At 63.1% G+C, this 230686-nt stretch carries 204 protein-coding genes, 2 tRNA genes, 1 other RNA gene, 4 pseudogenes and 1 riboswitch (2 of these 212 only partly in view); of the genes and pseudogenes, 89 read left to right on the top strand and 122 right to left on the bottom strand.

The annotated features are described in order from the left end of the window. The 6 genes from carB to grpE all read right to left on the bottom strand — a co-directional run. Positions 1-2515: the 5' portion of a carbamoyl-phosphate synthase large subunit gene (gene carB / locus QN085_RS22345; RefSeq protein ID WP_013974293.1), read on the bottom strand. 707 nt of this gene lie to the left of the window's left edge; only the first 2515 of its 3222 coding nucleotides appear in the window; it begins with the start codon at positions 2513-2515; its stop codon lies beyond the left edge, outside the window. A 105-nt stretch (positions 2516-2620) separates the two neighbouring features. Further along, a complete protein-coding gene (gene carA, locus QN085_RS22350) occupies positions 2621-3757 on the bottom strand; it encodes a glutamine-hydrolyzing carbamoyl-phosphate synthase small subunit (RefSeq protein ID WP_013974294.1) in 1137 nt (378 codons plus the stop codon). A 325-nt stretch (positions 3758-4082) separates the two neighbouring features. Next, positions 4083-4889 (bottom strand): 4-hydroxy-tetrahydrodipicolinate reductase, encoded by an 807-nt coding sequence (gene dapB, locus QN085_RS22355; RefSeq protein WP_013974295.1) that lies wholly within the window; start codon positions 4887-4889, stop codon positions 4083-4085. 13 nt (positions 4890-4902) lie between these two features. Continuing rightward, positions 4903-6027, bottom strand: a complete 1125-nt coding sequence (dnaJ, locus tag QN085_RS22360) for a molecular chaperone DnaJ (protein ID WP_013974296.1) — start codon at positions 6025-6027, stop codon at positions 4903-4905. 197 nt (positions 6028-6224) lie between these two features. After that, a complete protein-coding gene (dnaK, locus tag QN085_RS22365; RefSeq protein ID WP_015271867.1) occupies positions 6225-8150 on the bottom strand; it encodes a molecular chaperone DnaK in 1926 nt (641 codons plus the stop codon). 101 nt (positions 8151-8251) lie between these two features. Further along, a complete protein-coding gene (grpE, locus tag QN085_RS22370; RefSeq protein WP_003258073.1) occupies positions 8252-8809 on the bottom strand; it encodes a nucleotide exchange factor GrpE in 558 nt (185 codons plus the stop codon). Between the two features lie 191 nt (positions 8810-9000). Here grpE and recN point away from each other — a divergent pair, with 191 nt between their 5' ends. Further along, positions 9001-10674 (top strand): DNA repair protein RecN, encoded by a 1674-nt coding sequence (gene recN, locus QN085_RS22375; protein ID WP_013974298.1) that lies wholly within the window; start codon positions 9001-9003, stop codon positions 10672-10674. A gap of 173 nt (positions 10675-10847) precedes the next feature. Here recN and fur read toward each other — a convergent pair whose 3' ends face one another. Beyond that, the gene (gene fur, locus QN085_RS22380; RefSeq protein ID WP_012274258.1) at positions 10848-11252 is read right to left on the bottom strand and encodes a ferric iron uptake transcriptional regulator; all 405 of its coding nucleotides are present in this window, start codon (positions 11250-11252) and stop codon (positions 10848-10850) included. Positions 11253-11349: 97 nt separating this feature from the next. On the opposite strand from fur, the gene QN085_RS22385 reads away from it, so the two are divergent. Beyond that, a complete protein-coding gene (locus QN085_RS22385; RefSeq protein WP_015271871.1) occupies positions 11350-11883 on the top strand; it encodes an outer membrane protein assembly factor BamE in 534 nt (177 codons plus the stop codon). Positions 11884-11944: 61 nt separating this feature from the next. Here the strand turns inward: QN085_RS22385 and QN085_RS22390 are convergent, their stop codons facing one another. After that, on the bottom strand, positions 11945-12379 hold the full coding sequence (locus QN085_RS22390) for a type II toxin-antitoxin system RatA family toxin (RefSeq protein WP_003258078.1): 435 nt from the start codon (positions 12377-12379) through the stop codon (positions 11945-11947). A gap of 162 nt (positions 12380-12541) precedes the next feature. On the opposite strand from QN085_RS22390, the gene smpB reads away from it, so the two are divergent. Continuing rightward, positions 12542-13024: an SsrA-binding protein SmpB gene (smpB, locus tag QN085_RS22395; protein ID WP_013974300.1), complete on the top strand. Its 483-nt coding sequence runs from the start codon at positions 12542-12544 to the stop codon at positions 13022-13024. A gap of 135 nt (positions 13025-13159) precedes the next feature. Here the strand turns inward: smpB and QN085_RS22400 are convergent, their stop codons facing one another. Beyond that, complete coding sequence (locus QN085_RS22400) at positions 13160-13927, bottom strand: FCD domain-containing protein (RefSeq protein ID WP_013974301.1); 768 nt, start codon at positions 13925-13927, stop codon at positions 13160-13162. A 256-nt stretch (positions 13928-14183) separates the two neighbouring features. Here QN085_RS22400 and QN085_RS22405 point away from each other — a divergent pair, with 256 nt between their 5' ends. The 5 genes from QN085_RS22405 to ssrA all read left to right on the top strand — a co-directional run bounded on the left by QN085_RS22405 (position 14184) and on the right by ssrA (position 21015). Beyond that, complete coding sequence (locus QN085_RS22405; protein WP_013974302.1) at positions 14184-15854, top strand: lactate permease LctP family transporter; 1671 nt, start codon at positions 14184-14186, stop codon at positions 15852-15854. A 63-nt stretch (positions 15855-15917) separates the two neighbouring features. Further along, complete coding sequence (lldD, locus tag QN085_RS22410; protein WP_013974303.1) at positions 15918-17063, top strand: FMN-dependent L-lactate dehydrogenase LldD; 1146 nt, start codon at positions 15918-15920, stop codon at positions 17061-17063. A 75-nt stretch (positions 17064-17138) separates the two neighbouring features. Continuing rightward, a complete protein-coding gene (locus QN085_RS22415) occupies positions 17139-19949 on the top strand; it encodes an FAD-binding and (Fe-S)-binding domain-containing protein (RefSeq protein WP_013974304.1) in 2811 nt (936 codons plus the stop codon). Positions 19950-20224: 275 nt separating this feature from the next. After that, positions 20225-20521: a PA2433 domain-containing protein gene (locus tag QN085_RS22420; protein WP_013974305.1), complete on the top strand. Its 297-nt coding sequence runs from the start codon at positions 20225-20227 to the stop codon at positions 20519-20521. A gap of 99 nt (positions 20522-20620) precedes the next feature. Further along, positions 20621-21015, top strand: a transfer-messenger RNA (tmRNA) gene (gene ssrA, locus QN085_RS22425). A 229-nt stretch (positions 21016-21244) separates the two neighbouring features. On the opposite strand, the gene QN085_RS22430 is transcribed toward ssrA, so the two are convergent. After that, positions 21245-22783 (bottom strand): MFS transporter, encoded by a 1539-nt coding sequence (locus QN085_RS22430; protein WP_041506373.1) that lies wholly within the window; start codon positions 22781-22783, stop codon positions 21245-21247. Positions 22784-23054: 271 nt separating this feature from the next. Between QN085_RS22430 and QN085_RS22435 the strand changes: the two genes are divergently transcribed. Continuing rightward, a complete protein-coding gene (locus QN085_RS22435; protein WP_013974309.1) occupies positions 23055-23918 on the top strand; it encodes a LysR family transcriptional regulator in 864 nt (287 codons plus the stop codon). A gap of 57 nt (positions 23919-23975) precedes the next feature. On the opposite strand, the gene gabP is transcribed toward QN085_RS22435, so the two are convergent. The 3 genes from gabP to QN085_RS22450 all read right to left on the bottom strand — a co-directional run bounded on the left by gabP (position 23976) and on the right by QN085_RS22450 (position 28505). Continuing rightward, positions 23976-25367, bottom strand: a complete 1392-nt coding sequence (gabP, locus tag QN085_RS22440; RefSeq protein WP_003258117.1) for a GABA permease — start codon at positions 25365-25367, stop codon at positions 23976-23978. Positions 25368-25786: 419 nt separating this feature from the next. Beyond that, the gene (gene gudD / locus QN085_RS22445; protein ID WP_013974310.1) at positions 25787-27133 is read right to left on the bottom strand and encodes a glucarate dehydratase; all 1347 of its coding nucleotides are present in this window, start codon (positions 27131-27133) and stop codon (positions 25787-25789) included. Between the two features lie 19 nt (positions 27134-27152). Continuing rightward, positions 27153-28505 carry an MFS transporter gene (locus tag QN085_RS22450; RefSeq protein WP_013974311.1) on the bottom strand — a complete coding sequence of 451 codons (1353 nt, stop codon included), beginning with the start codon at positions 28503-28505 and terminating at the stop codon, positions 27153-27155. Between the two features lie 261 nt (positions 28506-28766). Here QN085_RS22450 and QN085_RS22455 point away from each other — a divergent pair, with 261 nt between their 5' ends. Continuing rightward, the gene (locus tag QN085_RS22455; protein ID WP_013974312.1) at positions 28767-29468 is read left to right on the top strand and encodes a FadR/GntR family transcriptional regulator; all 702 of its coding nucleotides are present in this window, start codon (positions 28767-28769) and stop codon (positions 29466-29468) included. A 24-nt stretch (positions 29469-29492) separates the two neighbouring features. Here QN085_RS22455 and QN085_RS22460 read toward each other — a convergent pair whose 3' ends face one another. The 4 genes from QN085_RS22460 to QN085_RS22475 form a co-directional block, all read right to left on the bottom strand. Further along, entirely contained in the window at positions 29493-30503 is a 1011-nt protein-coding gene (locus QN085_RS22460; protein WP_013974313.1) for a zinc-dependent alcohol dehydrogenase family protein, read from the bottom strand. Between the two features lie 164 nt (positions 30504-30667). Next, positions 30668-31258, bottom strand: a complete 591-nt coding sequence (locus tag QN085_RS22465; RefSeq protein WP_013974314.1) for an HAD family hydrolase — start codon at positions 31256-31258, stop codon at positions 30668-30670. After that, positions 31255-32124, bottom strand: a complete 870-nt coding sequence (gene tesB, locus QN085_RS22470; RefSeq protein WP_015271912.1) for an acyl-CoA thioesterase II — start codon at positions 32122-32124, stop codon at positions 31255-31257. The genes QN085_RS22465 and tesB overlap by 4 nt, the downstream gene beginning before the upstream one ends. 147 nt (positions 32125-32271) lie before the next feature. Next, positions 32272-32841, bottom strand: a complete 570-nt coding sequence (locus tag QN085_RS22475) for a GNAT family N-acetyltransferase (protein ID WP_013974316.1) — start codon at positions 32839-32841, stop codon at positions 32272-32274. A 179-nt stretch (positions 32842-33020) separates the two neighbouring features. Here QN085_RS22475 and pmrG point away from each other — a divergent pair, with 179 nt between their 5' ends. From pmrG to QN085_RS22490, 3 genes are all read left to right on the top strand, one after another. Beyond that, the gene (gene pmrG, locus QN085_RS22480) at positions 33021-33707 is read left to right on the top strand and encodes a lipopolysaccharide core heptose(II)-phosphate phosphatase PmrG (protein ID WP_013974317.1); all 687 of its coding nucleotides are present in this window, start codon (positions 33021-33023) and stop codon (positions 33705-33707) included. A 239-nt stretch (positions 33708-33946) separates the two neighbouring features. After that, positions 33947-34861 carry a histone deacetylase family protein gene (locus QN085_RS22485; RefSeq protein ID WP_041506372.1) on the top strand — a complete coding sequence of 305 codons (915 nt, stop codon included), beginning with the start codon at positions 33947-33949 and terminating at the stop codon, positions 34859-34861. Between the two features lie 148 nt (positions 34862-35009). Beyond that, positions 35010-36251, top strand: coding sequence for a TIGR03862 family flavoprotein (locus QN085_RS22490; RefSeq protein ID WP_023662019.1), 1242 nt, complete (start codon positions 35010-35012; stop codon positions 36249-36251). Positions 36252-36367: 116 nt separating this feature from the next. Here the strand turns inward: QN085_RS22490 and rhlE1 are convergent, their stop codons facing one another. Together rhlE1 and yedA are read right to left on the bottom strand one after the other, a co-directional pair. Then, positions 36368-37699, bottom strand: coding sequence for an RNA helicase RhlE1 (rhlE1, locus tag QN085_RS22495; protein WP_013974320.1), 1332 nt, complete (start codon positions 37697-37699; stop codon positions 36368-36370). A 55-nt stretch (positions 37700-37754) separates the two neighbouring features. After that, entirely contained in the window at positions 37755-38675 is a 921-nt protein-coding gene (gene yedA, locus QN085_RS22500) for a drug/metabolite exporter YedA (protein ID WP_013974321.1), read from the bottom strand. A 154-nt stretch (positions 38676-38829) separates the two neighbouring features. On the opposite strand from yedA, the gene QN085_RS22505 reads away from it, so the two are divergent. After that, complete coding sequence (locus QN085_RS22505) at positions 38830-39279, top strand: Lrp/AsnC family transcriptional regulator (RefSeq protein ID WP_013974322.1); 450 nt, start codon at positions 38830-38832, stop codon at positions 39277-39279. Here QN085_RS22505 and QN085_RS22510 read toward each other — a convergent pair. From QN085_RS22510 to QN085_RS22520, 3 genes are all read right to left on the bottom strand, one after another. Then, positions 39276-39881, bottom strand: coding sequence for a 3'-5' exonuclease (locus QN085_RS22510; RefSeq protein ID WP_013974323.1), 606 nt, complete (start codon positions 39879-39881; stop codon positions 39276-39278). The two genes, QN085_RS22505 and QN085_RS22510, sit on opposite strands and share 4 nt — an antisense overlap. A gap of 8 nt (positions 39882-39889) precedes the next feature. Further along, entirely contained in the window at positions 39890-40369 is a 480-nt protein-coding gene (locus QN085_RS22515; RefSeq protein ID WP_004576858.1) for a LabA-like NYN domain-containing protein, read from the bottom strand. Between the two features lie 162 nt (positions 40370-40531). Further along, complete coding sequence (locus tag QN085_RS22520; protein ID WP_013974324.1) at positions 40532-41287, bottom strand: DUF2076 domain-containing protein; 756 nt, start codon at positions 41285-41287, stop codon at positions 40532-40534. A gap of 166 nt (positions 41288-41453) precedes the next feature. On the opposite strand from QN085_RS22520, the gene QN085_RS22525 reads away from it, so the two are divergent. Beyond that, on the top strand, positions 41454-42110 hold the full coding sequence (locus tag QN085_RS22525) for a YciC family protein (protein ID WP_013974325.1): 657 nt from the start codon (positions 41454-41456) through the stop codon (positions 42108-42110). 87 nt (positions 42111-42197) lie between these two features. After that, positions 42198-42692 (top strand): hypothetical protein, encoded by a 495-nt coding sequence (locus QN085_RS22530; RefSeq protein ID WP_023662659.1) that lies wholly within the window; start codon positions 42198-42200, stop codon positions 42690-42692. 151 nt (positions 42693-42843) lie between these two features. On the opposite strand, the gene hrpB is transcribed toward QN085_RS22530, so the two are convergent. Further along, positions 42844-45372, bottom strand: coding sequence for an ATP-dependent helicase HrpB (gene hrpB, locus QN085_RS22535; protein ID WP_041506371.1), 2529 nt, complete (start codon positions 45370-45372; stop codon positions 42844-42846). 116 nt (positions 45373-45488) lie between these two features. Between hrpB and pmcY the strand changes: the two genes are divergently transcribed. Continuing rightward, the gene (pmcY, locus tag QN085_RS22540; protein ID WP_013974328.1) at positions 45489-45908 is read left to right on the top strand and encodes a periplasmic Zn2+ metallochaperone PmcY; all 420 of its coding nucleotides are present in this window, start codon (positions 45489-45491) and stop codon (positions 45906-45908) included. Positions 45909-45944: 36 nt separating this feature from the next. Then, positions 45945-46817 carry a cation diffusion facilitator family transporter gene (locus QN085_RS22545; RefSeq protein WP_013974329.1) on the top strand — a complete coding sequence of 291 codons (873 nt, stop codon included), beginning with the start codon at positions 45945-45947 and terminating at the stop codon, positions 46815-46817. A gap of 77 nt (positions 46818-46894) precedes the next feature. Here the strand turns inward: QN085_RS22545 and QN085_RS22550 are convergent, their stop codons facing one another. After that, positions 46895-47680, bottom strand: coding sequence for a DUF6515 family protein (locus QN085_RS22550; protein WP_023662474.1), 786 nt, complete (start codon positions 47678-47680; stop codon positions 46895-46897). Positions 47681-48075: 395 nt separating this feature from the next. Between QN085_RS22550 and QN085_RS22555 the strand changes: the two genes are divergently transcribed. Both QN085_RS22555 and QN085_RS22560 read left to right on the top strand, forming a co-directional pair. Continuing rightward, positions 48076-48552 (top strand): Lrp/AsnC family transcriptional regulator, encoded by a 477-nt coding sequence (locus QN085_RS22555; protein ID WP_003249795.1) that lies wholly within the window; start codon positions 48076-48078, stop codon positions 48550-48552. 54 nt (positions 48553-48606) lie between these two features. Continuing rightward, positions 48607-48810 carry a DUF2788 domain-containing protein gene (locus tag QN085_RS22560; RefSeq protein WP_013974331.1) on the top strand — a complete coding sequence of 68 codons (204 nt, stop codon included), beginning with the start codon at positions 48607-48609 and terminating at the stop codon, positions 48808-48810. A gap of 112 nt (positions 48811-48922) precedes the next feature. On the opposite strand, the gene QN085_RS22565 is transcribed toward QN085_RS22560, so the two are convergent. The 3 genes from QN085_RS22565 to QN085_RS22575 all read right to left on the bottom strand — a co-directional run bounded on the left by QN085_RS22565 (position 48923) and on the right by QN085_RS22575 (position 52855). After that, a complete protein-coding gene (locus QN085_RS22565) occupies positions 48923-49555 on the bottom strand; it encodes a pseudouridine synthase (protein ID WP_013974332.1) in 633 nt (210 codons plus the stop codon). A 6-nt stretch (positions 49556-49561) separates the two neighbouring features. Beyond that, entirely contained in the window at positions 49562-51025 is a 1464-nt protein-coding gene (amn, locus tag QN085_RS22570; RefSeq protein ID WP_015271928.1) for an AMP nucleosidase, read from the bottom strand. 177 nt (positions 51026-51202) lie between these two features. Beyond that, a complete protein-coding gene (locus tag QN085_RS22575) occupies positions 51203-52855 on the bottom strand; it encodes an acyl-CoA dehydrogenase family protein (protein ID WP_041506370.1) in 1653 nt (550 codons plus the stop codon). A gap of 253 nt (positions 52856-53108) precedes the next feature. Here QN085_RS22575 and QN085_RS22580 point away from each other — a divergent pair, with 253 nt between their 5' ends. Then, positions 53109-54515: a PAAR domain-containing protein gene (locus tag QN085_RS22580; RefSeq protein ID WP_013974335.1), complete on the top strand. Its 1407-nt coding sequence runs from the start codon at positions 53109-53111 to the stop codon at positions 54513-54515. Between the two features lie 591 nt (positions 54516-55106). Here QN085_RS22580 and QN085_RS22585 read toward each other — a convergent pair. Together QN085_RS22585 and QN085_RS22590 are read right to left on the bottom strand one after the other, a co-directional pair. Continuing rightward, positions 55107-55367: a DUF3077 domain-containing protein gene (locus tag QN085_RS22585; RefSeq protein WP_031324670.1), complete on the bottom strand. Its 261-nt coding sequence runs from the start codon at positions 55365-55367 to the stop codon at positions 55107-55109. A gap of 488 nt (positions 55368-55855) precedes the next feature. Further along, on the bottom strand, positions 55856-57844 hold the full coding sequence (locus tag QN085_RS22590; RefSeq protein WP_013974336.1) for a sensor histidine kinase: 1989 nt from the start codon (positions 57842-57844) through the stop codon (positions 55856-55858). A 265-nt stretch (positions 57845-58109) separates the two neighbouring features. Between QN085_RS22590 and QN085_RS22595 the strand changes: the two genes are divergently transcribed. The 4 genes from QN085_RS22595 (at position 58110) to QN085_RS22610 (ending at position 61644) form a co-directional block, all read left to right on the top strand. Then, positions 58110-58907: a hydroxymethylpyrimidine/phosphomethylpyrimidine kinase gene (locus QN085_RS22595; RefSeq protein WP_024087784.1), complete on the top strand. Its 798-nt coding sequence runs from the start codon at positions 58110-58112 to the stop codon at positions 58905-58907. 13 nt (positions 58908-58920) lie between these two features. Continuing rightward, positions 58921-59544 (top strand): thiamine phosphate synthase, encoded by a 624-nt coding sequence (gene thiE, locus QN085_RS22600; protein ID WP_013974338.1) that lies wholly within the window; start codon positions 58921-58923, stop codon positions 59542-59544. Positions 59545-59558: 14 nt separating this feature from the next. Continuing rightward, positions 59559-60842, top strand: a complete 1284-nt coding sequence (hemL, locus tag QN085_RS22605) for a glutamate-1-semialdehyde 2,1-aminomutase (protein WP_013974339.1) — start codon at positions 59559-59561, stop codon at positions 60840-60842. A gap of 256 nt (positions 60843-61098) precedes the next feature. After that, complete coding sequence (locus QN085_RS22610) at positions 61099-61644, top strand: tetratricopeptide repeat protein (RefSeq protein ID WP_003257587.1); 546 nt, start codon at positions 61099-61101, stop codon at positions 61642-61644. A 3-nt stretch (positions 61645-61647) separates the two neighbouring features. Here QN085_RS22610 and QN085_RS22615 read toward each other — a convergent pair whose 3' ends face one another. Next, positions 61648-61974, bottom strand: a complete 327-nt coding sequence (locus QN085_RS22615; protein WP_013974341.1) for a DUF1820 family protein — start codon at positions 61972-61974, stop codon at positions 61648-61650. A 168-nt stretch (positions 61975-62142) separates the two neighbouring features. On the opposite strand from QN085_RS22615, the gene QN085_RS22620 reads away from it, so the two are divergent. Genes QN085_RS22620 through lnt form a run of 4 tightly spaced genes read left to right on the top strand, consistent with a single transcriptional unit; the run spans position 62143 to position 65998 of the window. Beyond that, complete coding sequence (locus tag QN085_RS22620) at positions 62143-63141, top strand: PhoH family protein (RefSeq protein WP_013974342.1); 999 nt, start codon at positions 62143-62145, stop codon at positions 63139-63141. Next, on the top strand, positions 63134-63607 hold the full coding sequence (gene ybeY, locus QN085_RS22625) for an rRNA maturation RNase YbeY (protein WP_013974343.1): 474 nt from the start codon (positions 63134-63136) through the stop codon (positions 63605-63607). Before QN085_RS22620 ends, ybeY begins: the two co-directional genes overlap by 8 nt. A 25-nt stretch (positions 63608-63632) precedes the next feature. Further along, complete coding sequence (locus tag QN085_RS22630) at positions 63633-64472, top strand: CorC family transporter (RefSeq protein WP_003257584.1); 840 nt, start codon at positions 63633-63635, stop codon at positions 64470-64472. Positions 64473-64480: 8 nt separating this feature from the next. Next, positions 64481-65998, top strand: a complete 1518-nt coding sequence (gene lnt / locus QN085_RS22635) for an apolipoprotein N-acyltransferase (protein ID WP_285688517.1) — start codon at positions 64481-64483, stop codon at positions 65996-65998. Between the two features lie 125 nt (positions 65999-66123). On the opposite strand, the gene QN085_RS22640 is transcribed toward lnt, so the two are convergent. Beyond that, the gene (locus QN085_RS22640) at positions 66124-66885 is read right to left on the bottom strand and encodes a YdcF family protein (protein ID WP_013974345.1); all 762 of its coding nucleotides are present in this window, start codon (positions 66883-66885) and stop codon (positions 66124-66126) included. A 135-nt stretch (positions 66886-67020) separates the two neighbouring features. Beyond that, positions 67021-67335 carry a hypothetical protein gene (locus tag QN085_RS22645; RefSeq protein ID WP_003257582.1) on the bottom strand — a complete coding sequence of 105 codons (315 nt, stop codon included), beginning with the start codon at positions 67333-67335 and terminating at the stop codon, positions 67021-67023. Positions 67336-67562: 227 nt separating this feature from the next. On the opposite strand from QN085_RS22645, the gene leuS reads away from it, so the two are divergent. The 5 genes from leuS to QN085_RS22670 all read left to right on the top strand — a co-directional run bounded on the left by leuS (position 67563) and on the right by QN085_RS22670 (position 73655). After that, positions 67563-70169, top strand: a complete 2607-nt coding sequence (gene leuS / locus QN085_RS22650; protein ID WP_013974346.1) for a leucine--tRNA ligase — start codon at positions 67563-67565, stop codon at positions 70167-70169. Between the two features lie 60 nt (positions 70170-70229). Continuing rightward, positions 70230-70835, top strand: coding sequence for an LPS-assembly lipoprotein LptE (locus QN085_RS22655; RefSeq protein WP_024087788.1), 606 nt, complete (start codon positions 70230-70232; stop codon positions 70833-70835). Positions 70836-70874: 39 nt separating this feature from the next. Next, entirely contained in the window at positions 70875-71912 is a 1038-nt protein-coding gene (holA, locus tag QN085_RS22660; protein WP_039613557.1) for a DNA polymerase III subunit delta, read from the top strand. Between the two features lie 204 nt (positions 71913-72116). Then, positions 72117-72281 carry an alternative ribosome rescue factor ArfA gene (gene arfA / locus QN085_RS22665; protein ID WP_003257578.1) on the top strand — a complete coding sequence of 55 codons (165 nt, stop codon included), beginning with the start codon at positions 72117-72119 and terminating at the stop codon, positions 72279-72281. 60 nt (positions 72282-72341) lie between these two features. Further along, the gene (locus QN085_RS22670; RefSeq protein WP_041506369.1) at positions 72342-73655 is read left to right on the top strand and encodes a lytic murein transglycosylase; all 1314 of its coding nucleotides are present in this window, start codon (positions 72342-72344) and stop codon (positions 73653-73655) included. A 121-nt stretch (positions 73656-73776) separates the two neighbouring features. Here QN085_RS22670 and QN085_RS22675 read toward each other — a convergent pair whose 3' ends face one another. The 13 genes from QN085_RS22675 to QN085_RS22735 form a co-directional block, all read right to left on the bottom strand. Further along, complete coding sequence (locus tag QN085_RS22675; protein ID WP_041506368.1) at positions 73777-74715, bottom strand: S66 peptidase family protein; 939 nt, start codon at positions 74713-74715, stop codon at positions 73777-73779. Between the two features lie 87 nt (positions 74716-74802). Beyond that, on the bottom strand, positions 74803-75819 hold the full coding sequence (gene lipA, locus QN085_RS22680; protein WP_023662353.1) for a lipoyl synthase: 1017 nt from the start codon (positions 75817-75819) through the stop codon (positions 74803-74805). 2 nt (positions 75820-75821) lie between these two features. Then, on the bottom strand, positions 75822-76469 hold the full coding sequence (lipB, locus tag QN085_RS22685) for a lipoyl(octanoyl) transferase LipB (protein ID WP_013974352.1): 648 nt from the start codon (positions 76467-76469) through the stop codon (positions 75822-75824). Next, positions 76469-76744, bottom strand: a complete 276-nt coding sequence (locus tag QN085_RS22690) for a DUF493 domain-containing protein (RefSeq protein WP_003249736.1) — start codon at positions 76742-76744, stop codon at positions 76469-76471. The genes lipB and QN085_RS22690 overlap by 1 nt, the downstream gene beginning before the upstream one ends. Before the next feature lie 73 nt (positions 76745-76817). Further along, a complete protein-coding gene (locus QN085_RS22695; RefSeq protein ID WP_013974353.1) occupies positions 76818-77978 on the bottom strand; it encodes a D-alanyl-D-alanine carboxypeptidase family protein in 1161 nt (386 codons plus the stop codon). A gap of 269 nt (positions 77979-78247) precedes the next feature. After that, entirely contained in the window at positions 78248-79249 is a 1002-nt protein-coding gene (locus tag QN085_RS22700) for a septal ring lytic transglycosylase RlpA family protein (protein WP_013974354.1), read from the bottom strand. Then, positions 79249-80259 (bottom strand): lytic murein transglycosylase B, encoded by a 1011-nt coding sequence (gene mltB, locus QN085_RS22705; protein WP_038410161.1) that lies wholly within the window; start codon positions 80257-80259, stop codon positions 79249-79251. Before mltB ends, QN085_RS22700 begins: the two co-directional genes overlap by 1 nt. A gap of 17 nt (positions 80260-80276) precedes the next feature. Beyond that, complete coding sequence (gene rodA, locus QN085_RS22710) at positions 80277-81380, bottom strand: rod shape-determining protein RodA (protein WP_015271941.1); 1104 nt, start codon at positions 81378-81380, stop codon at positions 80277-80279. A gap of 38 nt (positions 81381-81418) precedes the next feature. After that, entirely contained in the window at positions 81419-83308 is a 1890-nt protein-coding gene (mrdA, locus tag QN085_RS22715) for a penicillin-binding protein 2 (RefSeq protein WP_023663303.1), read from the bottom strand. Positions 83309-83324: 16 nt separating this feature from the next. Beyond that, positions 83325-83792: a 23S rRNA (pseudouridine(1915)-N(3))-methyltransferase RlmH gene (rlmH, locus tag QN085_RS22720; RefSeq protein WP_003249722.1), complete on the bottom strand. Its 468-nt coding sequence runs from the start codon at positions 83790-83792 to the stop codon at positions 83325-83327. 10 nt (positions 83793-83802) lie between these two features. Next, positions 83803-84222, bottom strand: a complete 420-nt coding sequence (gene rsfS / locus QN085_RS22725; RefSeq protein WP_013974359.1) for a ribosome silencing factor — start codon at positions 84220-84222, stop codon at positions 83803-83805. Between the two features lie 43 nt (positions 84223-84265). Beyond that, positions 84266-84925: a nicotinate-nucleotide adenylyltransferase gene (gene nadD, locus QN085_RS22730; RefSeq protein WP_013974360.1), complete on the bottom strand. Its 660-nt coding sequence runs from the start codon at positions 84923-84925 to the stop codon at positions 84266-84268. Position 84926: 1 nt separating this feature from the next. Continuing rightward, positions 84927-86198, bottom strand: a complete 1272-nt coding sequence (locus QN085_RS22735; protein ID WP_003257568.1) for a glutamate-5-semialdehyde dehydrogenase — start codon at positions 86196-86198, stop codon at positions 84927-84929. A gap of 330 nt (positions 86199-86528) precedes the next feature. Between QN085_RS22735 and QN085_RS22740 the strand changes: the two genes are divergently transcribed. Both QN085_RS22740 and QN085_RS22745 read left to right on the top strand, forming a co-directional pair. Beyond that, positions 86529-87197, top strand: a complete 669-nt coding sequence (locus QN085_RS22740; RefSeq protein ID WP_023661259.1) for a DNA-3-methyladenine glycosylase — start codon at positions 86529-86531, stop codon at positions 87195-87197. Between the two features lie 3 nt (positions 87198-87200). After that, positions 87201-88517 (top strand): bifunctional DedA family/phosphatase PAP2 family protein, encoded by a 1317-nt coding sequence (locus QN085_RS22745; protein ID WP_013974363.1) that lies wholly within the window; start codon positions 87201-87203, stop codon positions 88515-88517. A gap of 128 nt (positions 88518-88645) precedes the next feature. Here QN085_RS22745 and QN085_RS22750 read toward each other — a convergent pair whose 3' ends face one another. The 3 genes from QN085_RS22750 to QN085_RS22760 are packed head-to-tail and all read right to left on the bottom strand — an operon-like array spanning position 88646 to position 90321. Beyond that, positions 88646-89236, bottom strand: a complete 591-nt coding sequence (locus tag QN085_RS22750) for an LON peptidase substrate-binding domain-containing protein (RefSeq protein WP_031324523.1) — start codon at positions 89234-89236, stop codon at positions 88646-88648. 9 nt (positions 89237-89245) lie between these two features. Beyond that, entirely contained in the window at positions 89246-89962 is a 717-nt protein-coding gene (locus tag QN085_RS22755) for an LrgB family protein (RefSeq protein ID WP_013974365.1), read from the bottom strand. Further along, entirely contained in the window at positions 89959-90321 is a 363-nt protein-coding gene (locus QN085_RS22760; protein ID WP_003257558.1) for a CidA/LrgA family protein, read from the bottom strand. The genes QN085_RS22755 and QN085_RS22760 overlap by 4 nt, the downstream gene beginning before the upstream one ends. A gap of 143 nt (positions 90322-90464) precedes the next feature. On the opposite strand from QN085_RS22760, the gene QN085_RS22765 reads away from it, so the two are divergent. The 9 genes from QN085_RS22765 (at position 90465) to tspR (ending at position 101844) form a co-directional block, all read left to right on the top strand. Then, entirely contained in the window at positions 90465-90920 is a 456-nt protein-coding gene (locus QN085_RS22765) for a MaoC family dehydratase (RefSeq protein ID WP_023662892.1), read from the top strand. Between the two features lie 249 nt (positions 90921-91169). Continuing rightward, on the top strand, positions 91170-92048 hold the full coding sequence (gene prmA / locus QN085_RS22770; protein ID WP_041506367.1) for a 50S ribosomal protein L11 methyltransferase: 879 nt from the start codon (positions 91170-91172) through the stop codon (positions 92046-92048). 42 nt (positions 92049-92090) lie between these two features. Beyond that, the gene (locus tag QN085_RS22775) at positions 92091-93452 is read left to right on the top strand and encodes a DUF3426 domain-containing protein (protein WP_041506366.1); all 1362 of its coding nucleotides are present in this window, start codon (positions 92091-92093) and stop codon (positions 93450-93452) included. A gap of 254 nt (positions 93453-93706) precedes the next feature. Beyond that, positions 93707-94720 carry a tRNA dihydrouridine synthase DusB gene (gene dusB / locus QN085_RS22780; protein WP_023662385.1) on the top strand — a complete coding sequence of 338 codons (1014 nt, stop codon included), beginning with the start codon at positions 93707-93709 and terminating at the stop codon, positions 94718-94720. Next, on the top strand, positions 94717-95037 hold the full coding sequence (gene fis / locus QN085_RS22785; RefSeq protein ID WP_012274390.1) for a DNA-binding transcriptional regulator Fis: 321 nt from the start codon (positions 94717-94719) through the stop codon (positions 95035-95037). The genes dusB and fis overlap by 4 nt, the downstream gene beginning before the upstream one ends. A gap of 81 nt (positions 95038-95118) precedes the next feature. Continuing rightward, the gene (gene purH / locus QN085_RS22790; protein ID WP_023662384.1) at positions 95119-96726 is read left to right on the top strand and encodes a bifunctional phosphoribosylaminoimidazolecarboxamide formyltransferase/IMP cyclohydrolase; all 1608 of its coding nucleotides are present in this window, start codon (positions 95119-95121) and stop codon (positions 96724-96726) included. A gap of 132 nt (positions 96727-96858) precedes the next feature. Further along, positions 96859-98154 (top strand): phosphoribosylamine--glycine ligase, encoded by a 1296-nt coding sequence (gene purD / locus QN085_RS22795; protein ID WP_013974372.1) that lies wholly within the window; start codon positions 96859-96861, stop codon positions 98152-98154. A gap of 144 nt (positions 98155-98298) precedes the next feature. Beyond that, positions 98299-101070 (top strand): hybrid sensor histidine kinase/response regulator, encoded by a 2772-nt coding sequence (locus QN085_RS22800; protein WP_023662383.1) that lies wholly within the window; start codon positions 98299-98301, stop codon positions 101068-101070. Between the two features lie 177 nt (positions 101071-101247). Continuing rightward, complete coding sequence (gene tspR, locus QN085_RS22805) at positions 101248-101844, top strand: type III secretion system genes modulator TspR (RefSeq protein WP_013974374.1); 597 nt, start codon at positions 101248-101250, stop codon at positions 101842-101844. Positions 101845-101851: 7 nt separating this feature from the next. Here the strand turns inward: tspR and QN085_RS22810 are convergent, their stop codons facing one another. The 6 genes from QN085_RS22810 to cobG form a co-directional block, all read right to left on the bottom strand. Continuing rightward, positions 101852-102505, bottom strand: coding sequence for a hypothetical protein (locus QN085_RS22810; protein WP_013974375.1), 654 nt, complete (start codon positions 102503-102505; stop codon positions 101852-101854). Between the two features lie 59 nt (positions 102506-102564). Continuing rightward, positions 102565-103245 (bottom strand): hypothetical protein, encoded by a 681-nt coding sequence (locus QN085_RS22815; RefSeq protein WP_023662437.1) that lies wholly within the window; start codon positions 103243-103245, stop codon positions 102565-102567. A gap of 93 nt (positions 103246-103338) precedes the next feature. Next, entirely contained in the window at positions 103339-105036 is a 1698-nt protein-coding gene (cobJ, locus tag QN085_RS22820; protein WP_080708194.1) for a precorrin-3B C(17)-methyltransferase, read from the bottom strand. After that, complete coding sequence (locus tag QN085_RS22825) at positions 105024-105758, bottom strand: precorrin-2 C(20)-methyltransferase (protein WP_013974378.1); 735 nt, start codon at positions 105756-105758, stop codon at positions 105024-105026. The genes cobJ and QN085_RS22825 overlap by 13 nt, the downstream gene beginning before the upstream one ends. Continuing rightward, positions 105755-106381, bottom strand: a complete 627-nt coding sequence (locus QN085_RS22830) for a precorrin-8X methylmutase (protein ID WP_003257545.1) — start codon at positions 106379-106381, stop codon at positions 105755-105757. The genes QN085_RS22825 and QN085_RS22830 overlap by 4 nt, the downstream gene beginning before the upstream one ends. Beyond that, the gene (gene cobG / locus QN085_RS22835) at positions 106374-107705 is read right to left on the bottom strand and encodes a precorrin-3B synthase (protein ID WP_024087797.1); all 1332 of its coding nucleotides are present in this window, start codon (positions 107703-107705) and stop codon (positions 106374-106376) included. The genes QN085_RS22830 and cobG overlap by 8 nt, the downstream gene beginning before the upstream one ends. 244 nt (positions 107706-107949) lie before the next feature. On the opposite strand from cobG, the gene QN085_RS22840 reads away from it, so the two are divergent. The 17 genes from QN085_RS22840 (at position 107950) to QN085_RS22920 (ending at position 125707) form a co-directional block, all read left to right on the top strand. Then, complete coding sequence (locus QN085_RS22840; RefSeq protein WP_013974381.1) at positions 107950-109161, top strand: bifunctional cobalt-precorrin-7 (C(5))-methyltransferase/cobalt-precorrin-6B (C(15))-methyltransferase; 1212 nt, start codon at positions 107950-107952, stop codon at positions 109159-109161. After that, positions 109154-110248, top strand: coding sequence for a cobalt-precorrin-5B (C(1))-methyltransferase (locus QN085_RS22845; protein WP_013974382.1), 1095 nt, complete (start codon positions 109154-109156; stop codon positions 110246-110248). Before QN085_RS22840 ends, QN085_RS22845 begins: the two co-directional genes overlap by 8 nt. Next, entirely contained in the window at positions 110245-110970 is a 726-nt protein-coding gene (locus tag QN085_RS22850) for a cobalt-precorrin-6A reductase (protein WP_013974383.1), read from the top strand. The genes QN085_RS22845 and QN085_RS22850 overlap by 4 nt, the downstream gene beginning before the upstream one ends. Before the next feature lie 253 nt (positions 110971-111223). Next, positions 111224-111661, top strand: coding sequence for an NfeD family protein (locus tag QN085_RS22855; RefSeq protein ID WP_003257542.1), 438 nt, complete (start codon positions 111224-111226; stop codon positions 111659-111661). Positions 111662-111687: 26 nt separating this feature from the next. After that, complete coding sequence (locus QN085_RS22860) at positions 111688-112542, top strand: SPFH domain-containing protein (protein ID WP_013974384.1); 855 nt, start codon at positions 111688-111690, stop codon at positions 112540-112542. 213 nt (positions 112543-112755) lie between these two features. Further along, complete coding sequence (locus QN085_RS22865) at positions 112756-113145, top strand: DUF2946 domain-containing protein (RefSeq protein ID WP_024087799.1); 390 nt, start codon at positions 112756-112758, stop codon at positions 113143-113145. Between the two features lie 47 nt (positions 113146-113192). After that, positions 113193-113678 carry a copper chaperone PCu(A)C gene (locus QN085_RS22870; protein ID WP_003257539.1) on the top strand — a complete coding sequence of 162 codons (486 nt, stop codon included), beginning with the start codon at positions 113193-113195 and terminating at the stop codon, positions 113676-113678. 23 nt (positions 113679-113701) lie between these two features. Then, positions 113702-114133: a DUF2946 domain-containing protein gene (locus tag QN085_RS22875; RefSeq protein ID WP_024087800.1), complete on the top strand. Its 432-nt coding sequence runs from the start codon at positions 113702-113704 to the stop codon at positions 114131-114133. 68 nt (positions 114134-114201) lie between these two features. Beyond that, positions 114202-116253: a TonB-dependent copper receptor gene (locus QN085_RS22880; RefSeq protein WP_024087801.1), complete on the top strand. Its 2052-nt coding sequence runs from the start codon at positions 114202-114204 to the stop codon at positions 116251-116253. A 58-nt stretch (positions 116254-116311) separates the two neighbouring features. Beyond that, entirely contained in the window at positions 116312-117679 is a 1368-nt protein-coding gene (locus QN085_RS22885; protein WP_013974388.1) for a PepSY-associated TM helix domain-containing protein, read from the top strand. Between the two features lie 225 nt (positions 117680-117904). After that, entirely contained in the window at positions 117905-119311 is a 1407-nt protein-coding gene (cycA, locus tag QN085_RS22890) for a D-serine/D-alanine/glycine transporter (protein WP_013974389.1), read from the top strand. A 186-nt stretch (positions 119312-119497) separates the two neighbouring features. Next, a complete protein-coding gene (gene urtA, locus QN085_RS22895) occupies positions 119498-120763 on the top strand; it encodes an urea ABC transporter substrate-binding protein (RefSeq protein WP_013974390.1) in 1266 nt (421 codons plus the stop codon). 140 nt (positions 120764-120903) lie between these two features. After that, complete coding sequence (gene urtB / locus QN085_RS22900; RefSeq protein WP_024087803.1) at positions 120904-122391, top strand: urea ABC transporter permease subunit UrtB; 1488 nt, start codon at positions 120904-120906, stop codon at positions 122389-122391. Beyond that, positions 122391-123470, top strand: a complete 1080-nt coding sequence (urtC, locus tag QN085_RS22905; RefSeq protein ID WP_041506364.1) for an urea ABC transporter permease subunit UrtC — start codon at positions 122391-122393, stop codon at positions 123468-123470. The genes urtB and urtC overlap by 1 nt, the downstream gene beginning before the upstream one ends. Further along, positions 123467-124324 carry an urea ABC transporter ATP-binding protein UrtD gene (urtD, locus tag QN085_RS22910; RefSeq protein ID WP_023660839.1) on the top strand — a complete coding sequence of 286 codons (858 nt, stop codon included), beginning with the start codon at positions 123467-123469 and terminating at the stop codon, positions 124322-124324. The genes urtC and urtD overlap by 4 nt, the downstream gene beginning before the upstream one ends. 137 nt (positions 124325-124461) lie before the next feature. Beyond that, a complete protein-coding gene (gene urtE, locus QN085_RS22915; RefSeq protein ID WP_023660838.1) occupies positions 124462-125160 on the top strand; it encodes an urea ABC transporter ATP-binding subunit UrtE in 699 nt (232 codons plus the stop codon). Between the two features lie 31 nt (positions 125161-125191). Next, positions 125192-125707, top strand: coding sequence for a GNAT family N-acetyltransferase (locus tag QN085_RS22920; protein WP_023660837.1), 516 nt, complete (start codon positions 125192-125194; stop codon positions 125705-125707). 126 nt (positions 125708-125833) lie between these two features. Here the strand turns inward: QN085_RS22920 and QN085_RS22925 are convergent, their stop codons facing one another. Both QN085_RS22925 and cbpA read right to left on the bottom strand, forming a co-directional pair. Then, the gene (locus QN085_RS22925) at positions 125834-126139 is read right to left on the bottom strand and encodes a chaperone modulator CbpM (protein ID WP_023660836.1); all 306 of its coding nucleotides are present in this window, start codon (positions 126137-126139) and stop codon (positions 125834-125836) included. A 2-nt stretch (positions 126140-126141) separates the two neighbouring features. Beyond that, positions 126142-127095, bottom strand: a complete 954-nt coding sequence (gene cbpA, locus QN085_RS22930; RefSeq protein ID WP_013974397.1) for a curved DNA-binding protein — start codon at positions 127093-127095, stop codon at positions 126142-126144. Between the two features lie 164 nt (positions 127096-127259). Here cbpA and QN085_RS22935 point away from each other — a divergent pair, with 164 nt between their 5' ends. After that, complete coding sequence (locus QN085_RS22935; RefSeq protein ID WP_285688559.1) at positions 127260-128531, top strand: Hsp70 family protein; 1272 nt, start codon at positions 127260-127262, stop codon at positions 128529-128531. A gap of 135 nt (positions 128532-128666) precedes the next feature. Here the strand turns inward: QN085_RS22935 and QN085_RS22940 are convergent, their stop codons facing one another. The 3 genes from QN085_RS22940 to QN085_RS22950 all read right to left on the bottom strand — a co-directional run bounded on the left by QN085_RS22940 (position 128667) and on the right by QN085_RS22950 (position 130884). Then, the gene (locus tag QN085_RS22940) at positions 128667-129674 is read right to left on the bottom strand and encodes an AI-2E family transporter (protein ID WP_013974399.1); all 1008 of its coding nucleotides are present in this window, start codon (positions 129672-129674) and stop codon (positions 128667-128669) included. A 71-nt stretch (positions 129675-129745) separates the two neighbouring features. Then, a complete protein-coding gene (locus tag QN085_RS22945; protein WP_003258250.1) occupies positions 129746-130033 on the bottom strand; it encodes a PsiF family protein in 288 nt (95 codons plus the stop codon). 62 nt (positions 130034-130095) lie between these two features. Next, the gene (locus QN085_RS22950) at positions 130096-130884 is read right to left on the bottom strand and encodes an AraC family transcriptional regulator (protein WP_013974400.1); all 789 of its coding nucleotides are present in this window, start codon (positions 130882-130884) and stop codon (positions 130096-130098) included. 216 nt (positions 130885-131100) lie between these two features. Here QN085_RS22950 and QN085_RS22955 point away from each other — a divergent pair, with 216 nt between their 5' ends. Then, a complete protein-coding gene (locus tag QN085_RS22955) occupies positions 131101-131973 on the top strand; it encodes a DMT family transporter (RefSeq protein WP_013974401.1) in 873 nt (290 codons plus the stop codon). Here the strand turns inward: QN085_RS22955 and QN085_RS22960 are convergent. After that, positions 131970-132860, bottom strand: a complete 891-nt coding sequence (locus tag QN085_RS22960; RefSeq protein ID WP_013974402.1) for an esterase/lipase family protein — start codon at positions 132858-132860, stop codon at positions 131970-131972. The genes QN085_RS22955 and QN085_RS22960 overlap by 4 nt on opposite strands. Positions 132861-132983: 123 nt before the next feature. Between QN085_RS22960 and osmE the strand changes: the two genes are divergently transcribed. After that, complete coding sequence (gene osmE, locus QN085_RS22965; RefSeq protein WP_003258245.1) at positions 132984-133325, top strand: osmotically-inducible lipoprotein OsmE; 342 nt, start codon at positions 132984-132986, stop codon at positions 133323-133325. A gap of 48 nt (positions 133326-133373) precedes the next feature. Continuing rightward, positions 133374-133904 (top strand): ferritin-like domain-containing protein, encoded by a 531-nt coding sequence (locus QN085_RS22970; protein WP_015271981.1) that lies wholly within the window; start codon positions 133374-133376, stop codon positions 133902-133904. A 129-nt stretch (positions 133905-134033) separates the two neighbouring features. Here QN085_RS22970 and QN085_RS22975 read toward each other — a convergent pair whose 3' ends face one another. Beyond that, complete coding sequence (locus tag QN085_RS22975; protein WP_013974404.1) at positions 134034-136100, bottom strand: AsmA family protein; 2067 nt, start codon at positions 136098-136100, stop codon at positions 134034-134036. A 340-nt stretch (positions 136101-136440) separates the two neighbouring features. Here QN085_RS22975 and QN085_RS22980 point away from each other — a divergent pair, with 340 nt between their 5' ends. The 3 genes from QN085_RS22980 (at position 136441) to QN085_RS22990 (ending at position 139011) form a co-directional block, all read left to right on the top strand. After that, on the top strand, positions 136441-136983 hold the full coding sequence (locus QN085_RS22980) for a hypothetical protein (protein WP_038410167.1): 543 nt from the start codon (positions 136441-136443) through the stop codon (positions 136981-136983). Positions 136984-137105: 122 nt separating this feature from the next. Next, positions 137106-137738: a TetR family transcriptional regulator gene (locus tag QN085_RS22985; RefSeq protein WP_023662510.1), complete on the top strand. Its 633-nt coding sequence runs from the start codon at positions 137106-137108 to the stop codon at positions 137736-137738. Between the two features lie 175 nt (positions 137739-137913). Then, positions 137914-139011 carry an AGE family epimerase/isomerase gene (locus QN085_RS22990; protein ID WP_024087807.1) on the top strand — a complete coding sequence of 366 codons (1098 nt, stop codon included), beginning with the start codon at positions 137914-137916 and terminating at the stop codon, positions 139009-139011. Positions 139012-139109: 98 nt separating this feature from the next. Here the strand turns inward: QN085_RS22990 and QN085_RS22995 are convergent, their stop codons facing one another. The 6 genes from QN085_RS22995 to QN085_RS23020 form a co-directional block, all read right to left on the bottom strand. After that, positions 139110-139877 (bottom strand): SDR family oxidoreductase, encoded by a 768-nt coding sequence (locus tag QN085_RS22995; protein ID WP_023660595.1) that lies wholly within the window; start codon positions 139875-139877, stop codon positions 139110-139112. A 595-nt stretch (positions 139878-140472) separates the two neighbouring features. Beyond that, positions 140473-141189, bottom strand: a complete 717-nt coding sequence (locus tag QN085_RS23000) for an ABC transporter ATP-binding protein (protein ID WP_015271986.1) — start codon at positions 141187-141189, stop codon at positions 140473-140475. Then, positions 141186-142061, bottom strand: coding sequence for an ATP-binding cassette domain-containing protein (locus QN085_RS23005; RefSeq protein ID WP_010955466.1), 876 nt, complete (start codon positions 142059-142061; stop codon positions 141186-141188). Before QN085_RS23005 ends, QN085_RS23000 begins: the two co-directional genes overlap by 4 nt. Continuing rightward, a complete protein-coding gene (gene livM / locus QN085_RS23010) occupies positions 142058-143359 on the bottom strand; it encodes a high-affinity branched-chain amino acid ABC transporter permease LivM (RefSeq protein ID WP_024087808.1) in 1302 nt (433 codons plus the stop codon). The genes QN085_RS23005 and livM overlap by 4 nt, the downstream gene beginning before the upstream one ends. 2 nt (positions 143360-143361) lie before the next feature. Continuing rightward, positions 143362-144276: an ABC transporter permease subunit gene (locus QN085_RS23015; protein ID WP_013974411.1), complete on the bottom strand. Its 915-nt coding sequence runs from the start codon at positions 144274-144276 to the stop codon at positions 143362-143364. Positions 144277-144432: 156 nt separating this feature from the next. Further along, positions 144433-145569: a branched-chain amino acid ABC transporter substrate-binding protein gene (locus QN085_RS23020; RefSeq protein WP_013974412.1), complete on the bottom strand. Its 1137-nt coding sequence runs from the start codon at positions 145567-145569 to the stop codon at positions 144433-144435. 468 nt (positions 145570-146037) lie between these two features. Between QN085_RS23020 and pncB the strand changes: the two genes are divergently transcribed. Both pncB and nadE read left to right on the top strand, forming a co-directional pair. Next, positions 146038-147243, top strand: coding sequence for a nicotinate phosphoribosyltransferase (gene pncB, locus QN085_RS23025; protein WP_013974413.1), 1206 nt, complete (start codon positions 146038-146040; stop codon positions 147241-147243). Between the two features lie 3 nt (positions 147244-147246). Then, positions 147247-148074 carry an NAD(+) synthase gene (gene nadE, locus QN085_RS23030; protein ID WP_013974414.1) on the top strand — a complete coding sequence of 276 codons (828 nt, stop codon included), beginning with the start codon at positions 147247-147249 and terminating at the stop codon, positions 148072-148074. 141 nt (positions 148075-148215) lie between these two features. Here nadE and azu read toward each other — a convergent pair whose 3' ends face one another. Continuing rightward, positions 148216-148665: an azurin gene (azu, locus tag QN085_RS23035; protein WP_015271990.1), complete on the bottom strand. Its 450-nt coding sequence runs from the start codon at positions 148663-148665 to the stop codon at positions 148216-148218. A 349-nt stretch (positions 148666-149014) separates the two neighbouring features. On the opposite strand from azu, the gene QN085_RS23040 reads away from it, so the two are divergent. Beyond that, a complete protein-coding gene (locus QN085_RS23040) occupies positions 149015-149602 on the top strand; it encodes a cytokinin riboside 5'-monophosphate phosphoribohydrolase (protein ID WP_023660590.1) in 588 nt (195 codons plus the stop codon). 135 nt (positions 149603-149737) lie between these two features. On the opposite strand, the gene QN085_RS23045 is transcribed toward QN085_RS23040, so the two are convergent. The 8 genes from QN085_RS23045 to rnr form a co-directional block, all read right to left on the bottom strand. After that, complete coding sequence (locus QN085_RS23045; protein WP_041506363.1) at positions 149738-152038, bottom strand: YgiQ family radical SAM protein; 2301 nt, start codon at positions 152036-152038, stop codon at positions 149738-149740. Between the two features lie 116 nt (positions 152039-152154). Beyond that, positions 152155-153552, bottom strand: coding sequence for a replicative DNA helicase (gene dnaB, locus QN085_RS23050; RefSeq protein WP_015271992.1), 1398 nt, complete (start codon positions 153550-153552; stop codon positions 152155-152157). A gap of 113 nt (positions 153553-153665) precedes the next feature. After that, a complete protein-coding gene (gene rplI, locus QN085_RS23055; RefSeq protein WP_003249568.1) occupies positions 153666-154112 on the bottom strand; it encodes a 50S ribosomal protein L9 in 447 nt (148 codons plus the stop codon). Between the two features lie 20 nt (positions 154113-154132). Then, entirely contained in the window at positions 154133-154996 is an 864-nt protein-coding gene (locus QN085_RS23060; RefSeq protein ID WP_003259010.1) for a hypothetical protein, read from the bottom strand. 33 nt (positions 154997-155029) lie between these two features. Further along, positions 155030-155260 (bottom strand): 30S ribosomal protein S18, encoded by a 231-nt coding sequence (rpsR, locus tag QN085_RS23065; RefSeq protein ID WP_003249563.1) that lies wholly within the window; start codon positions 155258-155260, stop codon positions 155030-155032. Between the two features lie 28 nt (positions 155261-155288). Further along, complete coding sequence (rpsF, locus tag QN085_RS23070) at positions 155289-155714, bottom strand: 30S ribosomal protein S6 (RefSeq protein WP_013974420.1); 426 nt, start codon at positions 155712-155714, stop codon at positions 155289-155291. A 307-nt stretch (positions 155715-156021) separates the two neighbouring features. After that, positions 156022-156768 carry a 23S rRNA (guanosine(2251)-2'-O)-methyltransferase RlmB gene (gene rlmB, locus QN085_RS23075; RefSeq protein WP_003259007.1) on the bottom strand — a complete coding sequence of 249 codons (747 nt, stop codon included), beginning with the start codon at positions 156766-156768 and terminating at the stop codon, positions 156022-156024. After that, on the bottom strand, positions 156765-159341 hold the full coding sequence (gene rnr / locus QN085_RS23080) for a ribonuclease R (RefSeq protein WP_025340822.1): 2577 nt from the start codon (positions 159339-159341) through the stop codon (positions 156765-156767). Before rnr ends, rlmB begins: the two co-directional genes overlap by 4 nt. 271 nt (positions 159342-159612) lie before the next feature. On the opposite strand from rnr, the gene QN085_RS23085 reads away from it, so the two are divergent. The 4 genes from QN085_RS23085 to QN085_RS23100 all read left to right on the top strand — a co-directional run bounded on the left by QN085_RS23085 (position 159613) and on the right by QN085_RS23100 (position 162728). Next, a tRNA-Leu gene (locus tag QN085_RS23085) sits at positions 159613-159699 on the top strand. 88 nt (positions 159700-159787) lie between these two features. Then, positions 159788-159874, top strand: a tRNA-Leu gene (locus QN085_RS23090). A 275-nt stretch (positions 159875-160149) separates the two neighbouring features. After that, positions 160150-161163, top strand: a complete 1014-nt coding sequence (locus QN085_RS23095) for an extracellular solute-binding protein (protein ID WP_013974422.1) — start codon at positions 160150-160152, stop codon at positions 161161-161163. Further along, positions 161163-162728 (top strand): ABC transporter permease, encoded by a 1566-nt coding sequence (locus QN085_RS23100; protein ID WP_013974423.1) that lies wholly within the window; start codon positions 161163-161165, stop codon positions 162726-162728. The genes QN085_RS23095 and QN085_RS23100 overlap by 1 nt, the downstream gene beginning before the upstream one ends. Before the next feature lie 50 nt (positions 162729-162778). Here the strand turns inward: QN085_RS23100 and QN085_RS23105 are convergent, their stop codons facing one another. From QN085_RS23105 to QN085_RS23190, 19 genes and pseudogenes are all read right to left on the bottom strand, one after another. Continuing rightward, positions 162779-163435 (bottom strand): Bax inhibitor-1 family protein, encoded by a 657-nt coding sequence (locus QN085_RS23105; RefSeq protein ID WP_013974424.1) that lies wholly within the window; start codon positions 163433-163435, stop codon positions 162779-162781. A 228-nt stretch (positions 163436-163663) separates the two neighbouring features. Further along, positions 163664-164038, bottom strand: coding sequence for a hypothetical protein (locus tag QN085_RS23110; protein WP_013974425.1), 375 nt, complete (start codon positions 164036-164038; stop codon positions 163664-163666). Between the two features lie 123 nt (positions 164039-164161). After that, positions 164162-164509 (bottom strand): annotated as a pseudogene (locus tag QN085_RS23115) (hypothetical protein); the annotation flags it as partial. A gap of 97 nt (positions 164510-164606) precedes the next feature. Next, complete coding sequence (locus tag QN085_RS23120) at positions 164607-164984, bottom strand: hypothetical protein (RefSeq protein WP_015271999.1); 378 nt, start codon at positions 164982-164984, stop codon at positions 164607-164609. Then, complete coding sequence (locus tag QN085_RS23125) at positions 164981-165955, bottom strand: hypothetical protein (RefSeq protein ID WP_013974427.1); 975 nt, start codon at positions 165953-165955, stop codon at positions 164981-164983. Before QN085_RS23125 ends, QN085_RS23120 begins: the two co-directional genes overlap by 4 nt. A 9-nt stretch (positions 165956-165964) precedes the next feature. Beyond that, complete coding sequence (locus QN085_RS23130; protein WP_031324578.1) at positions 165965-166453, bottom strand: Hcp family type VI secretion system effector; 489 nt, start codon at positions 166451-166453, stop codon at positions 165965-165967. 491 nt (positions 166454-166944) lie between these two features. Beyond that, complete coding sequence (locus tag QN085_RS26065; RefSeq protein WP_374709148.1) at positions 166945-167829, bottom strand: methyl-accepting chemotaxis protein; 885 nt, start codon at positions 167827-167829, stop codon at positions 166945-166947. A gap of 21 nt (positions 167830-167850) precedes the next feature. Further along, positions 167851-168543: pseudogene (locus tag QN085_RS26070) on the bottom strand (methyl-accepting chemotaxis protein); the annotation flags it as partial. A 632-nt stretch (positions 168544-169175) separates the two neighbouring features. After that, positions 169176-170468 carry an adenylosuccinate synthase gene (locus QN085_RS23140; protein WP_013974430.1) on the bottom strand — a complete coding sequence of 431 codons (1293 nt, stop codon included), beginning with the start codon at positions 170466-170468 and terminating at the stop codon, positions 169176-169178. 56 nt (positions 170469-170524) lie between these two features. Next, positions 170525-171712: an ATP phosphoribosyltransferase regulatory subunit gene (locus QN085_RS23145; protein ID WP_013974431.1), complete on the bottom strand. Its 1188-nt coding sequence runs from the start codon at positions 171710-171712 to the stop codon at positions 170525-170527. A gap of 301 nt (positions 171713-172013) precedes the next feature. Next, positions 172014-172883, bottom strand: coding sequence for a protease modulator HflC (gene hflC / locus QN085_RS23150; RefSeq protein ID WP_013974432.1), 870 nt, complete (start codon positions 172881-172883; stop codon positions 172014-172016). Continuing rightward, entirely contained in the window at positions 172883-174064 is a 1182-nt protein-coding gene (gene hflK / locus QN085_RS23155; RefSeq protein WP_024087812.1) for an FtsH protease activity modulator HflK, read from the bottom strand. Before hflK ends, hflC begins: the two co-directional genes overlap by 1 nt. Before the next feature lie 96 nt (positions 174065-174160). Beyond that, positions 174161-175462 (bottom strand): ribosome rescue GTPase HflX, encoded by a 1302-nt coding sequence (hflX, locus tag QN085_RS23160; RefSeq protein WP_023663497.1) that lies wholly within the window; start codon positions 175460-175462, stop codon positions 174161-174163. Between the two features lie 12 nt (positions 175463-175474). Beyond that, positions 175475-175735: an RNA chaperone Hfq gene (hfq, locus tag QN085_RS23165; protein WP_003258160.1), complete on the bottom strand. Its 261-nt coding sequence runs from the start codon at positions 175733-175735 to the stop codon at positions 175475-175477. Between the two features lie 94 nt (positions 175736-175829). Then, positions 175830-176801: a tRNA (adenosine(37)-N6)-dimethylallyltransferase MiaA gene (miaA, locus tag QN085_RS23170; protein WP_023663498.1), complete on the bottom strand. Its 972-nt coding sequence runs from the start codon at positions 176799-176801 to the stop codon at positions 175830-175832. Between the two features lies 1 nt (position 176802). Then, on the bottom strand, positions 176803-178698 hold the full coding sequence (mutL, locus tag QN085_RS23175) for a DNA mismatch repair endonuclease MutL (protein WP_013974437.1): 1896 nt from the start codon (positions 178696-178698) through the stop codon (positions 176803-176805). After that, the gene (locus tag QN085_RS23180) at positions 178695-180125 is read right to left on the bottom strand and encodes an N-acetylmuramoyl-L-alanine amidase (RefSeq protein ID WP_013974438.1); all 1431 of its coding nucleotides are present in this window, start codon (positions 180123-180125) and stop codon (positions 178695-178697) included. The genes mutL and QN085_RS23180 overlap by 4 nt, the downstream gene beginning before the upstream one ends. A gap of 11 nt (positions 180126-180136) precedes the next feature. Next, a complete protein-coding gene (gene tsaE / locus QN085_RS23185) occupies positions 180137-180595 on the bottom strand; it encodes a tRNA (adenosine(37)-N6)-threonylcarbamoyltransferase complex ATPase subunit type 1 TsaE (protein ID WP_206695211.1) in 459 nt (152 codons plus the stop codon). 2 nt (positions 180596-180597) lie between these two features. Beyond that, the gene (locus QN085_RS23190; RefSeq protein WP_024087813.1) at positions 180598-181458 is read right to left on the bottom strand and encodes an NAD(P)H-hydrate dehydratase; all 861 of its coding nucleotides are present in this window, start codon (positions 181456-181458) and stop codon (positions 180598-180600) included. Between the two features lie 65 nt (positions 181459-181523). Between QN085_RS23190 and queG the strand changes: the two genes are divergently transcribed. Then, positions 181524-182588, top strand: coding sequence for a tRNA epoxyqueuosine(34) reductase QueG (gene queG / locus QN085_RS23195; RefSeq protein WP_013974441.1), 1065 nt, complete (start codon positions 181524-181526; stop codon positions 182586-182588). A gap of 107 nt (positions 182589-182695) precedes the next feature. On the opposite strand, the gene QN085_RS23200 is transcribed toward queG, so the two are convergent. Together QN085_RS23200 and orn are read right to left on the bottom strand one after the other, a co-directional pair. After that, on the bottom strand, positions 182696-183307 hold the full coding sequence (locus QN085_RS23200) for a trimeric intracellular cation channel family protein (RefSeq protein ID WP_013974442.1): 612 nt from the start codon (positions 183305-183307) through the stop codon (positions 182696-182698). A 100-nt stretch (positions 183308-183407) separates the two neighbouring features. Further along, positions 183408-183950, bottom strand: coding sequence for an oligoribonuclease (gene orn, locus QN085_RS23205; protein WP_013974443.1), 543 nt, complete (start codon positions 183948-183950; stop codon positions 183408-183410). A gap of 143 nt (positions 183951-184093) precedes the next feature. Between orn and rsgA the strand changes: the two genes are divergently transcribed. Next, positions 184094-185125 carry a small ribosomal subunit biogenesis GTPase RsgA gene (gene rsgA, locus QN085_RS23210; protein WP_013974444.1) on the top strand — a complete coding sequence of 344 codons (1032 nt, stop codon included), beginning with the start codon at positions 184094-184096 and terminating at the stop codon, positions 185123-185125. Between the two features lie 189 nt (positions 185126-185314). Here rsgA and motB read toward each other — a convergent pair whose 3' ends face one another. After that, the gene (gene motB / locus QN085_RS23215) at positions 185315-186328 is read right to left on the bottom strand and encodes a flagellar motor protein MotB (protein ID WP_013974445.1); all 1014 of its coding nucleotides are present in this window, start codon (positions 186326-186328) and stop codon (positions 185315-185317) included. A gap of 3 nt (positions 186329-186331) precedes the next feature. Then, a complete protein-coding gene (gene motA / locus QN085_RS23220) occupies positions 186332-187183 on the bottom strand; it encodes a flagellar motor stator protein MotA (protein ID WP_015272014.1) in 852 nt (283 codons plus the stop codon). A 130-nt stretch (positions 187184-187313) separates the two neighbouring features. On the opposite strand from motA, the gene QN085_RS23225 reads away from it, so the two are divergent. From QN085_RS23225 to asd, 3 genes are read left to right on the top strand one after another with little or no spacing between them, the layout of a single operon-like run. After that, a complete protein-coding gene (locus tag QN085_RS23225) occupies positions 187314-188849 on the top strand; it encodes an HDOD domain-containing protein (RefSeq protein WP_024087814.1) in 1536 nt (511 codons plus the stop codon). Positions 188850-188893: 44 nt separating this feature from the next. Then, the gene (locus tag QN085_RS23230) at positions 188894-189703 is read left to right on the top strand and encodes a rhodanese-like domain-containing protein (RefSeq protein ID WP_013974448.1); all 810 of its coding nucleotides are present in this window, start codon (positions 188894-188896) and stop codon (positions 189701-189703) included. A 9-nt stretch (positions 189704-189712) separates the two neighbouring features. Next, a complete protein-coding gene (gene asd / locus QN085_RS23235) occupies positions 189713-190576 on the top strand; it encodes an archaetidylserine decarboxylase (RefSeq protein WP_013974449.1) in 864 nt (287 codons plus the stop codon). Positions 190577-190707: 131 nt separating this feature from the next. On the opposite strand, the gene serB is transcribed toward asd, so the two are convergent. Continuing rightward, the gene (gene serB / locus QN085_RS23240; RefSeq protein WP_015272016.1) at positions 190708-191922 is read right to left on the bottom strand and encodes a phosphoserine phosphatase SerB; all 1215 of its coding nucleotides are present in this window, start codon (positions 191920-191922) and stop codon (positions 190708-190710) included. A 135-nt stretch (positions 191923-192057) separates the two neighbouring features. Between serB and QN085_RS23245 the strand changes: the two genes are divergently transcribed. Beyond that, positions 192058-193518: an AhpA/YtjB family protein gene (locus QN085_RS23245; RefSeq protein ID WP_024087815.1), complete on the top strand. Its 1461-nt coding sequence runs from the start codon at positions 192058-192060 to the stop codon at positions 193516-193518. A 158-nt stretch (positions 193519-193676) separates the two neighbouring features. Here QN085_RS23245 and QN085_RS23250 read toward each other — a convergent pair whose 3' ends face one another. From QN085_RS23250 to QN085_RS23290, 9 genes are all read right to left on the bottom strand, one after another. Beyond that, positions 193677-194387 (bottom strand): PqiC family protein, encoded by a 711-nt coding sequence (locus QN085_RS23250; protein WP_031324184.1) that lies wholly within the window; start codon positions 194385-194387, stop codon positions 193677-193679. A 172-nt stretch (positions 194388-194559) separates the two neighbouring features. Next, positions 194560-196818 carry a DNA topoisomerase IV subunit A gene (gene parC, locus QN085_RS23255; RefSeq protein WP_023660490.1) on the bottom strand — a complete coding sequence of 753 codons (2259 nt, stop codon included), beginning with the start codon at positions 196816-196818 and terminating at the stop codon, positions 194560-194562. Positions 196819-196828: 10 nt separating this feature from the next. Then, positions 196829-197347: a retropepsin-like aspartic protease family protein gene (locus QN085_RS23260; RefSeq protein ID WP_024087816.1), complete on the bottom strand. Its 519-nt coding sequence runs from the start codon at positions 197345-197347 to the stop codon at positions 196829-196831. Then, complete coding sequence (locus QN085_RS23265; RefSeq protein WP_013974455.1) at positions 197344-198330, bottom strand: esterase-like activity of phytase family protein; 987 nt, start codon at positions 198328-198330, stop codon at positions 197344-197346. The genes QN085_RS23260 and QN085_RS23265 overlap by 4 nt, the downstream gene beginning before the upstream one ends. After that, positions 198327-200231: a DNA topoisomerase IV subunit B gene (parE, locus tag QN085_RS23270; protein WP_015272020.1), complete on the bottom strand. Its 1905-nt coding sequence runs from the start codon at positions 200229-200231 to the stop codon at positions 198327-198329. Before parE ends, QN085_RS23265 begins: the two co-directional genes overlap by 4 nt. Before the next feature lie 35 nt (positions 200232-200266). Continuing rightward, positions 200267-200875 (bottom strand): YqiA/YcfP family alpha/beta fold hydrolase, encoded by a 609-nt coding sequence (locus QN085_RS23275; protein WP_003258136.1) that lies wholly within the window; start codon positions 200873-200875, stop codon positions 200267-200269. A gap of 241 nt (positions 200876-201116) precedes the next feature. Beyond that, the gene (gene cpdA / locus QN085_RS23280; protein WP_023660488.1) at positions 201117-201917 is read right to left on the bottom strand and encodes a 3',5'-cyclic-AMP phosphodiesterase; all 801 of its coding nucleotides are present in this window, start codon (positions 201915-201917) and stop codon (positions 201117-201119) included. Between the two features lie 85 nt (positions 201918-202002). After that, positions 202003-202455 (bottom strand): DUF1249 domain-containing protein, encoded by a 453-nt coding sequence (locus tag QN085_RS23285; RefSeq protein WP_016501905.1) that lies wholly within the window; start codon positions 202453-202455, stop codon positions 202003-202005. Beyond that, positions 202446-203063 (bottom strand): NUDIX domain-containing protein, encoded by a 618-nt coding sequence (locus tag QN085_RS23290; RefSeq protein WP_024087817.1) that lies wholly within the window; start codon positions 203061-203063, stop codon positions 202446-202448. Before QN085_RS23290 ends, QN085_RS23285 begins: the two co-directional genes overlap by 10 nt. A 185-nt stretch (positions 203064-203248) precedes the next feature. On the opposite strand from QN085_RS23290, the gene QN085_RS23295 reads away from it, so the two are divergent. Next, positions 203249-203995, top strand: coding sequence for an RsiV family protein (locus QN085_RS23295; protein WP_023660486.1), 747 nt, complete (start codon positions 203249-203251; stop codon positions 203993-203995). On the opposite strand, the gene cytX is transcribed toward QN085_RS23295, so the two are convergent. Next, complete coding sequence (gene cytX / locus QN085_RS23300; protein WP_038410175.1) at positions 203964-205247, bottom strand: putative hydroxymethylpyrimidine transporter CytX; 1284 nt, start codon at positions 205245-205247, stop codon at positions 203964-203966. The genes QN085_RS23295 and cytX overlap by 32 nt on opposite strands. Before the next feature lie 165 nt (positions 205248-205412). Next, entirely contained in the window at positions 205413-207293 is a 1881-nt protein-coding gene (gene thiC / locus QN085_RS23305) for a phosphomethylpyrimidine synthase ThiC (protein WP_015272025.1), read from the bottom strand. 153 nt (positions 207294-207446) lie between these two features. Beyond that, a riboswitch (TPP riboswitch) is annotated at positions 207447-207553 on the bottom strand. A 160-nt stretch (positions 207554-207713) separates the two neighbouring features. Between thiC and QN085_RS23310 the strand changes: the two genes are divergently transcribed. After that, a complete protein-coding gene (locus tag QN085_RS23310) occupies positions 207714-209150 on the top strand; it encodes a TolC family outer membrane protein (RefSeq protein ID WP_003258125.1) in 1437 nt (478 codons plus the stop codon). Between the two features lie 115 nt (positions 209151-209265). Here QN085_RS23310 and QN085_RS23315 read toward each other — a convergent pair whose 3' ends face one another. The 8 genes and pseudogenes from QN085_RS23315 to QN085_RS23350 form a co-directional block, all read right to left on the bottom strand. Next, a complete protein-coding gene (locus QN085_RS23315; RefSeq protein WP_502945423.1) occupies positions 209266-212859 on the bottom strand; it encodes a S8 family serine peptidase in 3594 nt (1197 codons plus the stop codon). 81 nt (positions 212860-212940) lie between these two features. Continuing rightward, positions 212941-214683: pseudogene (locus QN085_RS23320) on the bottom strand (SPM autocatalytic domain-containing protein); the annotation flags it as partial. Beyond that, positions 214680-215483: a hypothetical protein gene (locus QN085_RS23325; protein WP_128637304.1), complete on the bottom strand. Its 804-nt coding sequence runs from the start codon at positions 215481-215483 to the stop codon at positions 214680-214682. The gene QN085_RS23325 and the pseudogene QN085_RS23320, both read right to left, overlap by 4 nt. A gap of 264 nt (positions 215484-215747) precedes the next feature. Next, on the bottom strand, positions 215748-216026 hold the full coding sequence (locus QN085_RS23330) for a hypothetical protein (RefSeq protein ID WP_128637306.1): 279 nt from the start codon (positions 216024-216026) through the stop codon (positions 215748-215750). A gap of 2 nt (positions 216027-216028) precedes the next feature. Further along, positions 216029-217446: pseudogene (locus QN085_RS23335) on the bottom strand (HlyD family type I secretion periplasmic adaptor subunit). Continuing rightward, positions 217443-219590: a type I secretion system permease/ATPase gene (locus QN085_RS23340; RefSeq protein ID WP_049798477.1), complete on the bottom strand. Its 2148-nt coding sequence runs from the start codon at positions 219588-219590 to the stop codon at positions 217443-217445. The pseudogene QN085_RS23335 and the gene QN085_RS23340 overlap by 4 nt, the downstream one beginning before the upstream one ends. A gap of 238 nt (positions 219591-219828) precedes the next feature. Then, a complete protein-coding gene (waaA, locus tag QN085_RS23345) occupies positions 219829-221100 on the bottom strand; it encodes a lipid IV(A) 3-deoxy-D-manno-octulosonic acid transferase (RefSeq protein WP_013974466.1) in 1272 nt (423 codons plus the stop codon). Between the two features lie 11 nt (positions 221101-221111). Then, complete coding sequence (locus tag QN085_RS23350) at positions 221112-222002, bottom strand: LysR family transcriptional regulator (protein WP_013974467.1); 891 nt, start codon at positions 222000-222002, stop codon at positions 221112-221114. Between the two features lie 87 nt (positions 222003-222089). Here QN085_RS23350 and QN085_RS23355 point away from each other — a divergent pair, with 87 nt between their 5' ends. From QN085_RS23355 to QN085_RS23370, 4 genes are all read left to right on the top strand, one after another. Next, positions 222090-222422, top strand: coding sequence for a DMT family transporter (locus QN085_RS23355; RefSeq protein ID WP_013974468.1), 333 nt, complete (start codon positions 222090-222092; stop codon positions 222420-222422). Positions 222423-222582: 160 nt separating this feature from the next. Beyond that, entirely contained in the window at positions 222583-223758 is a 1176-nt protein-coding gene (locus tag QN085_RS23360) for an NAD(P)/FAD-dependent oxidoreductase (RefSeq protein ID WP_013974469.1), read from the top strand. Continuing rightward, positions 223755-224567, top strand: coding sequence for an aldo/keto reductase (locus QN085_RS23365; RefSeq protein ID WP_013974470.1), 813 nt, complete (start codon positions 223755-223757; stop codon positions 224565-224567). Before QN085_RS23360 ends, QN085_RS23365 begins: the two co-directional genes overlap by 4 nt. Before the next feature lie 50 nt (positions 224568-224617). Further along, entirely contained in the window at positions 224618-225586 is a 969-nt protein-coding gene (locus tag QN085_RS23370; protein ID WP_013974471.1) for a hypothetical protein, read from the top strand. Between the two features lie 128 nt (positions 225587-225714). On the opposite strand, the gene hldE is transcribed toward QN085_RS23370, so the two are convergent. From hldE to QN085_RS23385, 3 genes are all read right to left on the bottom strand, one after another. Beyond that, the gene (gene hldE / locus QN085_RS23375) at positions 225715-227136 is read right to left on the bottom strand and encodes a bifunctional D-glycero-beta-D-manno-heptose-7-phosphate kinase/D-glycero-beta-D-manno-heptose 1-phosphate adenylyltransferase HldE (protein WP_013974472.1); all 1422 of its coding nucleotides are present in this window, start codon (positions 227134-227136) and stop codon (positions 225715-225717) included. 130 nt (positions 227137-227266) lie between these two features. Further along, the gene (msbA, locus tag QN085_RS23380; RefSeq protein WP_013974473.1) at positions 227267-229075 is read right to left on the bottom strand and encodes a lipid A export permease/ATP-binding protein MsbA; all 1809 of its coding nucleotides are present in this window, start codon (positions 229073-229075) and stop codon (positions 227267-227269) included. Positions 229076-229090: 15 nt separating this feature from the next. Next, positions 229091-230266, bottom strand: a complete 1176-nt coding sequence (locus QN085_RS23385) for an O-antigen ligase family protein (protein WP_023663309.1) — start codon at positions 230264-230266, stop codon at positions 229091-229093. Between the two features lie 100 nt (positions 230267-230366). Here QN085_RS23385 and QN085_RS23390 point away from each other — a divergent pair, with 100 nt between their 5' ends. Continuing rightward, positions 230367-230686: the 5' portion of a serine/threonine-protein kinase gene (locus QN085_RS23390; protein WP_031325784.1), read on the top strand. It continues 286 nt past the right edge of the window; 320 of the gene's 606 nt are visible here — the first part of the coding sequence; the start codon lies at positions 230367-230369; its stop codon lies beyond the right edge, outside the window.

Below are 230686 nucleotides of genomic sequence, written 5' to 3' on the forward strand. Positions count from 1 at the left end.
TCACGTAGATCTTGTCGCCCTGCAGGGCCAGTTGCACGTTCATCAGGCCGACCACGCCCAGCTCCAGGGCCATTTTCTTGACCTGTACGCGGACTTCGTCCTGCACTTCCTTGCTCAGCGAGTACGGTGGCAGGGAGCATGCCGAGTCGCCGGAGTGAACGCCGGCCTGCTCGATGTGCTGCATGATGGCGCCGATCACCACATCGGTGCCGTCGCACACCGCATCCACGTCCATCTCGATGGCGCAGTTGAGGAAGTGGTCGAGCAGTACCGGGCTGTCGTTGGACACCTGCACAGCTTCGCGCAGGTAGCGCTTGAGCTCGTCCAGCTCGTAGACGATTTCCATGGCACGGCCGCCCAGTACGTAGGACGGGCGCACTACCAGCGGATAGCCGATGCCGCCAGCAGCGCTGATGGCTTCTTCTTCGCTGCGCACGGTGGCGTTTGGCGGCTGCAGCAGGCTCAGGCGCTGAACCATCTGCTGGAAGCGCTCGCGGTCTTCAGCGCGGTCGATGGCATCCGGGCTGGTACCGATGATCGGTACGCCAGCTTCTTCCAGGGCGCGGGCCAGTTTCAGCGGGGTCTGGCCACCGTAGTGGACAATCACGCCTTTCGGCTTCTCGACGCGGCACACTTCCAGCACGTCTTCCAGGGTCAGCGGCTCGAAGTACAGGCGGTCGGAAGTGTCGTAGTCGGTGGAGACGGTTTCCGGGTTGCAGTTGACCATGATGGTCTCGTAACCGTCTTCACGCAGCGCCAGTGCGGCGTGTACGCAGCAGTAGTCGAACTCGATACCCTGGCCGATACGGTTAGGGCCGCCACCCAGGATCATGATCTTGTCGCGGGTCGACGGGTTGGCCTCGCACTCTTCCTCATAGGTGGAGTACAGGTAGGCGGTGTCGGTAGCGAATTCGGCAGCGCAGGTGTCGACGCGCTTGTACACCGGGAACACTTCCAGCTTGTGGCGGTGACGGCGCAGGTTCTTGTCGGTGATACCCAACAGCTTGGCCAGGCGCTGGTCAGAGAAGCCCTTGCGCTTGAGGCGCAGCATGTAGTCCTTGTCGATCGACGACAGGGCCAGGGTCTTGACCTTCTCTTCTTCCTTGATCAGGTCTTCCATCTGCACCAGGAACCACATGTCGATGCCGGTCAGGTCGAAGATCTGCTCGCAGGTCATGCCGGCACGCATGGCGTCAGCCACGTACCAGATACGCTCGGCGCCCGGTACGGTCAGCTCGCGCTTGAGGATGCTGCTGGCTTCAGGGTTGGCCAGGTCGACTTTCGGGTCGAGGCCGCAGGCGCCGACTTCCAGGCCGCGCAGAGCTTTCTGCAGAGACTCCTGGAAGGTACGGCCGATGGCCATGACTTCACCCACGGACTTCATCTGGGTGGTCAGGCGGGCGTCGGCTTTCGGGAATTTCTCGAAGGCGAAGCGCGGCAGCTTGGTGACGACGTAGTCGATCGACGGCTCGAAGGAGGCCGGGGTGCGGCCGCCGGTGATGTCGTTCTGCAGTTCGTCGAGGGTGTAACCGACAGCCAGCTTGGCAGCGATCTTGGCGATCGGGAAGCCAGTGGCCTTGGAGGCCAGCGCCGAGGAACGCGAAACGCGCGGGTTCATCTCGATCACGACCATGCGGCCTGTGTTCGGGCAGATACCGAACTGAACGTTGGAGCCGCCGGTTTCAACACCGATTTCACGCAGCACCGCCAGGGAGGCGTTGCGCATGATCTGGTATTCCTTGTCGGTCAGGGTCTGTGCCGGGGCGACAGTGATCGAGTCACCGGTGTGCACGCCCATCGGATCGAAGTTCTCGATCGAGCAGACGATGATGCAGTTGTCCTTCTTGTCGCGGACAACCTCCATCTCGTATTCCTTCCAGCCGATCAGCGATTCGTCGATCAGCAGTTCCTTGGTCGGCGACAGGTCCAGGCCACGGGCGCAGATTTCTTCGAATTCTTCACGGTTGTAGGCGATACCACCACCGGTGCCGCCCATGGTGAACGACGGACGGATGATGCACGGGAAGCCCAGGCGCTCGAGGACGGCGTTGGCTTCTTCCATGCTGTGGGCGATACCGGAGCGCGGGCACTCCAGGCCGATGTCCTTCATGGCCTTGTCGAAGCGCGAGCGGTCTTCGGCCTTGTCGATGGTGTCGGCATTGGCACCGATCATTTCCACGCCGAACTTTTCCAGAACGCCGTGGCGCTCCAGGTCCAGGGCGCAGTTCAGTGCAGTCTGGCCACCCATGGTCGGCAACAGTGCGTCCGGGCGCTCTTTCTCGATGATCTTGGCCACCGACTGCCACTTGATCGGCTCGATGTAGGTGGCGTCGGCCATGGCCGGGTCGGTCATGATGGTGGCTGGGTTGGAGTTCACCAGGATGACGCGGAAACCTTCCTCGCGCAGGGCTTTACAGGCCTGGGCGCCGGAGTAGTCGAATTCGCAGGCCTGGCCGATCACGATCGGGCCAGCGCCAAGAATCAGGATGCTTTTGATGTCTGTACGTTTTGGCATGGTTGTCACTCAAATCCGGGGTCAGTCGGCAAGCCGCTTTGAACAATCTGGGTCAGGCGCTTCCGGGCGCGGCGCAAGCCGGCCCGGGGCCTTGAAGCAGGATGCTCAGCGGCGCTTGGCCATGGCATCGATGAAACGATCGAACAGTGGCGCGACGTCGGTCGGGCCTGGGCTCGCTTCAGGGTGGCCCTGGAAGCTGAACGCGCTCTTGTCGGTGCGCTCGATACCCTGCAGGGTGCCGTCGAACAGCGACTTGTGGATGGCGCGGACGTTACCCGGCAGGGTGGCCTCGTCAACGGCAAAGCCGTGGTTCTGGCTGGTGATCATGACCACACCGGTGTCCAGATCCTGGACCGGATGGTTGGCACCGTGGTGGCCATGGCCCATTTTCACGGTCTTGGCGCCAGAAGCCAGGGCCAGCAGCTGGTGGCCCAGGCAGATACCGAATACCGGGATCTCGGTCTCGAGGATTTCCTTGATCGCCTGGATGGCGTAGTCGCAAGGCTCGGGGTCACCAGGGCCGTTGGACAGGAAAACGCCGTCCGGGTTGAGTGCCAGCACTTCGCTGGCCGGAGTCTGGGCCGGCACCACGGTCACGCGGCAGCCACGGGCAACCAGCATGCGCAGGATGTTCAGCTTGACGCCGTAGTCGAAGGCGACCACGTGGTAAGGCAGGTCAGCGGCTTCGATGGTCGGATGGCTGTCGGTCTTCAGCTCCCACACGCTGGAGCGCCACTCGTAGCGTTCCTTGGTGGAAACGACCTTGGCCAGATCCATGCCCTTCAGGCCCGGGAAGGCGCGGGCAGCGGCGATGGCGGCTTCTTCGCTGATGTTGTCACCGGCGAGGATGCAACCGTTCTGAGCGCCCTTTTCACGCAGGATTCGGGTCAGGCGACGGGTGTCGATGCCGGCGATGGCGACGACGTTGTTGGCCTTGAGGTACTCAGGCAGCGACTGGGTGTTACGCCAGTTGCTGGCCAGCAGCGGCAGGTCACGAATGACCAGGCCAGCGGACCAGACGCGGTTCGACTCGGCGTCTTCCGGGGTAGTACCGGTATTGCCGATGTGCGGGTAGGTCAGGGTAACGATTTGCTGCGCATAGGAAGGGTCTGTAAGGATTTCCTGGTAGCCGGTCATAGCGGTGTTGAATACCACCTCACCAACGGTCTGACCGTCGGCACCGATAGCTTCACCGCGGAAAATACTGCCGTCGGCAAGGGCGAGTATGGCTGGCTTTGTCAAGAAGACCTCCCGTAAATCAAGCATGAAAGGGCGATCGCAGGTTGCAAAAAAGCGGAGTGACGTATGGACACGTCACCCCGCTTTCATGTGCTGAATTCAATTCGCTGCGCGCTTTTAGTGGACACACTAAAGCTGTAGCTTACAGAAAAGTGCGTTTTCGGTCTACCGCGGATGTGCCTCTAAAACACATCAATGCGACAGGCTGACATCTGTGCCGGCTTCTTCGCGGGTAAACCCGCTCCTACAGGGATAGAGCCATGCCTGGGCAACGCTGTACCTGTAGGAGCGGGTTTACCCGCGAAGAAGCCAACACAGTTCAAACTGCTTAACGCAGCTCGAGCACATCCTGCATGTCGTACAGGCCAGGCTCGCGCCCGTCCAGCCACAGCGCCGCACGCACGGCGCCCTTGGCAAAGGTCATGCGGCTGGAAGCCTTGTGGGTAATCTCGACGCGCTCGCCTTCAGCGGCGAACAGCACGGTATGATCACCCACCACATCTCCAGCACGCACGGTGGCGAAGCCGATGGTCTGACGCTCACGTGCACCGGTCTGCCCTTCACGGCCATACACGGCCACTTCCTGCAGGTTGCGACCCAGCGCCTGGGCAACCACTTCACCCATGCGCAGCGCGGTGCCCGACGGCGCATCGACCTTGTGCCGGTGGTGCGCTTCGAGGATTTCGATATCCACATCGTCACCCAGCACGCGCGCTGCGGTATCCAGCAGCTTAAGGCACAGGTTGACGCCGACGCTGAAGTTGGCGGCAAAAACGATCGGGATTTCCTTGCCGGCTTCGGCCAACTGCTGCTTCTCTTCCGGCGTGAAGCCAGTAGTGCCAATGACCATGGCCTTGCCCGCCTTGCGGCAGAACGCCAGGTTCTTCAGGGTCACCGAAGGGTGTGTGAAATCGATCAGCACGTCGAACTCGTCGACCACCTTGGACAGGTCGTCGGAAATCGGCACACCAATACGACCCAGGGCCGCCAACTCACCGGCATCAGCCCCAACCAGCGAGCTGTCCGGGCGGTCTATCGCCGCCGTCAGGCCCGCTTGGGGGGCCTGTTGCTGCACGGCCTCGACGAGGGTCTTGCCCATCCGCCCTGCCGCGCCCATCACTGCAATACGTCGCATAGCCATTTCCTTGTCAGAGATCGCCGAAGAAGCGCTTCACGCCATCGAACCAGCCACTGGCCTTGGGCGAGTGAGAGCTATCGCCTTCCAGCGAATCACGCAGCTCTTCGAGCAACTCGCGCTGACGACGGCTGAGATTGACCGGGGTTTCCACCGCTACACGACAGAGCAGGTCGCCCGCACCACCACCGCGCACCGGAGCAACACCCTTGCCGCGCAGGCGGAACTGCTTGCCGGTCTGGGTACCCTCCGGGATCTTCAGCTTCACCCGACCATCGAGGGTCGGCACCTCCAGTTCGCCACCCAAGGCAGCATCGGTGTAGCTGATTGGCACTTCGCAGTACAGGTGCTTGCCATCACGCTGGAAGATCTCGTGCTCACGCACGTTGATCACTACATACAGGTCGCCGGTCGGGCCACCATGGGTACCAGCCTCGCCCTCGCCCGACAGGCGGATGCGGTCGCCAGTATCGACACCTGCCGGCACCTTGACCGACAGCGTCTTGTATTCCTCGACACGGCCTTCGCCGTGGCACGAGGTGCATGGGTCGGTAATGATCTTGCCCTGGCCATGGCAGCGCGGGCAGGTCTGCTGTACCGAGAAGAAGCCTTGCTGCATGCGCACCTGGCCGATACCGCCACAAGTCGGGCAGGTAGATGGGGTCGAGCCCTTCTTGGCACCGGAGCCGTCGCACGGCTGGCAGTTGACCAGCGTGGGCACACGGATGCTGACCGTGGTGCCACGTACCGCTTCTTCCAGGTTCAGTTCCAGGGTGTAGCGCAGGTCACTGCCGCGCTGAGCACCACCACGCGAGCCGCCACGGCCACCCCCGAAGAAGTCGCTGAACACATCACCGAAGATGTCGGAGAAGTTGGCACCACCGAAACCGGCGCCACCACCACCCATGCTTGGATCCACACCCGCATGACCGTACTGGTCGAACGCAGCACGCTTGCTGGCGTCAGACAGCACTTCGTAGGCCTCGTTGGCCTCCTTGAACTTGTCTTCCGACTCTTTGTCGCCTGGGTTGCGGTCCGGATGGTACTTCATCGCCAGGCGACGGTAAGCCTTCTTGAGGTCTGATTCGCTGGCGCCGCGCTCGACACCCAATACCTCATAATAATCACGCTTGGACATAGGTCATTTGCACCTTGTTGGGCGTCTGGCATCTACGCCGCGCCATCAGCACCCGCCATTTGCCCACCAGGGCCACTGACAGATGCTGTAAAAATTCTCGAATTCCAGATACGCCAACGCGGGAGCAAGCCCCCGCGCGGCGACATCCTACCAGCTCACCACCAAACGGCGGTGAACTGGCCGACAACATGCAGGGATTACTGCTTGTTGTTGTCTTTCACTTCTTCGAACTCAGCGTCAACCACGTCATCGTGCTTGGCTTCCGGCTCGGCCTGCTGTGCGCCGCCCTGAGGCTGTTCGGCCGACTGCTCGGCGTACATCTTCTGGGCAACCGGCGCCGAAACCTTGGACAGCTCCTCGACCTTGGCGTCGATGGCAGCCTTGTCGTCGCCTTTGACAGCGGCTTCCAGGGCAACAACGGCAGCCTCGATGGCGGCTTTCTCTTCAGCGGTAACCTTGTCACCAGCGTCAGCGACCATCTTGCGGGTCGAGTGAACCAGCGCGTCACCCTGGTTACGGGCAGCGGCCAGCTCTTCGAACTTGCGGTCTTCCTCGGCGTTGGCCTCGGCGTCACGCACCATGCGCTCGATCTCTTCGTCCGACAGGCCGGAGTTGGCCTTGATCACGATCGACTGCGACTTGCCAGTGGCCTTGTCCTTGGCACTGACGTGCAGGATGCCGTTGGCGTCGATGTCGAAGGTTACTTCGATCTGTGGAACGCCACGTGGAGCCGGCGGAATGTCAGCCAGGTCGAACTTGCCCAGCGACTTGTTCTGTGCAGCCTGCTTGCGCTCACCCTGCAGCACGTGAATGGTCACGGCACCCTGGTTGTCGTCGGCAGTCGAGAACACCTGCGACTTCTTGGTCGGGATGGTGGTGTTCTTCTCGATCAGCGAAGTCATCACGCCACCCATGGTTTCGATACCAAGGGTCAGCGGGCTGACGTCCAGCAGCAGTACGTCTTTGACGTCACCAGCCAGCACCGCGCCCTGGATAGCAGCACCCATGGCCACGGCTTCGTCCGGGTTGACGTCCTTGCGCGCTTCTTTACCGAAGAAGTCGGCAACGGCTTTCTGCACCAGCGGCATACGGGTCTGGCCACCGACCAGGATCACGTCGTCGATCTTGCTTGCATCGATACCGGCGTCCTTCAGGGCGATACGGCAAGGCTCGATGGTACGGGCAACCAGGTCTTCGACCAGCGATTCCAGCTTGGCGCGGGAAATCTTCACGTTCAGGTGCTTCGGACCGGTAGCGTCTGCAGTGATGTACGGCAGGTTTACGTCGGTCGACTGAGCGGAGGACAGTTCGATCTTGGCCTTTTCAGCGGCTTCTTTCAGGCGCTGCAGTGCCAGCGGATCGTTCTTCAGGTCCATGCCGGACTCTTTCTTGAACTCGTCGACGAGGTAGTCGATCAGGCGCATGTCGAAGTCTTCGCCACCCAGGAAGGTGTCGCCATTGGTAGCCAGTACTTCGAACTGATGCTCACCATCGACTTCGGCAATCTCGATGACCGAAACGTCGAAGGTACCACCACCCAGGTCATAAACGATGACGGTGTGGTCGCCCTTGGCCTTGTCCATGCCGTAAGCCAGTGCAGCGGCAGTCGGCTCGTTGATGATGCGTTTTACATCCAGGCCAGCGATGCGACCGGCATCCTTGGTGGCCTGACGCTGACTGTCATTGAAGTAGGCCGGAACGGTGATGACCGCTTCGGTAACTGGCTCGCCGAGGTAGTCTTCGGCGGTTTTCTTCATTTTTTTCAGGACTTCGGCGCTAATCTGCGGCGGAGCCATGTCCTTGCCACTGGCCTGTACCCAGGCGTCGCCATTGCTGGCCTTGACGATCTTGTAAGGCACCAGCTTGATGTCTTTCTGTACAACATCTTCTTCGAAGCGGCGGCCGATCAGGCGCTTCACTGCGAACAGAGTGTTGTGCGGGTTGGTGACCGCCTGACGCTTGGCCGACTGACCAACCAGGATTTCGCCGTCGTTGGCGTAGGCCACGATCGAAGGGGTGGTACGCGCACCTTCGGCGTTTTCGATGACCTTGACGTTACCGTTTTCCAGAACAGAGACGCACGAGTTGGTGGTCCCCAGGTCGATACCGATGATTTTACCCATGTTAACTCTCCCGAAACTTGAATTTGGTAGCAGCGACTACTTTGGCCAACTGCGGTAATACTTGAAGGCTTGACACCTAGATGGGGATGCCCGGATGGATTTCAAGCCTTTTCATTGATCGAGGGTTGCGCCGCGCTTGGCGCCTTGCTGACCACCACCATGGCGGGGCGCAGCAGGCGACCGTTGAGCAGATAGCCCTTCTGGAACACGTTCAGCACGCTGTTCGGCTCCACTTCGGCGTTTTCCTGCATGGCCATGGCCTGGTGGTGCTCAGGGTTGAACGGCTGGCCGTGCGGGTCGACTGCTTCGAGGTTGTAGCGCTTGAGAGTGTCCTGGAACATCTTCAGGGTCAGCTCGACACCCTCGCGGATCTGCTTGACGTGCTCATCGTCGGCACTGGAGTGCGCCAGGGCCAGTTCCAGGCTGTCGATCACCGGCAGCAGGTCGCCCGAGAACTTCTCGAGGGCAAACTTGTGGGCTTTCTCGACATCCTGCTCGGCACGACGACGAGCGTTCTGCACGTCGGCAACGGCGCGCAGCGCCTGGTCCTTGGCGGCGGCCAGCTGCTCCTCGAGTTCCAGGACGCGGGCATCGGCAGCATTACCTGCACCGGTCTCTTCGACGTTAAGGTCTTTCTCGTTCAGCTGTTCGTCAGCCATGGGGTCTCTCCTGCGCAATTTTGTGGACTGCGAGCCAGGCTCGCCTTTGATGTCGGCTATATGGGGCCGGAAAAACCAGCTTCAAGGGGCAAGGTCGTTTTCCCGGCTGCAACAGAATCTGCCAAGGGGCATTGGCAGGCCTGAAAAAAGTACTGTATAAATAACCAGACCTGACTTCCGGGAGCCGCCCCATGCTGGTGCACCTGTCCATTCACAACTACGCCATCGTTGAGCACCTCGACCTCGAGATCGCCCGAGGCATGTCCGTCATCACCGGTGAGACTGGTGCAGGCAAATCGATCATGCTCGATGCCCTCGGTCTGGCCCTGGGCGACCGGGCCGACAGTGGCGTGGTGCGCCCCGGCACGGACAAGGCAGACATCCTCGCCACCTTCGACCTGGTGGACATCCCCGAGGCGCATGTCTGGCTGGCCGAGCGTGACCTGGACAACGACGGCCTGTGCATCCTGCGCAGGGTGATCACCGCCGAAGGCCGCAGCCGCGGCTACATCAATGGCACCCCCTGCCCGCTCGGCGACCTCAAGGCACTGGGCGAGCTGCTGATCGATATCCACAGTCAGCACGAGCACCAGTCACTACTCAAGACCGACACCCATCGCCGCCTGCTCGACGAGTACGCCGGCGCCATCGACCTGGCCCGTCAGGTACAGCTGGCGGCCAAGCGCTGGAACCAGACCCGCCTGGAGCTGGAGCGCCTGTCCAACTCCGGCGATGAGCAGCGCGCCCGCCATCAGCTGCTGAGCTACCAGCTGGAGGAACTGGACAACCTCGGCCTGGGTGAATACGAACTGGAGCAGTTAGAGCAGGAACACAAGAACCTGACCAGCGCCGAAGCCTTGTTCGGCATCTGCCGCCAGGTCATCGACCAGTGCAGCGAAAGCGATTCGGGCAACGTGCTCAGCGCCCTCACCTCCAGCCTCAACCGCCTGGGTGCCGCCCCCAACTCGCCAAAGGCACTGGGCGAAGCGGCCAACCTGATCGCCAGCGCGCAGATTCAGGTCGAGGAAGCCGTGGGCGAGCTCAATCGTTTCCTCGACAACTTCGACGCCGATCCCATACGCCTGCAGGCATTGGAAGAACGCCTCGACACTATCTATACGCTGGCACGCAAACACCGAGTGCACCCAACCGAACTGCCCCACCTGCAGCAGCAACTGATGGAAGAGCTGGAGGGCCTGAACGCTAGTGATGAGTCGATCGAGCGATTGGGTGAAGAACTGGCCGCTTTTGCCCAGCATTATAAAGAGAAGGCGCTCGAGCTCAGCGCGCTGCGCCAGCAGGCCGCCCAACAGTTGGCGGTGGCCGTCGAGCAGGAGATCCAGCGCCTGGGCATGCCTGGCGGGCGCTTCTGTATCGCACTCACACCCAATGAAGGAGCAGACCTTTCGCCCCATGGCCTGGAGCAGATCGAGCTACTGGTCAGCGCCAACCCTGGCCAACCGCTCAAGGGCCTGGCCAAGGTGGCCTCAGGCGGTGAACTGTCCCGCATCAGCCTGGCGATCCAGGTGATTACCGCGCAGACCTCGCGCATTCCCACCCTGGTGTTCGACGAAGTCGACGTCGGTATCGGCGGGCCTACTGCCGAAATCGTCGGCCAATTGCTGCGCCGCCTGGGCGAGCGAGGCCAAGTGCTGACCGTAACCCACCTGCCGCAGGTGGCGGCACAAGGGCATCACCACCTGTTCGTGCACAAGGTGCGCAACAGCGACACCACCCACACCGCCGTGGCCAACCTGGGCAAGCGCGAGCGAGTAGAGGAAGTGGCGCGGATGCTGGGCGGCATAGACCTGACCAAGGAATCCCTGGCGCATGCGCGCAAGATGGTGGTGAGCGGCAAGGCCTGAACCCTTCTTTTTCAGGCCTCTTCGCGGGTAAACCCGCTCCCACAGGATATTCACCGGACCTGAGCCTGCGCAGTACCCGCGAAGAGGCCGGCACAAACGACACAGGTCTCTGCCTCAGAAAGCACAAAGGCGACCCGAAGGTCGCCTTTGCCATTCATAACGATAAGAAATCGTTACTTCTTTTTACGCACGTACAAGACCAGATTGTGGTCTACCAGCTCGTAGCCATGCTCGGCCACGATTTCGCGCTGGCGTTTCTCGATCTCGGCATCCATGAACTCGATGACTTCACTGGTATCCACGTTGACCATATGGTCGTGGTGACCGCCATCGGCCAGTTCGAACACCGCATGACCGCCGTCGAAGTTGTGGCGAACCACCAGACCCGCCGCTTCGAACTGGGTCAGTACGCGGTAGACGGTGGCCAGGCCTACGTCCTCGCCAGCCTCCATCAGCGCCTTGTAGACATCCTCGGCGCTCATGTGACGCTGCTCGGTGGAGTCGAGCATCTGAAGGATCTTGACTCGAGGCAGGGTCACCTTGAGACCGGCTTTGCGCAATTCGCTATTTTCAACCATGGTCAGCTTTCTCGCCGATGCTGCTTCGCAGCTTCTCTTAATACGGGTATGATCGGGGTTTACGTTGTCCAGCCAAGATAGTGGAAGTCGCCCACCGATGCAAAACACCAAGCTCTTGCTAACCAGCCTCACCCTAGTGGGACTGCTCGCACTCGCCGGTTGCTCGTTTCCCGGGGTTTACAAAATCGACATCCAGCAGGGCAATGTCGTTACGCAAGACATGATAGACCAATTGCGCCCCGGAATGACCCGCCGGCAAGTAAGGTTTATCATGGGTAACCCGCTAATCCAGGACACCTTCAACACCAACCGCTGGGATTACCTGTACAGCCTGCAGCCAGGCGGCGGCAAACGCCAGCAAGAACGCATGAGCGTGTTCTTCAACGAAAGCGACCAGTTGGTGAGCCTGTCCGGCGACTTCATGCCAGGCGTCAGCCGCGACCAGGAAATCCTCGGCGGCAGCAGCGACACCACGGTCAGCCCGGCCAACCAGCCAGAGCAGCCCACCGCGCAGCCTGAAGAAAAACCGGCCAAGCCAGGTTCGGTGGAAGAATCCATCCAGCGCGAAATCGACACCATCGAGACCACCCCGGTCCCGACTCCAGCGCCGCTGGAAACCTCGCCTCAATAAGCGGCGAGCAGATACAAAAAAGCCCGGACCTGGTCCGGGCTTTTTGTTGCCGCTGTTTCAGTCAGGCATTCAGTTGCTTGGCACGCTGGCAAAACGCATCCACCAGCGTATTTGCCGCCTGGTTGAACAGCGGCCCCAAAGTCGCACGCACCAGCGGGCCAGCATAGTCGAACGAAAGGTCCAGGCTGATCTTGCAGGCCTTTTCACCCAGCGGCTTGAACACCCAAAGGCCATGCAACTGGGTGAACGGCCCCTCCTCTAGGTTCATCTCGATAGACTGCCCCGGCACCAGTACATTGCGCGTGACGAAGTGCTGGCTCATGCCGCCCTTGGCCACTTCGAGCTTGGCACGCATGTGCGTGTCGCTGGCTTCGATCACCGTCGAGGCCGAGCACCAAGGCAGAAACTGCGGGTAGCTGGCCACATCGTTGACCAGATCGTAGAGCGCCTGGGCGGGATACGGCAGCAGGGCGGAGCGTTGAATATGGGTAGTCATCCAGGCATCACTTCCAAGGCTGGGTGGCGGCGCTTCGCAGCGTGCCGAAAACAAGTTCTGTCGCAAAGACAGCGGCTGTATTGTCCGGTATTCATTGCAGTGGCTCAAGCACACCGAAATCCCATAGCCGACGACGCGGCGACTGCCTATAATGCCGCCCCTATGGCTAAACAAAAGAAACATCCGACCGGGACCATCGCGCAGAACAAGAAGGCGCGACACGATTACTTCATCGAACACAAGTTCGAGGCCGGGCTGGTCCTGTCCGGCTGGGAAGTAAAAAGCCTGCGAGCCGGCAAGGCGCACCTGACTGACAGCTATGTGCTGCTGAAGGACGGTGAGGCCTGGCTGTTCGGCAGCCACATCACCCCGCTGACCACGGCCAGCACCCACGTCATCGCCGACCCCATCCGCACTCGCAAGCTGCTGCTGAACAAGCGCGAACTCGAGCGCCTGGAAGCGGCCGTGGCGCAAAAAGGCTACACCTGCGTGGCCCTGGCGCTGTACTGGAGCAAGCACCTGATCAAGTGCGAAATCGCACTGGGCAAGGGCAAGAAGGAATTCGACAAGCGCGACACCATGCGCGAGCGCGATTCCAACCGCGAGCTGCAGCGGGCTGTGCGGAACAAGGGCAAGGAAGAGTAATACCTCTTCTTCAGCCTGCTCCGGCCTCTTCGCGGGTAAACCCGCTCCCACAGGATTCACACTGAGTTCAGATTCGGTGCGGTCTCTGTGGGAGCGGGTTTACCCGCGAAGAGGCCAGCACTGCCAGTACAAATCTCAACGCCCGCTACGCCGCTCCGCCCGCGCCACTCGCTGCGCTTCTTCATGCGCCTCTTCCAGTACCTCCTGCACATACAGAATGTGCCGGCTGGACACTTCCCGCGCATCCTCCGCCCTGCCCTCGACTATCGCCAGGTACAGCTCCCGGTGCTGGCTGATCAGCATGTCCCGAGTCTCGGTCCGTTGCTGGTACATGCCGCCGATGTTGGTCACCACGTTGCGCTTGAGCAGGTCGAACAAGCCCCGAATGGTGTGCAGCAACACGGCATTATGGCTAGCCTCGGCAATCGCCAGGTGGAAGCGCGCATCGGCCGCGCCTTCCTCCGCCCGAGTCACTTCGTCGGCCCTGGCATAACAGTCCTGCAGCGCATCGAAGGCCGCCTTGAGGCGTGCCCGGTCCGGCTGGGTGGCGCGCTGGGCCGCGTAGTAGGCGCAGGACGCCTCCAGGGTATGGCGGAATTCGAGCAGGTCACGCTGCGCCTCGGCACTGTGTTCAAGCAGTTGCAGCAATGGGTCGCTGAAAGTGGACCCCAGAGACTCGGCGACAAAATTGCCCCCACCCTGGCGGCTGACCAGCAGCCCCTTGGCCACCAGCTTCTGGATCGCCTCACGCAGTGATGGGCGGGACACGCCGAACTGCTCGGCAAGGACGCGCTCGGCCGGCAGCCGCTGACCAGACGTCAGCGTACCTTCCAGAATCATCCCTTCCAACCGATCGACGATGTCGTCGGACAGGCGCCGTTGGCGGACCTGATCAAAAACCATCACATGCTCTCCACAAACCCCCGGCAGATTTCAGGGGGCGCCTATTCTCGCCGATCCGGGCCTTGCAAACACCCACCAGCCGACGATTTTCCCCGCCCATCAGATGCCCACTCATCGGCACACGACCAAAGTTTTGCACGGGACAAATTGACACACCCACGAAGACGCTTTTAACCTAGCGCCCAGCCATTGTAAATTGGTCTTACCAATTATCCAATGCCAGTGCCTGACCAACAACAATTAGGGGCCACCCCATATGCAAACCTGGCAACAAATCTATAGTCCGCTTGGTAGTCTTGGCCTGTCCGCACTGGCGGCGGTCATCCCCATCGTCTTCTTCTTCCTTGCCCTCGCGGTGTTCCGCCTCAAAGGCCACGTGGCCGGCAGCATCACCCTCGCATTGTCGATCCTGGTGGCGATCTTCGCCTTCCAGATGCCTGTCGACATGGCATTCGCCGCTGCAGGTTATGGCTTCCTCTACGGCCTCTGGCCGATTGCCTGGATCATCGTTGCCGCGGTGTTCCTGTACAAACTCACGGTCAAGAGCGGCCAGTTCGAAGTGATCCGCAGCTCGGTGCTGTCGATTACCGACGACCAGCGCCTGCAAGTGCTGCTGATCGGTTTCTGCTTCGGTGCCTTCCTGGAAGGTGCGGCGGGCTTTGGTGCACCGGTGGCAATCACTGCCGCGCTGCTGGTGGGCCTGGGCTTCAACCCGCTGTACGCCGCCGGCCTGTGCCTGATCGCCAACACCGCGCCAGTGGCCTTTGGCGCCCTGGGCATCCCGATCATCGTGGCCGGCCAGGTTACCGGCATCGACGCCTTCCACATTGGCGCCATGACCGGTCGCCAGCTGCCGCTGCTGTCGCTGTTCGTACCGTTCTGGCTGGTATTCATGATGGACGGCCTGCGTGGCGTGAAGGAAACCTGGCCTGCCGCCCTGGTCGCCGGCTTGAGCTTCGCCGTCACCCAGTACTTCACCTCGAACTTCATCGGCCCGGAGCTTCCGGACATCACCTCGGCCCTGGCCAGCCTGATCGCCCTGACCCTGTTCCTGAAAGTCTGGCAGCCAAAGCGTTCGTTCGCCGAAGCCAAGGGCAGCGTCGGTGCCGCCGTGGTCCAGCCAAGCGGCAGCCAACCAAGCCCCTACAGCTTTGGCGAGATCTTCAAAGCCTGGTCGCCGTTCCTGATCCTCACTGTGCTGGTCACCATCTGGACCCTGAAACCGTTCAAGGCGGCCTTCGCCCCGGGCGGCGCGATGTACAACTTCGTGTTCAACTTCGCTATCCCGCACCTCGACCAACTGGTGATCAAGTCCGCACCGATCGTCGCCGCGCCAACCGCCATGCCAGCGGTGTTCAAGCTCGACCCGATCTCTGCCACCGGCACCGCGATCTTCCTCTCGGCGCTGATCTCCATGGCCGTGCTGAAGATCAACTTCAAAACTGGTCTGACCACTTTCAAGGAAACCTTCTGGGAGCTGCGCTGGCCAATCCTATCGATCGGCATGGTGCTGGCCTTCGCCTTCGTCACCAACTACTCGGGCATGTCCTCGACCATGGCCCTGGTGCTGGCCGGTACCGGTGCCGCGTTCCCGTTCTTCTCGCCGTTCCTCGGCTGGCTGGGTGTGTTCCTGACCGGTTCCGACACCTCGTCCAACGCCCTGTTCAGCTCGTTGCAGGCCACCACCGCGCACCAGATCGGGGTCAACGACACTCTGCTGGTAGCGGCCAACACCAGCGGCGGCGTGACCGGCAAGATGATCTCGCCGCAGTCGATCGCCGTGGCTTGCGCCGCCACCGGCCTGGTTGGCAAGGAATCCGACCTGTTCCGCTTTACCGTCAAGCACAGCCTGTTCTTCGCCACCATCGTCGGCCTGATCACCCTGATCCAGGCCTATTGGCTGACCGGCATGCTGGTTCATCACTAAAGTGAAAGGGGCCGGGCGCCATCGCGCGCCCGGCAATCCCCACACGCAACGCTGCGAGAATCCATGATCATTTCTGCCTCTACCGACTATCGCGCCGCGGCCCAACGCAAGCTGCCTCCCTTCCTGTTCCACTATGCCGACGGCGGCGCCTACGCCGAGCACACCCTGCGCCACAACGTCTCGGACCTGGCCAGCATTGCCCTGCGTCAGCGCGTGCTGAAGAACATGTCCGAGCTCAGCCTGCAGACCAAGCTGTTCGACGAAACCCTGAGCATGCCGGTGGCCCTGGCCCCGGTCGGCCTCACCGGCATGTACGCCCGCCGTGGTGAAGTGCAGGCGGCACGTGCGGCGGCGGCCCACGGCATTCCGTTCACCATGTCCACGGTGTCGGTGTGCCCGATCGAAGAAGTGGCCCCGGCCATCGACCGGCCGATGTGGTTCCAGCTGTACGTTCTCAAGGACCGCGGCTTCATGCGCAACGCCCTGGAGCGGGCCAAGGCCGCCGGGGTCAAGACCCTGGTGTTCACTGTCGACATGCCGACACCCGGCGCCCGCTACCGCGACGCCCATTCTGGCATGAGCGGCAAGAACGGCCCGCTGCGCCGCGTGCTACAAGCCATGACCCACCCCGAGTGGGCATGGGATGTCGGCGTGATGGGGCGCCCACACGACCTGGGCAACATTTCCACCTACCGTGGCAACCCCACCGGCCTTGCCGACTACATCGGCTGGCTGGCCAACAACTTCGACCCGTCGATCTCCTGGAAAGACCTGGAGTGGATCCGCGAGTTCTGGGACGGCCCGATGATCATCAAAGGCATTCTCGATGCCGATGACGCCCGCGATGCGGTCAGGTTCGGTGCCGACGGCATCGTCGTGTCCAACCACGGCGGCCGCCAGCTCGACGGCGTGCTGTCCAGCGCCCGCGCCCTGCCGGCAATTGCCGATGCGGTCAAAGGTGACCTGAAGATCCTCGCCGATTCCGGCATCCGCAGCGGCCTCGACGTGGTGCGCATGATCGCCCTGGGCGCCGATACCGTACTGATCGGTCGCGCCTTCCTCTACGCCCTTGCCGTGCACGGCCAGGCCGGGGTGAAAAACCTGCTGGAGCTGTTCGAAAAGGAAATGCGCGTAGCGATGGTGCTGACCGGCGCCAAGTCGATCAGCGAGATCACCCGCGACTCGCTGGTACGCGAACTGGGCGCCTGACCGCCCGCAAGAACGACCGCCTGATTGACCCGGGGCATGTGGCGCACAGACGCCACGGCCCCGCGAGGAGACTGCATGAGCCTGCCCGCCGCGTTCCTGCGTGATGCCGAGCGCCTGATCCCCGCCGAACGCCGCTTCGACGACCCCACCTCCACCCTGGCCTTCGGCACCGATGCCAGCTTCTACCGGCTGATCCCCAAGCTGGTGGTGCGCGTCGAGTCAGAAGACGAAGTGGTCGGCCTGATCAAACTGGCCCAGCGCGAGCGGGTGCCGGTCACCTTCCGCGCCGCCGGCACCAGCCTGTCCGGCCAGGCCATCAGTGACTCGGTGCTGATCGTGCTGGGCGATAACTGGAACGGCCGCGAAATCCGCGGCCAAGGCGAGCAGATCCGCTTGCAGCCCGGCGTCATCGGCGCCCAGGCCAATGCCTGGCTGGCTCCCTTCGGGCGCAAGATCGGCCCCGACCCGGCGTCGATCAACGCCTGCAAGATTGGCGGCATCGTCGCCAACAACGCCAGCGGCATGTGCTGCGGCACCGCGCAGAACACCTACCACACCCTGGCCGGCCTGCGCCTGGTGCTGGCCGACGGCACGCGCCTGGACAGCGAAGACCCGGCCAGCGTCGCCGCGTTCGAGGCCAGCCACGCCGGCCTGCTGGAAGCACTGGCCCGCCTGGGCCGCGAGACCCGCGCCAACACTGCACTCGCCGAGCGCATCCGGCACAAATACCGGCTGAAGAACACCACTGGCCTATCGCTGAACGCATTGGTGGACTACGACCAACCGCTGGATATCCTGCAGCACCTGTTGGTCGGCTCCGAAGGCACCTTGGGCTTCATCAGTGCCGTCACCTACGACACCGTGCCCGACCACCCGCACAAGGCCAGCGCACTGCTGGTTTTCCCCAGCGTGGAAAGCTGCTGCCGCGCGGTGACCGTTCTCAAGCGCCAGCCGGTCTCGGCCGTTGAACTGCTCGACCGCCGCAGCCTTCGCTCGGTGCAGAACATGCCCGGCATGCCTCTGTGGGTAAAAGGCCTGTCGGACAACGCCTGCGCCCTGCTGATCGAGTCCCGTGCCGCCAGCCAGAGCCTGCTGCATGAACAGCTGCAACAGGTGATGGCCTCGATCGCCGACTTCCCACTGGAACAGCAGGTGGACTTCAGCGAAGACCCCGCCGTGTACAACCAGCTGTGGAAGATCCGCAAGGACACCTTCCCCGCCGTCGGCGCCGTACGCCAGACCGGCACCACCGTCATCATCGAAGACGTCACCTTCCCCATCGAGCAACTGGCCGAAGGCGTCAACCGCCTGATCCAGCTGTTCGACAAGCATCGCTACGATGAAGCGATCATTTTCGGCCACGCCCTGGAAGGCAACCTGCACTTCGTCTTCACCCAGGGTTTCAACAGCGCCGAGGAAGTCGCCCGCTACCAGGCCTTCATGGACGATGTGGCGCAACTGGTGGCGGTGGAGTTCGGCGGCTCGCTCAAGGCCGAGCACGGCACCGGGCGCAACATGGCACCGTTTGTGGAGCTGGAATGGGGCCACGACGCCTATCAACTGATGTGGAAGCTCAAGCGCCTGCTCGACCCCAACGGTATCCTCAACCCCGACGTGGTGCTCAGTGAAGACCCGGACATCCACCTGAAAAACCTCAAGCCGCTGCCCGCTGCCGACGAGATCGTCGACAAGTGCATCGAGTGCGGCTTCTGCGAACCGGTGTGCCCTTCCAAAGGCCTGACCCTCAGCCCACGTCAGCGCATCGTCATGTGGCGTGACATCCAGGCCAAACAGCGCGCCGGCATCGACACCCGGGAATTGCGCCAGACCTACCAGTACCAGGGCATCGACACCTGCGCCGCCACCGGCCTGTGCGCCCAGCGCTGCCCGGTTGGCATCAACACCGGCGAACTGGTGAAGAAACTGCGCAGCCAGGCCGCCGAACACGAAAAAACCGCCGACTGGCTAGCCGAACACTTCCACACCGCCCTGGGCGGCGCGCGCCTGACCCTGACCGCCGCCAATACCGCACGCAAGCTGCTCGGCGCCCCACGCCTGGGCCGCCTGAGCGCTTCGCTGAACAAAGCCAGCAAAGGCCGCCTGCCAAAGTGGACCCCGGCGATGCCACAACCACTGCGCCCACTGGACTTTGGCCCGGCCAGCAACGACGCCCGCCCTCGCGTGGTGTACCTGGCTGCCTGCGTCTCGCGGGTGATGGGCCCGGCCTATGCCGACCGCGAGCAGAGTTCGCTGCTGGACAAGACCCGCGCCCTGCTGGAAAAGGCCGGTTACCAGGTGGTATTCCCCGACAATGCCGACAGCCTGTGCTGCGGCCAGCCGTTTGCCTCCAAGGGCTACCCCGAGCAGGCCGAGCACAAACGCCAGGAACTGATTGCCGCCCTGCTGCACGCAAGCCGCGGCGGCCTCGACCCGATCTACTGCGACACCAGCCCCTGCACTCTGCGCCTGGTGCAGGACCTGAACGACACCCGGCTGGACCTGTACGACCCGGTGCGCTTCATCCGCACCCACCTGCTCGAGCGCCTGGAGTTCACCCCCCAGGACGAACCAGTGGCCGTGCATGTGACCTGCAGCACCCAGCACCTGGGCGAAAGCCAGGCGCTGATCGACCTGGCGCGGCGTTGCAGCAAACAGGTGGTGATCCCGGAGGGCATACACTGCTGCGGCTTTGCCGGTGACAAAGGCTTCACCACCCCCGAGCTCAACGCCCACTCGCTGCGCAGCCTGAAGGATGCGGTGCAATATTGCAGCGAAGGCATCTCCACCAGCCGCACCTGCGAGATCGGCCTGTCCAGCCATAGCGGCATCGACTACCACGGGCTGGTCTACCTGGTAGACCGCGTCACCCGGCCGCGTAGCATATGACCGTTTAACACAAAACCTGATAGCTGCCGCAATCCCTGTAGGAGCGGGCATGCCCGCGAACACCGGCGCAGCCGGTGCCATACACCGCGCAGCCTGCTTCGCGGGCACGCCCGCTCCCACAGGTACCGCGCCGGCTTTGGGCCCACGCTGTACCTGTAGGAGCGGCTTCAGCCGCGAACACCGGCAAAGCCGGTGCCATCCCGATTGAACCCCCGCCAATCCCCCGCAGTCCATCCTTACAGGCCCACCTTCCAGAGGCCCAGAAGGAGACTCCCATGAAAGGTACCGCGCTTTCGGCCCTGTTCGCGGCCGCCACCCTGCTGGCTTCGCCGGTATTCGCCGCCGAAGACCTCTGCACCGCCAACCTGCAAAAGATCGACGACAGCATGGCCACCGCCGGCGCTACCTCCGAAGGCCTGGACAAGGCCATCACCGAGCACGTCGACAAAGCCAAGGCTGCCCAGGCATCGGGGGACACCAAGGAATGCATCGCCATCACCAGTAAAGTCCTGGAGCGGTTGGAAAAAACGGAGAAAGGCAGCGGCACCAGCGGCGGCGGTAGCGGCGCGTGAGCCCAAAAGCGGGCGACCGGACTGGCTGTCGACGTCGCCCGCGCAATGGCGTATACTCCGCCTCACGTACCGTAAGGTGCGTTAGCTTAGAGCTAGTGTGGGGCCGATCAGGATTCGACGCCGGTAGCGAAACTCTAGGTGCATGCCGAGTTGGTAACAGAACTCGTAAATCCACTGTTGCAACTTTCTATAGTTGCCAATGACGAAAACTTCGAGGCGGAGTACGCTCTCGCTGCGTAAGCAGCCGAGCCCGACCTTCTGGTAGCTTCGGCTCCAGCAATCATCAGGGGATGCCTGTAAACCCGAAATGATTGTCATACAGAACAGGATCGTCGTGTAGCACGTTGGGGGCAAAGCGACTAAAACTTACCCAACTCGTCCAAAGCACCCTGCCCGTCGGGCGGCTGCGGATTAACTCAGTAGACACGGCTAAGCATGTAGTACCGACAGCGGAGTACTGGCGGACGGGGGTTCAAATCCCCCCGGCTCCACCAAATTCCAAAGAAGAAGACGCCCTCGGGCGTCTTTTTTTGTGCCTGGATTTTGGGTTGTGCGAGCCCACAAAGTCAGAATCAGGCTTTTCCGCATAGGGCGTTTCCCAAAGATACCCCCTGCGCCGGTTTGCTATTCACTGGTCTCTCAACCCAAACACGGCTTCCACCACGTGAGTGACAGCAAGCGCTGGTCGCCCCAGTCGCCAGGTCGTGATGCCCGCCGCCAGCTTCATGATTGCCTCTCAGCCAGCAACACTTCCGGCACGGCCGGCAGCGGCCGGCTCAGCAACACGCCAACCAGCATCGCGAACAGCAGCGCCGCCACACCGGCGACCTGCAACACGGCTTCGAAGCCCCCGATGAACGCCTGGCGGGCCAAGGGTGCCACCGTTTCCCGCAACCTGGGCTCCAGCAACGCCAACGCCGCCTGCAAATCACCCGCGGCAACCCGGGTAGCCATCGCGGAAACCTGGCCCGATTGCCCAGGCGCCACGGCAGCCATGGCCTCATACAGCAACTGCCCACTACGTGCAGCCAGCACACCCCCCAACCCACCGATGGCCAGCACGATCGCCCCGAACCGCGTGGTTGTACTCAACCCCGAAGCCATGCCGGTACGCTCACGCGGTACGCAAGCCATGATGTTCTTCTGCGTATCGCCATTCAGCAGCCCGGCACCGGCACCCAGCACCAGGCTTGCCAGGGCGAATGCACCGTAACCGCCTTGCTGAGTGGCCCAGGCACACAGCAGGTTACCCGCCCCGACCAAAACCAGGCCGAGTGCGAATACCTGCGCCGGGCTCAAGTGTGCAGCCAGACGCATGCCCAGGCGTGGCGTCAGCAGCATGGCCACGGCAAACGGCAGCATGCCCGCCCCTGCGGCCAGGGCCGACAGCTGCAGGCCGTTCTGCAAGTACAGTGGCAGCAGGGTCATCATCACCTGGGCGCAGGCAGCATAGGCAAACATCCCCAGCAAGGCGCCAACGAAGCGCCCGCTGCGCATCAGCCGCAGGTCGATCATCGGCCGTTCCTGGCTGCGCTCGACCATGACGAACAGGCCGAACAGGAAGGCGCTGATCACCAGCCGTCCCAGGGTTTGCGCACTGCCCCAGCCCACCTGGTTGGCATCGATCATTGCCCAGATCAGGTAACCCAGGCTGCCGGCGAAAGTCAGGCTGCCCCATGGGTCGAGCCGGGCCGCAGCGCTGTCACGGGACTCTTCGACACTGCGCAGCACCATCACTGCGAGCACTGCCACCAACGGCAGGTTGATGTAGAAGATCCAGCGCCAGCCAAGGGTGCTGGCGATCAACCCGCCCAGCAGCGGCGCAAAGGTGATGGTGGCGCCCATGCAGGCGCCCCAGAAGGCCCAGGCGCGCATGCGTTCCTGGGGTTGGTGGAAGCGATTGCCGATCGCGGCCAGGGCCGAGGTCAGCAGCAATGCCGCGCCAACGCCCTTGGCTGCCCTGGCCAGGTCGAGGAACAGCAGGTTGGGCGCCGCGCCACAGGCCAGCGAGGCGAGGCCGAACAGGGCCAGGCCGAGCAGCAGCATGCGGCGGCGACCAAAGCGGTCGGCCAGGCTGCCAGCGGGCAGCAGGCAGGCGGCAAAGGCCAGCAGGTAGGCGCTGACCACCCATTCGATATCGGCAAACGAGCCGGACAGGTCGCGGGCGATGCTGGGCAGGCTGACCGCGACGATGTTGGTGTCGAGGATGATCAGGGCACAGACCAGGGAGGCGGTGAGCAGGGTGAAACTCGCAGAGGGCATGGTGAGGCTCCGGATGCAGGGCTGGTTGGTCAAATCGCCGGGGCTGCCCTGCAGCCCATCGCAGGCAAGCCAGCTCCTACAGGGACCGCACCGCCTTCGAGGATTGCGCAATACCTGTACCTGCGATGGACTGCAAAGCGGTCCCCTGCAATTCCCAGGCAGCCTTTGCCGCCAAGCCACCAGCCTTGTAGTGTTGGCCTCACCATAACGCCAACAGCCCCCAGGCTTGTTAGCCACGGCGGCTTGCGTCATTACCCTGCAGGTAACACCCATGGAAATCCGCCATTTCCGCTACTTCCTCTGCGTCGCCCGCCACGGTCATTTCACCCGTGCCGCCGAACAGCTGGGCATCGCCCCGCCCACGCTCAGCCGGCAGATCCAGGACATGGAGCGCGAACTGGGCGTGCGCCTGTTCGAGCGCAACCAGCGCGAGGTCAACCTCACCGCAGCGGGCCAGGCGCTTTTGATCGAGGCCGAACATGCCGTGCGCCAGTTCGATGCTGCACAACTGGGCGCGCAACGGGCCGCCCGAGGCGAAAGCGGGCGCATCGAACTGGGCTATGTGGCTTCGGCCGCGTACTCGGGCACGCTCCAGCAGCAAGTCAGCCGCTACAGCGAAACCTGCCCCGGCGTACGCCTGAACATTCGCGAACTGCCCATGGCCGAACTGCCCGGTATGGTCCGCGACGGCCTGCTTGACCTTGCCTATGTGCGCTCGCCGATGGAGCTGCCCGAGGAACTCGAAGCTATCGCCTTGCACCAGGAAGGTTTCGTCCTCGCCCTGCCCGCCAGCTCACGGATAAATGAAGTGCCGCAGATCCCGGCCTCGCGCCTGGCCAATGAAACCTTCATCCTGCCCGAACAGATCTCCGGCACGCTGGAAGTGGCAGCACAAGGTGGTTTCGTCCCGAGGCTCGGCCCTCAGCCGGGCAGCCTGGTGGCGGTGATCACCCTGGTGTCACTCGGCCAAGGCATCGCAGTGGTGCCGGAATCGGTGGTGCAGCGCATCAGCCTGCCGCAGGTGCACTACCGGCGTATTGTCGACTGCCAGGCCAGCTCGTGGCTTAGCCTGATCCACCGGCGCTTCGAGAAAGCGCCGGCGGCAATCAGATACATCAAGATGATGAAAGGCTGAAAAAACAAAGGGCACCCATCCACTGGTGCCCTTTGCCCTACCGCCAGGTGAACTCAATCACCCCATCGAACGCACCCCCACAGGTTGCGCATTGCCCCGCGTGGTCACGATCCCCAGGAAGGAAATCACGATCGCCAGGCCCAATGTCGAGCTCACCTCTGCCCGGTGTTCAGGCGTGAACATCATGACCGCCAGTGCGCCGCCAATGAACAGGATCACCGCCCAGGTCAGGTACGGGAACAGCCACATGCGGAACTTCAGCTCGGTGTTTTCCCGCTCCAGGCGACGACGCATGCGCAGCTGCGAAATCGCGATGACCATGTACACCAGCAAGGCAATAGCACCGGAGCTGGCCAGCAGGAACTCGAACACACCCTTCGGCGCGAAGTAATTGAGGATGGCAATGGCCGCGCCGATCAGCGTGCTGCCGAATACCGCAGCGCGTGGCACACCGACCTTGGAGGTCTTGTTGAGCATGGCCGGTGCGTCACCGCGCTTGGCCAGCGAGTACATCATCCGCGAGGCAATATAGATCGAAGAGTTCATGCAGCTGGTCACTGCCACTAGCACCACCAGGTCGACCATGAAGGCCGCGTTGGGGATGTTCATGATCTCCAGCGCACGCTGGTAGGAGCCCACCACCGCCAGCTGCGGGTCGTTCCACGGCACCACCGAAATGATCACGAAGATCGACAGGATGTAGAAGGTACTGATGCGCCAGATCACCGAGCGAGTGGCCTTGGCAATGTTGCGCGACGGGTCGCTCGATTCGGACGCGGCGATGGTCACCGCTTCGGTGCCGATGAAGCTGAACATCACGGTGATGAACGCACCAACCACGGCCGACCAGCCCTTCGGCGCGAAGCCGCCGTGCTCGGCCATCAAGCTGCTCAGGCCACTGACCTCGCGGTTGGGCAGCCAGCCCATAAGTGCGGCGAAACCCAGGCCGATGAAACCGAGAATGGCCGTGACCTTGAGAATGGCGAACCAGAACTCGAACTCACCGTACTTGGCCACGCTGAACAGGTTGGTACCAGCCAGCAGCAGCACCGAAGCCAGGGCGAATATCCAGCTGTCCACCTGCGGGAACCAGGCGTTCAGCACATGCCCGGCGGCCAGCGCTTCGATCGGGATTACCAGTACCCAGAACCACCAGTACAGCCAACCGATGGTGTAGCCGGCCCAGCGGCCGATGGCCTGCTCGGCGTAGGTGGAAAACGATCCGGTGTCCGGGTGTGCCACGGCCATTTCGCCGAGCATGCGCATGACCAGTACCACCAAGGTCCCGGCCACGAAATAGGAAATTATGGTAGCTGGCCCGGCTGCCGCGATGGCGTGGCCAGAGCCGACGAAAAGTCCGGCGCCGATGATGCCGGCGATGGACAGCATCGTTACGTGACGTGGCTTGAAACCTTGTGCAAGGTTGCCATCAGATCCCACGGTGTTCATTGATGTTGTTCTCTTTTTACTGACACAAGGATGGACGGGCAGGTGTAGGCGAAAATATCTCCTTTGAAATCAATAAGTCGACACGTTACTCGCGCTCTGTTGTTGATATTTGGCACGCGTCACAGAGCAACGTGCCAGCGCAGGTCGGGCTTCATTTAAGCCCCGCAGGGCTGTGGGAAATTACACGAGAACGCCCCGGAACTGTTCGATCACGACAGGGCATCCCCATTAACGTCAGAAGTTGCGAATGGCATACCCGATCCCGTCACCAGGCCGTCTGGAGCTTTTGTTTTTCATTTGGGTGTGTTTTGGCTGTACTGGCCCTTTCGCGGGCTCGCCCGCTCCCACAGGTACTCCACGCCCCTCAAACCTGTGGTGTACCTGTGGGAGCGGGCAAGCCCGCGAAGAGGCCAGCAGCCTCAACGCACCAGGCAAGGCCGCTTGTTATCGAAGCTCCACCCCGGAATCAGGAACTGCATTGCCACGCTGTCATCCCGCGCGCCCAACCCCATGTTGCGGTAGCACTCATGCGCCTTGGCCAACTGGTCTTCATCCAGCTCCACCCCAAGCCCCGGCCGCGCCGGCACGTGCACATGCCCGTCGACGATGCGCAGTGGTTCGCGGGTCAGGCGTTGGCCGTCCTGCCAGATCCAGTGGGTGTCGATCGCAGTGATTTCCCCCGGCGCCGCAGCCGCCACCTGGGTGAACATTGCCAGCGAGATATCGAAGTGGTTGTTGGAATGCGAACCCCAGGTCAGCCCCCAGTCGTTGCACATCTGCGCCACCCGTACCGAACCCTGCAAGGTCCAGAAGTGCGGGTCGGCCAGCGGGATGTCCACCGATTGCAACTGGATCGCATGGCCCATCTGCCGCCAGTCGGTAGCGATCATGTTGGTGGCGGTGGGCAGGCCGGTGGCGCGGCGGAACTCGGCCATCACCTCACGGCCCGAGTAGCCGTTCTCGGCACCGCACGGGTCTTCGGCATAGGCCAGCACATCGTGCTTGTCGCGGCACAGGGCAATGGCCTCCTTCAATGACCAGGCACCATTCGGGTCGAGGGTGATGCGGGCTTCGGGGAAGCGCTCGGCCAGCGCCGTTACCGCTTCCATCTCCTCCTCGCCGCGCAACACCCCGCCCTTGAGCTTGAAGTCGCTGAAGCCATAGCGCGCCTTGGCGGCCTCGGCCAGACGCACCACCGCGTCCGGGGTCAGGGCCTTTTCGTGGCGCAGGCGGAACCAGTCGTCCTCGGCATCGGCTTCGCTGCGGTATGCCAGGTCGGTCTGCTGGCGGTCGCCGATGTAGAACAGGTAACCGAGCATCTTCACCGCCTCGCGCTGCTGCCCCTCGCCCAGCAGCGCCGCCATCGGCACGTTCAGGTGCTGGCCGAGCAGGTCGAGCAGCGCCGACTCGATGGCCGTCACCGCATGCACGGTGATGCGCAGGTCGAAGGTCTGCAGGCCGCGACCAGCCGAGTCACGGTTGGCGAAGGTCTGGCGCATGGCATTGAGCACGCGCTGATAATGGCCGATCGGCTGGCCGACCACCAGGCTGCGGGCGTCCTCCAGTGTCTGGCGGATCTTCTCGCCGCCCGGCACCTCGCCCAACCCGGTATTGCCGGCGCTGTCACGCAGCACCACCACGTTACGGGTGAAGAACGGGCCATGGGCACCACTAAGGTTGAGCAGCATGCTGTCGTGCCCGGCGACGGGGATCACGCGCAGATCAGTGACCACGGGGGTGCTGGTGTGAAGGGTCTGCATGTTCATGGTTGTTGTCTCGCAGTCATCAATGGCTCTGACCCAGGGCCGAAGGGGCCTTGAGGTCATCGGAAGGGGCGCCCTTTGGGCGAGTGCGTACGAAGAAGATGGCAATGGCTGCCAGCACCGAGGTCACCGCCAGGCCGTACAGGCCGCCCTGGATCGAACCGGTCTGCTGCTCCAGCAGGCCGAAGGTGGTGGGGGCGACGAAGCCGCCGAGGTTACCGACCGAGTTGATCAACGCGATCACAGCTGCGGCGATGCGGGCATCCAGGTAGCCCTGCGGGATCGGCCAGAACAGCGACGATGCCGACTTGAAACCGATGGCCGCGAAGCACACCGCGACAAAGGCGAACACCGGCCCACCCGTGGTGGACATGAACATGCCGATGGCAGCGATCACCAGCGCACCTGCGACCCAGGCCTGCTGGAACTTCCAGCGCGCCGAGCCGGCGGCGAAGGCATACATGGCCAGGATCGAGATCAGCCACGGGATCGAGTTGAAGAAGCCGACCTGCAGGTCGCTGAGGTCACCCATGCGCTTGATGATGCTCGGCAGCCAGAAGGTGGCGGCGTAGATGGTCAGCTGGATGCAGAAGTAGATCAGGCAGAACAGCAGGATCTGGCGGTCCTTGAGCAGGCTCCAGGCCGATGGCCTGACCGCGCCGACCGCTTCGCGCTCAAGTTGCTCGCGATCGATGGCGCCCACCAGTGCTTCCTGCTCGGCCTGGCTCAGCCACTTGGCGTCCTGCGGCCTGGAGTCGAGCCAGAAGAACACGAAGAAGCACAGCGTCACCGAGGCCATGCCTTCGATGAACAGCATCCATTGCCAGCCATGCATGCCCAAGCCCTGGATCTGCATCAGCGCACCGGCCAATGGCCCGGAAATCAGCGAGGCCAATGCCGAGCCGCTGAGGAAGATGGCAATCGCCTTGCCACGCTCGGCGGCCGGCAACCAGCGGGTGAAGTAGTAGATCACACCGGGGAAGAAGCCCGCTTCGGCAACGCCCAGCAGAAAGCGCAGCACGTAGAACTGGGTTTCGTTCTGCACGAAGGCCATGGCCGTGGCCACCAGGCCCCAGGTGAACGTGATGCGGGTCAGCCACAACCGTGCGCCGACCTTCTGCAGCAGCATGTTCGAGGGCACTTCGAACAGCGCGTAGCCGATGAAGAACAGGCCGGCGCCAAAGCCATAGGCCGCGGCGCTGATGCCCAGATCGCTTTCCAGATGGGGGCGGACGAAGCCGATGTTGACGCGGTCCAGGTAGTTGACGATGAACATGATGACGAACAGCGGCAGGACGTGGCGCTTGACCTTGGCCACGGCGCTGGCCAGGGCGTCGCCTTCATTCCGGGCAGACGGAGCGAGGGTATCGTTCACTTGCGGATCTCCCACTAATTGTTTTTGTGCGGGTCGAGGTTGTCTGACATGGCAGTGGGGAGGAGCATATGCGCAGCGCAGTTGTACGACAAGATCAGCAACATCGGTAAAATCACAAAATACAAGCTACCTCAAAGCCTATATGCGTCCATCTTGCAAAAATAGACAAACTACTCGCTGACTTGACCACCGGAAAAATCGGCAAAAAATATTTATATCGATTAACTTGTCGTACAAGCACAACAACAATCGGATCACACCATGGCCACCGAACAAGCCCACAAACGCGGCCACAGCCGTGCCCATGACCTGGTCTCCAGCCTGACCCAACAGATCTTGCTGGGTACCTTCAAGCCAGGCGACAAGTTGCCCTCGGAAAACAGCCTGGTGCGCGAGCATGGGGTCAGCCGCACCGTGGTCCGCGAGGCCCTGTCGAAATTGCAGGCCTCGGGGCTGGTTGAGCCACGCCACGGTATCGGTACGTTCGTGATGGAGCGCCAGGCCCAGGCCGGCCTGCGCATCGCTGCGGAAAGCGCGGCGAATGTGCGCGACCTGCTGGAGCTGCGCATCGGCCTCGAAGGCCAGGCCGCCGCCTTGGCCGCGCTACGCCGTGACGAGGGGCACCTGAGGCGCATGCGCCAGGCGCTGGATGACTACCAGGACCTGGCCGCCGCCGGCGACAGCTGTATCGAGGCCGACCGGCGCTTTCACCTGCTGATTGCCGAGGCCACTGGCAACCTGTACTTCACTGAAATGCTGTTGCAGCTGGGCAACGGCCTGATACCGCGCAACCGCATGGCTCTGGCCGAACGCAGCGGGGCGAAGCTGGCGCGGCAGGCGTACCTGGCCAACCTCGAGCATGATGCGATCCTCAATGCCATCCGCCGGCAGGACCCGGACGCGGCGCGGGCGGCGGTGTGCCTGCACCTGTCCAATAGCCGCGACCGGTTGTTGCCGGACTAGGGACCGCTACGCGGCCCCCAGCCATTACCAGGTCAGGCAGATCTTGCCGAAATGCCGGTTGCTCTCCTGATAACGGAACGCCTCGACGATCTGCTCCAGCTCGAAATGCTTGTCCACCACCGGCCGCAGGCCGTTGGCATCGATCGCCCGCACCATCGCCTGCTGCTGGGCGCGGCTGCCCACCAGCACGCCTTGCAGGCGTATCTGCCGCACCAGCGCCTGCACCAGCGGCAACTGCCCGGCCACGCCGGTGAGGATGCCGATCAACGACACATGCCCACCAATGCGCGCGGCGATCATCGATTGCTCCAGCGTCGCCGGGCCACCCACTTCGATCACATGGTCGACGCCGCGGTTGCCGGTCAGCTCGCGCACTTTCTCACCCCACGCCGGAGTGCTCTTGTAGTTGATCAGGTGGTCGGCACCCAGGGCCTTCAGGCGCTCCAGCTTGGCGTCGCTGGACGAGGTAGCGATCACCGTCGCGCCGGCCAGCTTGGCAAACTGCAGGGCGAAGATCGATACACCGCCGGTGCCCTGCACCAGCACCGTATCGCCGGGTTTGAGGTGGTCGTCGCACATCAGCGCGCGCCAGGCCGTGAGACCGGCCGTGGTCAGAGTGGAAGCTTCGGCATGGCTGAAGCCCTTGGGCGCCAAGGTGAAGGCACTGGCACGAGCAGTGACCTGTTCACGGGCGTAACCATCGATACCGTCGCCGGGCACCTTGGCGAAGCCTTCCACATTTGCCTGGCCGTCGAGCCAGTCGGGGAAGAAGGTACTGACCACATTGTCACCGACCTGGAACTCGGTGACGCCGCTACCCACCGCGACCACTTCGCCAGCGCCATCGGCCATGGGGATGCGCCGCTCGCTCGGGCCCCACATGCCGCTGACAACGGCGAAATCGTGGTAGTTGAGAGAGCTGGCGTGCAGGCGCACGGTGATTTCACCGGCCTGGGGTGCGAGAGCCTCGCTGGTACCGACCTCGACCTTGTCGTAGCCGCCGCCGGGTTTTACGTAGATGGCCTTGCTGGTCATGGGTAGGTCTCCGTTCAGGGAATAGATTGGGGTTCAGCATAGACAGGTCCGGCCTCTTCGCGGGTGAACCCGCTCCCACAGGTTGAGTGCTGGACTTGAGCTCGGCGCGGTCCCTGTGGGAGCGGGTTTACCCGCGAAGAGGCCCGCACAGGCGACACAAAAACTCAGCCCAGCATCACCTTCAATGCCCGGCAATCGGCCGCATGCCAATCCACCAGTTCCGGCCACGGATTGTCCGGCAGGTTCACCAGCACCGTGCGCGCCCCTGCGGCACGCCCACAGTCCAAATCAAACCGGTAATCCCCCACCATCACCAGCTCACCCGGTGTCACACCCCAGGCATTGGCAATCTTCAGCAGCCCATCCGGGCTTGGCTTGGGCGCCGCTTCGTCACGCCCCAGAATGTGCTCCACCGGGAAGCAGTCCGCCAGGCCGATGGCCTCCAGCGTCACATGCGCCAACTCACGGGCATTGCGGGTCAGAATGCCCAGCCGGCAACCACGCTGGGCCAGTTCGCGCACCAGTTCCACCGCCCCGGTGGCCGCCGTGGAGGCAATCGCCAGGTCACGCTCGTGCTCCAGCAGCCAGGCATGCTTGGCCGCCGCCTCGTCCGCCGGCAAGGCTGCCAGGTGGGTGAGGATGTCGTGCTCGGCCGGGATATCCAGCGCTACGCGGATGGCGGCAAAATCGTGCACGGCCACGGTCAGGGTGCCGTCCATGTCGAACACCCAGTTGCGCACCTCGCCCAGGCTCATGCCCAGTCCTTGCGGTGGCGAATCAGGCCTTCCTGGCACGACGACGCCACCAGTTGCCCGGCCTGGTTGAAAATGCTGCCGCGGCAGAAGCCACGGGCATTGCCCGCCCAGGGGCTGTCGGTGGCATACAGCAGCCACTCGTCGGCACGCAGGTTGCCATGGAACCACAGCGAATGGTCGAGGCTGGCGATCTGCATGTCACGCTGCCACACCGATTTGCCATGGGGCAGCAACGAAGTGGTCAGCAGGCCGAAGTCCGAGGCGTAGGCCAGCAGGTATTTGTGCAGGGCGGGGATATCAGGCAGGTTGCCGTCGGCGCGGAACCAGGCGTACTTCACCGGGTCGCCAGCCTGGGGGTTGAATGGGTCGCGCTCGGTGACCGGGCGAATCTCGATCGGCTTGGCGCACAGCACCTTGTCGCGAATGCGCTCGGGCAACTGGTCAGCCATGGCCCGGGCCAGCTCGACTTCAGTGGGCAGGTTCTCCGGGCCGACCACATCGGGCATCTGCGCCTGGTGCTCGAAGCCTTCCTCGTCGTACTGGAACGAGGCGCTGCAGGTGAAGATTGGCTGGCCCTTCTGAATAGCCGTCACCCGCCGGGTGCTGAAGCTGCCACCATCGCGCACGCGGTCCACCGAATACACCACCGGCAGGCTGGCATCGCCAGGGCGCAGGAAGTAGCCGTGCAACGAATGCACATGGCGTGCATCCTCGACCGTCTGGCTGGCCGCCGACAACGATTGGCCCAGTACCTGCCCGCCGTAAAGCTGGCGAAAGCCCAGGTCCTGGCTGCGTCCACGGAACAGGTTCTCCTCGATGGACTCGAGGCTCAACAGGTCGACCAGGTCGTCCAACACATGACTCATCGGGGGTTCTCCGTAGGAGCGAGTCTTGCTCGCGATGCGCCGCCCAGGCGGCGCTCGATCTCATAGGCGCTGAACATCTTGCGGCAAGCGCCCTCCATTAGGGAAATGATACAGGGTTTGTCATTCGCGCCGGGCATTGCCATGCATTCAGGCGCGCAGGGTACGCTCCCAGTGAGCGCGGTCGATGCGGTACAGCACATGCGGGCGCAGCGGATGGCCCACGGGCAGGCGCGGGTGTTCGAAACTGCCATTCAGGTCCTGCTGCATACCGATGGCCTGCATGACCTTCTGCGAGGGCAGGTTGCTCTCGCTAGTGAACGACACCACTTCCTCCAGGCGCAATTGGGCGAAAGCACAGCGCAGGCATGTCCACGCCGCCTCGCTGGCGAAACCCAGGCCCCAGTGGCGGCGTGCCAGGCGCCAGCCGATCTCCACCGCCGGCGCAAAATCGGCATCGAAGCCCACGTGCAGCAACCCGGTCATGCCGATGAAGGCACCACTGTCCTTGCGCTCCAGAGCCCACAGACCAAAGCCGTACTCATTGAAATGCCCGCGCACGCGGCCGATCAGCGCGGCTGCCTCCAGGCGTGTCAGCGGCGCCGGGAAGTAGCGCATCACCTGCGGGTCGGCACACAGGGCGGCGAACTCGCGCAGGTCGTCGTCGTGCCATTGGCGCAGTACCAGCCGCGCGCTTTCCAGTTGCAGGATAGGGGTCATCGGGCGTGCTCCGGTTTTACCGTCTTGCAGTTTACAGCGTAGGCGCGGGTGCAGGTTTCACCCAACCGGCGCGCCCGAATGCAATTTTCACACGCCCTTCACCGCCGCCCGACAGGCCAGTTGGCAGGATGCCAGCCAACACCGCCGCGCCAGCCGCGACCATGCCAACGGAGCAACGCATGCTATCGAGCAACACCCTTGGACACCCTACCATCCACGCCCGGCGCAAGCGACGCCTGACCCGCAAAGCCCTCGGTGCCGCCCTTGGCCTGTGCATGGTCGTGGCGGCGTTGAGCACCTGGCTGGCGACGAGGACGCATATCGTGGACCTTGGCAACGAACGGCAATTGAGTGACAGCGGCCTGCTGCAGGACTGGGCCGACGGTGCGGTGATCGTGATGATCCGCCACGCCGAGCGCTGCGACAGCGCCCCCGGCCCGTGCCTGGACGACCCCACCGGCATAACGGTGGCCGGCAGCCAGGCTGCCGGGCGTGTTGGCCAAGGGATGCACCAGTTGGGCCTTAACAACGCCGATATGCTCAGCAGCCCGAAACTGCGCACACGGCAAACCGCGCATTTCATCCTTGGCCAGGCGGTGGCCAGTGAGGGCTGGCTGGAAAGCTGTGACAGCCAGTTCGCCAGCGAAGCGCTGGCACACAAACGACCGGGGCATAACCTGGTACTGGTGACCCACAACGGCTGCATCGACCATTTTGCCCGCCAGCAGAAAGTTGCGGGGGGTGAGCGTGAGAGCGGCTATGCCAGTGCGCTGTTCGTTTCGGTGGATGGCAATGGCAAAACACGCATCCTCGGCCGCCTGAACGAGCCGGACTGGCAACGGGTGCTGGCCAGTACCACGAAATAACGCCCCTCGTGGCATACACGCCCTGTAGGAGCGGCCTTGCGTCGCGAAAGGGCTGCGTAGCAGGCCCGGCAATTTGTGCATTTGCGCTGATACCCCGGGGCTGCTGCGCAGCCCTTTCGCGACGCGAGGCCGCTCCTACAAAGGCCGGTGCTGGCCAGGAGATTGATGCCTGGCAGGTTCTCCCACAGCAGTCTCCAGCCATGGCAAGATCAGCACTGGCCCCGATTGCGACCCCACCCATGCCGTTGCCGCTGATCTACCACGAAGACTACAGCCCGGAGTTCCCTGCCGAACACCGCTTCCCCATGGACAAGTTCCGCCTGCTGCACGACCACTTGATCGACAGCGGGCTGACCACCGACCAAGCCCTGCTGCGCCCGGACATCTGCCCCAACGACATCCTCGCCCTGGCCCACGACCGCAGCTACATCGAGCGCTACATGAACGGTGACCTGTCACGCGAGGACCAGCGCCGCCTCGGCCTGCCCTGGAGCGAGGCCCTGGCCCGGCGTACCGTGCGCGCCGTAGGCGGCTCGCTGCTGAGCGCCGAGATGGCGCTGCAGCAAGGCATCGCCTGCCACCTTGCCGGCGGCACCCACCACGCCCATTACGACCATCCTGCCGGCTTCTGCATCTTCAACGACCTGGCCGTGATCAGCCGCTACCTGCTGGAGGCTGGCCGGGTACACCGGGTGCTGATCTTCGACTGCGATGTGCATCAGGGTGACGGCACCGCGTGCATCCTGCACGACACACCAGACGCCATCACCGTGTCGCTGCACTGCGAACAGAACTTCCCGGCGCGCAAGGCGCAAAGCGATTGGGACATCCCCCTGCCCCGTGGCATGGGCGACATGGCCTACCTGAAGGTGGTGGACGACGCCCTCAACTACCTGCTGCCACTCTATCGACCCGACCTGGTGCTGTACGACGCCGGGGTCGATGTGCACAAGGACGACGCCCTGGGCTATCTGCAACTGACCGATGCAGGCGTTGCCGCCCGTGACGAAGCGGTGCTGCGCCACTGCCTGGGCCGCGACATCCCGGTGGTGGGCGTGATCGGCGGTGGCTACAGCAAGGACCGCGCAGCCCTGGCCAGGCGCCATGGCATCCTTCATCACAGTGCGGCACGCGTAATCGGTTGTTCACAATGACTGTGGAACCGCTTGTGGATAACCTGCGGGAAAGGCGCTGCAGCCCTTTACAGGCAAGGCCTGCAAAGCTCTGATCATTTTTTGAGCAGTGCTTCCACAGGCCGCGCTGCGCTAGAATGCGCCTCTTTTCCACAGCCTGCTTCCCACCATGCCTGATCTGAGCCCCGCCTCCCCTCCCCTCGCAGTCGTCATCGGCGGCGGCCCAGCCGGCCTGATGGCCGCCGAAGCACTGGCCCAGGCGGGCCTGGCGGTCGAGGTGTTCGATGCCATGCCTTCGGTGGGTCGCAAGTTCCTGCTGGCGGGTGTCGGTGGCATGAACATCACCCATTCCGAGCCCTACCCGGCGTTCGTCAGCCGGTATGCCGAGCGCCAGGGCGAAATCGCCGCGCTGCTGCACGACTTCGATGCCGACGCCTTGCGCCAGTGGATTCACGGCCTGGGCATCGAAACCTTCGTCGGCACCTCGGGCCGGGTGTTCCCCACCGACATGAAAGCCGCGCCACTGCTGCGCGCCTGGCTCAAGCGACTGCGCGACAACGGAGTAGTTATCCACACCCGTCACCGCTGGCTGGGCTGGAATGCCGAAGGTGCATTGCGGATTGCTTATCCACAAGGCGAGAGGCTGGTGAAGGCCGCCGTGGTGGTGCTGGCGCTGGGTGGCGGCAGCTGGGCGCGACTAGGCTCGGACGGTAGTTGGCAGCCGCTGCTCGCCGAACGGGCTGTGGATATCTCGCCCTTGCAGCCCAGCAACTGTGGTTTTGAAGTGGCAGGCTGGAGCCCGCTGCTCAAGGACAAGTTCGCCGGTGCGCCGTTGAAGAACATTGCCCTTAGCGTTCCTGGCAGCGTGCCGCGCAAGGGCGAGTTCATCCTCACCGCGCAGGGTGTGGAAGGCAGCCTGGTGTATGCATGGTCAGCGCCGGTGCGCGAGGCCATCAACCGTGAGGGCCACGGGGTGTTGCTGCTCGACCTGTTGCCGGACAAGCCTGTGGACAAGATTGCCCAGGCGCTGGCCAAACCACGGGGTTCGCGCTCCATGGCCAAGCACCTGCACAGCCAGCTGGGTATCGATGGGGTCAAGGCTGCGCTGCTGCGCGAGCTGACCGATCAGGCGACCTTTGCCGATCCTGGGGCCTTGGCGAGGGCGATCAAGGCATTGCCGATCACGCTGGTGCGCACGCGGCCGCTGGATGAAGCGATCAGCAGCGCGGGTGGGGTGCGTTTCGAGGGGCTGGATGAAGGCTTGATGGTCAAGGGCATGCCGGGGGTGTTCTGTGCAGGCGAGATGCTGGACTGGGAGGCGCCGACTGGGGGGTATCTGCTGACAGCGTGCTTTGCCAGCGGCTTGCGCGCCGGGCGGGCGGCGGCGGATTGGCTTAAATCCAAAGGTTGACACTGTCCCCTGTGGGAGCGGGTTTACCCGCGAACACGGGCGAAGCCCGTGCCATGCACCGAGTCGCATTCTTCGCGGGTAAACCCGCTCCCACAGAGTCCGCGTACACTGCAAATCTACGGCTTACGCTTGCGCGCCCCACCATTGAAGCTCGGCACCTTGCGCACTGCCTTCACCGCCGGCTCCGCACTGCCTGATTCAGCGCTGTCCATCCAGCGCCCCAAGCCGCGCTTGGCGCTGTTTTCCTTCGGCTTCTTGGGCTTCTTCGGCTTCTTGATCACCTGGCCACTGGCGTCGGTCATCGGCACCCGGTGGTCAGGGATGAAGTCCGGCTCTTCATGACGCGGCAGGGTCTGCCGCGTCAGCACTTCGATCGCCGCCAGCAGCTGCACTTCATCGGCACACACCAGCGAGATAGCCTCGCCCTTGTTGCCCGCCCGCCCGGTACGCCCGATGCGGTGCACGTAATCCTCAGCAACGATCGGCAGGTCAAGGTTGACCACCAGCGGCAAGTCATCGATATCCAGGCCGCGGGCCGCCACATCGGTCGCCACCAGCACCTGGATTTCGCGGGCCTTGAAGCTGTCCAGCGCGCGCTGGCGAGTGGCCTGCGGGCGGTCACCGTGGATACCGTCGGCATTCACACCCTCGGCCAGCAAGCGCTCCACCAGTTGATCGACGCCATTACGGGTCTTGGCGAACACCAGCACCTGCTTCCAGCGCTGCTTGCGCAGCAGGTGGCAGAACAGGTCGACCTTGCGTTTTTTATCCACAGGCACCAGCCACTGCTTGACGCTGGTGGCCGTGGCATTGCGCGGGCTGACTTCGATGCTCAGCGGGTCGTTCAGGGCTAGCCCCGCCAGCATGCGGATCTGGTCGGAAAAAGTGGCGGAGAACAGCAACGTCTGGCGCTTGCGTGGCAGCGCGGCGTACACCGACTGCAGCTCTTCGGCAAAGCCCAGGTCGAGCATGCGGTCGGCTTCGTCCAGCACCAGGGTCTGCACCTGGTTGAACTTCACGGCGTTCTGCCGGAACAGGTCGAGCAAGCGCCCCGGGGTGGCCACCAGCAGGTCGACGCCACGGCGCAGGCGCATCATCTGCGGGTTGATGCTGACCCCGCCATACACCGCGTAGGTGCTCAGCGGCAGGTTCTCGGCATACTCGCGCACATTGTTGTGCACCTGCTCGGCCAACTCACGAGTGGGCACCAGCACCAGCGCGCGGATCGAGTTGCTGGCCACCTTTTCGCCTTCCAGCGCCAGGCGCTGCAGCACAGGCAGGGCAAAGCCCGCGGTCTTGCCGGTGCCGGTCTGGGCCGCGGCCATCAGGTCGCGGCCGGCCAGCACAGCGGGGATGGCCTTGGCCTGCACCGGGGTCGGGGTGGTGTAGTCCAGTTGCTGCAGGGTGCGCAGCAGCGGTTCGATCAGGCCGAGTTTGGCGAAATTCATGGCAATACCGTCAGGGGGTTCAGCGAAGGCGGCAAGTTTACCGCATCACCCCTGCCTACTTGCAGATTTCGCCTTTCAACGGCTGCGACGGCTCAGGTGCCTTGCGCCACTGCGGCAGGCCGATCAGCACCACCGCGCCGATGATCACCGCCATGGCCACACATTCTTCGGCACCAATCTGCTCACCGGCAAAGACGATGCCCAGCAGCACGGCCACCGCCGGGTTGACGTAGGCATAGCTGGTGGCAGCTGCGGGGCGCACGTGCTTGAGCAAGTACATGTAGGCACTGAACGCCAGGATCGAACCGAAGAACACCAGGTAGGCCAGTGCCCCCCAGCCGGCAGCGGTCGGCATCTGCGTCATGCGCTCGCCAGACAGCGCGCTGCCGAGCAGCAACACAGCGCCACCAACGAGCATTTCCGCGGCGCTGGCCATGGGCCCCTGGGGCAGCGGCAAGGTCTTGCTCCACACCGAGCCGAACGCCCACGACGCCGCCGCAAAGATGATCAGCGCCGCGCCAATCGGGCTTGCCTGAAGGTTGGAGCCCAGGTTCAGCAGGCCGATACCCACCAACCCGAGGGCGATCCCCGCCCACTCCAGCTTCGAATTGCGGTGCCCGAACAGCAGGCCGAACAGCAACGTGAACAGCGGCACCGTCGCCACCGCCAGCGCAGCGACGCCAGAGGCCACACCGGCATGCTCGGCCACGGTCACGCCGCCGTTACCACAGCTGAGCAGCAGGAAACCGATCGCCCCCGCAGCCCGCCACTGCGGCCAGGTCGGTGCCGGCACACCGCGCCAGCGCAAGAAGCCATACAGCAGGCCCCCGGCAATCAGGAAGCGCACCCCGGCCATGAGCATCGGTGGCCAGCTCTCGACGCCTATGCGAATGAACAGGTAGGTGGAGCCCCAGACCAGGTACAAGGCCAGGAAAGCGCCAATGAGCAACAACGGGAAGCGACGGGAGGCAGGCATGGGAAACACTCGAAATCCGTTTACGGGTGGCTTAGTTTAGAAAGGCCATCGTGTAAACTTAAGTTACAAAACAGCTTTAAATTACCCGAACACTTTGCATTGCATGGTTATTCGGATGCTTTTCAATCGAATCGAAACCAGGCAGGAATAACCCATGGACAAGTACGACCGCATGCTGCTCGCCGCCCTGCTCGACAATGGCCGCGCCACCTTCGCGCAACTGGCGCGCCAGGTGAACCTGTCGGCGCCGGCGGTGGCCGAGCGGGTGGCCAAGCTCGAGGCCAGCGGGGTTATCACCGGCTACCAGGCCAAGGTCGACATGAGCAAGATCGGCCTGCCGATCCAGTGCGTGATCGAACTGCGCCTGGCCAGCCACGGCAACCAGCAGGCCTACGAAGCGTTGACCCAGATCCCCCAATTGACCGAATGCCATCGGGTAACCGGCGACCCCTGCGTCATCATGCAGGCAGCGGTGGGTTCGATGCCGGAGCTGGAAGAGCTGATCAACCGGGTCGCGCAGTTCGGCTTCAGCAAGACCTCGATCATTCTCTCAAGCGCTGTGGAGCGGCGGGTACCGCTGGGGCAACTGGAGAAGAAGCCCTAACAGTACCTGGCCAGAGCTTCACGAACCTTGGCGGCCGGGGTTTTCTGCAGGCGGCAGAGCAGGTCGTGCGAAAGCTGCTGTACACCGTGGCTCTGGCGCAGCACGCCAGCCAAGTGTTGCAGCAGGTTGGCGGCCATTTCGGCATCGGCCATGGCACGGTGCGCGGTACCGGTATCCGGCAGCCCGGCCCAGCGGGTCAAGGTGCCCAGCTTGTGGTTCGGTGCCGCCGGCAAAAGGCGCCGTGACAGCAGCAGGGAACAGGCGAAGGCCTGGCTGCGGCTACGGCCGATGCGGCTCAGTTCGTAGTCCCAAAACTTCTGGTCGAAGGCGGCATTGTGTGCCAGCAGCGGGGTACCACCAACGAACTCGGCCACTTCGTTCATCACCTTGTCCACCGGCGGCGCACTGCGCAGCATGGCGGTGGTGATGCCAGTGAGCCCGGCGACGAAGGCCGGTACCGGCACGCCCGCGTTCATCAAGCTCTGATAGCGCTCGACGATGCGCCCGCCCTCCAGCATCACCACCGCCACCTCAGTGGCGCGGCAGCCGGCGCCGGGGCTGATGCCGGTGGTTTCAAAGTCGATGACAGCGATACGTTCCATGAAAAATCTCAGTGTTTTAGCAACAGCGCACCCTCGATGGGCACATAACGGGTGGCGGCACGGATCAGCGACAGTGCGGTAAGCCCGGGCACACCATACACCACTGCCTCGGTGCCATGGCGCTGTATCACCCGCTCCAGCAGCAGATCGAAATCGCCGTCGCCGGAGGCCAGTACCACTTGGTCGACGCGGCTGGCGGCGTCGATCACATCCAGGGTAATACCCACATCCCAGTCACCTTTGGCCGAGCCATCGCTGCGCTGGATGAAGGGCTTGAGGCGCACATCGAAACCGAGATTGCGCAGGATCTGCTGGAACTGCTGCTGCTTGCTGTCGCCCCGGTCGATGGCATAGGCCACGGCCTCGACGATCTGGCCTTCGCGGCTGACATCGGCCCACAGGGCGGTGTAGTTGAAATGGCAGCCGTGGGCCTGGCGCACGGTGTAGTAGAGGTTCTGCACATCGGCGAACAGCGCGATCTTTTTCACCTTGGAACCCCTTGGTCGGCCTGGAATGCTGGGGGCTGCCTTGCAGCCCTTTCGCGACACAAGGCCGCTCCTACAGGGGTTCGCGTACCCTTGCAGGAGCGGCCTTGCGTCGCGAAAGGGGCGCAAAGCGCCCCTAAAATTGCCAGCAGTATGCCAGACCTGTCAGACGTACGAATCGTCGTCCGAGAAGAACCCGCCATCATCGCTGCCATAATCGCTGTCGGCATAACCACCCTGGTCGCTGCCCCAACCACTGTTGTCAGCCACCTGCTGCTGCGCCCCCGAGTCGTTCCAGCCTCCGCTGTCGCTGGCAGGCGCCGGCTCTTCCTTGATCACCTCTACCACCTCCTCCGGCTGCGAGTTGTGGTTGAACAGGCTGCTGATGCCCTGCGCCAGCAACACACCACCCGCCACACCGGCCGCAGTCTGCATCGCACCGCCGAGGAAGCTGCTGGCACCACTGCGTGCCGGCGCAGCACCGAAGCCAGGCTGCTGCACTTGCGGCTGGGAAAAGCCCGGCGCCAACGGCTCACGCCAGCCACCGCCAGATGCCACGGGGGCTGCAGCGGGACGCTGCGGTTGCACGGCCGGGGCCGCATTGCGCCCAGACGAACCAAAGATGCTGGACAGGAAACCACCACCGCCATTGCTCGGCGCGCTGCCGGCACGGGCGGCCTCGGCCTGGGCACGGGCCTGCTTCAGTTCGGCTTCCAGTTGCTTGTTCTGCTCGTCGAGGCGCTTGATCGCAGCCTCCTGCACCAGGATCGCCTGGGCCATGTAATAAGGCGCCGCCGGCTGCTGACGCACATGTTCCTCGATGCATGCCTGGGCCTGCGCATCACGTGGCTGGCTCGGGTCTTCGGCTTGCTTGAGGCGGCCGAACAGGCCGTCGATCAGGGTTTGTTCTTCAGTATTCATGGGGCGACCTCGTGGGGTAGCGGACAACGGACAGCGTCAAAGATGGGGCGTACAGGCGTGGGATTCAATCACCGGCGGCGTGAAACTTTTTTCAGCAAGTGACAGCCCCAGGCCTGCTTTGGGCTAAAGTTATGCCCCTGTTTTTACTGCCATGCGATGTAGACCGATGAACCCGCTGAGCGTCCTGCGCGACTCCCTGTACTTCTTCCGCCGCCACCTGCCGAACATCCTCCAGCTGTGCCTGCCGCTGGTGGTGCTGGAAGCCTTGCTCACCCAGCTGCTGTACCGGCAGATGGGCGACCAGGCATCGCCGGCCTACGGCATGCTGATCAGCCTGCTGTTCTACCCGCTGTACAGCGCCGCGCTGATCTTGTACCTCGACACCCGCAGCAACGGCCAGGAAATCGCCAAGCGAGACCTGTTCGCCCGCGCCGTGCAACTGTGGCCGCAGCTGGCCCTGCTGATCCTGATCAGCTCGCTGCTGATCATGGCCGGCCTGGCGCTGTTCATCTTCCCGGGCGTGTGGATCATGATCAACCTGGTGTTCGCCGAGTACCTGCTGGTACTGCGCGGCCTGCCGGTGGTGCAGTCGATGCGCGAGAGCGCACGCATGACCACAGGACACTTCATGCGCATCATGATCTGCGTGCTGGGGGTGCTGGCACCGATCTGGCTGATCGACGGGCTATTGCTGATGGCTTTTCCCGAACCCGCAGCGGGTGCCCAACTGGCCATGGACAGCCTGAGCGGCTTCCTGCAGCTGTTCAGTACCGTGGTGCTGTATCGCCTGTTCATGCTGCTGGAAGGTGAAGCCGGGGCTTGAGGCGTCTGGGAAAATCTTCATTCTGCTCGCACGCCCGACGGTGGCATTAGTGTAAACACACCTTCAATGCCATTAGAGGAAAACGTCATGGAGCAAACAATCAGCACTCAATATGCCGAATCGTTTCGAGGCCGGCTTTTAATGCGCCTCGACGATAGTTATGCCAATACTCGGCTTAGTCGTAGTGGCGACAAAACTGATGATAGTTTCTTTGATTTCTCCCCTGGGGATGATTGGTTAATATTGGGCGGACGCACGCTGCCGCCACTGTTGGAGTTCCGTTATATCTCCAAAACCGAAGATCGCCTGCATTATCACATCCACCTTTGGGGACAACCAGACAAGAAGTTGGGTGTCAGCCGCAATGGCTACCTCGGCTTCTACAAGTATGCCGAAGTCACCGATTACTGGGTGATCGAGCCGCTGCACCTGCTCAATGGATCTCTCATCTGTCATCTGCGAGACCAAAGCGGGCAGAGCGTGGGCGCCATTGACTACAAACGAGACGAGTACCAAGAAACGTTAGCCCCGCTGAATGTCAAGAAAGGTCAGATCGTCACCTTCGACCTGACGAAATATTAATTCATAGGGAGCACATCGATGAAGCGCACATATATTTGGGCTTCTTAGCCTTCACAAATTTTCTTTGGCCGAATCACATGATTCATGAAGACAGCCAGATCTCTAACCCTCTGAACAAGGCAACCGATCTGGCTACCGCTCTGCGTCACATTCAAGTGCCGCGCGGCTTCGCCCGCGCGGTCGCATCGGCCACCAAGGGGTCATCCGGCCAATAGTGCTTGGGATAACGCCCTTTCAAATCCTTCTTAACCTCGGTATACGTCGTGCGCCAGAAGTTGGCCAGATCCTGGGTCACTTGTACCGGCCGCCGTGCCGGTGACAACAAATGCAACTTCACTTGCTGACGGCCTTGGGCAATACGCGGAGTATCGGCAAGGCCGAAGAGTTCCTGCAGACGCACGGCGAGAATCGGTGGGTTTTCACTGTAGTCCAGGCGAATGTTCGAGCCGGAGGGCACCGCCAGATGCGCCGGTGCCCATTCTTCCAGGCGCTGGGGCAATGGCCAAGGCAGCAGATTGCGCAAGATCGAGGACACATCCAGGGCGGCGAAATGGCTCAGCCGCGAGACCTTGCCCAAGTATGGCTGCAGCCAGTCTTCCAGGGTCGCGAGCAGCGCTTCGTCCCCCAGGTCAGGCCATTCGCTTTGCCCCTCTTTGTCCAGATCAAGCTGACGTAACAGCGCCACCCGCGCTTGCCATTGGCGAAGTTCCGGGGTCCAGGTCAACAGGTTCAGGCCCTTGCGCCGCACCAGGCCAAGCAACGCTTTGGCGCGGGCATCGTCATCCAGGTTGGGTAACGGTTCACGACCCAGCACCAGCTCGCCGACCTTGGTCTGGCGTTCGGCACGCAGCACCTGCTCACGCTCGTCCCAATCAAGAATATCGACTCGCTCGACCTGTTCGGCCAGCACGCCCTCGAACAGCGCCGGATCGAACTCGGCGGCCAGATAGATGCGTTCTTCGCGCTGGCCCTGGCGGCTGCCCAGGTCGGCGATCACCAGCCACGGGCACTTCATCAGTGCATCGACTTCGGCAAACAGCGCCGCCCGGCCGTTCGCCAGCCGATATTCCGCCCCCCCTTCGCGGCGCTGCTGAGCGACGCGGTCGGGATAGGCCAGCGCCAGCAGCGCGCCCAGCCAGCGCGGGTGATCAGGGTCCACAACCGGCGCGCCTGGTTTGCCACGCAGCAGACCACGGTACTGGCGGGCCAATTGGCGCGCACGCTGCACACCACCGTGGCTGCCACGGGCGGCCCTGCTCTCGCCACTGACCAGCGCCAGCCGGCTGTGCAAGTCGGCGCCACCGCCGCGCTGGATATCCCGCTCGCCCAGCAGCGCAGCCACATCACAGGCCATCTGTGCCAGGCCCAGGGCCTGGCCGCGCAACAGCAAATGCGCAATACGTGGATGCGCGGGCAGCTCGGCCATGGCCAGGCCGTGTTCGCTGAGGTTGTCACGGCTGCCGGGCTTGAAGGCATTGAGCCGTGCCAGCAGGTCCTGGGCCTGGGTGAAGGCAGCAGTGGGGGGCTGGTCGAGCCAGCGCAGCTGCTCGGGCGTAACGCCCCAGCGTGCCAGTTGCAGGGCCAGGCCGGCCAGGTCGGCCTGCAGGATCTCGGCGCTGCCGTGTGCGGCCAGCTGGTCATGCTGGGCCTCGGACCACAGGCGATAGCACACGCCGGGCTCCAGGCGGCCAGCACGGCCAGCGCGCTGAGTGGCACTGGCGCGAGAGATACGTTGGGTGTCCAGACGAGTCATGCCGCTGCCGGGGTCGAAACGCGGTACCCGGGCCAGGCCTGTGTCGATCACCACGCGCACGCCGTCGATGGTCAGGCTGGTCTCGGCAATGTTTGTGGCCAGCACCACCTTGCGCAGGCCCTTGGGCGCCGGGTCGATGGCCGCACGTTGGGCGTCGAGATCGAGCTCGCCATGCAGCGGGCAGAGCAGGACCTCGGGACGCTCGCCCAACGCTTCCTGCAGGCTCTGGTGAACCCGGCGGATCTCGGCCTGACCCGGCAGGAATACCAGCAAACTGCCGGTCTGGTCAGCCAGTGCCTGCAACACGCTGTCCACTACCCGAGGCTCGATGAACTCACCCGCCTGGAAAGGCCGCCCCCAACGGATGTCGACGGGGTGCATGCGGCCTTCGCTGCTTACCACCGGGGCATCATTCAGCAGCCGCGAAAGTCGCTCGCCCTCCAGGGTCGCGGACATCAGCAAAACCTTCAGCGGCGGATCGTCCCGCAGCAATTCCCGGCCATTCAGGCTCAATGCCAAGGCCAGGTCGGCATCAAGGCTGCGCTCGTGAAATTCGTCGAAGATCACCAGCCCCACACCCTCCAGCGCCGGGTCGGCCTGCAGGCGGCGGGTGAGGATGCCTTCGGTCACTACCTCGATGCGGGTTTTCGGCCCGACCTTGCTGTCCAGGCGGATGCGATAGCCAACGGTCTCGCCGACCTTTTCGCCCAGTTCGCTGGCCAGGCGCTCGGCCGCAGCCCGCGCTGCCAGGCGGCGGGGCTCGAGCATTAGAATGCTCTGCCCGGCCAGCCACGGCTCGTTGAGCAGCGCCAGCGGCACGCGGGTGGTCTTGCCCGCACCAGGTGGCGCCTCGAGCACCGCTTCGTCACGGTTATCCAGGGCCTGGCGCAGGGCGGGCAAGACAGCATCGATCGGTAATGAAATCATGGTGGTCCTCGAACAGTCCCGCGAGTATAACGGCGAACCCACCCTGCTCTATCATGGTCTTAGCTTCAGGTGCAGGCGCTTCGCTTGCCCTGCTGGATACCTTTTCGGAGATTTACATGCGCATCCCAACCCGCGTCATTGGTGGCGCCCTCATCGTCACCTTGCTGACCCAACTGACCGCCTGCGGCACCATTCTCTACCCGGAACGGCGCGGCCAGATCGGCGGCAAGATCGACCCAGTGGTTGCCGCAATGGATGCCATCGGCATCCTGTTCTACGTGATCCCGGGGCTGATCGCCTTCGGTATCGACTTTGCCACGGGCGCCATCTATTACTCAGGCGGGCGATCCGCCCAGGTTGACCCGGTCAAGCTGCGTGAAGCCGTGAGCCCCGATGGCAAGGTCGACAACCTGAAGTTGCAGGCCATTCTGGAAAGCGAACTGGGCCAGCGCCTGCCGCTGAACGACCCACGGCTGATCCAGCATCGCGGCAGCATCGAGCAGTTGGCCAGCCTGGGCCTGGTGCCTGCAGCCTGAAGCCTGAAGCCTGAAGCACAAGGACACTACCCACGGATGATGACCACCCCGGCTGAACACCAGCGCCTGTTACGCCTGGCCACGCGCGCATCGCTGGCGGTGGCCAGTATCCTGGTCCTGAGCAAGGCGCTGGCCTGGTGGCTGAGCGGCTCGGTCAGCCTGCTGGCCGGGCTGACCGACTCGGCACTGGATGCCGTTGCCTCGTTCCTCAACCTGCTCGCCGTGCACTATGCCCTGCGCCCGGCCGACGACGACCACCGATTCGGCCATGGCAAGGCCGAAGCCCTGGCCGGTATGGCGCAGGCGCTGTTCATCGGGGTCAGTGCGGTGCTGATCGGTGTGCAGGCGGTTGAACGCCTGCACACCCCGCAACCCTTGGGCGATACCGCCGTCGGTATCGGGGTAATGCTGCTGTCGCTGGTGCTGACCCTTGCGCTGTTGGCACTGCAACACAAGGTCATCCGCCTGACCGGCTCCACGGCGGTGCGGGCCGACTCCCTGCACTACCGCTCGGACCTGCTGCTCAACGGCAGCATCCTGCTGGCCCTGCTGCTGGCACGCTTTGGCTGGCCGCAACTGGATGCGCTGTTCGGCCTGGGCATCGCTGTCTATATCCTTTGGAGCGCGCTGCAGATCGCCCGGGAAAGCACGGCCATCCTGATGGATCAGGAACTGCCCGGCGATGTCGGCGAGGCCATGGCTGCGCTGGTGCTGGCCATTCCCGGGGTCAAAGGCGTGCACGACCTGCGTACACGGGTGTCGGGCAACCAGTGGTTCGTGCAGTTGCATCTGGAGATGCCGGGGCAGTTGCCGCTGCATGAGGCGCATGCCTTGTGCGTGGAGGCCTCGAAGGTGATCCGCCAGCGTTATCCACAGGCGGATGTGATGGTGCATGCGGATCCGGTGTGAATCAGTGAGCGTAACTGTAGGAGCGGGTTTACCCGCGAACACCGGCACAGCCGGTGCCATGCACCGCATGTCTTGCTTTAGTTGATGCTGTAGCCTCGGCCACTGAAGCACGCGCCCAGCGCCCGCCGGTAGTTGTCCGCCACATTGGCCGGCGGCGCATAAGTCGCCGTCGCCGGGTCGAACCCTGACTGGCTCACCGCCCAACGGTGGCACTGGTAACGGTCCTGGTCCTGCTGTTCCTGCCCTTGCCCATACATGGGGTAGGCCACCACATCATACCGACCACTTACAGGTGCGGGCGCGGCTAGCGGCGGATTGACCACCACGTACTCGCGGCTGTCGGCCAGGTACTGGTAATAGGTATCGGCCACCAGGAAGAACAGCGCCCCGCCCAACCAGACTTCCCGCGCATAAGGCGGCAGGTAGTCGACCCGCACGCCGTAGGGCGGGCTCACCACGACATAACGGCCACCATGGGGGCGATACCAGTAACCACCGGAGTAGAAATAGTCATCCCCACGGTAGGGCACTTTCCAGTAGCGGTCCGGGAAATGATCGATGGTGTACCCCGGGCGATAATGCGGCCCCGGCCCCCAGCCATTGCCATGACCATCAGGGCGCCCCTGCCAGTCACCGCCAGGCCGTTGCCCCGGGCCACCGGCTTCCCAGTGGCGGTTGTCGCCATGGCGGCGGGGAATATCCTGGTAATAGCCCTGCCGTGGCGGCTGGGTCTGCTGCACTTCGTCACGCGAATTGAGCGAGCGGCCCGGCGCCCCCTCGCCCGGCCCTTCGGCCATGGCCCCGAGACTGATGCTCACCCCCAACACACCAACACCTGCCAACTGCCAGATGCGCGACTTCATGCTGTTCCTCTCGGTAGAAAATACGGCAACCACAGCCAGTCTACCGCGCCTGTCACGCAGGCCAATTAAATTTCCGGACATGAAAAAAGGGAGGCCGCTGGGCCTCCCTTCAGGAATTGTCGTCCGTGCTCGGCACTTGTGGCGCCGGCTCACCTCACACCGTCTTCTGGAAGGTGTGTAGCCCGGGGGCCTGCAGATCCTGTTGGATGGCTGGCCGCGACCGCCCGCCTAGGGCGCGTCGCCGTGGACTGATGTCCGGGCAGTGATTCTGTGGATAAAGATACCGGACAGGATGCGACAGATGATTGCGAAGATTGCTCAGATAAATAGCACTTGCGCAATTTTTCACCCTGGATTGATAATTCATCGCAATCTGAACAGAAAAGGCATAACCCATGAGCAAACTTGACCGCTACGACCTGAGTATCCTCGCCGAATTGCAGCGCGATGCGCGCATTTCCAACCAGGAACTGGCCGAACGCATCGGCTTGTCGCCTTCGCCATGCTCGCGTCGGGTCAAGCAACTGGAGGACGATGGCTACATCTCGCGCCAGGTAGCCCTGCTCGACCGCAAGAAGCTGGGCCTGAGCCTGACTGCCTATGTGCTGATCGGCATGGACCGCCACACCCCGGAGCGTTTCGAAACCTTCGAGGCGGCCATCCGCAACCTGCCACAGGTGCTTGAATGCAGCCTGGTCACCGGCATGGATGCCGACTACCAGCTGAAGGTGGTTGTGCCCGACATGGACCACTACCAGAAACTGCTGCTAGGCAGCCTGACCCGCATTGAAGGCGTCACCAGCGTGCGTTCGAGCTTCGTGCTGAACCAGGTGCTGGCCAGCACCGAGCTGCCCTTGACCCACCTGCGTTAATTGCCTGCGCCAGCAGGCGTATAATCGGACGCTCAACCCGCCTGGAGAACACCGATGGATCCCGCCGTATTCGAAGAGTGGATGATGATCATCCTGGTCACCGTGCTGATCGGTTTCATGGGTTTCATCGTCTGGGACCTGGCGAAAAAGTCCAAGGCCGGGCGGTTCGGGACGCTGATCCTGTTCTTCGTGCTGGGGCTGGGGGTGTTGGCCTTTATCATCAAGAGCGTGGTGGTGGGGTTTCTCGAAGGGGTGTAGAAAATTCAAGGCCATTCGCGGGCACGCCCGCTCCCACAGGTCTGGCGCTGCACTTGAGGGCTGCACTATACCTGTGGGAGCGGGCGTGCCCGCGAATGGCCCTTGAACTGGACTAAAGCTTGGCGGCCACTTCGCGCCAGCACCCCTGCTCCAACCCATCCAGCGCCCAGTCGCCAATCCGCACCCGCACCAGGCGCAAGGTCGGCAACCCCACCGCAGCCGTCATCCGCCGCACCTGGCGGTTACGCCCTTCGCGAATCACCAGCTCCAGCCAGCTGGTCGGCACGCTCTTGCGAAAACGCACCGGCGGGTTGCGCGGCCACAGCGCCGGCTCGTCCAGGCGCCGCGCCTCGGCCGGCAAGGTCGGCCCATCGTTCAGTTCCACGCCATCGCGCAAGCGCCGCAACTGCTCCTCGCTCGGCTCCCCCTCCACCTGAACCCAATAAGTCTTGGCCAGCTTGTGCTTCGGGTCGGCAATGCGCGCCTGCAGGCCGCCATCGTTGGTTAGCAGCAACAGGCCTTCACTATCGCGGTCCAGCCGCCCGGCCGGGTACACACCGGGGATGTCGATGTAGTCCTTGAGCGTCGCGCGCCCGTCGCCGTCGCTGAACTGGGTCAGCACGTCGAACGGTTTGTTGAACAGGATCAGGCGCGGCTCGGCCGGTGGCGCCTTGGGCTGGCGACGCGGGCCGGTGGCAGGCCGCGCCTGGGGGCGGCGCGGCTTGGAACGGGGTGGCAGTGACATGGATCCTCAGCGGAACGGCGGCTCATCAAAGCTGCGCAGTTTACGCGAGTGCAGCGAGTTGAGCTCGGTGCGCAGCAGGTCGAGGGCGGCAATGCCGATCTTCAGATGCTGGCTGACCGCCCGGTTATAGAAGGCGTTGGCCGAACCCGGCAGTTTGATCTCGCTGTGCAGCGGCTTGTCGGACACACACAGCAAGGTGCCGTACGGCACGCGCAAGCGGTAACCCTGGGCGGCAATCGTACCGCTTTCCATGTCCACCGCCACGGCACGCGAGAGGTTGATCAGCGGCCGCTCCTGGGCCCAGCGCAGCTCCCAGTTGCGGTCGTCGTAGGTCAGCACAGTGCCGGTGCGCAGGCGCTTCTTCAGCTGTTCACCACGCTCGCCGGTGACCTGCGCAGCGGCTTCCTGCAAGGCCAACTGCACCTCAGCCAGGGCCGGAATCGGAATGTTCGGCGGCACTACCCGGTCGAGAATACCGTCACGGCGCATGTAGGCGTGTGCCAGCACATAATCGCCAATAGTCTGCGACTGCCGCAGGCCGCCGCAGTGGCCGATCATCAGCCAGCAGTGCGGGCGCAGCACGGCCAGGTGGTCGGTGATGTTCTTGGCATTGGACGGGCCGACACCGATGTTGACCAGCGTGACGCCGTCGCCGTCGGCGGCGATCAGGTGATAAGCCGGCATCTGGTAACGGTGCCAGACCACGCTGGCCACCAGGGCCTGGGTTTCACCGTGGTCCATGCCCTTTTCGATCACCACATTGCCTGGCAGGACCATGCGCACGAAGCGAGGGTCGTCACGCAATTGGTCGAGGCCGTGGCTGATGAACTGGTCAACATAGCGATGGTAGTTGGTCAGCAGGATCCACGGCTGTACATGGCGCCAGTCGCTGCCGGTGTAGTGCACCAGGCGGCGCAGCGAGAAGTCGACCCGCGCGGCATCGAACAGCGCCAGCGGCAGAGTCTCGGCACTGCCCCAGTCATACAGGCCGTCGGCGATGTTGTCGGTCGCAGCCGACAGGTCGGTGCTGGGGAACACCCGCGCCAGCTGCGCGGCGGTGATGCCGCTGCCGGCCAGTTCGTCGCCCTGGTCGACCACGTAGGGGTAAGGGATGTTCTGTTCACTGACGCCGACCTCTACCGTGACGGTGTAGTCGTGCATCAGCGGGCGCAGTTGCTCCAGCAGGTAGCCACGAAAAGCAGCCGGCTGGGTGATGGTGACGCTGTAGGTACCTGCCACCTGAACCTTGGCGTAGGCCCGCGTGGTGGCGGCGACTTCACCATGGCTGTAATAGGTCAGGCGCAGCGCCGGGTAGCGGAACAGGTCGCGCTCTTCGGCGCCCGGCTCGGTACGGTCCTTCAGGTAACGCTTGAGGGCCTGGCTAAGGGCCCCGGTGGCCTGGTCATGCAGGGCCGCCAGACGGTCGACGGCCTGTTCGGGGGTATCAACGACTACAAAAGCTTGGCTCACACTGTGCTTCCTGTCTGGACATGCATGTGAACCATCTTGCCTGCCTTCTTGGCTAAATACACCCCCATTGATCGGTGTTGCATCCATTCGCGGGCACGCCCGCTCCCACAGGATCTTCACTGCCCTCAAGTACGACGCAGTACCTGTGGGAGCGGGCGGGCCCGCGAAGAAGCCAGCTCAGTTCGCCCAGGCTGGCGTAGCCCTGGCCACCAATGCCTCCACATCCACACCCCGCGGCAACGCCCCGTACACGCGCCCGCCCCCCGTCAAGCGGCTGTCGATAAACGCATCACTGACCACCGCATTGCCCGCCTCCAGCAGCAGCTTGGCCTGCAGCGCCAGGGCAATATCCTCGGTCAGCTGCCGCGCGCGGTACTGCATGTCGCCAGTGTCGGCAAACGCCCCCTTGAGGTTGCCGATGTGCGCCGCCAGGCGCGGGTCCCCGTGCCCATCGCCCAGCTCGGCGAACAGCGCATCGAGCACGCCCGGCTCCTTGGACAAGGCCCGCAGTACGTCCAGGCATTGCACATTGCCCGAACCTTCCCAGGTCGAGTTGACCGGCGCTTCGCGGTACAGCCGTGGCAGGATGCTGTCTTCCACATAACCCGCCCCGCCCAGGCACTCGGCGGCCTCGTTGATCATGGCCGGCGCGCGCTTGCAGATCCAGTACTTGCCCACCGCCGTGACCAGCCGGGCGAAATGCGCCTGCTGCGGGTCTTCCAGCTGCTCCAGCGCCTGCCCCATGCGCAGGCTCAGGGCCAGCGCGGCCTCGCTTTCCAACGCCAGGTCGGCCAGCACGTTCTGCATCAACGGCTGCTCGCTCAGCAGCCGCCCGCCGACCTTGCGGTGCGCGCAATGGTGGGTCGCCTGGGTCAGCGCCTGGCGCATCAAGGCGCTGGAGCCGACCATGCAGTCGAAGCGGGTCATGGCCACCATTTCGATGATGGTCGGCACGCCCCGCCCTTCTTCCCCGACCATCCACGCCAGGGCACCGCGGAACTCCACCTCGCTGGAGGCGTTGGAACTGTTGCCCAGCTTGTTCTTCAGGCGCTGGATATAGAACTGGTTACGGCTGTCATCCGGACGGTGACGCGGCAGCAGGAAGCAGCTCAGGCCTTTTTCGGTCTGGGCCAGGGTCAGGAAGGCATCGCACATCGGCGCCGAGCAGAACCACTTGTGGCCGATCAGCTCGTAGGGCTGCCCCGGGCCCGCGGCGCCGACCGGATAAGCCCGGGTGGTGTTGGCGCGTACATCGGTGCCACCCTGCTTCTCGGTCATGGCCATGCCCAGGGTGACACCGGCCTTGTGACGGTCGCCGACGTTACGCGGGTCGTACTCGCAGGCGAGGATTTTCGGCAGCCAGTATTCGGCCAGTTCGGGTTGCAGCCGCAGCGCGGGCACGGCGGCGAAGGTCATGGTCAGCGGGCAGCCGGTACCGGCCTCGGCCTGGCTGTGAAGGTAGGTCATCGAAGCCCGCGCCACATGGGCGCCTGGGCGGGGTTCGGCCCATGGCAGCGACGGCAGGCCGTGCTCGACGGCGGTGCGCATCAGTTCGTGGTAGGCGGGGTGGAACTCGACCAAGTCGATGCGATGGCCGTAGCGGTCGTGGCTGCTGAACTCCGGCTTGTGCGCATTGGCCAGGAAGCCCGCCTGCATCAGCGGGCCGCCGGCCAGTGCCCCGTAGGCATCGATCCGCGATTCGGCCCAACCCGCACCGAAACGCCGCGACCATTCCTGTAGCGGCAGGTCGAGGCGGTAAAGATTGGCACCGTCGAGGGGCGGTGGCTGGTTGGTGACTTCGTGGGTTTCAGCGTACTGGTGCAGGTTCATCGGGGGCTCCTGGATCCGGGTAGCTTGAGAGCCCCAGTGAAGCACTCCCTGTGAGTCAGTCAAAGTGACATTAATGACTAAACATGTGGTGGGGGGCGCATGTCAGCCCTAACCGATTCCCGCACCGTCATCAAAAAGCGCTGTAGTCCAAATCCCTATCCATTGTAGGACCCTTCCTAAAACCTCCCCTACCTGAAAATACCCGCCTACAGGCTGCTAGGTTCCTGGCTCCCACTTTAAAAAGAGGCGAGCCATGAGCATGCGCATGAACATCTTCGGCCGAGGCCAGGGCCTGGACGGGGACGAAACCACCACTGGCGCCATCTGCATTGCCGGCCAGGCCAGGGGCCGTGTACACGGCAGCGAATGGCTGCTCAAAGGCGACAAGACCACCCCCTGCCCTCTCTGCGGCCAAGAAGGCACCCTCATCGAAGGCGAGTCCCGCTGGCAGCAGGACGGCATACCTACAGCTTTGGATGGAGCGCTGGTGCAATGCGGGTGCCCATTGGGCAGCAATCGCCTGATTGCGCGTGGGCATTCAGCTCCAGCGCCGCGCAGGGCGCCTGTACCTGAGGCCGTTCATGAGGCACCGCCACAGGCTCAAGCGAGTAATCAGGTAAGAAACAGCTATCAACTTGGGGCATTCCAGCCCTCGACCGCTGCGCAAGGCATGGAACCTGGCTTCTACATCGTTCCGCGTTGCATGACGTACCAGGAAGTCTTAGCAGAGCTCGGCGCGCCGCAGGCCAATTTGCCGAGTTCGATTCTGGAGAGACTGAACCCGACGTATGAACGTGGGTTCAAGGCAGGTGAGATCTTTGTCATTGGTGACGGTTTGCGGCGGCCGATGTGCACGCGTGAAGAACTGACTGCAATGAGTGCGGCGAAACAGGCGCGGGAAGCGTTGGCAGAACTGACGCCGGAGGAAGCCGAATTCATGATGCGCCATCAGGCCGAGATCGCCGGGCTGCTCAGCGATGTGAGTCTGACGATGGGTGTGAGCGAGGCGATGATTGGCAAGTCGCTGGATGAGCTCAACGACATACTGCGAAAAATTGAAGACTTGCATAAAGATCAATTCATTAAGCATGGACATCTTAGACACCCGGAGTTCTTTGCGGAACGTCAAAAACTGTTCAAGCAATTAAGTACAAACCTGAAAGCGACTCTCCTGAACAAGCGCCTCAATCTAGGAAATTATGAAAGCTTGCGCCGGGACTTAGGAATATCGTCAAGAAGCTTGGTGCACCACTGGAGTAAAGCGGGGGGAGCGACACACATCCCTGGTTACTCGACACATTTGGACAAGCTGGCCAAGATGGCAAAATATTTAAAAAACGGAGGACGTATTGGCATTGCTATTGGTGGAGGCGGATCTGCTCTGAAAATTTCAGAGGTGTGCAAAGAGGGCAATACAAATGCTTGTAAAAAAGTAAGCGTTACTGAGGCCGGCAATTTCTCCGGTGGCTTAGCTGGTGGCTGGTTGGCAGGAAAATTTGCGGGCAAAATCTCTGCAAAGGTTTGCTGGAGAGTTGGGCCCTACGCCGTGGCATGCGGAATAGTCATCACTGGCGGAGGCGCTTTGGCCGGCAGCATCGGCGGTATGGAAGCGGGTGAGGAGTTCGGCGAATTAGTCTTCGAGGTCTTTGGAGATGATTGATCATCTTGACGTCAAACTAAGGCTATTCCTGTTAGCCACTCCTATCTGCCTCGCCTTAATCGGGCTTGCATCTGATCTTCACATTGCATGCTCTCGCCAGTATAAAGAAATGACCTCAGCACTCCAACGGAGCGCGTGCCTCCCATTTGCGACCGGCATGTGGGGAGAGAAAAGAATAGGTTCCAGAATTCTAGTTATTTCTGTAATCGCGGGTGCCATTGGATCCCCCGCCTCAAGCATTCGGAGCGGACTATTGGATGAGAAAGACCACTTACAATTCCCTAGGCATTTAAGAAGAAAAATACTTATTGCATCCTCGCTAAACACCATTGGTGTTGCCTGGGTAGCGACATATTTCCTAATGAAACTGATTAAATGAGAGCTCCCGTATCTGCTGAATGCCCATCGCCGCTCTTTTAGGCTTTTTGTCGGCTTACGCACCATTAATGCAGTAACCCGCGATGCCTGGTCTTGCCTGAGGACACACCGCGGGGGACCCGCTTCCACGGAGATAGCGCATCTTTCAGTCTATGCACAACTCCTGTGGGAGCGGGTTCACCCGCGAAAGGGCCGGTACAGCTAGTACAAGAATCAGCGCATCAAGCCCAGCTCGGCATCATCCAGCAGCGCCTTGGCCATTGCTGCGAAGTAGTGCGAAGCCCACATCATTTGCTGGTCGCCATCCATCAAACCGGTCAGCGACAAGTCCCGCGCATAGCCCATCAGCTCCGAGGCCTGCTCACAGGCGCTGCGACAGGGGATGCCCTCGGCAATGCGGAATAGTGGATGGGTTTGGCCTTCGCCTTGGTAGAAGTAGGTAACGCCAGGGGTGGTTTTGGTTTCGTCGTTCATGAGTTCGGCACCATGGAGATATATGCCACCCATCCGTTTCCACACATAGGGGTGACAGCTGCACACGGGGTGGAAAACCAGGCATGGTGCGAACCCGGTAGGCCCAAAGGCCTCCCGCGTACAGCTGTCGTAACGACACGCACCATAGGTCTTGCCAGGTTTCCACACCCGATCGCTGAACCGTCAGCGACTGGAAAAGCCTAGAGCGCGGGATTTGCAGGAACAATCAGACGCGTGTCGACAGAGGTTGTAGGGTATTTCGCAGGGGATGGAGTTGCCAGTGCTGAAGCGTAGGAAGAGTCTGGCGTTGTTGTAGGAGTGCAGGTGCGGTCAGGGCATGTCTTGGGGGCCGCTTGCGGCCCTTCGCGGGCATGCCCGCTCCCACAGGGATCGCGCATTGCCCGAACTCAGCGCCAAACCTGTGGGAGCGGGCGTGCCCGCGAAGGGCTGCAAAGCAGCCCCAACAAAGCCTGCGGAAACGAAAACCTCTAAAGCAACCGTCGCGTCTGCAGAACATTCGATGCCATCTGCACCTGCGCAATAGCCATGTTCAAACTCAACTCGAACCGGCTCCCCAACCCCCGCGTCGACTCATGCGACAACCGTGCCCCCAGCAATTCCCCCATCTGCCGGCAGATCGACAAACCAATCCCCAGCCCGCCGTAACGCCGGGTCATCGAGCCATCCACCTGGAAGAAGCGCTGGTACAGGGTCGCCTGATCGAGATCATCGAAGCCGATACCGCTGTCGCTGACCATGAAGGTCAGCGCCAAGTCGTCAGGCCCCACCCGGCGCCCGCGCACCTGGATCATCACCCCGCCCTGGTGGGTGAACTTCAAACCGTTGTCCACCAGGCACCCCAGGCAGCGGGCCAGCTTCTGAGCATCGCCCAGCAACCCGTCCGGCACATCGGCCGGGATGTCCAGGCTCAGGTACAAGCCTTTGCCCAAAGCCTGCCCGGCATAACCGGCACGTACGCCCTGCAGCAGGTCACGCAGGCTGAATGGCGCCGGCTGCGCGCGCAGGCGGCCGGCCTGCAGTTCGGACAGGGTCAGGATGGCATCGACCATATCCATCATGCCCTGGGCCGAGCCCACCGCCGTGCGGTGGTACTGGGCCATCTCGGCCTCCATCGGCAGGGTATGCATCAGCTCCAGCGAGCCGATCACGCCATTCATCGGTGTGCGCAGTTCATGGGTCACGCTGGCCAGGAATTCATCTTTCAGCCGGTTGCTCCTGGCCAGTTGCAGGTTCAGTTGTTCCAGCGTGCGCCCGGTGTCGCGCAAGGTCTGCGCCTGCTGCTCGCGCAGGCTGTTGATGCGGTCAGCCAGCGCCAGCGACAGCAAGGCCACCTCAAGCGCCGACCCCAGCTGGCTGGCATACATGGTGATGAACACGTTCGGCAGGTAGCCCAACACCATCAGGGTGTTGACCAGCCCACCGAGCAGGAACGCAGTCCAGGCGATGATGAACCAGCGTGCCACGCGCAAGCCACGCCACCAGGCATACAGCCCGGCAGCGAAGATGCTCACGGTAAACAGCAACGCCAGCACCGTGGCCATGCGCAAAGCGACACCGTAGCGCATGGTCACCGCCAGCACCATGACCAGCGCGCCACCCAGCATCAGCAACTGCAGCAGCCGATCGAAAGCACGGCTGATGCTGCCAAGTTGCAGGAAATGCCGGGCGAACTGGCAACCGAACAGGCCTGCGGAACCGATGAACAACGGCGTCGAGGCATTTGCCCACCACGGGCTGTCCGGCCAGAAGTAGGCCACACCGGCGCCATTAACCGACACCTGGTAAAAGCCGAACGAGGCGATATAGAGGATGTAATAGAGGTAGCTGACGTCGCGCACGCTGAGGTAGATGAACAGGTTGTACACCAGCATCACCAGCAGCACGCCATAGATTATCCCCAGCACATACAGGCGCGTAGGCTGCTCCTCCATGTAGGCCTGGGCGGACCACAGCGCCAGCGGCGCCTGCACCGAGCCCTGGCTGTGCAGACGCAAGTAGGCGGTGGTCACCTGGCCAGGCTGCAGCTGCAGTTCGAACAGGTAGTTGTTCTGCAGTATTTGACGGCTGTGGTAGGGCAAGGCGTCGCCGGTACGCCGGGCCAGGCGGTAACTGCCGCTGCCGTCGGGCAGGTAGAGCTCGAGGTGATCCAGCGGTGGGTAGGCCAACTCCAGCAGCCATTGCCGTGGGGCGGCGCCAGGCGCGGCTACAGGGCGCAGTTCGACCTTGAGCCAGAACACCGAGGTGGAATAACCGGCGTTCAACACGTCTTTGTGGTGGGGGCGAAAATGCTTGGCGAAATCAGGGGCACTGACCTGGGTGATGCTGGCACTGCCATCGGGGTCTTCATAAACCTGCATGGCCTTGCCCAGCGGAAGATGCCGGGTAGCTGCGTCGAAATCGACTGCCCCGGCCAGCGCGGGCAGCAAGCCCAGAAGCACAATCAGCAAATAGCGCATACAGCCCCAGCATGGCCTGTCCAGTCGAGTCGCGGTTGCCTCCCATCCGTTTGAGACGACACGATCCGGCAGAACCCGTTTGTAGAGTTATCCGAGCACTCTAGCATAGCTTCGCAACCTGGCAATCGACCATATCCAATCACAAAGAAAAGGCTCTAAATCAATGCTTTCAGAAATTAAACCGGCAAAAATCTGACCTTATGATCAACAAAACTCATTTGTAGGACGATCCGCCCAAACAGGATTGGTGGTAAGCTCGCCGACCATGAATACCTACAGCTCCCGCCCCGTTGTCCTCTGTCTCTCCGGCCACGACCCCAGTGGCGGCGCCGGCCTGCAGGCAGATATCGAAGCCCTGATCGCCCAAGGCTGTCATGCCGCACCCGCAGTGACCGCCCTGACCGTGCAGGATACCGTCAACGTTTCCGACTTCCGCGTGCTCGACCGCGAGTGGGTGCTGGCCCAGGCCAACGCCGTGCTGGCCGACTCCTCGGTGGCCGCCGTCAAACTCGGCATGCTCGGTTCGATCGAAATGGTCGACACCGTCGCCGAACTGCTGGCGGCCCACCCGCATCTGCCGCTGGTCTGCGACCCAGTGCTGCGTGCCGGTGGTGGTGGTCGCCTGGGCAAGGACGAAGTGGGCTACGCCCTGCGCGAACGCCTGCTGCCGCTGGCGACCATCGCCACGCCGAACCTGCCCGAAGCCCGCATCCTTGCCGAACTGCCCGAAGGCACCGCCGACGAGTGTGCCGAGAAACTGTTGCCGTTCTGTAGACACCTGCTGATTACCGGCGGTCACGGCGACGAAGACGAAATTCACAACCGCCTGTACAGCCGCGACGGCCAGCACCACACCTGGACCTGCCAGCGCCTGCCGGGCAGCTACCACGGTTCGGGCTGCACCCTGGCCAGTGCCCTGGCCGGCCGCCTGGCCCTTGGCGAGCAGCTGGAAAGCGCCGTCCGCAGCGCCCTGGACTACACCTGGCGCACCCTGCGTGACGCCGAACAGCTGGGCAAGGGCCAGTTCGTGCCGCGCCGCCTGCCGCTGGATTTCTGCTCCTGACACGAGGCCTCCAATGAAGCTACGCGGTCTGTACGCCATCACCGACAGCCAGCTGCTCGCTGGCCGTTTCCTGTCCCATGTCGAGGCGGCACTGGAAGGCGGCGTATGCCTGCTGCAGTACCGCGACAAAAGTGACGACGCGGCACGCCGCCTGCGCGAAGCTGAAGGGCTGATGCAGCTCTGCGAGCGCTACGGCACTCAGCTGATCATCAACGACGACGCCGAACTGGCCGCGCGCCTGGGCGTCGGCGTGCACCTGGGCCAGACCGACGGCCCGCTGACCCCGGCCCGCGCATTGCTCGGACGCCAGGCAATCATTGGCTCCACCTGCCACGCCAGCCTCGAGCTGGCCGCGCAGGCTGCCAGCGAAGGCGCCAGCTACGTGGCCTTTGGCCGCTTCTTCAATTCTGTCACCAAGCCGGGTGCACCCGCTGCCAACATCGAATTGCTGGAGCAGGCCCGCGCCCAGGTGAAACTGCCGATCGCGGTGATCGGCGGCATTACCCTCGACAACGCCGCCCCGCTGGTCGCCCATGGCGCCGACCTGCTGGCGGTGATCCACGGCCTGTTCGGTGCCGACAGCGCGCAGAAAGTCACCCGCCGCGCCCGCGCCTTCAACGCCTTGTTCGCATCCTGATTCGAGAGATCCCCATGTCCCGTTCCGAAGCCCTGTTCGCCCAAGCCCAGAAGCACATCCCCGGTGGCGTCAACTCGCCGGTCCGCGCTTTCAAGAGCGTTGGCGGCACGCCGCTGTTCTTCAAGCATGCCGAAGGCGCCTACGTCGTTGACGAGGATGACAAGCGCTACGTCGACTACGTCGGCTCCTGGGGCCCGATGATCCTCGGCCACGGCCACCCGGAGGTACTGGACTCGGTACGCAGGCAGCTGGAGCACGGCCTGTCCTATGGCGCCCCGACCGCCATGGAAACCGAGATGGCCGACCTAGTCTGCTCGCTGGTGCCATCCATGGAGATGGTGCGCATGGTCAGCTCGGGCACCGAAGCCACCATGAGCGCCATCCGCCTGGCCCGTGGCTACACCGGCCGTGACGCCATCATCAAGTTCGAAGGCTGCTACCACGGCCACTCCGACAGCCTGCTGGTAAAAGCAGGCTCCGGCCTGCTGACCCAGGGTGTGCCGAGCTCGGCGGGCGTGCCGGCGGACTTCGCCAAACACACCCTGACCCTGCCGTTCAACGACATCGCCGCCGTCGAGAAGACCCTGGCCGAAGTCGGCCAGACCGTAGCCTGCATCATCGTCGAGCCGGTAGCCGGCAACATGAACTGCGTACCGCCGGCGCCAGGCTTCCTCGAAGGCCTGCGCGAGCAGTGCGACAAGCACGGCGTGGTGTTGATCTTCGACGAAGTGATGACCGGTTTCCGCGTTTCGCTCGGCGGCGCCCAGGGCCACTATGGCATCAAGCCGGACCTGTCGACCTTCGGCAAGATCGTCGGCGGCGGCATGCCGGTCGGCTGCTTCGGCGGCAAGCGTGAAATCATGGGCTGCATTGCCCCGCTCGGCCCGGTCTACCAGGCCGGTACCCTGTCGGGTAACCCGCTGGCCATGGCCGCCGGCCTGACCACCCTGAAGCTGATCAGCCGCCCGGGCTTCCACGCCGAGCTGACCGACTACACCAGCCGCATGCTCGACGGCCTGCAACAGCGCGCCGATGCCGCTGGCGTGCCGTTCGTCACCACCCAGGCCGGTGCAATGTTCGGCCTGTACTTCAGCGGCGCCGACGACATCGTCACCTTCGAAGACGTGATGGCCAGCGATGCCGAGCGCTTCAAGCGCTTCTTCCACCTGATGCTCGATGGTGGCGTGTACCTGGCGCCGAGCGCGTTCGAGGCCGGTTTTACCTCCATCGCCCATGGGGACAAGGAGCTGCAGATCACCCTGGATGCGGCTGAAAAGGCTTTTGCAGCCCTGAAGTAATTTTCAGCCTGTACCGGGCTCTTCGCGGGTAAACCCGCTCCCACAGGGACTGCGCCCCCGTGAAAGCGGTGCGGTCCCTGTGGGAGCGGGTTTACCCGCGAAGAGGCCGGTACAGGCAACAAATACCCATGCACAATCAGCTGACTTCCCCAACCAAGCAGAAATTCGAGTAAAACTTTGTAAGGTTGGCGCTGCTTATCCCATAATGTGCCACCAGAGACATTGGCCGCAGCTTTGCAGAGGTAAGTCGATCCCCATGAACCGCACCGGCCGCGCCCTGACCCTGGGCTGCCTGTTGCTTCTTCAGCCCCTGCTGGCTCTGGCGGAGGGCGGTAACTCGTTGCTCATTCCGGCGACGGGCCGCTGCACCTTGAATGTCCAGCCTGAAGACCTGGCAAACGCCCTCAAGGCTTGTGAGCAGACGGCAACGGCGGGGGATGCCCAGGCGCAATTCGAACTGGGCGAGTACTACTACACGCAAACGCCGAAAAACCTGGGCAAAGCCCTGAACTGGTTCGAAAAGGCCTCGCTGCAAGGCCATGCCGAGGCCCAGTACCGCCTGGGCGCCATGTTCTTCCGTGGCGAAGGGGTCAAGGCCAACAATGTGCAGGCCTACATACTGCTGAAGATGGCCGCGGTCAACGGCGCCGAGGATGCGCTGGACATGGCCGACGAAGTGACCGAGCAAATGCCCCGCGACGAGCTGGAGCATGCCACCCAGGTGCTCGGCCAGATCTTCCGCAAGTACCTGCTGGAACTGCAGAACGCCGAAGGGCGCACGCCGTTCTCGCCACTCCCCTGAGGGTTACTTTTCCGGCATCGGCATGGGGAACGGCATCACGTTGCCGCCGCCCTTGGCTTCACTGATCTTAGCCGTGCCCAGTCGCTCCACCTCGTCGATGCGCACGATCGAGTGCATCGGCACGAAGCTGCGGATCACCCCATCGAACTGGCTCTTGAGCTTCTCCTCGCTCGGGTCCACCACCAGCTGCGAACGCTCGCCGAACACGAACTCCTCGATTTCCAGGAACCCCCACAGGTCGCTCTGGTAGATCTGCTTGGCATACATCTCGAAGACCTGCCCCTGGTTGAGGAAGATCACTTTATAGATGGCAGGTTCGCGTTTGCTCATGTTCGTCGGGATAACACATGCGTAAGAAAAGGCGGGCATCATACCAGTGCCCGCGAAGAGGCCGGAACAGGCCATACATACCGTTGAACGTTTCAGTGCTTTCGCCACTGCCATTCAAGGGTTATTCTTGAGTTCACATTCATTGCCGTCGAGCGGCTAAAAACGACCTTGAACGCACCCATACAACCCCATCGCTTCATCCTCGAACCTTTCGAGGCCCACCGTTTCGCCAACTTGTGCGGCCAGTTCGACGAGCACCTGCGCCTGATCGAACAGCGCCTGGCCATCGAGATCCGCAACCGCGGCAATCAGTTCGAACTGATCGGCGAACCCAAGACCACCTCCGCTGCCGAACAACTGCTGCGCCGTCTCTACCGCGAGACGAAGGCCAGCGACCTGTCACCGGAAACCGTGCATCTGTACCTGCAGGAATCGACCGTCGAGAACATCGACAACCCGGCCGTCAACGAGGTCAGCGTGTCGCTGCGCACGCGCAAGGGCAACATCCGCCCGCGCGGAGTCAACCAGCAACGCTACGTAAAAGAAATCCTGGCCAACGACATCAACTTCGGCATCGGCCCGGCCGGTACCGGCAAGACCTACCTGGCCGTGGCCTGCGCCGTGGACGCGCTGGAACGCGAACAGGTGCGCCGGATCCTGCTGGTGCGCCCGGCGGTCGAGGCGGGCGAAAAGCTCGGCTTCCTGCCCGGCGACCTTGCCCAGAAGATCGACCCGTACCTGCGCCCGCTGTACGACGCCCTGTACGAAATGCTCGGCTTCGAACATGTGGCCAAGCTGATCGAGCGCCAGGTGATCGAGATCGCGCCGCTGGCCTACATGCGTGGCCGTACCCTGAACAACAGCTTCATCATCCTCGACGAGAGCCAGAACACCACGCTGGAACAGATGAAGATGTTCCTTACCCGTATCGGCTTTGGCTCCACCGCGGTCATCACCGGTGACATCACCCAGGTTGACCTGCCCCGCGGCACCAAGTCAGGCCTGGCACACGTCATCGAGGTGCTGAAGGACGTTCCGGGGATCAGCTTCACCCACTTCCAACCCAAAGATGTGGTTCGTCACCCACTGGTGCAGCGCATTGTCGAGGCCTACGACCGCTTCGATGCCCGCCAGGCCAAGCCCGAGGCGCCCGGCAAAGATGCTTGAACTCGATATTCAACGGGCCACGGATGCTGCCGCCCCGGATGACACCGCCTTTCGCCGCTGGTGCGAACTGGCCCTGCGCCAGCGCAGCGCCGATTCGGAAATGACCATTCGCCTGGTCGACGAAGCCGAAGGCCGCGAGCTGAACCACACCTACCGGCACAAGGACTACGCGACCAATGTGCTGTCGTTCCCGGCCGACGTCCCCGACGACCTGCTCGATATCCCGTTGCTGGGCGACCTGGTGATCTGCGTGCCAGTGGTCGAGCGCGAAGCCGCCGATCAAGGCAAGTCGCTGGAAGCGCACTGGGCACACCTGGTCATACACGGTTGCCTGCACCTGCTCGGCTACGACCACATCGAGGATGAGGAAGCCGAGGAAATGGAAGGCCTGGAACGGGAATTGCTGGCAGAACTGGGTCATCCCGACCCGTACGCCGACGATGAAACCGACACCATCACACACTGAAACACGAAGGATCACGAGAACCGCCATGAGCGAAGATCGATCGAGCAACGGGCAGAAGTCCTGGCTGGGTAAACTGACCCAGGCTTTTGCCCATGAGCCGAAAAACCGCCAGCAACTCCTTGAACTGCTGCGCGAAGCCCATCAGAACAAACTGCTGGACAGCGAAGCGCTGACCATCGTCGAAGGCGCTATCCAGGTGGCCGACCTACAGGTTCGCGACATCATGGTGCCGCGTTCGCAGATGATCAGCATCAAGGCCAGCCAGTCGCCCCGCGAGTTCCTGCCGGCGGTGATCGACGCTGCGCACTCGCGCTACCCGGTGATCGGCGAAAGCCACGACGATGTGCTCGGGATCCTGCTCGCCAAGGACCTGCTGCCGCTGATCCTCAAGGAGAATGGCGACAGCTTCAACATCAAGGACCTGCTGCGCCCGGCCACTTTCGTGCCCGAGTCCAAGCGCCTGAACGTGCTGCTGCGCGAGTTCCGCGCCAACCATAACCACATGGCCATCGTCATCGACGAGTACGGCGGCGTGGCCGGCCTGGTCACCATCGAGGACGTGCTGGAGCAGATCGTCGGCGATATCGAGGACGAGCACGACGTCGAGGAAGACAGCTACATCAAACCGCTGCCCAGCGGCGACTTCCTGGTCAAGGCGCTTACCCCGATCGAAAACTTCAACGAGTTCTTCGACAGCGAATTCTCCGATGACGAGTTCGACACCGTCGGCGGCCTGGTAATGAGCGCCTTCGGTCACCTGCCCAAGCGCAACGAGACCACCGAGATCGGCCCTTACAAGTTCCGTATTCTCAATGCCGACAGCCGGCGGATACACTTGCTGCGCCTGACACCGATCACCCGTTAAGGACAAACATGCGTTGGATCACCCGCCCCGGCTGGCCCGGTAACCTGCTGGCCCTGGCGGCCGGTGCCTCCACCCTCCTGGCCCTGGCGCCTTTCGACATCTGGCCCTTGGCCGTGTTGTCCATCGCCCTGCTCTACCTCGGCCTGCGCGAGCTCAGCCCGCGCCAGGCCATGTGGCGCGGCTGGTGGTTCGGCTTCGGCCTGTACGGTGCCGGTACCTGGTGGATCTACGTCAGCATGAACACCTACGGCGGTGCCTCGCCGCTGCTGGCGATCCTGCTGCTGCTGGCCTTCTTCGCCGCCCTGGCCTGGTTCTTCGCCCTGCCCACCTGGCTGTGGGCACGCTGGCTGCGCCGCACCGAAGCACCACTGGCCGACGCCTTGTGCTTTGCCGCCCTGTGGCTGCTGCAAGAGGCCTTCCGCGGCTGGTTCCTGACCGGCTTCCCCTGGCTCTACGCCGGCTACAGCCAGCTGGACGGCCCGCTGGCCGGCCTGGCACCGCTGGGTGGCGTGTGGCTGATTTCCTTCGCACTGGCCCTGACCGCTGCCCTGTTGTGCAACGTGCACCGCCTGCGCGCCCGCCCCTCGTTCCTCGCGGTGGGCTGCCTGCTGTTGCTGGCCCCGTGGGTGCTGGGCCTGGCGCTCAAGGGCCATGCCTGGACCAAGCCGGCGGGCGACCCACTGAAAGTGGCGGCCATCCAGGGCAACGTCGAGCAGGACCTGAAATGGGACCCGGCACACATCGATGCGCAACTGGCGCTGTACCGTGACCTGAGCTTCAGCTCCAGGCCGGTAGACCTGCTGGTGTGGCCGGAAACCGCGGTCCCGGTGCTCAAGGACCAGGCCCAAGGCTATATCGACGTGATGGGCCGGTTTGCCGCCGAGCGGCATTCGGCGCTGATTACCGGCGTGCCGGTGCGTGAAGTGGTGCATCACCAGCGCCGCTACTACAACGGCATCACCGTCACTGGTGAAGGCGATGGCACCTACCTCAAGCAGAAGCTGGTGCCTTTTGGCGAGTATGTGCCGCTGCAGGACATGCTGCGTGGCCTGATCGAGTTCTTCAACCTGCCCATGTCGGACTTCGCCCGCGGGCCGGAAGACCAGCCGCTGCTGCAGGCCAAGGGCTACCAGATTGCGCCGTACATCTGCTACGAAGTGGTCTACCCCGAATTCGCCGCCGGCCTGGCGGCCCGCAGCGACCTGCTGCTGACCATCAGCAACGACACCTGGTTCGGTACCTCGATCGGCCCGTTGCAGCACCTGCAGATGGCACAGATGCGCGCGCTGGAAGCCGGGCGCTGGATGATCCGCGCCACCAACAATGGCGTGACCGCGCTGATCGACCCGTTTGGCCGCATTACCACGCAGGTACCGCAGTTCCAGCAGGCGGTGCTGTATGGCGAGGTGGTGCCGATGCAGAAGCTGACGCCGTACCTGCAATGGCGGTCGTGGCCGCTGGCGATAGTCTGCGCATGGCTGCTGGGTTGGGCGTTGCTGGCCGGGCGCATTGCCAAGACCGTTTGAGTTTTCCTGTACCGGCCTCTTCGCGGGTAAACCCGCTCCCACAGGGACCGCACAAGCCCATGGCCTGCGGTGTACCTGTGGGAGCGGGCGTGCCCGCGAAGAGGCCGGTGCAGGCAGTACAAGGCTCAGTAGAACAGCCGATACCCCACCAACCCGGCCACTTCATTGAGCAACTGCCCGCTCTGCCACATCGCCCGGCTCTCCGGCAGCAACCCGCCGAACGGCCGCGCATGATCGCGCCCGAGGAACCCGACTGGCGCCGGCACCACCTCGAACCCCGCCTGCTCGAAGCTCCAGCGCGAGCGCTGCATGTGCCAGGCCTGGGTCACCACGACCACACGGCGAATTCCCAACGGCTGCAGCACCTTGGCCGTCAGCCGGGCATTCTCCCAGGTAGTGCGGCTGCCCTCCTCTCGCCATTTCACCTCGACACCGAAATCTTCACGCAGGCGATCAGCCATCAACTGCGCCTCGCTCGGCGGCGAGCCATAGTGCAACCCGCCACTGGTCAACACCGGCAAGCCCGAAGCCTTGGCCAGCCGTGCGGCAAAGCGCATGCGCTCCAGCGCCGTGGCTGTGGGCTGGTCGCCACCACCCCAGGCCGGGTCACCTCGCTCACGCCCCGCGCCCAGCACCACGATGGCATCTGCCCGGTTTGCCAGGCCTGTCCAATCGCTTACCGCCAGTGGCGCTTCTGTCTCGAGCACACGAGCGGTTTCCTGCACCACCAGCGGCAGGCTCATCAGCCACAGGCCACCAAGGCCCAGGGCAAAGCACAGCGCTGCCAGCCGGGGCCGACGGCGGCGCAGCCACCACGCCACAAGCAGCAGCAGGAATAGGACGCCTGGCGGCATCAGCCATTGTTTGACGAAGAATCGGATCGACATTGGCCACACCTCCTTGGCAGGCGTGCAGCCTAGAAGGATCGACGCCGGTCAACAAGGGTGTGGCCGGCGCCGATCGTGAGCTGTGCAAAATTTAAGAACCGGCGCGCGATAGCCTGCGCCTGGCGTCCTGAACGGCTAGCGATGCGGCAGCGTCCTGGATCTCGCCGTGCTGGCGGGGCGTTTCTTGTCCTTGAGCCAGATGATCTTGGCCGATGTCGGCTCCGCTTGTGGGTAACTGCCGACACAGGCATTGTGGCGCTCCGGGAGGGAATCCAGGTAGGCCTTGATCAGTTCGAACTCTGCGTGGCTCAGGCCACGCAATTCCAGCTCGGCTGGCATTTCGTCGCGCAATCGCACCGAGGTCCTGGCCACTTCCAGCGCCAGGCCAAGCCGGTCGATCAGGCGTTCGTATAGCTCCGGTCTGATTGCGGGTAGCTGCGTCTCTCCCATCCGTTCACCTCATTGAAGATAAGAATATCTCCCCCCACACCTGAGCTTAGCGTCGTTGAAAAAAGCAGCCGTGTGCCGCGACCAGCGGGCATTCGCAACGAAGGTTTCCCACGATGCGCGGCGCTGCTGTATGCTACGGCGTTCACTCTAAACGACACCGGAGTGCCGGACGCAGCGAGGTTCCGCTGCCTGGAACAAGGTCTCTTCCCTCTCAGCAAAAAGTAGCCATGCACGAACAATACACGCCCCGTGATATCGAAGCCGCCGCCCAGAAGTTCTGGGACGAGCAACAATCGTTCGCTGTTACCGAACAGCCAGGCAAGGACACCTACTACTGCCTGTCGATGTTCCCGTACCCGAGCGGCAAGCTACACATGGGCCACGTGCGCAACTACACCATCGGTGACGTGATTGCCCGCTACCAGCGCATGCTGGGCAAGAACGTCCTGCAGCCGATGGGCTGGGACGCATTCGGTATGCCCGCGGAAAACGCGGCGATGAAGAACAACGTCGCCCCGGCCAAGTGGACGTACGAAAACATCGACTACATGAAGACCCAGCTCAAGAGCCTGGGTCTGGCCATCGACTGGGCACGTGAAGTCACCACCTGCAAGCCCGACTACTACCGCTGGGAGCAGTGGCTGTTCACCCGCCTGTTCGAGAAAGGCATCATCTACCGCAAGAACGGTACCGTGAACTGGGACCCGGCGGACCAGACCGTACTGGCCAACGAGCAGGTCATCGACGGCCGTGGCTGGCGTTCGGGCGCGCTGATCGAGAAGCGCGAAATCCCGATGTACTATTTCCGCATCACCGACTACGCAGACGAGCTGCTGGAAAGCCTCGACGAGCTGCCGGGCTGGCCTGAGCAGGTCAAGACCATGCAGCGCAACTGGATCGGCAAGTCGCGCGGCATGGAAGTGCAGTTCCCGTACGACCTGGCCAGCATCGGCCACGAAGGCACCCTCAAGGTCTTCACCACCCGTCCCGACACGCTGATGGGTGCCACCTACGTCGCCGTCGCCGCCGAACACCCGCTGGCCACCCAAGCCGCCCAGGGCAACCCGGCGCTGCAGGCGTTCATCGATGAGTGCAAGAGCGGCAGCGTTGCCGAAGCCGACATGGCCACCCAGGAGAAGAAGGGCATGGCCACTTCCCTGCTGGTCGAGCACCCGCTGACCGGCGAGAAGCTGCCGGTATGGGTCGCCAACTACGTGCTGATGCACTACGGCGATGGCGCCGTCATGGCCGTGCCGGCCCACGACGAGCGCGACTTCGAGTTCGCCCACAAGTACAACCTGCCGGTCAAGGCGGTGGTGCGCACCAGCGCTGGCGATGAAGTCGGCAACGAGTGGCTGGCCGCCTATGGCGAGCACGGCCAGCTGATCAACTCCGGCGAATTCGACGGCCTGGACTTCGCCGGTGCCTTCGACGCCATCGAAGCCGCCCTGATCCGCAAGGAGCTGGGCAAATCGCGTACCCAGTTCCGCCTGCGTGACTGGGGTATCAGCCGCCAGCGCTACTGGGGCTGCCCGATCCCGATCATCCACTGCCCGTCCTGCGGCGACGTACCGGTGCCGGAAGACCAGCTGCCGGTCACCCTGCCGGAGAACGTGGTGCCGGACGGTGCCGGTTCGCCACTGGCGCGCATGCCTGAATTCTACGAGTGCAACTGCCCGAAATGCGGCACCGCGGCCAAGCGCGAAACCGACACCATGGACACCTTCGTCGAGTCGTCCTGGTACTTCGCCCGCTACGCCTCGCCGAACTACGAAGGTGGCATGGTCGACCCGAAAGCGGCCAACCACTGGCTGCCGGTCGACCAGTACATCGGCGGTATCGAGCACGCCATCCTGCACCTGCTGTACGCGCGCTTCTTCCACAAGCTGATGCGTGACGAAGGCCTGGTCACCTCGAACGAGCCGTTCAAGAACCTGCTGACCCAGGGCATGGTGGTCGCCGAAACCTACTACCGTGTGGCCAGCAACGGCGGCAAGGACTGGTTCAACCCGGCCGATGTCGAAGTCGAGCGCGATGCCAAGGCCAAGATCATTGGCGCCCGTCTGAAGACCGACGGCCTGCCGGTGGAAATCGGTGGCACCGAGAAGATGTCGAAGTCGAAGAACAACGGCGTCGACCCGCAATCGATGATCGACCAGTACGGCGCCGACACCTGCCGCCTGTTCATGATGTTCGCCTCGCCGCCCGATATGAGCCTGGAATGGTCCGACTCCGGCGTCGAAGGCGCCAGCCGCTTCCTGCGCCGCGTCTGGCGCCTGGCCCAGGCCCACGTGGCCCAAGGCCTGCCGGGCAAGCTGGATGTCGCCGCCCTGGACGACGCGCAGAAGGTCATCCGCCGCGCCATCCACGCCGCCATCAAGCAGGCCAGCACCGACGTGGGTCAGTTCCACAAGTTCAACACCGCCATCGCCCAGGTGATGACCGTGATGAACGTGCTGGAAAAGGCCCCGCAAGCCACTGAACAGGACCGTGCCCTGCTGCAGGAAGGCCTGGAGGCCGTCACCCTGCTGCTAGCTCCGATCACCCCGCACATCTCCCACGAGCTGTGGCAACAGCTGGGCCACCAGCAAGCAGTCATCGACGCCAACTGGCCAACCGTCGACGAGGCAGCCTTGGTACAGGACACCGTCACCCTGGTGGTGCAGGTCAACGGCAAGCTGCGTGGACAGGTCGAAATGCCGGCCGCCGCCAGCCGCGAAGAAATCGAAGCCGCGGCGCGCAGCAACGAGAACGTCCTGCGCTTCATCGATGGCCTGACCATCCGCAAGGTCATCGTGGTTCCGGGCAAGCTGGTCAACATCGTCGCCAACTGATGGCAACGCCCGCCCGCAGGCACTGCGGGCGGGCGAACAGGCCCACAAGGGAGCAACAACATGATCAAACGCAATTTGCTGGTAATTGGCCTGGCGGTCATGCTCAGCGCCTGCGGTTTCCAGCTGCGCGGCACCGGCTCCACCGAACTGAGCGTGAAGGAAATGGACGTAAGCGCACGCAACGCCTACGGCCCGACCGTGGTCCAGCTGCGTGAAGTACTGCAGCGTAGCGGCGTCAACGTGCACGCTGGTGCACCGTACCGCCTGGTGCTGACCAACGAGCAGGAGCGCGAGCGCTCGGCGACCTACAACAGCGGCAACCGTACCGCCGAGTACGAGCTGACCACCGTGCTGAACTACAGTATCCAGGGCCTGAACAACCTGGAGCTGATGAGCGACAAGCTGGAAGTGCGCAAGATCTACTTGCGTGACGGCTCGAACATCACCGGCTCCGAGCAGGAAGCCGTCCGCGCCCGCGAAGAAATGCGTCGCGACCTGGTCAACGCCATGGTCGTTCGCCTGCAGTTGCTGACCCCGTCCCAGCTGGACGAGCTGCAGCGTCAAGCCGACGAACGTGCCAAGGCCGAAGCCGCTGCGCTGGAGGCCGCTCGCCGCCAGCAGGCCGAAACGCCTCAGCAGTCGCCACTGGAAGTACCGGGCAACTAAGCCCGAGCGGGGTACCTTCGGGTACCCCGCCTGTTTCCCATGAAGCTCGCTCCCGCCCAACTCAACAAGCACCTGCAAGGCGCCCTGGCACCGGTCTACGTGGTCAGCGGCGACGACCCGCTGCTGTGCCAGGAAGCCGCCGACGCCATCCGCAACGCCGCGCGCCAGCAGGGCTTCGACGAACGCCAGGTCTTCAGTGCCGACGCCAACTTCGACTGGGGCACCCTGCTCCAGGCTGGCGCCAGCCTGTCCCTGTTCGCCCAGCGCCGCCTGCTGGAATTGCGCTTGCCCTCGGGCAAGCCTGGTGACAAGGGCGCTGCTGCGCTGATGGAATACTGCGCCAACCCTGCCGAAGACACCTTGCTGCTGGTCAGCCTGCCCAAGCTCGACGGCAGCGCGCAGAAGACCAAGTGGGGCAAGGCGCTGATCGAAGGTGCCCACTGCCAGTTCATCCAGATCTGGCCGGTGGATGTGCACCAGCTGCCGCAGTGGATCAACCAGCGCCTGCAGCAGGCCGGCCTGTCGGCACAGCGTGACGCCGTCGACCTGATTGCCGCGCGCGTGGAAGGCAACCTGCTGGCGGCCGCACAGGAAATCGAAAAGCTCAAGCTGCTTGCCGAGGGCAACCAGATCACCGTGGAGACCGTGCAGGCCGCCGTCGCCGACAGCGCCCGCTTCGATGTCTTCGGCCTGGTCGATGCCATTCTCAACGGCGAAGCTGCGCATGCCTTGCGTATGCTCGAAGGCTTGCGCGGTGAAGGCGTGGAGCCACCAGTGATTCTCTGGGCCCTGGCCCGAGAGCTGCGCCAACTGGCGGGGCTGGCCCAGCAGTTCAGTCAGGGTGTACCGCTGGACAAGGCTTTCAGCCAGGCCCGCCCACCGGTCTGGGACAAACGCCGGCCACTGGTCAGCAAGGCCCTGCAGCGCCTGTCGGCGCAGCGCTGGGCGCAGTTGCTGCAAGATGCCCAGCGTATCGATGCACAGATCAAGGGCCAGGCCGAGGGCTCGCCGTGGACTGGCCTGGCGCGCTTGTCGCTGCTGATGGCCGGCCAGCGCCTCACACTCCCTCCCGAGTAACTGGGGCCGCTGTGGGAGCGGGCATGCCCGCGAATCAGGCGACGCAGTGGATGGCACCGGCTTCGCCGGTGTTCGCGGGCACGCCCGCTCCCACAGGGCTGCAATGCCCCCCCAACATCTCGACCATATACACAATCAATTGGCCCCACCCTGCCCCAAGCCCTACAGTGCGCTGCGAAACCCACCCAACCGGGGAACCCCGCCATGAGCAAAAAGCCGAAAAAGCACGGCCCCAACAAGGCCAAGTCGATCATCGCCCAACCGCTGTTCCGCTGCCGCCAGGAACAGCCGAACAAGGGCAAAGGCAGCTACCGCCGCGAAGCCTTCCAATCGAGAGATTGGGAGGCTTCCTACTTTTTGGCTGCATGAAAGCATCGAGAGCGCAGGCATGATATGGTCGTCACCTGACCTGCAATTCTGGATCTGTGAATGCTCCTCAGTCTTCTCCCCCGCTGGAAAACCCGCCAGCTGATCGCGGCCTCCAGTTTCATCCTGCTCGTGGCCTGCGCAGAAAAGCCCACCGCCGCAGATGCCTTGCCGCTGGCCCCCGCCCAGCCCACCCCTGTGGTGACCCTGCCCGGCACGACGCCCGACACCAGCACTGAAATCCAGCCTCTGCAAACCTTCGCGCAATGGCAAGCAGGCTTTCGCCAGCAAGCCCTGCAAGCCGGCATTTCGCAGGATACGTTCGACCGCGCCTTCCTCGGCGTCACCCCCGACATGGACGTGATCAAGGCCGATCGCAGCCAGCCGGAGTTCACCCGCCCCGTATGGGAATACCTCGAAGGCGCCCTGTCGCCTCTGCGCGTGCGCAACGGCAAGAAGCTGCTGGAGCAGAACGCCGAACTGCTGACCCGCATCGAGCAAAGCTATGGTGTCGATCGCCAGGTGCTGGTCGCGGTATGGGGCATGGAAAGCAACTTCGGCCAGTTTCAGGGCAACAAGTCGGTGATCCGCTCGCTGGCTACCCTGGCCTATGAGGGCCGACGCCCGCAGTTCGCCCAGGACCAGCTGATCGCCGCGCTGCAGATCATTCAGCACGGCGACATCCAGCCTGAGGCCATGCGTGGCTCGTGGGCCGGTGCCATGGGCCAGACCCAGTTCATCCCGACCACCTACAACACCCATGCCGTGGACTTCGACGGCGATGGCCGCCGCGACATCTGGAACAGCACGGCAGACGCCTTGGCCTCGACCGCGCACTATCTGCAGAGTTCGGGCTGGAAGCGTGGCCAGCCGTGGGGCTTCGAGGTACAGGTGCCGCCTGGCTTCGATTACTGGCAGGCCGATGGCGCCCTGCGCAAGCCGGTGAGCGAGTGGCTGGCGATGGGCGTGAAACTGCCTGCCGGTACCCAGCTGCCGGTGGCTAGCAACCAGCTGTCTGCGGCACTGCTGCTGCCCGCGGGCGCGCGTGGCCCGGCGTTCCTGGTGCTGGACAACTTCCGCGCCATCCTCAAGTACAACAATTCGTCGTCCTACGCGCTGGCAGTAAGCCTGCTGGGTGATCGCTTCACGGGCTGGGGCTTCATTGCCGGCAGCTGGCCGAAAGATGACCTGCCCCTCAGCCGCAGCGAGCGCATGGAGCTGCAGAACCTGCTGAACAGCAATGGGCACGAAGCCGGCAATGCCGATGGCATCATTGGCGCCAATACCCGCAAGGCGATCCGAAATGCCCAACAGGGGCTGGGGTGGCCGGCGGATGGGTATCCGACCCACAAGCTGCTCGAGAGCCTGCGCAAATAGTGAGATTGCTGGGGGCGCGTTGCGCCCCTTTCGCGACACAAGGCCGCTCCCACAAGCGATAGCACTTCTCCTGTGGGAGCGGCCTTGTGTCGCGATGGGCTGCAAAGCAGCCCCGACAATCTCAAGCCTTGAACAAATCCTGCTCCAACACCAATGTCTGCCTCCCGCTATCCAGCATTACCTGAGCCCCCAACGGCAAGCACACATTCGGGTCACAATGCCCACTGCGCCACCCGGCCAGCACCGGTACACCCAGCGGCGCGAAGATATCCTCCAGCAGGGGCGTCAACGCCGTAGTGGTAATCCCGGCAAAGTCCCCCACCAGCACACCCTTCACCCCCTCCAGCTTGCCTGCCAGGCGCATCTGGGTCAGCAAGCGATCCACCCGGTAAAGCGGCTCGTTGACGTCCTCGATGAACAGGATGCAGCCCTGCGTATCCAGCTCGGCAATCGTCCCCAGGGTCGCGCCCAACATCGACAGGTTGCCGCCCAGCAGCGGCCCGCTGGCCACCCCATGCAGCACGCTGCTCAATGCGAAGTCAGCAGGGTGCACGATCTGCTCCCCTGCCCGCACATGCCCACCCAGCTGCGCCAGCAACGAAGTCTCGGTTGGCGGCAACTTGGCCCCCAGCAGGTCGGCATTGAGCATCCCGCCATGGAAAGTGAGCAGCCCGGTATGCCGGTAGATCGCCGTGTGCAGCGCGGTTATGTCGCTGTAACCGATCAGCGGCTTGGGGTTGCACCGGATCAGTTCGAAATCGAGTTGGTCGAGCAGCCGCATGCTGCCGTACCCCCCACGCATGCACAGAATGGCGTCGATAGCCGGGTCGGCAAAGGCATCATGCAGGTCCTGTAACCGCTGCCGGTCCGGCCCCGCCAGATAGCCCTGGGCCTGAAGGGCTCCCGGATAGATGCGGCAGCTGTAGCCTCTATCAACGAACCACTGGTTGACCTTGTGCGTATCCAGCCGCGCCGCGCCCGCCGGGGCGACAATGGCAAAACAGGCATCACGCGGCAGCGCGGCTGGCAGGCTGGGTTGGAAGGTTTCGGCGCAATTCATCGCGGCTCCTTGCAGCGCGTGTGGCACAAACAAAAATGCCGATGCGGCCCTTCGGCGCGCATCGGCATGCGTGGCTCTGTGCTTGGCTCAGAGCTTGATCTTGGCTTCGTGAGCCTGCTGGTCAGCGTGGTACGAAGAACGCACCAACGGGCCGGAAGCGACGTTCTTGAAGCCCATCTTGTAACCTTCCTCGGCGAACCAGGCGAAGGTGTCCGGGTGGACAAACCGCTGCACCGGCAGGTGGCTGCGCGACGGCTGAAGGTACTGGCCGAGGGTGAGCATGTCGATGTCATGCTCGCGCATGCGGTGCATCACTTCGATCACTTCCTCATCGGTTTCGCCCAGGCCGAGCATCAGGCCCGACTTGGTCGGTACGTGCGGCACCAGCTGCTTGAACTTCTGCAGCAGGTCCAGCGACCAGTCGTAGTCCGAACCCGGGCGTGCGGCCTTGTACAGGCGCGGTACGGTCTCGAGGTTGTGGTTGAACACATCCGGCGGCTCTTGCGCGGTGATCTCCAGGGCAATATCCATGCGCCCACGGTAGTCCGGCACCAGGGTTTCCAGCTGTACGCCCGGCGACAGCGCACGGATTTCGCGGATGCAGTCGGCAAAGTGCTGGGCACCACCGTCACGCAGGTCGTCGCGGTCCACCGAGGTGATCACCACGTACTTCAGGCGCAGGTCGGCGATGGCGATGGCCAGGTTCTTCGGCTCGTCCAGGTCCAGCGGTTTCGGCCGGCCGTGGCCAACGTCGCAGAACGGGCAACGACGGGTGCAGATGTCACCCATGATCATGAAGGTGGCGGTACCACCGGAGAAGCACTCGCCCAGGTTCGGGCAGGATGCCTCTTCGCATACGCTGTGCAGCTTGTGCTTGCGCAGCAGCTGCTTGATGCGGTCTACCTCGGGCGACACCGGGATACGCACGCGGATCCAGTCGGGCTTCTTCGGCAGCTCTTCGGTGGGGATGATCTTCACAGGGATGCGCGCCACCTTTTCGGCACCACGCAGCTTGACCCCGGCTTCCACCTTCTTCGGCGCTGGGCGCGGGGTGGCATCCTGGGTAGGTGTCAGGTTCGGCACGGCTTCTTGCACAGTTGTCATATTCAGTCGATTCCGCCCGTGAGGGTCGTCTGCTCAGCGTAGTCGAGGTGCTTGACCAGCTGTCCGCGCAGCCTTGTCCTGACCTCGTCGAGTTCGATCGGGCCTGCCAGGTCGCGCAGCTGGGTCATCGCCAGCCCCGCATAGCCGCAGGGGTTGATTCGGCGGAATGGCGCGAGGTCCATGTCCACGTTCAGGGCAAGGCCGTGGAACGAACGGCCGTTGCGGATTCGCAGGCCGAGGGAGGCGATTTTCGCTCCGTCGACATAGACGCCCGGGGCATCGGGCTTGGCCGCGGCCTGGACATCGTAACTGGCGAGCAGGTCGATGAGGGTCTGCTCGATACGGCTGACCAGCTCACGCACGCCAAAGCCCAGCCGGCGCACATCCAGCAGCAGGTAGGCCACCAGCTGCCCGGGGCCATGGTAGGTCACCTGGCCACCGCGATCGGTCTGCACTACCGGGATGTCGCCCGGCACCAGCAGGTGCTCGGCCTTGCCGGCCTGGCCCTGGGTGAAGACCGCGGGGTGCTCGACCAGCCAGACTTCATCCTGGCTGTCCGGGCTGCGCTGCTCGGTGAAGCGACGCATGGCCTCCAGCACCGGTTCGTAGGGCTGCAGGCCAAGCTCGCGAAAACCGAGGCAGGCGGACATCAGAGCACCATTTTCACGATGCCGGTAGCGCGCAGGGCGCTGTTGATATCGTGCAGCTGGTTCTCGCTTTCGGCAACGATGTGCAATTGCACGGTGGTGTACTTGCCTTCCTTGCTCTGGCGCTCGGCCAGGGTGGAAAGGTCGACCTTCGCGTGCTTGCTCAGGATCTCGATCACCGTGTCCTTGAAGCCGACAACGGTGTCACCGATGACCTTGATCGGGTAATCGTCGCAGGGGAATTCGATCTTGTGCGACTTGACGTCTGGTTCGCTCATGGCGGAAACGGCCTCGTAAGCCGTGGCAACAACAACGCCCCCGCAGGATACGCGGGGGCATGCAGGTCACGTATCAGTTGAACAACCCGTAGAAGAATAGACGGATGCTATCCCACATACGGCGGAAGAAACCACCTTCCTCGACGCCATCGAGGGCGATCAGGTCGGCGCTGTGAACCACTTTCTCGTCCAGTTTGACTTCCACTTTGCCGATCACGTCACCTTTGGCGATTGGCGCGGTGAGCTGCGGGTTCATGGTCATCGAAGCCTGCAGGCGCTTCAATTGGCCTTTAGGCATAGTCAGGGTAAGGTCGTTGGCCAGGCCAGCTTTCACTTCGCCAGTCGCGCCCTTCCAGACCGGCGACTTGGTCAGCTCGGTACCCTTCTGGTAGAAGGTCTGGGTTTCGAAGAAGCGGAAGCCATAGGTCAGCAGCTTCTGGGTCTCGGCAGCACGCGACTGCTCGCTGTTGGTGCCGAAGACCACGGCGATCAGGCGCTGGCCATCGCGAACGGCCGAAGCCACCATGCAGTAGCCGGCTTCGTCTGTGTGGCCGGTCTTCAGGCCGTCGACAGTCTTGTCACGCCACAGCAGCAGGTTGCGGTTTGGCTGCTTGATGTTGTTCCAGAAGAACTCTTTCTGCGAGTAGATGGCGTAGTGGGCCGGGTCGACGTTGATGATCGCACGGGCCAGGGTAGCCATGTCGTGGGCCGACGAGTAATGGTCCGGGTGCGGCAGGCCGGTCGGGTTCATGAAGTGGCTGTTGGCCATTCCCAGGTCGGCAGCGGTCTTGTTCATCATGTCGGCGAAGGCGTCTTCGCTGCCGGCGATGTGCTCGGCCAGGGCGACCGAGGCGTCGTTGCCGGACTGGATGATGATGCCGTGCAGCAGGTCGCTGACGGTCACCTGGCTGCCCACCTTGATGAACATGCGCGAACCGCCGGTCCGCCAGGCGTTTTCGCTGACGGTAACCGGGTCGTTTTCACCGATCTGGCCGCGACGGATGTCCAGGGTGGCGATGTAGGCCGTCATCAGCTTGGTCAGGCTGGCAGGCGGCAGGCGCTCGTCACCGTTGTTCTCGACCAGCACGTTGCCGCTGGACGCATCCATGAGTACGTAGGACTTGGCTGCCAGTTGCGGTGGCGCCGGCGTCATCTGCTCAGCCGCGAAGGCGGCAGGCGTGATCATCAGCAGTACGGGCAGGCAAAGTCGTTTGGCAAGGTTGGTGATGTTCATCCGTCTCTCGAAAATCGCTAATGGTCTGATGTTCCCTGGGCAAGATCATGTGCCCAGCGCCAGTCAGTCTAGTTTTTGCGGCCGTAGGCCTGGCTCGCAATGTGCGGCTTTATGTCGCTGCGGGCAAAAGCCGACATTGTACATGCCCGCGCCCGTCAATTCATGACAAAACCGACAGTTTGGTGTTGCCTTCTTCGCGGGCGCGCCCGCTCCCACAGGGTTTCGCATGCCCTGTGGGAGCGGGCGTGCCCGCGAAGAAGGCAACGCGGTCAGTCAGCTGTGACCAGCTTGGCCTGCCCAAGGTTCGCCAGGCGGATGCTGTCCTGCGCTTGCTGGATCTCGCCCTGGCTGTTGATCGGCCCGAGGCGCACGCGGTGCAGGGTCTGCTGGTTACGCACGATCGAGCTGATGAACACTGGCGCGCTGACCATGCTGCTGAGCTTGGAGCGCAACAGTTCGGCGGCGTCCGGGTTGGCGAAGGCACCCACCTGCAGGAAGCTGCCGCCACTGCCGGCCGGCACGTTGTTGCCGGCCACCTGCACCGGCACCACCGGCGCTGCATGCTGCTGGGGCGGCGGGGTCCATTGCTCGACGCGCCCGGTACTGGCCGGGATCGCCTGGGTCTGGGCCACCTGGGGCTCCTTGAGCACCATCGGTGGTGTCTGGCCACGCTGGGCCCACCACTGCTGCGGGTCGATACCTTCGACGCGCACGTGCGCGGTGCCAATCTCGGCATAACCGAGCTTTTTCGCCGCGGCATAGGACAAGTCGATGATGCGGTCCGAATAGAACGGCCCACGGTCGTTCACCCGCAAGATCACGCTACGGCCGTTGGCCAGGTTGGTCACCCGCACGTAGGCCGGCAGCGGCAGGGTCTTGTGCGCCGCGCTCATGCCGTACAGGTCGTACAGCTCGCCGTTGGCGGTGTTCTGGCCGTGGAACTTGGTGCCATACCACGACGCGGTACCTTCCGCGCGATAATTGCGCGAGTCCTGCATCGGGTAGTAGGTCTTGCCCAATACCGTGTACGGGTTGGCCTTGTAGTTGCCGGTGTGCACGGTTGGCGTGGCGTCGGGGATCTTGTTCACATCCACGTCCCACCACGGCGCGCCGTCCTTGTGCGCGCGGTTGATGTCCAGGCCCGGCTGGGTGCGCACCACGTTGCCACTGCTTTGCTGGGGCGGGCGGTTGGATGAACAGCTGGCCAGCACCACGCCCACGGCGAGGCAGGTGAGCAGCTTGAAAGACTTGCCAGAGATGATTGCGCGCATTACTTGACGCCCCGTGCTTGAACCAGCTGTTCCGATAGCTGATGCACCGCCATGGCATACATCACGCTGCGGTTGTAGCGAGTGATCGCGTAGAAGTTCTTCAGGCCCATCCAGTACTCGGGGCCATTGTCGCCCTCGAGACGAAAGGCGGTAACCGGCAGATCATCGCGCAACGAATCATGGACCGACCAGCCAAGCGTGCGCAACTCCCCAACGGTTTTTACCGGCTCGATGCCGGTGGTCAGGCCTTCGTCGGCGCGCCCACCGTCCACCCAGGCGCGGCTGACCACACCTTCGCCGGCCACCCAGCCGTGGCGCTTGAAGTAGCTGGCCACGCTGCCAATGGCATCGTCCGGGTTGTTCCAGATATTGATGTGGCCGTCGCCGTCGAAGTCCACCGCGAAGTTGCGGAAGCTGCTCGGCATGAACTGCGGCAGGCCCATTGCACCAGCGTAGGAGCCTTTGAGCGTCAGCGGGTCGAGCTGTTCCTCACGGGCCAGCAGCAGGAATTCGCGCAGCTCCTTGCGGAAGAACTCCGCCCGTGGCGGGTAGTCGAAGCCCAAGGTCGACAAGGCATCGATCACCCGGTAATTACCGGTGTTGCGGCCAAAGAAGGTTTCCACGCCGATGATGGCAACGATGTACTGCGCCGGCACGCCATATTCCTGCTCGGCACGGGCCAGCACCGCCTCGTGCTGGCGCCAGAAGTCCACACCGCGGGCAATACGCGCGTCAGTGATGAACATCGGCCGGTAGTCCTTCCACGGCTTTACCCGTTCGGCCGGGCGCGAAATGGCGTCGAGGATCGACTGTTTGCGCTGCACCTCCGCGAACACACCCATCAGCTGCTCAGGGGCAAAGCCATAGTCGCGGCTCATTTCGCCAACGAACTGGGCCACCTGCGGCGAGCCCTGATAATCGCCGGCATGGGCCAGCTGTACAGCGCCGAACAGGCCCACCGCGCCGATCCACGGCGCACAACGGGCAGCCCAGTTACGCACTGCTTGCATGAAATTCTTCACCTTATTCAAACCTGAGCGATCCATTTGCGGTGCGTGTGGATCGACATCAGAACGCCAAACGCTGACAGCAGCGTCACCAACGAAGTTCCGCCATAGCTGATGAAGGGCAGCGGCACGCCCACCACGGGCAGAAGGCCGCTGACCATACCGATATTGACGAACACGTACACAAAGAAGGTCATGGTCAGGCTTCCCGCCAGCAGCTTGCCGAACAGGGTCTGCGCCTGGGCAGTGATCATCAGGCCACGACCGATCAGCAGCAGGTAGACGATCAGCAGCAGGCAGATGCCGACCAGGCCGAATTCCTCGCCGAGCACCGCGATGATGAAGTCTGTGTGGCTTTCCGGCAGGAAATCCAGGTGCGACTGGGTGCCGAGCAGCCAGCCCTTGCCGAACACACCGCCCGAGCCGATCGCCGCCTTCGACTGGATGATGTTCCAGCCAGTGCCCAACGGGTCGCTTTCCGGGTCGAGGAAGGTCAGTACCCGTTGCTTCTGGTAGTCGTGCATGACGAAGAACCACATCGCCACCGCCACTGGCACCGCAGCCGCCAGTACGCTGAGGATCCAGCGCCAGCGCAGGCCGCCCATGAACAGCACGAAAGCCCCGGAGGCGAGGATCAGCAGCGCCGTACCCAGGTCGGGCTGGCGCACGATCAGGATGAACGGCACGCCGATCAGCACCAGGCTGATCGCCACATGCTTCAGATGCGGCGGCAACGTGCGCTTGGACAGGTACCAGGCGATTGTCGCCGGCATGATGATCTTCATGAACTCCGAGGGCTGGAAGCGGATCACCCCGGGGATGTTGATCCAGCGCGTGGCGCCCATGGCGTTGTGGCCCATCACGTCCACCACCACCAGCAACAGCACCCCGGCCAGGTAGGCCAGCGGCACCCAGCGAGCCATGAAGCGCGGCTCCAGCTGGGCAATGATGAACATCGACACCAGGCCGATGCCGAACGAGGTGGCCTGCTTGAGCAGCAGGTCCCAGTTCTTGCCACTGGCCGAATACAGGACGAACAGGCTGCCGGCCGCGAGGGTCAGCAGAATGATCAGCAAAGGGCCGTCGACGTGGATGCGCTGCAGAAAGCTGGCGCGCCGACGCATCACATCCTCGCTGGAGAGCATGCGATCGAAATTGTTCATCACAGGGCTGATTCCTGGGTAACGGTGGCAGGCGCGAACTCGGGCTTGAGCCGGCCGTTTTCGTCGAGCAACCAGGCGTCCATCACCTGGCGCACCACTGGGGCGGCAACGCCCGAGCCGGACTCACCGTTCTCGACCATCACCGAAACCACGATCTTCGGGTCCTCGGCCGGGGCGAAGGCGACGAACAGGGCGTGGTCGCGGTGGCGCTCCTGAAGCTTGTTGCGGTCGTACTTCTCGCCCTGCTTGATTGCCACCACCTGGGCGGTACCACTCTTGCCGGCAATGCGGTACTGCGAGCCAATGGCCGCCTTGCGTGCGGTACCGCGGGCGTTGTGCATCACCTGCTCCATGCCATGGGTGACCTTGGCCCAGTCGGACTTGTCACGCAGCACGATGTTTTCCATGGGGTTGTCGTCCACCGGCGGCTGGCCTTCGATGGTCTTGGCCAGGTGCGGGCGGTTCCACACGCCCTTGTTGGCGATCAGCGCAGTGGCCTGGGCCAGTTGCAGCGGCGTGGCCTGCATGTAGCCCTGGCCGATGCCGAGGATCAGGGTTTCGCCGGGGAACCAGGCCTGGCGGCGGGTGACGCGCTTCCATTCACGCGATGGCATCAGCCCGGCGGATTCCTCGAACATGTCGAGGGAAACCCGCTGGCCGATGCCGAATTTGTTCATGTAGCTGGACAGCCGATCGATGCCCATCTTGTGGGCAAGGTCGTAGAAGTAGGTGTCGTTGGAGCGCATGATCGCGGTGTCCAGGTCGACCCAGCCATCGCCCGAACGGTTCCAGTTACGGTATTTGTGGTCGTAGTTGGGCAGCTGGTAGTAGCCCGGGTCGAACACCCGGCTGCCGGCATTGACCACGCCGCTGTCCAGGCCGGCGATGGCCACCGCCGGCTTGATGGTCGAACCTGGCGGGTACAGGCCGCGCAGCACGCGGTTGAACAGCGGTCGGTCGATCGAGTCGCGCAGTTCGGCATAGGCCTTGAAGCCGATGCCGGTGACGAACAGGTTGGGGTCGAAGCTGGGCTGGCTGACCATCGCCAGCACCTCGCCGGTACGCGGGTCGAGCGCCACCACCGCACCACGCCGGCCACCCAGGGCAGCCTCGGCGGCCTCCTGCAGCTTGATATCCAGGCTCAGCACGATGTCCTTGCCCGGTTTCGGGTCGGTGCGCTTGAGCACCCGCAGCACGCGGCCGCGGGCGTTGGTCTCGACTTCCTCATAGCCCACCTGGCCATGCAGGTCGGCTTCGTAGAAGCGTTCGATGCCGGTCTTGCCGATGTGGTGGGTGCCGCTGTAGTTCACCGGGTCGAGGGTTTTCAGCTCTTTCTCGTTGATTCGCCCCACATACCCCACCGAATGGGCAAAATGCGCGCCCTGCGGGTAATGGCGCACCAACTGGGCCACCACTTCCACGCCAGGCAGGCGGAACTGGTTCACCGCCACACGGGCGATCTGCTCTTCGTTGAGTTCGAACAGGATCGGCACCGGCTCGAACGGCCGGCGGCCCTGGCGCATGCGCTTCTCGAACAGGGCGCGGTCGTCGGCCGTCAGCTCCAGCACTTCGACGATGGTATCCAGCACTTCCTGCCAGTTACCCGCACGTTCGCGGGTCATCGACAGACTGAAGCTGGGCCGGTTGTCGGCGACGATCACCCCGTTGCGGTCAAAGATCAGCCCGCGGGTCGGCGGGATCGGCTGCACATGCACCCGGTTGTTCTCCGACAGCGTCGAGTGATAGTCGTGCTGGATGACCTGCAGGTAGTACAGACGCGCAATCAGCACGCAGATAAGCAGCATGATCGCGACTGCGCCGACCACGACGCGGTTGCGCACCAGGCGGGCGTCTTTCTCGTGGTCCTTGAGACGGATCGGCTGCGACATCGGACTGCTTACAGGCTCATTTATGGTAAGGATGCCCGGACAGCACGGTCCAGGCGCGGTAGATCTGCTCGCCGATGAGTATCCTTACCAATGGGTGCGGCAAGGTCAGCGGCGACAGCGACCAGCGTTGCTCGGCGCGCGCACAGACCTCGGGCGCCAGGCCTTCCGGGCCGCCCACCATCAAATTCACCGTGCGCGCATCCAGGCGCCAGCGGTCCAGCTCGGTCGCCAGCTGCTCGGTACTCCAGGGCTTGCCATGGACCTCGAGGGTGACGATGCGTTCCCCTGGCTGAACCTTGCTCAGCATGGCTTCGCCCTCCTGACGGATCAGGCGGGCGACGTCGGCATTCTTGCCACGAGTGTTCAGCGGGATTTCCACCAGCTCCAGCGACAGCTCGGCGGGCAGGCGCTTGGCATATTCATGCCAGCCTTCCTCGACCCACTTCGGCATGCGCGAGCCGACCGCGATCAGGCGCAGACGCACAGCGCTTTCCTTATTCCCGGTCCTTGAGCTTGTCGGAGTACTCGTGGGCATGGTCCGGGCTGTGGTGCTTGCCATCGGCGGCACGGCTTTGCTCGGCCCCCTGCCACAGGCGCTCCAGGTCGTAGAACTGGCGGGCAGCGGCGGTCATCATGTGCACGATGACGTCGTTCAGGTCCAGCAGTACCCAGTCGCTGTCGCCCTTGCCTTCTTCACCCAGCGGCTGGGCGCCCTTGGCCTTGACCGCTTCGCGGACCTTTTCCAGCATCGCGTTGATCTGGCGGTTGGAGGTACCGGTGGCAATGATCATGTAGTCGGTCAGGCTGTGCTTTTCGCGCACGTCGATGACCTGGATGTCCTGGGCCTTGACGTCTTCCAGCGCTGCCTTGGTCAGGGCGACCAGTTCTTCGCCGTGGATTTTCTGCTTGGTCATATAAAACTCGTTCAACTCGTTGGATGAGGCGCCAGAGGCACCGTCAGTTAGGTGCACGATACAGTTCGTGCGCCTCGATGTAGGCCAGTACGGCGTCCGGCACCAGGAACCTCACCGATTTGCCGCTGGCCAGCAGCTGTCGGATCTGTGTAGCCGACACCGCAAGCGGCGTCTGCCAGACGAACGAAATGTTTCCCGCCGGGCCGGACAAGGCGGTGGGATCGCTCTCCGAGCGCGCAGCCAGCAGGTTGCGCAGCTCGTCAGGGGGTTCTACGTCGGCATCCGGGCGTTGCAGCACCAGGATGTGACAGTGTTGCAGCAATTCTTCCCAGCGGTGCCAGCCGGGCAGGCCACAGAAGGCATCCCAGCCCAGCACCAGGAACAACTGGTCGCCAGCGGCCAGTTCGGCGCGGATCGATTCCAGCGTGTCTATGGTGTACGACGGTTTGTCGCGCGCCAGTTCGCGGGCATCCACGCTCAGGCAGGGCACGCCCTGTACAGCGCCTTGCACCATGGCCAGGCGGTCCTGCGCGGCCACCTGCGGGGTGTCGCGGTGCGGCGGCCGGGCGTTGGGCAGCAGGCGCAGCTCGTCCAGCCCCATGAACTCGGCCACTTCCAGCGCGCTGCGCAGGTGGCCGATGTGCACGGGGTCGAAGGTGCCGCCAAGAATGCCGATGCGCCGGACTGCCTGGGCCTTGCTCAACTCAGCAGGACTCCTGGCCGCGCAGCTGGCCGTCACCGATCACCACGTACTTCTCGCAGGTCAGGCCTTCCAGGCCGACCGGGCCGCGGGCATGCAGCTTGTCGGTGGAAATGCCGATTTCCGCACCCAGGCCGTACTCGAAGCCGTCGGCGAAGCAGGTCGGGGTATTGAGCATGACCGACGCCGAGTCGACCTCGGCCATGAACTGACGGGCTTCACCCTGGTGTTCGCTGATGATCGAGTCGGTATGGTGCGAGCCATAGTGGTTGATGTGCTCGATGGCCTGGTCCAGCCCATCGACCACGCGAATCGACAGGATCGCGTCCAGGTATTCGGTGTGCCAGTCGGCCTCGGTGGCGGGCTTGGCGTCGATGATCGCCCGGGTGCGCTCGCAGCCACGCAGCTCGACGCCCTTCTCCTGGAAGCGACTGGCCATTTCCGGCAGGAAGCGCTCGGCCACCTGCTGGTCGACCAGCAGCGTTTCCATGGCACCACAGATGCCATAGCGGTAAGTCTTGGCGTTGAACGCAACGCGCCAGGCCTTGTCCAGGTCGGCGTGCTGGCTGACATAGACGTGGCAGATACCGTCCAGGTGCTTGATCACTGGCACGCGGGCATCGCGGCTGATGCGTTCGATCAGGCCACGGCCACCGCGCGGCACGATGACGTCGACGAATTCCGGCATGCTGATCAGCGCGCCCACGGCTTCGCGGTCGGTAGTCTCGACCACCTGCACCACGGCTGCCGGCAGGCCGGCGGCGGCCAGGCCACGCTGGATGCAGGTGGCGATGGCGCGGTTGGAGTGGATGGCTTCGGAGCCGCCACGCAGGATGGTCGCGTTACCCGACTTCAGGCACAGGCTGGCGGCATCGATGGTCACGTTCGGGCGCGATTCGTAGATGATCCCGATCACCCCCAGCGGCGTGCGCATCTTGCCGACCTGGATACCGGATGGGCGGTAGCTCATGTCGCGGATGGCACCGACCGGGTCCGGCAGGCCAGCCACCTGGCGCAGGCCGGTGATCATGCCGTCGATACGCGCCGGGGTCAGCGCCAGGCGGTCGAGCAGCGCGGGCTCCAGGCCGTTGGCACGGCCGGCGGCCAGGTCCAGCTCGTTGGCTGCGGTCAGCTCGGCACGAGCGGCGTCCAGTGCGTCGGCGGCAGCTTGCAGGGCGCGGTTCTTCTGCGCGGTGCTGGCACGGCCGATCACCCGGGAAGCCTCACGGGCAGCGCGACCCAGGCGGGTCATATAGTCAAGAACGGACTCAGTCATGGGTTCGGTGTCTTGGCGAAGGGGAAATCGGCTGATTATAACTGGCGCGCAAGTGTACGCCCAGCGGCGGGTGGCGGATGGTAGAAAATGGCTGGGGGCATTGTGTAGGAAAGATGTAACCGGGGTTATCGAAATTTCTATCTCCTATCAGGGCCTTTTCGCGGGTAAACCCGCTCCCACAGGGATTGCACAAGGCCTGGGACCTCCGAGGTACCTGTGGGAGCGGGCGAGCCCGCGAAAGGGCCGGCACTGCCAACATCCCACTCGATTCAGCCTCGATTAAGCTATTCATTGCTATCATCCCCGCCGTCCCAGCCACGAACCGCCCGCATGCCAGCCTTGCCCGACAGCTTTTTCGACCGCGACGCCCAGACCCTGGCCAAGGCCCTGCTGGGCAAAGTCATACGCCATCGCCACGGCGACCTGTGGCTGGCCGCGCGCATCATCGAGACCGAGGCCTACTACCTCACCGACAAAGGCAGCCACGCCTCGCTCGGCTACACCGAAAAGCGCAAGGCGCTGTTCCTCGATGGTGGGCACATCTATATGTACTACGCCCGCGGCGGCGACTCGCTGAACTTCAGCGCCCACGGGCCAGGCAACGCGGTGCTCATCAAGTCGGCCTATCCTTGGCAGGACGCCCGCTCGGGGCCGAACAGCCTGACACAGATGCAACTGAACAACCCCGATGCCAGCGGCAACCTCCGCCCGGCCGAGCGCCTGTGCGCCGGCCAGACCTTGCTGTGTCGCGCCCTGGGCCTGAAGGTGCCGCACTGGGACGCCCAGCGTTTTGACGCCGAGCGCCTGTACGTGGAGGATTGCGGCAACTTCGTGCCACGGGTGATCCAGGCCGCCCGCCTGGGCATCCCGCATGGCCGCGACGAGCACCTGCCCTACCGTTTCGTCGATGCCGAATACGCCCGTTTCTGCACGCGGAACCCGTTACGTCGCGGCCAAGTCGAAGGCCGCGACTTCTTCATTCTGGAACAAGGAAGCTGAACCATGGGCCAATGGCTCGACAGCCTGACTGGCTGGCTCAGCGCCAACCCGCAGTGGCTTGGCCTGGCGATATTCCTGGTGGCCTGCATCGAGTGCCTGGCCATTGCCGGCATCATCGTGCCAGGCACCGTGCTGCTGTTCGCGGTCGCGGTACTGGCCGGCAGCGGCGCCTTCAGCCTGGGCGAAACGCTGCTGCTGGGCTTTCTCGGCGGCCTGGTGGGCGATGCGTTGTCGTACACGGTGGGCAAGTACTTCCACCAGAACATTCGCAGGCTGCCCCTGCTGCGCCACCATCCGGAATGGATCGGCAGCGCCGAGGCCTACTTCCAGCGCTACGGCATCGCCAGCCTGCTGGTAGGGCGCTTCATCGGGCCGCTGCGGCCTATGCTGCCAATGGTCGCCGGCATGTTCGACATGCCGCTGCCGCGGTTCATCGCCGTCAGCCTGGTGGCCGGTGCCGGCTGGGCAGTGGCCTACCTGCTGCCCGGCTGGGCTACCGGCGCAGCCATGCGCCTGCCCTTGCCGGAAGGCTTCTGGCTGGATGCCGGGATCATCGCCGGCACCCTGGCAGTCATCATCGGGCTGAGCCTGAACACCAGCATTCGTGATCAACGCCACGGCACCCGGCTGATCGCCGGCATGAGTTTCCTGGCCTTGGCCGGGGTCTTCCTCGGCTGGCCCTACCTGCACGAGTTCGACCAGGGCGTGATGACACTGGTGCAGGAGCACCGCAGCCAGGCCATCGATGGCGCCGTGGTGCTGGTGACCCGGCTGGGCGATTTCCGCACCCAGTTATTCCTCGGCGGGCTGCTGACGGGCCTGCTGCTGCTTGCCCGGCAATGGCGGCATGCCATGTTCGCTGCGGGCGCACTGATGGGTACGGCGTTTGCCAACGGCACGCTGAAGTGGCTGTTCGCCCGGGCCCGCCCGGAAGTGCTGAGCGACCCGCTGACCAGCTACAGCATGCCCAGTGGGCACAGTTCGGCGTCGTTTGCGTTCTTCCTGGTAATGGCAGTGCTGGCCGGTCGCGGTCAGCCGCCGCGGATGCGCCTGACCTGGGTGATGCTGGGCTGCATTCCAGCGCTGGCGATTGCCCTGTCACGGGTGTACCTCGGGGCGCACTGGCCGACCGACATCCTCGCCGGGGCATTGCTGGCGTGCTGCGTGTGCGCGCTCAGCCTGGCACTAGCGCAGCGTCACCAGACTCTCCCGGCCTTGCCGCTGCGGGTTTGGTGGCTGGTGTTGCCGGCGTGTGTCGCGTTGTTAGCGTTCTTTGCCATGCATGCGCTGCCACAGGCTTTGCTGCGGTATCAATATTGATGTCGCCTGTATCGGCCTCTTCGCGGGTAAACCCGCTCCCACAGGTACTGCATCAAGCCTGAGAACGGCGCTGTCTCTGTGGGAGCGGGTTTACCCGCGAAGAGGTCGGCACTGACAACACATCACTATCAGGCAAACAACTCACCCTGAATCCGCTCCAGCAGCTTCTGAATTTCCCCCAACCGCTCCTGTGGCGAGTCGAGGGTCAGCAGATCCAGCTTGTCCTCTTCCATGAAGGGCAGCAGGTACGCCAACTGGTTGGCCAACGTCTGGCGCCCGTCCACAGGCCGCGGCATGTCCAGGGCTTCGACCATCGGGTGTTCACCCAGGGCCACCAGCAACGCCAGCAGGTCTTCGTCCGCCTCGAGCAACGGGCTGTCCGCCTGCTCCGGCAGCCATTTCACCTGCCCCACCAGCAACTGGTCCTTCTGCACCTCGGTGCTTTCCAGGCTGAAGCGCCGCACGCCTTCGACGCGGATACCCAGCAAGCCGTTATCCTGCTGCACGAAGTCACGGATCACCGCCTCGCAGCCGATCGAGGCGACCACCGGCGGCGCCTTGCCGACCTGCTCGCCTTCGAGGATGCACACCACACCAAAACCTTCGCCCCGCTTCATGCAGCGCCCGATCATGTCCAGATAGCGCGCCTCGAAAATCTGCAAATCGAGGAAACAACCAGGAAACAGCACGGTATTGAGAGGAAACAGCGGTAGCGTCATCACAAGTCCTCAAGCCACCAGGCTGACCGCCAGCGGCAGGAACACCGCCGTGGCCACCCCCATCAGGCTCATCGCCAGCGCGGCAAAGGCGCCGCATTCGTCACTTTCCTGCAGGGCCACCGACGTGCCCACTGCGTGCGCGGTCACGCCCAAAGACATGCCACGGGCCTCGGGGCTATGCACGCCAAAACGGCTCAGCAACGCCGGGCCGAAGATTGCCCCGATAACCCCGGTAATCAGCACGAACACCGCCGCCAAGGCAGCCACGCCGCCAATCTGCTCAGCCACCAGCATGGCGATCGGCGAAGTGACCGACTTCGGCGCCATGGTCATCAGGATCATGTGCTCGGCACCGAACCACCAGCCCAGCAACAGGCAGCACAGCGTAGCGAACAGGCCTCCGACTACCAGCGTAGTAAATGTGGGCCAGAACAGCTGTCGGATACGCCGCAGGTTGAGGTAGAGCGGCACAGCCAGGGCTACGGTGGCAGGCCCCAGCAGGATGTTCATGATTTCGGTGCTCTTGCGATATTCGCTGTAGTCGATGCCACACACCAGCAACACGCCGATCACCAGCAGCATCGAGACCAGTACCGGCTGCAGGAAGATCCAGCGGGTCTTCTCGTAGGCCGCCAGCACCACCTGGTAGGCCCCAAGCGTGATGCCGATACCGAACAAGGGATGATGAACGACCGCATCCAGTGCGCCTTGCCAGTCGAGCATCATGGCTGCTCCTCGCTCCGGCCCTGACGGTGGATGAGCTTTTGCATCAACACGCCGACGAACACCAGGGTCACCAGGCAGGAGATCAGCAAGGCACCGGCAATGGCCCAGAAGTCGGCGGCGATATCCCTGGCATACACCATCACCCCCACCGCTGGCGGCACCAGCAACAGCGGCAGGTAACGCAGAAGGCTGCTGGCGGCCTCGTTCAGCGGCTTGCCCACCTCACCACGGGCCATGAGGAAGAACAAAAGCAGCAACAGGCCGATGATCGGCCCCGGCAGAAACGGCACCAACAGATGGTTGATTGCCGTCCCCAGCAGCTGGAACAGCACCAGCCAGGTCAAACCACGCAACAGCATAAGCATCTCCCTCGGGCATGGCCGCCATTATAAGCATGTGCCGTCATATACCGATATTCGTCGAAAAACGTGCAACTTGACTGAAACGGTTCGCCGTGCTGATCTTGCACTTTCGTACCAACTGACAACCCGGAGAGTCCGCGATGCCCCATGTACCGGTTACAGAGCTTTCGCAGTACGTTGGTAAGGAACTGGGCCGCTCGGCCTGGCTGAAGATCGACCAGCAACGCATCAACCTGTTCGCCGAAGCCACGGGCGATTTCCAGTTCATCCATGTTGACCCGGAAAAGGCGGCAAAAACCCCGTTCGGCAGCACCATCGCCCACGGTTTCCTGACATTGTCGCTGATTCCCAAGCTGATCGAGGACATCCTGGTTCTGCCGGAAGGGCTGAAGATGGTGGTGAACTATGGGCTGGACAGCGTGCGGTTCATCCAGCCGGTCAAGGTCGACAGCCAGGTACGGCTGAAGGTGGACCTGGCCGAAGTGACGGAAAAGAGACCAGGGCAATGGCTGCTAAAGGCGATTGCCACGCTGGAGATCGAGGGAGAAGAGAAGCCTGCTTATATAGCTGAGTCGCTTTCCCTCTGTTTTGTCTGATGCACCACAGTTTCTGTGGGAGCGGGCATGCCCGCGAAGCAAGCACCGCGGTGGATGGCACGGGCTTCGCCCGTGTTCGCGGGCGCGCCCGCTCCCACAGGGTGCATGCCAGGATTTCAATGTTGTGCAAGGCAGTAGCCCTCACAATGTCCGTGCCCGGCCTCCTCTACAAACCCCCCGCACTCGCGTAAACTGCCAGCCTTCGCGCAGCCTAGGGCTGCCCCTGTCGATTTACCAAAGGTGCCCGCCATGCCCTGGCTGCAAGTACGCCTGGCCATCAGCCCGGAACAAGCCGAAACCTACGAAGATGCCCTGCTCGAAGTGGGTGCCGTCTCGGTCACGTTCATGGACGCCGAGGATCAACCGATCTTCGAGCCAGACCTCAACACCACTCCGCTGTGGTCGCACACCCACCTGCTGGCCCTGTTCGAGGCCGATGCCGACCCTGAGCAGGTATTCGCCCACCTGCGCCTGCTGACCGGCGCCGAGCTGCCCGAGCACCAGGCCGAGGTGATCGAGGACCAGGACTGGGAACGCAGCTGGATGGACAACTTCCAGCCGATGCGCTTCGGCCGCCGCCTGTGGATCGTGCCAAGCTGGCACGAGGCCCCGGAACAGGACGCGGTGAACCTGCTGCTCGACCCGGGCCTGGCGTTCGGCACCGGTACCCACCCCACCACCGCCCTGTGCCTGGAATGGCTCGACGGCCAGCAGCTCGAAGGCACCCAGGTGCTGGACTTCGGCTGCGGCTCGGGCATTCTGGCCATCGCCGCGTTGCTGCTGGGCGCCCGTGAGGCGGTCGGTACCGACATCGACGTACAGGCCATCGAGGCTTCGCGCGACAACGCCCAGCGCAACGGCATCGCCGACGAGAAGCTGGCGCTGTACCTGCCGGTGAACATGCCGGCCATGCAGGCCGATGTGCTGGTCGCCAATATCCTCGCCGGCCCACTGGTGTCGCTGGCACCGCAACTATCCGGCCTGGTCCGCCCTGGTGGCCTGCTGGCGCTGTCGGGCATCCTCGCCGAACAAGGTGAGGAGGTGGCCGCAGCCTATGCCGCCGACTTCGAACTGGACCCGATCGTCGTGCGCGATGGCTGGGTGCGCATCAGTGGTCGCCGCCGCTAAGCGGGCCTAGAATACTTTTCTGCACAGCTCCCGGATTGCCGCATGACCGACAGTTTCGTCACCCAGTGCCCGCATTGCCAGACCAGCTTTCGCGTCACCCACCACCAGTTGAGCGTGGCCCGCGGTGTAGTGCGCTGCGGCCACTGCCTGCAGGTGTTCAACGCCGCCAAGCAGCTGCTGGAGCAGAACCGCGCCGGCGGAGCCAGCGCACCTGCGGTGCCGGCACCGATGCCTGCCGCCCCTGCCGAGCCGCTGGCCGAACCGGTGATCGCACCCGAGCCTGTCGCAAGCGAATCCGGCACCACCCCGGACGAGGACTGGGCGCTCACCAGCCAGGCGCTGGACGCGCTCGACCTCGACATGGAACTGGAGCGCCTGGAGCGCCGCGGCCAACCGGCCTCGGCTCGCCCGGCAAGCCAGGACGACCGCCTGCAGGCGCGGCGTGACGAACTGCACCCGGACGAACATGCCGACGACCTGTTCGGTACGGCAACCGATGAGCCGTTCGAGCCGCAACCGGCGATAGAAACCGCGCCCGTGCTGCGAGAGCCGGAGCCCTTGGAGCAGGACCTGAAGCCCGCCCCTGGCGAGCGTACCGAGCCGACGTTAGGTGGCAACCTGGACCTGGACATCGACGACGAACCACCGGTGCACCGCGCCGCCGAAATCGATGACCACCCCGATTTCAACGAACCGCTGCGTGCCAGCGATGATGAAGCCCCGGTACAAGGCCTGAGCGCCCGCGACGACGAACCGCTGGAGCTGCACCTGTCGGCGCGCGATGACGAGCCTGTCGAGCCGCTGCCCGGCGAACGCCTGGAACCAGGCCTTGCCGGCAAAGCCGAGCGCCCGGCGCGCAAGGAGCCGCTGGTCGACGTGGTCGACGACCCGCTGCAACTGGGCTGGGAAAAACCCGCGCCCAACTGGGGCAAGCGTCTGCTGTGGGGCTTCCTGACCCTGCTGGCTGCTGGCTTGTTGGCGTTCCAGTACGTGTGGTTCCACTTCGATGAAATGGCCCGCCAGGACCAGTACCGGCCGCTCTTCCAGCAAGTCTGCCCGTTGGTCGGCTGCGAAGTGCCGACCCGCGTCGATATCGCTCGAATCAAGAGCAGCAACCTGGTAGTACGCAGCCACCCGGACTTCAAGGGCGCACTGATCGTCGATGCGATCATCTACAACCGCGCGCCGTTCGCCCAGCCGTTCCCGCTGCTGGAGCTGCGCTTCGCCGACCTCAATGGCCAGCTGATCGCCAGCCGTCGCTTCAAGCCCAGCGAATACCTGTCCGGCGAACTGGCCGGGCGCGGCGAAATGCCAAGCCAGACCCCGATCCATATCGCCCTGGACATCCTCGACCCAGGGCCGAAGGCCGTTAATTACAGCCTGAGCTTCCGTTCGCCGGAATAACCAGCAGCCCTGTGGGAGCGGGCGCGCCCGCGAACACGGGCGTAGCCCGTGCCATCCATTGCGCCGCCTGGTTCGCGGGCAGGCCCGCTCCCACCGGGGCCGCGCAAGGTCCTGGCTCCTCACCCATACCAAAAGTCATAAGCCGACAACTGTTCAGATTTTATCCAAATCCATCTTTATCCGGTCACCGAGAGCGGGTATCATGCCAACCCTTTTTCGAACTCCAAGATTCGGCCCCACAACAGGGATCACCTATGTCGGCGGTACGCATCGGCCCATACACACTACGTAACAACCTGATCCTCGCGCCCATGGCCGGGGTCACGGACCAGCCTTTCCGTACACTTTGCCAGCGCCTGGGCGCCGGCATGGTGGTGTCGGAAATGGTCTCCAGTGACATGAGCCTTTGGAACAGCCGCAAGTCGAGCCTGCGCCGCATCCATGAAGGTGATCCCGAGCCACGCTCGGTACAGATCGCCGGTGGTGATGCGCAGATGATGGCAGCGGCGGCAAAGGCCAACGTCGAAGCAGGCGCCCAGATCATTGATATCAACATGGGCTGCCCGGCAAAAAAAGTCTGCAACAAAGCCGCAGGCTCTGCTTTATTGAGAGATGAAGCCTTGGTCAGCGAGATTCTCCACGCCGTGGTCGGCGCCGTGGACGTCCCGGTGACCCTGAAGATCCGCACCGGCTGGGACCGGGCGAACAAGAACGGCCTGAACGTGGCGAAGATTGCCGAGCAGGCCGGCATCCAGGCGCTGGCGGTGCATGGCCGCACACGCGCCGACCTGTACACCGGCGAAGCCGAATACGACACCATCGCTGCCATCAAGCAGGCGGTGTCGATTCCGGTTTTTGCCAACGGCGATATCACCTCGCCAGAAAAGGCCCGGGCGGTGCTGGACGCCACCGGGGTCGATGGCCTGTTGATCGGCCGGGCCGCCCAGGGGCGGCCATGGATCTTTCGCGAGATCGAGCATTACCTGCGCACTGGCGAACACCTGCCAGCGCCGCAGCTGGAGGAAGTGGAACGCATCCTGCTGGAGCACCTGGCCGCGCTGCATGCCTTCTATGGCGATGTGATGGGCGTACGTATCGCCCGCAAGCACGTTGGCTGGTACCTGGCAACACGACCCGGCGGCAAGGAGTTTCGCTCCCGGTTCAACGCTTTGGAAGACACACAAGCGCAGTGCGCCAACGTTCGCGCGTTTTTCAGCGAACGTCGACAGAGCCTTGAGACAGAGGACGGACGAGGGGTGGCCGCATGACGATGATGACCGAGACATTTGTGAGTGGAACAACGCCCGTGAGCGACAACGCCAACCTGAAACAGCACCTCAACACGCCGAGCGAGGAGGGCCAGACCCTTCGCGACAGCGTCGAGAAGGCGCTGCACAACTACTTCGCCCACCTGGAAGGCGCGACCGTGACGGACGTGTACAACCTGGTGCTCTCCGAAGTCGAGGCGCCCCTGCTCGAAAGCGTGATGAACTACGTGAAGGGCAACCAGACCAAGGCCAGCGAGATGCTCGGACTGAACCGAGGCACCCTGCGCAAGAAGCTCAAGCAGTACGACTTGTTGTAAGCCAGAATCCCAACCAGAAAAGGCGGCTCCCTGAACAGAGGCGCCTTTTTTGCTGACTCCACCGCGTTATTGGAACCCGAAATGACCGACCAGACTACCCGCCTGCCAGTCCGCCGCGCCCTGATCAGCGTCTCCGACAAGACCGGTATCCTCGAATTCGCCCGTGAGCTGCAGCAGCTCGGTGTCGAGATCCTGTCCACCGGCGGCACCTACAAGCTGCTCAAGGACAACGGCGTCAATGCGGTGGAAGTGGCCGACTACACCGGCTTCGCCGAAATGATGGATGGCCGGGTCAAGACCCTGCACCCGAAAATCCACGGTGGCATCCTCGGCCGTCGCGGCACCGACGACGCCATCATGAACGAGCACGGCATCAAGCCGATCGACCTGGTAGCAGTCAACCTGTACCCGTTCGAAGCCACCATCTCCAAGCCTGGCTGTGACCTGCCGACCGCCATCGAGAACATCGATATCGGCGGCCCGACCATGGTCCGCTCGGCTGCCAAGAACCACAAGGACGTGGCCATCGTGGTCAACGCCAGCGACTACGCCGGCATCATCGAAGGCCTCAAGGCCGGTGGCCTGACCTACGCCCAGCGCTTCGACCTGATGCTCAAGGCGTTCGAGCACACTGCTGCCTACGACGGCATGATCGCCAACTACATGGGCACCATCGACCAGGCCAAAGAAACCCTGAGCACTGAAGGCCGCAGCGAGTTCCCGCGCACCTTCAACAGCCAGTTCGTCAAGGCCCAGGAAATGCGCTACGGCGAAAACCCGCACCAGAGCGCGGCGTTCTATGTAGAAGTGAAGAAAGGCGAAGCCAGCGTTTCCACCGCCGTCCAGCTGCAGGGCAAGGAACTGTCGTTCAACAACGTGGCCGACACCGATGCCGCGCTGGAGTGCGTGAAGAGCTTCGTCAAGCCGGCCTGCGTCATCGTCAAGCACGCCAACCCGTGCGGCGTGGCCGTGGTACCTGAAGACGAAGGCGGCATCCGCAAGGCTTACGACCTGGCCTATGCCACCGACACCGAGTCGGCGTTCGGCGGCATCATCGCCTTCAACCGCGAACTGGACGGCGAAACCGCCAAGGCCATCGTCGACCGCCAGTTCGTCGAAGTGATCATCGCCCCGAAAATTTCCCAGGCTGCCCGCGAAGTGGTTGCCGCCAAGCAGAACGTACGCCTGCTGGAGTGCGGCGAGTGGCCAGCCGAGCGCGCTGCCGGTTGGGACTTCAAGCGCGTCAACGGTGGCCTGCTGGTGCAGAGCCGCGATATCGGCATGATCACTGCCGATGACCTGAAGATCGTCACCAAGCGTGCGCCAACCGAGCAAGAGATCAACGACCTGGTGTTCGCCTGGAAAGTGGCCAAGTTCGTCAAGTCCAACGCCATTGTCTACGCCAAGCAGCGCCAGACCATCGGCGTCGGCGCCGGCCAGATGAGCCGCGTCAACTCCGCGCGCATTGCTGCAATCAAGGCCGAGCATGCCGGCCTGCAGGTGCAGGGTGCAGTCATGGCGTCGGATGCGTTCTTCCCGTTCCGTGATGGCATCGACAATGCGGCTAAAGTGGGTATCAGCGCCGTGATCCAGCCAGGTGGTTCGATGCGTGATGCCGAGGTGATTGCTGCCGCTGACGAAGCCGGCATCGCCATGGTCTTCACCGGTATGCGCCACTTCCGCCACTAATCAAGATGGCCGGCCGATCCTAGGCAGCTGTGGGAGCGGGTTCACCCGCGAATGCGATGTTGGATTCACCGCCGCATTCGCGGGTGAACCTCCTACAGGGTACGAGGATTGCCGCCAAACAGAGGTTTTGACATGAAAGTTTTGATCATCGGCAGCGGCGGCCGTGAGCACGCCCTGGCCTGGAAAGTCGCCCAGGACCCACGCGTGGAGAAAGTCTTCGTTGCCCCGGGCAACGCCGGCACCGCCATTGAAGCCAAGTGCGAGAACGTCGCCATCGACGTGTGTGCCCTGGAGCAACTGGCTGACTTCGCCGAGAAGAACGTCGACCTGACCATCGTCGGTCCAGAAGCACCGCTGGTCATCGGCGTAGTCGACCTGTTCCGCAGCCGCGGCCTGGACTGCTTCGGTCCGACCAAGGGCGCGGCCCAGCTGGAAGGCTCCAAGGCCTTCACCAAGGACTTCCTGGCGCGTCACAAGATCCCGACCGCCGACTACCAGAACTTCACCGAAATCGAGCCGGCGCTGGCCTACCTGCAGGAAAAAGGCGCGCCGATCGTGATCAAGGCCGACGGCCTGGCCGCGGGCAAGGGCGTGATCGTCGCCATGACCCTGGAAGAAGCCGAAGCCGCCGTGCGTGACATGCTGGCCGGCAACGCCTTCGGCGATGCGGGCTCCCGCGTGGTGATCGAGGAGTTCCTCGACGGCGAGGAAGCCAGCTTCATCGTCATGGTCGACGGCCAGAACGTGCTGCCCATGGCCACCAGCCAGGACCACAAGCGTGTCGGCGACCAGGACACCGGCCCGAACACCGGCGGCATGGGTGCCTACTCCCCTGCCCCGGTAGTCACCGCCGAAGTTCACCAGCGCGTGATGGACCAGGTGATCTGGCCGACCGTGCGCGGCATGGCCGAGGAAGGCAACGTCTACACCGGCTTCCTCTACGCCGGCCTGATGATCGACAAGGCGGGCAACCCCAAGGTCATCGAGTTCAACTGCCGCTTCGGCGACCCAGAAACCCAGCCGGTCATGCTGCGCCTGGAGTCTAGCCTGGTGCTGCTGGTCGAGGCCGCATTCGCCAAGGCGCTGGACAAGGTCGAAGCACAGTGGGACCCGCGCCCGAGCCTGGGCGTGGTACTGGCTGCCGGCGGCTACCCGGGCGACTACGCCAAGGGTGACGTGATCAACGGCCTGGACGCTGCCGCGAAGATCGAAGGCAAGGTGTTCCATGCCGGTACCGCACTGAAGGATGGCAAGGTGACCACCAACGGCGGGCGCGTGCTGTGTGCCACCGCCATGGGCAGCACCGTTGCCGACGCACAGCAGCAGGCTTACCGCCTGGCCAAGGAAATCAGCTGGAACGGCAGTTTCTACCGCACCGATATCGGCTACCGGGCCATCGCCCGCGAACGCGGTGAGCACCAGCAGTAAGTTGTACCGGACGTCCGCAGCGCGCCCCAGCACCTTGCGCCTGCGGCATCCGGCTCGTCGACAGGGCCCCAAGGGGCCTTGCCTTCGACTTGGCGCGCCGCGCATAGTTAGTACCCGGCACCTAGGCTAAGAAGGGATTTCGTAGTGCGTCGGCTTCGGATTGCCTCAGCTCTGATCGTCAGCTTGCTGACCTTGCTCTGCATGTTCCCGGCGGCGGCCGAACATGACGGAGGCTGGGCCGTTATGCTCGACGAACAGGCCAACCTGCAACTGAGCGACGTGCGCTCCGATCGTTACCGCAACCAGTTCAGCCCGCTGGTACTTGCCGACCTGGATGCCGCTCCTGCGGAACAGGCCCTGTGGCTGCACTACCGCCTGGAGCCCGGCGAGCAGGAAAAACTGCTGCGGGTTTTCGCCCCAGACCTTTCTGGCCTGGACCTCTACGCCCTCGAGGGCGACAAGCTTCTGCGTCAGCTGCACCACGGGCGCCAGGCAGGCAATGCCAGCCCGACCCTGCGTGGCAGCGACCATGTACTACCCCTGCCCAACAGCAAGCAACCCCTGGATATCTACCTGCGCCTGGTTTCCGAGCACCAGTTGCGCCCGGCCATCAGCCTGGAGCCTGCGGCCGTGGCAGCCTCCGACCAGCGCCAGCCACTGCTGTTCGGCATGCTGTTCGGCGGCCTGGTGATGCTGATCATGCACAACCTGATCCGCTTCATCTACAGCCGCTCCAGCACCACCCTGATCCTGGCGCTGTACCACGGCCTGATGCTGCTCAGCGGCCTGATCCTGCTGAACCTCAGCGGCCCCTGGTGGCACGTTTGGCATAGCGCGCAAACACCCGCCGCATACCTGACGCTGGTCCTGGCCGGCCTGGCGGGGCTGGGTTTCACCCAGCACTTCTTCTCGCCATGCAACTCGCCACGGCTAAACCGCCTGCTGCAGGGCGAGATGCTGCTGGTCGGGGTGAGCGGGTTGGTGCTGCTGTTCGTCGACACCCTGCCCCTCAACCTGATGACCTACGCCCTGATGGCCCTGGGCAGCGTGAGCATGCTGTTGGTCAGCAGTTACCACTGGTACAAGGGCTATGCGCCCGCACGTCTGTTCAGCCTGGCCATGGTGGTGTTCAACCTCGGTGGCCTGGTGCTGCTGCCAGCGCTACTGGGCCTGACCCGTACCTCGACGCCCTGGCTGCTGTGCATCCTGCTGGGCCTGACCGTGGCCAGCGGCCTGCTGCTCAACCTGGCCGTCAGTGAACGCCTGCGGCGCATTAGCGAGGAGCGCTTCAGCGCCAGCCGCGCACTGGCCGCCAGCGATGCCGAAATCAACGCCAAGGCCGAGTTCCTGGCCAAGATCAGCCACGAAATCCGTACCCCCATGAACGGTGTGCTGGGCATGACCGAGCTGCTTCTGGGCACGCCGCTGTCGGTCAAGCAACGCGACTACGTGCAGACCATTCACAGCGCCGGCAACGAACTGCTGACGCTGATCAACGAGATTCTCGACATTTCCAAGCTGGAATCCCGGCAGATCGAACTCGATGACGTGCAGTTCGACCTCAACGCGCTGATCGAAGATTGCCTGAACATCTTCCGCGCCAAGGCCGAACAGCAGAACATCGAACTGATCAGCTTCACCCAACCGCAGGTACCACGGGTGATCAGCGGCGACCCGACGCGCCTGCGCCAGGCCTTGTCGAGCCTGCTGGAGAATGCCCTGAAAAACACCGACCAGGGCGAGATCCTGCTGGTAGTGGCGCTGGACCAGCGCGGCGAGGTACCGCGCCTGCGCATCGCCGTCCAGGACAGCGGCGAACCGTTGCCGGCCGCTGACCGCGAAGCCTTGCTGCAGGCCGAGTTGCACAGCCACCACTTCCTGTCCAGCAACAAGCTGGGCGGCCACCTGGGGCTGGTCATCGCCAAGCAGCTGATCGGGCTGATGCAGGGCGAGTTCGGCATCAAGAGCAGCACCGGCATGGGCAATACCCTGTGGCTGACCCTACCGCTCGACCCTTCGCGCCTGGAACAGCCACCGGCCGACCTCGACAGCCCGCTGCGTGATGCTCGCGTACTGGTGGTGGACGACAACGACACCTGCCGCAAGGTGCTGGTACAGCAGTGCAGCGCCTGGGGCATGAACGTCAGCGCGGTCCCGTCGGGCAAGGAAGCACTGGCCCTGCTGCGCACCAAAGCCCACCTGCGCGACTACTTCGATGCCGTGCTGCTGGACCAGAACATGCCAGGCATGACCGGCATGCAGCTGGCCGCCAAGATCAAGGAAGACCCGAGCCTGAACCACGACATCCTGGTGGTGATGCTCACCGGCATCAGCAACGCGCCGAGCAAGGTCATTGCGCGCAACGCAGGGGTCAAGCGGATCCTCGCCAAGCCGGTGGCCGGCTACACACTGAAAACCACCCTGGCCGAAGAGCTGGCCCAGCGCGGCCGCGAGCAAGCCGTACCGGCCAGTTTGCCTGGCATCCCCCAGGCACTGGACCTGCCCGACGACTTCCGCGTGCTGGTCGCCGAGGACAACAGCATCTCGACCAAGGTGATCCGCGGCATGCTTGGCAAGCTCAACCTCGAGCCCGACACCGCCAGCAATGGTGAAGAGGCCTTGCAGGCGATGAAGGCGCAGCGCTATGACCTGGTGCTGATGGACTGCGAAATGCCGATACTTGACGGTTTCTCGGCCACCCAGCAGCTGCGTGCCTGGGAAGCCGCCAACCAGCGCCAGCGCACCCCGGTGGTGGCGCTGACCGCGCACATACTTGCCGAACACAAGGAACGCGCCCGCCTGGCGGGCATGGACGGGCACATGGCCAAACCGGTGGAACTGTCGCAGTTGCGAGAGCTGATCCAGTACTGGGCCAATCACCGGGAAGCCAAGGTGGATCCGGTGCATAGTTCCTGATCTGAGGCGCCTGTGCCGGCCTTTTCGCGGGTGAACCCGCTCCCACAGGTACTGCATAAGGCCTGAAGGCAATGCTATCCCTGTGGGAGCGGGTTCACCCGCGAAAGGGCCGGTACAGGCTATCAACAGAATCTGCTGATAAACTCTGCCCAGCCATAACTGCCTGGACTAGCCCCCATGCTCCATGAGTTGTTCAGCGTCTACCTGAAAATGCTCGTGCTCTACAGCCCGTTCTTCGTGCTGTCGTGCTTCATCAGCCTGACCCGCGGCCATTCCAGCAAGGAGCGCAAGCAGCTGGCATGGAAGGTGGCCATCGCCGCACTCATCGCCAGTGTCCTGCTGTACCTGTTCGGTCGGGCGATCTTCGGCATCTTCGGCATCACCGCCGACGCCTTCCGCATCGGCGCTGGCAGTGTGCTGTTCATTTCGGCACTGGGCATGGCCCAAGGCAAGTCTGCGGTACAGGCCGACAACGTGCAGCAGGATGTCACCATCGTGCCGCTGACCATCCCGCTCACCGTCGGCCCGGGCACCATCGGTGCACTGCTGGTAATGGGCGTCGGTCACCCGCACTGGGACGACAAGCTGTTGGCCATCATCAGCATCGCCCTGGCCAGCTTCACCGTCGGCCTGGTGCTGTACCTGTCACACCGTATCGAGCGCATCCTCGGCGACCAGGGCCTGCAGATCGTCAGCCGGCTGATGGGGCTGTTCGTCTGCGCCCTGGCTGCGCAAATTATCTTTACCGGTATCAAAGGCTACCTGGCGCCATAGCCATTGCCTAATGCAGGTCGAACCGATACTCCCCTTGTGCATCCTTGGTTTTCATCAATGCCTCCAGCTCATCTCGCTGGTGTTGGAAACGCCCGTTATCCAGCTGCAAGGAAACGCCATTGAACCCGGCTTCCCCCTCCAGCGCCTTTTCGACCAGCAGCATGTCCTGGGGTATGCCGGCGATCGGTGCGTCGAATTGGAAGGTGATACTGCAAAGATCGAGGGTCGGGCCCGGCTTGAGCAAGCCAAGCTCGATCACCAGTTGCGAACCCTGCGTGCTGAACTTCAACTGGTGACGAAAACCTTCGATCGATCGGCCCAGGCCACTTCTTACTGCAGCCAGCACAGCCTCATGACCGATCGAGCGCATCTTCAGCCACGCCTCGAGTGGCTGTATCTGCGCGCTGCGCGCGGGCTGCCCCAGCTGTTTCAAGTCATGCGTACTGGCCAGCTTGATCCAGCCCAGTTGCCGGTATGCCTCGCGATAGGCGTCATACCAGGCTTCATAGTTGTCAAAGCGTGACCCCGCATTCCTGTTGGCCACCAACTGGGCGTAAAGGATGGAGTCGAAGGCAGCCTGGCGTTGAATCTGGCCAGCGTCCGCGCGATACAGTAATGCAGTCCCGCCAATCAACATCAGTTGTTCAGCTGTTCTGTCCATTGCATTGCCTCGTCACAAAGAGCCGAACAAAGCGGCGTTGCAACAACGCCGCCCTGCAATCAGAAGTCGTACTGGAGAACGTTCTCGACGCTGCGCACGCCGAGTTTGTTTTCCACGGTTTCGCGGACCTTGTCGTAGACGAAAGTGTTGAGGGTGAGCACAGCCATGCCGGCGTAGTACTCGGTTTTTTCCAGCTTCCACTGGATACCCAGGATGTCATCCTCCAGTTTGGGGGCAGAGGCCTGGATGCAGCTCACCACCATGACCACATCGTTGTTGTCGGTTTCGACGCAGGCGGCCATCCCGACCATGCCCCTGACCTTGTTCTTGCGCTTGTGATCGACCACCTTGACGTCATTTTCGACGGTGGTGAGTTTGTCGAAAGCCGCCTTGGCCAGCACACCCAACTTGGTACCACCCAGCACTGCATTGCCGACCGCACCGATCGCCCGTATAGCGACAGCGCCTACGGTGACAGACAACTCGGCAGAGGTTTCCAGCTCGAAGGTGCGACGAGGGATGGTAAAGCCAAGATCACGCATGACATCGATGAACCGGTCGTACCACTCCCTGCTCTGTTTTTCGGCATCGAAGGACTTGTCAGCCACCAAGGTGGCAAAGTGGAAGGCGTTCTTTACGTCATGACGGCTTTGCGAAGACATGCCTGCGCCGCAGGCCAGCAGGTTGCCTTCGACCAGGATGGCTGTGTCGGTCGCAGTGACTTGTGTTTCTGTGGACATGTGGAAACTCCTAGATGGTTGCCCCCCGAGTCAGGGGCGACCACCTTAGCCAGCGCGCCCAGGATGCAGCGCGCTGAAGGGTTTCCGGTGCAACTAGTCGGCCGACGGGTACCAACGCGGGGTGTAGGCCCACACCCCGCCCGACAAGCGAGGAAACACGCAGGTTGTAGATGAGCCGACAAGCACCATGGTGCGCATGTCGACCATTTCCGGCAGCAGTTCGGCCAATGTGACGACCTTCAGCGTCTGCCCCGGCCTACCGATGTCACGGCCAAGGACTACAGGCGTGTTACCCTCGCGGTGCCGACGCACGACCTCCAGCGCTGCCCCAAGCTGGTGCGGCCTGGCCTTGGAAATCGGGTTGTAGAATGCCAGCACCAGGTCGGCCTGGGCCGCCAGGTCCAGGCGCTTTTCAATGATCGACCACGGCTTGAGGTTGTCGGACAGCGACATCACACAGAAGTCATGCCCCAGCGGCGCGCCCGCCTGTGCGGCCGTCGCGAGCGAGGCCGACACCCCTGGCAGGATCTCGAGATCCACCCGGTGCCAAGCCGGGTCCGTGGACTCGTGCAGCGCTTCAAGTACCGCAGCCGCCATGGCGAACACCCCCGGGTCGCCCGACGAAACCACCACCACCGAACGGCCCTGAGCCGCGAGTTCGAAGGCATGCCGGGCACGCTGCATCTCTTCACGGTTGTCGGTGCAGTGCAGTACCTGGTCGTCACGGAACGGGCCGGCCATGCGCACGTAGGTTTCGTAACCGAGCACATCCTCGGCCCGCGCCAGCTCGGCCTTGACCGCCGGCACCATCAGCTCGGCTGCACCGGGCCCCAGGCCGATGACCGCCAGGCGACCCCGACGGCGACCGATCTGCGCCACCTCGACCGGGGCAGGCGCCACCGCGATGACCACGTCTGCCACCTCGATCAGCTGCGCAGCAGGCAATGCCGCAGCAACCATCCCGGCCAGATCATGCGTCCTGGCAGCAAAGCGCAAGGCAACCCCCAGGGCCTGTGCGGCCTCGTGCAGGGCGCTGTCGGCCATGGCTTGCTCGTCAGCCAGCAGGCAGGCCACTGCAGGCTCGGCGATGCCGGCCTGCTGTAATGCCGCCCGGATACTGGCCAGGCTGCCGCCAGCAACACCCACTACCACCGAACGCGGGTGGATCAGCAGCTCGTCGCGGCTGGCCGGGCGCGCCTGGTGCCCCACATGGATGGTACGCCGGGCCGCCTCGCTGGCAGGCAACTGCGCCTGCTGCAGCCACGGCGCATCACCTTCGATGCGCACCGCCTCGCCAGCCAGCAGGTCGGAGACAAAGCGCTTGCCTTGCTCGATATCCGCCAGAGCATAGCCTTGCGGCGGGTTCAGCAGACAGGTGCCAAAACGCAACTCGCCGCTGGTGGTAATTGCCGCAGCAACGCCCAGTGCTTCAGCGATTTCGCGCGCCATCACGTTCACACCGCCAAGGCCACCGAGCAACGGCACTACGGCACTGCCGTCTTCGGCCACGGCCAGTACCGGCGGCTCGACACCTTTCTCGCTGAGCAGGCTGGCCAGGCTGCGGATGACGATACCCGCGGCGCACAGGGCGATGATCGGCGTGTTCTGCTGGTACAGCCCACGCAGGGTATCGCCAAACGCGGTGTAGCAAAGGTCGGCACCCTCGACCCGGCCTTCCAGGCCATGGATCGATGCTTGTGGATAACACTGCTGGATACGCTGCGCCGTGGCCAGGCTGCCCTGGCCAAGGATGACGATCGCCGGTGCCTGGTGCATGTTCAGCCCTGCCATTTTTCACCCGGCACGATGATCAGCGAGAAGTACGGCGACGACTGTGGGTCGACCTGGTCCAGCGGCACGATTTTCTGGTTGGCCATGGTCGCCCGCTCCACATACAGCGCACGCCCGTCCAGGCCCAGTTCGGCCAGCACTTCGCGCACCTTGGGGAAGTTGCGCCCCAGCTTCATGATCACCGCCGCGTCGGCGTCGGCCAGGCGACGCTTGAGTTCTTCGGCCGGCAACACGCCAGACAGCACCGACAGGCTCTGGTTGCGATACACCAGCGGCGCGCCCAGTACCGAGGCGCCACCAAGCATCGAGCAGACGCCGGGGATCACTTCGGCCTCGTAGCGCTGCGCCAGGCGGTCGTGCAGGTACATGTAGGAACCATAGAAGAACGGGTCGCCTTCACAGATCACCGCCACGTCGCGGCCGGCATCCAGGTGCTCGGCTACCTGCACGCTGGCCTCGTCGTAGAAGTCGCTGATCACCTGTTCATAGGACAGCGGCGCTGGCAGCGCTTCGGTGGTTACCGGGTAGACCAGCGGCAGCAAGGTCTGCTCGGGCTGCAGGTGCGCCTCGATGATGCCGAAGGCGTTGCCGCGCTTGCCCTTGGCCACGAAGTAGCCGACCACGGGCGCTTCACGCAGCAGGCGCAAGGCCTTGAGGGTAATCAGTTCAGGGTCGCCAGGGCCCACGCCCAGGCCCAGCAGACGTCCACGCGGCACCATCATTCCACCTCCGTGGCGAGGGCGTTGACCGCGGCGGCGGCCATCGCGCTGCCGCCCAGGCGGCCCTGCATGATCACGAACGGCACGCCACGGCTGTCGGCGGCGAGCATCGCCTTGGACTCGGCGGCACCGACGAAGCCGACCGGGAAACCGAGGATCAGTGCTGGTTTCGGGGCGCCGGCGTCGAGCATTTCCAGCAGGTAGAACAGTGCGGTAGGCGCGTTGCCGATCACCACCACACTGCCTTCCAGGTGCGGTCGCCACAGTTCCAGGGCCACGGCGGAACGGGTGTTGCCGGCGTCTTTCGCCAGGCCCGGTACGCTCGGGTCGCGCAGGGTGCAGATGACCTTGTTGTCGGCGGGCAGCCGGGCGCGGGTAATACCTTCGGCGACCATGTGCGCATCACACAGGATCGGCGCGCCGTTCAGCAACGCCTCGCGCCCGGCCCGGCCGGCACCTTCGGAGAACTGCAGGCCATCGATGGCGTCGACCATGCCACAGGCGTGGATCACGCGCACGGCGAGCTTTTCGAGGTCTGCGGGGATCCGCTCGAGTCGGGCTTCCTCGCGGATGATCCGGAAGGAATTGCGATAGATCTCCTGACCATCGCGGATGTAGTCAATCATCAAGGTGCTCCGTCGGCAGGTCGAGCATGGCGCCTGCTTCATTCAAGGTAAGGTCGGTGGCGCGCAGGGCGCCGAAGCCCGGCAAGCGCGCATCACGCAGGTACAGGTCGTAACGGCCCGGCGCACGGGCCAGCAGGGTGGCCGGGGCAACATGGGCCACGGCACAGGATCGGGGGCAACCGGACAAGTGCACGCTGCCGGGCACGCCAGGGCCGAGCAGTGCAGCCAGGGTGACGGCGTCGGCCTTGGTCTCGCCCAGGGCCTTGGCACAGCCACTGGCGCCGGTACAGGCGCTTATGCGGGCCAGTGGCTCATGGTCATGGCATAGCAGGCCCAGTGCGGACAACCCGGCCTGGGCGTGGTCAATGTGTTGCGCTTGCAGGTTGGTCAGCACCAGGCTTTGCCAGGGGCTCAGGCGCAGGCTGCCATCGCCATGTTCACGGGCAACGCGCGCAGCGCCACGCAGCATGGCCGGGGTCAGGCGCCCCTGCGGCGGGGCAACGCCCAAGGCGACGCTCTGCGCCTGGGGCAGGACGCCCAGCCACGAGACGCTGCGCGGTTCACGCCGCCATGCGAGCACGGCGGCGTCGCGGCGGATGGCCAGGCCGAGTCCGTCGATGAAATCGGTTGCCGAACACACCTCGAGCAACTGGCGCATGCGCGACTGTGCCGGGGTGGCCAGGTCGAGGAAGCGCTCCAGCACCGCACGCACCAGTGCCAGGCCTTGGTCCGCCGGGACCGCACCGAGCACCTGGCCGTCTGCCGGGCAACCCGCCAGGCCAAACGCCAGCCAGGTCTGCTGCCCCAGGCGCAGGGCCGACAGCCACAGGTCATGGGGGTGTTCGAGCATGGCCAGGTTTTCGCCGGCATCCAGCTGCACGGCGAACTTGGCCGACAACTGGTGAAAACGCGGAGTGCCTTCCAGCAGGTCGAGGATCTGCCCGGCCAGCGGCCGAGCGTCCAGCAGCATCGCCGGGTCATGCCCGGCCAGCGGGCTGAGCATCAGGTTGCGCACATCGTCACCGGCGGCATCACGTGGGCCCAGGCCGGCAGCGAGCAGTGTCTCGACCAGGCCGCGATGCTCGCTGCCGATGCCGCGAATCTGCAGGTTGCCGCGGTTGGTGGCCTCGATCACGCCACCAGCGAAACGCTCGGCAGCCGCCGCCACTGCGTCGGCCTGGTCGGCCAGCAGCAGGCCGCCCGGCAGCTTGATGCGGCAGATGCCGCCATCACGGGCACTGACGATGCGCCACAACCCCGGGCAGGCCGAGGGACGGGGCGATACATGGGAGGCATGGGCCTGGGTCAAAGGGGCGTCCGGCAATCTGTGAAAATGCGCTTGAGTGTAGAAGGCGCGGTATTATGCCTGCTTTGTCCGGCGGCATGAAAAGCCGGTGGTCGAGCATCATCGACGATCGAGTAGAAATTAAGGACCGCGTCGCCTTCCTTCGCGGGCATGCCCGCTCCCACAGGATCACCGCTGCCCTCAACGGCTGCGCTGTACCTGTGGGAGCGGGCGAGCCCGCGAAGGGGCGCGCAGCGGCCCCAAAAATGGCGGAATGAGATACATGGCACCCTGGCTGACAGTAGTAGGTATCGGCGAAGACGGCTTCAGCGGCCTGGGCAAGCAGGCCCGGCGCGCGCTGCTGGGCGCTGCGCGGATCTTCGGCAGCCCGCGCCAGCTGGCCTTGCTGCCACGCTGCGTGGCCGGCGAACGGCTGGGCTGGCCAAGCCCGTTCTCGCTGGCCCCGGTCCTGGCTCTGCGCGGTGAGCCAGTATGCGTGCTGGCCAGCGGCGACCCGATGTTCTACGGCGTCGGTGCCAGCCTGGCGCGCCAACTGCCCGCCGCTGAAATACGCGTGCTGTCGATGCCCTCCTCCTGCGCCCTGGCCGCCGCCCGCCTGGGCTGGCCACTGCAGGACGTGCAGGTGGTATCGCTGGTCGCTCGGCCCCTGGCAGCGCTCAATGCCCATCTGCACAGCGGTGTGCGCCTGCTGGTGCTGAGCAACGACGGCGACAGCCCGGCAGCAATTGCCACGCAGCTGCGCGAGCGGGGCTTCGGGCCAAGCCGCCTGCGAGTCTTCGAACACTTGGGTGGCGTGGACGAACGTGAGTTGGCCGGCACCGCCCAGGGCTGGCCGCACAGCGACGTCGCCGCGCTCAACCTGGTAGCCATCGAGTGCCTGGCCACGCCCGAGGCGCCGCGCCTGCACCGGCTGGCCGGGCTGCCGGACAGCGCCTTCCGGCATGACGGCCAGCTGACCAAGCGCGACGTCCGCGCCATTACCCTGGCCCGCCTGGCACCACAGCCCGGCGAACTGCTGTGGGACGTGGGCGCCGGCTGCGGCTCGATCGGCATCGAATGGATGCGCGCCCACCCGGCCTGCCGCGCCTTGGCCATCGAGGCCGACGAAGGCCGCCAGGGCTTCATCGAACACAACCGCGATGCGTTGGGTGTACCCGGTCTGCACCTGGTCCGCGGCAAGGCACCGGCGGCGCTGGAGGGCCTGGAGCAACCGGATGCGATCTTCATCGGTGGCGGCGTCACCCGCGAAGGTGTGCTCGACCTGTGCTGGGCAAACCTGCGCCCCGGCGGCCGGCTGGTAGCCAATGCGGTGACCTTGCAAAGCGAACTGGCCCTGGCGCATTTCCGTGAACGCCACGGCGGCGAGCTGACCCGCGTCCATGTCGCCCATGCCCAGCCATTGGGCGCGTTCGACACTTGGCGCCAGGCGCTGCCGATCACCTTGCTGGACGTGGTGAAACCCGCCAATGCGTGAAGAAACCCGCGAACAGCCCGCCCCCCTGCGCAGCGGCCTGACCACCGGCAGCTGCGCCACCGCCACCAGCCTGGCGGCAGCACGCTTGCTGCTCGGTGGCGAGAGCAACGACGCCGTCAGCATCACCCTGCCCAAGGGCAAGGTGGTGCAGATGCGCCTGGAGTTCTGCCGCCTCACCAGCCAAGGTGCCGAAGCGGGCACGCTCAAGGACGCCGGCGACGACCCGGACGTGACCCACGGCGCCCTGCTCTATAGCCAGGTTCGCCTGCTGGCCGAACCTGGCATCCGTTTTGTCGCCGGCACCGGCGTCGGCACCGTGACCCGCCCGGGGCTGGTGCTGGCGGTGGGTGAGCCGGCCATCAACCCGGTGCCACGGCGCATGATCAGCGAACACCTGCAACGCCTGGCGGACGAATGCAGCTATCCCGGTGGCTTCGAGGTAACGGTCAATGTGCAGGGTGGCGAGCAACTGGCCCTGAAGACCATGAACCCGCGGCTGGGCATCCTTGGCGGTCTGTCGATCCTCGGCACCAGCGGCATCGTGCGGCCGTTTTCCTGCGCGGCCTACATTGCCTCGATCCACCAGGGCATCGACGTCGCCCACACCAACGGCTACACGCATATCGCTGCATGCACTGGCAACGCCAGCGAAGACACCATGCGCCGCGTCTATGGCCTGCCAGAAATAGCCCTGATCGAAATGGGCGACTTCGTCGGTGCGGTGCTCAAGCACCTGCGCAAGGTACCGGTGCCACGCCTGACCCTGTGCGGCGGTTTCGGCAAGATCAGCAAGCTGGCTGCCGGGCACATGGACCTGCACAGCCGTCATTCCAGCATCGACCTGCCGCAACTGGCCGGCTGGGCGGCGGACATCGGCGCCGACGCTGCGCTGCAGGCATCGATCATTACTGCCAACACCAGCCAACAGGCCCTGGCACTGGCCCATGCAGCCGGCATTCCCTTGGGTGACGCGGTGTGCGCCCACGCCCTGGCCTTCGCCCGCAGCGTGGTGCCGGCACAGGTGCAGGTGGAGGTGTTCGCCATCGATCGCCAGGGTGGCATCGTCGGCCGGGCGGGTGTGCAATGAACGGGCGCATCCTGCTGCTGGGCGGCGTCACCGAAGCCCTGGCCATCGCTCGCCGCCTGGGCCCGCAGCATGTCTACAGCCTGGCGGGCATCGGCCGGGTGCCGCAGGACCTGCAATGCCAGGTTCGGGTCGGCGGCTTTGGCGGTGCCGAAGGGCTGGCGAACTACCTGCACGATGCAGGCATCACGTTGCTGATCGATGCTACCCATCCCTATGCCGCGCAGATCAGCCGCAACGCGGCCAACGCCGCACGCTTGGCCGGTATTCCGTGCTGGGCCTTGCGCCGCCCGGCCTGGCAGACACAAGCGGGGGACGACTGGCGCGAGGTCGAGGACTGGGCGGGGTTGATCGAGGCACTCAAGCCGTTTCGCAGGCCATTGTTCACGCTGGGGCGTGAGCCGCTGCAACATCTGGACGAGATACCGCTGGAGCAGTTCTGGACCTTGCGTGCGTTGGAAACGTGCCCTGGCAACGATCGCTGCGAAGTGATTGGCGCGCGCGGGCCGTTCCATATCGAGGAGGAGCGGGCGTTGTTCCAGCGCCGCAAGATCGATGTGCTGATCAGCAAGAACAGTGGCAGCGTAGCGACCGAACCGAAGCTGGAGGTGGCGCGGGAGCTGGGGATACCTGTGCTGATCCTGAAGCGACCGGCTTTGCCGGATGTGAACCGGGCATTCGATTCGCCAGCCGACCTGGCTGCGGCGCTCGACCTGCGCGGATAACAAATTCCGTAAGCGCACCGCAGATCCCTGTGGGAGCGGGTTTACCCGCGAAGAAATCAACGCGGTGCATGGCACCGGCTTCGCCGGTGTTCGCGGGTGAACCCGCTCCCACAGGGGACGCGGCAACTTTCATGTATTTGCACAAGACAGTTGCTCCTACAGCCATTTCGGACTTTTCTTGCAAACCATGAAGTGGCCATGTGCCGCACTGCTACCTTAAACTCGGCACTCCCCCCCGGAAGGCGCTACCCATATGGAAATGCAATGGTGGATCTGGCTGGTCTTCGGCATCGCGCTGATCCTGCTCGAACTGGTCCTGCCGACGTTCTTCATCCTCTGGTTCGGCATCGGCGCCGTGCTGGTATCGCTCATTTCGCTGGCCGCCCCCAGCCTGCAACTGGACATGCAGGTGCTGCTGTGGGTGCTGATGTCGTCAGTCACCACGGCACTGTGGTTCAAGCTGTTCCGGCGCAAGCAACCCGACGTGCGCTGGACCGCCGAAAGCGTGATCGGTGAAGTGGGGCTGCTGACTGCTGGTGTATCGGAGTTTCAAAAAGGCCGTGTGCGCTTCCAGAAGCCTATCCTCGGCAACGAGGAATGGACCTGCATCGCCGATAGCGAGATCGCGGCCGGCGAGCGGGTACGCCTGACCGCCATCGAAGGGAACACCGCCCGGGTCATTCGGGCCTGAATCCGCACTAAAAGGAATTTCGCATCATGACCAGCCTCATCGTCGTCGTCGCCATCGCGCTGTTCGTCCTGATCACCGTGTTCAAGGGGGTGCGCATCGTGCCCCAGGGCGAAGAATGGGTCGTCGAGCGCCTGGGCCGCTACCAGAGCACGCTCAAGCCCGGCCTGAACATCGTCATCCCGTACATGGACGTGGTCGCCTACCGCCTGCCCACCAAGGACATCATCCTCGATGTGCAGCAGCAGGAAATCATCACCCGGGACAACGCCGTAATCGTGGCCAACGCCCTGTGCTTCGCAAAGGTGGTCGACCCACAGAAGGCCTCCTATGGCGTGCAGGACTTCTCGTTCGCCGTCACCAGCCTGACCATGACCTCGCTGCGCGCCATCGTCGGGGCCATGGACCTGGACGAAGCGCTGTCCAGCCGCGAGCAGATCAAGGCGCGCCTGCGCGAGGCGATGTCCGAGCAGACCGAAGACTGGGGTGTGACCGTACGCTCGGTGGAAATCCAGGACATCAAGCCCTCGGAAAACATGCAACTGGCCATGGAGCGCCAGGCGGCAGCCGAGCGTGAACGCAAGGCCGACGTAACCCGTGCCGAAGGAGCCAAGCAGGCGGCGATCCTGGAAGCAGAAGCACGCTTGCAGGCTGCCAGGCTGGATGCCGAAGCGCAGATCAGCCTGGCCGAGGCCTCGGCGCGGGCGATTTCGCTGGTCAAGGACGCGGTCGGCAACGAGACCGTACCGGCGATGTACCTGCTGGGCGAGCGCTATGTGGGGGCCATGGAGAACCTGGCGGGCAGCAGCAATGCCAAGGTGGTGGTGCTGCCGGCGGACCTGCAGGAGACCGTGCGAGGGTTGATGGGCCGCAACAAGGCTTGAGGGTACCTTGATCTTCATCGCCGGCAAGCCAGCTCCCACAGGTTTACCACAGGCCCTGAAATCTGTGCGGTCCCTGTGGGAGCTGGCTTGCCGGCGATCGGGCTGCAAAGCTGCCCCTCGAAGGGCCCGGCCTGCGTCACTTCACCGCACCCCGCCATTTTTACCTATACTCCGCCTTACAATACCCACCACGATTCCTGACCGGATCTCTCCATGCCCCCACGTCGGCACATCGCCTGGATAGCCTGCCTTGCAGTGCTGTTCAACCTGCTGGCCATGCCGCTGTCTTCCGCCGCGCCCAAGGGCCCGGCCGAGCAGCTGCTGTGGGGGGCCTTCTGTTCCAGCATGGCCAACAAGGCCAAGGTCGACGTCCAGGCCCTGGCCAAGATCGACCTCGGCCCGCAAAGCGACGACAGCGCCAGCATGATGAATTGCTGGTGCTGCTCCGGTGCCGCGCCACTGCTGGCCTTGCCCGGCTACCCGCCGCAGCTGCACAACCCGCCGATACTGCTGGCCGGCCTGCTGCCGCCACCCGCCGACTACCACGCCACGCCGCGCCAACTCTGGCCGGCGCTCAACCCCCGTGCCTCTCCGCTGGCCTGAGTTCATCACGCTGTCTGCCTGAACCTGAACAGAAACGGAGATTCACCATGCTCAAGCACGCCCTCGTCATGGCCGCCCTGTTGCTGCCCGGCGCCTTTGCCAATGCCCACGAATACAGCGTGGGTGACCTGCACATCGCCCACCCCTGGTCACTGCAGCTGCCCCCCAACGCCCCCAACGTCGCGGCGTATTTCGTGGTGCACAACAATGGCCAGGCCGACGACCGCCTGCTCGGTGTCGACAGCCCCATCAGCGATGACGCACAACTGCACGAGCATGCCATGAGCGCCAGCGGTGCCATGAAGATGCAGCAGGTGCCCAGCGTGGTGGTACCCGCAGGCAAGGACCTGACCTTCGCCCCCAGCGCCTACCATGTGATGCTGATGCAGCCCAAGGACCGCAGCCTGCTCAGCGACGGCAAGCGCTTCCCGTTGACCCTGCACTTCGAAAAGGCCGGCGATATCACCGTCGATGTGGCCGTGCAGAAGCAGGCGCCGACGGACCAGCCGCAAGCCCACGAACACGCGCACTGATCACCCGCTGAAAGGCACTCGTCATGAGCCTGCCGCGCAACAGCATCAGCCGTACCACCCGCCCTGACCGCAGGCGCGCCGGTGGCGGATGGCTGAGCCTGTTCGCCATGTGGATGATCTTCATCGGCCCGCTGATTTCCCAGTCGATGCCGATGGACCACCACGCCGGCATGAGCATGCCGATGGACATGCCGATGGCCACCGCCCATCAGCATGGCGGCGACGCCCATCACGGCCAGGCTGGCGATGGCCAGCTGCATGTGATGTGGGAAAAGTGCGGTTACTGCAGCCTGTTGTTCAACTGCCCGGCCCTGCCCCAGGCCCTCAGCCCGCTCAGTGCCAGCAGCGTCGTACCCACCACCCACCTGTTCGCACCCACGCGCCAGGGCCATGCCCGGCAGGCTGTATTCCCCGGCGCGCGCAGCCGCGCCCCACCTTCCTCGATCAACGTCTGAACCCACATTTTTCGCGCACGAAGCCAGGAGGCTTCGCGCTGACTCATGACTGATCGACTGGAATCATTATGTCTGGCTGCACCCCTGTTTTTGCCTTGTCCCTGCGTGGGACCATCGCCGCCGTGTGCGGCTCGCTGCTCGCGCCCGTGGCCATGGCCGCCGACCCAGGCCATGAAGGCCATACACACGACGCCCCCGAGCTGAGCCCGACGGTGATCACCGCCGTGGCCCCGAGCTCGCCGCTGACCGTGGTCACCAACCCGAAAGACCCGCGCCAGCCGGTGCCGGCCAGCGACGGCGCCGACTACCTGAAGACTATCCCCGGCTTCTCGGCCATCCGCGCTGGCGGCACCAACGGCGACCCGGTACTGCGCGGCATGTTCGGCTCGCGCCTGAACATCCTCACCAATGGCGGCCTGATGCTGGGCGCCTGCCCCAACCGCATGGACGCCCCCACGTCGTACATTTCGCCGGAAACCTACGACCGCCTGACCGTGATCAAAGGCCCGCAAAGCGTGATCTGGGGCCCGGGCGGCTCGGCGGGCACCATCCTCTTCGAGCGCGAGCCGGAGAAGTTCGGCACCCTCGGCAGCCGGGTCAACGCCAGCCTGCTGGCCGGCTCCAACGGCCGCTTCGACAAGGTGCTGGACACCGCCGCCGGCAACGACCAAGCCTACGCCCGCTTCGTCGGCAACCAGTCGCGCTCGGACGACTACCATGACGGCGATGACAACACCGTGCCGTCACGCTGGGACAAGTGGAATGGCGATGTCGCCCTCGGCTGGACCCCCGACCAGGACACCCTGCTGGAACTCACCGCCGGCAAGGGCGATGGTGAGGCCCGCTATGCCGGGCGTGGCATGGACGGCTCGCAGTTCAAGCGCGAAAGCCTGGGCCTGCGTTTCGAAAAATCCAACCTCGGCGAGGTGCTCGACAAGGTCGAGGCGCAGGTCTACTACAACTACGCCGACCACGTGATGGACAACTACAGCCTGCGCACGCCTTCGGGCAGCGGCATGATGGGCATGCCGATGGTCAGCAACGTCGACCGTCGCACCATGGGCGCACGCATCAAGGCCACTTGGCGCTGGGCCGATGTGCAACTGATCGGCGGCATCGACGCGCAGACCAACGAACATCGCAAACGCGGCGGCATGGGTGTGGACGCGCACAAAGGCCAGGCCTGGACCAAGGACGCCGACTTCCACAACTACGGTGCCTTCGGCGAGCTGACCTGGTACGTCAGCGGTGAGGACCGCATGATTACCGGTGCCCGCCTGGACCGCGCCTCCGCCCGCGACTTCCGCGCAACCAGCGCCACCAACGGCGACACCCGCGCCGATACCCTGCCCAGCGGTTTCGTCCGCTACGAGCACGACCTGGCAGCCATCCCGGCCACCACGTACATCGGCCTTGGTCATGCCCAGCGTTTCCCCGACTACTGGGAGCTGTTCTCGCCCAAGCTGGCACCACCCGGTGCGGCCAATGCTTTCGACGGTATCAAACCAGAGAAGACCACCCAACTCGACTTCGGTGTCCAGTACCGCGACGAGCGCATGGAAGCCTGGGCGTCTGGCTACATCGGGCAGATCCGCGACTACATCCTGTTCGACTACCAGGCAATGAGCTCCCAGGCTCGCAACATCGACGCCCGCATCATGGGCGGCGAACTGGGCGCGGCCTACCAGCTGACGGAAAACTGGAAGGCCGACGCCACGCTGGCCTACGCCTGGGGCAAGAACAGCAGTGACGGCACAGCACTGCCGCAAATGCCGCCTCTGGAAAGCCGCCTGGGCCTGACCTACAGCCGCGATGTGTGGAGCGTCGGCGCACTGTGGCGGTTGGTGGCGGCGCAGAACCGCATCGCCGAGAACCAGGGCAACGTGGTCGGCAAGGACTACGACAACAGCGCCGGCTTCGGCGTGTTCTCGCTCAATGGTGCCTACAAGGTGAGCAACCACCTCAAGCTCAGCGCGGGGGTCGACAACCTGTTCGACAAGACCTACGCCGAGCACTTGAACCTGGCCGGGAACGCCGGGTTCGGCTACCCGGCTAGCGATCCACAGCCGGTCAACGAGCCAGGCAGGACCTTCTGGACCAAGGTCGACTTCAGCTTCTGACAACAACAACGGGCGCGGCGCAGGTCGCGCCCATCTGCTGGTCAAACAGGAGGTTCCCATGAGAGGAACACGCATCAACTTCTACAACCTGGCCTGGCGTTGGCACTTCTATGCGGGGCTGTTCGTGGCCCCGTTCATGATCCTGCTGGCAATTACCGGGATCATCTACCTGTTCAAGCCGCAGCTCGACCCGCTGCTGTACCGCGAGCTGATGGTGGTCGAAGCCGGCCACCACCGACAGGGCGCGGACACGATGCTGGCCGAAGTGCGCAAGGCCTACCCCGAAGGCCACGTTGGCCAGTACCTGCCGCCGCTGGACGCCGAACGCAGCGCACAATTCGTGGTGCATGACGCCGGGCGCGAACTGAACGTTTTCGTCGACCCCTACAGCGGCAAAGTCCTCGGCGAACAGGATGGCAAGCAGAACCTGCAGGCCATCGCCCGCGCCCTGCATGGCGAACTGATGGTCGGCACGGTCGGTGACCGTCTGGTAGAACTGGCCGCGGGCTGGGGCATCGTGCTGGTGGTGTCGGGCCTGTACTTGTGGTGGCCACGCGGGCGCAATGGCGCTGGCGTGCTGTGGCCACGGCTCTCGGCACGCGGCCGAATGTTCTGGCGCGACCTGCATGCGGTAACCGGCTTCTGGGGCTCGGCCTTGTTGCTGCTGATGCTGCTCAGCGGCATGACCTGGACCGGCCTGTGGGGCAAGCAGTACGCCGACTTGTGGAACCGCTTTCCGGCGGCCATGTGGAACGACGTACCCAAGTCGGACCAGCAGGCGGGTGAACTCAACAGCGCGCACCGCCAGACCGTGCCCTGGGCGATGGAAAACACGCCGATGCCACAGTCCGGTGCACACGCCGAACATGCCGGGCATCACATGACGTCGAGCGCGCCGGCAGCGCCACAGATAAGCCTGCAGCAGGTCGAAGACATCGCTACCGCGCGCCAGGTCGAGCCGGGTTACAGCATTACCGCGCCGACTACGGCCGATGGCGTGTTCACCATCGCCGTATTCGCCGACGACCCGCGCAACGACGCCACCCTGCATGTCGACCAGTACACCGGCAAGGTGCTGGCCGATGTGCGCTGGCAGGACTACAGCCCGGTCGCCCGTGCCACCGAGCTTGGTGTGATGCTGCATGAAGGCAAGATGTTCGGGGCGTTCAACCAGATCATCATCCTGCTGGTGTGCCTGATGATCTTGCTGGGCTCGGTGAGCGGGCTGGTGATGTGGTGGAAGCGCAGGCCGGCCGGCGGGCTGGGTGTGCCGCCGCTGCGCCATGACTTGCCGCGCTGGAAGGTAGCGGTGGGGGTGATGCTGGTGCTGGGGTTGATGTTCCCGCTGGTGGGGGTGTCGATGGTGGTGATGTGGCTGGTGGATAGCTTGGTGGTGAGGCGCGGCCGAGTGCTGGTCAGCGCTTGAGCCTTGCTTCGTCTGTGCCGGCCCTTTCGCGGGTAAACCCGCTCCTACAGTTTCTGCGCCAGCGCGGTCCCTGTGGGAGCAGGCAAGCCCGCGAAGAGGCCGGCACAGGCACAACACTGCTACCCAAAAGTCGAGTCGATCTGTCGCGCCCCGAACTGGAACGCGCGTGTTAGCCTAGCCGGCTACCTCTGACAAGACGACCGACCGTCCAACGGAATGCAGCCTATGACGCAAACCTCACCCACAGCGCCAGATGAACAGCATCTGCAGCGCAACCTGACCAACCGCCACATCCAGCTGATCGCCATTGGCGGCGCAATCGGTACCGGCCTGTTCATGGGCTCGGGCAAGACCATCAGCCTGGCCGGGCCGTCGATCATCTTCGTCTACATGATCATCGGCTTCATGCTGTTCTTCGTCATGCGCGCCATGGGCGAACTGCTGCTGTCGAACCTCAACTACAAGTCGTTCATCGATTTTTCCGCCGACCTGCTCGGCCCCTGGGCAGGCTACTTCACCGGCTGGACCTACTGGTTCTGCTGGGTGGTCACCGGCATCGCCGACGTGGTCGCGATCGCGGCCTATACGCAGTTCTGGTTCCCCGAACTGCCGCAGTGGATACCGGCGCTGACCTGCGTAGGGCTGCTGCTGTCGCTGAACCTGGTGACGGTGAAGATGTTCGGTGAAATGGAGTTCTGGTTCGCCCTGATCAAGATCGTCGCCATCATCGGCCTGGTCGCCACCGGCCTGTACATGGTCATCACCGGCTTCACCTCGCCCAGCGGGCGCACCGCGCAACTGGCCAACCTGTGGAATGACGGCGGCATGTTCCCCAATGGCCTGATGGGCTTCTTCGCTGGCTTCCAGATCGCCGTGTTCGCTTTCGTCGGCATCGAGTTGGTGGGTACAACCGCCGCCGAAGCGAAGAACCCGGAGCGCACCCTGCCGCGGGCGATCAACTCGATCCCGGTACGCATCATCGTGTTCTATGTGCTGGCGCTGATCGCGATCATGGCCGTGACCCCATGGCGCGACGTAGTGCCGGGCAAGAGCCCGTTCGTGGAGTTGTTCGTGCTGGCCGGCCTGCCGGCGGCGGCGAGCATCATCAACTTCGTGGTGCTGACCTCGGCGGCCTCCTCTGCCAACAGCGGCGTTTTCTCCACCAGCCGCATGCTCTACGGCCTGAGCCAGGAGGGTGACGCACCCAAGGCATTCGAGAAACTGTCGAGCCGCTCGGTACCTGCCAACGGCTTGTACTTCTCCTGCACCTGCCTGCTGCTGGGCGCAGTGCTGATCTACCTGGTGCCGAACGTGGTCGAGGCATTCACCCTGGTCACCACCGTTTCGGCGGTGCTGTTCATGTTCGTCTGGACACTGATCCTGCTGTCGTACCTGAACTACCGCAAACACCGCGCGGCGTTGCACCAGGCCTCGAAGTACAAGATGCCGGGCGGGCGCTTCATGTGCTACGTGTGCCTGGTGTTCTTTGCTTTCATCCTGGTGTTGCTGAGCCTGGAGGACGATACCCGCGCGGCGTTGCTGGTGACGCCGATCTGGTTCGTGCTGCTGGCGGTGACCTATCAGGGGGTGCGTAGCAAGCGCCATCCGCGCACGGCAGTGCGTAACGGCTGATGACCCTGGGGGCTGCTCTGCAGCCCCAATCCTGTGCACACAAATCCATCAGGCACCAACCTGGATCCAACCAACGCCCCAACACCTCGCACAACCCCTCTATTGCGCACCTTCCGCCGTTAGGCACACCCCTTGCAACACCCCTCCCCGCTTGCCCAACACATAAAAACTCAGCGGAGAGAGCACATGAAGCGACGCAGTCTGATCAAGGCCTTCACCCTTAGCGCATCGATTGCCGCAATGGGCCTGAGTTGGAGTATCCAGGCCGCCGAAACCATCAAGGTCGGCATCCTGCATTCGCTGTCGGGGACCATGGCCATTTCCGAGACTTCGCTCAAGGACATGGCGCTGATGACCATCGAGCAGATCAACGCCAAGGGCGGCGTGAACGGCAAGCTGCTCGAGCCGGTGGTGGTCGACCCGGCCTCCAACTGGCCGCTGTTCGCCGAAAAGAGCCGACAGCTGCTGACCCAGGACAAGGTGGCAGTGGTGTTCGGCTGCTGGACCTCGGTGTCGCGCAAATCGGTGCTGCCAGTGTTCGAGGAACTGAACGGCCTTCTGTTCTACCCGGTGCAGTACGAGGGTGAAGAGATGTCGCCGAACGTGTTCTACACCGGCGCCGCGCCCAACCAGCAGGCGATCCCGGCCGTGGAGTACCTGATGAGCGAGGACGGCGGCAGCGCCAAGCGCTTCTTCCTGCTGGGCACCGACTACGTCTACCCGCGCACCACCAACAAGATCTTGCGCGCCTTCCTGCACAGCAAGGGTGTGGCCGACAAGGACATCGAAGAGGTGTACACGCCGTTCGGCCACAGCGATTACCAGACCATCGTCGCCAACATCAAGAAGTTCTCTGCTGGCGGCAAGACAGCCGTCATTTCCACCGTCAACGGCGATTCCAATGTGCCGTTCTACAAGGAGCTGGCCAACCAGGGCCTGAAGGCCACCGATGTGCCAGTGGTGGCCTTCTCGGTGGGCGAGGAAGAACTGCGCGGCATCGACACCAAGCCGCTGGTGGGCCATCTGGCGGCGTGGAACTACTTCGAGTCTGTGGATAACCCGGTCAACCAGAAGTTCGTCGCCGACTGGAAGGCCTATGCCAAGGCCAAGGGCCTACCAGGCGCCGACAAGGCGGTGACCAACGACCCGATGGAGGCCACCTACGTGGGCATCCACATGTGGGCGCAGGCGGTGGAAAAAGCCAAGTCCACCGATGTCGACAAAGTACGCGAGGCGCTGGCCGGGCAAAGTTTCGAGGCGCCGTCCGGCTTCACCCTGACCATGGACAAGACCAACCACCACCTGCACAAGCCGGTGATGATCGGCGAGATCCAGGATGACGGGCAGTTCAGCGTGGTGTGGGAGACCGAGCAACCGCTGCGGGCGCAGCCATGGAGCCCGTTTATTCCCGGCAACGACAAGCGCCCCGATTACGCCGTGAAAGGTAACTGAGAGCCGTTAGGGCCGCCTTGCGGCCCATTCGCGGGTGAACCCGCTCCCACAGGTTCGGTGCAAGGTTCGAAACCTGTGCGGTCCCTGTGGGAGCGGGTTTACCCGCGAAGAATCCACCGCTGTATTCCAGGATTGCTCGCATGCTTAGACTCCTGCTAACTCTTCTCCTGCTGATGCCCTTGGCAACCCAGGCCAGCGAGGGCGAATTCTTCCTCGCTGCCAAGCCCGCCGAGCAAGCCCGCCTGCTCGAAGGCTGGGCCGCACAACCCGATACCGCGCGCCTGGCGCTGCTGGACAACCTGCGCCAGGGCCGCATCGCCGCCGACGACACGCGCAAGGTACGCCTGAACAACCGCCTGCGCGGCCTGATCGACAATGCCTTGGCTAGCCACCAGTTGCTCAGCGACAACAGCGACATCCGCCTGGCCGCTGCCCAACAACTACAGAAAAGCGCGCAACCGGCGCAAATGGCCTTCCTCGACCGGCGCTTCGCCAGCGAACCGGATGCCGCCGTGCACGCCGCCCTCGGCCTTGCCCTGGCCAACCTGCAACTAGGTGCCAGCGAGCCGGCAGTACGCCTGGCCGCCGTTCGCCTGCTCGGCGAAACCGGTGACCCGCTGGCCCGCACCCGCCTCGAAGCCTTGCTGCAACCCAACGCGGAAACCGACCCAGGCGTGCGCACCGCCGCCGAAACCAGCCTGGCCCAGGTGCAGCGCAAGCTGCTGGCCGGCGAACTGCTCGGCCAGGCCTTCAGCGGCCTGTCGCTGGGCTCGATCCTGCTGCTGGCAGCCCTTGGCCTGGCCATCACCTTCGGCCTGCTCGGGGTGATCAACATGGCCCACGGCGAAATGCTGATGCTCGGCGCCTATAGCACCTACATGGTCCAGGTACTGCTGCAGCGCTACGCCCCCGGCGCCATCGAGTTCTACCCGCTGATCGCTCTGCCAGTGGCGTTCGCCATCAGTGCCGGCGTCGGCATGGCATTGGAGCGCACGGTAATCCGCCACCTGTATGGCCGCCCACTGGAAACCCTGCTGGCGACCTGGGGCATCAGCCTGATCCTGATCCAGGCCATCCGCCTGCTGTTCGGCGCGCAGAACGTGGAAGTCAGCAACCCGGCCTGGCTGTCGGGGGGCATCCAGCTGCTGCCCAACCTGGTACTGCCATACAACCGCTTGGTGATCATCGGCTTCGCCCTGGCCGTGGTACTGCTCACCTGGCTGCTGCTCAACCGCACGCGGCTGGGCTTGAACGTGCGCGCGGTCACCCAGAACCGCAACATGGCCGCCTGCTGCGGCGTATCCACCGGGCGCGTCGACATGCTCGCCTTCGGCCTCGGCTCGGGCATCGCCGGACTTGGTGGCGTGGCCCTGAGCCAGGTCGGCAACGTCGGCCCGGACCTGGGCCAGAGCTACATCATCGACTCGTTCCTGGTGGTGGTGCTCGGCGGCGTCGGCCAATTGGCCGGCAGCCTGTGGGCAGCCTTCGGCCTTGGCATCGCCAACAAGCTGCTGGAGCCGCAGATCGGCGCCGTGCTCGGCAAGATCCTCATCCTTGCGTTGATCATTCTGTTCATCCAGAAGCGCCCGCAAGGCCTGTTCGCCCTCAAGGGACGGGTAATCGACTGATGAACCAGCCACTGCTTGTTACCGCTACGCAAAAGGCCGGGCCACGCCTGACCCTGGCCATCGGCGCCGTCGTCGTCCTGTTGCTGGTGGCCCTGCCGCTGCTGTCGCTGCTGCCGGCGGACCATGCCCTGCAAGTGTCGGCCTACACCCTGACCCTGGTCGGCAAGATCCTCTGCTACGCCATCGTCGCGCTGGCCCTGGACCTGGTCTGGGGCTACGCCGGGCTGCTGTCGCTGGGCCACGGGCTGTTCTTCGCCCTCGGTGGCTACGCCATGGGCATGTACCTGATGCGCCAGGCCGCCGGTGACGGCCTGCCAGGGTTCATGACCTTCCTGTCGTGGAGCGAGCTGCCGTGGTACTGGGCTGGCACCCAGCATTTCGCCTGGGCCTTGTGCCTGGTGGTGCTGGCGCCCGGGCTGCTGGCGCTGGTGTTCGGCTGGTTCGCCTTTCGCTCGCGGATCAAGGGCGTGTACTTCTCGATCATGACCCAGGCGCTGACCTTCGCCGGCATGTTGCTGTTCTTCCGCAACGAAACCGGCTTTGGCGGCAACAACGGTTTTACCAGCTTCCGCACCATCCTTGGCTTCGACATTGCCGCCCAAGGCACCCGCGCAGTGCTGTTCCTGCTCACCGTCGGCCTGCTGCTGGCCAGCCTGTACCTGTGCTGGTGCCTGACCCACAGCAAGTTCGGCCGCCTGCTCACCGCCGTGCGCGACGCCGAAAACCGGCTGATGTTCTGTGGCTACGACCCGCGTGGTTTCAAGTTGCTGGTGTGGGTGCTCAGCGCCGTACTGTGCGGCCTGGCCGGTGCGCTGTACGTACCGCAGGTGGGCATCATCAACCCCAGCGAGATGTCGCCGACCAACTCCATCGAAGCCGCCGTGTGGGTGGCCCTGGGCGGGCGCGGCACCTTGATCGGCCCGCTGCTCGGCGCCGGCCTGGTCAATGGCATGAAAAGCTGGTTCACCGTGGCCTTCCCGGAGTTCTGGCTGTTCTTCCTCGGCGCGTTGTTCATCCTCGTCACTCTGTACCTGCCCAAGGGCGTGGTCGGCCTGTTGAAGAAAAGGAGCCAGCCATGAGAGGCGTGCCCCCGGTACACCCGGAATTCATGCTCGAACCGGTGTTCGACAACCTCGGTGCCAGCCGCGACGCCATCGGCCTGGGCCAAAGCCGCAAGACCGGCCTCGACACCCGCCACGGCACGGTGCTGAGCCTGGAAGACATCAGCGTCAGCTTCGATGGCTTCAAGGCGCTGAACGCGCTGAACCTGTACATCGGCGTGGGCGAGCTGCGTTGCATCATCGGCCCCAACGGTGCCGGCAAGACCACGATGATGGATGTGATCACAGGCAAGACCAGGCCCGACAGCGGTACGGCCTATTTTGGCGACACCCTCGACCTGACCCGCATGAGCGAATACCAGATCGCCCAGGCCGGCATAGGCCGCAAGTTCCAGAAGCCCACGGTGTTCGAGGCGCTGACGGTGTTCGAAAACCTGGAGCTGGCGCTGAAGACCGACAAGTCGGTATGGGCCAGCCTGGCAGCGCGCTTGGGTGGTGAGCAACGCCAGCGCATCGAGGAGGTGCTGGGCACCTTGCGCCTGCTGCCGCTGGCCCAGCGCCAGGCGGGCTTGCTGTCGCATGGGCAGAAGCAGTTCCTGGAGATTGGCATGCTGCTGGTGCAGGAGCCGCAACTGCTGTTGCTGGACGAGCCGGTAGCGGGCATGACCGATGCCGAGACCGAGTTCACCGCCGAGCTGTTCAAGGGGCTGGCTGGCAAGCATTCGCTGATGGTGGTGGAGCACGACATGGGGTTTGTCGGCAGCATTGCCGACCATGTGACCGTGCTGCACCAGGGCAGCGTGCTGGCGGAAGGGTCGCTGGAGCAGGTGCAGGCGGATGAGCGGGTGGTCGAGGTGTATCTGGGCCGCTAGACATTGAAACCTGTGCCGGCCTCTTCGCGGGTAAACCCGCTCCCACACAGGCCTGAAGAGCTGCGCGGTCCTTGTGGGAGCGGGTTTACCCGCGAAAGGGCCGGCACAGGCACAGCAACAATTTCAGGAATACACACATGCTCAAGATCGACACCCTGCACCAGTATTACGGCGGCAGCCACATCCTCCGGGGCCTGTCCTTCGAAGCCAAGGTTGGCGAAGTCACCTGCCTGCTGGGCCGCAACGGCGTGGGCAAGACCACCCTGCTGCGCTGCCTGATGGGGCTGGTACCCGCTCGCGACGGCAGCATCGAATGGGAGGGCAAGCCGATCACCAGCCTCAAGCCCCAGCAACGGGTCCACGCCGGCATCGCCTACGTGCCCCAAGGCCGCGAGATCTTCCCGCGCCTCACTGTCGAAGAGAACCTGCTGATGGGCCTGTCGCGCTTCCCCGCCCGTGAAGCGCGCGAAGTACCATCCTTCATCTACGAACTGTTTCCCGTGCTGGAACAGATGAAGCAACGCCGTGGCGGTGACCTGTCCGGCGGCCAGCAGCAACAGCTGGCCATCGGCCGCGCCCTGGCCAGCCGCCCGCGCCTGCTGATCCTCGACGAGCCCACCGAGGGCATCCAGCCTTCGGTGATCAAGGAGATAGGCGCAGTCATCCGCCGCCTGGCCGAGCGTGGCGACATGGCCATCCTGCTGGTGGAACAGTTCTACGACTTCGCTGAGGAGCTGGCCGACCAGTACCTGGTGATGGCCCGTGGCGAGATCATCCAGCGGGGCCGCGGCGAAAACATGCAGGCCGAAGGTGTGCGCGGGCTGGTAACCATTTAATCTGCAAGCAACGATCCTGCGAGACGCTGTCATGAGTCATGAAATCCGCGACGCCCTGCCTTCCGACGTACCGGGCATCCTCGACATCTACAACGACGCGGTGCGCAACACCACGGCGATCTGGAACGAAACCCCGGTGGACCTGGCCAACCGCCTGGCCTGGTTTGCCGCACGTGCGCAGCAGGGTTACCCGATCCTGGTGGCGGTGGATGAGAGCGGTGTGCTGGGCTATGCGTCGTTTGGCGACTGGCGGCCGTTCGAGGGCTTTCGCCTTACCGTTGAGCATTCGGTGTACATCCGCGGCGACCAGCGAGGCAAGGGGCTGGGGCCGGTGCTGATGGCAGCGCTGGTCGAGCGTGCGCGCGCGTGTGGCAAGCATGTGATGGTGGCGGCCATCGAGAGCGGCAATGCAGCGTCGGTGCGCCTGCACGAGCGGCTGGGCTTCGTGGTGACCGGGCAGATGCCGCAGGTGGGGGTGAAGTTTGGCCGGTGGCTGGACTTGACCTTCATGCAGCTGGTGCTGAACCCGGGGGCAGAACCAAGCTGAATTTGATTTTGCCTGTACTGGCCTCTTCGCGGGTAAACCCGCTCTCACAGGTACTGCACACATCTCAGAAATCGTGCGATTCCTGTGGGAGCGGGTTCACCCGCGAAGAGGCCGGGCCTGCAAACCTCACATCTGGATAAACCTGCCCAACCGCTGCCTCAGCATGCTGTTCTCGCTGCGCAGCTGCTGCACTTCCTGCAATAACTCCAGCGCCAGCGCCACACCTTCCCACTCCAGTTCCAGCTCCTGATGCAGCTTCGCCGCGCGTTTGGCCAGCAACGGCGCCTGATCGTCGAACAACCAGTCCTCCGGCGTTCGCCCGGAAGGTTCGACAATGCCGTGCTCGACGATTTCGATCACGCAGTCAGCCGTGAGATCGGCCTCCTGACACAAGGTACGCATGTCCAGTTGAACGATCAGGGTGCTGCTCATGATCACTTACTCCATTGTGTCCTCGGGTTGAACGCAGCCTTCTCGGAAAGCTTGGTCCACAGTTCGCGGGCAGACTCGTCGGATGCTGGTGGCATGACCACTTTCAGTTGCGCGTAAAGGTTGCCACGCTCGCCACTCTTGTTGGCCAGGCCCTTGCCCGGTACGCGCAGGCGCTGGCCGCTCTGGCTGTCGGGGCGGATGGTGAGGTTGATCTTGCCGTCCAGGGTCGGCACGGCCACCTTGGCGCCCAGTGCTGCCTCCCACGGTGCCAGCGGCACGGTGATGATCAGGTCATGACCTTCGACATCGAACAGCGGGTGCGGTGCCATGCGAATGGTCAGGAACAGGTCGCCATTGGCCCCGCCACCACTACCCGGCGCACCCTGGCCCTTTAGGCGGATACGCTCGCCGTCGGTCACACCGGCCGGGATCTTCACGTTCAGGGTCTTGGTAGTGAAGCCGGTGCGCTGGCCCATGGCATTGGTCTGCGGCACCTGGAAGCTGATCTGCTTGGACTCCTTGCTCAGGGTCTCTTCAAGGAATACCGCCAGTTCTAGCTCCACGTCCTGCCCCCGCCTGCCAGCGCTGCGTTGCTGCTGCCGGGCACCACCGAACGGGTTGCCCCCCCGGCCACCAAAGATCGAGCTGAAAAAGTCGGAGAAATCGCCGCCTTCGAAGCCGCCACCACCGCCACGGTTCTCCCAGCCCGGTGGCGCCTGGAACGGCCGGCCATGCTGGCCACCGTACTTGCGAATTTCATCGTACTCGGCACGTTTCTGCGCGTCGCCCAGCACTTCGTAGGCCTCGTTGGCCTCCTTGAATTTTTCCTCGGCGTCGCGCTCCTTGCTGACATCGGGGTGATACTTGCGCGCCAGCTTGCGGTACGCGGCCTTGATCGCCTTTTCGTCCGCCGCGGGCTCTACGCCGAGTATCTTGTAATAGTCTTTGAAGTCCATCTATGGATCACCAATGTGAATGTGCGTGTTGCAAGAGAAGATAGGGGTCAAGCATAGCCTTTCAAGACCACCTTGGGGTTGCTCCATGGCAGACGATCGGTCTTGATTCTGTAGCCAACTGGCATACACTGCGCGGCCGTTTTGCCTCCGGAAGCTCATTCCCCATGTCTGACGTATCCCCGGCCCGCGCCCTGGGCATCGACTTTGGCACCTCCAACTCCACGGTCGGCTGGCACCGCCCAGGCGCCGAGTCGCTGATTGCCCTGGAAGACGGCAAGATCACGTTGCCCTCGGTGGTGTTCTTCAACATCGAGGAGCGTCGCCCGGTATATGGCCGCCTGGCACTGCACGAGTACCTGGAAGGCTGCGAAGGCCGCCTGATGCGTTCGCTGAAAAGCCTGCTGGGCTCCAAGCTGATCAAGCACGATACCAGCGTGCTGGGCAGCGCCCTGCCGTTCAAGGACCTGCTGGGCATGTTCATCGGCGAGCTGAAAAAACGCGCAGAGGCCGCTGCTGGGCGGGAGTTCGAGCAGGTGGTGCTGGGCCGTCCGGTGTTCTTCGTCGACGAAGACCCTGCCGCCGACCAGGAGGCCGAGGACACCCTGGCCGAAGTGGCGCGCAAGATCGGCTTCAAGGATGTGTCCTTCCAGTACGAGCCGATTGCCGCGGCCTTCGACTACGAGTCGAGCATTAGCCGCGAAGAGCTGGTGCTGATCGTCGACATCGGCGGTGGTACCTCGGACTTCACCCTGATCCGCCTGTCGCCCGAGCGCCACCTGGTCGCCGAGCGCCAGAGCGACATCCTCGCCACCGGCGGTGTGCACATTGGCGGTACCGACTTCGACAAGCAGCTGAGCCTGCAGGGCGTGATGCCGCTGTTCGGCTACGGCAGCCGCATGAAGAGCGGCGCGCTGATGCCGACCAGCTATCACCTCAATCTCGCCACCTGGCACACCATCAACGCCCTGTACTCGCAGAAGTCGCAGCTGGCGCTGGGCAGCATGCGCTATGACATCGAGGACACGTTGGGCATCGACCGCCTGTTCAAACTGATCGAAGAGCGTGCCGGCCACTGGTTGGCGATGGAAGTGGAGGCCAGCAAGATCGAGCTGACCGAACAGCAGAGCCGCCACGTCGACCTAGGCCGCATCGAGCGCGATCTGGGCGTGGACCTGTCCCGAGCGCTGTTCGAGGGGGCTATCGAAGGGTTGCTGGAACGGGTGCGTGGTAGCGTGAGCGAACTGCTGGCCAAGGCTGGAGTGAGCGAGACCCAGGTCGATACGGTGTTCTTCACCGGCGGTTCCAGCGGGATTCCGGCGCTGCGCAACAGCGTGTCGGCGATGCTGCCGAATGCGCGGCATGTGGAAGGCAACATCTTTGGCAGCATTGGTAGCGGGTTGGCCATCGAGGCGCGCAAGCGCTACGGCGTAGCCTGAGCCATCCCTTTCACCTGTGCCGACCTCTTCGCGGGTAAACCCGCTCCCACAGGGTCCCCGCAAGTCTTGAGAGAAGTGGCATACCTGTGGGAGCGGGTTTACCCGCGAAGAGGCCGGTACTGGTCAATCAAAGAATCAGACCAGTTCGGCCCGCTTCAGCTCACTCTTCAGGTAGGCATAGTAGATCGGCCCCGCCACCACCCCCGGCAGCCCGAATGCCGCTTCGAACACCAGCATCGCCAGCAGCAGCTCCCAAGACTTGGCACTGATCTGCCCGCCCACGATCCGCGCGTTGAGGAAGTACTCGACCTTGTGGATGACGATCAGGTAACCCAGCGCCGCCGCCGCCACCCAGATCGACAGCGACAGGCCGACGATAGTGATCAGGGTATTCGACATTAGGTTGCCGATCACCGGCAGCAGGCCCAGCAGGAAGGTCAGCACGATCAGCGTCTTGGTCAGCGGCAGGTGCACGTCGAACATCGGCAGCACCACGGCCAGGAAGATGCCCGTGAACGTAGTGTTGAGCAGCGAAATCTTGATCTGCGCGAAGACGATGTTGCGAAACGCCTTCACCAGCAGGCTCAGGCGCTCGAACAGCGCCGCTGCCAGCGGCTTGCGCCGGGATATGTCGGGGATGCGCTGCAAGGCGACGATGGCACCGAGGATCATGCCGATCAACAAGGTGACGAACATGTGCGCCATACCCTTGCCCACCAGTTGCAGGTCGCTCAGGTGGCTCTTGATCCAGTCACCGATGGCCACCTTGAACTCCGCCGCACTGGCCGGCAGGTAGCCTTCGATGAACGGCGGCAGCTGGCTACGGGCGCGCTCCACCAAGGCCATGAACTTGTCCAGCGAGGCCCCGGGGTTTTCCGCCTCGTGCAGCAAAAAGCTGAAAGCACCGGCAAACAGCAGGGTCAGGGTGCTGACCACCAGCGTGCCGAGCAGCGCTACAGCCAGCCAGCGGGCGCGCTGCCCGGCAATCAGCGGCTGCAGCCGCGGCGTGAGCATGTTGACCAGCTCGAACACCAGCAAGCCGGCCAGCAGGCTTGGCAGCAATTTCAGGGGCAACGCCAGCAACAGGCCGGCAAATACGATGATCCAGCTGGCCAGGGTGACCTGGCGGGGGGTGAAGGTCATACAGCCTCAACGGCAGACAACGGGAAAGACCCGCAGTCTGCCAGCCTTACGTCTGCAGGCATAGGCGCAGGTCATTTCTTCTTCAGGCAGTCGCTCATGAACGCTTTGCGTTCGTCACCCTTGAGGGCCTTGGTGGTGGCGTCGGCGTTGCAGGTTTTCATCTTCTCTTGCTGGGTTTGTGGCACATCCTTCTTCAGGCAGGTGCTCATGAAGGCTTTGCGCTCATCGCCCTTGAGGGCCTTGGCGGTGGCGTCGGCGTTGCAGGTTTTCATTTTTTCCTGCTGCGCGGTATTGGCGGCGAAGCCTTGTGCGCTGAACAACACCGCCAATACCAGTAAGGGGATTTGCAGCACTTTCATGGAGTATCTCCTTGGCTCCGCGCCCGATGCACGGGGGTCGAGCTGAGTGTAGCCAAGAATTCTCAACGCCCTGCCCGCGCCTGGCGACGGTATTGCTCGGGCGTGCACTGGGCCTGGCGCTGGAACATGGCGATGAACGCCGAGGCGCTGCTGTAGCCGAGGTCGAAGGCGATGGCCTGGATCGGCTGGCCGGCTTCAAGCGCCTCGATGGCGCGCAAAAAGCGCAGGCGCAGCCGCCATTCACCAAAACTGATGCCCAGCTCGCGCAGGAACTGCCGGGCCAAAGTACGTTCGCTGACATGAATCTGGGCGGCCCATTCGCCCAGCGGGCGGTTGTCGCCCGGCTCGGCACCAAGGGCATCGAGCACCTGGCGCAAGCCCTCGCTGTGGGCAAACGGCAGGTAGCAGGCCTGGGTGGGCGCCAGCAGCAGCTGGTCGAGCAGCACCTGCGCCAGGCGCTGGTCGCGCTCGCCCTCAGCCACCCGCAGGTCGCGCCGGGCGAAGTCGGCGAGGATGGCCTTGAGGATGTCGCTGATCATCAGGCTGCACGGTTGCTGCGGCAGTGCGGCGCACAGGCTGCGGTCCAGGTAGACCGAACGGTAGACAATGGCCTGCGGGTTGTAGCAGCCATGCTCGGTGTCGGGCGGCACCCACACGGCGTATTGCGGCGGCGACAGGAAGTGCTGCCCAGCTACCTCCAGGTGCATCACGCCGTGGGCGGTGTAGTTGAGCTGGCCCCAGGCGTGGCGATGCAGGGCGCTGCGGGTGTCGGCACCGAACTCGTCGTGGCGGAAGTACACCGCGGCCGGGAGCCGGGTGAACTGGGGAATGTCGAGGTATTTGCGCGGCATGCTGTCTGCTTTGCGGGGTGGGTTGTCTGGATAGGAGTATAGGCTTGTGAACAGACAATCGATAATACAGGCCTATCGAGGGCCTGCTCCGAAGGCCTTCGCGGGCTCGCCCGCTCCCACAGGATCTGCGCCAGCTTTCAGGCCTGTGATATGCGGGCAAGCCCGCGAAGGGCTGCAAAGCAGCCCCAATCCAAGCCTCAACGAGTAACCTGCTACATGAACTATCTGTTCCCCCTGACCGCCATCCTGATATGGGCCGGCAACACCGTGGTCACCAAGATGTCCGCCGGCGCCATCCACCCCGCCGAGATCGGCTTCTACCGCTGGCTGCTGGCCGCGCTGTTGTTCACCCCGTTCCTGCTGCCCGCCGTGTGGCGCAATCGCGCGGCCATTCGCCCGCACCTGGGCAAGGTTTTCGTGCTGGGCGTGCTGGGCATGGCGCTGTACCAGAGCCTGGCCTACTTTGCCGCCGGCATCACCAGCGCCACCAACATGGGCATCATCCTTTCGCTGATGCCACTGATGTCACTGGCATTGTCCATCGCCTGGCTGGGCCAGCGCCTGAGCTACGGTGCCCTGCTGGGCGCGCTGGTGTCATTTTTCGGCGTGCTTGAAGTGGTCAGCGCCGGCCACCCCGCCAGCCTGCTACAACAAGGCCTGAACAGCGGCGACCTGCTGATGCTGGTGGCCACACTGGCCTATGCGCTATACAGCTTCCTGCTGAAGAAATGGCAGATGCGCCTGCCGCCGATGCAGCTGCTGTACCTGCAGGTGCTGGTAGCCATCGTCGTGTTGCTGCCGCTGTTCCTGCTGTCGGACAAGACTGGCCTGAACAGCCGCAACGTCGGCCTGGTGCTGTACGCCTGCGTGCTGGCCTCGATGATCGCGCCACTGGTGTGGATGCAGGCAGTGCACCGCCTGGGGCCCAGCCGCACCACGCTGTTCTTCAACCTGCTGCCGCTGGTCACGGCACTGATCGCCGCCGTGGTGCTCGACGAGCAGCTGGCCCGCTATCACCTGGTCGGCGGCCTGCTGACCCTGGCGGGCGTGGTGCTGGCCGAGCGCTGGACCACACCGATCCGTCGCTAGAGCCCTGCCGCCTTGAGCCGGGCGGCATGTTCGGTGAACAGCCGCACCGGTTCGGCACCCTTGCCCACCGCACCAAGCGACTGGTTGACGATATCCAGGTGGTCGAGCGGGTAATCGTCGCCGATCACCTGCCCCAGGTGCGAACTGAAGCGCCCGACCATTCCGTCGCAATAGCCCTTTTCCTTGACGAAACTGCGCGCGAACAGGCGGCAGAAGTGGCTGCTGCCGTCGAAACGGTTGCGCCGCTGGTCGGTCAGGCCGGACTGCAAGGTGCCGGACCAGGAGTAATAACGCACGCCATCGACCTCATAGGCCCCTTCCCCGCCCCAGGTGCCTGGCAACCCCTGTGGATAAGCCTGGTTGAACAGCGCCACACCTGCACTGGTCAGTGACTGGTGCGAGGCGTGTACATCCACCGGCAACGGGTCACGGCGCCAGCCGGTTTCCAGCCACACCAGCAGCACGGCCAAGCCATGCAGCACGGCCTTCAGGATGCGCCCCTGCGGAGAATCGCCCGGTGCCGTGCGTTCCAGGTAGTCGGCCAGTTCCGAGCCATGGTTGGGCCCCGCCACCGAAGTGACCGAAGCCACCCGCCCAGGCCGCCTGGCAGCCGCGTAGCGCGCGCTCAGGGCGCCCTGGCTGTGGCCGATGAGGTTGACCTTTTCCGCTCCGGTACGCAGGCAGATGTCTTCGATGATCGCCAGCAACTGCTCGCCGCGCACCTCGCTGGAATGCAGTGGCGAAACCTGCACCGGGAACACCTGCGCCCCGCCCTGGCGCAGGGCCGGCACGATGCCGAACCAGTAGGGGTAGAGCACTACCCGGACAAAACCGAGCATGCCCGGCACCAGCACCAACGGGTATCGCGTGGCCAATTCCTGCTGCATTGCCCCAGCCCCTTTCCGTGGACGACCGGCCAACACTACAGCGGCCTTGATGACCATCGCAATCGAACTCCCGCCGCGCGCTGCGGTTCCAAACCACACAGACCCTTTGCAAGGAGCGGGACCATGTACAAGCAGACCCTGGCAATCCTTCTGGCAAGTGCCACCCTCGTCGCCTGCGGCAGCCGCCCGGAAAACCCGGTGGATTACGTCACCTACCGCGACGAACCGCTGGTCAAGCAGGTGGAAAAAGGCATGACCATGCAGAAAGTCATCGCCATCGGCGGCAGCCCGTCCAACGTCATCGACCTCCCCCATGGTGGCACCTGCAACGACTACATCCTCAACCACGATGGCCACCAGCAGCCCTACTACGTGCGCTTCGACGCCACCGGCCATGTCGACGCCAAGGGCTTCAAGACTTGCAAACAACGCGAAGAAGACAGCGACGCCGTCCACGGCGCCTAAGCCTTCCAGGCCATATCCATGACCACCCTGATGTTCCAGGAGATGAACATGAATGCGAATGAACTGACCGATGTACAAACCCTGCGCGAACGTGCCCGTCAGCATGTCGAGCAAGGTGCGGTGACCGAGGGTTACGATGCTGATCGCCAACAGATCCTGCGCCTGCTCAATGATTCACTGGCCACCGAACTGGTCTGCGTGCTGCGCTACAAGCGTCACTACTTCATGGCCAGCGGCATCAAGGCCAGCGTGGCTGCCGATGAATTCCTCGAGCATGCCAACCAGGAAGCCGAGCACGCCGACAAGCTTGCCGAACGGATCGTGCAGTTGGGTGGAGAGCCGGATTTCAACCCGGACAACCTGAGCAAGCGGTCCCATGCCCAATATGTGGCGGGCACTTCATTGAAAGAGATGGTGCTGGAAGACCTGGTGGCGGAGCGTATCGCCATCGATAGCTATCGCGAGATCATTCGGTACATCGGGGATAAAGATCCGACTACGCGGCGGATTTTTGAAGACATCCTCGCGCAGGAAGAAGAGCACGCGGACGATATGTCCGACCTGTTGCAAGGCTTGTGATTCTTGGGGGCGCTTTGCGCCCCTTTCGCGACACAAGGCCGCTCCCACGGGTATTCCACAAGTCTTTAGGGCTGTGAAATACCTGTGGGAGCGGCCTTGTGTCGCGATGGGCCGCGAAGCGGCCCCCTGCTATTTCCGCTCTTTCACCACCGCCGGCGCCTTGCCCGCCTTCATCTGCTGCAACAGCGGCGTGCACTGGTTGGGATCATCCCCGCTGCTAGGCGCAATCAGCGCCAGCAACCCCGCCGCCGGCCCGGCAACCACGCCCAATGCCACCATTCCCGCTCCGCGTAATGCCAGCGGCACCGCCTGCACCCCGGCACTGGGCTTGGCGAACGGCCCGCGCACATACAGCGGCGAGCGCAGCGAGAACAGCCGCAACCCTTTCGATTCGGGGGTAATTTTCAGGTCCAGCTGCTCCGTGGCGAAATTGGCCGTGCCGTTGATGTAGATGATCGCGTTCTCGGTATCGAAGATGAACAGGCGCGTGGTCGCCAGGCCATCCTTGATACCCACGTCAGCCGCTGCGCAGTTGATCTTCACATCCTCATCGCCAAACAGCTTGCCGACCACATAGTTGCCCACGTTCAACCCGGCAATCTCCATCAGGCTGCGGCTGATGGCACCATCGTTGATCAGCATGCGCAGGTCGCCATTGGCCGTGCCCAGCAAGGCGGCCACCGAGTTGCCCCGGCCAGTGATATCGGCATCGCCATTCAACTCACCGAAGCTGGTCTGCATCGGCGCAAAGGAGGGGAACAACTGCTTGAGCTTGAAGCCCCGCGCCGTCAGCCGGGCACGCCCCTGCAACGGTACGTTGCGGCCATCCAGGCGAATCCTGGAAGCCAGGTTGCCGCCAGCCACGCCAAAACGCAGGGGCTCCAGGCGCAGCAGGCCGTCCTCCAGGATCACGTGGGCCGACAGGTCGTTGAACGGCAGTTGCGCGCTGTGCACGATGCGCTTGCCAGCGAAGGTGACGTCGGCGTCCATCGCGCGCCAGCGCTCGGTGCGGAACTCTTCCACTGGCAGCACCTTGCCCTCCGGCTGCTTGCTGGCACCACCGCGGGCTTTCTGCTCGGCGTTGGAGTCGGCACCGATCAGCGGTGCCAGGTCCTTGAACAACAACTGGTTGGACACCAGGTTGCCGGACAGCTTGGGCCGTGGCTGGCTGGCAACGAAGGCCAGGTCGCCATGGATATCGCTGTCACCGATCTTGCCGTTGAAACCCTGGTAATTGAAGGTCGCACCCTGCGCCGCGTGGAGGTTGGCGCTGAGGTGGCCGTCGGTGGAATAGGCCGGGGTGTCGGGCAAGGTTACGCCGGTCAACGGGTAGAGGTTGCCCAGGCTGGCCCCGGACAGGCGCAGGCGCAGGTCGAGGGCGCCGAGGTTGCGCGGGTCGGTCAGGGTGCCGGCAAGCACCACATGGGTGTCGGCGATGCGCACGTCAGCCTGCAGCGGGAACGGCTGGCTGGCGTCCTGCAGGGCCAGCAGGCCGCCGATCTTGCCGGTACCGGACACCAACTGGCCTTTGTAGCGGCCCTGGGCCTTGAGCCCGAAGGCATAGTCCTGCGCGGCACCGACCTTCTCGGCGCTAGCCTTGCCGACGATGTCGCTGAACGGGACAGGCTTGCCCAGCGGGTCGATCTGCACCTTCATGCTGGTTTTCAGGGTTTGGTCATCGAAGCTGACATTGCCCTGGTCGAAGCCGATGGCGCCAATGTCCAGCTGCCATTTGGAAGGCTCTGCGTTTTCATCCTTGGGGCCGAAGTCGAAGGCCCAGTTGGCGCGGCCATCGGCCAGGCGGGTGAGGCTGGCTGTGGGCTTGGTCAGGTCGATGCGCGGGATGCTGATCTGCTGGAACAGCAGCGGCAGCGGCGCCAGGCGGAACGCCACGCGCTCCAGGCCGACCATCTTCGGTTCCTTGAGCCACTCGGGGTTGCCCAGGGTCAGGTCTTCGGCAATGAAGTGCGGCCAGGGCACCCAGGCACGCCAGCCCCCCTCTTCTGGTTCGGTGCGCCAGTCCACGGCAAGGTTGCCATTGATCGCGAAGGGCCGCTGCAGGGCCTCGGAGACTTTCTCGTTGAGCAGGGGCTTGACGCGGTTCCAGTCGAAGGTGGCAATCACCACCACCAGGATCGCCAGCAGGGTCAGCAGGCTGGTGAAGGTCCAGACGAGGATTCTGGCGGGACGCGTCATTGCGTGATTCTCCTTGCGGTATGGCACAGAACAGGTGCAGCGGTGGCACTCAATATCTCGGACTGATGAAAACCCGTGGGGTTTTATCGATGGCGCCATGATAGCGAAGTTTTTCCTGGCCTTTTGCTCAGCAAATCGTCGCGCCAGACCGTGCGTGTTACCTGCAAAAGCGCCATCAAATTGCCACCTAACGGCCTGTAAAGTGCTGTCTAGAGCAGTTTCAAATCTCTATCAATACGGTCGATTGTTACCATTACCCGTATGAACTTCTCTCTGGCGTTACGCGGCGTAGCATTGGCTCCGTACCCACTTTCCAGCCCCCGAGAGGAGCACCGAAATCATGAAACGCCATCTGCTGACCCTGACCCTGTCCATCCTGGCTGCCAACGCTTTTGCCCTGCCAGCCGACGAGCAACACCTGACCGCCGAATCGCGCTCCAGCGCTGCTGAAATCGCCCAGCCGCTGAAGACCGTTGCTGAAGGTGGTGCTGATCGCCTGATCGAACGTAGTGCCCGCGTTGCCGAAGGTGGCTCCGATCGCCTGATCGAACGTACTGGCCGCGTCGCCGAGGGTGGTTCCGATCGCCTGATCGAACGTACTGGCCGCGTTGCCGAGGGTGGTTCCGATCGCCTGATCGAACGTACTGGCCGCGTCGCCGAGGGTGGTTCCGATCGCCTGATCGAACGTTCTGGCCGCGTCGCCGAGGGTGGTTCCGATCGCCTGATCGAACGTTCTGGCCGCGTTGCCGAGGGTGGTTCCGATCGCCTGATCGAACGTTCTGGCCGCGTTGCCGAGGGTGGCTCCGATCGCCTGATCGAACGTACTGGCCGTGTTGCCGAGGGTGGTTCCGATCGCCTGGTTGAAATCAGCCGTGTGAGCTGATCGCCATGACCGAAAAGAACAACCTATGTCACAACGCCAGCTCCCCTCCAGGCCCGGTCCATTGACCGGGCTTTGTTTTTTTAACTAGAGTGCCCAGCCTTACCGCCATAGAAGCCCGCACCATGCTGCCGCGCGCCGAACAGAAGCTACAGACCCGCCAGGCCCTGCTCGATGCTGCCTGCCAGCTCATGGAGAGTGGCCGTGGTTTCGGCAGTATCAGCCTGCGCGAAGTGGCAAAGACGGCCGGCATCGTACCCACCGGTTTTTACCGGCATTTTTCCGACATGGACGCCTTGGGCCTGGCCCTGGTTGCCGAGGTCGACACCACCTTCCGCCAGACCATCCGCCTGGTGCGCCACAACGAATTCGAATTGGGCGGCATCACCGACGCCTCGGTGCGCATCTTCCTTGACGTGGTCGCCGCCCACCGTGCGCAGTTCCTGTTCCTCGCCCGTGAGCAGTACGGCGGTTCACAGGCCGTACGCCAGGCCATCGCCCGCCTGCGACAGGACATCAGCGACGACCTGGCCACCGACCTGGCGCGGATGAAGCGCTGGCAGCACCTGGACAGCGCCGCGCTGGCGGTGATGGCCGACCTGGTGGTGAAGACCGTGTTCGCCACCCTGCCCGAGCTTATCGACAGCCCCGAAGCGGGTTATCCACAGGCGTTGACGCCGCAGGAAAAGATCACCCAGCAGTTGCGCTTCATCTTCGTAGGGGCGCGGCATTGGCAGGGGCTTGGCAACCCGAGCTGATCGGTAGCCTGTACTGACCTCTTCGCGGGTGAACCCGCTCCCACAAGTACGGCACCGGACCTGAGGGAAGCGCAATACCTGTGGGAGCGGGTTCACCCGCGAAGAGGCCGGCACAGGCTACCCACAACCCAGTTCTGCTACCATGGCGCCCTGCCCGACAGCGACGAGCGCCGAAATGTCCGACCCCCGCCCCACCCTGCCCGAACTGGCCCGCTTCAACCAGCACTTCGCCGAACGCATCGTGCCGTTGTGGCAAGGCCCGGGCTGGAACGCCGACATGGCCCTGCCCTACGAGGCACTGGACGCCCAGCACCAGCCATTGCCGGTGCAGCGCTACCGGGCCATGGCCTGCGCAAGGCAGCTTTACCTGTTCAGCAGCCGCATCGGGCAACCGGGCGCAGCCGAGCGTGCGGCCGCCTTGTTCCGCTCGCTGCAGAAGCACTTCCACGACGCCGAACACGGCGGCTGGTTCTACAGCATCGACGCCCAGGGCAAACCGCTGGACCGGCGCAAGGACCTCTACACCCACGCGTTCATCGTCTTCGCCTGTGCGCACTACTGGGGCAAGGTGCGTGAAAACCTGGTGGAGTCCACGCTGAACGCCGCGCTGGACATCATCGACCAGCAGTTCGCCCGCGACGACGGCCTGTACGAAGCCAGCCTCGCTGAAGACTGGGCAGACCTTGGCAGCGGCCCGCTGCAAAACCCGCAGATGCACCTGGCCGAAGCCTTCCTGCAGGTGCTGGCGGTGCGTGACGACAAGCATGCCCGGCAGTCGTTGCTGCACCTGTGCGACGCGCTGCAGGAACACTTCATCGACCCCGCCCACGGCCTGATGCTGGAAAAGCCACACGGCACTGTGGATAACTGGTTCGAGCCGGGGCACCAGTTCGAGTGGTTCTACCTCCTGCATACCTCGCCACTGCTGCGAGATACGCCGCTGCATGCGTCCATCGACCGGGCTTTCGGCTACGCCGAGCAATACGGGGTGAAGGATGCCGCTGTGCTGGCGATGCTGGATGTAGATGGCCAGGTGCTCGACGCCACCCAGCGGATCTGGGCGCAGGCGGAGTACCTGCGGGCGCTGGTGTTGCGGACAGGGGGCGAGAGCAAGCTTGCCAGGCAGTTACAAGCCCTGGAAACGCGGTTCCTGCGTGAGGCCGGCTGGTATGAGTGCCGGGATGGGCAAGGCAGTGTCAGCCGGCATGATATGCCTTCGACTACGCCCTATCATTTGGCAACTTGCCTGGAAGGGCTGCAGCGCCTGGGCTGACGCATTCGCGGGTGAACCCGCTCCCACAGGGATAGCGCCTGCTCTGAAACCGGTGCAGTACCTGTGGGAGCGGGTTTACCCGCGAAGAGGCCCTCGGATCAGCCTTTGACCGACCGGTCGATCGAGAACCCTGCCCAGTCCTGGCTCACCGGCATCAGCTCGAGGCTGTTGATATTGATATGCGCCGGCTGGTTGAGGATCCAGAAAATGGTCTCGGCGATGTCCTGCGGCTGGATCGGCTCGGCACCGGCGTAGGTGGCGTCGTATTTGGCCTGGTCACCGCCAAAGCGCACCAGCGAGAACTCGCTCTCGCACAGGCCCGGCTCGATATTGCTGACGCGCACGCCCGTGCCCCGCAGGTCGCAGCGCAGGCTCAACGAGAACTGGCCGACGAAGGCCTTGGTGCCGCCATACACGTTGCTGCCTGGGTACGGGTAGTTGCCCGCCACGGAACCTACGTTGAGGATCGACGCCCCACGGCCATGGGCGATCAGCCGTGGCAGCAGCAGGCGAGTGGTGTACATCAGGCCCTTGATGTTGGTATCGACCATGGTTTCCCAGTCGTCCAGGCTGCAGTTCTGCGCCGCGTCCACCCCTAGCGCCAGGCCTGCGTTGTTGACCAGGCCGCGTAACTTGTCGAAGCCGGCCGGCAAGTTGGCGATGGCCTGCTCCATGGCTTTGCGGTCACGCACGTCGAGCACCAGGCCCTGTACTTCGGTCTTGGCCGACAGTTCTGCGCACAGGGCATCCAGGCGCTGCTTGCGGCGGCCAGTGAGCACCAGCTTCCAACCAGCTTCGGCAAAACGGCGGGCAGTGGCCTCACCGAAACCGGAAGTCGCGCCAGTGATGAATACGGTGGACGTCATGCTCTGTTCCTCACGGTGGATTGTCATCGGCAGTCTTGCAGCATGCCCGCGCCGCGTGCTTGCAGCAACCCGCCCGGGATACTGTTCATTTTTTGATCATATGTGGCAAACCCTTACAGCAGACGGCTCGGCACCAGCTATGCGCACGTTATCCACAAGGCTTTCCCCACGGATTGGGGGCAACTTGTCCACGGTACGGAACCCTTTCAGCGACTTATGGTCGGTGGATATCTTTTCGGTGATGGCGCAAGGCTTTCAAGCATGCCGTCTGCAGCGGTCTGTCCAAGGTTTTTTCACAGGGTTATCCACAGGCTTTGCGCGAGCCTTGGAATGAATGCAGGGCTTTGAAAAACCTGGGAAAATAATCCACAAGGTGCAATTGATCAAAAAATGATCATGACTCTGCAGGGCTTGGTATCAAAGGGCTTGAGCGAGATGCCACCATGTTTTCCACAGGCGGTTCCACATTAACCGTGGAAAAAATGATCCTGTGGAAACAAGGGTTTGTGGTGGGGTTGTGGAGTAATTGGGGAGAGGTGTTCGAAAGGTTGTCCACATTGGCTTCGAGGGCCGCTTTGCGGCCCCCGAATGCAACTCAATGCCCGCCGAGATAGGCGTTGCGCACTTCTTCGTTGACCAACAGCTCCTGCCCCGTCCCGCTCATGCGAATCTGCCCGTTGACCATCACATAAGCCCGGTCCGACAGTTTCAGCGCATGGTTGGCGTTCTGCTCAACCAGGAAGATGGTCATGCCGGTCTTGGCCAGCTCACGCAGGGTCGAGAAGATCTGCTTGACCACGATCGGCGCCAGCCCCAGCGATGGCTCATCCAGCAGCAACAACTTTGGCCGGCTCATCAGCGCGCGGGCAATTGCCAGCATCTGCTGCTCGCCACCAGACATGGTCATGGCCCTCTGGTTACGCCGCTCTTTCAAGCGCGGGAACAGCTCGTACATGCGCTGCATGTCTTCGTCGGCATGCTTGTCACCGATGGGGATGGTACCCATCATCAGGTTCTCCTCGACCGTCATGTCGGGGAACACCCGGCGCCCTTCCGGCGACTGGGCGATGCCGTTGGAGGCAATGTAATGCGACGACTTGCGAGTGATGTCGGTGCCGCGGTACACGATATGCCCCGAAGCCGCCCGTGGCTGGCCGAAGATCGACATCAGCAGGGTCGACTTGCCAGCGCCGTTGGCGCCGATCAGGCTGACCGTCTCACCTTCATTGATGTGCATCGAGACTTTCTTCAGCGCCTGGATAGGGCCGTAGAACACGTCCAGGTCCTTCAATTCCAGAATGGGTGCACTCATACCAGTTCCTCTTCATCTGCACCCAGGTAGGCGGCGATCACCGTCGGGTTGTGGCGGATATCCTGCGGCGCGCCTTCGGCAATCACGTTGCCGTGGTCGAGCACCACGATATGATCGGAAATGCTCATGACCATGCCCATATCGTGTTCGATCAGCACCACGGTAATGTCGTGCTCGTCGCGCAGCACGCGGATCATGCGGCTGAGGGCCTCGGTTTCCTGTGGGTTCAGGCCAGCCGCCGGTTCGTCCAGGCAGATGATCTTCGGCCGCGTGCACATGGCCCGGGCGATTTCCAGGCGGCGCTGCTGGCCGTACGACAACTCGCCAGCCAGGCGGTTGGCGCAATCGACCAGGTCGACCACTTCCAGCCAGTAGAACGCGTGGTCCAGCGCGTCGCTCTCGGCCTTGCGGTAGGCCTTGGTGTTGAGTACCCCGGCCAGCAGGTTGCGGTTGACCCACATGTGCTGCGCCACCAGCAGGTTCTCCACCACCGACATTTCCTTGAACAGGCGAATGTTCTGGAAGGTGCGTGCCAGGCCGGCGCGGTTGACCAGGTGGGTACCGCCGAACATCTTGTAGTACATGCGGTTGGCGAAGCGCGCCGGGGAGACGAAGTCTGCCGCCTGGAAGCGCTCGCCGAGCAGCTGGATGACGTTGGTGTGGCTACCGCGCACGTTCAGCTCGATGCGCCCGCCACTGGCCTTGTAGAACCCGGTCAGGCAGTTGAACACGGTGGTCTTGCCCGCACCGTTGGGGCCGATCAAAGCGAAGATCTGGTTGCGCCGGACCTTCAGGCTGACATCGCTGAGCGCCTTGATGCCGCCAAACTGCATCATCAGGTTGTCGACCGAGAGAATGATATCGTCGCTCATGGCGCCACTCCTTTACGCGGGGTCACACCGGTACGGCTGATGCGGATCAGCCCACGCGGTCGCCAGATCATCATCAGCACCATCAACACACCGAACAGCAGCACGCGGTATTCGGAGAAGCTGCGCAGCAGCTCGGGTGCCACGGTCAGCACGAAGGCGGCGATCACCACGCCTACGGTCGAGCCCATACCACCGAGCACGACGATGGCGAGGATCAGCGCCGACTCGAAGAAGGTGAACGACGACGGGTTGACGAAGCCCTGATAGGTGGCAAAGAACACCCCGGCCAAGCCGGCGGTGGAGGCACCCAGGGTAAACGCCGAGAGCTTGACCAGTACGTGGTTCAGGCCCATCGAGCGGCAGGCGATCTCGTCTTCGCGTAGCGCTTCCCAGGCACGGCCGACCGGCATGCGGGTCAGGCGATGCTTGATGTAGAGCACTGCAAGCACGACGATGAACAGCACCGCGTAGATGAACACAAACTTGAGGTTGGCGTTGTAATCGAAGCCGAAGAACTCGTGGATCGGTACCCCACCGTCCTTGGCCCTACGGCCGAACTCCAGGCCGAAGAAGGTCGGCGCCGGTGCCGGCATGCCGTTGGGGCCGCCGGTGAACGACAACCAGTTGTTCAGCACCAGGCGGATAATCTCGCCGAAGCCCAGGGTCACGATCGCCAGGTAGTCGCCGTGCATCCGCAACACCGGGAAACCGAGTATGCACCCCGCCAGCGCCGCAGCTATGGCCGCCAGTGGCAGCACGCTCCAGAAGCCCAGGCCAAGGTACTGGTAACCCAGCGCCAGGCCGTACGCGCCGATGGCATAAAACGCCACGTAGCCCAGGTCGAGAAGGCCGGCCAGGCCGACCACGATGTTCAGCCCCAGGCCCAGCAGCACGTAGATCAGGCCGAGGATGACGACGGTCAGCAGGTACTTGTTGGCGAAAATCGGGAAGACGATGGCGATCACCACCAGCGCCGGGATGATATAGCGCAGCCGCGATACGTAGTTCGGCGCGCGCACATGCACGCCCGAGCCACCGCTTTCGAAGCCCTGGAGCATGCGCGAGCCGGCGGCTGTCTGCAGGTACAGGCTGAGCAGGAAGCGGCCCAGCATCACCCCGCCAACCAGCCAGGCCACACGCCGCGGCTCGGCGTTGAAGGTGTAGCCGTCGAGCACCACGCCAACGACAGGGCCGAACACGATGAGTGCCAGCAGGCCGGCGACGATGGTCTCCAGCAGGCTGCGTTTGATATCGAAACTTTTGCTTTCAGGAACAGAGGCAGTTTTGGCAATGGACATGTTCACACCTTAGCCACGAGCGGGCGACCCAGCAGGCCTTGTGGGCGGAAGATAAGGATCATCACCAGCAGCGAGAAGCTGAACACGTCCTTGTAGTCGGAGTTGATCAGGCCAGAGAACAGCGACTCGGAAATGCCCAGGATGATCCCGCCGAGCATGGCGCCAGGCAGCGAGCCGATACCGCCGAGCACCGCGGCGGTAAACGCCTTGATGCCGATGATGAAGCCGGCGTAGAAGTCGAAGGTGCCGTAGTTCATGGTGATCAGCACGCCGGCCAGGGCAGCCATAACCGCACCGATGACGAACACGTAGGAAATCACCCGGTCGGTGTTGATGCCCAGGATCGAGGCCATCTTGCGGTCTTGCTGGGTGGCACGGCACATGCGGCCGAGCTTGGTGTACTTGATCACATAGGTGAGCAGGCCCATGCCAACGAAGGCTGCCACCAGGATGAAGATCTTGGTGTAGGTAAGTTGCACGAAGCCGGTGCCCACTTCGACACGCCAGGCGCCTTCCAGCAGGGTTGGCACGCCTTGCTGGCGGGCGCCCTGGCTGATCTGCGCGTAGTTCTGCAGGATCAGCGAGATGCCGATGGCACTGATCAGTGGTGCCAGGCGGGTGGAGTTGCGCAGGGGTTTGTAGGCGATGCGTTCGATGGTGAAGCCGTACACGCCGGTGACGACGATGGTGAACAACAGGGTGCCCAGCATCAACAGGGGGAACGACTCGATACCGAAATAAGCCAGCAATGCCAGGCTGATCGCCGCGAGGTACGCGGAAATCATGTACACCTCGCCGTGCGCGAAGTTGATCATGCCGATGATGCCATAGACCATTGTGTAGCCGATGGCGATCAGGCCATAGACCGACCCGAGGGTCAGGCCGTTGACCAGTTGCTGCAGGAAAATACCATCCATAACGCAATCTCACCTGATTGAGATTGCACGAGCGCCGACCACGGCGGGCCTGGAACAGGCGGCCCTCGCAGCGCAGTACTGTGCAGATCTACGGATAAAGACAGGTACCGCGGGGCTTTGGCCCGGGGGCTGACGCGCCCGGGCCGTGGGCCGTTGTTATTTTTGTTTTTCCAGCTGGTGGTACTTGCCTTGGGCATCCCACTGGTAGACCACGTAGTCGGACACGGTCAGGTCACCCTTCGAGTCCCACTTTTTCTCGCCCATGACGGTCTTCACCGGGTTGGCCTTGAGCCACTTGGCAGCGTCTTCGCCCTTGTTCGACTTGGCGCCGTTGAACGCGGCAGCCAGGGCCTGCAGCGAGGCGTAGGCGTACAGGGTGTAGCCTTCAGGTTCGGTACCGGCCTTGCGGAACTCCTCCACCACCGCCTTGCTGTCCGGCAGCAGGCGCGGGTCGGCGCCGAAGGTCATGTACACGCCATCGACGTATTGCGCGCCGCCAGCGGTGGACACCAGTTCGTCGGTGACGATGCCGTCATCGGACATGAACTTGACGTCCTTCAGGCCCTGCTCGCGCAGCTGGCGTACCAGCGGGCCGGCTTCCGGGTGCAGGCCGCCGAAGTAGACAACGTCGGCACCGGTGGAACGGATCTTGGTGACCACGGCACTGAAGTCCTTCTCGCCGCGGGTCAGGCCTTCGTACAGCACCGGCTTGACGCCGCGTTTTTCCAGCTGTGCCTTGGTCGCGTCGGCCAGGCCTTGGCCGTAGGTGTCCTTGTCGTGCAGCACCGCGACTTTCTTGCCCTTGAGTACGTCGACGATGTAGTCGCCGGCGACGATGCCCTGCTGGTCGTCACGACCGCACATGCGGAACATGGCGCCCAGGCCGCGCTCGGTGACCTGTGGGTTGGTGGAGCCCGGGGTGATGGCGATGACGCCAGCCTCGTCATACACCTCGGAGGCCGGGATGGTGTTGGAGGAACAGAAGTGGCCGACCACGCCGATCACCTTGTCCTGGTCGACCAGGCGGTTGGCCACGGCCACGGCCTGTTTCGGCTCGCAGGCGTCATCGCCCTTGACCAGTACGATTTTCTCGCCATTCACGCCACCGGCGGCGTTGATCTTGTCGGCCGCTGCCTGCGCACCTTTCATGTACTGCTCGCCAAACGCTGCGTTAGCCCCAGTCATCGGGCCCGCTACACCGATCTTGACGTCGGCCTGAACATACGAAGAAACACCCAGTGCCGTAGCTACGGCCAGAGCCAGGAAACCTTTCTTGTAAAACGTCTGCGACATGAGGTGGTGCTCCTAGAGTTTTTTTGGTTGGCACTACAACTTCTCAGCCCTGTGCTCAGAGCAAGGGCCGTGCCATAGGTTTTGTCTTCCGGCAAAACACACTGCGCAGGTTGCCTGCAGGCGACCGACGGCCTTTTCTTTATTGAGCGTGCAACCGTCTGCCACGCGGCAGGCGCCACCACACGTACAGACAAGGAGCAACCGTCGAGTGCCATCATTGCAACCCTGGCAAGTGTTTACGTGCAACCGCCCTGTAACAGCGGACGTCACCGAACTGCACACAGCTGGTGCGCGACTGCTACAGGCGGCACCGTTTCAAGGCTAGCTGGTGCGCGAAAAAACACCTCTGTTTTGGCAGATACGCGGCCCTGTGGGAGCGGGTTCACCCGCGAAGAGGCCAGCCCAGACACAACAAGGCCGAAAAGGCTGGCACAATGTCCGCCATTCGCCGCTTCCGGAGCCCCATTGATGAGCGAGAGCGCATTCGCCGAGCGCATCGTGCACAACCTGCTCGACACCGACTTCTACAAACTCACCATGATGCAGGGCGTGCTGCACAACTACCCGGACGCCGACGTCGAATGGGAATTCCGCTGCCGCAACGGCGAGGACCTGCGCCCCTACCTCGGCGAGATCCGCAACCAGCTCGAACTGCTCAGCGACCTCACCCTGGATGACGGCCAGCTGGCCTTTCTCGAACGCATCAGCTTTCTCAAGCCAGATTTCCTGCGCTTTCTGCGCCTGTTCCGCTTCAACCTGCGCTACGTACGCCTGGGGATAGAAAACGACCAGCTGTTCCTGCGCCTGAAAGGCCCGTGGCTGCATGTGATCCTGTTCGAAGTGCCGCTGCTGGCGATCATCAGCGAAGTGCGCAACCGCCATCTGCACCCGCGCATGCGCCTGGCCGAGGCCCGCGACCAGCTATACCGCAAGTTCGACTGGCTGCGCGCGCATGCCAACGAAGAGGAACTGGCCGAACTGCAAGTGGCCGACTTCGGCACCCGCCGGCGTTTTTCCAGCCGTGTGCAGGAAGAAGTGGTGCGCGTGCTGCGCGACGATTTCCCGGGCCGCTTCGTCGGTACCAGCAACGTCGACCTGGCATGGAAACTGGATATCAAGCCGCTGGGTACCATGGCTCATGAATGGATCATGGCCCACCAGCAACTCGGCCCGCGACTGATCGACAGCCAGATCGCCGCGCTGGACTGCTGGGTGCGCGAGTACCGCGGCCTGCTCGGTATCGCCCTGACCGACTGCATCACCATGGATGCCTTCCTCGGCGATTTCGACCTGTACTTCGCCAAGCTGTTCGACGGCCTGCGCCACGACTCGGGCGAACCGGTGGCATGGGCGGAAAAAGCCATTGCCCATTACCAGAAACTGGGTATCGACCCGATGACCAAGACCCTGGTGTTTTCCGACGGTCTCAACCTGACCCGCTCGCTGGAAATCTTCCGAGCCCTGCGCGGTCGCATCAACGTCAGCTTTGGCATCGGCACCAACCTGACTTGCGACATCCCGGGTGTGGCCCCGATGAGCATCGTGCTTAAAATGACCGACTGCAACGGCGCGCCGGTAGCGAAGATTTCGGACGAAGCCGCCAAGACCCAATGCCGCGACGAGAACTTCGTCGCCTATATGCGCCATGTATTCAAAGTCCCCAGCAAGGAGTAACCCATGCAAGCGGTTCAGCAAGAGATTGCCCAGGCGCTGAAGGTACAGCCGCCGTTCGCCGACGCCGCCGCGCTCGAGGCCGAAGTGGCCCGGCGCGTGGCGTTCATCAAGGATTGCCTGGCCAACGCCCGGCTCAAGACCCTGGTGCTGGGCATCAGCGGCGGCGTCGACTCGCTGACCGCCGCCCTGCTCGCCCAACGCGCCATTAACGAGCTGCGCGCCGAAACCGGCGACAAGGCCTACACCTTCATCGCCGTGCGCCTGCCTTACCAGGTCCAGCATGACGAGCATGACGCCCAGGCGTGCCTGGAAGTGATCAAGGCCGACGAAGTGCACACCGTAGATATCGCCCCGGCAGTACGGGCGCTTGCGGCTGAAGTGGTGGAGTTGAAGAACGGCTCGCCGACGCTGGTGGACTTCGTGGTCGGCAACGTCAAGGCGCGTACCCGCATGGTCGCCCAGTACACCATCGCCGGTGCCCGCGCGGGCCTGGTGATCGGTACCGACCACGCCGCCGAGGCGGTGATGGGCTTCTTTACCAAGTTCGGTGATGGTGCCTGCGATCTGGCGCCGCTGAGCGGGCTGGTGAAGAACCAGGTGCGGGCGATTGCGCGCAGCTTCGGTGCGCCGGAGTCACTGGTGGAGAAGGTGCCGACTGCGGACCTGGAAGACCTGGCACCGGGCAAGCCGGACGAAGCCTCCCATGGCGTGACCTACCAGCAGATCGATGCCTTCCTGCATGGGCAGCCGGTTGACCAGGAAGCGTTCGATATCATCGTCGCTACCTACCGCAAGACCCAGCACAAGCGCGAACTGCCGTTCGCCCCTTGATCAGGCTGTAGAAAGACCTGTGGGAGCGGGTTCATCGGGGCGCCGAACCGCCGCGAATATGTCGGTGGGCTCACCATTGCATTCGCGGCGGTTCGGCGTCCCGATGAACCCGCTCCCACAGGGTTCACCGTCAGCTTTTGATTACTTGACGACGACCTTGCCCTTCATCATCGAGATGTGGCCCGGGAAGGTGCAGAAGAAGCTGTAGTCGCCACCGGCTTCCAGCTTGGTAGCATCGAACTTCACCTCGGTCTCCTTCTCAGGAGCACCAATCATCTTGGTGTGGGCGATGATCGCGGCGTTGTCAGCCTTGATGTAGTCCTTTTCCAGACCCTGGCTCATGCCTTCGGTGGCAATGCCCTGCATGTCGGCAGTCTTGCTGATCACCAGGTTGTGGCCCATGACGTTCTTCGGCAGGTTGCCGGAGTGGGTCAGTTTGACGGTGAATTCCTTGCAGCTCTTGTCGACGGTGATTTCCTTGGTGTTGTAGGACATCTGGTCGGTGGAGTCGACTGTCACCGAGCACTCGGCTGCGAAGACAGAAGCGCTGGCGAGGGTCAGCAGGGATACCGCTACAGCTTTCGCAAACATCATGAATCTCCTTGGCAGGGTTTTATCAATTGCGAGACTGCCTGAAACCGTTCAGCCCCTTGCTGATATGGGTCAAGGGGCTGTCAAGAGGCCAGCCAGTAGAATTGTTCAATGGATTGTATACAACCAATTCAAGGGCACATCATGCCCTTTTATTGGACGATGGGACAACCTCTCATTTAGGAGCAATACGAAATGACCCTTGGTAGCCTGATGAACAGCCTGCTGGCGGCCTACGCCCATGGAGCGACCGGCGCCATCTGCGAATTCTCCCGACCGGAGTGAAACCAGCCTTGGAACTGTAGGACATGGGCCTTACCCTGTCAGCCTGAGTGACCGGAGATGAGCAATGCCCGTACGTTCCGTTTGTGTGTTCTGCGGCGCCAGCATTGGTGCCAACCCCGCTTACCGTGAAGCGGCCATCGCGCTGGGCCAGGCGATAGCCCGTCGCGGCCTGACCCTGGTCTATGGCGGCGGCGCAGTTGGCCTGATGGGCACCGTCGCTGACGCGGCCATGGCGGCCGGTGGCGAAGTGATCGGAATCATCCCCGAGAGCCTGATGAATGCCGAAATCGGCCACAAGGGCCTCAGCCGCCTGGAAGTGGTCGACGGCATGCACGCGCGCAAGGCACGCATGGCCGAACTGAGCGACGCCTTTATCGCCCTGCCCGGTGGGCTGGGTACGCTGGAGGAGTTGTTCGAGGTATGGACCTGGGGGCAATTGGGCTATCACGCCAAGCCGCTGGGGCTGCTGGATGTGAACGGTTTCTACGAGAAGCTGGGCGGGTTCCTCGACCATATCGTCGAAGAAGGCTTCGTGCGGCCGCAGCATCGGGCGATGTTGCTGCTGGGGCAGCAGCCCGATGAGCTGCTGGACGGGATGGACAGCTTTGTTGCGCCTGTGGCGCCGAAGTGGGTCGACAAGAAGCCTGACTGATTTCCAGATTTCGGGGCTGCTTTGCAGCCCTTTCGCGACACAAGGCCGCTCCCACAACAGCACTTCGTACGCCGATCGATGTGGGAGCGGCCTTGTGTCGCGAAAGGACCGCAAAGCGGTCCCGATATGGATCAGTTAGCGCGGAATGACCGGCTGGCGCGGCTTCTTGTTGCCTTTGCCACCCTTGGCCGCTTCCTTGCGCTCCTTGGCCGCCTGCTGGTTACGCGCAAACGCTTCGGCCTTGGCTTTTTCACGCTTGTCCCACGGTTTGCTGCCATCACTGCCACGCGGCGGCAGGCCGGTGTGCTGGGTAAGGACCTTCTGCTCCTTGCCCACCTTGTGGCTACCCGCCGGGGTCGAGTTCTTGCGGCGAGCACTCTGGTAGGTATCGGTCTGCGGCTGGTGCAGCGGGATCAGCTGGTGCTTGCCCGGCCCGATCAGGTCGGCACGGCCCATGCGCTGCAGCGCCTCACGCAGCATCGGCCAGCCCTTCGGATCGTGGTAACGCAAGAACGCCTTGTGCAGACGACGCTGCTCCTCGCTCTTGACGATCTCCACACCTTCGCTCTTGTAGGTCACCTTGCGCAGCGGGTTCTTGCCCGAGTGGTACATGGCCGTGGCCGAAGCCATCGGCGACGGGTAAAACGCCTGCACCTGGTCGGCACGGAAGCCGTTGCCCTTCAGCCACAGGGCCAGGTTCATCATGTCTTCGTCGGTGGTGCCCGGGTGCGCGGCGATGAAGTACGGGATCAGATACTGCTCCTTGCCCGCCTCTTTCGAGAACTTCTCGAACATGCGCTTGAAGCGGTCATAGGTGCCGATGCCCGGCTTCATCATCTTGTCCAACGGGCCACGCTCGGTGTGCTCCGGGGCAATCTTCAGGTAACCGCCGACATGGTGGGTGACCAGCTCCTTGACGTACTCCGGCGACTCCACCGCCAGGTCATAACGCAGGCCAGAGGCAATCAGGATCTTCTTCACACCCGGCAGGGCACGAGCCTTGCGGTACAGCTCGATCAGCGAGCTGTGGTCGGTGTTGAGGTTTTCGCAGATGCCCGGGAATACGCACGACGGCTTGCGGCAGTGCTTCTCGATGTCATGGCTCTTGCAGGCGATGCGGTACATGTTGGCAGTCGGGCCGCCAAGGTCGGAGACCACGCCGGTGAAGCCCGGCACCTTGTCACGCATCTCTTCGATTTCGTGCAGGATCGACTCGTGCGAGCGGTTCTGGATGATGCGGCCTTCGTGCTCGGTGATCGAGCAGAAGGTGCAGCCACCGAAGCAGCCACGCATGATGTTCACCGAGAAGCGGATCATCTCGTAGGCCGGGATGCGCTCCTTGCCGTAGGCCGGGTGCGGCACACGGGCATAGGGCATGCCGAACACGTAGTCCATTTCCTCGGTGCTCATGGGGATGGGTGGCGGGTTGAACCACACATCCACTTCGCCATGCTTCTGCACCAGGGCGCGGGCGTTGCCCGGGTTGGTCTCCAGGTGCAGTACCCGGTTGGCATGGGCATAGAGTACCGGGTCGTTACGCACCTTCTCGAACGACGGCAGGCGGATCACCGACTTTTCCCGGGTCATGCTCGGGCTGTCGAGAATCTGCACGACCTTGGCTTCGTTCGGGTCCTCCTGGTCGCCCTTGGCCTGCTCGATGGCACAGGCCTGGGTGTCCTGGGTATTCACGTACGGGTTGATGATCTTGTCGACGCGGCCCGGGCGGTCGATGCGGGTCGAATCGATCTCGTACCAGCCCTGAGGCGTGTCACGACGCACGAAAGCAGTGCCGCGCACATCGGTGATGGTCTCGATCTTCTCGCCGTTGGACAGGCGCTGGGCCACCTCGACCACCGCGCGCTCGGCGTTGCCGAACAGCAGGATGTCGGCGCTGGCGTCGATCAGGATCGAGTGGCGGACCTTGTCCTGCCAGTAGTCGTAGTGGGCGATGCGGCGCAGCGAGGCCTCGATGCCGCCGAGCACGATCGGCACATGCTTGTAGGCTTCCTTGCAGCGCTGGCTGTACACCAGGCTGGCGCGGTCCGGACGGCTGCCGGCCAGGCCACCAGGGGTGTAGGCGTCGTCGGAACGGATCTTCTTGTCCGCGGTGTAGCGGTTGATCATCGAGTCCATGTTGCCCGCGGCCACACCGAAGAACAGGTTCGGCTCGCCGAGCTTCATGAAGTCGTCTTTCGACTGCCAGTTCGGCTGGGCGATGATGCCTACGCGGAAGCCCTGTGCCTCCAGCAGGCGGCCGATGATGGCCATGCCGAACGACGGGTGATCGACGTAAGCATCACCGGTCACGATGATGATGTCGCAGGAATCCCAGCCGAGCAGATCCATCTCCTCCCTGCTCATCGGCAGGAAAGGTGCTGGCCCGAAACATTCGGCCCAGTACTTGGGATAGTCGTAGAGTGGTTTGGCTGCTTGCATGTCAGTGACCGGTTCTGGTGTGCAGGGAAATCGCGGGCGCGGAATATAGCACAAATTTTGACCAAATCCGACGATGGTTGTCGGATTCATGGCTTGCCGGCGATGAGGCCGGTGGCTTATTCGTCGTCGTCGAAGTTGTACATGCCCGGCGCCAGGTTCTCGAAGCGGGTGTACTTGCCGATGAACGCCAGGCGAACGAAGCCGATCGGACCGTTACGCTGTTTACCGATGATGATTTCAGCCACCCCCTTGTGCTCGGTCTCGGGGTGGTACACCTCGTCGCGATACACGAACATGATCACGTCGGCGTCCTGCTCGATCGCACCGGATTCACGCAAGTCGGAGTTCACCGGGCGTTTGTTCGGGCGCTGTTCCAGGGAGCGGTTCAGCTGCGACAGGGCGATGACCGGGCAGTTGAATTCCTTGGCCAGGGCCTTGAGCGAGCGGGAGATCTCGGAAATTTCGTTGGTCCGGTTGTCGCCGGCCGAACCCGGGATCTGCATCAGCTGCAGGTAGTCGACCATGATCATGGCGATTTCGCCGTGCTCACGAGCCAGGCGGCGGGTACGGGCGCGCATTTCCGAGGGGCTGATGCCAGCGGTATCGTCGATGAACAGCTTGCGGTCGTTGAGCAGGTTCACCGCCGAGGTCAGGCGCGGCCAGTCGTCGTCGTCCAGCTGGCCGGAACGCACCTTGGTCTGGTCGATACGGCCCAGGGACGAGAGCATACGCATGATCAGCGATTCACCTGGCATCTCGAGGGAGAACACCAGTACCGCCTTGTCGGTACGCAGTACGGCGTTTTCCACCAGGTTCATGGCGAAAGTGGTCTTACCCATCGACGGTCGTCCGGCGACGATGATCAGGTCGGCTGGCTGTAGGCCGCTGGTCTTCTCGTCGAGGTCGGTGAAGCCGGTGGATACGCCGGTGATGTCACTGTCGGAGTTGAACAGCGTGTCGATGCGGTCGATGGCCATGGTCAACAGTTCGTTGACCCCAACCGGGCCGCCGGTTTTCGGGCGAGCCTCGGCGATCTGGAAGATCTGCCGCTCGGCGTCGTCGAGAATTTCTTCGGCGTTGCGCCCTTGCGGGTTGAACGCGTTGTCGGCGATATCGGTACTGATGCTGATCAGCTGGCGCAGGGTGGCGCGCTCGCGAATGATCGCGGCATAGGCCTTGATGTTGGCTACCGACGGGGTGTTCTTGGCCAGCTCGGCCAGGTAAGCCAACCCACCGACTTGCGAAGAAAGGCCTTCCTTGTCCAACTGCTCGTGCAGGGTCACCACGTCGAATGGCTGGTTGGCGTCGGCCAACTTGTGCACGGCACGGAAGATCAGGCGGTGGTCATGCCGGTAGAAGTCGCCATCCGATACCTGGTCCAGCACCCGCTCCCAGGCGTTGTTGTCCAGCATCAGGCCACCGAGCACGGCCTGTTCGGCCTCGATGGAATGCGGCGGCACCTTCAGGGCTGCGGTTTGCAGGTCAAGCTGTTCGGAAGTGGTGATCTCGTTCATGGCCACGAAAGAATTCTGGAGGATGAAAAAGACAAAGGGCACGGCCTGTCGAAAACAGGACCGTGCCCGATGTTAACCGCCTGCCCCACAAGGAGCCAGACAGTCAGCGCAGCTTAGGCAGCTACGACGACCACGCGTACGGTGGCTTCAACGTCGCTGTGCAGGTGCACGGCTACGTCGTATTCGCCAACCTGACGGATGGTGCCGTTCGGCAGACGAACTTCAGCCTTGGCCACTTCAACGCCAGAGGCGGTCAGGGCGTCAGCGATGTCGTGGGTGCCGATCGAACCGAACAGCTTGCCTTCGTCGCCAGCGGTGGCAGTGATGGTCACTTCCAGCTCGGCCAGTTGGGCAGCGCGGCTTTCAGCCGAAGCTTTCTTGTCAGCAGCTGCTTTTTCCAGCTCGGCGCGACGCTCTTCGAACGCAGCCAGGTTGGCGGCGTTGGCAACGGTGGCCTTGCCGAATGGCAGCAGGAAGTTACGGCCGTAACCAGCCTTAACTTTTACTTTGTCGCCCAGGTTGCCCAGGTTAGCGACTTTTTCCAGCAGGATCAGTTCCATTTGGTAAAACCTCTTAACTTTTAACCTTCACCGTTCGCGGAGTCATTCCCCTTGGGGGACTTGCGACCGCGAAAATCAATCAGGCTGTCGACAATGGCCAGAACCACCAGCAACGGATAAATCAGCTGCATGATCAGCGGCAGCGTCACGTACATGCCCACCAGCCAGAACCCGGCCAGTCGACCCTGTGCCACCAGCCCATGCATCAAGGCGATGCCGGCCAGTACCAGTACCAGGCTCGAGGCCGATGCCAGGACGATGAACTGCGGCCCGATGAACGGGGCCACCACCATCACTGCCACCAAGACCGCCATGGTCTGTTTCGGCAACTTCAGGGCGCGAAACTCGCGACCGAAGCCTCCAGGGTTGTACAACGCTGCCTGCCAGTAGCGCGCCAGCACCAGGGCCAGCACACTGAACAATTGCACCGTCACTGCTGTGGAAGCGACCAGCACAGGGCGGATCAGCTCACCGGAGAGCACCGGCTGCCCCTCGATTTTCGGCATGGCTTCGGCAAAGGCCTTGGCCAGTACATCGAAGGTTTGCGCCAGCGCCAGATCGAGCACGAGGCTGAAAGCCACGGCGAACACGGCACTGACCAGCAACACCCGGCTCCAGGGATGCTCGGCGCGCAATAGCGCAGCCAAGCCCAGGGCACCCGCGATCACCAGAAAGGTGATGGGATCGCCCATGACCCACACGGCCAGCCCGGCCAGCAGGCCGCCGGCGATGACCGTTGTAGCATCCTTGAACCCACGCCGCAGCAGCACAAGGCTGCCGGCAGCGGCACTCAACCAGAACAGCAGCGGCAGTACCGCGCTGATGACCACCACCAGGGTGGCCTGCACACGACCGCGCATGATGAAACTTGCTAACGCTCGCATGCTAATCCCTTACTGCTTGTCGACGACCCGGTCTCAGCGGCCGTGGCTGTCGGTGTAGGGCAGCAGGGCCAGGAAGCGGGCGCGCTTGATAGCGGTAGCCAGCTGACGCTGATAACGAGCTTTGGTACCGGTGATACGGCTTGGAACGATCTTGCCGGTTTCGGATACGTAAGCTTTCAGGGTGTTGAGATCTTTGAAGTCGATCTCTTTCACGTCTTCAGCAGTGAAGCGGCAGAATTTACGACGACGGAAGAAACGTGCCATTTAATAGGCTCCTCTAAAGGTCCGTGGATTACTCGTCAGCGTTATCGCTGGAGTCGCTGTCATTGCTGTCGTCGCCGTCGGCGGATTCAGCATGCTCAGGACGCTCACGACGCTCACGGCGCTCGCTGCGGTTTTCTTCAGCCTTCAGCATCTCGGACTGGCCGGTAACGGCTTCGTCACGACGGATGACCAGGTTACGGATAACGGCATCGTTGTAGCGGAAGTTGTCTTCCAGCTCGGCCAGGGCCTTGCCGGTGCACTCAACGTTCAGCATCACGTAGTGAGCCTTGTGAACATTGTTGATTGCGTAGGCCAGTTGACGACGGCCCCAGTCTTCCAGGCGGTGGATCTTGCCACCATCTTCTTCGATCAGCTTGGTGTAACGCTCAACCATGCCGCCGACTTGCTCGCTCTGGTCCGGGTGAACCAGGAAGATGATTTCGTAATGACGCATGAATGCTCCTTACGGGTTAGTAGTCTGCCAGTGGATCTGGTCAGACAAGGAGTGAATGACACTGGTGTGTCTTGCCAGGGAGTAGAGGCACATGCGCACCTGCCAGCTCGGCAAGGGGCGCAATTGTAGAGAAGGCGAGGCGTACAAGCAAGGTGATTGGTGAATATTTGAACAGCCTGAAACACATTACAGACTGCCGGCCCTTTCGCGGGTAAACCCGCTCCCACAGATACCCCACAGGGCTTAGGCCTTGTGCGATCCCTGTGGGAGCGGGTTTACCCGCGAAGAGGCCGGTACAGGCCGAAGATCAGCGCTTGGCCTGACGCTGACGCACAGCCTCGAACAGGCACACGCCAGTCGCCACCGACACGTTCAGGCTGCTGACACTACCGCCCATCGGCAACTTCACCAGGAAATCGCAATGCTCGCGGGTCAACCGGCGCATGCCCTTGCCTTCCGCGCCCATGATCATCACCAACGGCCCGGTCAGGTCCTGCTGGTAGATCTCCTGCTCGGCCTCGCCGGCGGTACCTACCACCCACAGGCCACGCTGCTGCAGTTTTTCCAGGGTACGCGCCAGGTTGGTCACGGCCACCAGCGGGATCACCTCCGCAGCGCCACAGGCCACCTTGCGCACGACCGGTGTCAGGGTTGCGGACTTGTCCTTGGGCACCACCACTGCCGTGGCGCCGGCGGCATCGGCGGTACGCAGGCAGGCGCCAAGGTTGTGCGGGTCGGTCACACCGTCCAGCACCAGGATCAGCGGTGGCGTTTCAGTGCGCTCGAGCAACTCTTCGAGCATCAGCTCGCCCCAGACCTGGCTCGGGCTCACCTCGGCGACCACCCCTTGGTGCACGCCCTCTACCCAGGCATCCATCTCGCGACGCTCGGCCTGGCCGACTGCCACGCGATTTTCCGCAGCCAGCGCCAGCAACGCCTGCAGGCGAGGCTCGCTGCGCCCTTCCGACAGCCAGATCTGCTTGACCCGCTTCGGATGGTGCTGCAGCAATGCCTGCACGGCGTGCACGCCGTAGATCTTTTCCAGCTGACTCATGACTTGCTCTTGCTCTTGCGTGGCGCGCCGGACTTCGACGGGCCTTTACGGTGCTTGGTCGGCTTGCCGGAGGCCTTGCCGCCCTTGTCCGACTTGCTGCTGGCATGGCCGCCACTGCGCGCCTCGCTCATCAGCGCCTTCTTCATTTCGCGGCTCTTGCGCACTTCGGCGTTACGCTGCACAGCGTCTTTCGGGAAGTATGCCTCGGCGGTCTCGCTCTTGCGGCTGCGCGGCTTCGGCGTGGCCTTGGCCTCGACCGGGGCCTGCTCGGCCTGGCCGGCAGCCGGTGCGGCACCACGCTGCTTGCGGCCGATCGGGGCGGCGAGGGTCTTTTCCGACACTTCGAAGTCGATCTTGCGTTCGTCCAGGTCGACGCGCATGACCTTGACCTCGATCGTGTCGCCCAGTCGGAAACTGCGACCGGTACGCTCGCCAGACAGGCGGTGGTGCACCGGGTCGAAGTGATAGTAGTCGCCCGGCAGCGCACTGACGTGCACCAGGCCTTCCACATAGATATCGGTCAGCTCGACGAACAGGCCGAAACCGGTCACCGCGGTGATCACACCCGGGAAGGTCTCGCCCACGCGGTCCTTCATGAACTCGCACTTGAGCCAGTTGACCACGTCACGGGTGGCTTCATCGGCCCGGCGTTCGGTCATCGAGCACTGCTCGCCGAGCTGCTCGAGGGTGTTCTCGTCGTACGGGTAGATGCGCGCCTTGGGGATGCTCATGGCGCCGGCACGCTTGACGTGCGGGGTTTCGACCCTGGAACGGATGATGCTGCGGATGGCGCGGTGCACCAGCAGGTCCGGGTAGCGACGGATCGGCGAGGTGAAGTGGGTGTACGCCTCGTAGTTCAGGCCGAAGTGGCCGTTGTTGTCGGTGCTGTACACCGCCTGGCTCAACGAACGCAGCATCACGGTCTGGATCAGGTGGAAGTCCGGGCGCCCGGCGATGCTCGCCAGCAGTGCCTGGTAATCCTTCGGCGACGGGTCCTTGCCCTTGTGCAGGGTCAGGCCTAGTTCGCCCAGGAAGGCGCGCAGCTTTTCCAGACGCTCCGGCGGCGGGCCGTCGTGCACGCGGTACAGGGCCGGCACGCCATGCTTCTGCAGGAATTCGGCGGTGGCCACGTTGGCCGCCAGCATGCATTCTTCGATCAGCTTGTGGGCGTCGTTGCGCACGGTCGGGCGGATTTCCGCGATCTTGCGCTCGTCACCGAAGATGATGCGGGTTTCCTGGGTCTCGAAGTCGATCGCGCCACGGGTGTGACGGGCCTCCACCAGCACCTTGTACAGGTTGTACAGGTTCTTCAGATCCGGCACGACTGCCTTGTACTCCTCGCGCAGCGCCTTGCCCTCACGGGTGCGGGAGTGCTCGAGCATGCTGCTGACCTTGTTGTAGGTCAGGCGGGCGTGGGAGTGGATGACGCCTTCGTAGAACTGGTAGTCGACCATCTGGCCGGCTTTGTTCATGGTCATTTCGCAGACCATCGCCAGGCGATCGACATGCGGGTTCAGCGAGCACAGGCCGTTGGACAGCTCTTCGGGGAGCATCGGTACCACGCGCTCGGGGAAGTACACCGAGTTGCCGCGCTGCTGGGCCTCGACGTCCAGGGCCGAACCCAGGCGCACATAGCTGGACACGTCGGCAATGGCCACATACAGGCGCCAGCCGCCGGAGAACAGGCGCAGCTTGCCCAGCGGCTCGCAATAGACGGCATCGTCGAAGTCGCGGGCGTCCTCGCCGTCGATGGTGACGAACGGCAGGTGGCGCAGGTCGACGCGCTTCTCCTTGTCCTTCTCTTCGACTTCGGAGCGGAACTTGCGCGCTTCCTTGATCACGTCTTTGGGCCAGACGTGCGGGATATCGTAGCTGCGCAGGGCAACGTCGATTTCCATGCCCGGCGCCATGTAGTTGCCGATGACCTCGACCACATCGCCTTGCGGCTGGAAGCGCGGGGTCGGCCAGTGGGTGATCTTGATCTCGACGAACTGGCCGATCTTGGCACCGCCGTTGCGCCCGGCAGTGACCAGCACTTCCTGCTGGATCTTCGGGTTGTCCGGGGTCACGTAGCCGATACCGCCTTCTTCGAAGTAACGGCCGACCACGCTTTCGTGGGCGCGGGAGATGATTTCGACCAGCACGCCTTCACGGCGGCCACGGCGGTCGACGCCAGAGACGCGGGCCAGGCCGCGGTCACCGTCGAACACCAGGCGCATTTGCGACGGGCTGAGGAACAGATCTTCGCTGCCGTCGTCCGGAATAAGGAAGCCGAAGCCGTCGCGGTGACCGGAGACGCGGCCGCAGATCAGGTCCAGCTTGTCTACCGGGGCATAAGTGCCGCGCCGGGTATAGATAAGCTGGCCATCGCGCTCCATTGCACGCAGGCGGCGGCGCAGGGCTTCGATCTGATCTTCGTCGTACAGACCGAACTCGGCCGCCAGCTCCTCGCGTGCGGCCGGTTCGCCACGGTCGGCGAGGCGCTGCAGGATCAGCTCACGGCTGGGAATAGGGTTGTCGTATTTTTCCGCTTCGCGAGCGGCCTCGGGATCGAGGGATTGCCAATCGGCCATCAGAAGGGGTTCACCTTGGGGTATATAGATAGGAATTCTGGCATAGGCGTATTGAAACCGGAAATGTCAGCCTTGGACAGCCCCACCGGCGTGTCTGGCGAGGACGAATAGGCCTGCGGAATCAACAAGTTGAATTTTTTGAAATTTTTTTTGCTTGGGGGGTTTACAGCCCCCCGGACCGTCCGTATAGTGCGCACCACAACGACGGACAACCCCGAAGTTGTAGTAGAGATGAGCGGCGCTGTAAAGCATCAAGTAATCTCGAATGTGTGCCCAGGTGGCGGAATTGGTAGACGCGCTGGTTTCAGGTATCAGTGGCTTAACGGCCGTGGAAGTTCGAGTCTTCTCCTGGGCACCAAATATTTTCAAGTAACAGATGACCAAGGATCTGTTACTACTGTGTGAAAGCGAACGATAGTCGCCTTCTCCAGATGATGTAAAGCTTTGCCCAGGTGGCGGAATTGGTAGACGCGCTGGTTTCAGGTATCAGTGACTTAACGGTCGTGGAAGTTCGAGTCTTCTCCTGGGCACCATACAAAAACCCACTAGCTTGCTAGTGGGTTTTTTCTTGCCTGCGATTTTTGTATCCCTCCTCTTTTCGGTCATAGGTGCAAACCTGTGCCGGCCTCTTCGCGGGCGCGCCCGCTCCCACAGAATCATCACAGGCCTTCCGGCTAGTGAAATACCTGACACCTTCAGACTCTTGCACCATGGTCTGACCATGAATTTCTCGTCACCCGGCCACTTGAGAAACGATTTCGTTTACCATTGTTTCCAAATATGTAGCCGTAAGCGAGGAAGTACCCGCATGACGATCCGCCCGCAACCGCTGATGCGTACCTTGGCCGCCGCCGTGCTGAGCCTGGCCATCGGCGCTCCGGCCGCCATGGCAGACGCACCGGTCACCCTGACCATGTACAACGGTCAGCACAAGGAAATCGGCGAGGCCATCGCCAAGGCCTACGAGGCCAAGACCGGCATCCACATCGATATCCGCAAGGGCAGCAGCAACCAGCTGGCCAGCCAGATCATCGAGGAAGGCGAACGCTCGCCGGCCGACATCATCTACACCGAAGAGTCCCCTCCCCTGAACAACCTGGGCGAACTGGGCCTGCTGGCGAAGATCGATGACGCCACCGCGAACATGATGCCCAAGGAGTACGTTGGCGCCAACGGCACCTGGATGGGCATTACCGCCCGTACGCGCATCGTCGTCTTCAACCCGAAGAAGGTCGACGAGAAAGACCTGCCGACCACAGTGATGGACTTTGCCAACCCCGAGTGGGAAGGCCGTGTCGGCTATGTACCCACCAGCGGCGCCTTCCAGGAACAGGCCGTGGCTATCCTGAAGATGCACGGGCGAGAAGCCACCGAAGAATGGCTGACCGGCCTGAAGGCATTCGGCAAGACCTACACCAACAACATGGTCGCCCTCAAAGCCGTGGAAAAAGGCGAAGTGGCTGCGGTACTGGTGAACAACTACTACTGGTATGCGCTGGAGCGCGAGCGCGGCAAGCTGGACACCAAGCTCTACTACCTGGCCGATGGCGATGCCGGCAACCTGGTCACCATTTCCGGCGCAGCCGTGGTCAAGGCCAGCAAGCACCCGAAAGAAGCCCAGGCCCTGCTCAACTGGATGGCCAGCGAAGAAGGCCAGCGCGTGATCACCCAGACCACCGCCGAGTACCCGCTGCACAAAGGCATGGTCTCCGACCGCGGCCTGAAGCCGTTCGAAGACCTGCGCCCACCGAAGATCTCACCAGCCGACCTGGGCAATGCCGAGGAAGCGATCGAGCTTGAGCGCGAGGTCGGCCTGCTCTGATGACTGCCGCCCTGTCCGAACCGGTGCCGGTTCGCTTCGTACCGCGCCGCAAGCGCCCCTCTGTCTGGGTGGTGCTGCCTGTGCTGTTCCTGGTAGCGATGAGCTTGCTGCCTTTGCTGTACGTTGCCATGAAAGCCTGGGAGGCCGGCTGGCGCGAAGCCTTGCATCTGCTGTGGCGGCCGTTTGTCTGGGGGCTGATGCGCAACACCCTGATGCTGATGGTCGGGGTGACGCTGACCTGCATGGTGGTCGGCCTGGCCCTGGCCTGGCTGCTGGAGCGCAGCAACCTGGCCGGCCGCCGGTTGTGGGGCGTGGTGCTGTGCCTGCCGTTCGCCGTGCCGTCGTTCGTCAGCAGCTTCACCTGGGTGTCGCTGAGCTCGGACTTCGAAGGGCTGGGCGGGGCGATCATGGTCATGGCCCTGTCCAAGTACCCACTGGTGTTCCTGCCGGTGGCCGCGACCCTGCGCAACCTCGATACCTCGCTGGAGGAATCGGCACGTACGCTGGGCTGCAGCCGCTGGGGCGTATTCATCAAGGTCACCCTGCCGCTGCTGTGGCCATCGATGCTGGGCGGCGCGCTGCTGATCGCCCTGCACATGCTGGTGGAGTTCGGCGCCTTGTCGATCCTCGGCTTGCAAACCTTCACCACGGCGATTTACCAGCAGTTCGAACTGGAGTTCAGCAATGCCAACGCGGCCATGCTGTCCGCCGTACTGTTGGCGATGTGCCTGGTGATGCTGTGGCTTGAACTGCGGGTACGTGGCAAGGCCCGTCACGTGCGCATCGGCCAGGGTGTGGCGCGGCGAGCACAACCGGTGCGGCTGCGTGGCTGGGCAGTGCTGGCGCAACTGTTCTGCGTGGGCCTGGCGGTGTTGGGCAGCGGAATTCCGCTGGCCATGCTCGGCTACTGGTTGAGCGTGGGTTCATCGGCGGCATTCCCAGTGGCAGCCATTTCCAAGGCGCTGTTCACCTCGTTGTCGGTGTCGCTGGGCGGCGCCGGCTTCTGCGTGCTACTGGCCCTGCCAATCAGCTTCCTGGTGGTGCGCTACAAGGGCCGCCTGGCAATTTGGGCCGAGCGCCTGCCATACCTGTTGCACGCCCTGCCCGGCCTGGTGATTGCCCTGACCCTGGTGTTCTTCGCCCTGCATTACGTGCCGGCGCTGTACCAGACCACGGCACTGTTGCTGCTGGCCTATGCGCTGCTGTTCCTGCCGCTGGCGCAGTCGCCGGTGCGCACCGCACTGAACAAGGCTTCACCTACCCTGGAGGAAGCGGCACGGACCTTGGGCGCAAGCAGCTTTGCCGCGTTCTGCCGGGTGACCCTGCCGATCATCTTCCCGGCCATGGCGGCAGCTTTTGCCCTGGTGTTCCTGGATGCCATGAAGGAACTGACAGCTACCTTGCTGCTCAGCCCGACCGGCATGACCACCCTGGCCACCGAGGTATGGGCGCATACGGCCAACGTCGAGTTCGCGGCGGCGGCGCCTTATGCGGCATTGTTGATTGTGGTTTCGGGGTTGCCGGTTTATCTGCTGACTACGCGGATGTATTTGAACAAGGCTTGAAAGCTTGCCCAGGCCGCCATGCGGCCTGGGCATTAAGCCACCTGGGCAACTCACTTCTTGGACATGATCCGCAAGACCCGCAGAAACAGATTGATAATGTCTAGATACAGCGATGCAGCGCTGTCTATTGCATTATCCACGGTACGCTCAATCTGGTTCGCACGCCCCCAATCAACCCCGATATAGCCACAGAAGATCAGTGCAGTGATCCAATCCATTACCCCGAGATGGATACCGAATAACCAAACCTGCGCCAATTCAACGAAGATCACAGCTATCAAAGCTATGCATAATGACGCCTTGATGCGCTTGAAGAAGCGGGGGAATACAGACCCCAGCAACATCATGGTAACGGTTAGCAAGACGGTCGCCTGCAAGGCATTCACGATGTTTTCATGTGAGTACTTTGGGAGGACGATGACAAGCAGCAACCCGACCGGAATCACGATCAGGTTGTAGCCGAGGAAACTGTACAACGGCTTTTCAGATTTGAAGATGATCGCGACACCCGCTAGCGCGGTGATCAAGTAGCCAACCAGGAACAGCATCATGGGGATGGACCGAACAATATCGGGCGGCACCGTGATTACCAGATACCAGTTGACGAAGAAGCCCCACAGCAGTACTGCGCCGAGGATCAGATTGTAGATGCACGCCGATATTTTATGATTGGTTCCGAGTCGATTGAAGGTTTCGTTCTCCAGCATGTCTGTTATGCCCCCCTGGCGTCTATGCTTGTAAATACTGCCCGCGATAACGTGCGCTCAACGCCACCCCGCTAAGCAACTGCTGTTTCGCGGCGGCGGAGCCTTATGCGGCGTTGTTGATCGTGGCATCGGGTTAGCGGTGTATTTGCTGACTATACGGATGTATTTGAATAAGGCGGAGAACGGGTCCAGACTGGTGACCAACCCGATTTCATTAATATACACCCGTCATCTCAGAAACCTTATCCAAACACAGAACATAGCCAGCAAGACAAAAAGCAGCACGTGAGCATGCCATAACCAAACCAGTAGTTTTTTAAGGCTTTGAGGGGCATTGCGGACATCTTCACTGTCCAACATACCTTTGCGAATGCAAAAACCCTTCATTGATAGCATCGCGGAAACTGACCCCAAACGCATAATCTGCCCAAGCATACCAGCACGGGCATACATTGCTTTGTTTCCCACAACCATGGGACTATTTGAGAAGCTTGCCTCGACCTTATCAAGGAAGCGGTATGCAATTACAATCCACGTTCCAAACATTAAAAATGGTGATGCAAACAAACACACTCCGAGCACCGCGACCTGCACATTGGTCATTACAGCACCTCATATAAAACTTCTCCAAGAAACTCGCCACCCATTTCTCCTAACGCCCCACCTACACTACCTCCAGCCACCCCGCCGAGCACCACGCAAGCGACAGCCCCTGCACCTGCTGTGATGCAGTTGATCAATCTCCTCTAGCGTTTTCTTGATAGCCTCAAGATGCTTGTTCCAGGCATCACTGGCTGCACCTGCACCTATAGACGCACGGGTCAACAAGCTCTGCAACAGATCATAGTTCTCTAGGAAGAATCCATCGATTCCCCCTCCGTTCAACTCGATATCAAGGTGTATCCCAGCCGCCTTACCCATGAGAAAAGCTTCATGACTAGTGCAGGAGGAGGGGGTGCTTGGTTCACCCACGATCACGAGTTCGCCAGGGAAAACGACGCTATTGGCAATATGCGCATTCAACACATCAAACTTGGCCCGCTGATTGGACGATATCGGCGTGCCGGCCTTCAGCGACTCATACGATTGCGCCTGAAGATTGCACTTGCTCCACCGCCGCCGGCACCGTGCTGCCGGCGATCGGCGCAAACTCGCCTACCCACACCCCAAATTAATAGCCTTCCAATTTCAACCAACTCCAAAGACCTATGAGCGACAAAAAAATAGCGACATGAACAAACCACAAGCCCACAAGCATACGGCGCAAACCACCAGGAAATTTCTTTACATCCTGAAGATCCAAAAGGCCTTTACGAATGCAAATCGCCCTCATCGACAACATTACGGATGCGGAGCCGGTACGCATCACTTTACCCAGCAAACCCGCCTGACCAAAAATCTTTTTATTACCAGAAACCATTGAACTATTAGAAAGCAACGACTCTATGTAACTCACATAGCGAACTGAAATATAAACCCATATAAATATGACCATGAACATAGCCATCATTAAAGGAAGACCTAACCACCTGGCGTCGAAGCCAATCATTGCGTCACCTCATATAACAACTCACCAAACATCTCACCGATATCACCTACGACCGAACCGCCTGCAGCACCACCCACGGCGCCTCCAATGACAGTACACGCGAGGGCCCCCGGACCGCCTGTCGTCACTCCGAGGAAAAGTACGCATCCAGTTCCCCCTAGAAATCCACCAATCGACCCGCCCGCGATCGAGCCCCCCGTACTGCCGACCAGAGAGACTCCTTCCACATACTTGGCCTTTCTGCAATCTTCAGAGCGTCCAAAGGTACATGCATGATGGATACTCAGCCCTGTTGAAGCCACGTCGAGCCCCAAGCCGATATAAGTGCCCTTCTTTATCAGACTTGCCGCTTTCGAGACGCCAGCAATCTTTTCGGCATATCCAGCAATCTCACCTGTATGTAGGTAGCTCTTGGTAGATATCTCGAGCGCTCTTTTCACCGATCCCTTATTTTGCAGGCCCGAACCATACGCAGCCATGTTGTTCAACTGCCCTTCCAACTTCATAAACAATGCCATTCTCTTGGCATAAAATTCGTCACGCGCTTTTAGCGTGCCGTTTTTCAAATACTCCCGATGTAATATCTCGATTTCTTCCAACGTCCTCTTGATCGCATCGAGGTATCTGCTCCAACCATCGCTCACAACGCCTGCCCCCATGGAGGTATGAGAGAGCAAGCCTTTCAACATCTCATAGTTATCCAGAAAGAAGTCATCCACCCCAGCGCCATTGATCTCAAGCTGATGGTGTATCCCCGCCGCCTCTGCCATCAAATATGCTTCATGGCTCGTACACGATGGTGTACTGGGATCTCCAACAATCACCAGCTCCCCTCCGACAACCACGCTATTGACGATATGCGCATTCAACACATCAAACTTGGCCCGCTGATTGGCCGACATCGGCGTGCCGGCCTTCAACGACTCATAGGATTGTGCCTGGGGATTGATGAAGCTACGTGCCTCGGACATAGTCGCACCTCACGCATATTTCTTGTTGCTGATGCGATCCCAGCCGCCGGTCACATTGCCGCCGGCACTGCCGTCGAGGCGCTTCTGCCGCGTGTAGGTGGTCTTGATGCGGCCATAGTTGAGCTGCACTACTTCCACCGGCACGCCAGCATTGGCGCTTTGGGCGTAGTCGGCGATGATCACTTCTTCGAGAACGACTTCGTAGTACTTGAGCTTTTCGGTACCGGCCCGGCACACCACCAGCTTCACTTCCTTCAGGTGCTGGCCGGCACAGCTGGCTTCGAGCAGCTTGCAGCTGGCGCTGTCCAGGTACTTGGTGAAGGTGAAGTTGGTGAGCGTGGTACGCCCAGAAGATGCGCCACCTGCAGAGCTTGCGGTGGCAGAAGTGCTCTGGTTGGCACCGAACTTGTAGCCGATGATTTCGATCCAGTTGGCGTACTGCTCGTCCAGTGCTTCGCCAGTGATTTCCGCGATTTGAATATAAGCATCGAAAGCCATGCTTACCTCTCCTTGGTAAAAATTGGGCTGATAACGACGGTGTTCGGACATCGCCGCCTTGAGGTTGTTCCCGAAGGCGAATGGCGGATTGCATTGCGTGCCTTCAGGTGCGATTGACACTAGCTCCCCATGCCTGGCGCGACAATAGAATGCGGACAAACAAGGTTAATTTGGGAAATTGCCTACAAATTTACCGATGAAGTCAGCTTGATCGGTGTGGAAGCAGGCTTGGCCGCGAAGTAGAAACCGCGGGGCTGGCACGGGCTTCGCCCGTGTTCGCGGGTGAGCCCGCTCCCACAGTGATCTGAGCGTAGACTTTTAGATTTTGGGGTGAGGGCTACCAGGTGCTTGTCGTGGGTTCTGAGGTGGTGCGCAAATCGAGCGCCGCCCGCGCGGCGCTCGATCTCATAGGCGCTGAAAATACTGCGGCCAACACCTCCCAGCCCAGAAGCTTTCTCAAAAGGCACCTACACAAAAGCGCATCTACATGATCAAGCTCTGAACTGGCCCAGGCTGGCGCGCAACTGAGCCGCCAGATCATCCAGCACCTTGCTACTGGCCGTGGTCTGCATCACCACTTCAGCCGAGCGCTCAGCCTGAGCATGGATAGTCTCCACCCGCCCACGCACAGCTTGCGCCCCATTCGCCTGCTGCTCGGCCGCGCGGGTGGCCAGGCCGATGGCTGCATGCACCTGCTCCACCGCCGCCTGCACCGACTGCTGGCGACGCTCGTTGTCACGCAGCACCAGCAACCCTTCGCTAGCCTTGAGCCCGGCCTGGCTGATAGTTGCCACAGCTTCCTTGGCGCCCTTTTGCAGCGCGGCGATATGCGCCTGGATATCTCCCGTGGAACTTTGCGTCTTGCTCGCCAGCGCCCGCACCTCATCGGCCACCACGGCAAACCCGCGCCCGGTTTCGCCAGCACGGGCGGCTTCGATGGCCGCGTTCAAGGCCAGCAGGTTGGTCTGTTCGGCGATGCCGTGGATAACCGTCAGCACCACTTCGATCTGCTCGCTCTGCTTGGCCAGGCGCTCGATCACCTGGGAGCCGGCCTCCACCTGCCCGGCCAGGTTCTCGATCAAACCGGCTAGCTGGGTTGATGTGCGGCTGTTCTCGTCAGTTGCCTGGCGGATATCCACCACCTGCTGCAGGGCTGCCTGCATCGCGTGGCTTTCAGCCTGGGCCTCGTCGGCCATGCTTGACAGGTCGCGCAGGCTGGCCGCCACTTCATCGCGTTGCAGCGCAGCGGCAGCATCGGCGCCGGCATTGCGCTGGGCCATTGCGCCAATCTCAACGCCGGTACGCTGCGCCACCTCGCCGGCCTCGCGCACGATGGGCTGCAGCTTGTCGACAAAGCGGTTCACCGCCGAGGCCATGTCGCCGATTTCATCGCGGCTGTCGAGCAGCACGCGCTTGGTCAGGTCGCCTTCACCGGCAGCGAGGTCGTCGAGTGCAGCGATCAGCAGGCGCAGCTTGCTCAACACCCGCCGGCCAAGCACCACGGCTACCACCAGCAGCACCCCTAGGCCGACCAGCACCAGCCCCAGGCCGATGCGCCAACGCAGCTCTGCAGCAGCATCGCGAACCGTCTGCGCTGTATTGGCCTGCATCGCGGCGGCGCTGCCCTGGGCCTTTTCCAAACGCTCGCGCAGGGTGTTGCCACTCTCGGCCGCAGCACCGACAAGGCTGTCACCGACCAGTTGCTCACCACTGGTGATAAGGGCGGCGAAGCGCTGGTCGAGCGCCTTGAGCTCCTGGTCGATGCCAGCCGTGGAAACACCCATCACCACCTTGCCGATTTCCGCACCATTGGGGCTGATCGAGGCCTCGACAAAGTACACCGCCGGGTCCCGCCGTGCCGCGTCGATCACCTTGTCCAGCGCACGCTCGCCCTGACCTTTTTCCATCAACGCCTGGTTGATCGGGTTCTGCCGGTTCAGGTAGCGGGTAAGGTGCTGGCCCTGAGCGTCGTCGTAAACCACAAACAGCACGTTGGGGTTGCGCTGGGCGCGGCGCGCGAAGTCGGAGAGCACCGGCACGTCGTTGTCCCATATCGCCCGCGGTGCGACCGACGCCAGCAGCTCGGCCATATCGTTGGCGGAGTCCTTGAGGTTCTTCTCCAGCGTGCTGCGCAGCTGCTGCTGCTCGCTTTGCAGGCGTGCCGACAAACCTGCACTCAGGCGCTGGCGGGTGCTGCTGGAGAGGCCGTCGAGGCCTGAGCGCACATCTTGCCCGGCTTGCTCCAGCTCACTGGCGAGCTGGCGGCTGTCATTGCCCAGGCGTTCACCCAGGTCGGCTTCCAGGGCGGTGACCGTGCTTCGGGTAAGCGCAACGGCGACCAGCACCTGCACCAAAAGAGCGATACCAAGGGCAACAAACACAGGCCGCAAAAGGCGGCTTCGTAACAGTGAGAGGATGGCAGACACGGTGTAACCCTCGTGTTTTCTGGCGCCACTATTTTGATGGCATCTTCAGAAACTTCTTACAGCAAGGGTTGTGCCGGCGGCAGCAGGGAAATGTGCCAAGGTCTAGCAATGAGGTTGCCCGCACGGGCCTCTTCGCGGGTGAACCCGCTCCCACATGGACCGCGCAGGTCCTGAGGGCTGTGCAGGACCTGTGGGAGCGGGTTTACCCGCGAAAGGGCCGGGACAGGCAGACCCCACAAATGAAAACGCCGCAGCCCCTTTCAGGGCCACGGCGTCAGATCAGCCTGGAAGGCAGATCAGGCGAACGGATGACGCAGAACGATGGTCTCGTTGCGGTCCGGGCCGGTGGAGATGATGTCGATCGGCGCGCCGATCAGCTCTTCGATGCGCTTGATGTAGGCGCGAGCGTTGGCTGGCAGTTCTTCCAGGGTTTTCACGCCCAGGGTCGACTCGCTCCAGCCTGGCATCTCTTCGTACACCGGCTCCAGGCCGATGTAGCTGTCGGCATCGGAAGGCGCGTCGATGACGGCACCGTTCTCGTTCTTGTAGCCAACGCAGATGTTGATGGTTTCCAGGCCATCCAGTACGTCCAGCTTGGTCAGGCAGATGCCCGAGATGCTGTTGACGTCGATGGCGCGACGCAGGATCACGGCATCGAACCAGCCGCAACGGCGCGCACGGCCGGTGGTGGAGCCGAACTCATGGCCACGCTTGGCCAGGGTAGCGCCAGTCTCGTCGAACAGTTCGGTCGGGAACGGACCGGAACCTACGCGAGTGGTGTAGGCCTTGGTGATACCCAGGATGTAGTCCAGGTACATCGGGCCAACGCCAGAACCAGTGGAGATACCGCCAGCGGTGGTGTTGGAGCTGGTGACGTACGGGTAGGTACCGTGGTCGATGTCCAGCAGCGAGCCCTGGGCGCCTTCGAACATGATGTCCTTGCCGGCGCGACGCAGGTTGTGCAGCTCGGCGGTGACGTCGAGCATCATCGGCTTGAGCTGTTCGGCGTAGGCCATGCATTCGTCCAGGGTCTGCTGGAAGTCGATGGCCGGCTCTTTGTAGTAGTTCACCAGCTGGAAGTTGTGGTAGTCCAGCAGCTCACCCAGCTTGGCGGCGAAACGCTCGCGGTGGAACAGGTCGCCCACGCGCAGGCCGCGGCGTGCGACCTTGTCTTCGTAGGCTGGGCCGATACCACGGCCGGTGGTGCCGATCTTGGCTTCGCCACGGGCTTTTTCGCGGGCCTGGTCCAGGGCAACGTGGTACGACAGGATCAGCGGCGCAGCCGGGCTGATGCGCAGGCGCTCGCGCACCGGTACGCCCTTCTCTTCCAGCTTGGTGATTTCACGCATCAGGGCATCTGGGGCAACGACCACGCCGTTGCCGATCAGGCACTGTACGCCTTCACGCAGGATGCCGGACGGAATCAGGTGCAGAACGGTCTTTTCACCGTTGATCACCAGGGTGTGACCCGCGTTGTGGCCACCCTGGTAGCGCACTACGGCGGCAGCATGTTCGGTCAGCAGATCGACGATCTTGCCTTTGCCCTCATCACCCCACTGGGTGCCCAGGACGACGACATTCTTACCCATTACATTGGTCCTCATTCACGCAAACTTGGTTGCCGGCCTACTGCCGGCGCAGAAACTCACTGGGCCAGCGGCAGAACCTGCCAGCGCCCGTCTTGCTGAATCAATTGCCGATCACAATCCGCCTCGAGAGCAGCACTCAACGGCTGGCCAGGCAGGGCCTGGACCACACGCTGGCCCTCGTTGCGCAACTGGCAGACTTGCTGCCAGAGGGCCGCGTCGCCACTGTCCGGCATCCAGATGCCGCCAGTTGGCAATACGACCTCCGCTCGCCCCAGTGTGACCAGGGTCTTCAAATCCGTGGAGAAACCGGTGGCCGGGCGGGCCCGGCCGAAATCGGCGCCGATGTCGTCATAGCGCCCGCCCTGGGCGATCGATTGGCCTTCGCCCGGCACGAACACGGCGAACACCACGCCTGTGTGATAGTGGTAACCGCGCAGCTCGCCGAGGTCGAAGTACAGCGGCAGGTCCGGGAAGCGTGACGCCAGGCGATCGGCGATCGCCAGCAGGTCGTCCAGCGCCGCCAGCACGCTGGCCGGGGCACGGCCCAGGCGCACGCGAGCTTCGGCCAGCACTTCGCGGCCACCGCACAGTTCCACCAGCGCGCGCAGCATGTTGCCCAGGTCCTTCGGCAGGTCGGCGGTCAGCACCTGAACCTCATCCACGGCCTTGCGCTGCAGGGCGTCGAACAGCTGCTGCTCGACCGCGCCGGACAGGCCGGCAGCACGGGCCAGGCCGCGGTAGATACCGACGTGGCCCAGGTCCATGTGCACATCCGGCACATCGGTCAGCTGCAGCGTGGCGAGCATCAGGCTGATGACTTCGACATCGCTGGTGGGGCTGGCATCACCGTACAGCTCGGCACCCAGCTGGATCGGGCTGCGCGAGGTGGACAGGGCACGCGGCTGGGCGTGCAGCACGCTGCCGGCATAGCACAGGCGGCTCGGGCCTTCACGGCGCAGGGTGTGGGCGTCAATGCGCGCCACCTGCGGGGTGAAGTCGGCGCGGAAGCCCATCAGGCGACCGGACTGCGGGTCTACTACCTTGAAGGTGCGCTGATCCAGGTCCTGGCCGGCGCCGGTGAGCAGCGACTCCAGGTACTCGATATGCGGGGTGACGACCAGCTCGTAGCCCCAACTCTGGAACAGGTCCAACACCTGGCGGCGCGCGATCTCGATGCGCGCGGCCTCAGGTGGCAGTACTTCCTCGATGCCATCTGGCAGCAGCCAGCGGTCTACCGTTGCCATTACGCCATTTCCCCTCTGGTCCGGGCGGCTTGCCAGCAGGCGAGCCGTCAGTAAAGCCGGTATCGCGCACAGCAGCGGGCAGCACTGATCCCAGCGCAGCCACCGTACCCGACACCCTCGAATTGCCTTGCGACCTGACCAATCCGCCAACTGGCGGTTTGCCAATCAACCTTGCAGACGCAAAAAAGCCGGGAAATTTCCCGGCTGCCTCATCATACACCCCTTTTCATTCAGGATGCACCCCGCCTGGCGTTTTAGCTGCCAGGCGGGGCGCCGCCGCATGAAAATCAGGGCCTGAGCATCACGGCCTGCTCTTGTCCAGGAAGCGGAAGAACTCGTTCTTCGGATCCAGGACCAGCACGTCGCTCTTGCTCGAGAAGCTCTCGCGGTACGCCTGCAGACTACGGTAGAACGCATAGAAATCAGCGTCCTGGGTGTAGGCCTTGGCGTAGATGGCGGCCGCCTGGGCGTCGCCGTCACCGCGGGTTTCCTCTGCTTCGCGATAGGCCTCAGCCAGCAGTACGCGGCGCTGACGATCGGCATCGGCACGGATACCTTCAGCCAGCTCGTTACCCTTGGCGCGGTGCTCACGGGCTTCACGTTCACGCTCGGTGCTCATGCGGTCGAACACGCTGCGGTTAACTTCCTTCGGCAGGTCGATGGCCTTGACGCGCACGTCGACCACCTCGATACCCAGCTCCTTGGCGGCCATGCGGTTCAGCGAAGCAGTGATGTCAGCCATCAGCGCGTCACGTTCACCGGAAACCACTTCATGCAGGGTACGTTTACCGAACTGGTCACGCAGGCCGCTTTCCAGACGACGCGACAGACGCTCGTCGGCGATCTGTTTCATGCCGGATGTGGCGGTGTAGAAACGTTCGGCGTCCTTGACGCGCCACTTGGCGTAGGCGTCGACCATCACCGCTTTCTTCTCCAGAGTCAGGAACCGCTGGGTCGGGGCGTCGAGGGTCATCAGGCGGGCGTCGAACTTGCGCACCTGGTTCACGTACGGAATCTTCACGTGCATGCCCGGCTGTACATCCGCCTGGACTACCTTACCGAAGCGCAGCAATACCGCACGCTCGGTCTGGGACACGATGTAGAAGCTGTTCCAGGCCACGATGGCCAGGACCACGGCGGCGATCAGGGCGATCAGCGATCTGTTGCTCATCAGCGGCTCTCCCTAGTGCGCAGCGGCTGCTGTTGCTGTTGCAGGTCCTGCGCCGCACGGGCGGCCGCATCGTTGACCGATGGCGACACGCTGGTGGTCGGCGCGGACGGGTTGCGGCTGCCTTCGACCATCTTGTCCAGCGGCAGGTAGAGCAGGTTGTTCTGCCCGTCCTTGGTTGCCACCATAACCTTGCTCGAATTGCTGTAGACCTCTTGCATGGTCTCCAGGTACAGGCGCTGACGGGTCACGTCAGGTGCCTTGCGGTACTCGGCGACCAGCTTGGTGAAGCGGTCGGCCTCACCCTTGGCGCGGGCAATGACTTCGTCGCGGTAACCGTTGGCGTCCTCGATGATGCGCTGGGCCTGACCACGGGCTTCCGGTACCACGCCATTGGCGTAGGACTCGGCCTGGTTGCGGGCACGCTGCTCGTCTTCACGGGCTCGGATCACGTCGTCGAAGGCTTCCTGCACTTCACGCGGGGCAGCCGCGCTCTGTACGTTGACCTGGGTGACAGTGATACCGGTACGGTAGGTGTCGAGGAAACGCTGCAGGCGCTCGCGGATATCCACGGCCATCTGCTCACGACCTTCGGTCAGCACCTGGTCCATCGAGGTGGAGCCCACCACATGGCGCAGGGCACTCTCGGTCGCGTGCTGCAGGCTGACCTCAGGCTGGTCGACGTTGAGCACGAAGTCCTGCAGGTTGCTGATCTTGTACTGGACGGTCAGCGGTACCTCGACGATGTTCTCGTCTTCGGTCAGCATCTGGCCCTGCTTGGTATAGGCACGCTCGCGCGTGACGTTCTCCATGTACTTGCGATCGATCGGCGGGAAGTAGATGTTCAGGCCGGGGCCGACCGTCTCATAGTACTTGCCGAAGCGCAGCACCACGGCCTGCTCCTGCTCGTCCACCACGTACACGGCGCTGTACAGCCAGATAGCAGCCAGCACCGCCAGGCCGATGCCCAGCAGGCCCAGGCCACCGCCCTTGCCGACATTGCGGCCACCGCCGCCACGTTTCTTGCCACTGCCGAACATGCCGTTCAGGCTGTCCTGCAATTTGCGGAAGGCCTCGTCCAGGTCCGGTGGACCTTTCTTGTCACCACCGCCGCCACCGCCATTCCGGCGACCGCCCCAGGGATCCTGATTGTTCGAGTTGCCACCCGGCTCGTTCCAAGCCATAGCGCTCTCCATCTGATAAAGCAAAGACGCGCCCACGGCGCGCCGTCCAATGCTACAGAATGCCTGTCACTGCTGCCCGGCGACCTCGACGAGCATTTATTGCAAAGTGTGTTGCTCGACAAACACTTGCGGCTCCATGCCTTCGCGGCTGACCAGGCGATTCAGTTCGACCATGGGCAGTCGCACGCTCAGCAGGCTGCGCCCTTCTTCATCATGCTCTTCACTCTGCACGGCACCCAAGGCAAAGAATTGCGCGCGCAAGCGGGCAAAACGCTGCTCCAGACACAGGGTACCGACAAACAGATCATCCCCCAGCAACTCGGCAATCGCCTGGCCGACCAACTCCAGGCCACGCCCATCGCGTGCCGATACCCAGACCCGTTCCGGCTTGCCATCGGCATTGCGCTGGATCTGCGGCTCGACATCTTCGAGCAAGTCGAGTTTGTTATACACCTCGAGGATCGGCAACCCTTCGGCGCCAATCTCGCCCAACACCGCCAGCACCTGCTCGATCTGCTCCATGCGCTCCGGCTCATGGGCGTCGATCACATGCAGCAACAAGTCGGAGTTGCTCGACTCTTCGAGCGTAGCCCGAAATGCCTCGACCAGCTTGTGCGGCAGGTGGCGAATGAAGCCCACGGTGTCGGCCAGCACGATCGGCCCCAGGTCGGTCAGTTCGAGCCGGCGCAGGGTCGGGTCGAGGGTGGCGAACAGCTGGTCCGCGGCATACACCTCGGATTCTGTCAGGGCGTTGAACAGCGTGGACTTGCCGGCGTTGGTATAACCCACCAGCGATACCGACGGAATGTCCGCACGCTTGCGCCCGCGGCGTGCCTGCTCGCGCTGGCTGCGCACCTTCTCCAGGCGTGACTTGATCTGGCGAATGCGCACCCGCAACAGGCGGCGGTCGGTTTCCAGCTGGGTTTCACCCGGGCCGCGCAGGCCGATACCTCCCTTCTGTCGCTCAAGGTGGGTCCAGCCGCGCACCAGCCGCGTGCTCATGTGCTCGAGCTGGGCCAGTTCGACCTGCAGCTTGCCTTCATGGGTGCGCGCCCGTTGGGCGAAGATATCGAGGATCAGCCCGGTACGGTCGAGCACACGACACTCGAACACACGCTCGAGGTTGCGCTCCTGACTGGGCGTGAGGGTGTGATTGAAAATCACCAGGTCTACCTGTTCGGCATGGACCAGGTCGTGCAACTCTTCGACCTTGCCACTGCCAATCAGGTATTTGGCGGAAGGCTGATGCCTTGCCACCGTGACCAGCGAGACGATGTCGGCACCGGCCGACAATGCCAGTTCCTGAAACTCCTGCGGGTCTTCGCGCGCCTCAGGGTTCTGACCTTCCAAGTGAACGAGCAACGCCCGCTCACCACCACCGTGGCGCTCAAAGAACAATGCAGGCTCCTATCAGGCGTTGCCTGGCTCGCTGTCGCCATGTTCGGAATCGGACGGGCTTGGCAGACGAACCGGACGGGCAGGAACCACGGTCGAGATGGCGTGCTTGTAGACCATCTGGCTGACGGTGTTCTTCAGCAGTACCACGAACTGGTCGAAGGACTCGATCGAACCCTGCAGTTTGATGCCGTTGACCAGATAGATGGATACCGGGACCTTTTCTTTTCTCAAGGTGTTCAAGTAAGGGTCTTGTAGCGAATGCCCTTTTGACATATGCCGCACTCCTGTAAGGATAAATAATAGAAAATCAAGAAAATCGATAAATTAGGCCGCCCCTTCGCAAGAATAGACGGCAATCAGCAGGGACTCAGCTCAATATGGAGATGGCCCCAAGGTATTTCAAGGTGCGGGACAGATTGTCGCAGGCCAGGCTGTCAAGCCAGTGTACTTCAGGCCAGCCACGCAACCAGGTGAACTGCCGCTTGGCCAGCTGCCTGGTGGCAATGATACCGCGTTCACGCATCTCATTCTCAGTCAGCTTGCCGTCCAGGTAATCCCAGACCTGCCGATACCCCACTGCCCGTATAGACGGCAGCCCGGCGTGCAAGTCACTTCTGGCTCGCAGCGATCGGACCTCGTCGACGAAGCCCTGTTCCAGCATCTGTGAAAATCGTAACGCAATTCGCTGATGCAAAATGTGACGATCTGTAGGAGCAATCGCCAAACTCGCGACAGTATAGGGCAAATGTCCGCCAGCGCCTGCGTCTGCGCCGCGACTTTCCGCGAATTGACGCTGTCGATGTGCCGTCATGCTCTCGCCACTCACCCGGTAAACCTCCAACGCCCTGATCAATCGCTGCGGGTCGTTGGGGTGGATACGCGCCGCCGACTCAGGGTCAACCTCGGCCAACTGGCGGTGCAACTCGGCCAGCCCCAGCGCTTCGGCCTGGGCTTCCAGCTCGGCACGCACCGCGGCATCGGCCGCCGGCATATCGGCCAGGCCATCGATCAACGTCTTGTAATAGAGCATGGTGCCGCCCACCAGCAACGGGATCTTGCCGCGTGCGGTGATCTCGGCCATGGCTTCCAGGGCATCGGCACGGAACTGCGCAGCCGAATAGCTTTCGGCCGGGTCGCGAATGTCGATCAGCCGGTGCGGGTGGGCGGCGAGGATTTCTTTGGAGGGCTTGGCCGAACCGATGTCCATGCCGCGGTAGACCAGCGCCGAATCGACGCTGATCAGCTCGCACGGCAGTACTTTGGTCAGCTCGATGGCCAGGTCGGTCTTGCCGGCCGCCGTCGGGCCCATCAGGAATATTGCAGGGGGCTTGCCGCTCATTTCATCGACCGCGCAGGAAGAGTTTGTCCAGGTCGTCCAGGCCCATCTGGGTCCAGGTGGGGCGACCATGGTTGCACTGGCCGCTGCGCTCGGTGTTTTCCATGTCACGCAGCAGGGCGTTCATCTCGGGGATCGCCAGGCGCCGGTTGGCGCGCACGGCACCGTGACAGGCCATGGTACCGAGCAGCTCGTTGAGGTGCGCCTGGATACGGTCGCTGGTGCCGTATTCCATCAGGTCGGCGAGTACATCCTGCACCAGGCGGTTGGCCTCAGCCTGCTTGAGCAAAGCCGGGATCTGGCGGATAGCCAAGGTCTCGGGGCCCAGACGCTGCAGTTCGAAACCCAGCCGTTGGAACCACTGCGCGTGCTCTTCGGCGCAGTCTGCTTCACGCTGGCTCAGGGCCAGGGTCTCGGGCACCAGCAGCGGCTGGCCGCTGAGGCCTTCGCTGGCCATGGCCACCTTGAGGCGCTCGTACATGATGCGCTCGTGAGCGGCGTGCATGTCTACCAGCACCAGGCCAATGGCATTCTCGGCCAGGATGTAGATACCCTTGAGCTGCGCCAACGCGTAGCCCAGCGGTGGAATATCGCCCTGGCTTTCAGGCAGCGTCGTCGGCACCGCGCCGTCATCCAGCGGTTTGTAGAACTCGCGATACACCGCCTGTGCCTCGGCGGCCGGCAGCGGCTGCGAGGGGCGCGGCGTGTACTGATACTGGTAACCCGCACCACTACCACCGCTGGAGAATGACTGCTGCGGGCCACGCGGCTGCTCGAGCACCGGCGAGGCCAGGCGCATTTCGCCCTGGGGGCCGAACTCACCGGCCTGCTGGCCCGTGGCGCGGACCACTTCGGGTACGGCAGCTGGCGCCGCCAACTGGTCTTCAGGGCGCACATCGGCCAGGGCGCGATGCAGGGTGCCATACAAGAAGTCGTGAACCGAGCGCCCCTCGCGGAAACGCACTTCGTGCTTGGTCGGGTGCACGTTGACGTCGACGCCGTTGGGCTCCAACTCCAGGAACAGCACAAAAGTCGGGTGCCGACCATTGAACAGCACGTCGCGGTAGGCCTGGCGCACGGCGTGGGCGACCAGCTTGTCGCGCACCGCACGGCCGTTGACGAAGAAATACTGCAGGTCTGCCTGGCTGCGCGAGAACGTCGGCAGGCCGACCCAGCCCCAAAGGCGCAGGCCGTTGCGTTCCACGTCGATCGGCAGCGCCTGCTCCATGAAGCCCGGGCCGCAGATGGCGCCCACCCGCCGCGCACGGGCGGTTTCATCGTGGGCCTCATGCAGGCTGAGGATGCTCTTGCCGTTGTGGCGCAGGTGGAAGCCGACATCGAAGCGCGCCAGCGCCAGGCGCCGTATCACTTCCTGCAGGTGATCGAATTCGGTTTTCTCGGCCTTGAGGAACTTGCGCCGGGCCGGGGTATTGAAGAACAGGTCGCGCACTTCCACCGAAGTACCCACCGGATGCGCCGCCGGCTGCACCCGCGGTGTCATGTCCCGGCCTTCGGTTTCCACCTGCCAGGCCTCGGTAGCGCTGGCGGTACGCGAGGTCAGGGTCAGGCGCGCCACCGAGCTGATCGAGGCCAGGGCCTCACCACGAAAGCCCAGGCTCAAGACCCCTTCCAGGTCCTCCAACTCACGGATCTTGCTGGTGGCGTGACGGGCCAGGGCCAGCGGCAGGTCGTCGGCGGAGATGCCGCTGCCATCGTCTCGCACTCGCAGCAGCTTGACGCCGCCCTGCTCAACTTCCACGTCGATACGCCGGGCGCCGGAGTCCAGGCTGTTCTCCAGCAACTCTTTGGCGACAGAGGCCGGCCGCTCGACAACCTCGCCGGCGGCAATCTGGTTGGCCAGCCGCGGGCTGAGCAGCTGGATGCGCGAACCGCCACTCATTGCGAGGCCAACGTGGTAGCAGGGATATCGAGGCGCTGGCCGACCTTCAGCTCATCGGTCTTGAGGCTGTTGGTGCTGCGCAGGCTGGTGACGCTGACCTGGTAGCGAACGGCAAGCATCGCCAGGGTCTCTCCTGGGCGCACCGTGTGCTCACGCGGGCCAGCGGCGATCTTGCCGGTGTCGCGCAGCCAGGCGATGTAGGTGCCCGGCGGCGGGTTCTGCTGGAAATACTGGCGCACACCGGTATGGATCGAACGGGCCAGGGCCTGCTGATGGCTGGCGGTGGCCAGCTTGGCGGCTTCGTTGTTGTTCGAGATGAACCCGGTTTCAACGAGGATCGACGGGATATCCGGCGACTTCAGCACCATGAAACCGGCCTGTTCCACCCGCTGCTTGTGCAGGGAGGTAATGCGGCCCATGTTGCCCAGCACCTTCTGCCCGACATTGAGGCTGGAGCTGAGCGTGGCGGTCATCGACAAGTCGAGCAGCACGCCGGCCAGCATACGGTCCTTGTCGTCGAGGCTGACGTTACCGGCACCACCGATCAGGTCGGAACGGTTTTCCGTGTCGGCCAGCCAGCGCGCAGTCTCGGAGGTAGCGCCGCGGTCGGACAGGGCGAACACCGAGGCGCCAAAGGCGGCGCGGGACGGCGCGGCGTCGGCGTGGATCGAGATGAACAGGTCGGCGCCCTTCTTGCGGGCGATTTCCGTGCGCTTGCGCAGTGGGATGAAGTAGTCGCCGGTACGGGTCAGCTCGGCCCGGAAGCCTTTTTCGCTGTTGATCTGGCGCTGCAGTTCCTTGGCGATCTGCAGCACGATGTCTTTTTCATGCTGGCCACGCGAGCCGGATGCCCCCGGGTCTTCGCCGCCGTGACCGGCGTCGATGGCAACCACGATGTCACGCTTGCCGTTGGGAACCGGCGGCAGCTTGATGGCAGGCTGAGCCGGGGTCACCGGTACTGCTGGCGTGGTTGCAGGCGTTGGTGCCGGAGTCGGGGCCGGAGTCGGCGCGCTGGCCGCGATGGCGTCAGCCTCCTGGTCGTACAGGTCGACCACCAGGCGGTTGCCGTACTGGGCATTGGGCGCCAGGGTGAAGCTTTTTGGGGTGACCGACTTTTTCAGGTCGACCACCACACGCAGATCGGTCGGTGTGCGCTGGGCCGAACGCACGCTGCTGATCGGCGTATTGGAGGTAGCCACGTTCAGTGGCGCGGCCAAGGTCGCGCCATTGATGTCGATAACCAGGCGATCAGGTGCGCTCAGGGTGAAGACGCTATGCTGCACGGGGCCAGACAGGTCGAAGACCAGCCGCGTGTTGTCCGGCGCGCGCCACAGGCGCATGCTCTTGACTTGAGTGACGGCCAGAGCGTCAACGGTCACCGTTGTCAGCAGCAGCCCAACGATGGCGACCAGTGCGCGTATGCGCATACCTACCCCACTTACTGTTTATAGTGTTCGGCCAGTGCCACGCACCAGGCCTCGCCGCGAGCCCCCTGCGGCGAAAGGTTCAGCGAGCGTCCGCCCGCTTGGGGGCTTATGGTAATGGTCAGGTCGGGCTTTGGCAAAACGCCCGCACCCTTTTGTGGCCACTCGAACAGGCACAGCGGGTCGCCCTCGAAATAGTCACGAATGCCCATGAACTCCAGCTCTTCCGGATCGACCAGGCGATACAGGTCGAAATGGAACGCCCGCACCTCACCGATCTCGTAAGGCTCGACTACGGTGAAGGTCGGACTTTTCACTGCACCAGTATGGCCCAGGCCACGAATCAGGCCACGCGACAGCGTGGTTTTGCCCGCGCCCAGGTCACCTTCCAGAAAAATCACGCCGTGACCGCCGGTCACCTCGGCCAGTTGTGCGCCGAATTTGACCGTGGCCGCTTCATCGGCCAGAAACAGGTTTAAGCCAGACACGCAGAATGCTCCTCCAACAACTCACGAATGACCGGCGCCAGATCGCTGGCAGCCAGGCCTCTACCTTTTACGCCCAGACGCTCGCCGGCACAGGCGTGCAGCCATACCCCCAGCCCCGCGGCGTGCCAGGCATCCAGGCCTTGGGCCAACAGCGCCGCCAGCACGCCGGTCAGCACATCGCCCAGGCCGGCACCGGCCATGGCCGGGTGGCCACGTTCGCACAACAGCAGTTGCCCGGCCGGGTCGGCTACCAGAGTGCCAGCCCCCTTGAGCACGCAGACGCTGTTGTAACGCCGCGCCAACTTGCGTGCAGCGCCCGGGCGATCCGCCTGTACAGCCTCGGTGGAAATGCCCAGCAGCCGCGCTGCCTCCCCTGGGTGCGGGGTAAGGATGCTGCCACTGGGCAGGGCCAGCGGGGTGCGCGCCAGCAAGTTCAGGGCATCGGCGTCCCACACCTGTGGGCGTTCGGCATTGGCCACCGCCGACAGCAGGCTGCGACCCCAGGCCGCCTGACCCAGGCCTGGACCGACCACCAGCACCGAAGCGCGCTCCAGCACGCCCATCAGCTGGTTGGCCGAACTGGCGCCCAGGCACATGACCTCCGGCAGGCGCGCCAGGCTGGCAGTCACGTGTTCGGGCCGGGTCGCCACACTGACCAGCCCCGCGCCACAGCGCAGGGCGGCTTCGGCACTGAGCAGCACAGCGCCGCCGGTACCAAGGTCGCCACCGACCACCAGTACATGGCCGAAGTCGCCTTTGTGGGCATGCGCATGACGTGCCGGCAGATGCGAGACAGTCACGCTGCTGAGCAATTGAGGGGTATGGCTGGGGTGTTTGGTCTGCGGCATGGGGTCAAAGGCTCCAATGTCTGGCAGAATTATACGCACCTGAGCCCGTATTGCCTTGCCCATCCATGTCCGTCTGTACGCCTGACCTCGCCCAACTGGCCCAATCCATCAAGATTTGGGGCCAAGAACTCGGTTTTGCCCATGTTGGCATCGCCGGGGTAGACCTTGGCGAACACGAACACCACCTGCAGCGCTGGCTCGACGCCGGCTACCAGGGCGAGATGGATTACCTGGATGCCCACGGCAGCAAGCGTGCACACCCAGAGCAACTGATCCCTGGCACGGTACGCGTGGTATCGCTGCGCATGGATTACCTGCCGGGCGACACACAGATGGCGCAGCGCCTGGCACAGCCCGAAAAAGCCTACGTATCGCGCTACGCCCTGGGCCGGGATTACCACAAGCTGGTGCGCAAGCGCGTGCAGTTCCTGGCCGATCGCATTCAGGAAGCCATCGGCCCGTTCGGCTACCGCGCCTTCGTCGACAGCGCTCCGGTGCTGGAAAAGGCCCTGGCCGAGCAGGCCGGGCTGGGCTGGATCGGCAAGAACACCCTGCTGCTCAACCGCAAGGCGGGCAGTTATTTCTTCCTCGCCGAGCTGTTCGTCGACCTGCCGCTGCCGGTGGACGAAGCCACCACCAGCGAACATTGCGGGCGCTGCCAGGCCTGCCTGGACATCTGCCCGACCCAGGCCTTCGTCGGGCCGTACGTACTGGATGCTCGGCGCTGCATCTCCTACCTGACCATCGAACTGCGGGGGCCGATCCCCGTCGAGTTGCGTTCGAAGATGGGCAACCGGGTGTTCGGTTGCGATGACTGCCAGATCGTCTGCCCGTGGAACCGCTTTGCCAGGCACAGCCAAGAGCAGGATTTCCAGCCACGGCACGGGCTGGAGAATGCCGAGTTGGCGGAGATGTTCCTGTGGGATGAAAGGACCTTCCTGCGCAAGACCGAAGGCGGGCCATTGCGCCGGGCCGGGTATGAGCGCTGGTTGCGCAACCTGGCGGTGGGGCTTGGCAATGCGCCATCGACAATCCCGGTGATCGAAGCGCTGAAGGCGCGGCGCGAGGATGCCTCGGAGCTGGTGAGGGAGCATGTGGAGTGGGCGCTGGCGCAGCACGGCATTTCGTAGCCCCCTGTGGGAGCGGGTTTACCCGCGAAGAAGCCACCGCGGTGGATGGCACGGGCTGCGCCCGTGTTCGCGGGTGAACCCGCTCCCACAGGGGGCGCATGTCAAAGCTACTGCTGGTCGTTGTAGTGGAACTTGGGCATTTCCCAATGGAACCGAATCGCCAGCAGCCGCACCAGGAACCCGCCAAACAAGGTCAGCAGCATCGCCTGCTCCGCCGGCACCTTGAAATACACGCACCCCAGGTAGAACCACGCCGCGGCAAACGACACGCTGGCGTACAGCTCGCGGCGGAACACCAAGGGAATATCGTTGCAGAAGATATCCCGCAAGATCCCGCCGAATACCCCGGTGATCACCCCGCTGATCGACGCCACCAGCATGCCCTGCCCCATCTCCAGCGCGGTCATGCAGCCGATCAGGGTAAAGGCCACCAGCCCCAGGGCATCGAGCACCAGGAACAGCGAGCGCAGGCGGCGCATCATCGGCGCGATGAAAATGGTCAGCAGCGCCGCACAGCTGGTCAGCACCAGATATTCAGGATGCTTCACCCAGGTCAGCGGGTAATGCCCGAGAAGCACGTCACGCACCGAGCCGCCACCCAGGGCAGTGACGCAGGCAATCAGCACCACGCCGAACCAGTCCATGCCGCGGCGGCCTGCAGACAATGCGCCGGTCATGGCTTCGGCGGTGATGGCGATGAGGTAGAGCATCAACAACATGGTGCGGGGTCCGTGCGGGCGTGCGAGAAAGGCGCGCAGTCTAACCAGTTGCCCATGGCACCAAAAGAGGGCGCAGATACAATATCTGCGCCTTTTCGGCTCACACCTTGATGAAGTGCTCGCGATAGTGGCGCAGTTCGGCGATCGATTCGCGGATGTCGTCCAGCGCCAGGTGGGTGTTGCCCTTCTTGAAGCTATCACGCACATCAGGTGCCCAGCGTGCAGCCAGCTCCTTCAGGGTCGAGACATCCAGGTTGCGGTAGTGGAAGTAGTTTTCCAGGTTGCGCATGTGCCGGTAGAGGAAGCGGCGGTCCTGGCAGATGCTGTTGCCGCAGATCGGCGACTTGCCTTTCGGTACCCACTGCTCCAGGAAGGCAATGGTCTGCGCCTCGGCTTCGGCCATGTCGACCTTGCTCTCGCGAACGCGCTGGGTCAGGCCCGAAGCGCCATGGGTGCGGGTGTTCCACTCGTCCATGCGCGCCAGCACTTCGTCACTGTGGTGGATGGCGATCACCGGCCCTTCGGCCAGGGTGTTCAGTTCGCTGTCGGTGACGATGGTGGCCATCTCGATGATGACGTCGCTGTCCGGATCCAGGCCGGTCATTTCCAGGTCGATCCAGATCAGGTTCTGTGGGTTTTGCATGCGGGGGCTCCTCGTATAGGCCGTCATAGTAGCGTAGTGGCCAAGGCACGCCCATTCACGGTGCGAAGGTAAGCCAAATGGTCCGGCGCCTGGCGTGCTAAACTGCCTGCCGTTTTCAACCTGCCCCCACGCACGGAACCTTCATGGCCAAACGCCAGCTCAATCGCCGCCAGAACTGGCGCATCGAAAAAATCCAGAACGAGCGCGCCGCGCGTGCGGCCAAACGCGAACAGCACGTGCTGCAGGAACTGGAGGGTGGCGACCTTGGGCCAGAGCAGTTGGGCCTGGTGATTGCGCACTTCGGTGTGCAGGTAGAAGTGGAAGCCCAGGACGGCGAAGCCGCGGGCCAGGTGTTCCGTTGCCACTTGCGCGCCAACCTGCCGGCGCTGGTTACCGGCGACCGCGTGGTATGGCGGGCGGGCAACCAGGGAATTGGCGTGATCGTCGCGCAGATGCCGCGCAGCACCGAGCTGTGCCGGCCTAACAACCACGGCCAGCTGAAGCCGGTGGCGGCCAACGTCGACCTGATCGTGATCGTCTTTGCCCCCGCGCCCGAACCGCACCCCAACCTGATCGACCGTTACCTGGTGGCCGCGGAGCACGCTGGCATTCGCCCGCTGCTGCTGCTGAACAAGGCCGACCTGATCAACGAAGAGAACGGCCCGGGCCTGCATGCGCTGCTGGAGGTTTACCGCGAGCTCGGCTACCCGCTGCTCGAGGTCTCGGCACATCACGGTGACGGCATGCAACGCCTGCAGCAGATGCTCGACGGCCACATCAGCGTGTTCGTCGGCCAGTCGGGGGTGGGCAAGTCGTCGCTGGTCAACAGCCTGCTGCCGGAGGCCGGCACCCGTGTCGGCGACCTGTCGGAATGGTCTGGCCAGGGTACCCACACCACCACCACCGCGCGGCTGTACCACTTCCCCAATGGTGGCGACCTGATCGACTCACCGGGCATCCGCGAGTTCGGCCTGGGTCACGTCAGCCGCAGTGATGTGGAGGATGGTTTCATCGAGTTCCGCGACCTGTTCGGCACCTGCCGCTTCCGCGACTGCAAGCATGATCGCGAACCGGGCTGCGCGCTGCTCAAGGCGCTGGACGAGGGGCGTATCAAGCAGCAACGGATGAACAGCTACCGCTCGATCATTGCCAGTTTGCCGGAAGACGCTTACTGACCGCTTGCTCCACGGGTTCTGCGCCGGCTTCAGCCGCGGCGCGATCCTGTGGGAGCGGCCTTGTGTCGCGAATGGGGCGCGCAGCGGCCCCAGATATCAGCATTAATGCAAATATTGCCGGGGCCGCGTTGCGGCCCTTTCGCGACACAAGGCCGCCCCCACAAGGGACCACGCAAGACGAAAAAGGGTTTACTGGTCCTTGGCCTCATCCATCTTCAGCGTCCCCTCTTCGAAGATGTTCAGCTTCTGGCGCAATTCACGCGGCTGCATGGGGGCCTGCCCGGCCTCCCCTGGCGCCGCCGGTGCCGCAGCGGCCGGCGGCGCGGGCTCGGCAGCCGGTGCTTCCGGCGCGCCCTGCTCGCCTTCGATATTGCGCTGGGCTTTTTTGGTCAGCACGATGATGTCGATGCGGCGGTTGACCGGGTTGAACGGGTCCTTGCGGTCGAACAGCGACGACGAGGCATAACCCACCACCCGCGCCACCTGGCCATCCGGGTAGCCGCCGGCCACCAGTGCACGGCGCGCGGCGTTGGCGCGGTTGGCCGACAATTCCCAGTTGCCGAACTCGCCACTGCCGGCATAGGGCTTGGCGTCGGTGTGGCCACTGATGCTGATCTTGTTCGGCACCGCCTTGATGGTGTCTGCCATCGCCAGCAGGATGTCCTCGAAGTACGGCTGCAGGCGCGCGCTGCCAATGTCGAACATCGGCCGGTTCTCGGCGTCCATGATCTGGATGCGCAGGCCGTCCTGGGTGATCTCGAACAGGATCTGGTCCTTGAACTTCTGCAGTTGCGGGTTCTCTTCCACCTTGTTCTGCAGTTCCTGCAGCAGCAACTCCAGACGCTCACGCTCGACCTGCTCGGCCATGGTCTCCACCTGGTCCTTGTCCAGCTGAATGCTGGTATCAGGCGTCGGCTCCGACTTGGCTTCGGGGTTGATGGTCTTTTCCGGCGCCAGCTGAGGCGAGCCGCCCAGGTCGATGACGTAGGGCGTTCCGCTTTCCGAGAAGCCGATCGGGTCCTTGAAGTAGCCGGCAATGGCGATCTTCTGTTCCGGGGTGGCCGTGGACAACAGCCACAGCACCAGGAAGAACGCCATCATCGCCGTGGCGAAGTCGGCGAAGGCGATTTTCCAGGCGCCGCCGTGGTGGCCGCCGCCAAAGCGCTTGACGCGCTTGACGATGATGGGCTGATTGTTCTCCATGACTCAGCGACCGCGAACCGCTTGTTCCAGTTCGGCGAAGCTTGGGCGGTGCTTGGGGTACAGCACCTTGCGCCCGAACTCGACCGCCAGCGAAGGCGGCATGCCCGAGGCCGAGGCCACCAGCGAAGCCTTGATCGATTCGTAGAGGTTCAGCTCTTCCTTGGCATCGTGCTCCAGGCACTTGGCCAACGGGCCGAAGAAGCCGTAGGCCGCCAGAATACCGAAGAAGGTACCCACCAGCGCCGCACCCACATGGAGGCCGATGGAGGCCTGGTCACCATCGCCGAGCGAGGCCATGGTCACCACGATACCCAGTACCGCCGCAACGATACCGAAGCCGGGCATGCCGTCGGCGATGCCGGTCACCGCATGGGACGGGTGCTCCAGTTCTTCCTTCATGCTCAGCAGTTCCATGTCGAACAGGCCCTCGAGCTCGTGCGGGGCCATGTTGCCGGTGGACATGATGCGCAGATAGTCGCAGACGAACGCGGTCATGCGCTCATCGGCCAGCACCGTCGGGTACTTGGCGAAGATCGGGCTGGCGGCGGCATCTTCGATATCGGCCTCGATGGCCATCATGCCTTCGCGCCGGCTCTTGTTGAGAATTTCGTACACCAGGCCCAGCACTTCCAGGTAGAAGGCGTGAGTGAAGCGCGAGCCGAACATCTTCATCGACTTCTTGATGACGTGCATGGTCATGTGGCCAGGGTTGGCCTGCAGGAATGCACCAAAGGCCGCACCGCCGATGATCAGTACTTCGAACGGCTGGATCAGTGCCGCGATCTTGCCGTGGGAAAGCACGTATCCGCCGAGCACGCTCGCGAATACGACGATGATGCCGATAATTTTAGCCATAGGTTCAAAGCACTTGCTGTCGTGGTCAGGGGAAGAGACGGGAGCTTTAAAACTCTTCTTCTACTTATCGGCAGAACTGCGCCAGACTATAGCCACTCAATGCGAAAAGCCAGTTCGGACTGATGTCAAAATGCCAATTGAAACCAAGGTGCCCGCTCAGGCTCCACGTACGCTAGAGGCCTGGGTAAAGCTGCTCGAGAGTGTTCGCATCCCCGTGCCGAAGCACAGCTACGACCGGGTCATGGCCGCCATCCACGATAACCGCCGCTCACTGCGCGATATCGCCGAACTGATGCAAGATAGCCCGGCGCTGGTGCTGTCGGTGATGCGCGAAGCCAATCACCCCACCAATGCCAGCCTGGCAGAGCCCGCCGAAAGCCTGGAAGTCGCCCTCAACCGCCTGGGCCTGGAGCGCAGCGAACAGCTGCTCAAGCGCCTGCCAGCAGTGCCCGTCGAAGAGATTCCGCCGGTACTGTGCCAGTTCCAGCTGATCAGCCAGCACGCCTCGCAGCAGGCCAGCGGCCTGTTCGCAAGCCGCCTGGCACGGCTGTGGCAGGAAATCCACTGGGGCAGCCTGTTGTTCCTGTCGCCACTCTGGCCGCTGGCGCTGGCCTACCCCAAGCTGCTCGATACCTGGGAGCTGCGGGTTATCCACAAGGGCGAAGACGCCGCCCATGTCGAGGAAGAACTGTTTGGCGTGCGCATCATGGAGCTGTGCCAGACCATGGCGGAGTACTGGCGCCTGCCACAATGGGTGACCCAGGGTTACCGCCTGCTGCTGGAAGAGCGCGAACAACTGGCCCAGGTGCTCAGTATCGCCCGCGACCCGGACCTGCTCAGCCAGCAACACCGCCTGGACGCCGAGCCTGGCCTGCGCCGCTGGTTCAACCAGCCGGCCAACACCGTGCTGCTGGCAAACAACCTGGCCCTGGCGGCACAAGTGGGCTGGGACAACCCGCACCTGTTGCGCTGGCAGCTGCTGACCGCACTGTACCTGCAGACCTCGCTGGACGACGTGCAGCAGCAGGTGCACCAGCAGGCTGCGGCCAGCGCCCGCCGCCATGCCCAGCATGCCTTGTTCCACCCGGCCGAAGCGCTGATCTGGCCCTGGCACCAGCGCCGTCCGCACCCAGACATGCTGGCTCCGCCACCTCCCACAAGCGACGAACTGGCGCGCTGGCGCAAGCTGTGCCAAGACCTTCTGGCCCAGCCCAGCCCGTTCACCAACAGCGTGCACCTGGCCACGCAGGTTATCGAGGCCCTTCTGGCCTCTGGCATGCAGCGGATACTGCTGCTGAGCCTGGACAAGGCCAACGACCAGCTGCGCGTGCAGCAGATGGCCGGCCTGCCCAAGGAAGCCGGGGCGCTGGTACTGCCGGTGGCGCAGAACAAACTGCTGCAAAAGCTGCTGGCCAAGGCCGGGCAATTGCGTATCACCCCGGAAAACCACAGCCAGTTCTCGGCCCTGCTGCCGGCCCCGCTGCGTGCCTTGTTCCGCAGCGAGCACGTGCTGCTACGCTCGCTGGCGGTGACGGACCAGGTGCTGATGCTGATGGTGGCAGACCAGGGCTGCCGGCCGCTGGCCGATATCAGCGTGCAAGCCTTCGGCAAGACCGCACAGTGCACCGAACGGGCGCTGTCGGTGTTTGCCAACCGCAAGGCCTGAGCCTTGCGCTACAATCGCCCCTCTTTCCACACTGGAGACCGTGGATGACTGACTTTTCCGGCCTGCCCCTGGTGATCGAAGCCGCGGACCTGCTGCCGCGCCTGGATTCGCCACAGCTGATCCTGATCGACCTGAGCAGCGCCAACCGCTATGTCAGCGGGCATATCCCCGGCGCACGCTTTGTCGAAGGCAAGCGTACCCAGCTCGGCCAGCCCCCCGCGCCCGGCCTGCTGCCGGCCCTGGGCGAACTGGAAAAACTGTTCAGCGAACTCGGCCACCGTGACGATGCCGTGTATGTGGTGTATGACGATGAGGGCGGCGGCTGGGCCGGGCGCTTCATCTGGTTGCTCGACGTGATCGGCCATAAGCGTTACCACTATCTCAATGGCGGCATCCAGGCCTGGCCCGCCGACAAGCTCTCCACAGAAGTGCCCGCCAGCGGCAATGCGCCGGTGCACCTGCGCATCGACACTTCGCCAACCGCCACCCGCGAGTACCTGCAAAGCCGCCTGGGCGCCGACGACCTGGTCATCTGGGACGCCCGTGGCCCGCAGGAATTCAGCGGCGAGAAAGTACTGGCAGCCAAGGGCGGCCACATCCCCGGCGCGATCAACTTCGAGTGGACCGCCGGCATGGACCTCAACGACCACCTGCGCATTCGCCAGGACATCGCCGAAGTCCTGAAGAACCTGGGCATCACCCCCGACAAGGAAGTGATCACCCACTGCCAGACCCACCGCCGCTCCGGTTTCACCTACCTGGTGGCCAAGGCCCTTGGATACCCGCGCGTCAAGGCCTACGCCGGCTCGTGGAGCGAATGGGGCAACCACCCGGACACGCCTGTAGAAGTCTAAGGAACCTGCATGAAATCCCGTTTGTTCATCATCAGCCAGTACCTGCTGCCGCACCACTTGCTGTCGCGGCTGGCCGGCTGCATAGCCGAGTGCCGCGTGCGCTGGTTCAAGAACGCCTTCACCGCCTGGTTCGCCAAGCGTTACCAGGTCAACATGAGCGAAGCGCTGGTCGAGGACCTGAGCGCATACGAGCACTTCAATGCATTCTTCACCCGTGCCCTGAAGCCGGGTGCCCGCCCGCTGGACGAGACCCCGGGCGCCATCCTTTGCCCGGCTGACGGTGCCGTCAGCCAGCTTGGCCCGATCGAGCACGGCCGCATCTTCCAGGCCAAGGGCCACGGTTTCAGCGCGCAGGAGCTGCTTGGCGGTGACCCGGCCATGGCCGCGCCGTTCATGGGCGGCGAGTTCGCCACCATCTACCTGTCGCCCAAGGACTACCACCGCGTGCACATGCCGCTGGCCGGTACCCTGCGTGAAATGGTCTACGTGCCGGGCCGCCTGTTCTCGGTCAACCAGACCACCGCAGAGAACGTCCCCGAGCTGTTCGCCCGCAACGAGCGCGTGGTCTGCCTGTTCGATACCGAGCGCGGGCCGATGGCCGTGGTGCTGGTGGGCGCGATGATCGTCGCTTCGATCGAAACCGTGTGGGCCGGGCTGGTGACGCCACCCAAGCGTGAACTGAAGACCTTCCGCTACGACGAAGCCAGCCGCGCGCCGATCCACCTGGAGAAAGGTGCCGAACTAGGCCGCTTCAAGCTGGGGTCGACTGCCATCGTGCTGTTCGGACCGGAGCAGGTGAAGTGGGCGGAGAACCTGGGTGCGGGTTCAGCGGTGCGCATGGGGCAGCAGTTGGCGGCGCCTGTGCAGGCTTGATTGCCTGATGGAACCTGGGGCCGCTTTGCGGCCCTTTCGCGACACAAGTCCGCTCCTACAGGAGATATGCGATTCCCTGTAGGAGCGGCCTTGTGTCGCGATGGGCTGCGAAGCAGCCCCGGATTGTCGAGTCAGCCGCGCGCGTCGCGGTCGCGCAGGCCCAGCAGATACAACACTCCATCCAATCCCAGGGTAGAAATCGCCTGCTTGGCCGACTGGCGCACCAGCGGCTTGGCGCGGAACGCCACACCCAGGCCGGCCAGCGACAGCATCGGTAGGTCGTTGGCACCGTCACCCACGGCAATGGTCTGCTCCAGCTGCAAGCCTTCTTCGCTGGCCAGCTTCTGCAGCAGCTCGGCCTTGCGCTGGGCATCAACGATCGGCTCCACAGCCACGCCGGTCACCTTGCCATCGACCACTTCCAGCTCGTTGGCGAACACATAGTCGATGCCCAGACGCGCCTGCACCTGGCGAGCAAAGTAAGTGAAGCCACCGGACAGGATCGCGGTCTTGTAACCCAGGCGCTTGAGCTCGGCAAACAGGTTCTCGGCACCTTCGGTCAGACGCAGCGACGCCCCGATCTCATCCAACACGCCCACATCCAGGCCCTTGAGCAGCGCCATGCGCTCCTTGAAGCTGGCGCGGAAGTCCAGCTCGCCGCGCATGGCGCGCTCGGTGATGGCGGCAACCTGCTCACCCACGCCAGCGGCCTTTGCCAGTTCGTCAATGACCTCGGCTTCGATCAGCGTCGAATCCATGTCGAAGACCGCCAGGCGACGGTTGCGGCGGAACAGGTCGTCCTTCTGGAAGGCAATGTCGATGCTCAGCTCTTCGGCCAGGGCGAAGAAGTCGGCACGCAGAGCCTCGGCATCGCTCGGCACGCCGCGCACAGAGATCTCGATGGCCGCCTTGCCCTTGTCGGTCTCGGCATCCAGCGCCACACGGGCCGACAGGCGCTCGATGCGCTCGATGGTCAGGCCGTACCGGCTGATCACCGCACTCACCCGCTGCAGTTGCTCTGGAGTGATCTTGCGGCTGAGCAAGGTGACGATGTGGCGCGCCTCGCCCTGGCCATCGGCCCAGTGCTGGTAGTCCGCCTCGGAAATCGGCGTGTAGCGGGCCTGCAGGTTCAGCTCGTGGGCCTTGGCCTGCACGCTCTGCAGCAGGGAGGTGGCCACTTCGTTGTCCGGGATATCGACCAGGATGCCGAACGACAAGGTACCGTGCATGACTGCCAGGCCAATGTCGAGGATGCTCACACCGCCCTGCAGCAGGACGCCGGTGATAGCCGCAGTGAGACCGGGACGGTCCTCACCGGTGATGTTGATCAGGACGATTTCGCGCACAACCTGGCTCCGACTTCGATGAAAAATGCGCATTCTACCGATTTTCCGTGACCGTCGGGCGCCAACGATACTTTGCCGACAAAACCCGGCTCGCTATACTGCCCCACACTTTCATGCCATTAAGAGCCGAGCTCAGTGAACCGGCCCACGCCCGTCAAAGCAGACAACTTCTTCCTGATGATCTATCGCGCCCTGAGTCAACGTCGCGTGCCGCTGGCACTACGCATCGCCTGCACCAACATTTTCCTGGTGGCGCTGGCGTTGGTGATCTACGCCTGCGTGATGGGCCTGCAGTTCAAGCAGGCCATGCACGAGCAGGCCGATGCTCTGGGCCAGAGCCTGACCACCCAGACCGCCACCTCGGCGACCGAGTTGCTGGTGGCCAACGACATCCTCAGCCTCAACGTTCTGCTCGGCAACCTGGTGAAAAACCCACTGGTGGCCCATGCGGCGATCTACAGCGTGGACAACCGCATCCTCGCGGAAGCCGGCCAGCGCCCGCGCAACAGCCTGCTGGGCGAGGCCGAAGGCCTGTACCAGACCAAGATCACCTTCCAGGACGTGACCGCCGGGCAACTGCGCATCAGCCTGGACATGAGCCAGTTCCAGCAGCCGATGCTGATCAGTCTGCAGAGCATGGGCATCCTTGCCGCCATCCTGCTGGTGTTGGCGCTGACCCTGAGCCTGCGCCAGGGCCGCTTCATCACCCTGCCGCTGCTGCAGCTGCGGGTGTGGCTGCGCGACCCGCAACCCTATACCCCGGCCACCGACCGCCAGGACGAGATCGGCGACATCGCCCGCCAGCTGCACGCGCGCCTGGCCCCGCCGCCGCCACCTGAGCCGGAGCCCGAAGAAGAAGAAGAAGACGAGCAGTTCGACGACCTGCACGACTCTGCCCCGGCAGCCAAAGTCGCACCGCGCGCCAAGCTTGCCGCCCAGGCGGACGAGGATGACGATGAAGCCTTCGCCGGCCTGCTGGACGACGAAAGCGCGCCCAAGGCCGCCGTGGTCGAATCCGACGAGCCGCAGTACAGCGCCGTGCTTGCCGTGCAACTGGGCTCGCAGGAGCAGCTGCGTCGCCTGCCGCGCACGCGCCTGACCGAACTGACCGAGCGCTACCGCGATTGCCTGGAACATGCAGCCTCACTCTACGACGGTGAAACTCACACGCTCAACGACGGCAGCACCTTGGTGCTGTTCCACAGCCGCGACTGCGGCGAGGACTACCTGACCAACGCCATCTGCTGCGGCGAGTTGTTGCGCGCCTTGGGCCATGCCCTGCAGATCGAGGTAGCGGACAGCGGCATTACCCTGCAGCTGCAGCTGGGCCTTGCTCTGGGTAACGACCTGCAAGGGCTGGAGCTGGTAGACCTGCTGATGGCCGAAAAGGCCCAGGACGCTCTGGCACTGTCGCAGCACAGTCGCAACTTGTTGCTGGTAGAACGGCAGATCAGCGATGACACGCTGATTCGCCAGCGCGCCCGCATTCGCCCGATTGCCAGCCCCGAGGGTGCCTGCTGCGTGGAGCGCCTGATGGAACCCTACCCGTCGATGCTGGAGCGTCAGCTGGCGCGGATGCACGAACGCCGGGCCTGATACCGGGCTGGCTTCTTCGCGGGTAAACCCGCTCCCACAGGGCCTGCACCAACCTGTGGGAGCGGGTTCACCCGCGAGAGACCAGCACATACAGTACAAAAACTGCAGATACGAAAAAGCCCGCAATGATGCGGGCTTTTTCGTATCTGGCAGTTAGATCAGAACCGGTAGACTTCCATATCGGTTCGAATCGGCGCAGCCATCGGGATCTTGGATTTCTCAGGCGTCTTCTTCACCTGCACCGGAGCAGCCGATTTTTTAGGCGACTCTTCGGCAATCGCCGGCTGGTTAGCCAGAGGCTTGACCGCTGTGCTCAGCTGTTCGGCCAGTTTCTGAAGCAACTGGCCCTGGGCCTGCACCTGCGACGCCTCGCTGCCCGCGTGTGGCTGTTCGAGGTGAACGATGCGGTTGTCACGCACATGGCCACGGCGGTCCAACAGGCGCCACTGGGCATCCAGGACGGCCGGCTGGTCCTTGCCCGAGTCCAGGCGAGTGATCGACAGCAGCACTTGTACATCCGGGTTGAACCCGGCAGCCGCCGGGGCCAGCACCACGCGCTGGCTGTCCAGGCGCCAGGCGAGCTGGCGCACCAGCAGCTGGTCGATATCCGACGAAAGGCTGCCGGCCCAACGACCGTCGGTCGCCGAACTCAGGCTGCCATCGGCCTGACGCTGCAGGAACGTCTCACGTTGCAGGTAATCGGCAACCGATACCGGACCGAGCACCACGGCCATGCCCGCACTCTGCGAAGGCTGGCCAGGATCACCACTGTCGAGCTGGTACAGGGCAACCGGCTGATGCATGGTGCACCCGCCAAGGCCCAGCAGGCCAGTCATCAACAGCGCAAATGGAAGGCGCAGAAATTTCATCATCCCATCCAGGCGGTCGCCAAAAGGCCAACCGCAGTGATACACATAAATTCAAACGGGCACACGGCCACGCCGGCACCGCAAGGGCCATATCATCCGCGAAATAACCGTCCGACTCCAGCATTTCTGCCCGGAACGACGCTGAAATTGCCGCTCCAGACATTTCAACCGCTTACGCCGGCACTTCCACCTGCAACCCATCGACCCGCTGGAACCCGCGTGGCAGCTTGCTGCCGCGCCGTCCGCGCTCGCCCTTGTAATGCTCCAGGTCGTCCGCTTTCAGAGATAGGGTACGCTTGCCGGCTTGCAATACAAGCGTCGCGCCATCTGCTATCACGGCCAGATCGGTAACAAATTCTTCACGGCTCGCCACCCGGTCGCCCGGCACCCCGATAATCTTGTTGCCCTTGCCTTTGCCCAACTGAGGCAGGTCGCTGACCTTGAATACCAGCAGACGGCCTTCGGTGGTAACCGCCGCCAGCCAGTCCTGCTCGCGGTTGGCCACCGGGCGCGGGGTCATGACCTTGGCACCGTTGGGCAGGCTGAGCAAGCCCTTGCCGGCCTTGTTCTTGGCCTGCAGGTCTTCACCCTTGACCACGAAGCCATAGCCGGCGTCCGAAGCCACCACGTACAGTGCATCGTCGTCCGGCAACAGCACACACTCGAAGGTGGCCCCCGGTGGTGGCGTCAGGCGGCCGGTCAGTGGTTCGCCCTGACCACGCGCCGACGGCAGGCTGTGGGCGGCTAGCGAGTAACTGCGGCCAGTAGAATCGATGAGCACGGCAAACTGGTTTGAGCGCCCGGCAGCAGCGGCCTTGAAGCCATCGCCGGCCTTGTACGACAGGCCGGTGGCATCAATGTCGTGACCCTTGGCGCAGCGCACCCAGCCCTTCTCCGAGAGCACCACGGTGACCGGCTCGGTCGGCATCAGCTCGTTTTCCGACAGCGCCTTGGCCTCGGCACGCTCGACGATCGGCGAGCGGCGGTCGTCGCCATAGGTTTCAGCATCCTTGATCAGCTCGCTGCGTACCAGCTTGCGCAGCTTGGCATCGCTGCCCAGCAGGGCGAGCAGCTTGGCCTGCTCCTTCAGCAATTCATCCTGCTCGCCGCGGATCTTCATCTCTTCCAGGCGTGCCAGCTGCCGCAGGCGGGTCTCGAGAATGTAGTCGGCCTGGATTTCGGTCAGGTCGAAACGGGCGATCAGGGCCTGCTTGGGCTGGTCTTCGGTACGGATGATGTGGATAACTTCATCCAGGTTGAGGAACGCGGTCAGCAAACCTTCCAACAGGTGCAGGCGCTTCTCCACCTTGTCCAGGCGGTGCTGCAGGCGGCGACGGACGGTAGCGGTACGGAACTCCAGCCATTCCAGCAGCAGCGCTCGCAGGTTCTTCAGCTGTGGCCGGCCGTCCAGGCCGATGATGTTGACGTTGACCCGGTAGCTGCTCTCCAGGTCGGTCGTGGCAAACAGGTGCTGCATCAGCTCATCGGCATCCACACGGTTGGAGCGCGGGATGATGACGATGCGGCACGGGTTCTCGTGGTCCGACTCGTCACGCAGGTCGGCGACCATAGGCAGCTTCTTGGCCTGCATCTGCGCAGCGATCTGCTCCAGCACCTTTGCCCCGGAGACCTGATGCGGCAGCGCGGTGACGACGATGTCGCCATCCTCGACGCGGTAGACGGCGCGCATACGGATGGAGCCGCGACCGCTTTCGTACATCTTGAGGATTTCTGCCCGCGGCGTGACGATCTCGGCCTCGGTCGGGTAGTCCGGCCCCTGGATGTGCTCGCACAGCTGCTCGATGGTGGCCTTGGGCTCGTCGAGCAGGCGCACACAGGCCGTGGCCACTTCACGCAGGTTGTGCGGCGGTACGTCAGTGGCCATGCCAACGGCGATACCAGTGGTGCCGTTGAGCAGGATGTTGGGCAGGCGCGCAGGCAGCACGGCCGGCTCCTGCAGGGTGCCGTCGAAGTTTGGCACCCAGTCCACGGTGCCCTGGCCGACTTCGCTGAGCAGCACTTCGGCGTAGCGCGAAAGACGCGCTTCGGTATAACGCATGGCGGCGAACGACTTCGGATCGTCTGGCGCACCCCAGTTGCCCTGGCCGTCGACCAGGGTATAGCGGTAGCTGAACGGCTGGGCCATCAGCACCATGGCCTCGTAGCAGGCCGAGTCGCCGTGGGGGTGGAACTTGCCGAGCACGTCACCGACGGTACGCGCCGACTTCTTGTGCTTGGCATCGGCATCGAGCCCCAACTCGCTCATGGCGTAGACGATGCGTCGCTGCACCGGCTTCAGGCCATCGCCGATGTGCGGCAAGGCGCGGTCCATGATCACGTACATGGAGTAGTTGAGATAGGCCTGTTCGGTGAAGTCAGCCAGCGAGCGGCGTTCTACGCCATCCAGGCTGAGTTCCAGTGAGTCGCTCATGCGGGCCTCGTCATTTCAGGTTCTGGCGCAGCAGCATGGTGCCGCCGCGCTGGGTAAATTCAAGTTGTTTCAGGGCACTCATGCCCAGCAATACGGTCTGCCCGTCCAGGCCCGGCACCACGATGGCGCGCACGTCCTGCAGGCGGATATCCCCCAGCTGCAGGCTGGTCAGGCGCGTGCGGTAGCCTTCGGTACGGCCGTTGGCGGTACTGAGCTGCACCGGGCTGCCACGCTCCAGGCCCAGCTCGCGGCCCAGCGCCTCGGGGATGGCCACGTCGGTAGCACCTGTGTCGAGCATGAAATGCACCACCTGGCCGTTGATTGCGCCATCCATCACGAAGTGGCCCTGGCCGTTGCCCAGCAGGCGCACCTCGATAAAGCCTTCGCCATGCGCCGACTGCACCTGGGCATTGGGGTTGCGCTGGCTGTCTTCCCATTGGCCGAAAAAACGCGTGGCAAGGAACAGCGCCGCCGCCCAGGCGACGATCATCAATACCTTGCCAGCCCGCTTGCCCGGTGCCTGGCTCATGGCTTGGCGCTCCATCCGCCTTCCGGCGCATCGAAGCGCCAGACGATCGGGCGTGCTTCGCCATCGGCGCGGGCGCCGTTGTTGTTGTCCACGCCTATCCAGGCGCCCTTGGCATCGATCACCAGGGCCTCGGCCAGACCGAACGGCTGCTGGTAGCGACGCGACTCGACCAGGGCATCGGCAGCGAACGACCAGCAGCGCTCGACCATGCCGCTGTCGGTATCCCGACGACAGACGCGGTAGGCATTGCGTTCGAGAGTGAACAGCTTGCCTTCGAACCAGGCCAGGTCGGCGAAGTCGCGCGACAGTGCCTGGGCATTGGGCATCTGTGCCGGTTGCATTTCGACCCCGGCCTCGCTCAGCAACACGCAGCTGCGGCCGCAGGTCCACACCGACTGCTGGCGCTCGATAGCCACCAGGCCACGGCGCTCGCGCTCGGCGGCCAGCCACAGGCGGTCACCTGCCGGGTTGATCGCCAGACCTTCGAACAAGGCGTTGAAGTTCAGCAGCATGCCGCTGGCCCGGGCCTGACGAACCATGGCCGGGTCGATCTTCAACCAGTCCGCCTCGCCTTCCAGCGGCAGTTGCAGCACAGCGGCATGAGCTTCGCTGACCAGGTACAGGTTGCCCGCCTGGTCACAGCTGATACCTTCGAAATCCAGCTCGCCACCACGAATATACGACGCCGCCCAGTTGCGCGACTTAAGGCCCCACGGCAGGCCACTTTCCGGCACCGCTGGCGGGGTGAAAGTGAGCGGCTGCGCGCGCCAGGTCGGGTTTTGCTGGTCGAAGCGGTAGATGCGGTCGTCGTCGCGGTCGGATACGCCCCACAGCCCGCCCCGGCATTCCACCAGGCCAGACAGGTTGCCACCGCGCATGCCTTCGATCGGGTGCTCGGCGCTCAGCTTCAACTCTGGCCAGTTGCCCGCCAGGCTCGGCAGGGCAACCAGCGCCAGGCAGGCAGCCAGAAGCCGCCGAATCAAACCATGACCTCGGCCAGGTTGCCCTTGGTTTCCAGCCAGCTCTTGCGGTCGCCCGCGCGCTTCTTGGCCAGCAGCTTGTCCATCAGCTCGCAGGTGGCCTGCACGTCGTCCAGGGTCAGTTGCACCAGGCGCCGGGTATTCGGGTCCATGGTGGTCTCGCGCAGCTGTGGCGGGTTCATCTCGCCCAAGCCCTTGAAGCGGGTGACCTGTGGCTTGCCGCGCTTCTTCTCGGCCACCAGGCGATCGAGGATACCGTCACGCTCGGCCTCGTCGAGTGCGTAGTAGATTTCCTTGCCCAGGTCGATGCGGTACAGCGGCGGCATGGCCACGTACACATGCCCGGCCTCGACCAGGGCGCGGAAGTGCTGGACAAACAGTGCGCACAGCAACGTGGCGATGTGCAGGCCGTCGGAGTCGGCGTCGGCGAGGATGCAGATCTTGCCGTAGCGCAGCTGCGCAAGGTCGGTGGCCCCCGGGTCGACGCCAATGGCCACGGCGATGTTGTGCACTTCCTGGCTGGCCAGGACTTCGCCACCGTCCACTTCCCAAGTGTTGAGGATCTTGCCACGCAGCGGCAGGATCGCCTGGAATTCCTTGTCGCGAGCCTGCTTGGCCGAGCCACCGGCCGAGTCACCCTCGACCAGGAACAGTTCGGCGCGCATCGGGTCCTGGCCGGCGCAATCGGCCAGTTTGCCGGGAAGTGCCGGGCCCTGGGTTATGCGTTTGCGCTCGACCTTCTTGCTGGCCTTCAGGCGGCGCCCGGCGTTGCTGATGGCCAGCTCCGCCAGTTGCATGCCCAGCTCGGGGTGGGCGTTGAGCCACAGGCTGAACGCGTCCTTGACCACGCCGGAAACGAAGGCAGCCGCCTCGCGCGACGACAGGCGCTCTTTGGTCTGCCCGGAGAACTGCGGGTCCTGCATCTTCATCGACAGCACGAAAGTGATGCGCTCCCAGACGTCTTCCGGCGCCAGCTTCACACCGCGCGGCAGCAGGTTGCGGAACTCGCAGAATTCACGCATGGCATCCAGCAGGCCCTGGCGCAGGCCGTTGACATGGGTGCCGCCCTGGGCGGTAGGGATCAGGTTGACGTAGCTTTCCTGGATGCTGTCGCCGCCTTCTGGCAGCCACAGCAAGGCCCAGTCCACCGCTTCCTTGTTACCGGCCAGGCTGCCGCAGAACGGCTCGTCGGGCAGGCGCTGGAACTCATTGACGGAATCGACCAGGTAGGAACGCAGGCCATCCTCATAGTGCCATTCGACTTTCTCGCCGCTGGCCTTGTCCTCGAAGCTGACCAGCAGGCCCGGGCACAGCACGGCCTTGGCCTTGAGCACGTGCTTGAGGCGGCTGATGGAGAACTTCGGCGAATCGAAGTACTTGGGGTCGGGGCTGAAGTACACGCTGGTGCCGGTGTTGCGCTTGCCGACCGAGCCGACCACTTCCAGCTCGCTGGCCTTGAAGCCATCGGCGAAGGTCATCTGGTATTCGTTGCCGTCACGTTTTACGCGCACGCGCACCTGGGTCGACAGGGCGTTGACCACAGAGATGCCCACGCCGTGAAGGCCACCGGAGAACTGATAGTTCTTGTTGGAGAACTTGCCGCCGGCGTGCAGCTTGGTGAGGATCAGCTCGACCCCGGACACGCCCTCTTCCGGGTGGATGTCCACCGGCATGCCGCGGCCATCGTCGCTGACTTCCAGCGAGTGGTCGGCATGGAGTATGACCTGTACCGAACGGGCATGACCGGCCAGGGCTTCGTCGACACTGTTGTCGATGACTTCCTGGGCCAGGTGGTTGGGGCGGCTGGTATCGGTGTACATGCCCGGCCGCTTGCGGACCGGGTCAAGGCCCGAGAGGACTTCGATGGCGTCTGCGTTATAGGCGCTAGCGCTGGGAGTGGCCATAGGGTCTCGTCGTCAGTCTGGTGAATGCAAAAAAGTCAAAATACAGAAAAATCGAGCGCTGCGTACTGCCCACGGGCAATGCCGGCGAAGGCCAGCAGTGCCGGCAGGCGCTCGGCGAAGCCCTGGAAGCTGTGGTCGCCACCGGCCTGGATGCGCAGGGCACAAGCACGGTAATAGCGCTCGGCATGGCGATAGTCCAGGGTTTCATCGGCGGTCTGCAGCCACACTTGATAGCGGCTGGCATCCACCGGGGCTGGTACCTCAAGCTCGGCCAGGGCCTGCACATGATCGTGGGTCAGCTCCCACGCTTCACCGGTGTAGTGATTGTGCTGGGTGCCCAGGTAGCCGTCGAAATGCTTGTGCGGTGTTACCGCCGGGTTCACCAGCAAGGCCTTGAGGCCGTGGCGCTCGGCCAGATAGGTGGCATAGTAGCCGCCGAGCGAACTACCTACCAACAATGGTGCGCCCAGTTCGGCGATGGCCGCTTCGAGCTGGGCGATGGCCTGCCGTGGGTGGTGGTGCAAGGCGGGCACCCGCAGTTGGGCCGACAGGCCCAGTTGCTGCATCACGGCCTCGAGTTGGCGCGCCTTGGTCGAAAGTGGCGAGCTGTTGAAGCCATGGATATAGAGGATGGAACCCGACATGCTGCCCCCGGAATCTGTGGCTTCGCGCCCGGTGATATGGGCGCAGGGACGCGCAGTGTAGCGCGTTCGCCGGGTTTTGGCGCCGCACAGGGGTTTTAGCAACAAATTCTTCAACAGCTTTGAGAGTGCCGGGGGCGCTTTGCGCCCCTATCGCGACACAAGGCCGCTCCCACAGGAGATCGCGTACCCCTGTGGGAGCGGCCTTGTGTCGCGATAGGGCTGCGCAGCGGCCCCAAAACCCTCAATAACCAGGGCTATCGAAGTCGAGCTTCACTTCGAAGTCCAGCGCCCGCTCCACCCCGGTCTCCAACCGCCCGTCGGCGTGGAGGAGCAGCCAGCGGTATCCAGGCTGCTCCTCGCTCACCTTGAAATCCTCGCTGCGCGCCGCGAACTGGATGCAGGTCGACGGAGTGGCCAGCAGGCGACGACCGTCGCGCACTTCATCCCATTCCTGGTGCACATGCCCCCACAGCAGCGCCCGTACCTGTGGGTACCCCTCGACGATATCGAACAGCGCCTGGGCATTGCGCAAGCCGATCGGCGCAATCCAGGCACAGCCGATATCCACCGGCTGATGGTGGAAGCACACCAGGCAATGCCGTTCACCCGCCTCTCGCAAGGCCGTTTCCAGCACTGCCAGCTGGTCATCCTCCAGCAGCCCATGCGTCGCCCCGGGTACGGCCGTGTTGAGCATGACGATGCGCCACGCACCGATATCGGTCACCGCCTGTACCAACTCCGGTGCCACTTGCGCCATGACTCGGGCCTCGTCATGGTTGCCAGGCAACCAGCGGGTGGGCGCGGCAAACGGTGCGGTCAGCTCACGGAACGCTTCATAGGACGCCACGCTGGCGTCCTGGGACAGGTCGCCAGTGCACAGCAGCAGGTCGACAAGCGGTTGCTCCCGCCGCATCTGGGCCACTACATGGCGCAGGCTGTCACGGGTCTTGAGGCCCAGCATGCTGCCGGCCGGGTCGGCGAACAGGTGGGCATCGGTCAGTTGCACCACATGCACGGGGCGCGATTGGTCTGGCTGCGGCAACGGCCGTCTCCTCGAACGGATTCAGCGCGAATTATGGCTGTACAACGGGTGCGAGCAAACACCCGTACCCAAACCACGTCACAATTCAGCGAACGCTTGCCAGCTCGTGGCCACAGGCCAGGCAATGGCTCAGCCATTCACCGAGAAACAGGTTGAGCTGGGCCTTTTCGTCCGGCTGGTGCATGGCCTCGTTCGGATACGGGTAGATGCTGCGCAGGCGCCGGGTGTGTTCGGCACTGACCACTTCGGCCATGCGCGCATCGTGGTACACCTGCACTTCCAGGTGCGGTACCGGCAACCACGGCAGGCTGTGCTCCTGGCGCACGTGCAGGGTGGTGGTGTACGGGCAGGCCAGCACCACGTCGAGCACCAGCACGCCGAGCATCTGGTCGCCCTGGGTCATGCCGATGCGGCGCGAGCTCTGGGTGGTGCGCATGTCGGGCAACAGGCGCATCAGCCGGGCGTAGTTGGCCTCGCAGGCTGCCTGCAGCCCGACCAGGTCGACCCGATAACGCTCGCGCAGCAGGTTCACTTCCACATACCTCGTACTTCATCACGGTTCAGCGCCAGCCATTGCAGGCCGATGATGGTCGCCGCGTTGCAGATGCGCCCGTCGCGCACCGCCTGCATGGCATCCTCGAACGACCACACGCGCACGCGAATGTCCTCGCCCTCTTCTTCCAGGCCATGCAGGCCGCCCGCCCCTTCACTGCTGCAACGGCCGAGGAACAGGTGAACGTACTCGTCACTGCCACCGGGCGACGGGAAGTAACGGGTCATCGGCCACAGGGCGCTAAAGGCCAGGCCGGCTTCTTCTTCGGCTTCGCGGTGGGCGACTTCCTCGGGTTGCTCGTCCTTGTCGATCAGCCCGGCCACCATCTCGATCAGCCAGGGGTTGTCGACCTTGCCCAGTGCACCAACGCGGAACTGCTCGATCAGCACCACTTCATCGCGCAACGGGTCGTACGGCAGCACGCACACCGCATCATGGCGCACGAACAGTTCACGGCTGATCTCGCGGCCCATGCCCCCGGCAAACAACTCGTGGCGCAGGCGTAGCTTGTCGAGCTTGTAAAAGCCCTGGAAGCAGTTGGCCCGCTCAATGATTTCGAAGCCCTTGGGCACTGAGTTCAACGCGTCTGACATGGAAATCCTCATTACCTCGAATACCGCATCGCGCCATCCTACTCTGCACGCCTGCCGGTTTCACCCCTTTCCGGCAACCGTTCGCGCACTCGGGACAGCGCGCCTTCTCTCTGTTAGCTTAGTGGCGAACTGAAGGCCGCGCAGACGGTCAAAGGCCGACTTTTCCCTGTTCTGCAAGGATCCTCATGACACTTGTCAAACTGACTTCCGTGGCTGTGCTGGCCCTGGCCCTGGGTGCCTGCCAAAGCCTGTTCACGCCTAACTACCGGGCGCCGCTCGAGGTCAAGCGTGATGCCTGGGAGCATGTCAAACCCGGCTGCAGCGAAAGCGACTGCCCGCTGGTGAACATCGACATGATCCACTTCCCGGCCTTGCCCAAGCTCGATGGCATCGTCGAGAAACGCCTGCTGCAACTGACCGAAGACAACCAGCGCGGCAACGCACCGACCACCCTGCAAGCCTACGAGCAGCAGTACCTGGCCAGTGCCGACAAGCGCAACAGCAGCTACCTGCAGGCCAAGGTACGCGAGCAGCATGACGGACTGGTGATCATCGAATTGTCCAGCTACCTGGACAGCGGCGGCGCTCATGGCATGCCCGGGCGTGGTTTCATCAACTATTCGCGCAAGCTGGACAAGGTGCTGACCCTGCAGGACATGCTGGTGCCCGGCCAGGAAGACACCTTCTGGAAAACCGTCGAGGAATCGCACCACGCCTGGCTGATCAGCGTAGGCATGGACAAGGATGCCGAGTTCATCAAGACCTGGCCGTTCAAGCAGTCGCCGCACGTCGCCCTGACGTACGGCGCGGTGGTGGTCAAGTACGAGGTCTATTCCATCGCGCCCTACTCCATGGGCCACGTGGAGTTGAAGATCCCGTACCCACGCCTGAATGGCGTGCTCAAGCCCGAGCTGTTTCCCGGCCGCGGCTGAAGCTCAGCAGCCCGTGCAGTAGCCCTGCCAGCAGCAATGCCGGCAGGGTCGCGCCCAGGTTCGGCGCTTGCGCGGCGATCAGATGGTACGTGGCAACGCCCACCGCCCAGGCCAGCAGTGCCTGCCAGTGCAAGCCATGCACCTGTGCTGGCAAGCGGCGGCGACGGATCACGTAATGGTCCATCAATACCACACCGAACAGCGGTGCAAACACCGAGCCGATCAGCAGCAGGAAGTTCTCGTACTGTGCCAGTGGCGCCAGCAAGGCGATCAGTGTGCACAGCACGCCAATGGCCAGCGCCAGGTGCTCGACCTTCAGGCGCACCAGCACGCCGGTGGAAACGGCTGCCGAGTGAATGTCGGCAAAAGCCTTTTCCGACTCGTCCAGCAGAATCAGCAGCAGTGGAATGCCCATGCCGGCGCCCGCGAGGGCCAGCAGCAGGGCGTTGGCTTCGCCACTGCCGGCGAAGGCCAAGGTGTAGCCCACGCCCAGGCTCATCAGCCAGGTGTTGCCGATGAAGTAGCCCACCACCGTACCGCCGAATACATGTTTGCCGTTACGGGCAAAGCGCGAGTAATCCGCGATCAGCGGCAACCAGGACAGCGGCATGGCGATGGCGATGTCGAAACCCACAGCCAGCGACATCGATCCGTCGCCGGCCCGGTTCCACAGTGCCGCAAGGTCGGCCTTGGCGAACAGGTTCCAGGTCAGCCAAAGGCAAGCGCCCAGCAGCAGCCAGATACCCCAAGTGCGTAGCACCTTGCGCACGAACGCCAGCGGCCCACCGACTGCGAGCAAGGTGGCCAGGGCGCCGAAGCATAGGGTCCAGAGCACAGGGCTGTTCCAGGCGCTGGCTTCGCCGAACGCCCGCGCACCCAGCAGGCTGGCGGCATCGCGCATCACGATGATCTCGAACGCGCCCCAGCCCACCAGTTGCAACAGGTTGAGCAGCGCCGGCAAGCGAGCGCCATGGCCACCCAGGCTCAGTTTCAGCGTGCCCATGGCCGACAGGCCGGTATCGCTGCCGATGACACCGGCAGCCCCCAGCAGCAGCACACCCACACCGGTGCCCAGGGCGATAGCCAGCACCGCGCCGGCAAGGCCCAGGCCAGGGGCCAGCATGGCGCCGACCTGCAGCACCATCAGGCCGATGCCGAGGGAGAACCATAGCGAGAACAGGTCGCGGGCGCCGAAGATGCGCTGGGCGGTGGGGACCGGGTGGTCGGGGGAAAATTGGCTGGGTGATGTCATGGTTGGCGCTCGCCGGCAATGTTGTTGGTGTTCCTGGCGAGGACTGCGTCCTCGTATCGCGACACAAGGCCGCTCCCACAAAAACCGCGCTGGCCTCAAGCCTTGCGCGGTCCCTGTGGGAGCGGCCTTGCGTCGCGAAAGGGCCGCAAAGCGGCCCCAGCGGTCTTAGACTTTGTGATACAGCTGGCTGCCTTCCTGGCGGAACCGCTCGGCCTGCTCACGCATGCCTTGCTCGACCGTCACATCCACGGTTTCGATCTTGGCGGCGTATTCACGCACTTCCTGGGTGATCTTCATCGAGCAGAACTTCGGCCCGCACATCGAGCAGAAGTGCGCGACCTTGGCCGATTCCTTAGGCAGGGTCTCGTCGTGGTAGGCACGGGCAGTGTCTGGGTCCAGGCCGAGGTTGAACTGGTCTTCCCAACGGAACTCGAAGCGTGCCTTGGACAAGGCGTTGTCACGAATCTGCGCACCCGGGTGGCCCTTGGCAAGGTCGGCGGCATGAGCGGCGATCTTGTAGGTGATGATGCCGGTCTTCACGTCATCCTTGTTTGGTAGGCCCAGGTGTTCCTTGGGCGTGACGTAGCAGAGCATTGCGCAACCGAACCAGCCGATCATAGCCGCACCAATGCCCGAGGTGATGTGATCGTAGCCAGGAGCGATATCGGTGGTCAGCGGGCCGAGGGTGTAGAACGGCGCCTCGTCGCAGCATTCCAGCTGCTTGTCCATGTTCTCCTTGATCAGTTGCATCGGCACGTGGCCGGGGCCTTCGATCATGCACTGCACGTCGTGCTTCCAGGCGATCTTGGTCAGCTCGCCAAGGGTCTCCAGTTCACCGAACTGCGCGGCATCGTTGGCGTCGGCAATCGAGCCGGGGCGCAGGCCGTCGCCCAGCGAGAAGCTGACGTCGTAGGCCTTCATGATTTCGCAGATTTCTTCGAAGTGGGTGTACAGGAAGTTTTCCTTGTGGTGTGCCAGGCACCACTTGGCCATGATCGAGCCACCACGGCTGACGATACCGGTGACACGCTTGGCAGTCAGCGGCACATAACGCAGCAGTACGCCGGCATGGATGGTGAAGTAGTCCACGCCCTGCTCGGCCTGCTCGATCAGGGTGTCACGGAACAGCTCCCAGGTCAGGTCCTCGGCCACGCCGTTGACTTTTTCCAGGGCCTGGTAGATCGGCACGGTACCAATCGGCACCGGCGAGTTGCGGATGATCCACTCACGGGTTTCGTGAATGTGCTTGCCGGTGGACAGGTCCATGACCGTGTCCGAACCCCAGCGGATGCCCCAGGTCAGCTTGGCCACTTCTTCCTCGATCGAGGAACCCAGGGCGCTATTGCCGATGTTGCCGTTGATCTTCACCAGGAAGTTGCGGCCGATGATCATCGGTTCCACTTCCGGGTGGTTGATGTTGGCTGGGATGATCGCGCGGCCACGGGCGATTTCCTGGCGGACGAACTCAGGAGTGATTTCTTTCGGGATGTTGGCCCCGAAGCTGTGGCCGGCGTGCTGCTCGTCAAGCAGACCAGCGGCACGTGCCTCTTGCAGCTTCATGTTTTCGCGGATGGCCACGTACTCCATCTCGGCAGTGATGATGCCTTGGCGGGCATAGTGCATCTGCGAGACGTTGGCACCAGCCTTGGCCCGACGCGGGTTGCGCACGTGGGCGAAACGCAGCTTGGCCAGTTCGGCATCGTTCAGGCGCTGCTGGCCGAAGTCGGAGCTCAGGCCGGCCAGGCGCTCGGTGTCACCGCGTGCCTCGATCCACGCCGAACGCACGTCGGCCAAGCCCTTGCGCACGTCGATGACAACGTTAGGGTCGGTGTACGGGCCGGAAGTATCGTAGACCAGCACCGGGGCATTGGACTCGCCACCGAAATCGGTCGGGGTGTCGTCCAGGCTGATTTCACGCATGGGCACGCGGATGTCCGGGCGCGAGCCTTCGACATACACCTTGCGCGAACGCGGAAACGGTTGCACGGACTGCTGATCGACTTGTGCCGATTCGCTGAGGTTGATCGCTTTTTCTTGTTTGGTCATCACAGGCTCTCCAGACGGCTTCCTAGCAGTGGAATGTCGGGGTGAACCTGAAAGGCGCGGACGCACCCTTGATGGGTGCAGTGCCGGATTTGGGGTGCCTGAAGCTGCATGCAGCTGCGACATTCCCGGACCTGGCACAAGAGGCTCCCCGGGAAGGCGAGCAATCTTGTTCCCTACGCAGGCGCTAACCTGATCAGGTTCAACGGGATCCGCAACTTTGCGATCTCAGCCTTTGCTTCAAGGCACCCCGACAAGAACATGCGCAGTCTAGACTGGAGTGGTCGGCAAAGCCAAGCAGGTAAATGCGCGGATGATGAAAGGCACCCCGAGCGATTGTTGCCGGGTGCGCATGGCACTACACTGGCCCGTCGCTCGATACTCAACAGTTCAGTAATTAAATTTCGTACAAGGATTGCCTCTATGCTGCGCAAACTCTCACTGGCAATAGCCGTGTCTTGTGCGTCCAACGGAGTGGTCTGGGCAGCGGACGTGCCCACTACAGTGAAAACCGACCTGGTCAGCGTCTATCAGGAGGCGGTCGACAACAACGCTGACCTGGCTGCGGCCCGCGCCGATTACGGCGCCCGCCGCGAAGTGGTACCGCAGGCTCGCGCCGGGTTGCTGCCTAACCTGTCGGCCGGTGCCGAAATGCTGAACACCCGCACCAAGCTGGACGAACCATCGGCCACCAGCAACCGCAGCGGCAACACCTGGAGCGCAACCCTGGCGCAACCTATATTCCGCGCTGATCGCTGGTTCCAGTTGCAGGCAGCCGAAGCGGTCAACGAACAGGCGGCGCTGGAGCTGTCGGCGACCGAGCAGAACCTGATCCTGCAAACCGCGCAGAATTACTTCGCCGTGCTCCGTGCCCAGGATAACCTGGCCGCGACCAAGGCCGAGGAAGCGGCCTTCAAGCGCCAGCTGGACCAGTCCAACGAACGATTCGACGTCGGCCTCTCCGACAAGACCGACGTGCTGCAATCCCAGGCCAGCTACGACACGGCGCGGGCCAACCGAATCATTGCCGAGCGCCAGGTACAGGATGCCTTCGAGGCCCTGGTGACCCTGACCAACCGGGAATACACGTCGATTCAAGGCGTGGTCCATACCTTGCCAGTGCAGGTGCCTACGCCCAACGACGCCAAGGCCTGGGTCGAAACCGCCGGGCGCCAGAACCTCAACCTGCTGGCCACCAACCACGCGGTCGTCGCTGCCGAGGAAACCCTGCGCCAGCGCAAGGCCGGCCACGCGCCGACCCTGGACGCAGTTGCCAAGTATCAGAAGGGTGACAACGACAACTTCGGTTTCACCAACCCCGCACCGGCCCCCGTTACGCGCTATAGCGGCGACGTCGAGCAGACCAGCATCGGCCTGCAGTTGAACATCCCGATCTACAGCGGCGGCCTGACCAGTTCGCAGGTGCGCGAGGCCTACCAGCGCCTGAGCCAGACCGAGCAGCAGCGTGAAAGCCTGCGCCGCCAGGTGGTGGAAAACACCCGCAACCTGCACCGCGCAGTGAATACCGACGTGGAACAGGTGCAGGCGCGCAAGCAGTCGATCATCTCCAACCAGAGCGCGCTGGAAGCCACCGAGATCGGCTACCAGGTGGGTACCCGCAACATCGTCGACGTGCTTGACGCCCAGCGTCAGCTGTACACCTCGGTGCGCGACTACAACAACAGCCGCTATGACTACATCCTCGACAACCTGAGCCTGAAACAGGCAGCCGGCACCTTGAGCCCGCAGGACCTGCAGGACCTCAAGCGGTACCTCAAACCGGACTACAACCCGGACAAGGACTTCCTGCCGCCGGACCTGGCGGCTGCAGCGGCGAAGAACTTCGAGCGCAGGCCTTGAGATAGGTGTTGGACCAGTCGCTGGCAAGCCCGCTCCCACCGCGGGGTAACCTGGGGGAGTTGGCGTGCCGGCGATAGGGCCATCAAATATCACTCCAGCCGCTACAGGACAGCGACTAGGCCGCTACGGCGATCGTCGAGTCGATGCGTTGAACCGACATATCCCCGATCAGCGCAGAGCCAGCCGGCTCAGGGGCAAACGCAGCCATTGCATCAACAAGATTTCCCAGGCTCGGCAGCGAGTGCTCGACAGCAAACAGAGATGCCCCCGCTGAAAGGGCCGAGGCCTCAGGCATGGCAACCATTTCAGAGGTGACTATTGCCGGCTGCGCAAAGATGAAGTCCTCCGCTGTCACTTGCGCAACTTCGAGCGCATCCAGGTACAGTATATTCACGATACCTTCCTGCCCCGGCACTGCCTGGGTATCAACGGCCACACCATGAATCTGCGCAAAGTCATTGAGCATGAAGCGCTCGACTTTGCTGACCTGCAGATCCTCGAAGCGACTGATGCCTACCTGGCTGAGGTCAATCTTGTCGATACCGTGCCGGAACCCCCGCAAGGTGTTCCTGTAATCGCCCACGCCTTCTTGTTTTGTCACCAGGAACACGCTGGGCGCAACCGTTGGCGGGGCATAGATCGTGCCTGCCAGAGAAGCCACCAACTGCCCCGATTCGTCGCTTGTAAGCGACACGCCATCTGCACCACCGGTAAGCAGAACATTCGCGTTGACAGGCGGGGGCGCCTGCACTTCAGGGCTGCCCTCGAAGTAACCTGGCGCAGCAGTGAATGCGTCAAGGAAGCGGAAGTTCGCTGGCTGCAGTTCGGCGATCGGTTTGCCCGCAAGCGTCAGCTTCTGCCCATCGCCAAGGTCTAGCACAGCCGCATTGCCGTCCTGTCGCATCTGCAGGTCAGCAAACCCTAAACCACCAAAACCGACCAGATCGATCACTTCACGCGAAGTTTCGAATTGCTCGAGTACATCGTTTCCGGCTGCACGCCTGTGGATAACATAGCGGTCAGTACCCTCTCCGCCCTTAAGCAGGTTGTATCCACGGCCACCATCCAGTAATGCCCCGGCGGGCCCAGCGATCAAGGTATCGTCGCCGTCGCCACTGATGAGGTTCTGCACCGAACCAGAGGCTATGGTCAGCGCCGCTCCGGCGATATTGGCACTGCCGCTGGCCAAATCCACCGAAATACTGCGACTTACCGCAGCCGCATTCAACGTATTACGCCCGCCAGCGGTGCCCCTGATTGCGTCGTCAAGCACCGCTCGCCCGGCGTTTTCTGCCACCAGGTTCGCATAGTCATCGGTGAAGTAATAAGTATCATCGATGGTGCCGGGGCTGCCAACGAGGCGCAACGTCCAGCGATCGAGTGTCAACGGCAAACCAGCATCGGCATTGCGCACCTCGAGTTTCCACTCCCCTGCTGAGCGCTCTGCGCGATGATGGGTCGACATGAACCCATATTTGAACGCTCCTGAGCGCGAATCGCCCAGATCGTCATCACCGGAGCCCGGTGCCTTGCCCGTGCGATCGAGCAGCACGCTCCTCGTGCCGCCAGGCGACACCAGCGTGAGCGTCATGTCACCAAGACGGCCCACCATCGAATGGATATCGACCTCCACATGCTCCACCAGCACATCAGCCGGCAGGGTCAAGGACAAAGTCGCGACCTGCCCCGCCGCAACCTGGTGGGCAAGCGGCTCACTGGCAGCGGTCAGCACCCGTTCATTGGCTTTGGTCGCCTGGCTACCCCATGACTCGGCAAGACGCACAGCCGCACGGGCATCGACCATACCAAAACCGTAGTCGTGACTGGTGTGCATGCCACCGCCATTCCAGTTGCGCCCTGCGTTGTAGGCCCATTGGGTGGAAGCGTCATCTACCTTGCGCGCAGACAGTCCGAGGATCTGCTGGACGTCCCGATAACCGAGCCCCGGATTGGCCTGCAGCATCAACGCCACCACGCCTGATACAATCGGCGCAGCGAAACTGGTGCCCTGGGTCGTGCTATAGGCGCTGCCCACCGATGCACCGCGCTCCGCTTCAAGGCTGACGCCAGTGGACAACACATGGCTTCCTGGTGCGGCGACCAGCAAGCTGGAACCTGGGTTGGAAAAGGGTGCAGTGGCAGCTTGCAGCACCGAGAGGTCTGCCTTTGCATTGATGGCCGCTACTTCGATGGCGTGGCGGTTGTTGTTGGTCAGCGAGCCCTGGGCACTACCACCTTTGTCGCGCTGGTTGCCGCCAGAGGCGACGACGATGGTGCCAAGCCCGCCACGACCATTGGTGGCCGCAAGTGTAGTACTGAAAGCGAGCGCCAGAGCGGTATCGACCTTGCCTTCCGGAACATTCCCCAATGCGAAGTCCTTTTTGAACCCCCAACTGTTGTTGGCAATGTCGTAGTTGACCATTTGCCCCAAGTTGGTCAGGTCGTCGCCTTTGTTGGCCAGGTAGTGCCCGCCGATCTTCGCATCGTATGCAATGCCGATTCCCCCTTGATCATTGCGCGCTCCAACCATGACACCCGCCACTTGGGTGGCGTGATTGGACGCCAGGGCAGCCAGCGTGCCATTGGTACGTTGGGTTTGCAGCCAGATGGGGTCGATATTCGGCTTGAGATCGGGGTGTTCGATATCGAAGATTTCCGGCGCGACGGCAAATTCACCGCCAGGCTCGAACTGCCCGATCCTCACGCCCTTGCCCGTGAAGTCACGCCATACTGGCGCGACATCGATCTCGTCCAGATACCACTGCCGCCCAGAGAGCGGGTCACCAGGCGATTGCTCATGGCGCAACGTTACCGTCGCGCGCAAGGGCGCCGATGCACCGCTGCCCACCTCGGTAACACTCATGGAGGCGTTGCCCGCCGCATCGACCAAGTCGTAGCGGAAACTGGCATCACCGTCATGGCCAGGTAACGGCGTGACCTCCACATCACCCTGTTCGTTCAGCCGCACTGTAGCGCCCTTGCCAGCACTGACCGACGCGATGCGCAACGGCCCACTGCTGTTGAATGGCTGGTCGTTGGCCAGCAGCACCGTCGCAGGGACTATCAGCGCGGCGTCAGTGCTGGTGAAAGTAGCCAGTTGCTCAGGCGACAGCCTGTCGCCGATTGGCATGGCGCCCGCGCCGAGAAGATCGATAGCGGCAATATCGGCGAAGCTGAGCTTCTGGATGTTGCTCAGGGTCAGGCGGCCGTCTCGCCCCGCCACGGTGTCGGTGATCTGGTGACCCGATTCGGTACGCGTGATCAGGTACTCGTCGTGTGCACCATGCAAGCTGACCAAGTTGGTTCCCGCGCCTCCATCAATCGTGGCATCACCCCGACCGGCTTCGATCACGTCATCGGCCGCCCCACCCGTAATCCGATCCGCGCCACCACCAGCGTAAATAATGCTGCCGCCCGCCGAGGCCTGGATGCGATCCCCATTTGGGCCTGCGTAGATAACGGACTTGCCGGTACCACCAATGATGTCGTTGCGGCCGCTGCCACCGACGAGCACATCGTTGCCACCGCCACCGATCAGCAAGCTATCGCCCGAGCCGCCCTTGATGAAAACTCCGCGTTGACCGCCGCTGGCGATGATGTCCCTACCCCTCCCTCCTTGCGCGATGGTCAACCCGGCCTTGGCCATGTTCAGCCCAACGCCCTGCTCCCCCACGATCAGCACCGTGTCACGCCCGCCATTGCCGTGCATGTTCGCCCAGTCGTCACTGGCACTGATCACGAATACATCATCGCCCGCCCCGCCGTGATAGGTATTGCTGCCAGCGCCGCCAACCAGCCAGCTGCCGCCCGGGGCTGCGGTCAAGACATCATCGCCTGCGGCGCCGTAAAGCGTGTCCACGCCGAGCGCGGCGGCGTCCAGAGTGCTGCCTTGAGGACTCTGGCTGATGTAAGCCCGCCGGGAAGTGGGCCCGCTTGATGAAGTCAGTACCGTACTGCCACCTTGAGCCTCGATCCGATTGCCGACGGTATCAGCGAGGAACCTCACCGCCAGTACTTCCCGGTCCTCGCCATTGATGGTGAATGCACTGCGGGAGATGACCTGGTTACCCTGACGTGCTTCCCCCACCGGTTCGACCTGACCGAGCTTGATTTGGCTGATGCCATGCTCCTGCAATGCCTTCAATTCTCCGGCATCGGCACGCCCGTCGTGGTTGCCATCGACCCACACCTTCAATTGTGCTTAGACAGCATCTTCAACGTTGATACTGCCATCGGCGTTGGCGTCCACGCTTGCCAGGGCGGCGAAGCCATCTTTGAACGGTGTTTCGCCGGAACTGCCATCACTACCGGCTTTGCCTGCGTAGTATTCGGAAAACAGTTGGCTGATGTTGCTCACCTGCCCGGTGCCGTTGTCATGTACCAGCATCCCGGTCACACGATCTGCCCAGCCTGTACGACGTAACGTACCGCTGTTATCGACATCGAACAGCACGCCGTCCTCGATACCGGCCAAGCCCACACCTTGTCCGCTCAGATCGAGTAACAGAGGGTCGACGAAGGTGTTCACCGTTGTCATCGCCGCCAGCCCGTTGAGCACCACTGCGTTACGCAGGCTGAAGTCCGGCTGTTCGCTACCCTCCCGATAGAACTGGGCCAGGTGCTGGTTCGGCCGCACGTTGGGGTCGAGCTGGATCTCGCCGGGACGGATACCACCGGTGGCCAGGCTGCCCAACTGGGCGGAGGTGAAGTCGGTGTTGTCGAGGGTTTTGTCGGTGAAGGCGATACTGTGGGTCAAGCGACGATCAACGTAGCCATTGGAGACGTCGTTGCGGATGTCGTCTTGGCCTTGGAGGTCGCGACGGGACTCGGTTGCGGGGGTGATTTCGATTTTGAGCGTTTCATTTGGAATAGGCTCAGAGACCATCAAAGCTGAGAGGCTGGCCTCGATGGAATTGAAAACCGCATTGGCCGTAGCGTTTATCAAGTCAGGGACCGCCGAGGGTGACTCGACTCGGGAGATCCACTCTTTCGCAAGTAAGCGATTCTCGGCATCTGTAATTACTGATGCCATTGCCATCATTCGATGAGTACGTAAAGAAAGCAGCCCTTCGTCTATAAGATCACCTGACGAAGAAAGCACGATCCGCCAATAGTCTTCTTTGCTAGCATCCGCCATTACCTTGAATACTGGGTGCAAGGTCCAAGCCTTCTCGGGGTAGCCCAGAGAAGTGAAGGTTTCAGCGTGAAAAGCTGACACTTCACTTTGCCGAACCTGCTCAACTATAGGACCATCAGCAACCTTATCCGCTAGTATCCTTAAGTACCCCCGCGCCATTGCGACTCTAATCGCATCCACATCACTATCTGACATTGGCCGCCCTGCATCAGCAGCCACCATTTTCATATAGTTTATTGCCGCAACACCTGCAACTGAATCACCACGAGCAACGCCATTTGCGAGAACTGCATATTTATCTCCCTTAGCAGCCAACAGGTCGTACATCGCTGACGGCCCCTTACTCTCAAGAGCGACACTCGCCTCTTCAATATCTGCAACCTCGAGCCTGATCATTTACCTTCTCCTTGTTTTACACTTCGCTTTAGAAATCCCTCAACTCTATTTACCACACTCCTCCACTCACCTAGCTTACCCCGCAGAAACCTAACACTCACAAGAGCATCCCCACCAGAAAGCACAAACTTCAAATCGCAGTAGGAATTATATTCATCATATGCCCTTACACAATAAACTATGTATTGCATGCGACCATTCTTTTCCAGCCAGAAAAAGTCCTGCTTATCTTCAGGGAAAACTCTACTGACACCCTCTACATATGTCATTCCAATGCTTGGCTCGTAAGTTGCCTGTTCAACCGCTGTTATCGGGGTTGCCCGAAGATAACTTTTGAGTCTTTTTTTTAACCCGGTAGCCCCATGAACCCAGGGCTCGACGGCAACGGTCAGGCCACCAAAACTGAAAGATGTCGCCTCACCGTAAGGGACAGGCTGCATCTCCGGCCAACTCATTGCCATATAGAGCGAGACCAGATTCGCACCACAGCCTTTTTTGTTGTTTACGAAACCCGGCTCCCAGGAACTCTCACCTTCATATTCCGGCCAGTAGATTACATATTTCCTAGGAAGCTCATAAACAACACCTGAAATCCTTCCACACACCATTGGATTAGGGGTAGTGAATTTATTAGGTGGCCAAGGCGAGATAGTAACAACGGCAACCAACAGCCAGACCATACTTAGAAATAACAATAGCTTGCTGAGGCGCCACAACACACGACCAAAAAATCTGCCCATCGCACTCAGCTTCCCGAGCAGCACCTTCAAAAAAAACAAAAAATATTTGAACGTAACCATTACCCCCCCTAGAGCCAGCCTACCTATATCAGGCACTAGGCCAACTGCGCCTCAGACAAATCATAAGCGACTTCGAAATTTCTTTCGCACAGCACGGATATCCTGCCCCTAGCTCCGAAAGTATCTGAACCCATGAATCCAACAGCATGAAAACCTGCTATAGCAGCCAAAATTACTGCGCAGGGTACATCGCCGACAGGCCTTCATTTTTCAGCAAGACCCTCGCAAGTTCTATATCAGAATGGCTTAGCCTCGTCACACCCCCTATTTTTCATTAGACTTCAAGAAATTCTTGGATTGCAAAGCTATTTCATTCCATTTATCTAGCTTATCCCACCCACATTCGATCTTCACAATACTTTGCCTGTCCTCAGATGGTGCAATTGGCCTTGGTTTTCCACTGAGCATGACATATCCGAAAGCCAGCCCCGCACAACCAGCAGGAATACATAAAGCGACTGCCGCACTAACTCTAAGTGCATTCCATACAATCTCGTATAGCATTATCCAGCCGCCTTTTTTTTGCGCTCGCTCCGAACTCATTTTTATCGCTCCACTAGACTTTCATTCATATGCTGCTGCAGCGGGCTCAGGAAATAACTTATAACTTTCCGCCTATCTACAATTACTTCCGCACGCACAGACATTCCCGCTGTCAACGGCATATCCTTTTCCCCTATGCGCAACGTTTCCTTACACAATTGGACCCGAGCGCTATAGACCAAGCCCCGCCGCTCGTCCTCAATGGCGTCATGTGAAATGCTCTGAACTACACCAGGCACAACCCCGTACTTGGTAAACGTGAACGTCTCGACTTTCACTTCCACCGGCTGCCCCGGATACACAAAGCCGATATCCTTGTTCTCGACTTTCACTTCCACTTCCACCGGCTGGCCCGTTGGCACAATGACCATCAATGTCTGCGCGGGTGTAACCACACCACCTTGGGTATGGATGGCCAATTGCTGGACGGTACCGTCAACGGGTGATGTCAGGACCTTGAGGCGATGGCGCTGCTCGGCCTTGTTCAATTCTTGTTCAAGGGTTGCAATGCGCCGCTGCGCATCACCGTGAAGATCGAGCATGGCTCTGCGCAGCTGGGCAATGGCACCGCTACGACGGTGCTGAGCGGCAAGCCGTGCAGCGTTCAACTCGTCGATGCGTGAGCGCTGGAGTGCCAGTTCGCGCTCTTGCTCCAGGCGGGCCTGTTCCTTTTCCAGGTAGGTGTGCTTGGCCACGGCCGATTCACTGAACAAAAGCTTGTAATCCGCCGTCAGTTGGCGGGTGATAACCAGCAGTTGCCGGAGCGCGTCAGCCCGGCCCTGGGCAGAACGGATTTCGGCAGCGCGTTGACCGATTTCGGCATCAGCCTGCTCCAACGTGGCTTGAAGCTCGAGGTACTGCCCTTCCAGCCAGCGTTGCGCGCTTGCCTGCTGCGCGGCCGTGCCTGCGGTATCAGTGATGCCAGGGAAGCAGGCGCGTCATCGCCGTCCAGCGCACTCAGCAGTGTGCTGGCTCGTGCCTGATCGATCCGCGCCGCCAGCAGTTCGCTACCCAAGCGCTTTACATCGGCCTCGGTCAACTGCCCTTCCAGCTCGACCAACGCATCGCCTTTGCGCACTGCCTGGCCATCGACGACATGGATCGCCTGCACCACCGCGACCTCGCTGGCCTGAATCAGCTTGCTCCTGCCGCTGGGTACGATCTTGCCCTCGGCACTGGCAACGACGTCGATCTCACCGATGCAAGCCCAGACAAGCGCCAGCCCGATGAACGTCAGCAGGCTCCACTGCAGGTAGCGCGGCAAGGGATGTACTGGTGTTTCCTGCAGGGACAGTGCCGCAGGCAAAAAGGCCAGCTCATCCGGCTCACGGATGGGGCCATCCATGCGTCGGCGCTGTCGCCAGGCCCCTCGCCACGCTTCCCGATAGCGCTCGAAAAGCTCCTTGAAGGCCGTGCTCATACGGCAGCCCCAAGCTGCAGCCGATACAGATAGGCGTAGGTGCCTTGTGGCTTGCCCACCAACTCGTCATGAGGCCCTTGCTCGATGATCTGCCCGCGCTCCATGACCACGATGCGGTCGGCGTGGCGTACAGCCGAAAGCCGATGGGCAATTATGATCACCGTGCGCTGCGCGCAGATCCGCGCCATGTTCTGCTGGATGATCCGTTCGGACTCATAGTCCAGCGCGCTGGTGGCCTCGTCGAAAATCAGGATGCGTGGGTTGCCGAACAGCGCCCGGGCGATGGCAATGCGCTGTCGCTGGCCACCTGACAGGCTGGCACCGTGCTCGCCGACCAAGGTTTCATAGCCATCCGGCAATTCGAGGATGAACTCGTGGGCCCCCGCCAGCGTCGCTGCGGCGATGACCTCTTCAAGCGGTGCCGCCGGGTTGCCAAGGGCGATGTTCTCGCGCACGGTGCGCCGAAAAAGCACGTTCTCCTGTAGCACCACACCGATCTGCCGACGCAGTGAAGCCACATCGGCTACCGCCAAGTCAGCACCGTCGAGCAATACCCGCCCCCGCTCGGGTGAGTACAACCTCTGGATCAGGCGTGTCAGCGTACTCTTGCCTGACCCCGAGCGACCTACAATGCCAACCACTTCTCCGGCAGCAATCTTCAGGCTGACATCGCGCACGACTTCGCCCCCGTCCGGCCGGTAGCGAAAACACACACGATCGAGCTCGATCTGCCCGGCTAGTGCTGGCAGCACCGTACCCTTGCCCTGGTTGACCTCGGTACGGGTGTTGAGAATGTCGCCCAGGCGTTGAATCGATACGCCTGTCTGCTGGAAGCTGGTCCAGAGTTGAGCCAGCCGGATAATGGGTTGCGAGACGCGCCCTGCCAGCATGTTGAAGGCGATCAGTTCGCCCACCGTGAGTTCGCCATCGATGACTAGGCGGGCACCCAGCCACAACGTGGCGACCGTGACCAGCTTGCCGATCAGGCCTACGCTCTCATTCGCGAGGTTGGAAAGGTTCTGGGTCTTGAAGCTGGCCGATACATAAGCAGCCAACTGATTGTTCCAGCGCCGGGTAATCTGCGGTTCCACGGCCATCGACTTCAGCGTATCGATGCCGTTCACCGCCTCCACCAGAAATGCTTGATTCTCGGCGCCGCGCTGGAAACTCTGGTCGATCCGCGCCCGTAGCAGTGGGGTAACGACCAAGGATACGAGAAAATATAGAGGCAATGAGCCGACGACCACCAACGTCAACCAACCGCTATAAAGGAACATGACAGCGATGAAGACCACCGTGAACACTACATCTAGCAACAGCGTGATACTGTTGTTGGTCAGGAAACTTCTGATGTTCTCCAGTTCGCGTACTCGGGCAACCGAGTCACCGACTCGCCTGGCCTGAAAGTAGGCGGCGGGAAGATCGATCAAGTGCCTGAACAGTCTTGCACCTAGTTCGACATCAATCCTTGACGCTGTATGAGCTGCCACATAAGTACGCAAACCACTCAGCAATGTTTCAAATAGAACCACGACCAACAAGCCCAGGGCGATAACATCCAGTGTGGTCAACCCACGATGCACCAGTACTTTGTCCATTACCACTTGGAAGAACAGAGGTGTCAGCAACGCCAATATCTGAATGACCAAGGAGACAACAAGCACTTCGCCAAATAGCCGCCTGTACTTCACCACGGCTGGAATGAACCAGGTCAGATCGAAACGCGACAGCCCATGCGGCAACTGGGCATCGGAGCGAACCAGAATGAGTTCTCCCGACCAGCGCATGGCAAGTTCTGCCGAGGTCAGCGCTTGCGGTGCACGGGAACCTGGGTCTTGCACCAGAACCTGCTCACCTTCCGCGCGAGCGATGATGAAATACTCACCACGCGTATCCACGGCAATGGCAGGCAATGGCGCATGCTTAAGCCGATTCGGATCGATGCTGCAATGCTTGGCCTTGAGACCTAGTTGCTGAAATGCCCGGAGTATTGCGCCAGTCGAGAATCGCTCACCCGCCGGTGCATGGTCGTGCTGCAACTGCTCGGCAGAGACGGCTATATCATGATAACGCGCCAGCGTGATCAGACAGACCAGCCCACTTTCAATAGCGCTGGTATTACACCCACAAGTCAAATCAGGCACCACGCCACCTCATATAAAAACTGAACATGAGGCGATACTAGCCTGAAGCAATAGGACAAGCGTCCTACAAGGCTCCGACAGATGCGCGGGACACTTCTGACTTTAAAGCAATATTCGTAGGAAATTTCCTATCGACGAAAAATTCAATGTAGGAAGTTATACCTAGTGTCGTAGGAAAGAATGACTAAAATTAATCATATCCACTCTAGAATGGGCATTTGAGTGGATATGTCGGAAATCAACGGATCAAGGCACCCAGCCCATCGAGCAACCGCTGCAAAGCCCCTTGATTGGCCCGCATTACCGCCCTGCCCGCCTCGCCCATGCGCTGTGCATCCTGCGGCAACTCGACCAGCCGCCGCACCGCTTCGGCCAGCCCGTCGGCATCATCCACCTGCTGCAACGCCCCCGCCTCGCGCAGCATCGCGCTGATTTCAAGGAAGTTGAACACATGCGGCCCCATCAGTACCGGCAAGGCCAGCGCCGCGGGCTCCAGCGGGTTGTGCCCGCCGGTCGCCACCAGGCTGCCACCGACGAAGGCAATGTCGGCCAGGGCATAGAGGAACAGCAGTTCGCCCATGGTATCGCCGAGCAATACGCGAGTCTGCGCATCGACCGGCGTGCCGGCAGAGCGGCGCGCGGTGGTGAACTGTTCGCTGCACAGCGCATGCACCGCTGCGAAGCGCTCGGGGTGGCGCGGCACCAGGATCAGCAAGGCATCACCATGCACCTGCAGCAACTGCCGGTGCGCCTGCAGGATCAGCGCATCCTCGCCTTCATGTGTACTGGCCGCGATCCACACCGGGCGCTGTGCAGCCCCCCATTGTTCACGCAATGCCCTGGCACGCGGCAACAGTTGCTCGTCGATCTTCAGGTCGAACTTGATCGAACCGGTGACCTGCACGCACTCCGGACGCGCACCCAGGTCACGAAAACGCTGGGCCTCGGTTTCGGTCTGCACGGCAATCAGGCTCATCTCGGCCAGCATCGGCCGGGTCAGCCTGGCAAAGCGCCCATAGCCACGGGCCGAGCGCTCAGACAAGCGTGCGTTTGCCAGCGCTACCGGAATGCCGCGCTTCGCACACTGGTGGATGTGGTTGGGCCACAGCTCGGTTTCCATGATGATGCCCAACTTCGGCTGTACATGATCGAGAAAGCGCCCTGCCGCCCAAGGCAGGTCGTAGGGCAGGTAGCAATGCTGCACGCGAGGTTCGTCGGCGAACATGGCGCGAATGCGCTCGGAACCGGTCGGGGTCATGCAGGTAAGCGTGATTGGCATTTCCGGGTAGGCCTTGAGCAAGGCGCGCACCATCGGTGCCGCCGCAATGCTCTCGCCCACCGATACCGCGTGCACCCAGATGCCGCCCCTGCGCATGGCCGGCAGCCTGAAAGCAAAGCGCTCGCCAATGCGTTGACCATAGGCCGGCGCCTTGCGCGCGCGCAGGTACAGGCGCAGCGCAACCAGCGGCAGGCCCAGGTGAAACAACAAGGTATAGAGAGTTCTGTTCATGGCTGCGGAGTTTACCCGATCGCGCGCAGGTGCACCGCAAAGCGCTCGGCCAGCCACTGCGCGGCAGGCCCCAGTGGCTCGTCGCGGCGCCAGGCCAGCTCCACCACCAAGGCCGGTGGCCGCCACTCGCTGTCCAGTTCGACCATGTGTGCCTGATAGGTCGGGTACTGCACCACGTGCCGCGGCAGCCAGGCCCATCCCAGGCCACGCATCAGCAGTTCGGCCATGGCGTAGAAGCTGTCGGCGCGCCACACCTGCGGGCTGATCGCTTCGCCGCCGGGGTAGCCGCTTTGCTGCGGGGCAATCAGCAATTGTCGGTGGCGCGCCAGTTGCTGCCGGGTAACCCGGCCTTCGCCGGCGAGCGGGTGACCGACCGCGCATACCGTGACCATTTCGACGCTACCCAAGGCGCGCCGCTCCAGCGAGGCCGGGATGCTCTCGTGGTGGAAGAACAGTCCAAGATCGGCGCGCCGCTCCACCAGCTTGCGCGCCACATCGCCCTGGGCACCGCTGGCCAGCTGCACCTCCAGGAACGGGTAGCGGCTGGCCAGTTCGTCGAGGCTGTCGATGACCGGCTGGTAGGGCATGGCTTCGTCCTGGGCGACTCGCAACAACGCCTCCTGCCCGCGCATCAGCGCCAACGCACGGCCATCCAGGCGCTCGCATTGGCGCAACAGTTCGCGGGCATCTTCCAACAGGGCGCTGCCGTTCTCGGTCAGCTTGGGTTGCCGGCCACTGCTGCGCTCGAACAAGGTTACCCCCAGGTCGGTTTCGAGCAGGGCGATCGCGCTGCTGATTGCCGACTGGGCCTTGCGCTGCTCGCGGGCCACGGCAGAGAACGAGCGCAGTTCTGCAACGCGCAGGAAAGTACGCAACTGTTCGAGGTTCCAGTGCTCGGCCATCGACCTATCTCTCATAGTGATAGGTAATGACTTTACCCCATTCGGGGTGGGACTAGAATCTGCGGCCAGCTAACGGAGGATCTCGCCATGAATGCCTACACCTACCTCGCCATCGCCATCTGCGCCGAAGTCATCGCCACCGCCTCCATGAAAGCGGTGAAAGGCTTGAACACGCCCGTGCCGTTGCTGCTGATGGTGGTTGGTTACGGCATTGCTTTCTGGATGCTGACCCTGGTGGTGCGCAGCATTCCGGTGGGGATCGCCTATGCCATCTGGTCGGGGCTGGGGATTGTGCTGATCAGTGTGGCAGCGCTGGTGATCTATGGGCAGAAGCTGGATGTGCCAGCGATGCTGGGGATGGCCATGATTGTGGGTGGGGTGGTGGTGATTCAGCTGTTTTCGAAGACTGCTGGGCATTGAGGCCGCCTGTACGGGCCTCATCGCCGGCAAGCCAACTCCCACAGAGTTGATGCAGCCGCAGGGTCAACGCCATCCCTGTGGGAGCTGGCTTGCCGGCGATAGGGCCATCACAGGTATACCCTGTATACTTGCCAGCTGTCCCAGTCTTCGAGGTACCGCCATGCCATCTGCCATTTCCACTGACGTGCTGATCGTCGGCGCCGGGGTCGCAGGCCTCTGGCTCAATGCCCGCCTGCGCCGGCTGGGCTACTCGACAGTACTGGTGGAACGCGCCAGCCTTGGCGGCGAGCAGACCATCAAGTCTCAGGGCATCATCCATGGCGGCACCAAGTACGCCCTGCATGGCGCCCTCACCGGCGCTTCGGAAGCCATCGCCGACATGCCGCGACGCTGGCGCGAAGCGCTGAGCGGCAGCGGCGAGCTGGACCTGACCCGCACTCGCCTGCTGTCCGACGCGCATTACCTGTGGTCGCCTGGCACCCTGGCCGGCAATCTCACCAGTTTCTTCGCCAGCAAGGCCGTGCGTGGCAGGGTCGACCAGGTGAAGGGCGAGCAACTTCCGCCCGCGCTGCAGGACCGCGCCTTCAAGGGCAAGGTCTATCGCCTGGCCGAGCTGGTCATCGACGTGCCCAGCCTGCTGGCCAACCTGGCCGTGCTGGCAGGCGACAGCCTGCTGGCCGGTGAGCACATCGAGCCGCTGCGCGAGGGTGAAGACCTGGTTGGCCTGCGCGTCGACGAGCGCGACATCCGCGCCCAGCGTATCGTGCTCAGCGCCGGCGCCGGCACCGAGCAGCTGCTGCATGCCCTGGGCCTGAACCAGCCAGCCATGCAGACACGCCCGCTGCATATGGTGATGGCCAAGGGTGCCAACCTTAAACCGCTTTACGCCCATTGCCTGGGCGGCGGGCCGAAGCCACGGGTGACGGTGACCACCCACCCGGCCGCCGATGGCCAGTGGGTCTGGTACCTGGGTGGCGACCTGGCCGAAGGCGACGGCGTTGCCCGCGAGCCGGCTGCGCAAATCGCCGCGGCACAGAAAGAAATCGCCAGCCTGCTGCCATGGGTCGACCAGAGCCAAGTGCGCTGGGCCACCCTGCGGGTCGACCGAGCGGAACCGGCGCAATCGGGCCTGGTACGCCCGGACAACGCCTTCCTCGCCGACCAGCAACGCCTGCTGGTGGGCTGGCCAACCAAGCTGGCCCTGGCACCGGACTTCAGCGACCGGGTCATCAGCCACCTGGAGCGCGACGGTATCCGCCCACAGGCGCAGGCCGACCTGGCTGACCTGCCACGCCCACCGCTGGGCGTACCGGCCTGGGAGCAACTGCTGCCATGAGCCTGCCGACCCTGCACGACTTCCATCGCCCCTTGGGCAGCACCGGCTTCAAGGTTTCGCCGCTCGGCCTGGGCACGGTCAAGCTGGGCCGCGACCAGGGCGTGAAGTACCCTACCGGTTTCACCATCCCCGGCGACGACGAAGCCCGCCTGCTGCTGGCCCAGGCCCGCGAGCTGGGTATCAACCTGATCGACACCGCCCCAGCCTACGGCCGCAGCGAAGAACGCCTGGGCCCGCTACTGCGCGGCCAGCGCGATGAATGGGTGATCGTCAGCAAGGTTGGCGAAGAGTTCGACAACGGCCAATCGCACTTCGATTTCAGCGCCGCCCATACCCGCCGCTCGGTGGAGCGAAGCCTGCGGCGCCTGGAAACCGACCGCATCGAATTGGTGCTGGTGCATTCGGACGGCAACGACCTGGCGATCCTGGAACAGCAGGAGGTCTACCAGACCCTTGCCGAGCTCAAGCAGGAGGGCAAGATCCTCGGCTTCGGCCTGTCTGGCAAGACCGTCGCCGGCGGCCTGAAGGCACTGGAGCAAGGCGACTGCGCCATGGTCACCTACAACCTCAACGAACAGGCAGAACGCCCGGTGCTGGACTACGCTGCCGAACACGGCAAGGCCATCCTGGTGAAGAAGGCACTGGCCAGTGGGCATATCTGCCTTGCCCCGGGCGTTGACCCGGTACAAGCCAGTTTCGAGCTGCTGTTCGCCCACCCGGGCGTGAGCAGTGCTATCGTCGGCACCATCAATCCGTTGCACCTGGCCCACAACGTGGCCACCGTCGCCCGTATTCTGGGCCAGCATTGAGTTGCCCCAGGCCCATGGGCCTGGACTGACCCGACGCAAGGAGGAGCCTCGTGGCGCGAACGCTGATCCGCAAGAACCCGAGCAACTTCAAGACACTACCGCTACATGTCGAGGCCACGCCCGAAGGTCTGATCTACCAGAGCATCGGGATGCCGCTGAATTTTGCCCAGATCCAACAACGGCGCAAGGCTATCCAGCTACCCGACGTGCAGCGCTTCGTGATCGAACTGGCCAACCTTGGCGTGTCGGTACGGCTGACCCTGCATTGGCAGAACCGCGATTACTGGGTGCTGGTACGTCAGCGCCGGCAAGACCGTGGCGATGTGGTGCTGAAACTGATTTCCGGCTATGTGCCGGCGCAGGAGCTGAACCTGCCATTGCACACGGCCGTGCAGGAAGTGGCCGAGGAATGCTTGCTGGAAACCCCGGAAGGCTGGCTGGGCGGGCGCTTCAACGACACCTGGTTGCCGGTGCCCTACGCTGCCGCCCTGCACTACCGCGAAACGCCGCACTTCGTGCTGGCCCCGGAATCGGGTGCCGCGCGCCCGGTGCACTGCGGCAAGCTGATGCTGCTGGAACGGCCGCGGGCGTATGTGCACTTGCCCACCGCCTCGCTGCAACTGATCTACGACATGCGCCTGCAGGTACCCCGGGACGCCAAGAAGCTCAGCCTGTTCCACGTTGATGAGCGGCTGGAGGGCGACCAACTGGTGGCGCGGCTAAATCGCAAACGACCAGACCTGTACCTGATGCCATTGAAGGACGGCCAGCCACTGGCTGAGCTGTATACCGTGAAGAAGGACGAACTGGTGCCGGCGAGCACGCGCGGGCTGTACCTGGCCGAAAGTTTTGCCCGGCAGGAAGGCTGGGTGGTCACGGACGAGCGGGTGCGCTGGAAGGATTGGGTGAAGCAGCAGGGGTTGGTGGAGAACAAGCCGGTGCGGGCATCGCACCTGCAGCGGTTTGGCGACAAGGCGCTAGCGCTGCTGGAGCGGGCGCGTACTTCGCTGCATAAATGATGATTGGGGCCGCCAGGCGGCCCTTCGCGGGCATGCCCGCTCCCACAGGAGCGGTGTAATCCTCAAGCCTGCGCCGTACTTGTGGGAGCGGGCACGCCCGCGAAGGGCTGCACAGCAGCCCCAAAGCATCAGTTCTTGCGAATCTTCTCGACAATCGCCGTGGTCGAGCTGTTCTCGACCAGCCCCAGCACCTTCACGGTACCGCCATAGGCCTTGACGATATCGGCACCCACCACCTGGTCGATGCCATAGTCGCCACCCTTGACCAGCACGTCCGGCTTGACCTGGCTCAGCAGGTTCTCCGGCGTACCCTCGGGGAAGCTGATGACCCAGTCCACCGCCCCCAGCCCGGCCAGTACGGCCATGCGCCGGTCGACGCTGTTGATCGGCCGGCCCGGCCCTTTCAAGCGGCTGACCGAGGCATCGTCGTTGACCGCGACGATCAGGCGATCGCCCTGGGCCCGCGCCTGCTCCAGGTAGGTGACATGCCCGGCATGCAGGATGTCGAAGCAGCCGTTGGTGAAGACGATCTTCTCTTTGTGCGCTCGCGCGTCATCAATGGCCAGCAGCAGTTGCTCCAGGCCCAGCACGCCCCGCTCGGAGCCTTCCTCACGCTGGATCGCCCGGCGCAGCTCGGGGGCGCTGATCGCAGCCGTACCCAGCTTGCCGACCACGATGCCCGCTGCCAAATTGGCCAGGGCCACCGCGTGGGGCAGGTCCTCGCCGGCAGCGATGGCCGCGGCGAGTGTGGAGATGACGGTATCACCGGCACCGGTCACATCGAACACTTCACGCGCCCGCGCCGGTAGGTGCAGGGCCGGCTGGCCGCTGCGCAGCAGGGTCATGCCGTGCTCGCCACGTGTCACCAGCAAGGCGCCCAGGTCCAGGTCCTGCAGCAGCTGCAAGCCCTTGGCTACCAGCTCGGCCTCATCGGCGCAACGGCCGACGATGGTCTCGAACTCGCTGAGGTTGGGAGTGATCAGGCTGGCGCCACGGTAGATGGAAAAATCCTTGCCCTTGGGGTCGGCCAGCACCGGAATGCCCTTGGCCCGCGCGGCCTGGATCAGGCTCTGGTGGTTTTTCAGTGCGCCCTTGCCGTAGTCGGACAGGACCAGCACCTTGACGCCCTCGAGCAGGCTGTCGACCTCCGCACCCAGCGACAGCGGGTCGGTAGCGAATGGCTCTTCGAAATCGATGCGCAGCAACTGCTGGTGACGGCTCATTACCCGCAGCTTGACGATGGTCGGCTGGTGCGCGATGCGCTGGAACACCGAGCGCACGCCTGCAGCTTGCAGGCTGTTGGCCAGGCTGTCGGCGGCCTCATCCTGGCCGGTGACGCCAATCAGCGAAGCCGGTGCACCCAGGGCGGCGATGTTCAAGGCAACGTTGGCCGCGCCGCCGGGGCGATCCTCGATCTGATCGACCTTGACCACCGGGACTGGCGCTTCAGGCGAGATACGTGAAGTACCGCCATGCCAGTAGCGGTCGAGCATGACATCGCCGACCACCAGTACCGGGGCTTGATCGAAACGCGGCATGGACAACTTCATGGGCAACCCATATGGAAATAATGAACAGGGACAGGATATTAGCACAGGGTAGACGACGGCTTTATGGCCAGATCACCCCAGGAAAATTCCCGTGACAATCGGGGCCGCGATGGCCCCGATCAGCGAGGGTTCAGGTGATATCGGCCTTGGCCGGCTCATCCAGACCCATGGCATGCAGGCGGGCATAATGGCCATTGGCCGCAAGCAGCTCGGCATGGGTGCCGCGCTCGACCAGGCGCCCCTGGTCCATGACCAGGATCTGGTCAGCTTTCTCGATGGTCGACAGACGGTGGGCGATAACCAGCGTGGTACGGCCCTGCATCACATGGTCCAGGGCAGCCTGGATATGCCGCTCGGACTCGGTATCCAGCGCCGAAGTGGCTTCGTCGAGGATCAGCAGCGGCGCATTCTTCAGCAGTGCCCTGGCAATCGCCAGACGCTGGCGCTGGCCGCCGGAGAGCAGTACGCCGTTCTCACCCACTTCGGTATCGAAGCCTTTCGGCAGCCGGTCGACGAACTCCTTGGCATAGGCATCGGCCGCAGCGGCTTCGATGTCGGCGCGCGGGGCGCCGGCCAGGTCGCCATAGGCGATGTTGTTGGCCACGGTATCGTTGAACAGGGTGACATGCTGGGTCACCTGCGAAACGTGGCGACGCAGGTTGCGCAGGCGATAGTTCTCGATCTCCACGCCATCGAGCAGGATCTGCCCCTGGTCGTGGTGATAGAAGCGCGGTATCAGCGCTGCAAGCGTAGACTTGCCACTGCCGGAGCGGCCGACCAGTGCAATCATCTGCCCTGGCTCGGCTACGAAGCTGATATCGCTCAGCACCTCACGCTCGGTACCCGGGTAGGTGAAGCTGAGGTTCCGCACTTCCAGGCGCCCTTCCACCCGCTCCTTCTCGACGGTACCGGTATCCACTTCAGGCTCTTCATCCAGTTGCTCGAAGATGCTTTCGGCGCCGGCCAGGCCCTTCTGGATGGTCGAGCTGACTTCCGAAAGCTGACGTATCGGCTTGGGCAACAGGCCGGCGGCAGTGATGTAAGCCACCAGATCACCGGCAGTGGAATCACCGCGCAGGAACAGCACCAGGAACATCAGCGCGGCCATGGCGGTGTAGATCACCAGCTGCAGCATCGGCGTGTACAGCGAGCCGGTCTTGGTCATGTGCAACTGCTTGTCGGTATTGCTCTGGCTGGCCTTGCCGAAACGCTGCTCCTCGTAGGCCTCGCCGCCGAAGCTGCGCACCACGCGGTAGCCCTGGATGGTTTCCGAGGCGACATGGGTGACGTCGCCCATGGCTACCTGGATTTTTTTGCTCTGCTTGCGGAATTTCTTGCTGGCGACGCTGACCATCACCGCGATTACCGGCAGGATGGCGACCATAACGAGGGTCAGGTGCCAGTTCATCCACAGCAGGTAACCAAACAGGAACACCACGGTCAGGCCTTCGCGGATCACCACCTTGATCGCATCGGTCGCAGCACCAGTGACCATGGTCACGTTGAAGGTGATGCGCGAGATCAGGTGCCCGGAGTTGTGGTTGTCGAAGTAGCGGTTAGGCAGCACCAGCAGCTTGTTGAACAGTTCCACACGCAGGTCGTGCACCAGGCACAGGGAAACCTTGGCCAGGAAGTAGTTGCCGAGGAACGAGCCCAGGCCCTGCCACGCGGCGATCAGGATAATCAGCAGCGGCACCGCCTGCAGCAGTTGCAGGTCGCGCAGGTAAGGGACGTTTGGGAACAACACCGCTTCGGGGTTGCTCAACCCATCTACGAAATACTTCAGGATCCCGGCCAGCATCGGCTGGGTCGAGGCAAAGATCACGAAACCGATGATGCTCAGCAGGAAAATGCCGACATAGGGTTTCACATAGCTCAGCAGCCGGAAGTAGATCTTCAGGCTGGAGGTGTGTTCCGCCGGTCGCGGTGTTTCGGCCATTATCAAGCTCGCTGTTCAGGTTGAACCGGAAATTTTACCACAGGCATCATTTTCGGCACTCCCCCATGGCAGCAACATGGCCAGGCCCACGGGCAGCCAGCTGATGAACCATTCGGCACGTGGTGTACCAGTGAGGCTGGCGGCATCGAACTGCATGGCCAGGGTGGAGTACACCCAGAAACCGAGCAGGATCTTGCCGAACAATGTGCCACGTGCGCGGACGATTTCGCCCAGGGTGTACAGCCACACCATGACCCACAGCAGCATGCCGGGCAGGCCCATCTCCACTGCGACGTGGGTGAACATGTTGTGGGTATGGTCGAAGTGCATGCCCACTGCATTCACGTCGTAGGCAGCGCCCAGGCCAAGGCCGGTCCAGGGATGTGCGGCAATCATGTCGGCCACGGCATGGAAGATTTCCGGCCGGTAGGACGAACCGCGCTGGGCGATAAGGTCGTAAACGAGATAGAAGGCCAGGCCGGTGGCAATGGCCGCCAGCACGGCAAAAACCCGGCTGTGGCGGTCACGGAACCACAACGGGGCCAGGATCACGGTGAGCACCAGGGCCAGTACTGCCCCACGGCTCTGGCTGAGCATGACAAACAACCCCAGGCACACCAGCGCTACCAGCCACAGCAACTGCAGGCCACGTTGCCGCGGCGGCTCGTAAAGCAGGAAGAGCACGGCCGAACCGATGACATAGGCGCCCAGGATCGGGTGCGATATCTCGCCGATGCCCTCCAGCCGGGCCAGCAATGGCATGCCCAGCACGCCGTAGAAATGGATTACCGAGATCAATGCGGCAACGGCCAGCAAGGCGCTGCCGGCCTGCAACAGCTGACGAACGCGGGCTTGGCCAAGCTGGCCCAGCAGCGGGAACGCCAGCAGGAATACCAGGATGTAGAGCAGGCGCTTGGCCTCGCGCCCCGGGTTTTCTGCGGCCGACCAGACCAGGCTGAGCCCACTCCATACCAGCAACAGCAACACACTTCCCCACAAGGCCGGCTGACGCCGCCAGGCCTGCATTATTACGTGCCTTGCGGACCACGCCATTACCAGGGTCGGCAACCACAGGAACAGCACCAGCCCTTGCTGATAGACCTTGTTGCTCGGTGCCAGGGCAATCGCAGCCAGGAACCAGAGCAGACCAAATCCCAACCAGGCTCGCGCCCAGCTTTTTTGATACAACATCCTTTCCCCCGATGAATCAAAGCACCATCCAATGGTGCTACAACATTATTTTCGGCATTATTGCCGGTCATTCTGTTCGCCCGACGACAAGGCTCTATTCATGCAATGCTCCCGGCTCCCCCAGGTCGACTTCGATCAGCTGACACAAGGCGCACAGGTGCTTGAGGCAGATAGCCATGGCGCCAAAGTCTACCTGCTCGCGGATGGTAATTTCCTCAAGGTTTTTCGTAGGAAGCGGCTGATTTCATCTGCACTGCTGCGCCCGTACTCGCAGCGCTTTGTCGACAACGCCGCGCGCCTTGCACAACTGGGCATCCCCACTCTGGAGGTGATCAGCCAGCATAAGCTCGAGCTACCGGGACGAACTGCCGTACTGTACCGCCCGCTGCCTGGGCGTACCTTGCTGCAGATGTCGCGCGA

This window comes from Pseudomonas sp. M2(2023) (assembly GCF_030263955.1).
Classification (GTDB): Bacteria; Pseudomonadota; Gammaproteobacteria; order Pseudomonadales; family Pseudomonadaceae; genus Aquipseudomonas; species Aquipseudomonas asiatica.

Bases quoted from the DNA above. Each gene is read 5' to 3' on its own strand.
- dapB (WP_013974295.1), bottom strand. From the start codon at position 4,889: ATGCGACGTATTGCAGTGATGGGCGCGGCAGGGCGGATGGGCAAGACC.
- dnaJ (WP_013974296.1), bottom strand. From the start codon at position 6,027: ATGTCCAAGCGTGATTATTATGAGGTATTGGGTGTCGAGCGCGGCGCC.
- dnaK (WP_015271867.1), bottom strand. From the start codon at position 8,150: ATGGGTAAAATCATCGGTATCGACCTGGGGACCACCAACTCGTGCGTC.
- grpE (WP_003258073.1), bottom strand. From the start codon at position 8,809: ATGGCTGACGAACAGCTGAACGAGAAAGACCTTAACGTCGAAGAGACC.
- recN (WP_013974298.1), top strand. From the start codon at position 9,001: ATGCTGGTGCACCTGTCCATTCACAACTACGCCATCGTTGAGCACCTC.
- fur (WP_012274258.1), bottom strand. From the start codon at position 11,252: ATGGTTGAAAATAGCGAATTGCGCAAAGCCGGTCTCAAGGTGACCCTG.
- QN085_RS22385 (WP_015271871.1), top strand. From the start codon at position 11,350: ATGCAAAACACCAAGCTCTTGCTAACCAGCCTCACCCTAGTGGGACTG.
- QN085_RS22390 (WP_003258078.1), bottom strand. From the start codon at position 12,379: ATGACTACCCATATTCAACGCTCCGCCCTGCTGCCGTATCCCGCCCAG.
- smpB (WP_013974300.1), top strand. From the start codon at position 12,542: ATGGCTAAACAAAAGAAACATCCGACCGGGACCATCGCGCAGAACAAG.
- QN085_RS22400 (WP_013974301.1), bottom strand. From the start codon at position 13,927: ATGGTTTTTGATCAGGTCCGCCAACGGCGCCTGTCCGACGACATCGTC.
- QN085_RS22405 (WP_013974302.1), top strand. From the start codon at position 14,184: ATGCAAACCTGGCAACAAATCTATAGTCCGCTTGGTAGTCTTGGCCTG.
- lldD (WP_013974303.1), top strand. From the start codon at position 15,918: ATGATCATTTCTGCCTCTACCGACTATCGCGCCGCGGCCCAACGCAAG.
- QN085_RS22415 (WP_013974304.1), top strand. From the start codon at position 17,139: ATGAGCCTGCCCGCCGCGTTCCTGCGTGATGCCGAGCGCCTGATCCCC.
- QN085_RS22420 (WP_013974305.1), top strand. From the start codon at position 20,225: ATGAAAGGTACCGCGCTTTCGGCCCTGTTCGCGGCCGCCACCCTGCTG.
- QN085_RS22430 (WP_041506373.1), bottom strand. From the start codon at position 22,783: ATGCCCTCTGCGAGTTTCACCCTGCTCACCGCCTCCCTGGTCTGTGCC.
- QN085_RS22435 (WP_013974309.1), top strand. From the start codon at position 23,055: ATGGAAATCCGCCATTTCCGCTACTTCCTCTGCGTCGCCCGCCACGGT.
- gabP (WP_003258117.1), bottom strand. From the start codon at position 25,367: ATGAACACCGTGGGATCTGATGGCAACCTTGCACAAGGTTTCAAGCCA.
- gudD (WP_013974310.1), bottom strand. From the start codon at position 27,133: ATGAACATGCAGACCCTTCACACCAGCACCCCCGTGGTCACTGATCTG.
- QN085_RS22455 (WP_013974312.1), top strand. From the start codon at position 28,767: ATGGCCACCGAACAAGCCCACAAACGCGGCCACAGCCGTGCCCATGAC.
- QN085_RS22460 (WP_013974313.1), bottom strand. From the start codon at position 30,503: ATGACCAGCAAGGCCATCTACGTAAAACCCGGCGGCGGCTACGACAAG.
- QN085_RS22465 (WP_013974314.1), bottom strand. From the start codon at position 31,258: ATGAGCCTGGGCGAGGTGCGCAACTGGGTGTTCGACATGGACGGCACC.
- tesB (WP_015271912.1), bottom strand. From the start codon at position 32,124: ATGAGTCATGTGTTGGACGACCTGGTCGACCTGTTGAGCCTCGAGTCC.
- QN085_RS22475 (WP_013974316.1), bottom strand. From the start codon at position 32,841: ATGACCCCTATCCTGCAACTGGAAAGCGCGCGGCTGGTACTGCGCCAA.
- pmrG (WP_013974317.1), top strand. From the start codon at position 33,021: ATGCTATCGAGCAACACCCTTGGACACCCTACCATCCACGCCCGGCGC.
- QN085_RS22485 (WP_041506372.1), top strand. From the start codon at position 33,947: ATGCCGTTGCCGCTGATCTACCACGAAGACTACAGCCCGGAGTTCCCT.
- QN085_RS22490 (WP_023662019.1), top strand. From the start codon at position 35,010: ATGCCTGATCTGAGCCCCGCCTCCCCTCCCCTCGCAGTCGTCATCGGC.
- rhlE1 (WP_013974320.1), bottom strand. From the start codon at position 37,699: ATGAATTTCGCCAAACTCGGCCTGATCGAACCGCTGCTGCGCACCCTG.
- yedA (WP_013974321.1), bottom strand. From the start codon at position 38,675: ATGCCTGCCTCCCGTCGCTTCCCGTTGTTGCTCATTGGCGCTTTCCTG.
- QN085_RS22505 (WP_013974322.1), top strand. From the start codon at position 38,830: ATGGACAAGTACGACCGCATGCTGCTCGCCGCCCTGCTCGACAATGGC.
- QN085_RS22510 (WP_013974323.1), bottom strand. From the start codon at position 39,881: ATGGAACGTATCGCTGTCATCGACTTTGAAACCACCGGCATCAGCCCC.
- QN085_RS22520 (WP_013974324.1), bottom strand. From the start codon at position 41,287: ATGAATACTGAAGAACAAACCCTGATCGACGGCCTGTTCGGCCGCCTC.
- QN085_RS22525 (WP_013974325.1), top strand. From the start codon at position 41,454: ATGAACCCGCTGAGCGTCCTGCGCGACTCCCTGTACTTCTTCCGCCGC.
- QN085_RS22530 (WP_023662659.1), top strand. From the start codon at position 42,198: ATGGAGCAAACAATCAGCACTCAATATGCCGAATCGTTTCGAGGCCGG.
- hrpB (WP_041506371.1), bottom strand. From the start codon at position 45,372: ATGATTTCATTACCGATCGATGCTGTCTTGCCCGCCCTGCGCCAGGCC.
- pmcY (WP_013974328.1), top strand. From the start codon at position 45,489: ATGCGCATCCCAACCCGCGTCATTGGTGGCGCCCTCATCGTCACCTTG.
- QN085_RS22545 (WP_013974329.1), top strand. From the start codon at position 45,945: ATGATGACCACCCCGGCTGAACACCAGCGCCTGTTACGCCTGGCCACG.
- QN085_RS22550 (WP_023662474.1), bottom strand. From the start codon at position 47,680: ATGAAGTCGCGCATCTGGCAGTTGGCAGGTGTTGGTGTGTTGGGGGTG.
- QN085_RS22555 (WP_003249795.1), top strand. From the start codon at position 48,076: ATGAGCAAACTTGACCGCTACGACCTGAGTATCCTCGCCGAATTGCAG.
- QN085_RS22560 (WP_013974331.1), top strand. From the start codon at position 48,607: ATGGATCCCGCCGTATTCGAAGAGTGGATGATGATCATCCTGGTCACC.
- QN085_RS22565 (WP_013974332.1), bottom strand. From the start codon at position 49,555: ATGTCACTGCCACCCCGTTCCAAGCCGCGCCGCCCCCAGGCGCGGCCT.
- QN085_RS22575 (WP_041506370.1), bottom strand. From the start codon at position 52,855: ATGAACCTGCACCAGTACGCTGAAACCCACGAAGTCACCAACCAGCCA.
- QN085_RS22580 (WP_013974335.1), top strand. From the start codon at position 53,109: ATGAGCATGCGCATGAACATCTTCGGCCGAGGCCAGGGCCTGGACGGG.
- QN085_RS22585 (WP_031324670.1), bottom strand. From the start codon at position 55,367: ATGAACGACGAAACCAAAACCACCCCTGGCGTTACCTACTTCTACCAA.
- QN085_RS22590 (WP_013974336.1), bottom strand. From the start codon at position 57,844: ATGCGCTATTTGCTGATTGTGCTTCTGGGCTTGCTGCCCGCGCTGGCC.
- QN085_RS22595 (WP_024087784.1), top strand. From the start codon at position 58,110: ATGAATACCTACAGCTCCCGCCCCGTTGTCCTCTGTCTCTCCGGCCAC.
- thiE (WP_013974338.1), top strand. From the start codon at position 58,921: ATGAAGCTACGCGGTCTGTACGCCATCACCGACAGCCAGCTGCTCGCT.
- hemL (WP_013974339.1), top strand. From the start codon at position 59,559: ATGTCCCGTTCCGAAGCCCTGTTCGCCCAAGCCCAGAAGCACATCCCC.
- QN085_RS22610 (WP_003257587.1), top strand. From the start codon at position 61,099: ATGAACCGCACCGGCCGCGCCCTGACCCTGGGCTGCCTGTTGCTTCTT.
- QN085_RS22615 (WP_013974341.1), bottom strand. From the start codon at position 61,974: ATGAGCAAACGCGAACCTGCCATCTATAAAGTGATCTTCCTCAACCAG.
- ybeY (WP_013974343.1), top strand. From the start codon at position 63,134: ATGCTTGAACTCGATATTCAACGGGCCACGGATGCTGCCGCCCCGGAT.
- QN085_RS22630 (WP_003257584.1), top strand. From the start codon at position 63,633: ATGAGCGAAGATCGATCGAGCAACGGGCAGAAGTCCTGGCTGGGTAAA.
- lnt (WP_285688517.1), top strand. From the start codon at position 64,481: ATGCGTTGGATCACCCGCCCCGGCTGGCCCGGTAACCTGCTGGCCCTG.
- QN085_RS22640 (WP_013974345.1), bottom strand. From the start codon at position 66,885: ATGTCGATCCGATTCTTCGTCAAACAATGGCTGATGCCGCCAGGCGTC.
- QN085_RS22645 (WP_003257582.1), bottom strand. From the start codon at position 67,335: ATGGGAGAGACGCAGCTACCCGCAATCAGACCGGAGCTATACGAACGC.
- leuS (WP_013974346.1), top strand. From the start codon at position 67,563: ATGCACGAACAATACACGCCCCGTGATATCGAAGCCGCCGCCCAGAAG.
- QN085_RS22655 (WP_024087788.1), top strand. From the start codon at position 70,230: ATGATCAAACGCAATTTGCTGGTAATTGGCCTGGCGGTCATGCTCAGC.
- holA (WP_039613557.1), top strand. From the start codon at position 70,875: ATGAAGCTCGCTCCCGCCCAACTCAACAAGCACCTGCAAGGCGCCCTG.
- arfA (WP_003257578.1), top strand. From the start codon at position 72,117: ATGAGCAAAAAGCCGAAAAAGCACGGCCCCAACAAGGCCAAGTCGATC.
- QN085_RS22670 (WP_041506369.1), top strand. From the start codon at position 72,342: ATGCTCCTCAGTCTTCTCCCCCGCTGGAAAACCCGCCAGCTGATCGCG.
- QN085_RS22675 (WP_041506368.1), bottom strand. From the start codon at position 74,715: ATGAATTGCGCCGAAACCTTCCAACCCAGCCTGCCAGCCGCGCTGCCG.
- lipA (WP_023662353.1), bottom strand. From the start codon at position 75,819: ATGACAACTGTGCAAGAAGCCGTGCCGAACCTGACACCTACCCAGGAT.
- lipB (WP_013974352.1), bottom strand. From the start codon at position 76,469: ATGTCCGCCTGCCTCGGTTTTCGCGAGCTTGGCCTGCAGCCCTACGAA.
- QN085_RS22690 (WP_003249736.1), bottom strand. From the start codon at position 76,744: ATGAGCGAACCAGACGTCAAGTCGCACAAGATCGAATTCCCCTGCGAC.
- QN085_RS22695 (WP_013974353.1), bottom strand. From the start codon at position 77,978: ATGAACATCACCAACCTTGCCAAACGACTTTGCCTGCCCGTACTGCTG.
- QN085_RS22700 (WP_013974354.1), bottom strand. From the start codon at position 79,249: ATGCGCGCAATCATCTCTGGCAAGTCTTTCAAGCTGCTCACCTGCCTC.
- mltB (WP_038410161.1), bottom strand. From the start codon at position 80,259: ATGCAAGCAGTGCGTAACTGGGCTGCCCGTTGTGCGCCGTGGATCGGC.
- rodA (WP_015271941.1), bottom strand. From the start codon at position 81,380: ATGCGTCGGCGCGCCAGCTTTCTGCAGCGCATCCACGTCGACGGCCCT.
- mrdA (WP_023663303.1), bottom strand. From the start codon at position 83,308: ATGTCGCAGCCGATCCGTCTCAAGGACCACGAGAAAGACGCCCGCCTG.
- rsfS (WP_013974359.1), bottom strand. From the start codon at position 84,222: ATGACCAAGCAGAAAATCCACGGCGAAGAACTGGTCGCCCTGACCAAG.
- QN085_RS22735 (WP_003257568.1), bottom strand. From the start codon at position 86,198: ATGACTGAGTCCGTTCTTGACTATATGACCCGCCTGGGTCGCGCTGCC.
- QN085_RS22740 (WP_023661259.1), top strand. From the start codon at position 86,529: ATGCCAGCCTTGCCCGACAGCTTTTTCGACCGCGACGCCCAGACCCTG.
- QN085_RS22745 (WP_013974363.1), top strand. From the start codon at position 87,201: ATGGGCCAATGGCTCGACAGCCTGACTGGCTGGCTCAGCGCCAACCCG.
- QN085_RS22750 (WP_031324523.1), bottom strand. From the start codon at position 89,236: ATGACGCTACCGCTGTTTCCTCTCAATACCGTGCTGTTTCCTGGTTGT.
- QN085_RS22755 (WP_013974365.1), bottom strand. From the start codon at position 89,962: ATGATGCTCGACTGGCAAGGCGCACTGGATGCGGTCGTTCATCATCCC.
- QN085_RS22760 (WP_003257558.1), bottom strand. From the start codon at position 90,321: ATGCTGTTGCGTGGTTTGACCTGGCTGGTGCTGTTCCAGCTGCTGGGG.
- QN085_RS22765 (WP_023662892.1), top strand. From the start codon at position 90,465: ATGCCCCATGTACCGGTTACAGAGCTTTCGCAGTACGTTGGTAAGGAA.
- prmA (WP_041506367.1), top strand. From the start codon at position 91,170: ATGCCCTGGCTGCAAGTACGCCTGGCCATCAGCCCGGAACAAGCCGAA.
- QN085_RS22775 (WP_041506366.1), top strand. From the start codon at position 92,091: ATGACCGACAGTTTCGTCACCCAGTGCCCGCATTGCCAGACCAGCTTT.
- dusB (WP_023662385.1), top strand. From the start codon at position 93,707: ATGTCGGCGGTACGCATCGGCCCATACACACTACGTAACAACCTGATC.
- fis (WP_012274390.1), top strand. From the start codon at position 94,717: ATGACGATGATGACCGAGACATTTGTGAGTGGAACAACGCCCGTGAGC.
- purH (WP_023662384.1), top strand. From the start codon at position 95,119: ATGACCGACCAGACTACCCGCCTGCCAGTCCGCCGCGCCCTGATCAGC.
- purD (WP_013974372.1), top strand. From the start codon at position 96,859: ATGAAAGTTTTGATCATCGGCAGCGGCGGCCGTGAGCACGCCCTGGCC.
- tspR (WP_013974374.1), top strand. From the start codon at position 101,248: ATGCTCCATGAGTTGTTCAGCGTCTACCTGAAAATGCTCGTGCTCTAC.
- QN085_RS22810 (WP_013974375.1), bottom strand. From the start codon at position 102,505: ATGGACAGAACAGCTGAACAACTGATGTTGATTGGCGGGACTGCATTA.
- QN085_RS22815 (WP_023662437.1), bottom strand. From the start codon at position 103,245: ATGTCCACAGAAACACAAGTCACTGCGACCGACACAGCCATCCTGGTC.
- cobJ (WP_080708194.1), bottom strand. From the start codon at position 105,036: ATGGCAGGGCTGAACATGCACCAGGCACCGGCGATCGTCATCCTTGGC.
- QN085_RS22825 (WP_013974378.1), bottom strand. From the start codon at position 105,758: ATGATGGTGCCGCGTGGACGTCTGCTGGGCCTGGGCGTGGGCCCTGGC.
- QN085_RS22830 (WP_003257545.1), bottom strand. From the start codon at position 106,381: ATGATTGACTACATCCGCGATGGTCAGGAGATCTATCGCAATTCCTTC.
- QN085_RS22840 (WP_013974381.1), top strand. From the start codon at position 107,950: ATGGCACCCTGGCTGACAGTAGTAGGTATCGGCGAAGACGGCTTCAGC.
- QN085_RS22845 (WP_013974382.1), top strand. From the start codon at position 109,154: ATGCGTGAAGAAACCCGCGAACAGCCCGCCCCCCTGCGCAGCGGCCTG.
- QN085_RS22850 (WP_013974383.1), top strand. From the start codon at position 110,245: ATGAACGGGCGCATCCTGCTGCTGGGCGGCGTCACCGAAGCCCTGGCC.
- QN085_RS22855 (WP_003257542.1), top strand. From the start codon at position 111,224: ATGGAAATGCAATGGTGGATCTGGCTGGTCTTCGGCATCGCGCTGATC.
- QN085_RS22860 (WP_013974384.1), top strand. From the start codon at position 111,688: ATGACCAGCCTCATCGTCGTCGTCGCCATCGCGCTGTTCGTCCTGATC.
- QN085_RS22865 (WP_024087799.1), top strand. From the start codon at position 112,756: ATGCCCCCACGTCGGCACATCGCCTGGATAGCCTGCCTTGCAGTGCTG.
- QN085_RS22870 (WP_003257539.1), top strand. From the start codon at position 113,193: ATGCTCAAGCACGCCCTCGTCATGGCCGCCCTGTTGCTGCCCGGCGCC.
- QN085_RS22875 (WP_024087800.1), top strand. From the start codon at position 113,702: ATGAGCCTGCCGCGCAACAGCATCAGCCGTACCACCCGCCCTGACCGC.
- QN085_RS22880 (WP_024087801.1), top strand. From the start codon at position 114,202: ATGTCTGGCTGCACCCCTGTTTTTGCCTTGTCCCTGCGTGGGACCATC.
- QN085_RS22885 (WP_013974388.1), top strand. From the start codon at position 116,312: ATGAGAGGAACACGCATCAACTTCTACAACCTGGCCTGGCGTTGGCAC.
- cycA (WP_013974389.1), top strand. From the start codon at position 117,905: ATGACGCAAACCTCACCCACAGCGCCAGATGAACAGCATCTGCAGCGC.
- urtA (WP_013974390.1), top strand. From the start codon at position 119,498: ATGAAGCGACGCAGTCTGATCAAGGCCTTCACCCTTAGCGCATCGATT.
- urtB (WP_024087803.1), top strand. From the start codon at position 120,904: ATGCTTAGACTCCTGCTAACTCTTCTCCTGCTGATGCCCTTGGCAACC.
- urtC (WP_041506364.1), top strand. From the start codon at position 122,391: ATGAACCAGCCACTGCTTGTTACCGCTACGCAAAAGGCCGGGCCACGC.
- urtD (WP_023660839.1), top strand. From the start codon at position 123,467: ATGAGAGGCGTGCCCCCGGTACACCCGGAATTCATGCTCGAACCGGTG.
- urtE (WP_023660838.1), top strand. From the start codon at position 124,462: ATGCTCAAGATCGACACCCTGCACCAGTATTACGGCGGCAGCCACATC.
- QN085_RS22920 (WP_023660837.1), top strand. From the start codon at position 125,192: ATGAGTCATGAAATCCGCGACGCCCTGCCTTCCGACGTACCGGGCATC.
- QN085_RS22925 (WP_023660836.1), bottom strand. From the start codon at position 126,139: ATGAGCAGCACCCTGATCGTTCAACTGGACATGCGTACCTTGTGTCAG.
- cbpA (WP_013974397.1), bottom strand. From the start codon at position 127,095: ATGGACTTCAAAGACTATTACAAGATACTCGGCGTAGAGCCCGCGGCG.
- QN085_RS22935 (WP_285688559.1), top strand. From the start codon at position 127,260: ATGTCTGACGTATCCCCGGCCCGCGCCCTGGGCATCGACTTTGGCACC.
- QN085_RS22940 (WP_013974399.1), bottom strand. From the start codon at position 129,674: ATGACCTTCACCCCCCGCCAGGTCACCCTGGCCAGCTGGATCATCGTA.
- QN085_RS22945 (WP_003258250.1), bottom strand. From the start codon at position 130,033: ATGAAAGTGCTGCAAATCCCCTTACTGGTATTGGCGGTGTTGTTCAGC.
- QN085_RS22950 (WP_013974400.1), bottom strand. From the start codon at position 130,884: ATGCCGCGCAAATACCTCGACATTCCCCAGTTCACCCGGCTCCCGGCC.
- QN085_RS22955 (WP_013974401.1), top strand. From the start codon at position 131,101: ATGAACTATCTGTTCCCCCTGACCGCCATCCTGATATGGGCCGGCAAC.
- QN085_RS22960 (WP_013974402.1), bottom strand. From the start codon at position 132,860: ATGCAGCAGGAATTGGCCACGCGATACCCGTTGGTGCTGGTGCCGGGC.
- osmE (WP_003258245.1), top strand. From the start codon at position 132,984: ATGTACAAGCAGACCCTGGCAATCCTTCTGGCAAGTGCCACCCTCGTC.
- QN085_RS22970 (WP_015271981.1), top strand. From the start codon at position 133,374: ATGAATGCGAATGAACTGACCGATGTACAAACCCTGCGCGAACGTGCC.
- QN085_RS22975 (WP_013974404.1), bottom strand. From the start codon at position 136,100: ATGACGCGTCCCGCCAGAATCCTCGTCTGGACCTTCACCAGCCTGCTG.
- QN085_RS22980 (WP_038410167.1), top strand. From the start codon at position 136,441: ATGAAACGCCATCTGCTGACCCTGACCCTGTCCATCCTGGCTGCCAAC.
- QN085_RS22985 (WP_023662510.1), top strand. From the start codon at position 137,106: ATGCTGCCGCGCGCCGAACAGAAGCTACAGACCCGCCAGGCCCTGCTC.
- QN085_RS22990 (WP_024087807.1), top strand. From the start codon at position 137,914: ATGTCCGACCCCCGCCCCACCCTGCCCGAACTGGCCCGCTTCAACCAG.
- QN085_RS22995 (WP_023660595.1), bottom strand. From the start codon at position 139,877: ATGACGTCCACCGTATTCATCACTGGCGCGACTTCCGGTTTCGGTGAG.
- QN085_RS23000 (WP_015271986.1), bottom strand. From the start codon at position 141,189: ATGAGTGCACCCATTCTGGAATTGAAGGACCTGGACGTGTTCTACGGC.
- QN085_RS23005 (WP_010955466.1), bottom strand. From the start codon at position 142,061: ATGAGCGACGATATCATTCTCTCGGTCGACAACCTGATGATGCAGTTT.
- livM (WP_024087808.1), bottom strand. From the start codon at position 143,359: ATGTCCATTGCCAAAACTGCCTCTGTTCCTGAAAGCAAAAGTTTCGAT.
- QN085_RS23015 (WP_013974411.1), bottom strand. From the start codon at position 144,276: ATGGATGGTATTTTCCTGCAGCAACTGGTCAACGGCCTGACCCTCGGG.
- QN085_RS23020 (WP_013974412.1), bottom strand. From the start codon at position 145,569: ATGTCGCAGACGTTTTACAAGAAAGGTTTCCTGGCTCTGGCCGTAGCT.
- pncB (WP_013974413.1), top strand. From the start codon at position 146,038: ATGAGCGAGAGCGCATTCGCCGAGCGCATCGTGCACAACCTGCTCGAC.
- nadE (WP_013974414.1), top strand. From the start codon at position 147,247: ATGCAAGCGGTTCAGCAAGAGATTGCCCAGGCGCTGAAGGTACAGCCG.
- azu (WP_015271990.1), bottom strand. From the start codon at position 148,665: ATGTTTGCGAAAGCTGTAGCGGTATCCCTGCTGACCCTCGCCAGCGCT.
- QN085_RS23040 (WP_023660590.1), top strand. From the start codon at position 149,015: ATGCCCGTACGTTCCGTTTGTGTGTTCTGCGGCGCCAGCATTGGTGCC.
- QN085_RS23045 (WP_041506363.1), bottom strand. From the start codon at position 152,038: ATGCAAGCAGCCAAACCACTCTACGACTATCCCAAGTACTGGGCCGAA.
- dnaB (WP_015271992.1), bottom strand. From the start codon at position 153,552: ATGAACGAGATCACCACTTCCGAACAGCTTGACCTGCAAACCGCAGCC.
- rplI (WP_003249568.1), bottom strand. From the start codon at position 154,112: ATGGAACTGATCCTGCTGGAAAAAGTCGCTAACCTGGGCAACCTGGGC.
- QN085_RS23060 (WP_003259010.1), bottom strand. From the start codon at position 154,996: ATGCGAGCGTTAGCAAGTTTCATCATGCGCGGTCGTGTGCAGGCCACC.
- rpsR (WP_003249563.1), bottom strand. From the start codon at position 155,260: ATGGCACGTTTCTTCCGTCGTCGTAAATTCTGCCGCTTCACTGCTGAA.
- rpsF (WP_013974420.1), bottom strand. From the start codon at position 155,714: ATGCGTCATTACGAAATCATCTTCCTGGTTCACCCGGACCAGAGCGAG.
- rlmB (WP_003259007.1), bottom strand. From the start codon at position 156,768: ATGAGTCAGCTGGAAAAGATCTACGGCGTGCACGCCGTGCAGGCATTG.
- rnr (WP_025340822.1), bottom strand. From the start codon at position 159,341: ATGGCCGATTGGCAATCCCTCGATCCCGAGGCCGCTCGCGAAGCGGAA.
- QN085_RS23095 (WP_013974422.1), top strand. From the start codon at position 160,150: ATGACGATCCGCCCGCAACCGCTGATGCGTACCTTGGCCGCCGCCGTG.
- QN085_RS23100 (WP_013974423.1), top strand. From the start codon at position 161,163: ATGACTGCCGCCCTGTCCGAACCGGTGCCGGTTCGCTTCGTACCGCGC.
- QN085_RS23105 (WP_013974424.1), bottom strand. From the start codon at position 163,435: ATGCTGGAGAACGAAACCTTCAATCGACTCGGAACCAATCATAAAATA.
- QN085_RS23110 (WP_013974425.1), bottom strand. From the start codon at position 164,038: ATGACCAATGTGCAGGTCGCGGTGCTCGGAGTGTGTTTGTTTGCATCA.
- QN085_RS23120 (WP_015271999.1), bottom strand. From the start codon at position 164,984: ATGATTGGCTTCGACGCCAGGTGGTTAGGTCTTCCTTTAATGATGGCT.
- QN085_RS23125 (WP_013974427.1), bottom strand. From the start codon at position 165,955: ATGTCCGAGGCACGTAGCTTCATCAATCCCCAGGCACAATCCTATGAG.
- QN085_RS23130 (WP_031324578.1), bottom strand. From the start codon at position 166,453: ATGGCTTTCGATGCTTATATTCAAATCGCGGAAATCACTGGCGAAGCA.
- QN085_RS26065 (WP_374709148.1), bottom strand. From the start codon at position 167,829: ATGGCCTCGGCGGTGAACCGCTTTGTCGACAAGCTGCAGCCCATCGTG.
- QN085_RS23140 (WP_013974430.1), bottom strand. From the start codon at position 170,468: ATGGGTAAGAATGTCGTCGTCCTGGGCACCCAGTGGGGTGATGAGGGC.
- QN085_RS23145 (WP_013974431.1), bottom strand. From the start codon at position 171,712: ATGGCAACGGTAGACCGCTGGCTGCTGCCAGATGGCATCGAGGAAGTA.
- hflC (WP_013974432.1), bottom strand. From the start codon at position 172,883: ATGAGCAACAGATCGCTGATCGCCCTGATCGCCGCCGTGGTCCTGGCC.
- hflK (WP_024087812.1), bottom strand. From the start codon at position 174,064: ATGGCTTGGAACGAGCCGGGTGGCAACTCGAACAATCAGGATCCCTGG.
- hfq (WP_003258160.1), bottom strand. From the start codon at position 175,735: ATGTCAAAAGGGCATTCGCTACAAGACCCTTACTTGAACACCTTGAGA.
- miaA (WP_023663498.1), bottom strand. From the start codon at position 176,801: ATGAGCGGCAAGCCCCCTGCAATATTCCTGATGGGCCCGACGGCGGCC.
- mutL (WP_013974437.1), bottom strand. From the start codon at position 178,698: ATGAGTGGCGGTTCGCGCATCCAGCTGCTCAGCCCGCGGCTGGCCAAC.
- QN085_RS23180 (WP_013974438.1), bottom strand. From the start codon at position 180,125: ATGCGCATACGCGCACTGGTCGCCATCGTTGGGCTGCTGCTGACAACG.
- QN085_RS23190 (WP_024087813.1), bottom strand. From the start codon at position 181,458: ATGCCGCAGACCAAACACCCCAGCCATACCCCTCAATTGCTCAGCAGC.
- queG (WP_013974441.1), top strand. From the start codon at position 181,524: ATGTCCGTCTGTACGCCTGACCTCGCCCAACTGGCCCAATCCATCAAG.
- QN085_RS23200 (WP_013974442.1), bottom strand. From the start codon at position 183,307: ATGTTGTTGATGCTCTACCTCATCGCCATCACCGCCGAAGCCATGACC.
- orn (WP_013974443.1), bottom strand. From the start codon at position 183,950: ATGCAAAACCCACAGAACCTGATCTGGATCGACCTGGAAATGACCGGC.
- rsgA (WP_013974444.1), top strand. From the start codon at position 184,094: ATGGCCAAACGCCAGCTCAATCGCCGCCAGAACTGGCGCATCGAAAAA.
- motB (WP_013974445.1), bottom strand. From the start codon at position 186,328: ATGGAGAACAATCAGCCCATCATCGTCAAGCGCGTCAAGCGCTTTGGC.
- motA (WP_015272014.1), bottom strand. From the start codon at position 187,183: ATGGCTAAAATTATCGGCATCATCGTCGTATTCGCGAGCGTGCTCGGC.
- QN085_RS23225 (WP_024087814.1), top strand. From the start codon at position 187,314: ATGCCAATTGAAACCAAGGTGCCCGCTCAGGCTCCACGTACGCTAGAG.
- QN085_RS23230 (WP_013974448.1), top strand. From the start codon at position 188,894: ATGACTGACTTTTCCGGCCTGCCCCTGGTGATCGAAGCCGCGGACCTG.
- asd (WP_013974449.1), top strand. From the start codon at position 189,713: ATGAAATCCCGTTTGTTCATCATCAGCCAGTACCTGCTGCCGCACCAC.
- QN085_RS23250 (WP_031324184.1), bottom strand. From the start codon at position 194,387: ATGAAATTTCTGCGCCTTCCATTTGCGCTGTTGATGACTGGCCTGCTG.
- parC (WP_023660490.1), bottom strand. From the start codon at position 196,818: ATGAGCGACTCACTGGAACTCAGCCTGGATGGCGTAGAACGCCGCTCG.
- QN085_RS23260 (WP_024087816.1), bottom strand. From the start codon at position 197,347: ATGAGCCAGGCACCGGGCAAGCGGGCTGGCAAGGTATTGATGATCGTC.
- parE (WP_015272020.1), bottom strand. From the start codon at position 200,231: ATGGCCACTCCCAGCGCTAGCGCCTATAACGCAGACGCCATCGAAGTC.
- QN085_RS23275 (WP_003258136.1), bottom strand. From the start codon at position 200,875: ATGTCGGGTTCCATCCTCTATATCCATGGCTTCAACAGCTCGCCACTT.
- QN085_RS23290 (WP_024087817.1), bottom strand. From the start codon at position 203,063: ATGTCAGACGCGTTGAACTCAGTGCCCAAGGGCTTCGAAATCATTGAG.
- QN085_RS23295 (WP_023660486.1), top strand. From the start codon at position 203,249: ATGACACTTGTCAAACTGACTTCCGTGGCTGTGCTGGCCCTGGCCCTG.
- cytX (WP_038410175.1), bottom strand. From the start codon at position 205,247: ATGACATCACCCAGCCAATTTTCCCCCGACCACCCGGTCCCCACCGCC.
- thiC (WP_015272025.1), bottom strand. From the start codon at position 207,293: ATGACCAAACAAGAAAAAGCGATCAACCTCAGCGAATCGGCACAAGTC.
- QN085_RS23310 (WP_003258125.1), top strand. From the start codon at position 207,714: ATGCTGCGCAAACTCTCACTGGCAATAGCCGTGTCTTGTGCGTCCAAC.
- QN085_RS23315 (WP_502945423.1), bottom strand. From the start codon at position 212,859: ATGCACGGCAATGGCGGGCGTGACACGGTGCTGATCGTGGGGGAGCAG.
- QN085_RS23325 (WP_128637304.1), bottom strand. From the start codon at position 215,483: ATGGTTACGTTCAAATATTTTTTGTTTTTTTTGAAGGTGCTGCTCGGG.
- QN085_RS23330 (WP_128637306.1), bottom strand. From the start codon at position 216,026: ATGAGTTCGGAGCGAGCGCAAAAAAAAGGCGGCTGGATAATGCTATAC.
- waaA (WP_013974466.1), bottom strand. From the start codon at position 221,100: ATGAACAGAACTCTCTATACCTTGTTGTTTCACCTGGGCCTGCCGCTG.
- QN085_RS23350 (WP_013974467.1), bottom strand. From the start codon at position 222,002: ATGGCCGAGCACTGGAACCTCGAACAGTTGCGTACTTTCCTGCGCGTT.
- QN085_RS23355 (WP_013974468.1), top strand. From the start codon at position 222,090: ATGAATGCCTACACCTACCTCGCCATCGCCATCTGCGCCGAAGTCATC.
- QN085_RS23360 (WP_013974469.1), top strand. From the start codon at position 222,583: ATGCCATCTGCCATTTCCACTGACGTGCTGATCGTCGGCGCCGGGGTC.
- QN085_RS23365 (WP_013974470.1), top strand. From the start codon at position 223,755: ATGAGCCTGCCGACCCTGCACGACTTCCATCGCCCCTTGGGCAGCACC.
- hldE (WP_013974472.1), bottom strand. From the start codon at position 227,136: ATGAAGTTGTCCATGCCGCGTTTCGATCAAGCCCCGGTACTGGTGGTC.
- msbA (WP_013974473.1), bottom strand. From the start codon at position 229,075: ATGGCCGAAACACCGCGACCGGCGGAACACACCTCCAGCCTGAAGATC.
- QN085_RS23385 (WP_023663309.1), bottom strand. From the start codon at position 230,266: ATGTTGTATCAAAAAAGCTGGGCGCGAGCCTGGTTGGGATTTGGTCTG.